Origin of the sequence: Chryseobacterium sp. GP-SGM7, assembly GCF_049166575.1 — a bacterium.
Taxonomy (GTDB): Bacteria; Bacteroidota; Bacteroidia; order Flavobacteriales; family Weeksellaceae; genus Chryseobacterium.
The window spans coordinates 1730142-1958001 of the sequence record NZ_JBMHFF010000001.1 but is presented as its reverse complement, the minus strand read 5'-3'; the positions used below and the strand labels follow the sequence as shown (position 1 = coordinate 1958001).

The window sequence follows — 227860 nt, the reverse complement described above, 5'->3', positions numbered from 1 at the left end:
CTGATGGTACCAAATTAAAGAAAATATATAAATACAGTGAAGTATCTGTTTTTAAACAAAAAACAACAGAATATCTGGATGGTTTTCAATATGAGATAATCTCTACCTCGGCTGACCCGCTGATCAAATTTGTTCCTACGAAAGAAGGGTATTTCGATTTCGAAAATAATAAGTATATTTACAATTATGCAGATCATTTAGGAAATACAAGATTAAGTTATTTTCATAATGGAAGCAGCGTAGAAGTTCTTGAAGAAAACAATTACTATCCTTTTGGTTTAAAGCATGAAGGATATAATGCTACAGTTGGAAATCCTAGTTACAAATACAAGTACAACGGAAAAGAATTACAAGAGACCGGCATGTATGATTATGGAGCACGTTTTTATAGGTAATGTATCAGAAGTGTTGGTTTTCTTAATTGATCGATATTTAAGTAAATATTACTCATAAAAATCACTGAAAAAGAGTAACTTTTTGGTTACTCTTTTTATTTTTGGAAGAAATTTAAGGCCTCAAATGCAATCTACTTTTCATATATGTTCCAGATGTGTTAATGAAAACAATAAGCTTATAAAATTCGGAAAAACCAAAAACGGCAAACAAAGATTTCAGTGTATTCTATGCAGAAAAACAAGTGTTTTAAAATATTCTTACCAAGCTTGTAGAAAAAATACTGATTCTAAAACCATTCGATTAACAAAGGAAGAAATGGGCATAAGAAGCATTGCAAGGTTTTTAAGAATATCAACCACCACTTTGCTCAAAAGGATTGTTAAAATTTCAAATAATATACAGCCACCTTTAATTTGCTGCAATAAAACTTATGAAGTAGATGAATTAAGAACATATATTAGTAATAAAGAAGAAATTGTATGGCTCGTTTATGCATTAGAAAGAGAAAGAAAAAAGGTGATATGTTTTATTTAGGAAAGAGAACCAATGAGACTTTAAACTCAGTATTAAAAACCTTAATCAATTCAAATCCTGAAAAGATCTACACCGACAAGCTCAGAAATTATTAATATCTAATTCCAAAAGAAATTCACAGCACAAAAAGATTTCAAACCAATATTATTGAAAGAATGAATCTTAATATCAGAACGCACCTAAAAAGACTGAATAGAAGAACAATCTGTTTTAGTAAAAGCAATTTAATATTGATTGCAATTTTAAAAATATATTTCTGGTCCTAAGAAAGCACACCATTTAAAGAAGTCTAAGAAAGCCTCAACTTTTAAAGTTAGGGCTGTTAAAATATCAAATAGTTAATCTATGGAGGCATTTTGTGTTTTAAGGATTCGAAATAATCAAAGTTGAAGGAATATCAGAAAGCCAAAGACTTTTAGAATCAATCAATTCTCGCCAGCTTTTTTTACTGATTAACATTAAATCCTGAGAGTTTAAAAACTCCTTTTCAATTCTTTTTTCGTTGTATAAAGTAATGTGATTGGGTGCAACTTGTTCGATACTTCTGATGAGCTCTTTCACTTCGATATTATTTCTGATCTGTCCGGCAACATCCAGAATAATAATCTGTGAATTGTTATTGTTAATCAGTCTTTTTGCATATTCAAGCAGATAAAAATCGCTCAGATTAAACATCGGAATAAAAACTCTGTCCGCCGAACTGAAATCTTTTTCAACTAAAACTCCAACAGGAATATTCGTATTGTCCAAAATCTGTAGCGTAGAATCATCAAAAGGCGAATTGTTGAAAATATTGCCTTTCCCTTTTACGGTATTGAGTAATTTTTCAGGATTAATGATTTTTGTAGTGAAACCTAAAAGTCTTCCGAGCAAACTTCCCTCATACATTGATTTTCCGAGCATAATGAGAAGAAGATCGTAATTTCCTTTGTTTGAAATATTGGTGAGATCATTTTCAATATCTGTTGAAGCCTTGAATAGAGTAGTGACTTCAAGATTCAGTTCTTCGGAAGTTTCAATAACATTTTTAAACTGTTCTTTCTCAAAATTATCAATGTCGAAAGGGTGAAGTTCGTCCACGGGAGCGATATTCATTGCAGTCACACTCTTGTTTCCGTTCATTTTATGGGTAAGATTATCGGCAAGTTTTAACAAAGTGCTTCCTGATTGTGGTGTTTCAAAAGAGAGAAGAACTCTGTATTTTGCATCGTTATGATCTGAATCTTCATCTTCGAGAGACGATTTTTTTCCTTTAAAGAAATAATTAATCACATCAAGACAGGGTCCGGTCATAAAGGTCGTAAATAGTGCCATAATGACTAACATGGCAAACAATTCCGGTCCCAAAACGCCTAAATCATAACCAATATTTAAAACAATCAGTTCGGTCAAACCTCTTGTGTTCATCAATGCGCCAATCGTGAGGCTGTCTTTCCAGCTGAGTTTAAGAAATTTTGCAGTTAAAGCACTTCCCACAAATTTTCCGACGACGGCTGTTAAAATAATAAATCCACCGATTTTCCATAAGTGCGGATCATTTAATAAACCGATTTGCGTTCTTAAACCTGTAAAAACAAAGAACAATGGAAGCAGTAAAACCAAGGCTATATCTTCTATTTTTTCGATAAAAAGATTTCTGAATTTTACATTTTCCGGCATAATTGCTCCTGCCATGAATGCTCCGAATAAAGCGTGAATTCCAATAACCTCTGTTGCGTAAGATGAGATAATCAGGATTAAGAAAAATATAGCAACCAAAGCTTTGCTGATGAAGCCTTTTCCTTTTTGAGATTCTGCAATTCTGTGTAAAAATGGTCTTACTGCTTTAATCATAATGAAAACATAGACGATTGCCATAATAATCACGAAAATCGAACCCGAAAAAGAACCCGCTTTTACGACGGCAATTACGGCTGCCAAAATACACCAGGCTGTAATATCGTCGGCTGCAGCACAAGTAATGACAACGGTTCCAATCTTTGTTTTATGGAGATTTCGTTCCTGAACAATTCTGGCCAAAACAGGAAATGCAGTAATACTCATTGCAATGGCTATGAATAAAGCAAAAGAACTGAACTGAATTCCTTCCGGTGCAAATTCTTTATAAATAAAATATGAAAGTCCTACTCCCAAAGCAAACGGAATGATAATACTTGCATGACTGATGACCACCGCATCGTGCGCTTTTTTTCTTAAAACGCTAAGATCAAGCTCCATTCCAACAATATACATGAAGAGAATTAAACCGATTTGGCTTAAAAACTGTAGGTTTCCTAATGACTCTTTTGGGAAAATAAAGGATGAAAGCTCAGGAAAATACAATCCAAAAAGTGAGGGTCCTAAAACGATACCTGCAATCATTTCACCAATGACTGAAGGTTGTTTCAGCTTCATACAAATCCAGCCAAATAGTTTTGCGACCATAATTATAGTTACAATCTGGGCCAGTAAAAGTGCTAAAGGATGATGAAGATTGGATAAAAATGAATCTGTGAAGTTTTCCCACATGGTAGTTCCCGTTGCTTTGCTTGGCGGAATGTTTTCCCCGATTTCCAAAGTTTTCCCTTCAATGAAAAACCAGTACATGATGCACGAGAAAAAAATAATCGTTGCTACATAAAAAATAATATTTCTATATTTCCCCATATTCATGAATCATTTTATTAAACCGTAAATTTCCAAAGAATAAATGGATGCTAAAAGGAGGTTTTGCTTAAATGTAATCAATGAACGGAATAATGTAATGAAATGAAGAAAGATATCATCAGTTTGACACAAAAAAAAATCTCTTTCGTAACAAAAGAGATTTTTTTGTATTAAAATATGCTGTTAAGAAATTAATTCCATTATTTTCAATGCTACTTTCAAAGCTTCAGTTCCGTCTTCCAGAGAAACTTCTACATTTTTTTCTTCCATAATGGCGTCTGCAAAAGAATTTAATTCGTCTAAAATCGCATTATTAGGCTGAATATTTGGATATTCAAACAAAATCTGATTTTTTTCACCTTCAGCATTTTCAATAATCATATCAAAAGGGGTAGGATTTTCGGGAGCATCTTTCATTCGGATTACTTCTGCTTTTTTCTCTAAAAAATCTACAGAAACATAAGCGTCTTTCTGGAAAAAACGACTTTTTCTCATTGCCTTCATAGAAATTCTTGACGTCGTTAAATTGGCAACACAACCGTTTTCGAATTCAATTCTTGCATTGGTAATATCCGGAGTTTTGCTGACTACACAAACTCCGCTTGCATGAATATTTTTCACCGGAGATTTTACTACGCTCAACAAAATATCCAGATCGTGAATCATTAAATCTAAAACCACCGAAACATCAGTTCCACGAGGATTAAATTCTGCCAAACGGTGAATTTCAATGAACATGGGGTTTTGAATGTAATCTTTTGCTCCGATAAACGCAGGATTGTATCTTTCAACGTGACCCACCTGTGCTTTAATCCCATTTTCACGGCATTTTTTTAATATTTCTTCAGCCTGCTCAAGAGTTTGGGTAACCGGTTTTTCAATGAAAAAATGAAGACCTTTTTCAATAGCTTTTAAAGCATAATCGTAATGATAAAGTGTTGGAGTTACAATGTCCAACATTTCAATCTGGTCTAATAACTCATCGAAATTTTCAAAATATTTATATCCGAATTCAGCTTCCAGTTTTCTGCTGTTTTCTGCATCCCTATCATGAAAACCCACAAATTCGTATTTATCAGACTGGTTCAGAAGTCTTAAATGTATTTTCCCCAAATGTCCGGCGCCGACCAAACCTGCTTTTAACATAGCTTTTTAATTTTTGTAAAGATAAAAGTTTAATTTGAAATCTTAAGTTTGAAATTTGAGATTAAGTGATCTCGAAATCGAGAAATTTAAAGTAAATTTTTCACAATTAATTTTCATGTATTCGTGGCATAAATAAACGGCAAAATTTCAAATGTCAAAGACTAAATTTCAAATCAATTTATTATTTTTGTGGAATGCAGGATTCGTTTGTACATAAAGGGAAAAGGAAAAATTTGGTTGAATATCTCAGACAGAGAATCGGGATTTCTGATGAAAATGTACTTGCTGCAATAAATAAAGTTCCCAGACATCTTTTTATAGAAAGTATTTTCGAAGATTATGCCTATGAAGACCGGGCTTTTCCTATTTTGGCACATCAGACAATTTCGCATCCTTCAACCGTTGCAGAACAGTCTGAACTTTTACAGGTAAAAGAAGGTGAGAAAGTATTGGAAATCGGAACGGGTTGTGGTTATCAGACTGCGGTTTTATTGGCCATGAAAGCCTTGGTTTACACCGTTGAAAGACAGAAAGATCTTTTTGATTTTTCTAAAAAAAAGTTGAGGGAAATGCATTTTTATCCAAAATTTCAAAGTTTTGGGGACGGCTTTGCCGGGCTTCCGACTTTTGCGCCTTTCGATAAAATTATTGTGACTTGCGGAGCTTCAGTTTTACCGACAGAATTATTAAAACAGCTAAAAGTAGGTGGGAAAATGGTGATTCCTCTAGGTCCGGCCGATCAGCAGGTTTTATATCGATTTACAAAAATTTCTCCCACAGAAATTGAAAAAGAAGAATTTGGAGCGTATAAATTTGTTCCGATGTTGAATAATACAAACCAGTAATTTAATACTTAAAATATTTTTAAACATTAAGAGAATTAAAAGGTTAAGATTAATTAAGATAAAATCAGATAGATTTTAATAAGTATTATGCTTAAAGCGAAGCTAAACTTAATAATTCTCAAATGCTTAATAAATCTTAATGGTTCAAAGTAAATTTTAAAAAATGAATACCGAAATCCAGAATTACAACAGTTTACAAACCGGGTCTGATCATGAAATTTGCTCAAAATTATCATATTTAATTGATGAAAATTTAGTTCATGCTGAGTCGAAAATCTGGCACGCTCATCCTGTCTGGTTTTTAGAAGAAAATCCAATTGTTGGTTTTAGCAAACAGAAAAAAGGTATTCGATTAATGTTTTGGAGCGGAAAATCTTTCCATGAAGAACAATTGAATGTAGAAGGTGAAAAATTTAAAGATGCTTCGATATTTTATAATAATGTCAATGAAATTAATGAAGCTGATATTCAACGCTGGCTCAAAAAATCCGAAGAAATTCAATGGGATTATAAAAATATTGTAAAAAGAAAAGGTGAACTTATTCGATTAAAATGATCGGTAAAGACAGTTTCGGAATGAAAATTGGACTTCAATAAGTGAATACAATCAATATCAATTAATACAAACCTCATTTTAAAAAATAGTGAGGTTTTTTAATTTTAAATAAACAAAAAATGAAAGTTTTTATCAATAAAAGAATTCCCGAGATAGGAATTACAATGCTGAAAGAAGCAGGTTTGGAAATTACAATTCCGGAAAATGATGATTTGTCGCATGAAGAATGGCTTCAATACTGTAAAAAAACAGATGTAATTCTGAATGTTGGTCACAACAAATACGATCAGAATTTTTTCGAAGAATGTCCGAATGTAAAAGCAATTGCCTTGTTCAGTGTAGGTTTTGACCATGTAGATATTAAAGAAGCTACGAAAAGAAATATTCCGATCGGAAACACACCGGATGTTTTGAGCCGGGCTACTTCAGATGTCGCTTTTTTATTGATGCAATCGGTTGCGAGACGGGCAGCTTTTTATTTTCAGAAGGTGAAAGATAATAATTGGGGAAATTTTGATCCGATGTATGAGCTTGGTCAGGAATTGTATGGCAAAACTTTGGGCGTTTTCGGTTTAGGAAGAATCGGTTTTGAGATGGCTGAAAAATGCAAAAAAGCTTTCGGAATGAATATTATTTATCACAACCGAAATCACAATGATGAAGCTGAAAAAGAACTCAATGCAAAATATGTTTCTTTTGATGAATTGATTGAACAATCTGATGTTTTGAGTATTCACGCAAACTTTAAACCCGAACAGAGTAATTTATTTAACGCTTCCGTTTTCAAAAAAATGAAAAAAAATGCAATTTTTGTGAATACGGCAAGAGGAGGTTTTCATGATCAGAAAGATTTGTATGAAGCTTTAGTTTCAGGACAAATTTGGGGAGCTGGCTTAGATGTTACCAATCCGGAACCTATTGAAGAGAATGATCCTATTCTAAAATTATCAAATGTTTGCATTCTTCCACACATCGGCTCTGCAACGGTGGAAGCTAGAAACGGAATGACTAAATTGGCAGCCGAAAATCTGATTGCTTTTTCAAAAGGAGAAAAAATGCCGCACATTGCAAATCCGGAAGTTTATTAATTTGAGATCTGAAGTTTGAGATTTAAGATTCGGGATGGGTACTGCAAGGTTTTATTACTGGATTTTAAAATTCAAATTTTCAGTTGCAGATTGAAAATCATAAGCTTAATCTCTTCAAATTGTTTCTTTTTACTTTTACCCTGGCTCTTTAAAAAAAATGGACTCATTTTTGTCTTTGAATAATTAACATTAAAATAAAATATTATGACACCAGAAGATCAAAAAAACGAGCAAGACAGAAAGTTAGAAGAAATGGATTATAATCCTAGCGAAGATATTTTCAATAAAGAAGAACATATTCCTTTGGATGGCGATGGAAATCCGATTGTAAATCCTAATCACGTCAACGACGGAATGCCCTACGGATTGGATGTTCCCGGTGCTGAAGACGATGATAATTTCGAACAAATCACCAATCAGCTTCCAGATGAAGAAAATAATCTTTACAGCCGAAGCGATAATGAAGATGACCACGAAGAAGAAAATGAAGATATTATTTCTTAAATACGATCCCGCAAATTAAAGCGGGATTTTTTTATGCTTTAATTTTTCGGTTCTTTTTATTTTAAATATTAACTTTGGCAATCTTTGAATTAAATAAGAATTAATGAATATTATTATGTGTTCTAAATTCTTTTAAAATGAAAATTATATGAAATTAAAACATAGTCTGCTCGCTCTGGCAGCTCCGTTGGTTATGAATGCACAACAACTCATGACACCTGAAATACTTTGGACTTTGAAAAAAGTGGGTGTACAGGCAGTTTCTCCAGATCAATCTTCTCTTATTTACAAGATTGGGCAAACCGATTTGAAAACTGAAAAAACAAAGAACGAAAATTACTTTTTAAATGTTATCAGTAATCAGTCTTCAAAAATAGATTTAGGCAAGAAAGCACTAATTCAATGGGATAAAAACGGAATTTATGCTCAGGAAGGAGACAAGATTTTCCTTTCAAAAGACAGCGGGAAAACCTGGACAGAATTTTATACCATTGGTGAAGCTGATAACATTGTCATTTCTCCGGACGGAAAGAAAATTGCTTTCAGCAAACAGGTTCTGGTTGAAAAATTAATGGGGAAAGATAAATATTCCGATACTCCAAAAACGACTGCTCAGGTTTATACTGATTTGAATCACAGACATTGGGATTATTTCAATGAAGGAAAATACAACCACGTTTTTGTAGTTGAAACTTCAGCGAATGTAAGTTCTGCAAAAGATTTATTGGAAAGCAAAACATGGGATTCACCGCAGAGACCTTTTGGTGGAGCGGAAGATTTTGTTTTCAGCCCGGATTCTTCACAGCTTTTATATGTTACAAAACCTAAAAGTGGAAAAGAATATTCCACGAGTACAAACACCGATATTTTCGCTTACAATTTAGCTTCAGGAACGACAAAAAATTTAACTGAATCTAATAAAGGGTATGATGTTAACCCAAAATTCAGTCCCGATGGACAGTCTTTGGTTTGGCAAAGTATGGAAAGAGACGGTTTCGAAGCTGATAAAAACGACATCAAGTTGATGGACTGGAAATCGGGTAAAACTTCAAATCTTACAAAAGCTTGGGATGAATCTGTTTCAGGAGATGTTTTCTGGAGCGGAGACTCAAAAGCTATTTATTTTACGGCGGCATTCAGAGGAACAAAGCAATTATTTTCTTTAAATCCTAAAGATTCAAAAGTTCAGCAGATTACAAAAGGAGATTTTGATATTAATGAAATTTTTGCAGATCAGAAAAATTCACTTTTAGTTTCAAAAACAGATATCAATCACGCATCAGAAATCTATTCTGTGAATCTTAAAAATGGAGATTTGAAGCAGATTACAGATGCTAACAAAGAGGTTTATGCTAAGCTTTCTCAAGGGAAATCTGAGTTGAAGATGATAAAAACTTCAGACGGAAAAGAAATGGGAGTGTGGTTCCATTATCCGCCAAATTTTGACCCGAATAAAAAATATCCGACTTTAGTGTATTGCCAAGGCGGACCACAATCTGCATTAACACAATTCTTCAGCGTAAGATGGAATTTCGCTTTAATGGCTGCAAACGGATACATCGTGGTTGCACCAAACAGAAGAGGAATGCCGGGTTGGGGAACAAAATGGAATGAAGAAATTTCAAAAGACTGGGGTGGGCAACCCATCAGAGATTATTTAGCTGCTACAGATTTTGCTAAAACTTTACCGTATGTGGACGGAGAAAGAGTTGCTGCAGTTGGTGCAAGTTACGGAGGGTACAGCGTATTTATGTTGGCTGGAGTTCACAACAACAGATTCAAAACATTCATCGCTCACGATGGATTATTTGATATGAAATCTTGGTATCTTACGACTGAAGAGCTTTGGTTTGCAAACTGGGATTTGGGTTCTCCGTGGGAAAAACCGCTTCCAAAAGCGTACACCGATTTTAACCCAAGTAATTTTGTGGAAAAATGGAATAAACCCATTATGATCGTTCAGGGCGGAATTGATTACAGAGTTCCTTACGAACAAGGTCAGGAAGCTTTTCAGGCTGCAAAGTTGAGAGGTTTAAAATCTAAATTAGTTTACTTTCCAAACGAAAATCACTGGGTGCTTCATCCGCAAAACGGTTTGGTTTGGCAGAGAGAATTTTTCGATTGGTTGAAAGAAACTTTGTAATTTAAGAAACTAAAAATAACAATTAAATTTATTCAAATCTATCAATAGGAGCGGACTTTAGTCCGCTTTTTGTTTTCAAAATCAAGAAAGGCTTTAGCCAAAATCTACTATATTTGAATCATGCAAAACCGAATCTCATCGTTTCCACCATTTATCGATCAACAATCTAAAATTTTAATCTTAGGTTCAATTCCCGGAGTAAAATCTTTAGAAAAACAACAATATTATGGTCATCCTCAGAACAAATTCTGGAAGATTATTTTTGAATTATTTAAAGAAGAGCTTACAGAGAATTATGATGATAGAATCAATATTTTAAAAAAACACAATATCGCACTTTGGGATGTCATTGATTCCTGCGAAAGAAAAGGTAGTCTTGATTCCGAAATAAAAAACGAAAAGGCTAATCAGATCGAAGAACTTTTAGAACAACATCCTAATATTAAAGCAATATTCTGCAACGGAGGAAAGTCTTATAAAAATCTGCATAAAATTTTAGGTAAAAATTTTAGAATTCCGATGTATTTATTGCCTTCCACAAGTCCTCTTCACACAATTTCTTTTGAAAGAAAATTTGAGGATTGGAAAAAGATATTGAATTACTAAAATAGAAAGCAACTCCTTTTTGAAGTTGCTTATTTATTATTTTGACCTATTGACAATCCACAAATATTTGCTCATAGTGTATATTCTGTTGAACCAAAATAGTTATTTTTCAATTAAAATAAATCAAAAATAATAAAAATTCATGCCTGTAACTACCATGAATAAAGGAGAGTGAAATAAACACTTGACAAAGGGGTGTCAAATGTTGTATATTTGCAGTCCGAAAAATTGCATCCGTAATTTTTATAATTTTTAAACCGTAATTTAAAAAATGAAGACATCCGATTTTAATTTTGACCTTCCTGAAGAATTGTTGGCAGAGCACCCATCTGAACATAGAGATGAGTCTAGATTAATGGTTCTTGATAGGAAGAATCAAACGATAGAGCATAAAACATTTAAAGATGTTGTAGATTATTTTGATGAGAAAGATCTTTTCATCTTCAACAATACTAAAGTTTTCCCGGCACGTCTTTACGGAAATAAAGAAAAAACAGGAGCTAAAATTGAAGTTTTCTTATTGAGAGAGCTTGATAAAGAAACTCGTGTTTGGGATGTTTTGGTAGATCCTGCAAGAAAAATCAGAATTGGTAACAAATTATTCTTTACTGAAGACGAATCTCTAGTGGCAGAAGTTATCGATAATACAACTTCAAGAGGTAGAACTTTAAGATTCTTATTTGACGGACCTTATGAAGAATTTAGATCTAAATTAAAAGAATTAGGAGAAACTCCACTTCCAAAATATATCAAAAGAGAAGTAGAACCGGAAGATGCTGAAAGATATCAGACCATTTATGCAAAAGTAGAAGGAGCTGTAGCGGCACCAACTGCAGGTCTGCATTTCTCTAAGCATTTGATGAAAAGATTAGAAATCAAAGGAATTGATTTTGCTGAGGTTACTCTTCACGTTGGTTTGGGAACTTTCAATCCGATTGAAGTTGAAGATTTATCTAAGCACAAAATGGAATCTGAGGAAATCATTATCGATGAAAAAAATGCTGAGATTATCAACAATGCTGTTCAGGAAAACAGAAGAGTTTGTGCTGTAGGAACAACAACGATGAGAGCGATTGAAACTTCAGTTTCTTCAAATAAAAAAATTTCCGCTATCAATGGCTGGACAAATAAATTTATTTATCCGCCTCACGATTTCGGAGTTGCCAATGCGATGATTACCAATTTTCACACGCCAAAATCGACATTAATGATGATGATTGCCGCATTTGCCGGAAAAGATTTTTTAATGCAGGCCTATGAAGAAGCAGTAAGAGAGAAGTATAAATTCTACTCTTATGGTGACGCAATGTTAATTATATAAATTAGGAAGCTGGAAGTTGGGTGCTGGAAGTTTGCAATTCAGCACCCAATTTTTCTTCCATCTTCTGACATCCAACATCCAACAATTTCATGAAAGATATCAGAACTTTATCACTCGACCAGCTCAAAGAATATTTTGTTTCTTTGGGAGAAAAGCCGTTTCGTGCGAAGCAGGTTTATGATTGGTTGTGGAGTAAAAATCTCCATTCGATTGATGAAATGACGAATCTTTCGAAACCTCTTCGAGACAGAATTTCAGAAGAATATACCATCAATCCGGTTTCCGTGGATCAGCTGCAGAAAAGTACAGATGGAACCATCAAAAACGGAGTCAAACTTCATGACGGATTATTGGTAGAATCTGTTTTAATTCCTACCGAAACCAGAACCACAGCTTGCGTTTCTTCACAGGTTGGATGTTCTTTAAACTGCGAATTTTGTGCAACCGCAAAACTCAAAAGAATGAGAAATCTTGAAGTTGCAGAAATCGTAGATCAGGTTGCCTTAATCGACAGCCAAAGTAAAATGTATTTCAACAGACCGCTTACCAACATTGTGTTTATGGGAATGGGAGAGCCGATGATGAATTACAAAAATGTAGTGGAAGCCATCAGAAAAATCACCCAGCCGGAAGGTTTGGGAATGTCACCGAGAAGAATTACCGTTTCTACATCTGGAATTCCGAAGATGATTAAAATGTTGGCAGATGACGATTTGCGTGTGAAATTAGCATTGTCACTTCACTCAGCAATTGAAGTGAAGCGTAACGAAATTATGCCATTTTCCGATAAATTTCCTTTGACGGATATTATGGATTCTCTTCAATACTGGTACAAAAAAACAGGTTCTGTTATTACCTTTGAATATTGTGTCTGGAAAGGAATTAATGATGGTGATGAAGATATTAAAGCGCTGATTAAATATTGTAAACAGGTTTCTTCTAAAGTGAATTTGATTCAATACAATCCAATTGGTGACGGAAAATACGATCAGTGCAACAAAAAAGCCGAAGATAACTACGTTCGTCAGTTAGAAAATGCTGGAATTACCGTCATGATCAGAAAAAGCCGTGGTGGCGATATTGATGCAGCTTGCGGACAATTGGCCAACAAAGAAGCTGAATAATTTTAGCTAAATTTTTTTCTGAAATTAAACCATAAAACAATTCAACAAAATATCTTAGGAATAATTCTCACATTTCAAAATCTTAAGAATCATGAAATGGTTCAATACCAGTAGCGTGGGTGAAACTCCGTGCTAAAATATGTTGATATCGAAAGAACCACCTATTGGTTCAAATTTTTCCATTTCAATTCTTAATTCCATTTCTTAATAATCCATTTTATGTATGTCCGTAATTTGTAATAATTTAATTTTTAGCTCCATTTTTGTCATTCTGAAAGAATCTCAACACATTGAAATAAAATGATTTAGATTCCTTCGGAAAGACAAAAAGACTGTCGATTATTAGTATTATGATTAAAAACGGACATTCATTATCCATTCAAATCAAAAAAACTTATTTTTGCTCAATGAAGAAGGTTTTTCTGTTATTTTTTGTCTGTTTTTCGATTATTTCTAAGGCTCAACAAGCAGAAATTTTTAAGCTTAAAAAATTCAGAGTTGCTGTCTTAAATGATTCTATTCAGGAAACTTCGGGTTTAAGTTTTCTTGATGGAAAATTATACACTTTCAATGACAGCGGAAATCCTGCCGAGTTATATGAAATCGATAAAACTTCCGGAATAATTCTTAATACTTTAAAAACTAATGCTGAAAACAAAGATTGGGAAGCTTTAACTAACGACAATGAAAACTTTTACATCGGAGATTTTGGAAATAACGCAGGAACCCGGAAAGATTTAAAAATCTATAAAATTCCTTTCCAGAATAATCGGTTGCAGAATGATTCAATGAAGATTATTTCATTTTATTATCCCGGTCAAAATAATTTTACATCCAGAAATATCAGCACAGATTTCGATTTGGAATCGATGATTTTTTTAAATGGAAAAATCCATATTTTCACCAAAGAATGGGCTTCAAAATCAACAACTCATTATACTTTAGATCCCAATGATTTTGAAAAGCAGGCTGCACAGAAAATAGAAACTTACCAAACTGGTTTCGTGGTTACTGACTGTTATTACTATGAAAAGAAATTGTACGTCGTAGGCTACACCAAAAAAACAGAAGTTTTTCTCAATATTTTCAAAGAAACAGAACCTGGAATTTTTTTTAAGGAAAATCCAAAACATCTTTATTTAGGCAGCGCATTAACGATCGGGCAGATTGAAGGAATTGCAGTTGATGAAAAAGGAATCTATATTTCTGGTGAAAAATTCTCTTCACCGATCTCAAATACAAAGCCATTTTTATATTTTATCCCAACTGAAAAACTCAAACTTTAATTTTTGTTAAAATTGGTTTAAAAAAATTATCTTTGTGAGAATTAATAAATACTCACCCATCATTCTTACTTCGTGGCAAACATTGTAGAAGAAATCAAGCAGCCGATCAATGAGGAAATGAAACTTTTCGAACAGAAGTTTTATGAATCGATGCAAAGTAAAGTCGCTTTACTGGATAAAGTTACCCGCTTTATCGTTACCACAAAAGGGAAGCAGATGCGCCCGATGTTTGTGTTTCTTTGTGCTAAATTAATCGGAGAAGTCAATGAAAAAACCTATCGTGGCGCTTCGATGATTGAATTGATTCACACCGCTACTTTGGTTCATGATGATGTGGTTGATGAAAGTTTTAAGCGCCGTAATTTCTTTTCAATCAATGCGTTGTGGAAAAATAAAATTGCAGTTTTAGTAGGAGATTTTTTACTTTCAAAGGCAGTTTTATTGTCTACAGACCATAAAGATTACGATTTGCTTTCAGTAATTTCGAGAACCATCAGAGAAATGTCTGAAGGCGAACTTCTTCAATTGGAAAAAGCCAGAAAACTAGACATCACCGAAGATGTTTACTATGAGATTATCCGTCAGAAAACAGCTACTTTAATTGCCGCTTGCTGTGAAATCGGGGCTCTTTCTAATGATGCTGATGAAAATTTAGCGAAAAAAATGATGCAGTTCGGAACGTATACCGGGATGGCTTTTCAGATTAAAGATGATTTATTCGATTATTTAAGTTCAAATGTGATCGGGAAACCGGTTGGAATTGATATTAAAGAACAAAAAATGACATTACCATTAATTCATACTTTAAAAATTGCCAGCGAAACGGACAGAAAATATTATTTCAATACCATAAAACGCTACAATAACGATCAAAAACGCGTAAAAGAACTGATTGCTTTTGTGAAAAGTTCAGGAGGATTAGACTATGCCATTACCGTAATGAAAGATTTCCAGCAAAAAGCAAAGGATATTCTGGACGAATTTCCCGATTCTCAAGTCAGAAAATCTCTACACACGATGTTGGATTATGTAATTGAAAGAAAGTTCTGAAATTTTTGGTTCTCACAGATTTAGGAAATTTAGCAGATTTAAAATGTTAAAATAAAAATCAGCGAGAGAAAATTTTACCATTAAGAACATTAAATCTTAGATTTTTTAAGAATCAATAAAATTGATTTAAGCGTGCAGCTTAATACTTTAGCTTGCTAAACCTTAAAATATTCTGAAATATTTTTTTCTTAAAAACTTCAATATCTTAATTTTTAAAAAATTTGGTTAGATTTATAAATAGAACGATTCTAATCCAGAATCATCGTTGTTATCATAATCACAGACAATACAATACAAAATAAAGCGATTAAAAATAGATAATCCGCAATACGTTCATATCTTATTTCAGACTTTTCTTTTATAGTTCTTATCGCTAAAAATGAGAAAAAGCAGCTACAGGCAAAAAACACGCATGCAACTCCTGAAAATTCATCCAGATAAGTATTGTGACTCACTTTTGTGATTTTAAGCGAAGTAATTATCAACATCGAAAATCCCAATAAATTACTTGAAGCATTTAAAATATGAGGTGATTTTTTTTCCATTTTTCAATATTATGTAAAATTAAGATAGAATAATCTTCATTATCAAATTTTTAAAAAAGATTATTAAAAATTAAAATTAATATAAAAAGTGTATATTAGCAAAATACTTCAACATAAAAAATATTTAATATTTGGCTATGCAGACAACCTATATTGAAACTCAGCAAATTTCCTTTCAGGACTTTAAAAATCAGATACTTGAAGACTATAAATTGGGAAGAATTTCTCGTGAGATGTCTTACTTGGGCAGAAGAGAAGTGCTTACCGGAAAAGCTAAGTTCGGAATCTTCGGTGACGGTAAAGAGTTGCCGCAATTGGCAATGGCGAAAGTTTTCAAAAACGGTGACTTCCGTTCGGGATATTACAGAGATCAGACTTTTGCATTGGCAATTGATGCTTTATCTGTTGAAAGTTTCTTTGCGCAATTGTACGCCGATACAAGTGTTGGAAGAGAGCCCGCTTCTGCCGGAAGACAGATGAACGGTCACTTTGCAACAAGAAGTTTAAATGAAGACGGAAGCTGGAAAGATTTAACGGCTCAGAAAAATATTTCTTCAGATATTTCTCCTACTGCAGGACAAATGCCAAGATTATTAGGTTTAGCACAAGCTTCAAAAATATACAAATCCGTAAAATTTGAAGGTTCTGAAAAGTTCTCAAAAGATGGAAACGAAATCGCTTTCGGAACAATTGGTGACGCTTCTACAGCAGAAGGTCATTTTTGGGAAACTTTAAACGCTGCCTGTGCGCTTCAGGTTCCGATGATTGTCTCTATTTGGGATGACGGTTACGGGATTTCTGTTCCAACCATGAAACAGAGAGCAAAAGCAGATATTTCTGAAATGTTGAGCGGTTTCCAGAGAAAAGAAGGAGAAAATCAGGGTTGCGAAATTATTCAGGTGAAAGCTTGGGATTACGCTGCGTTGTTGGATGCCTATGCTAAAGCTGAACATTTTGCTAGAACAGAATCGGTTCCGGTTGTAGTTCACGTTATTGAAGTTACACAACCTCAAGGTCACTCTACTTCAGGTTCTCACGAAAGATATAAAAACGAAGACCGTTTGTCCTGGGAAGCAGATTTTGACGGTTTGGTAAAATTCAGAGAATGGATCTTAAATTATTCAATTGAAATTGAAGGGAAAGAAGAAATCATTGCTTCCATCGAAGAATTGGATGCAATTGATGAAGAGGCCAAGAAAAAAGTAAAAACAGGACAAAAACTGGCTTGGGAAAATTACCAGAAAACAATTACCGAATTGGCTTTTGGAGTTTTACCTTTAGTTGAAAACATGAAAAGTCAGAATTCTGAAATAGAGACTTATATTGCTCAATATAATAAATTGGTTTCAAAAGCGAAGAAAGATATTTTCCACTTGGTGAGAAAGTCTTTATTGGCAACAAGAGGAACAAATTCTGCTGAAAGAAGCCAGTTGATGCAGAAATACAATGAGATTTTTGAGGTTGAAAAAGACAACTATTCTTCACATTTGTATTCTCAGTCTCAATGGAAAGCAGAAAATGTTCAGGAGATTAAACCTGTTTATTCTGACGCTTCTGAAGATGTTGACGGTAGAGTGGTGATTAGAAATAATTTCGATAAAATATTCGAAAAATATCCTGAAACTTTGGTCTTTGGTGAAGATGCCGGAAATATTGGTGATGTAAACCAGGGTCTTGAAGGAATGCAGGGAAAATATGGTGAACTTCGTGTTGCCGATACCGGAATTCGTGAAGCTACCATTCTTGGTCAGGGAATCGGAATGGCAATGAGAGGTTTAAGACCCATTGCTGAAATCCAGTATTTAGATTATATTTTATACTGTTTACAGGGAATGAGTGATGATTTGGCAACGGTTCAGTACAGAACGAAAGGCGGTCAGAAATCGCCTGTAATCATCCGAACAAGAGGTCACAGATTGGAAGGAGTTTGGCATTCCGGTTCTCCAATGGCAGGAATTCTGAATCTTTCAAAAGGTATTTTGGTATTGGTTCCGAGAAGCTTAACTATTGCTGCAGGTTTTTACAATACAATGTTGAAAAGCGATGATCCTGCTGTAATTGTTGAATGTCTGAACGGTTACCGATTAAAAGAAAAACAACCGGATAATTTAGGTGAATTTACAGTTCCTGTTGGAAAAATAGAGGTTACAAAAGAAGGAAAAGACGTGACTTTGGTAACTTATGGTTCGACCTGGAGAATTGTGATGGAAGCAGCAAACGAATTGGAAAAGTTAGGAATTTATGCAGAAGTTATTGACGTTCAGTCGTTAATTCCTTTTGATTTAACTCATGAAATTGCTGAATCTGTAAAGAAAACCAACAGATTGGTCGTTATTGACGAAGATGTACAAGGTGGAACTTCAGCATTTATTTTACAGCAGATTTTAGAAAAACAAAAAGCATTCAGATTCCTGGATTCTGATCCTTTGACGATTGCTGCAAATGACCACAGACCGGCTTATGCAAGTGACGGAGATTATTTCTCTAAACCTTCTGCTGATGATATGGTTGAAAAAATCTACGCATTATTTAATGAAACAAATCCTCAGAAATATCCTGCGATATTTTAATTGAGATTTTTAGATAAATTTTGAAACCGTCCTACTCAGAATTCTGACAGGACGGTTTTTTTAGCTATTGCTTTCCATCAAAAACTATTTCATTTTCAAAGATGAATTGATTATTTATATTCCAGTACCCGTCACATCTATCTTGAAGGCTTCCTACAATAATTGAGTCTCCTTTTATGCTTACTATTGAGCAGAGATAATTTTCATGAAGTTTTTTTTCAGTTCCATCGTTCGAGTATCCTTTAATGATATTTTCAATAATAAAATAGTTTTTATTTGGAGATACTTTTAAATCTGAATACCCAGAATTAAAGCCATTATTTATATCATAATTTTTAATAGCTGTGGCTTTATTTTTTTGTATGAGGTAAGGCTGATAAAACAAATCCATTTCTTTATCATATTTTAAGAAACCGAGTGTACAATCTGGTGTAATTTTTATTGTTTTAACAAAATTCATTTTTTCAGAACATGAAATTAATGTTATAAAAAACATTGCTAGTAATAATTTCTTCATAGTTTATTTTTTAATTGATCATATCTTATTTTTGCATTTGTCATTGAGTATCCTTTGTTTTTTTCTCCTCTAAGAGGACCGTAGATTTCCAATATTTTCTTTTCGTAAACAGAAAAATTGTTTCCCCAATCATTTGGATTTTTTGATACTTGTGAATTTTGCTTAAAAAAAGTGTCTAATGATTCGCCAAAGCATTTCTTTACATGTGCCTTTCTATTTACGTGATGATCTAATACAATAGCTCTACCTAACTTTGTTTTTAAAAAGTCACCAATTTTATAGTTGTGATTTGAAGGTTTAATTTGCAAGCAAAAATGTAATCTTTCGATAAAATCTTCAATCTGTTTTGTCTGAAAATCCGTATCATTTAGTAATTTTATAATTGCTTCCAAAGGTTTACAGAGTGTAAATTTTTTAAAACTTTCATTTGTAAATCCGTCACGTATGTAGTTTTTTAGTTCTTTGCCAGATATTCCATTATAAGATATTATATATTTGTTATCCTTTGCCTCAACCTTCCAACCACATTTTTCAAGCTTTGAAGCCTTTTCTGGAAAAGACATATTAAACTCGTACAATTGAATAGGAAACTCACCTTCACTATCTGTATTTACTGTCTTTTGCATTGCTCCTGCTGAAAAAACTTCACTATCATAAGATTGAACACAGTCTAAATTTCCTTCATTTTCCGACATAGCAATTAAAATATCTTTCTCATCTTGTGTTACAACAGAATTACTTATTAAATTATTCCAGAATTTAAATTGTTTTAACGAAATCTCTCCAACATATTCGGGACCAAAAGTTCCATGATATTCCGTACACCTTATTTTATTTTTATACTCACTTCCGCAATTTTGTAATGAAGAAGATTCACTTTTAAAAACAGTCTTAAAATTTTGGCTTTTTGCAGAAATATTATCTGCGGAAATAATGGCGTAAAAATTATTTTTACTTCCAATCATTTTGTCAGAATATTTATGATATCCAAAAGACAATTTAGATATGCCATTGGACACTTTCTCTATTTTTGAAATTCCTTCAGGGTAAAAGCCTAATTTCCCCTCTCTATAAACTGATAAAGAACAAATAAAATCTTTTAAGCCTTTTGATTGTATTTCAAAGTATAAAGTTACATAGCCTGATTCTTCCTTACAAGATAAATATTTAATTTTTAAATATTTATCTTGCAGTCCATTTTGTGTTCCCTGGGGATTATTGAGTGATAAAGCACTTATTGAATTAAATCCGTCGTAAATTTTGCTCATAATGTTTTTTTTATTAAAACAAAATAAAACCATAATGACGACAAAACTTGACGTGTATTATAGAAAAACAACTTTTTTCACTTTTTTCTCATCCAAAAAAGTTTTACAATCTTTATCTTTAATAGGATCATAAACATGATATTTTGTTTCCCATTCTTCCAACTGATATAAAATCGGCAACAGTGCCAAACCTTTTTCCGTTAAAGAATATTCAACTCTTGGCGGAAGTTCTTTGAACTCTTCACGAATAACCAATCCGTCAGTTTGCATTTCTCTTAATTGATCGGTCAGAACTTTTCTGGAAATCACATTAATTCGCACGGCAAGTTCACCAAAACGTAATTTACGGTCTTTAATTACCAATACAATAATTGGTTTCCATTTGCTTCCTAATGCAGACATTGCTTTACCTAAAGGACAGCTGTATTCCATTAATTCATTCTTTTTCATGATAATTTTTTTAACTATTTGTTATTTAACCACAAAAGTCACAAAAGCTCTGTTGTGTCTAATTTTTTTAAGTTCAATTACTCTAAAGTTTAAAGCTCACAAAAAACAAAAATCTCTGATTTTTAAAACTTATATGATCTTTCTTACATTCAATTATTAAACTTAAAATTCACAAATAATCTTTTGTGCCTTTTGTGGTTAAAAAGTATGTTACTTTCAGGTTACTAATATAAGTTACTACAAAGTTACCACTATTTTTTAATTAAAAGATACAAAAACGAACTATTATTAGTTACTTTGTGTAACAATTATAAAATATATTTTAAAAATGAGTACAGAATCATTGTTTAAACCTTTTCAATACAAGAATTTAACACTAAAAAATAGAATTGTAATGGCTCCTATGACGAGAGCTCAATCTGATAACGGAGTTCCGACTCAGCAAATTGCAGATTATTATGCAAGGAGAGCCGCTTCAGAAGTGGGACTGATTCTTTCTGAGGGAACGGTTATCAACAGACCGGCATCAAAAAATATGCAGAATATCCCTGATTTTTACGGAACAGAAGCATTAAACGGCTGGAAGAATGTGATTGATGCAGTTCATCAAAATGGCGGAAAAATGGGACCTCAGATTTGGCATGTCGGAGACACAAGAAGTTCGGCAGATTATCCTTTGGTTGACATGGAAAAGGCTTCTACAATGACTTTGGAAGATATTCAGGATACAATAGCTCAGTTTGCGGCTTCGGCGAAATCGGCAAAAGATTTGGGATTTGATGTTTTAGAAATTCATGGAGCTCATGGTTATTTGATCGATCAGTTTTTCTGGGAAGTTACAAATACAAGAACTGATGAATACGGCGGTAAAACATTGAAAGAAAGAAGCAAATTTGCAGTTGATGTTGTGAAAGCGATAAGAGCTGCTGTTGGTGAAAACTTTACGATTATTATTCGTCTTTCTCAATGGAAACAGCAGGATTATAAGAGCAGATTGGCTGTAAATCCTAATGAAATGGAAGATTGGTTGTTACCTTTAAAAGAAGCGGGAGTTGATATTTTTCACTGTTCACAAAGACGTTTCTGGGAACCGGAATTTGAAGGTTCTGATTTAAATTTTGCAGGTTGGGCAAAAAAACTGACCGGTCAACCGACAATTACAGTGGGTTCTGTAGGTTTAAGTGGTGATTTTATGTCAGCTTTTGCCGGTCAAGGTTCTGAAAAGGCAGATTTAAAAGAATTGATAAGAAGGCTTGATCGTGAAGATTTTGATTTGGTTGCCGTTGGTCGTGCTTTGTTAAGCGATTATCAATGGGCAAAAAAAATAAAAGACGGCAGAGTAGAAGAACTTGCTGACTTTGAAGGTTCAAGCTTAGGCGTTCTTTACTAAAAAAACATAGTGAATTGCTGTTTGTTTCGTGGTCAATTTATTATTTAAACTTTATTTCCACTATTCACTTACGAAGTAAAAAGGGCAGTTCACTTTTATTGTACACATAATTTTACCTAATATTTTTTTTGATTTTAGAGAAACCGTTTTCAAATTTTTGAGAACGGTTTTTTACTTTTAGTAAGGCTGGATTTATTTTAAACGCAAAGTTCGCAAAGATTTTTTTAATTTATTGAGAATATTTTTCGTTCGCAAAGGCGTTTCACTCAGCAAAGAAATTCTAGTCTTAGCTGGACATGGCCGCTTGAATAAAATTCAGACAGCTTATTAACAACTTTAAATATTTAAATGTCATCTAACCAATAATAATCTCTATACAAAACAATACTTTCGTTGGCTTTTAATCATTATTTCGAATTAGAAAGAGATGAATTAGGGTTTCTGCTGTCATTTGCTGAACATAAACTGAAAGTTTACGAACGCAGTTCTGCCCTTGCGAACAGAAAATATGCAGGATATTAGAAAAAAATCCTTGCGACCCTTGCGTAAAAAAAATAGTTAAAACAAAAAAACCGCCTGAATAAAATTCAGACGGCTTATTAACAAGTTTAAATATCTAATTGTCTGCTAGACAATAATGATTTCTTTTTATAAACCAATATTTTTCGTTGGTTTTAATTGTTTTAAAATGTTTTTCGGAATTGCATTTTTATGTACCAAAATCGCAGTCGATTTATATTCAACATAAGGTCTTGTTACATACAAATATCCTTCAAAATCATTGGTTACACCCCAGGAATTTTTCACCATATAATATTCTTTTCCAGACTGGTCTTTCGCTAATCCTACGATATGCATTCCGTGGTCATCGGTTGTAGAAAGGTTATTCAGGGCTTTCTGGCGCATATCTTCGGTAATGGTTTTGTCTTTTTTAGGTTCAGTAAACAGAGTTCCGCTGTTGCTTTTTGTGATTTGATCTAAATCTGTATCCGGAACGTAAGCCACACCGTTTTTGTATGAAAAATAAGGCTCTGAAACATCGGTTGCCCAACCTACAGAATAGCCTTTGTTTACAGCGTTATCGATAATTGCTGTTAAGTCTTTCATCGGAACATTCCAGTCAGAATCATGGCTCCAGTTATCAGGAATCGGTACTACGAATTTCTGATAGTAAGGATAATCTTTGTAAGAAGAAATTTCAACATAATCTTCAGGATTAATTCCTACTACTTCTTTAGCGAAAGTTTTCGGAGTATAATTTTTTCCTTCATACATAAAGTTTGTCGGAACTTTTCCTAAATATTCGTCTAAAATAGCATCTACAGAATCCATCCAGTTATCTGAAAGTTTTCCTTTTGATGAAGCAGCAACCAAACTGTCAAGCACAGGCTTCAGTTTATCCTGCATTTCTTTAAAATTATTTAAAGTCTGCCCGGATTTTAATCCTGTATAAACATCTTGTGGAACGGCTCCGTATTTTTTGTACATATTGACAACGTCGTGAAGTTCGCCGCCGTCTCCCCAGCTGATTGCTCCGCTGTTTAAAACGTATAATTTTGCTTTATCGTGATAAGAATTTCTAGCCGTAAAGATTTCAGCCAAATCAACCGGTTTTTTTCCCATCCTCTGCATTTCAGACTCAAGGAAAGAATTTCCCGAATAACTCCAGCAAGTTCCCGACGAGCCTTGGTTTTTTACCGAAGTTGCACCCACATCTTTCAATGTAGTAAACTGGAAATTGGCATTTTGAGATTGATTGTTCTTCAACTTGTTGATCAGGTCATCCTGAGCAAACATCATACTTCCTGCGCAAAAAATAAAAAGTAGTGATGCAAATCTTTTGTTTTTCATAAGTAATGAATCTGTTTGTCTTAAAGATGATTTTTAAAATTCCAAATACAATTTCTATTAATCATTAAATTGAAACCCCATCATCTTTAAATTATATTTTAAATAGTCTGCAATTTTAAGCATATGTTACAGAATGTAATGTTAAAAAAGGGTTAAAATTGAATGGAAGAGCTGGAGAGTTTTAGCATTGTTGTGTTTGAGACCGTTAGTGAATATTGTGGTGAATCTTGTGGTGAATCTTTATTGCAAAACTTAGTGAGCTTTTAAAAGTAGAACGGTTCTGTGAAACTTAAAACAATTAGTATTCAAAAAAATCTTTGAGAACTTTGTGTTCAATATTGTTTCGTTTAAATCTAACAACTATTCACTAAAAACCATCAACCACTTAAACTATTTCATTATTTTTAGAAAAAAGTTTTAAATGTTTCCAACCTGCGAGAAATTTCCTGCATCTATAAAAGTATAAAGCCTGACTATGGAAAAAGAATTACTTTTAGAATGCCAACGGAACGACCGCAACGCACAGCGGAAAGTGTACGAGAAAATGGCGGGCAAACTGTACGCAGTCTGCAAGCGCTATCTGAAAAACGATGAAGACATCGAAGAAGTATTGGCTGATACTTTTTATAAAATCTTTACCAAACTGAATCAACTGCAAAATCATGACATTTTCGAAGCCTGGGCGAAGAAAATTGCGGTGAATGAATGTCTTCAGAAACTGAGAAGTACAAAAGCTTTGCATATTTCATTAGATGAAAATCTTGTAGAATCTCCCGATTCCAAAGTAGAAAATCTTTCTTTCGAAAAAGATATTCTGAAGCTTCTGAATTTCCTTCCGGAAGGATGCAGAGCGATTTTTAATCTGTTTGCGATTGAAGGGTATCCTCACAAAGAGATTGCAACAATGCTTTCAATCAGCGAAGGAACTTCAAAATCTCAGCTGAATTTTGCCAGGAAAAAACTACAGGAACTGCTCGTAAATCACAACATTTAAACTTTACACAATGGAAAATAATCACGATATAGATAAAAAATTCAATGAGGCTTCTCAGTTTTCGGAAGAACCTGCGACTTTTCCGGGTTTTGATAAAGTATGGTCAAAAGTTGAAGAAAAATTAGATAAAAAAGAAGAAAAAAAGAGAATCATCCCAATTTGGATTCCATATGGAATTGCAGCGAGTTTGATGATCGGTTTGGGAACATTTTATTTCATCAATAAAAATGATGCTTCTGAAATTGAAAAACCGGCGATTGCTCAGAATACTGTTTCTCCAAAAACAAATTCAGATGTTCAGATGATCGACAGTATGGTGAAATCGAATATTGAAAAAGAAGTTAATCATTTAAAAGAAAATCAAAAAATATTAGCCTATGAAGATGGGGGGAAATTACATAATCGGTATAATCCCGAATCAGGCTTTACTTTTGAACAAAAATCAATAATAAATCGTTTTAAGAACTATAAAATAAAACCAATAGCAATTAATAAAGATGTTCCTTACGTTTTTGTAGACAGTGGTTTTGAAGAAAAAAAAATCGAGGAAGTTGTTGTTTTAGGATATAGTAAAACGGCAACCAAATCTCCATTTGTTTCATCATCTTCAGCGGTGAGGGGAAATCTCATCGCAAGCAATTCACCGAGCGCAGGGTTTTTAAATTCTATAAGTGGAGCCGCTCCAGGATTATCAATCAGTTCTTCTTCCGGAACTCCCGGATCTTCCAAAAATGCTGTTCTTATTCGGGGAGTTGCTTCGATTAAAGAAGGTTCAAAACCTTTATATGTTATTAACGGTGAAATTGCAAGCGGAGAAAAATTTAAAAAATTAAAACCGGAAAATATCAGGGAAGTTTCAGTGATTAAAGATGCGGCAGCAACTTCTGTCTATGGGAGCAGAGCCACAAACGGTGTTATTGTAATTTCCACAAAAGATGCTTCAAAATCAAAAAATCAAAAATTTAATAAATTTTTAAATAAACTTTTTCCCAAAGCTAAAACGGACATCACAGCTAAAACTGAAGAAAAAGAGGAAGAGCTTCCAAAAGCAGGACAATTAACAGCCGGAGAAGCAAATGATTTTTCTAAATGGAATTATTGGATGGATATTGCTGTACCTGCATTAGAAAGATATAAAAATGAATGGAAATTTTTCCCTGAAAGAAGAGTATCAGTACAACTGGTGAATAAAAATAAAAAGCCGGTCGTAGGAGAAAAACTAAAATTAGTTAATGATAAAAATGAAATTGTCTGGGAAGCGGTTACAGATAATCTTGGAAATGCAGAATTATGGATTAATCCAATGACTGACTCAGAGCAAAACATTGGAAAATATATTTTGAGAGATCAATCAAATAATATGATCAGTAATAATCCCAAAGAATTCAAAAACGGACAAAACCTTATTGTTCTGGATAAACCGTGTCTCGAAAAAAGAGCTTTAGATCTTGCCTTCGTGGTTGATGCAACAGGTTCGATGGGCGATGAAATTGCTTATTTACAGTCTGAGCTTCTGGACGTTCTTAAGAAAGTTGAATCTAACCTGAAAAATACTGAGGTAAGATATGGTTCTGTTTTTTACAGAGATAAAGGCGATGAATATGTAACCAAAAAGTTTGATTTTAGTGATGATGCGGGACAGCTTTTAAATTTTATCAAACAGCAAAATGCTTCAGGTGGCGGTGATTTTCCGGAAGCTGTAGCAGAAGCAATGGATGTATCTGTAAATGAGCTGAAATGGAGTACAGGAAATTCTACCAAAATCATGTTTTTAATTCTTGATGCACCACCACATCAGTCGGCAGAAAATATTGAGAAGCTTTTTAAATATATAAAAACTGCAGCACAAAAAGGGATAACCATCATTCCTCTTTCGGCAAGCGATATTGATAAACAAACGGAATATCTGATGAGAACTTTTGCGCTGATGACCAACGGAACATATACTTTCCTTACCAATCACAGCGGAATCGGGAACAATCATATTGAACCTACTGTAGAATCTTACGAAGTTGAAAAGCTGAATGATCTTCTTTTGAGGCTTATTTTGCAACGTGCAACACTTACGGAATGCGATAAAAACATTTCTCAGAATTATCTGAACAAAAAGCTTGAAACAGAAGCGGGAAGCCTCACAGAGCATCAGATAAAAATATTTCCTAATCCTACGAAAGGTCCTGTAAATATTATTTCAGATCTTTCGGTTGATGAGCTTTATGTCTATGATTTGGCAGGAAAAATTATCATGAAAAAAGAAAAACTTTCAGGGAAAAGTGCGATCGATATTTCTTCATATCCACAGAGTGTTTATCTCATCAGAGCCAGAACAGAAAAAGGGTGGGAAACTTTTAAAGTGATTAAAAATTAACATAAGAATGGGTCTAAAAAAAGAAATTTCCTCGGAGATTTCTTTTTTTTCTCTATTTTTAGACATATTATCGAAGATGAAAAAAGTTTATCTGTTATTGCCTGTATTTGTGGTTCATTTTGTGTTTGCACAGGATTCTCAGCGTTATTTTTCGGGAACATTTTGAAGCCAACGAAACGAAAACCATAAATCTGGATTTAAAAGTAGAATTTGCAGGTGAATACACCGGAAAAGCTTCTAATGTTTATCTTTATTATATGCCGGAAGCCAAATTTTGGAATGAGGGAATACAAGCAGTTATACAACTTTAATTTAAAATAAATTATAAAATTCAAAGGCTGATTTTCTATTTGAGATCAGCTTTTTTTTAAAACTAAAATAATATAAATAAACTTTCATTAATTATTGAAAATTCAAAAATTATAGTTACATTTGTAATAGAAATTAAAAAAATAAAAAGATGCAGCTTTCAGAAGCCAAAGAAAAATACATTCAGACTTGGGGAACTTTTGCTACCAATTGGGGAATCAATCGTACAATGGCGCAGGTGCATGCATTGCTTTTGGCAAATGGAAAAGCACTTTCAACAGATGAGGTGATGGAACAACTTGAAATTTCCAGAGGAAATGCCAATATGAATCTTCGGGGTTTGATGGATTGGGGAATTGTAAAAAAAGAACTGATAAAAGGTGACCGAAAAGAATATTTCTACGCCGAGAAAGATGTCTGGTTTTTATTTAAGCAAATCACAAAAGAACGTAGAAAAAGAGAAATAGAACCAGTAATTTCATTTCTGGAGGAATTAAAAAATATTGAAGACAAAGATTCGGATGAAGCTAAAGAATTCATCAAATTAATGGCTGATTTTAGTTCTGTGACAGGAAAAATAAATAATATTATGGATCTTGCCATTAAAAGTGACGATCATTGGCTGGTTGGAAAAATCACTAACTTGTTAAAATAAAAAGGAATTTAAATCCTTTTTTATTTCAATATAATTTTCAAAAAATATTGAAAGTATAATAATTATAAGATGTTTAATATAATTTCATATTTATTTTTCCTTACGATCAGCTCGTACATCACAATTGATGTGGGAAGAAGATGTTACAATGCGGGCAAAACGTATCTGGAATATTTGCTTAATGACAAAAACCTCTGTTTAACGATTAACAGAATTCTTTTGGGATGTTATTATCTGATTAATCTCGGATATATTGCCATTAGTTTATCGACCTGGAATAAAGTGAACACGATGGAAGAAATTTTGGTTGTTACATCAATAAAAATTGGTTATATCACTTTGATTCTTTGTGTTTTACACTTCATGAATATTTTTACACTGTACTTTTTAAGAAAAAATTTAATTATAAAATAATAAAATGATGACTGCAACGATTTTAACCACAGCAACCTACAACTTTTCAGCGTACATGATTTACTTACCGATTGTTATAATGTTGACGATTTTTGTATCTCAGTTTTTGTTTAAAAATTCGAAAACCTTTATGATTGATATTTTTCACCAGAAAGAAGACATTGCAATGGCAACAAATTCATTGTTCAAGATTGGTTTTTACCTTTTAAATATAGGTTTTGCTCTTTGTATCATTGAGTTTTTTCAAATTGAAACTGTTGAGAGATTGGTTGTCGCATTAAGCAAAAAAATTGGTGGATTTTCAATTTATCTTGGAGTAATGATGCTTCTGAATCTACTTTTATTTTTAAAAGGCCGTAAACATGCTATGAACAAAGATAAAATTCAAAATGATGAGTTATCTGACTCTTAAAAATCAAATATTATGAAAAATTTAATCATTCATTTAATTCTCATATTTTATTTCGCTGGAAAAACGAAAAGAATAAACTTTTAAAATCTTGATAACTTGAAATTTTTTAAATTGATTTATTAACGTATCTAAAAACTAAAAATGAACCATACCGAATTAATAAAAAAAGTAGAATGGAAAGATTTAAAATCTCTTTCTACAAAGGAAATGCTGATTGAAAATAACATCAGTCTTCCTTGGCTTATCATTTCCTTATTCTTGGCTTACAAAGGATATTATTGGGCGGCGCTTCCTTTTTCAGGATTTTATTTTTTGGCAGCTTTAAGACAGGTTCACAATGGATTTCACAATTCCTTAGGAACAGGAAAATTTCTGACTTGGCTTTCAATGTATTTAAACAGCATTTCAATGATGGCGTCGATTCATGCGGTAAAGTTCAATCACATCAGACATCATAAATATTGTCTTTCTGAAGAGGATTATGAAGGAAAATCTGCATCGATGAAATGGTATGAAGCCATTTTGTACGGTCCAAAACATATGTTTCTTATTCATTGGATTACCTTTAAAAAAGCCAACAAAAACTGTAGAAAGAATTTGTTTTTTGAATTGATTTCAATCTCAATTTTTGTTTTTGTAGCATTTTATTTTAAAATTGATTTTCTCATCTATCATATTTCAATAATGCTTTTTGGAGAATTTTTAATGGCATTTTTTGCAGTCTGGACTGTTCATCACGATACTCATGAAAATCCAAATATCGCAAGAACACAACGTGGATTTTGGAAAAATAAATTAACGTTCAGCATGTTTTATCACATGGAGCATCATCTTTTTCCGGCTGTTCCCACTATTAAATTACAGGAATTGGCAGAAAGAATAGATAAAGTTTTACCTGAATTAAATAAAAAACAAACTTTTTAAAATGTCAAAAATCCATCTCAAAACAATCATCAACGCCAACATCCAAACCGTTTTCGATTTATCGAGAGATATTGATTTACACCAAAAATCAACTTCTAAAACAAATGAAAAAGCAATTGCAGGAAGAACTTTTGGATTAATTGAATTGAGCGAAACCGTAACATGGAGAGCAAAACATTTAGGATTTTATCAAACCCATCAGTCTAAAATTATTGAGATGAAAAAACCGCATTATTTTACCGATGTTATGATAAAAGGAAGATTTAAGTCTTTTAAACATCAGCATATTTTCAAAGAAGAAAAACGGAAAGACAATAATGACAGATATTCTGGAATTCGAATCTCCTTTCGGAATTATCGGAAAACTTTTCAGCAGATTTTTTCTTAGAAACTATATGAAAAATTTTCTCTCAGAACGAAATAGATTAATTAAATCAACTGCGGAAAATATAGAAAATCACTGCAGAAATCACTTCACGGATAATGGAATATAAGTCTGAATTTGAATTTACTGCTGAAGTGAGAATGAAAAAATATCTTCTGAAAGAAACAAACTGAAAGTAAAAAGAGTAAGATTGGAAATTCTAAGCTTGTTTTCCCCAAAAAGAAAATCTTAGATTTTCAATTTCATGTGTTCTAAAATATCCGTAAGCCATTGAACTAAAACCAATGTGACTTATGTGTCAAAAAACTTTTGTGCCTTTTGTGGTTAAACAGTATTTTAGCAAAAACTAAACATCAATGTTCACCACATCAAAAGCGAAAACTATTTTCCTTTCCTCAATACTCATATCATCAGCTTTTTTTTCACAGGCTCACAATGTTTCCGATGGTTATCAAAAACCGACAGATCCGCTTGTTATTCAAAATCTTGAAAACTGGCAGGATTTAAAATTCGGATTATTCATGCATTGGGGAACATACAGCCAATGGGGAATTGTCGAAAGCTGGAGTCTTTGCCCCGAAGACGAATCTTGGACACAAAGAAAGCCTGAACATGGAAAGTCTTACAACGAATACGTTGAAAACTACGAAAATCTGCAGAAAACATTCAATCCGACACAGTTTGATCCGCAAAAATGGGCAGATGCGACGAAAAAGGCCGGAATGAAATATGTAGTTTTTACCACAAAACACCACGATGGTTTTGCAATGTTTGATACTAAACAATCTGATTACAAAATAACTTCACCAAACACCCCTTTTTCCAAAAATCCAAAAGCGGATGTGGTAAAAGAGATTTTTAATACGTTCCGGAAAGATGGTTTCAAAATCGGAGCCTATTTCTCAAAACCGGATTGGCATTCAGATGATTACTGGTGGTCGTATTTTCCGCCAAAAGACCGAAATGTGAATTATGATCCGAAAAAATATCCTGAAAGATGGAACAACTTCAAGAATTTTACTTTTAATCAGTTAAACGAAATTACCTCAAACTATGGTAAAGTAGATATTCTTTGGTTAGACGGAGGTTGGGTTCGCCCGTTTCACACGATCGACCCAAATGTAGAATGGCAAAGAACGATTAAAGTTGAGCAGGATATTGATATGAATAAAATCGGAACAATGGCTCGAAAAAATCAGCCGGGAATTATCGTTGTAGACCGAACCGTTCCAGGAAAATGGGAAAATTATGTGACACCCGAACAAGCCGTTCCCGAAAAGGCACTTTCAATTCCTTGGGAAAGCTGTATTACGATGGGCGATTCGTTTTCGTACGTTCCGAATGACAATTATAAATCGTCTCAGAAAATTATTGAAACCTTAGTGAAAATTATTTCCAGAGGTGGAAATTACCTGATGAACATTGCTCCCGGACCAAACGGTGATTATGATCCGATTGTTTATGAAAGATTAAAAGAAATTTCAAATTGGATGGATCACAATCAGTCAGCGGTTTTTTCGACCAGAGCAGTGTCGCCTTATCATGATGGGAATTTTTATTATACCCAAAGCAAAGATGGTAAAACAGTCAATATATTTCATTTAACGGATACTGGAAATTATCAGTCGCCATCAACATTAAGCTTTACAATTCCTGAAAATTTTAAACCAAAATCACTAAAGGTTTTAGGCCTGAAAAATAAAATCCAATGGAAAAAATCAGGAAATTCAATTGAAATAAACTTACCAAACGAAAGAACTCAATTAAAATATTCAACCGTAATTCAGATTAAACAATGGTTGAATTAGTGAATATTTTAAAAATAACTTAGGATTCGGAAGCGTCAAGAAATTTTGAGAAAATTCCGTTAAAAAATTTCCACTGTTTGAGTGACGGCAATAATATTCTTTCCGCCCGAGTTTTGGAAATTTCAGGAAGTTTTTCAAAATTTTAGCTGAAGAATCCAGTCTTGAATTTTTGGTTCTTTTGTTTCAAAACAGAAGATTATATTAAACTAAATTATTTGTAATGCATTTTAAACTTCGATTTAAAATTATAGTAATTTCATTATTGAGCACAATATTTATTTCAGCTCAAAAACCTCTATACAAAGACCCAAAACAACCTTTAGAAGCCAGAGTTCAGGATTTGCTGAAAAAAATGACGCCGGAAGAAAAATTCTGGCAATGCTTCATGATTCCCGGAGATTTGGATAATGTTCCGAAAGGTCAGTATTCTCATGGAATTTTCGGTTTACAGGTAAGTGCAGGAAATCAAGGTGGAGGAGTTGCCGGACAATTGTTGAAATACAATGCGAATGAAGATGCTGAAAGACTAGCGAAAAAAATCAATTCCATTCAGAAATATTTTGTGGAAGAATCCAGATTGGGAATTCCGATTATTCCTTTCGATGAAGCTTTGCACGGATTAATGCGGGAAGGAGCAACAGCTTTTCCACAGGCGATTGGTTTGTCGGCAACGTTCAATCCTGAATTAATGAAAGAAATTTCAACAGCAATTGCCAAAGAATCGAAATTGAGAGGAATTCGTCAGATTTTGACTCCCGTTGTGAATCTGGCGAGTGATGTTCGATGGGGTAGAACGGAAGAAACTTATGGTGAAGATCCGTTTTTAACTTCTGTGATGGGAGTAAATTTTGTCAGTTCTTTTGAAAATCAGGGAATCATTACAACTCCGAAACATTTTTTAGCAAATGTCGGGGAAGGCGGACGAGATTCTTACCCGATTCATTGGAGCAAAAGATATTTACAAGAAACGCATTTGATTCCTTTCCAAAAATCCTTTCAACAGGGCAAAAGTCGTTCAGTAATGACGTCTTATAATTTATTGGATGGAAGACCATCAACGGCAAATCATTGGTTGTTAACAGAGAAATTAAAAAATGAATGGAATTTCAAAGGTTTTGTAATCAGCGATGCAAGTGCGGTTGGCGGCGCAAATGTTTTGCATTTTACAGCCAAAGATTACGACGATGCTTCTGCACAAGCTATTAATGCAGGACTTGATGTGATTTTCCAGACAGAATATCAGCATTATAAATTGTTTATGCCTCCATTTCTGGATGGAAGAATTTCAAAAGAGAGAATTGACGATGCAGTGGCAAGAGTTTTACGGGCAAAATTTGAATTGGGTTTGTTTGAAAACCCTTATGTTTCTGAAAGAGATATTGAAGAGTTAAAGAAAATTAATCACAAACCTTTAGCGGAAAAAACTGCTGTCGAATCTTTTGTATTGCTCCAAAATAATAATCAAACACTCCCTATTTCTGACAAGGTGAAAAAGATTTTGGTGGTAGGAACAGATGCTGTCGATGCAAGATTGGGTGGTTATTCCGGGCCGGGAAATAAAAAAGTAAATATTTTGGATGGAATTAAAAATTTCGTCAAAAATAAAAATGTTGAAATCAAGTATTCAAAAGGTATTGACTGGAATTTAAAGGAATTTCAAACCATTCCAGCAGAGTTTTTATCTTCTGAAAATAAAAAAGGTCTGAAAGCAAACTATTTCTCCAATTCTGATTTAAAGGGAAATCCAGCGTTTGAAAAGCAGGATGAAGAAATAAATTTCAAATGGACTTTATATTCTCCAAATCCTGAAAAATTACAGCCGGACAATTACAGCGTCCGCTGGACAGGAAAATTAGAAGGTCCAAATTCAGGAAAGTATCAATTGGGTTTAAGAGGAAATGACGGTTTCAGATTATATTTAAACGGAAAGTTATTAATTGATAACTGGGAAAAGCTGAGTTACTCTACAAAAACAGTTAACATAGACCTCGTAGAAGGTCAAAAATATGATATTGCAGTAGAATTCCATGAAAACAGAGGCGAAGCAAACATCGAACTGATCTGGAATTATGGTTTAACCGATTATCAAAAAAATTTTGATAAAGCATTAAAGCTCGCTCAAAATGCAGATTACATCATCGTTACAGCCGGAATTCACGAAGGAGAATTTCAGGATCGTTCTTCGTTGAGTCTTCCGGGAAATCAGGAGAAATTTATTCAGGAAGTTTCAAAATTGAATAAGCCGACAACGGTAGTCATGGTCGGCGGTTCTGCAATAAAAACTACTGACTGGAAGGATAAAGTAGGAGCAATTTTGGATATTTGGTATCCTGGTGAAGAAGGTGGAAATGCTGTTGCCAAAGTGCTTTTCGGGGCAGAAAATCCTTCAGGAAAATTACCCGTAACATTCCCAATTGAGGAAGGACAGTTGCCTTTAACGTACAATCATCATCCGACAGGAAGAGGAAATGATTATCACGATCTGAGTGGTGAACCTTTGTATCCTTTCGGATTTGGATTAAGTTATACGACTTTTGAAATTTCAGATTTGCAATTAAATAAAACGAAATATTCTGAAAACGACAGAATTATTGCAAAGGTCAAAGTTAAAAATTCGGGTTCAAAAGCAGGAAGCGAGGTTGTTCAGTTGTATGTAAAAGATTTGCTGGCTTCAGTTTCGAGACCGGTTTTAGAATTAAAAGGTTTTCAAAAAGTCTATTTAAAAGCTGGAGAAACCAAAGAAGTTTCAATTGAGTTTCCGGTGAAAGAATTACAATTTTTAAACGAAAAATTGGATTGGATTGTCGAAAAAGGGATATACAGAATTTTTGCTGGAAATTCCTCTAAAAATCTGCCTTTGAAACAAAATATTGAAGTTGAATGAGAAATTTAATCCTAAATTTTTTATTAATTTTTCTGCTAATTTCCTGCAAAAATTATACACCGGTTTTAATTTCCAAAGAAAAAATATTCACTGAAAATTCTGCGGGATTCAAACAGTGCCATGCTTCCACTTTAACCGAAACTAAGTCAGGAAAGATCATCGCAGCTTGGTTTGGCGGCGATCATGAAGGCGATTCTTCGGTAAAAATCTGGTCGTCAGAACTGGAAAATCAGAAATGGTCGGCACCAAAAATTATTGTTGAAAATTATTCAGGAAAATTAAAATCTGAACCACTCTGGAATCCCGTTCTGTACAGTTTGCCGAAAAGTGACACGCTGTTTCTGTTTTATAAAGAAGGACAGAATCCAAGAGCGTGGAAAGGTTTCTCTAAGATATCAACCAATGAGGGAAAAAGCTGGTTGGAATCTGTTGAACTGAAAAATTTAATTGGTCCGGTGAAAAACCGACCTTTGCTTCTTAAAAACGGAAATCTTATCTCGCCGTCAAGCATTGAATTCAGCGAAAAAGACTGGAAGGTTCATTTGGAAATCAGCAAAGACAGAGGAAAAACGTGGCGCAAAATTCCGGTAAATTATAATCAAAAGGATGCTCAGGTCATTCAGCCAAGTATTTTGGAACATCAAAACGGAAGTTTACAGCTTTTAGCAAGAAGTCAGCAAAACAAAGTGATGACTGCGTATTCAAAAGATCATGGAGAAACCTGGTCGCAATGGGAACCAACAAATCTTGCCAATCCAAATTCTGGAACGGATGTCATTAAGCTTAAAGACAATACATTTTTGATTGTTTACAACCCTGAAATCAGCGGAAAAAACTGGTGGGAAGGCCGCACAAAACTCAATATTGCGATGTCTGACGACGGCCGAAACTGGAAAGATGTTTTGACTCTGGAAAACGGAAAAGACGGTGATGAGTTTTCGTATCCGACGGTTATTCAGACCGGCGACGGCAAAATTCACATTTCTTACACCTGGAACCGCAAAAGCATCATTCACGCGGTTGTAAAATAATATTTTCCGGGAACGATTCTTGTTATGATATTCGGAATTTCCAAATTACCATTATGAAAAAATTGATACTTCCCGTTGCCATCACTCTTTTGGCAGCTTGTAAAGACAAAAAATTAGCAGAAGGAAAAGAGGTTGTGGTTGCGGCCCAAAGCGATACTCTGAAACTTCCGGCGCCCGATGAGAAGGGTGCAAAAAATAAATTCAGCAATGTCATCGGTTGGCCTGCAGGAAAAACACCAACTGCTCCGGAAGGCTTCACGGTTACTCGTTTTGCGGAAAATATTAAAAGTCCGAGAAACATGATTCAGGCTTCAAATGGCGATATTTTCGTCGTACTTTCCAACTCTGAACGCACCAAAACCGAGAAAATCAAAAATGATATCAGCGGGAAAAGTGATGCTGAAGTGGGTGGGAAATCTGCTAATAGAATTATACTCTACAGAGATGCCAACAAAGATGGCATTGCAGAATCTTCCTCAGTTTTTCTTGATAATCTAAACCAGCCTTACGGAATGTTGATTATCAAAGATAAATTCTACGTTGCCAATACGGATGGACTTTGGGTGTATCCTTACAAAGAAGGTGAAACAAAAATTACAGACCCCGGAAAGAAAATCGTCAATCTTCCTGCAGGAGGCTACAATAATCACTGGACGAGAAATTTAATCGCGAATAGAGACCATTCTAAAATTTATATTTCTGTCGGTTCCGGAAGTAATGTCGGAGAAAATGGAATGCAGCATGAAGTGAGACGTGCCAATATTTTAGAAGTAAATCCTGATGGAACCGGAGAAAAAATCTATGCTGCCGGTCTGAGAAATCCAGTCGGAATGAGTTGGAATCCGACGACCGGAGAACTTTGGACAGTTGTGAATGAAAGAGATGAATTGGGCGATGATTTGGTTCCGGATTATTTAACCAGTGTAAAACAAAATCAATTTTATGGATGGCCTTATGCCTATTTCGGGAAAAATGAAGACCCGAGAAGAAAAGGGGAGAAACCGGATTTAGTTGCAAAAACAATTGTTCCGGATGTTCCTTTGGGTTCGCATACTGCTTCTTTGGGTCTGACTTTTTATACGGGAAATCAGTTTCCTGAAAAGTATAAAAATGGGGCTTTTATCGGACAACACGGTTCTTGGAATCGCTCATCATTGGTAGGTTATCAGGTTGCGTTTGTTCCTTTTTCAAACGGAAAAGCTTCAGCATCTTATCAGCCATTTCTCTCAGGTTTTATTGCTAATAAAGAAAAAGGAGACGTATATGGAAGACCTGTCGGAGTTTTACAGATTGCAGATGGTTCATTACTTGTAGCAGACGATGTGAGTGGTATTGTCTGGAGGGTTGCTTACAATAAAAAGTAAATTTAATTTAAAAGATTAATTTTCACAAATTGAAATGTGGTATGAAATATGTAATAACTGTTTTGAATCTGATTGAATTGAATGTAGAGAAATATTCAATCATTAAAATTTAAAGTCATGAAAAAGTTTTTAATAACAGCAGTTTTACTCGTAGGATTATCAACTACAGCTTCAGCACAGAGACACCCGTCACGCCCGACACCGCCACCGCATCCTTCAAAAACGCAGTTGGCAAACAGTAAGGCAAATGAGCTGGATAAAAGATATAGAAATGAGAAGAAGCTAATTATGAATCATCCCCTTGCAACGAAAAAAATGAAAGCTGATCAGATGAGAGCTTTGAATCTAAGATATCAGAATGAGAAAAAATTGCTGAGAGCAGCAAGATAATTCAAATAAAAACAGACAATAGAGAAAAGAGAATACAAATGTATTCTCTTTTTTCATTTAATAATTAAAATGATCATAATAAAGCATTGTAAGAACTGCTTTTGGAAACTTAAGAATTCAATATATTTTCCGTAAATTCGCATAAAATTTTTAAACTAATGAATTACGATATTATTGTTATCGGGAGTGGTCCTGGTGGATATGTTACAGCAATCAGAGCGGCACAGTTGGGTTTTAAAACTGCAATCATCGAGAAAGAAAATTTAGGAGGAATCTGCCTTAACTGGGGTTGTATTCCAACGAAAGCTTTGTTAAAGTCGGCTCAGGTTTTTCATTATATTAATCATGCAGAAGATTATGGTTTGAATAAAGTGGAAGCTAGTTTTGAGTTTCCGAATGTTATTCAGAGAAGCCGTGGTGTTGCTTCTAAAATGAGCAAAGGAATTGAATTCTTAATGAAAAAGAATAAAATTGATGTTATTTTAGGAACTGCAAAAGTACAGAAAGGGAAAAAAGTTTCTGTTACAGATAAAGACGGGAAAGTAACCGAATATACAGGTGCAAACATTATTTTGGCTACCGGAGCCCGTTCTAGAGAATTGCCAAACTTACCACAGGATGGTAAAAAAGTAATCGGATACAGACAGGCATTATCTCTTCCTGAGCAGCCAAAATCTATGATTGTTGTAGGTTCTGGTGCTATCGGAGTAGAGTTTGCTGATTTTTATAACACAATGGGTACGAAAGTGACTATTGTTGAATTCTTACCAAACATCGTTCCTGTGGAGGATGAAGATATCTCAAAACACTTAGAGAAATCTTTGAAAAAGACAGGAATCGATATTATGACAAACGCTTCTGTAGAAAGTGTTGATACAAGCGGAAACGGTGTAAAAGCCACCGTAAAAACTGAAAAAGGAAACATCACTCTTGAAGCTGATATTTTATTATCTGCTGTCGGAATTGCTGCAAACATCGAGAACATCGGTCTTGAAGAGGTGGGAATCCAGACGGATAAAGGCAGAGTTTTGGTCAACGAATGGTACGAAACTTCTGTTCCGGGTTACTATGCAATCGGTGATATCATCCCGACTCAGGCTTTGGCGCACGTTGCTTCTGCTGAAGGAATCACTTGTGTAGAAAAAATCAAAGGAATGCACGTTGAGAAAATCGATTATGGCAATATTCCCGGATGTACATACTGTCACCCTGAAGTAGCTTCTGTGGGACTTACAGAAAAACAGGCTAAAGAAAAAGGTTACGAAATTAAAGTAGGTAAATTCCCTCTTTCTGCAAGTGGAAAAGCGACAGCCAACGGAAATACAGACGGTTTTATCAAAGTAATTTTCGATGCTAAATACGGAGAATGGTTAGGCTGCCACATGATTGGTGAAGGCGTTACCGATATGGTTGCTGAAGCGGTTGTTGCAAGAAAACTGGAAACGACTGGTCACGAAATCATCAAATCTATTCACCCGCACCCAACAGTTTCTGAAGCGATTATGGAAGCTGCTGCTGCTGCTTACGGTGAAGTGATTCATATATAATTTTTGCTTAAACAGAGGTTTAAATCTCTGACAAAGTTTAACGATACTTAAAAAACCACAGATTTTCTCTGTGGTTTTTAAGTCTAATCAAATTTGGTTAGTTGCTTTGTTATTCCCATTCATATTTTTGTTCAACAGTAAATCTTTGATTATTTGTAATGTTTATATTGTTAGAAGAGGGTAAAGCATCACTAACTTTTTTGAAAATTTTATTCATGTGGGCTTCCTTTGTTTCAACATAATCTTTTAAACTTATTTTTTCTTTATTTAAAAATTTTGGTTTATATGTAATAATTGTTTGATCATCAATATTAATAAACTCCGCTTTCCATATCTCATGATCCATATTATCAACTCTTATATCAAGAATTAATCCGGGTAACCCATAAAATTTAAATGGACCAGTAGAATAAGGAAGATCTTTTGCGAAAAATGCAGTAATTTTCGAACCTCTGAAGGTAGACGTTGCTTTAGTGCAGTTATATCCAGCCACCATTTTTGTCTGGGTTTCATCTATTTTCCATTCTGGTTTTAAAACATTATCATAGATGAAAAAATCTCTGTTATCAACATTTGCAGTAAAGAAGAAGTTTTTCTCATCATCATTAGTTAAATCAGAAACAAAATATTGCTTTGGCGGTTTTTTACCATTGTCTAAATTGACAACTGTTGTCCAACTATCATTTAGTTTATTTTGAATGATAATGGAATCTTGAATTGATAATGCTTGATTATTTTTAATGTATAGATCTTCGTGAGTTGTTGCAAAAGAAGATAAAACTTTCATATATCTAACATGTATCTGCTGCGCTTCGCAAATCTGCGAAAATGCAATTATTAAAAATAAAAATAATTTATTCATTTAATTTGTATTTTTTAATGATAAAAGCCCCTCCACAAGTGAAAAGGCAAATATTATAGTTAACAATTTTTTATACTGTCCAAAAACCAGCAATTTGTAATGCAAATCTAACTCCATTTTGCCATTTCTTACAGCTTTCTAAGGTTGGTTGTTCTGAAGTTAGTGTTTGTGAACCTACAACTTGTCCTCCAGAATAATAAGTAACCACAACACCACAAGTTTGTGTTGGTGATTTTTCAACTTTCTTTACTACTCTAATCTTGTTCGATTCGAATTTGTTTTCAACAGCACCTTTAGCGCTTATTAATCCTGCAACTCCAAAAGCTGCTAATAAAAAAATTTTTTTCATAGTGATTTAAATTAAAAATTAAATAATAAAAAACAGTTTGTGCACTTGTGTTTTTAATTGTCTTACAAATCTGGAGTAAATAAATGAAAAAAGTATTATATTTTGTGAATAATTTATTATTTTTACGATTAAATTAATCTTAATATGAATAATGTGATTAGTAAAAACATTCGAAAGTATCGGGAGTTAAAAGGTTTTAGTCAAGAGTTTATGGCTAGTCAATTAGATATTAATCAAGCATCTTATGCTAAAATAGAAAATAGTTCTACTAAGTTAACCGTTGAAAGGTTATTTGCTATTTCTAAATTATTAGAAACTGATATTACAGATCTTTTAGATTTAAAAGCACAAACCGTTTTTAACCAAAGTGAAAATGAAGTAGCTAATGCTTATGGTAAAATTGAAAATTTTTATAATGAAAGTAGAGAAGTTTACGAAAAACTTATACAATCGAAAAATGAGCAAATAGATCTTATGAAAGAACTACTTTTGCAAAAAAATAAATAATTAATTTATTTTTATTGGTTTATTTAAAACAAAAAATAGCCAAAATTTGTAAAAATATCTTCATACATTTATTCAATGAACTTTGAAAAAACAGGATTGGTTTTATCGGGAGGTGGTACGAAAGGTATTGCGCACGCAGGAGTGTTAAAATTTCTTGGCGAACAAAATATTGATGTGAATATTCTGGCTTGCTGTAGCGCTGGTTCTATTGTAGGATGTCTTTACGCCATTGGTAAAAAACCGGAAGAAATTTTAGATTTCTTTCAGTCGGTTTATTTTTTCAACTGGAAACATTTTGCATTCAATCAGCCTGGTTTGGTTTCTTCTGTGATTTTTAATAATTATCTGAAACCTATTTTTCGAGATATGAAAATAGGTGATTTAGACAAAGAAATAAAAATTGTTGCAACGGAATTGGTGGGCGGAACAGAAAAGATTTTTGATAAAGATTTTTTGGTAACGGACGCAATTATTGCTTCGTGTTCGATTCCCGGAATTACAACACCTTATATTTTAGGTGAAGAAATGTTTTGTGATGGTGGAGTCCTTAATAATTTCCCTGCAGATATTATCCGTAATGATTGTAATAAACTAATCGGCGTTTTTGTATCTCCGCCACATGATATTAAAATCAATGATTTAAAATCGATCAAGGCAATTGTTTCCCGATCTTATGATTTGCTTTCGTATCGTATCGAAAAGATTAAATTCGAGCATTGTGATTGGTTAATATCTTCACAAGATTTATCAAGCTACGGAACTTTTGAGCGAAAAAAAGACCGTTTGGAACAAATTTTCAACATCGGTTATCGTGCTGCCAAAGATAGTTTTGCAGAGAGTAATTATTTTGCTGAAATGAAAAATTAATTGCTTTCCTTCACAAAAACATCTGTAAACTCAAAGCTTTTCCCGTTAAACAGGCCTTTATCACTTAATTTCAATTCCGGAATGACCAAAAGTGCCATAAAAGATAAACTCATATAAGGTGCACGCAATTGGCTTCCAAGCTCTTTTGCACGTCTGTCTAATTTTATATATAATTCAGCAACTTCTTCGGCAGGTAGATCAGTCATAATTCCTGCGACGGGTAATTCCAAAACCAATTCTTCTGTTTTTGTAGCAAGAGAAATTCCGCCTTTTGCATTGATGATTGCGTTGACGGCTTTACAAATGTCATCGTCATTTGTACCAACGACAACAATATTGTGACAGTCGTGGGCAACACAAGAAGCGATTGCTCCGTCTTTCAGACCTATATTTTTGATAAATGCAGTCGCAATTGGCGCGTTTTCATAACGATCGACAACTGCAATTTTCAGAATGTCTTCTTCTGTATTTGATTCTGCAAAACCATTAATATCAAGGGGTTTTGCCTGAGTTTCGTGAGTAATTAATTGTCCGTCAAGAGCCTCAATCACTCGAATCTTATCACCCTCACTTTTAATTTTAAAATCTGAAGGTTGTTTTAAACTGCAATTAAAATTATTGACGATCGGAGCTTCAACAGATTGAATGAAAGAGTCTCCATTTTCTGCTACTAATTCTCCGTTGATATATGTTTTTAGAATATTAAAATCCTCAAAATTATCAATTTGAATAAAATCAGCATTATCGCCGGTCTGCAATAATCCTATGGGTAAATTATAGTGTTTTATGACGTTGTATGAAGCAGCACGTAAGACATCAAATAAATCATAACCAGCTTTCAAAGCACGCTTCACATGATCATTGATGTGGGATTCGATCAGGTTATCAGGATGTTTGTCATCACAGCAAAACATCATTTGATCCGGAAAATCTTTTAATAAAGGAATTAAAGTGTCGAAATTTTTTGCTGCACTTCCTTCCCGTATCATAATTTTTACACCGTGTTTCAGCTTTTCAAGAGCTTCAGTGTAACCAAAACATTCATGATCAGTAGTAATTCCGGCATCAAAATACGTTTTCATCGTTTCATCCATTAATCCGGGAGCGTGACCATCAATCGGCTTTTTGTGTTTTTTAGCAGAAACAATTTTCTTTAAAACTTCTTCATCTTTATAAATCACACCTGGGAAATTCATCATTTCGGCCAGATAAACAATCTCTTTTCTGCTTAAAAGTTCATCGATATCATTTGAATCTATGATTGCTCCCGCAGTTTCAAATTGTGTAGCCGGAACGCAAGATGGAGCACCAAAATAAAAATGAAAAGGAATCTGCTTCGCATTATCAATCATATAATTTACACCTTCGATTCCCAAAACGTTGGCAATTTCATGCGGATCTGAAATTGTTCCTACAGTCCCGTGTTTTACAGAGATTTTAGCAAACTCTGAAGGAACAAGCATGCTGCTTTCAATATGTACATGAGCATCAATAAACCCGGGTAAAATGTAAATGTCTAAAGTTTCTTCAATTCTTTTTACGGCAGCAATTTTTCGATTTGAAACAGTTATTTCTGCCGGAAAAATTTCCTTTGAGATCATATCGACTAAATTGGCTCTGAGTGTAAATTCCATGATGTTTTCTGATAAATAAAAAATTCCTAATCGTGAAATTAGGAATTTTTATTTGATTTTTTATTTAAAATTAATTTTTAACAACCTGCGCATCCTGTCTTACCAGCGTTTCACCATTTCCATCGATAACGACTAATGTATAAGGTGCTTTTTTGGCTGAAGCGGTGAGATAATTTCTCCAGATCTGATATAATGTGCCATTATTGTTGAATTCGAAGTAATAGTTTCCACCAGATCCGTCAGGAATGAGTTCCCCATCAGAGATAATCATGCTTGGTTTCGCTGAAATTTTCGTGTTGGCTCCCCAAGATTGGTAAAGGTAGTTTCCGTTCGGTTGTTTGTCAATCTTTATTTTAAACTTTTTAGTTTTAATAATGACACTTTTGGGAACATTTTGAAAATACCCGACTGCGTTATCGTTTTTAGGACTAGGTTTTAAATCATTTGCTGAAATTAATGAAAACTGAGCGATACAGAATGTTCCTAATAATAATTTCTTAACCATTTCGATTTGCTTTTAAAATTCTTAAGTTGGAATCAAATTTAAAGCCAATTGAAAATAATTGAGTTTAAGCTTCAATATCAGCCTTAACTTCAACCTCAAAATCCTGTGTATAATACGCAAAAGCTTCTTCGAGACTATTAAATTTCCCCTTAAACTCTTCAATATTACAGTCCTGAAGAATATTTCCTTTGTGAATAAGAATCACGCGTGTACAAAGTGCTTCCACTTCCTGCATAATGTGTGTGGAAAGCAGAACCGTTTTTTCTTTTCCGATTTCCTTAATCACATTTCTGATTTCAAGAATTTGATTCGGGTCTAAGCCATTCGTTGGTTCATCCAAAATCAATAAATCCGGCTGATGAATAATTGCCTGCGCTAAACCAACTCTCTGCTTATAACCTTTAGAAAGCTGCCCTATTTTTTTTGATTTCTCGGGAGTAATTCCTACTAATTCGATTACTTCATCAACTCTCGCTTCGGAAATTTTGTGAATATTGGCGACAAACTGAAGATATTCTTTTACGTACATTTCCAGGTAAAGCGGATTGTTTTCAGGAAGAAAACCGATCTTCTTTTTGCTCTCAATTTCGTTTTCGGTAATGTTTTTTTTATTAAAAATAATTTCACCATCATCAATTTTTAAAGCACCTACGATTGATTTCATTAAGGTAGATTTTCCTGCCCCGTTTGGACCCAAAAGACCGATGATTTCGTTTTTTTCGATAGCAATATTGATGTCGTTAAGAGCAGTCTGCTCACCAAATTTCTTTGTTAAATTAATTACCTGAAGAGACATAGTACAATGAAATATTTTGGCAAAAATAGAAATAAAAAACTCATCCGGGAAGAATGAGTTGATTTATCTTTAAAAATTGAAAATTTATTTTCTCTTTTTTGTTGGTTTTACCGGAGTTTTACCAGTAGAAACAGCGTTGCTTGGCTGAACGTTATTTTCCGGAGTATGTACTGTGTTGTTCACAGGATTTACCGGAGTTTGTTTGATAGCAGTTTTATAAAGTGCTGCTTTAGGCGTTCCGATACCGAAAATTTTATCAATTTGTTTTTTATTCAGAAACTGTGATTTTCCTACATACTTTTTATTCTTATTAATGTATTGTATGATCTGAACGGTAGGCTGACCATAGTTTTTCTCGTACTGAAGCTCGATGATGTCGTTTGGTAGTTCCAGAGAAATATTTCCCACAGGCTGATCAATAAATCCGTCTGTGATCATTTTATAAAGTTCCTGTACATCGCCATTCATATCATTGAATGAAAATGATCTGAATGTATTAAGATTACTCGTATTGATGTCTTGATAATTAAAGGTAAATTTATTTTCTTTCTTGTATAAACCTACAGAATTATCTTTTCCTATTTCTACTAAAGTCTCATTTTTCAGGACTTTAATCTGTGAGAAAGCCGAAAATCCGAAAAAACAGGTAAGAAGTAAAATTATCTTTTTCATGTGATTTTTTTATTTAATATTTTGGTTGGTATTGCTAATTTACAGATAATAAATTATAAAAACCATTTTTTTTACTCACGCAAAAATAATCTTTTTTTTTAATTTGAATTTTTGATTATTATGTAATCCTTATAATTTTTAGAAGAAAATATTGTTGGAAATCTAACTTTATTTTGTGAATCTGAAGATATTTTATCAATATGAATTTGAAAAAAACAGAACTTATAAAGTAGATTTTCAATAAGTTAAGTTTTAATTTTTCTGTCTGGTTTTCTTTAAATTTAATATCATAAATTTTAAAACATCAAATAAATTAAACAAACGAATTTTGAGTTATTTACAAAAAATAAAGGATAATCTGTTGAAATTTAATGAAATGCGTTTTTATGTAATTTTAAAGAAAATTTAATATAACCAGCTGAAAAGAAGTTTTAGATTGATCCTTTCCCTGGTTTTTTTCGAGACCACTTAGAAAATAATTCTTTTCACTTCAAATATTGCGAGCTGTAGTTTTTTTTAAAGCATTCCTCTGTATGATTTTGGTCACAGCCATTAGCAGAAATAAAGTTGTAACTTTGGTTACCACCAAACAAGATATTATGAGCTCAATAGATGTTTCAGTATTTTTACTGCCTAAAGTTTCCGTACAGGATGTTCCGGATATTCAAAATTTCATTACAAAATACTACAGATTTTTAGAGAAGAAGCAAGAAAAAGTATTTGGCAGAATTAAATTTTAATAAGGCAATTTTCTAAAGCGGTACCTATTAATTTCTGGCATTTTCCTCATGCCTGATCATGAAATTCCTTAGTCAATTTAGATCAAACAATCAACTATTATGAAGCCGAAAAATATACCGGGAGTTCCAAAACATATAAAAGGAAGCTTTCACGATACAGAAAGCAAAAAAGAGGTCGGAAATTCTCACGATCTTGATTTGCAATTTACTATTCTGAAAAAACGTTTTTTATCAATTAACCAGTGGCGGGATTACTGTAAAGAAAGTAAAACTGATTTTCGGCTTTGTGATTCTGCAGGAAAATATGTAGAACGGTTTCCACAACTGGGTGATTATATCCGAATTGATATTCCCGGACCGGGTGGAACTGAGGGACGGTCGTTTGATTGGGTTCAGATCACATCGATTGATCTTGCAAATCCGGATGTGGTGATTATTCAATGCAGACCTTCTAAAGATCCGGTAAAAGAAAATACACGAAAAATTGCTCATTTTTATTCTCATATTGCTACGTCAACATTTATTATTTCAAAAGAAAAAAATGGCATAAAAGCAGGAATTTATGGAAGAAACGAATATCCCAATTTAAAATCAGGATTTTTCAATTCAGTCAGAAATATTATGATTGCAATAGGAGGAATGCTCGGTTTCTCAAAAATACAGTGGGAATGTCTTACAAAAGGACTCGTAGATTTTAAATAAATTTTCTTCACAAAACCATCATAGAAATAACGAAGGAACAATTAAAAACGATAAATTAATCCTTGCTTTGAACATTTCCAATCATTGAATAAACTGTTTAATATCAAAAATAAGGTTTTGCATTGAAGCTCAGACAGTCGTCTAATCAAAATCCAACAAAGAAGCACATCGCAAAAGTAATTTGACATTTGATAGTGTTACATTTTCTGGTCAAGCTTCTTCACTTCATAAAGTTTGCCGTAAACAAAAAATTGATTACTTTAGGTTATATTTTATTGCAATTATGGACAAACAAATAAAGCTGTTTTTTTTAAAATCAATTATTGTTTTAGGTGCAATACATTTGGGGTACTTTCTTTATGGCTATTTCAAGTTTAAAGGCATTCATAATATCAATATTTATACGGAGTTTTACAGATTCAAATTTTATGATGACGTTTCTATTTCCCATTTTTTTATCACCGGCTTATTTCTGTTTTGCTTTCTTGTTTTATTATTGAGAAATCACTCCAAAAAAAAATATTCTGCTATTAATATTGGAAAAATTAGTGCATCGCTATTACTTATTTCTTTTCTTTCCCTGACGTTTTTTATAAGCTACAGTTTTGGGTTAAACGCAAAATTGAGACATGAACTGCCCGAAAGAGATTTTAATAAAGACAAGACTTTAATGAATGTCTTAAATCCGTTTCTGTATAATTATACATCTTACAGTTCTGAAAATTTATTCAACCCGGAAAATATTTTATATCCAAAACCTTATCCCGTGATGGCGGAAAAAGACACCATTTATCATGATCCGGATAATCAGGATAATTACACCATAAAAACAACTTATTATGGTGTAGACACTTTAAAAGTATTAAGTACAGATTATAAAAAAATCAGTTCAAAAATGATTGAAGGGATGGATTTTTTAGGACTTGAGCCGAAGGAATTTGCCAAAAGAATTATTTCCGAAAAAGTGATCGGAGATAGTACGGAAGTTATATTCAAAGGTGTTGAAGTAGATCCTGAGTATGATGAAGATATTTGTATTTTTCTGGAAAACAAAATGTTATACAGTCCTGTTCATAACGTTTCTAAAGCAGCACAACAATATCAGAATGCTGTTTCGAGATACAAATTGCTATATAAATTTGATAAAGATTCGCTGCTCCATTCGTTTCAGAATCTGGATGCTTTGTTAAAAAGATATAATGTAGAAACGCAGATTATTCCCAAAGATCTGGCTCACGATGTATTTTATTACCGTGATAGTAACCGTGAACCGCTCAATGAGATCAGAAATACTTTTGACAGAACAAAGTTAAAGGAGAAATTTAATACATTTGAACGTTTATTTTATCAACCAAATTATCTTCATCCGTCGATAATGGCGATCTTCTTTACAGTCGTTCTTTGCGTTTGGATCATTTTATTTTTACTTTATATGATTTGGAATTTTATAAATACAAGAAAATCATCAATTACTCTGGTAAAATAATCTCTTTTACAGGTCATAAAAAAATATTTAGATTTTTTTACCATTTTCATTATCGGGATTTATTCAGTGGGAAATCAATTCATGAAAACTATTTTAGACGGTAGAAAATCTTTGAGCTGACAGGAAAATACTGTTTAATTTTAATTAACTGTGTTGCAAAATGATTTAAAAAATCTGTAAATACATTATACCATTTATTTAATTAAAAGAAAAATATGAAATCTGTATTTTTAATTCCTTTGTTATTTTTAACAGTTTTAGCATTTGGGCAAAAGCCAACCCTGAAAATGAAATATTCTGAGCAACTGACTGTCTTTGTCTTTATCCAGAATCTGTCTGAGAATCATCCGGAAAATGTATTTAAAACTGCATTTCAGAAGTCAAAGTATAATACGGAAAATTACAGAAATAAGATCTCAGAGTTTGATAAGCTATCCATCGATTACAGCTATCAGTTTGAAGAGTTCCCTTATGGGTCAAAAGCTCCAATGCAGACAAGGGATATCTTAAAGAAAAATCTTATTGAGACTGATAACCTGAATGATTTCAGGCTTCGCTCCATCGGGCTTGTTCCCATCAAAACTCTGAATGATTTAGCTGCACTGATTTTGTATTTCACTCCCATTTATAATGAATTGATTTATACTCCCAACAAAGAAAAATTTGAAAAACAGGTCATAGAAATTACAGATTATGCCAATGACCATCACATCGAAGGATTTTTTCAGACTGGTTTATCTTTTTATCATTCTGTCTGGGATCAGTCTATTCCGTTTCAGATTGCGTTCTATCCGCTACCAGATTCAGATTACTTTACCGCACAGGCATTCTGTAATAATTTTGTAAGTGCCATTCAGACCAATTTAAAAGATTATAAAGATTTATTGAGCGTGATGATGCATGAGATCTTTCATATTATCTATAACGAGCAGTCGCTTGAAATGAAAATAAAGATTGACAAGGATTTCAAGGAAAATAAATCAAAATACAGCAACTATGCCTATCAGCTTTTGAATGAACTTTTAGCTACAGCATTGGGGAATGGCTATGTTTATGAACAGTTAGAAGGTGAATTAGATCAGAATGACTGGTATTATCATCAATATATTGATTTGATGGCAAGAAAAATTTATCCGGTAGTGAAAAATTATATTACTGAGAAGAAATCGATTGATAAAAACTTTATTGATACCTATATTAATTTATATGAAACTAATTTTCCGAACTGGATCAATGAGTCAGACAATATTATGACTTATCGGTATGTTATTTCTGAAGATGAGAAAGATTTTAATACCATTAATCAACTATTTCGTTACCGTTCCAGTGCAGAATATGAAAATGAGATTACAGAAAGAAGTATTGAAAAAATGCAGAAAACACCACTGACAAAAATAATTATTGTGTCTAACAAGAATCTTGAAAAACTCAGACTGATCAAGAGCAAATTTAAAGAGCTTACAAATTGGAAGTTCACTTCTGATCAGGATTTTACTTATAAAATTTTGTTAGCCGATAAAAGTCAACTGATTATCATCAATACAGTAAAAAAGGATTTGAAAAAATTGATACAGTCGATAAAATAAAAAAAAACTCGTTATTCTTACCGAAATATTAATAGAAATCATCAAGTAAGAGAGCTTTGGAGCATAATGATTATCATTATAAATTCAATACAAAATAAGCTTCCGTATATTAAAGGTTTAAAAATAGTTGCGTTCATTTTATTCTTAAAAACAATTTCAAATGAGAAACTCACCTGTTAAATTGAAAAGCATCGATTTTATTCTCTCTGTTTTTGTGCTGTTCTTTTTTCTAAATTGTAATAGAGAAAATTCCCGAGGTACGAAAAACAGGGCTGTAATTCCTCAGGTTACGAAAATCAAAAAGAGTCAAGCTCAAATATTCCTTATGTATATAGATTCGGTAGTGGAACTTCCTGATACAAAATTCAATGAGGCGGGTGTGAGGTTCCTGAATAAAAAATTTTCAAGCGAACTTCCACTCGTCATGCATGACTCCATAAAAGAGGAGAACAGTAAAGATATCTTTATACAGTATTATAAAAATAAAGCAACATATCTTGAAGTGAAATCAGGAATTATATTTCTGATTCCGGAAGCCCTCACAGATTCTTTAGTTATTACCGACTTTACGAATTATTTTGGGCCCATTACAAATGAAAAACCACTGATAGGTATTACAGAACAGCCTCGGCCTATACATTTAACTGTTTCTTCAGACAGGGCAATTAAATTAACTTTTAAAAATAATGAAAATCATGACCAAGCCGGAGTAACTACTGTTGAGGTCTTAAATTTCAGATAAATTAGATTTTCAAGCAGTATATTTTTCACAAAGAGAAGGGAAGGAATGAAAAAAGGATTAAGTACCTTTTTTAACTTTTTTTTTGGTATCTAAATTCTCTTCTAAATATTTCAAGCTTTCATCAATGGTTCTCTTGCTGTTTCCATAGTATAGTTTATTGCAGTTTTTCTTGTGCTTACTTGAATGATTATACTTCAATTATTTTTTGTTTTCTAAAAATTGGCGGGCATTGCTGTTGGCAGGATTCAGTTCAAGCGATTTTCTGTAATTGATGATAGCTTCCTTACGATTCCCGGTTAATTCCAGTGTTTCAGCATAGCTGTCGTAGACATTTGCACTTTTCGGATACAGTAAAGTATTGAAATGAAAAACTTGTAACGCCTCATTTTTTTTATTTTGCTCTATCAGTTGATAACCCCAGGAATTGATCTCATCTTCGGACAAATTATAATCTTCATTATTGCGCTTAATGTCTGAGTAGATCTTAAAACTGTTTTTAAATTTGCTGTGGATTAATTCCTGACGTAATAGTTTAAGGTTTTTACTCAGTCCGAAACCATTTTTAATCTTCATGTCCGGAAAATAATATCCCGCAATCTCGTCAATGAGCCACTCTGGATTGGAACCCTGCAGATTGGTCAGGATAACGATTGAAAGTTCATCCTTAGGATATACGAACAATGCCGAACGCATACCGCCGACGGGAGCTGCTGCAGGATGCTCATCTCTGACCACTGTCGGCCATCCCAAAGCGTAACCATTGGTCAGTTTGTTAAAGCCATCAATATGCCCGTCGTTAAGTTTGACGGAGGTGAACATCTCATTCACGCTGTTTTTATTTCTTAAAAGTTTTCCGTTTTGTAATGCAATCAGCCATTTTCCAAGATCCTCGGATGTGGAGATAATACCCGTTGCAGTTCTGAAGAATATTGGGAATGTGGCAAAGGCATTATGCAGTTTTTCGTCATTGATCCATTTACCGTCCGTATTGACTATGGTTGAATATGCTCCTGCACTGTTTGGAATGATATCATTAGAATCACCAAACTGTGTAGAACTCATGTCTGCAATCTTGAATTGGTTTTCTTCGATAAATTTTGTAAAATGTTGACTGCTTAGTTTGGTGATGATCCTCCCAAGAATGTAATAGCCCGTTTGATTGTAGCTGAATCTTTCTCCCGGTTTGAATTCCATCGGCAGTTTTTTCACCATCTCCCAGTTGTTTTCTTCTGTGCCATCTCCAAGTACCTGTTCTTTATCATTGATGTTGTTGGGAAGTCCGGAAATATTGCTCAGCAATTGACGGATGGTAATTGCCCGCCATTCATTTGGAATATCATTGATGTACTGGGAGATCGGGTCGTCGACCTTTAATTTTCCCTGCTCCTGCAGTTGCATAATGGCTATTCCTACGAAGGCTTTGGTCATTGAATTGATCGAAAATGTGCTTTTAGAGCTTATGGCTACATTGTGTTCTATATTAGCAAGACCATAATAGCTTAGTTTTTCCAATTTTCCTTTTTTGACAATTGCCAACTGGAGTCCGGGGATCTTCAGCTGTATCATTTTTTCTTTGATGAAAACGTCGATGCTGTCAGAAGTACTCTGACCAGATAGGTGTTGAGAGAAAGAAGTTGCTAATAGAAACAAAGTGATGTATAAGGAGTTCTTCATAAAATATTCTTTTTGTTCTTATAATGACAACCTAGATTATCAGTCTGTTACATTGATGCTGATATACGATAACCTCACAAGGAAGTATCTATTGTTTTGTCAGGCAATTATAAATTCCACAATAGCTTGCGAATAGATTTTTGTAGTGTCAAACAAAGGAATTCTAGTACTGAATTGATTTCCAACCAGCACCGTCTCGCCACATCACGTAATCAGGGTTTTCTTTTTCAATGCGCTCGATCTCTTCGACTTTAGCGATACGGTTCAAATCATCAGAAGAAATGACGGATAGGTCATATTCCTTTCGTAGCACATTCAATTGTTCCCGATCAATAACAGGGTAAATGCTACCATCTGCATTAAGCTGGGTTCCAAATCGCTGTGGTTTGCCCTGAAAATACTGAAGCCTATCATAAAGGTATGCCCAATGTTTTCTATTAATATCCCACTCATTTTCAGTCATCAATTCAAAAAATGATCTCATAAAAGCGGGCTCCGCAATATCGTGTTGGGCAATAAGCCAGGCCGCCTCATTGGCTTCTTTACCTACCTTTGATATTCCCGGGAATCCTATTTCATTGATGATTTGTGTCAGTTCTGCTGCATTTGCCCGATGTACTGCTTCCATGTCAGGATGGTAGCCACCGCTTAATTGATTATTAATTCGCAGTCGTTCTCTTACAGCAAAGTCATTTTCTGCAAGAAGAAGCAATCTTTCGGTCATTTCACTTTTAATCATAAGTCTAATTTAAATAACAAAATCGCAATGAACAAATATTGATGTACTTCTCTCCCGTACATGAAAAATGACCTCATTACTTTCGGTTGGTCATTGAAAAATTATAATCTGTTTTTCTGGAATAATCTTTGTGTACCCCATTCTCTGATTTCGGAAAATGGGGTTTTCTTTGTCTTCAAAATCGTACTTCGAATATTCTACTGATCAGTTATGAATGAATTTCTTTACCATCTTTTACTCTTCTTAAGATTCAAATATTTCACCAAATACGTACCCTGTCTTGCGGCTTAAGATAAAGTTTATCATTTCTTTTGATATTAAAAACTTTATACCACACATCAATGTTCCTCACAACACCATTTACGCGGTACTGGGCTGGAGCGTGATAATCCTTTTCCGCACTTAGCCTGAACGCTTCGGGTGTATAAAGGCTTCTGTTAACTTGCGCAAAAGACAGAAAGTATCTTTGATCAGGAGTAAAACCATCAAGCTTTTTATTTTCAGCCGGATGATCTTTCAAATAGAGCTTGTATGCGGCGTGAGCAACGACAACTCCTGTCAGGTCACCTATGTTTTCTCCAAGCGTTTGTTTTCCGTTCAGGTGAATTCCATCTAAAGGCGAAAAGCTGCTGTATTGTTCAATAAGGCGCTGGGTTCTGTTTTCAAATTGTTTTCTTGTTTGTGGAGTCCACCAATCCCTCATAACGCCATTACCGTCAAATAAAGATCCCTGGTCGTCAAAAGCAATGTCCCAGCTCGTGCCCGATAATGGTTCCGATCGCACCGAAATTAACTGCTGTATCTGCGTTAAGATCAAAGAATATCGGCTGTAAAATGCCTGCGGGAAACTCTATTGAATTGTATAATTTGCTGCTCGTTGCATCAACAGTTTGTGGCATCTGATACCATTCATTACTGGTGAATTTTTTATTTAGAAGTGATCTTTCATATTCCCAGTTTGCTTTTGCAATGAGCTGTTCATTAGAAACCGGATTTTTTGCATCAAACTTTAATGACGAATAGTCACGCCAAACGTCTGGGTATCCTATTCTGACTGTTACTGCATTTAGCTTGTCAATTGCTTCCTTTCTGCTTTTTTCATCCAGCCAATCCAGTTTTTCAAGTCTTTCGAGGAATGCTTTGCGAATATATGCGACTAAATCTTTGATACTTTTGAGGTGGGATTCAGGAAAATACTTTTCAACATACAATTTGCCAATAAGATGTCCCAAGCGGTTGTTTACATATTGAATTGATTTTTGCTCTCGAGGAGCATCACTTTTTATACCGTTCAACCGAGTTCCATAAAAATCAAAATAGCTCTTACGGAAGTCTTTTGATAATAGGGTGGAGTGGTTGACGATCCAATGAAATGCAAGATATGCTGACCAGACCTTTATTGGTGTTTCGGCAAATAGTTTCGCTTTTGCCTTGATCGCAGTGTCTGCCTGCAGGATTACCTGATCTACGTTATCAACCTGTCTTTCTCTGAGAAAAACTTTCCAAGGGAAACCGGGAGCATAGGACTCAAGATCTAAAGGGTTCATCAAATGTGAATTTATCTTGCTGTCCCGCATCTGAGATGGTGTCCATTGTAAGTTTGCTAGTTTTGTTTCGATTTCCAGGATCTCATCAGAAAACTGTTCAGCGTTATTGATATTTGCTAATTGAAAGGTGCGGATGATGTATTCTTTGTAATCTTTTCTGAGTTCTAGTTTGCCGGTATCATTTTTCGTATAATATTCAGGAGAAGGTAACCCGATACCACTCTCATTTAATGAAACTAAAAATTTGCTTCTGTCATTAAGATCGGGTGCAGTATGGATAGCAATGATCGAGAAAGATTTTGGGTTTGCCATCCATTTTGCAACTTCTTCATAACTATTAATAGCGAGAATGTTTTTAAGATCTTCCTCAATAGCCTTAATACCAATTTTGTCCATATGATCCGTATCCAAATATCCTAAGTAGACCGAATTGATCTGTTCTAAAGACCGGTTTACAGAATGATCTGTTTTAGCTCCATCAAGGATCATCTCGTTGATTCTTAGATTGATTTTATCTGTAGCTTCACTAAAGCTGTTAAATCCCGAAGCCCCGGCTGGAATTTTTGCTGATTTCAACCACCCTTCATTGACATAGGTATAAAAATCATTACCGGGTTGTACCGTCTTACTGATGAACTGTGTTTGTATGCCCCAATCTCCAAAGGATGCTTTTCCCTCAATATATTTAGTTTTTTGCGCTTTACTGCTAAATACCGAAGACATTAAAACGAAAAGAAAAACTGTTCTCTTTAGTCTTCCAATTATTTCAGAATAAGCTCTTTCTTTTTGGAATAATATAAATGAATTCTGAATTGAGATTGGTAGATTCATCTTTTATCAATTTTAATGTGACGAATTTACTACAATGTATGAATATTAACCTTGTAAAAATGCGAACACATTATTTATTTTTTATCGTAAGAAAAAATTCTTTTTCCTTAAAATTTTTAGGTGTTGTTCCTATAAAATAGGCAAAAGTATTGTTGAAGTGCGGCTGGTCATAATAACCGTTGGATAAAGCCACTTGTGTCATTGTACTAAGTTTATCATTTGGATATACAACATCATCAAGGGCTTCCCGTAATTGTATAATATTGATAAAAACTTTTGGGGATATGCCGATAAAATTTTTAAATAATTTTTGCAGATGACGCTCGGAACATTTTAGTGAGCTCGCTATGGAGGAGACTGTGATGTTCCCTTTATTTGTCAAAATCATCTGTGTACATTTAGTGATCAGTTCAATGTTGGGATTACTTCTAAGTAGAAAGGAAAAAGTTTTTATAAGAAAATTGCAGATCATCTCGTTGTTTAAGTCAATCATAATATCTAAATTCAATTCTTTAAAATGGATCAACTCATTTGCAAGGCAAATCTTATCAGTAAATAAGTGAGCGTCTGAGATTCCAAAACAGGCAGGTGTCCATGGGAAAAGCTGGATCATTGTTGCTTTTGTTGCGGAAAGAATATCAATAGACAATTTCTCAGTGATCTGACCACAAAAATAGATCCCTTCAGGTAAATTTTTTGTCTGACCTTTATGTTTTATATTCAATCCACTTCCCTGGATGATAGCTATCGTGAAACATCCGTTAGGCGGAACACTTTTATTTAATATTGGAGGGAGATCTTCAGAATTATTTAAAATCCATAGTTTCTTAATGAAGTTAACACTTTTCCCACTAACATAGTATTCGTTATAGATTGGATTCATTTTGTAAAACTATAAAAAGAGCCTGATATAATTAAAAATTACTATATCGATTTTTTAAGCTTCTCAAAAAGTTTCTTTTAAGATACTATTCTTAGCTGATAAAGAAATATTTTCCCAAATTTTTTTTGCATTTTTATTTCACGGATTTGATTCTATGGATATTCTGCACATCTCATCGGCCTTGTTTTTATATCCAGTTTTTACAGTGAAATTATACTGTTGATTGTCAATTCCATAATATTGGCTTAAAACAATTTTTCCATTTTGCACAATGGCAATCTGCATTTCCCTGACTTTATTTCTCATTTCATTTCTCATCGAATGATCTCATCAATATCGGTGTCAGTTTGCTGAGCAAAAAATGCTGAAATAAATAGAAGCAAGACATAGATTTTTAGAATTAAAAAATAGCGCCAACTGTCTTCAGTTGGCGCTATTTGGCTATTTGTGACTCGACAGGACTACATTCAATTAATCTGCTTAAATTTCTTAAATCTTAAAAACCTCTATTAATACATTGTTTATGGAGGTTTTAATTATTTTAAATTTACGTTAATTAAAATAGCTTTCAAAATTTGGGCACATTTTTGGGCACATTTTTAGTAAATTGCAACAATAGAAAATTTATAGTTTATGGCTAAAGTATCATTCTTCCTTAGAAGTAGTACAGTAAAGAATAAACCCAGTAATATCTGCATAAGGCTTAGAGATAGTGGTCTTGATGTCAGACTTGCGTTATCCGATTTAAAATGTCTTCCTGATGAATGGAAAAACGGAAAATGTAAAATAGCATCTAAAAAAATGTTTGATACGGACACCGAATCAATTAATACAAAGCTTTCTAAAATTGAATCATATGTATTGCAAAAATACACCGATCAAAACGGCATTCTAAATTATAAAATGTGGTTACAGTCTTGCCTTGATGAAATATTTAAACCTAAAGTCAAAACTGTATATTCATCAAATCTAATTGAATTTATTGATACTTATTTAGAAATTAACAAAAATACAATAGCAAAAAGAACGAATTATAAAATCAAAGTTCTTAAAACGATGCTAATTGATTATTGTACTTACAATAAAAGAGTTCCAATAATTGAATTTAAAAACTTAGATAATTATTTCAAAGATGATTTTGAGAAGTATTGTTTGAATATCAATTACAAACATGAAACAATATACAGTAAATTAAAAGATGCAAAAGCTATATCAAAATTTGCTGAAAATTATGATATTGAGACCCATCCACACACAAAAGAATGGAAACTTGGAGTTACAAAATTCAAAAAAGATAAACCTAAACATATTTACTTGGGTTTTGAAGAATTAGAACGTATCAAAAATACCAAACTAGTTCAGGAGGACTTAGATATTGCAAGAGATTGGCTAATAATTTCATGCTACACGGGTCAAAGAGTTAGTGATTTTTTGAGGTTTGAAAAATCTATGATTGTGGAAGATAAAAATATGAGATATATTGAATTTAAGCAAGAAAAAACTGGAAAGCTAATGCAAATTCCTATACTTAAAGAAGTGCAAAAAGTATTAGATAAACGAAATGGTGAATTTCCTAAAAAAGTATCAGATGTTAGGTTTAATCAAGATATTAAAATAGTATGCAAGCATGCCAAAATAACTGAACTTGTTTATGGTAGTAAATCTCAAGTTTTAGAAAATAAAACAAAAAGAGGAGTTGTAGGGGAGTATCCAAAATATAAACTTGTTGCAAGTCATATTGGAAGAAGGAGTTTTGCAACCAATTTCCATACACTAATACCTACGGCAGATGTCATGTACATGACAGGGCATTCAACAGAAAAACAATTCTTAGTGTATATTGGTAAAACCGAGAAAGAAATGGCTGTACGCACTGCAAACAGCTTTGCAAAAATTGGCTTCTAATTATGTTAATTAATTGTTAAAATTTATTAAATTTTTGTTTGTTAAGAAAAAACTTATACATTTGTAATTGAATTGGAAATCAAAGTACAAGTTTATCAATTTTCACATTCAGCGCAGGTATCTTTAACAATTCATTAAGTAGCTGTTCGTTTCAGTAGTGAAATGATAACAGTGATGCCAAAATTGTATTATCACTTTTTTGATGATTTCGGGAGCCTCCGAAATTAAACAAAAGCGCAGATATATGATTACATCTGTGTAAATAGTGCCACATTTTGAAGACAGGAGTCCAAACCTACCAAACGGCGAATTACTATATTAGATAGGTGGATTATGTGTGGGATACATTTTGAAGACCTCGAAACCTCAACCTCATCAAATGACGGGTTAATTTTTTAGGGATAATTATGTCTTCACAACAAATACAATCTTAATAGATGGAGTCCAAACCATTAAAAACAGCGAATTACATACCATAGGATAATTATATCCAAACATTAACGAAATTAAATCAACAATATACAGACCTAACTTTTTAAGTTGGGTCTTTTTTTTGCCCGAAATTGGGCAAAACAATCGGGAAACCTCAGAATGGTTTCCTTTTTTTTATGTCTAAAAATCTAAAATATACAATTATGAATACTACAAATAATAACAATAATAATACACTACTATTTCAAATCACCAAAGAAGAATTAATCCGAGATTTTGAACAGGTTGTTTATAAAGTATTGGAACAAATGCAACTTAACCAAGTATCAAAAAACGAAAAAGAGTTTTACACTCGGGACGAAACGGCTAAACTATTAGATGTTAGCCTAACAACGCTTTTTCACTGGAATAATGACGGCACATTGACAAATACCAAAATTGGTAAAAGAGTTTATTATTCTAAAAAAGAAGTTTTAGCACGATTAAATCCTTAATATTATTATCGGTTTAGCCTGTATTCTTTGCGGGTAGGCTGAACCTTTTTACAAATGCCCCGCACAACACCATGCGCACATTTAAAGCCCCGTAAACACATTAAAAATCATCTCAAAATCTTTTTACAAGAAATGCTTAACTCACGGCAAAACCGCTGTGACAGCCTTTATATGTCTTAATTAAAAATACCGAATATGATCGACTTTATAAAAATATATACAAATACAAAAGAACCACTTGAAAATAGAATTAAAAACGATTTTCCTGATAGTGAAACTAGATGCACATACGATTATCACAATGAAGATGCAAAATATCCATGTTGGAGACGCTTTGAAAATATTGAAGTTAGAATAACAGAAAAGTCGGCATTTGTTAAAAACTCTATACATTCCTATTTCAATCTTAAAAACGGTTTGGCTACTGGCAACTACACTGATTTTTCCTACTCCGATATTTTAACCGCCTTTAAACAGCTTCAGGGCGATCTGAACGAAGATATTTTGGATTACAAAGTAACTAATCTCGAATTTGGTTTGAACATCCGAACCTCTCTAAGTCCTAAGCAAATGCTCGACAACAATTTTTTGATGTTCAACTTTGATGAATTTAATCAGCATGATAACTTTAAAGGCAAGGGGGCATATAAACAGTACAACCGCAATGAATACTATGTAAAGATGTATGACAAAGGTTTACAGTATAAACTGGATTATAATCTTTTGCGGGTGGAAATAAAAATAACTGACAGTAAGTTACTGAAAAAAAGATTCAAAATCTTTGTAGTTCGGGATATTTTTGAGAAAAGTCGGTTGGAGTTATTGTTTAAATTTCTTTTAAAGCGTTTTGATGAAATAAATATTATTGATACTCTCGCCACTCAGGAAATCCGCGGGGAAGAAAAAACAGTTTTAGAATTAGGCAAAAGCTCCCATTATTGGCGGGAATTAAAAAACAATAAATCATCTACTTACTATTATGATCTAAGACAAAAGTACAATAAGCTACTGGAGAAGTACCAACTAAATACCATAAAATTGGAGTTACAGGATTTACTTGTTACCAAATTTCAGAATTTGATTGAGGGGTGAGATTTGCTGTTGGGTTTGGAGGTGTGGAGATTTTTTGCTTGGTGGGAGGTAAAAAAGGACAAAATCGGTTTATATATTAAGAGTAATTTGTACTTTAAAATATAAATGACTGGCTTTACCATTCTGATATTACGGTAGAACCAATCATTTTTATTAACTGTCAGATTAAATCATAACTAGCTCAAATCAGATTTTTTATATTTCTCTTTGGCTAGTTCCTTTTGACGATAGTATTCTAATTTTTCTTCGGGAGTCATTAATTCCAATTTTAATTCTCTGATCTCTTCTGCATTAGAATAATATTCTTTGTATTCAATTTCATTATCTTTTTTAAATTTATCTATATCTTTGGGCACATCAAAGAATAATTTTTCTCTTAAAACTTCATTTTTTGACAATAGAAATTCTAATCTTTGTTTTTTTTCTTTATTTTCCATTTTTATTTTTCAACTAAATTAATAAATATTATATTTTCATTTGGATTAACTGGACTTGGGATTGGTTTAATTTCTCCAACTATAAATTTTATATTACTCTTAAATAGAATTTCTTTTTCAGCAGGTAGAAATGATGCCTCTTCTATATTTTTGCCATTTTTTCCTGTAATTTTTATTAACACATTAAAACCTGCATCATCAAGCATCATCTCCTCTGCTGTCATGTAATCATAAGTAGAAGATGTGAAACCTTTCTTTTCAATAGTTTTTCCTGTTATATATTCTTTGTTCAACATTTCAGGAGACATTTTTTCTAATCTGTAAAAAGTAGATGAGCTAGTTTTCGGCAGTTTTTTTAAAGCATTATTGAGTAACTCTTTAAATACTTTGTACTCTTCTGTTATTGCAATTTCTCCTCTTAAAGCTCTGTTTAAACCAGAATAATATCCTGATGTATAAAGTCTTATCGCAGCTTCCTCTTCCAAAGATAGGTATTTTGCCATATACCTTGTGTTTGAAAGTTCAACTAATATTTTCTGAAAAGCAGGATTTTCTCCTAAAACTTTTAAATATCTGGAATATCTTAATTTTGAAATTAAAGAAGAAAAATTTCTAAAAGCAATTAATTCAAACTCAGGTAATAACCCTGCTGTAATATTTTCCAAAACCGTCCAACGGTCTGCATCTATTTGTTTTTCAGTGAAATAATTAGCGACAATTGTAGGTATAAAGTAATCTCCTTTATCATCTGGTATTTTCAATGGAGTAAAAGCATAATTAATACCTAATGTTTCAGAGCCACTTTCTGCCAAATTCCCATCAATATATGAGTGAATGGTAAAACCTACTTCAAACTTTTTTTCTTTCTCCATAAACCCACTCCAGTAAACAAATCGGTTTTCAACAACACCATTTTTCAGTGTATCTTTCATTTCTAGAGAATAGCTAATTGCGTTTTGGTAATCAGAATCCTTCCAAGCCTTACTACCAACTTTAGTCAATTCAATAATGAAATCTTCAAGATACTTAGCTTCAAGTTTATTTAAAACTTTTCTTACTATTTCAGGGTTGTTACTAATTTGATTACCCCACCAAACTCCATTTTTTACTCCTTTCAGTAAATTAATAACCGAAAGATTTTCATTTGTCCCAGATGCATTAATAGGTTTTTCAGAAAGTGAAACAAAATCTTTCCAAAGCATTTCATCTGTAAGAGCTTCTAAAACAAAATCAGGAATATTTTCATATAAACCATCAATAATATTAGGATTACCTTTTGCAGTAGCAAAGAAATCAAGATAATATCGAATAATAGATTTTTTCAATGATTCCGCATCAGAATTCCCTTTAATAATTCGTAAAAACTCTATAAATGTATCGACATTTGATGTAAATAGTTTAATGGCTACATATTCATCATTTAGCTTAAAGTCTGTAGGATTAGATGTTTGCTTAGTTTCTGCATCTTGAAATTTTTTATCCTCCCCATCTTTATAGATAAAATTAAGATTATAACTAACCTTATACTTGTCAAAATAAATTCCAAAATTGTAAGAATTACTTAATAAATTCTTTCTGGTATTCAATTTGGCTAAGTCAAAAGTTGCCTGAACTTCTTGCTCTCCTTTTTTATACACAAAAGGTTTGTTATTTTTAATACTACTGAATGTAGGAATACCCATCGAAGACGAACCTGAATAAATAGTTTTGTCTCCTAAAAAGTAAATTTCTGGATCAAATAAAAATGCTTCTATCAACCCTAATTTCCCTTTTAAATGTTCTGCAAGAAGCTCATAATTAATTCCACCTGTATAAAAATCTTCGGATAGTGTATCGTAATCTTCAGTTGTAGGTTTATAAAATGCACTTTTCTTTCCAAAAGGGGTGCTTAATGCATATTCGTTGGAAATTTCATCAAATGTTTTATTGGTTCTTATTCCTTCAAAAGGATCTTTTCCTTTCCCTAATATTCCTTTGCTTAAATCTTCTATGGAAATGATCTTAAACTCCGAGAGGTCATCGCTCCATTCATCATCAAATAATTTTTTCATAAGCCGTGCTATAGTTGTTAATATTCTAATTAAATGTTTCTAAAGCAAAGCTAATCCTCACTCACGACAAAACTTGACGTGTTTTATTTTCTCTATTTTTTTATTTCCCGATTAAAGTGTTTGGGTTGGATTTAGGTAAGAGTTAGAATATGATATTATTTGACAAATTTATAGTATGTATTGGTACTATGTAGCAGATTCTTTAAACCTTCTGTTAATAGGTGTGTGCAGAGATAAAGTTTAAGCCTCAACAATAAGGTCAAGGCTTAGTTTTTTGCATCACATTTTTACTAAATCAGTCCAAGTATTATTTGAATTGTCTTTCAGCTGTATTTGAGTTGCTGAAATCTTTTTAAATTCAAAATGCTGTGTTACTCCTGAATTGTTATATTTCACATTGAAAATATACATTGTCGATGTATTTGAAGTTTCATCAACACTCCCGCCATAAGGATGCGCCTTAATTGCTCCTGTCATACTCTGATTAGAGGTGTCAGGCATCAAAATAAAATCATCTGCTGTGAATTTATACAATTTACTTGATGTCGTTCCATTTGTAACTCCCCAGGTTCCCTGAATCCATGCAGGAGGGTGGAAGTATTGAGTTGTTGCAGGATTATTTTGTTGTGTGGTATTATCTTCATCATTGTTTCCTGAACAGTTGACGGTTAGTAATGATAAAGTTGTTGTAAGCATTAATGCTACGAGTAATTGTTTTTTCATAATATAGTTTAATAATTAGTATGCTTTAATGTCTGTTTTCAGAACCCAACCTTTGCTCGTAACACCATCTGTATTTGTAAAAGTGGTAAATGCGAAATATCGGGTTTCGTCTGAGACAATTATTTTTGCACCATATAATAAATAAGAATCTTTTCTGCTATTTTGATTGGGTTTTTGATGAAAATATGCCTTTGGCTGAATTACAGTGTATTCTTGATTATTGTAAAATGGTTGTTGCTCTTCATTACGTTTGTTTTGATTGATTCCTAACAAAAACTCCCTTCTTTCACTGGCTTCTGCATAACTGTCAAAATTCAGGATATATCTTTTGTCAACATGTTTTAACTCAAGATTAATCATAGCTTTTTGTTGGGCTTCGTCTATTATTTTGTATTCTTCATCTTTATTCATCAATGCATCCGTTTCAAATATCCCAGTAACGACTTTCTTTTGCCCTTCATAAGATAAGAAAGCATCACCTTCAAAAACCACAAAAGAGTATCTTTTTTGCATTGTTTCGATGTCGGGTAGGCTTGTTGTCGGATGAATATTTTGCACGATTGTATCAGTTTGTATTGCTGTTGTAGAGCCTTTCTCTTGTACAATCTTGTTTTCACAACCTATCATACTGATTGGCAGTATCAAAATCAAAACCTTTAAACGGTATCTCTTGAAAAACAAGATGATTAGCGTGTATGCTAACCAAAACAGCAGGAGGTATTTGTAATCTGCAAATACTGATTTTGCATACAATACAACTTTATTAGAATATTTTTTAAAATCCGAATCATCAAATAATAGCTCACTGCACATCATTCCATTTGTTGGTAAATCTATCTTTGTACCCAATAGGGTTGTTTGATACAATGAACCAACAGGTGTTGTTCTGGTGTCGTATTCTTGATTTAAAATTATTTTCCCATTAGGGGTGTAATGAGATAGGTTGCTGGTATTTGGAATGTATGAAAATGTACTAAAATGCTGAATTATAAAAACGGTCAATAAAGCAAATACAAAACCTAACATGATTGAATCTAAAATATTGTGGTCAACTTGAATAGTTTTCTTCTCCATCAACTATTGGTTTTTTAGGTTTGTAATCATTTCAAGAAATATTTGAAAGTAATCTGAGTTTTTCATAAATGTTTCTCGGGATAGGTTGTAAATATTATTTCGATATAATATATAGCTGTTTTCTGTACCGAATTTATGGTCGTCATAAGCAGCGTTAATACAAACTTGTCTCAAACTGTTTTCGTCATAAACTTTATTTATAACCAATGGTATTACTTCTGTACCATCTTTGAGTGTGATTTTGTCAAGTCCGTAACCTTTGAGTTCTCGATACTTGTTCAGGTAATCAGTTTTAGAAAGATTGTTGCAATCAAATTTTTCCTGCGAAAATGCGCTCACCGTTGTAAGCATTAGAAAGGAAATAAAGAATTTTTTCATTGATGAATTTTTTAAATTCACCCAAACTCAAAGTGATAATATACAAATGAAAAGGCGTGAGTTTGTAGATTATCAATTCAGTTCCGAGGTTCTGACAAAACCCACACCAATGAAAGACAACAACAAATACTCACGCCAGAGGCATGAGCATTAGAGTTATTAATCTTTTTGGTGTTGTTAGAAACTGTCAGATTTCGGATACCAAGATTTAATAAGCTAACGCTTTATATTTTTTCGATAAAATTTGAATTACAAAAGTATGAAATTTTATGAATCTTTAAAGTTTGATTCATTCGTGTGTGAAAATATTTTGAATTTATACTGATTTGGTGCGGTAAGTAATCTCTATGGTTTTGTGGGGCGTTAAAAAATAGATTTGAAGCATACAAGATTTTGCAAATACATATCTACCTATTTACCCCAAAACGAAAAAAAAGTCCCTCTAGGTGAGAGACTTTAAAAACAAAATGATGAAAAAAGATATTTTTCAAGGGCTAATTTATTATTTTTTATTAATTTTTTACAACACCTCAAACAATCTCTGTAAACTGCTATGAATAGATGTGTTCGCATGGTTTCTGCTACATATTACCATTATATACAAAAAAAAAAAATTATTTACTCAATCTATTACATTCTAATACTCTTCTAACAATCTTAAACCAATATTTCGGGAACTATGGTAAATGGTTTGTGCTGTTCTGCGTGTGGCAATTTTTTTTACCTGCGGACTTTCAAGAAAATGTATAATACTTGGTGCGCTATTTACACCATCCGCCAAATTTTCACTGTAAAATATACTCCCTATACCAATATCAAAATTTTTGTGGATGTATCGGAAGTCTCCCCACTGTAAGCATAGTTGTAAGGGGTCGATGCCTTTTTTCCAACCGCCCCCTACAACAACTTTTTGTTTTTTGACTACTGTTTTTATCTTCCTGCGGTCTGAGTGATTAAAAAGCTTTTAACTAGGTTGATATTTTGGTTAAAAAGTGTTGTAAACACTTGGTTTTATGGGCTTTTTGTTGTATATTTAAACTGCTTTTGTGAGCATCTTTCTACAAAAAATAACCTTGTTTCTTTGTGTACAAGGTTCAGTATAAATAAAAATGCCTTGAAGTGTTGGAGCACGACAAGGCAACATCAATAAATTTTAACTTATCTAAAATTATCGACATGACAAAGTTAACAAATTGTCTTCAAAATGCTTGCATATATGTAGGCAGTTACTACAAGTACAACAACTCAAATATTTACGGCAAATGGCTGAATCTTTCTGATTATTCAGATTATGACGAACTATTGAAAGCAATGCGAGAGCTACACAAAGACGAGCATGACCCTGAATATCATTTTCAGGATTATGAACATTTCGAACTATTTGAGAAACTCGGATTGATACACGAAAGTTTTTTATCTCCCGAAATTTACGATATAGCGGAGCAAATAGATGATTCAGGACATGATTCAGAAGTATTTGAAGCATGTTTGGATAATCTGGGAAAAATGGATTTCCAAAGTTTAAATGAGTATGTAAACAATTTTTACTGCGGAGAGTATGCAAACGATATTGATTTTGTGCAGGAATTTTACGAAAATGATATTCCGTTTAACCTCCCTAACTTTGTTGTGATAGATTGGGAAATGACTACTAAAAATTTAATGTATGATTATTTTGAGTCTAACGGTCATTATTTTAGAACTTAGTAATTATTCTTATATTTGTTAAAACAGATACGGTATATATCTGTTTTTGTATTCAGATAGATTTAATCAAGTTTAAGGGATCAATCACAAAACCTGGGGAGAATTGTTGAAAGTTTTTAACTTTGCTTCATGTCTCAAGATCAAGAATTATTAAAACTGTTACTTCCCGAATATTTAGTGGCGTATTTCGATTTCGTAAAATCTGAAGAAAAAGAAGGACTTCTTCATCTTTACTTTGAAGAAAAAAACAGTGTTCCTAAAGAGTTTTCCTCATTAAATCTTCAATCGAAAGGATTTCACGAAGAAATTGCCGTTGATGATTTTCCGCTTCGTGGCAAAGCCGTAAAACTCAACATTAAGCGTAGAAGATGGACGGATATGAAGTCTGGAAATATTGTTCAACGAGATTGGAATCTCATCGCTAAAGGCACTCGCATGACACAGGATTTTGCAGAGTTCTTAAAAAAAATCAGCCGATACTAAAGCGCTTCCTTTGGAAATCATTGGCGAGATGTATGGTGTCAACGGAAAGAAATTTCGCAGACAGTACAAAAAATCCCTCAGTGAATTTAAAGACTGGAACCAGAAATCCCATGCCGAAGATTACATTTTATACCCCGCAAACTGCCTCTCACAACTCTCTTTAGACGAAGTAGCCTTGTCTCAGGGCGAACTTTACACCGTGCTTACATCCAAGCATGCCAAGGGCAGGAAAGGCAGTATTGTTGCCGTCATTAAAGGAACAAGAAGCGAAGATGTTATTGATAAACTCTTAAAAATAAGCAGAAAATTAAGGCAAAAGGTAAAGGAGGTTACCTTGGATATGGCGGGCTCTATGAAGCTTATTGCCAAGCGGTGTTTTCCCAATGCCGTGCAGGTTGTCGACCGTTTCCATGTACAAAAACTAGCCATCGAAGCTGTTCAGGAATTAAGAATCAAACATCGTTGGGCAGCCATAGACAAGGAAAATGAAGCATTAAAAACCGCAAAAGAAACCAAAGCAAGAGCGAAAATCGAAATCTTTGAAAATGGCGATACCCAAAAACAACTTTTAGCCAGAAGCCGATATTTGCTCTACAAAAGCAGAGAAAAATGGACTGAAAACCAATCTGCCAGAGCCAAAATTTTATTTTCTCAATATCCGGACTTGGAAAAAGCTTACAACTTATCGGATAATCTCAGGAAAATTTACAACCAAAACATGACAAAGTCTGTAGCCATGCTCAAATTGGCTCGTTGGTTTAAAGACGTAGAAGAATCCGGTTTTAAATCATTTTCTATACTCAAAAATACTATTATGAATCATTATAATGATATCCTTAACTATTTTGAACAAAGAAGTACCAATGCCTCTGCAGAAAGCTTTAACGCTAAAATCAAAAACTTCAGAATGCAACTTCGAGGAGTAAGGGACAAATCATTTTTCTTATTCAGATTGTCAAAACTTTTTGCTTAGTCCCCAAGTTTTGAGATTGAGCCAGTTTAAGCAGATTAAAAAAAGTACATTTCAAAAAATTGGGCACAATTTTGGGCATAAAAATAAAAAAGAGAAAATGTAATTATTTGATATTTAATAACTTACAAATTCTCTTTTAGTTCAATTAGTGACCTCGACAGGATTCAAACCTGTAACCTCCTGAGCCGTAATCAGGTGCGCTATTCAGTTGCGCCACGAAGCCGTTGTTTAAAGGTTTGCAAATATAGTACTTTTTTGCTTTCTTTGAAAGATGAAAGCAAAATTTTTACTGTTAATCGCATTTTTTCTTCTAATCAATTGTAAAAGAGAACAAAAAATTTCATCTCCGGGTTGGGAGAAGATTTCTGAAAGAGTGCAATTTAAAGATGATAATGTAAAATTAGATGTTAAATCAGGAAATTTCACATATAGTTTCAATAAAAGTGAAGTTCCTTTTTCTAAAATCATCCTTTTAAATGCAAGTTTGATGGGCTATGTTTCAGAACTGGGTGCTGAAAATCTGGTTATCGGTATTGCAAGTCCGGAGTATATTTACTCTGAAAAAATTCATAACTTATTAAAATCAGAGAAAATTCAGAATGTAGGAAACGAACAGAAATATGATGTTGAAAAGATCATTTCAATGAAACCCGACGCTATTTTTACCAATTATATTGCGAGTTTCGATAACACTTATCAGCTTTTAAAAAGCAATAATATTCAGGTGATTTTTTTGGATGAATATTTGGAGCAAAGCCCGATGGTAAAGACTTCTTATATTAAATTATTTGGAAAGCTTTTAGGCAAAGAAAAAGAAGCTGAAGTGAAATTTAATGAAATTCAGAAAAATTATAATGATCTGAAAAGTTTAGCTTTAAAATCAACTGTAAAACCGAATGTTTTAGCCAATGAAATGTACGGCGACGTATGGTATTTGCCGGGCGGAAAAACATTTACAGCCAATTATATTGCCGATGCCAATGCAAATTATATTTTACAAGATAATACCGAGGAAAAAGCTGTAACGATGAGCTTTGAAGAAGTTTTTTCAAAAGCAAAAAATATTCAGTTTTGGGTGAACGCAGGAAATCATCTTTCGAAAAAAGAAATGTTGAGCATCAATCCTTTTTATGGAAAATTAGAAGTGTTTAACAAAGGAAAAATGTATGGAGTTTCAGGAAGAGAAAAACTAAAAGCCAACGATTTTTTTGAAAGCGGAGTTGTGCATTCAGATCTGGTTTTAAAAGATTACATCAAGATTTTTCATCCCGAACTTTTACCCAATTATCAACTGACTTACATGAATGAATTGAAATAAAAGCTTATTTATTTTACTTTAGTCACGGATTCACGAATTAAAAATTAATTTTTTAGGATAAAACATAATTCTAAATTCAGGTAAAAGTCTTGTATTCGTGGCAAAAAATTATTGTGCAAAAAGCCAATCGCCAAAAGCTACTAAACTCGCAGTATTTTTATACTTTTGCGTCAGGTTTTTAGCTTATGTGGAAAAAAATAAAACAGTTTATTTTTATTGTTCTGATTCTGAATGTAGTTTTCATTATTTGGGGAAGATTTTTCAATCCGCCCATCACGATTACGCAAATCGGTGGACTTTTCGAATACGGAAGATTACAGCGTGATTATATTTCTTATGATGAAATGGGAAGTAATGTGAAAAAAGCCGTGATTGCTTCCGAAGATCAAAAGTTTTTCAATCATAACGGTTTTGATTATACAGCGATCGAAAAAGCAATGAAAAACAATGAAAAAGGAAAAAAAATAAGAGGCGGAAGTACGATTTCTCAGCAAACGGCTAAAAATATTTTCCTTTGGCAGGGCAGAAGTTGGGTGAGAAAAGGCTTGGAAGCTGTTTATACCTTTATCATCGAAAAAGTTTGGTCTAAAGATATTATTCTTGAAAGATATTTGAATTCAATTGAAATGGGACAGGGAGTTTTCGGTATTGAAGCCGCTTCACAGTACTATTTCGGAAAGTCTTCTAAAGATCTGAATACATCAGAAGCAGCCTGGATTGCGGCTGTTTTGCCAAATCCGAAAAAGTATGATCCCAAAAATCCTTCACCTTATTTAAGAAAGAAACACAACTGGATTATGAGACAGATGAGGAATGTAAGTTTGAAATAGTATCTTTGCACCCATGAAACTGCTGAGTTCAAGTATAAAAAATTTCGAATCTGTTCTTAAAAAATATTTTTCTTTTAAGAATGAAACTGCTTCGCTCGAACCTTTGGCCGAGTTTTTAGAGGCCATAAAAAAAACAGATTTTGAAAATATACTTGATTTTTTATCAGCAAATCGAAATTTTGCAGATAATTTCAGGCATTATCTCTACAATATTTTTTCGGATAGACCTTTCAATCTTTCTTTAACTGAAGCCAATATTCTTTCGGAAAATGCTTTTTTTCCTGAACTTAAAAAAAGAATTCTAAATAAGGTTTTACCTCCCGTTGAGCACGAAAATACAGTTTGGTATCTTATTGACAACATAAGCTTCAGTACCAGAAAAGATCTCGAATATCTTCATAATCTTCCGGAAAATAAGCTTAACGAACTGATGAATATTTTAGGAATTTCAGATTTTATTTTGAAACCTAAAGTAAAGAGCGAACTTATTTTCTCAATGAATATTCTTTCGTGGCGTGTTACCGGAATGGCTTTGGAGGTAGATGTCGTAAGAATGGCACCTGAATACAGGAATTTTGATAACCCATTTTTAGCTTTGCAGAATGAGTTGGAAGCTTTAGCAGAAGATTTTAAAACCAATCCTGAAATTCAGCTTAATTCTAAAGACAGCCGATATAAGCAGATTAAAATTTATATCGAGCAATGTCAGGATTTTGTAAATATTGCGTTTAAAAATTCTTCAAAATACGGAATTTCCGGAAAAATCAATCAGTCACTTCTTAAAATCCGTCAGCAGACACAACGAATTTCTGAGATTGTAAATCTTTTAATTGTCGATCAGCGTGAAGATGTAATTATTAAGTCTAAACAGTTGATTTTTAATATTCTAAATTATAAATCTCATAAAAATAATATTTCAGATCTCATCAACGACAGTACGAGATTACTTTCCCATTTAATTACCAATCACACTGCCGAAACGGGAAGTCACTACATCACTTCAAGCCGGAAACAGTACATGAAAATGTTTTACAAAGCAAGTGGTGGAGGAATTATCGTCGGAGCTTTATGTGTCTTGAAGATGCTGTATGGTTTTATGTCCGGAAGCGATTTTTTCCATGCATTTTTATACTCATTAAATTATGCAATAGGATTTGTGATGATTTACTTAATGGGATTTACTTTGGCTACAAAACAGCCTGCAATGACGGCTGCAACGATGACCAAAGTTTTGTCTGAACAGGAAAATACAAAAACCAATTATACCGAATTTGCCGATTTGGTTTCAAAATTATTTCGAAGCCAGTTTATTGCATTTGTAGGAAATGTTTTGCTTTCTTTCCCGATTGCTTTGTTGATTATTTATGGTTTGGATGTTTTTTTCTCTCAGAATTTAGCCATTGAAAAATCAGACAGATTATTAAAAGATCTCGATCCCTTTAAATCTAAAGCAATTCTTCATGCTTGTATTGCCGGTTTTTATCTTTTCATTTCTGGAATTATTTCGGGAAATATCGGTAACAACTCTGTTTTTTATCAAATTCCGGATCGAATTGCTAAAAATATTTCAATAAGAAGATTATTCGGAACTCATTTTGCAAAAGGCCTATCAAAATATTATGCTAAAAACTGGGCGGGAATAGTATCAAATTTTTGGTTCGGAGTTTTTTTGGGTGCAACTGCACCGATTGGATTGTTTTTCGGGCTCGATTTAGACATTCGTCACATCACTTTTGCTGCTGGAAATTTTGCTCTCGGTTTATACGGAAAAGATTTTACGGTCGGTTCTTCCGTGTTTTGGATATCTTTTATCACTGTTTTTATTATCGGGTTTTTCAACTTTTTGGTAAGTTTTAGTTTGTCGATGTTTTTAGCATTCCGTTCGAGAAAAATGAATTTTGGCGAAGTGAGAGAAATTTACCGTGCGATTTTCAGATATTTTTTAAGAAATCCGTTGAAGTTTTTCCTTCCGCTGCAGTCTACTTTTGATCTGAAATCTAATAATCTGGTAAAGAATACAATACCTACAAAATCTGAAGATCATTAAATTTTTCTTCCCCGAATTTATCCTGGAATTTTTTTAGATAAAAGCTTTTTCGCATATTAAAATCATTTTTCAGCAAAGGTGAATTAATTCTTATCTGAATAATTTTATCGTCTAAATTTACACTGATAATTTCCTGAAAGAGACTTTCATCCAAATAATCCTCCAAAAAATCTTTAATCTCAAAAGCAATAAGCTTATGCTCAAAACCATGAATTCTGGCAAAAGATTTTACTAATTCTGAAGATTGAAATTCTCGTTTTTTATTTCGTTTCATGGGAGATACGTGTTTTGAGATTCGAAGATTCGTGATTTTTTGACATATATAATTTTAAGATTTATTCTCATTCCAATTTTCTTTAACCCATTTTTTATAATTATTAATTTTTCCACCAAGAAAATTATACTGTTGTTTTAAAGCGGAAAACTCTGCGGTCAATTCAGGATATAGAATTATGATTTTTTCTAAATGATTAATCGTTTCATCATTACTTGCGTGAGAGAATACAAGAAATCTGTAATATTCATTTTTATAAACTGAACGACCATAACCTTCGACAATATTGGTAATAACCGAATCTGATGACCTTCTAAGTTGGCTTCCTAATTCATACAGTTCATATTTTGGAAGAAGAAATGAAGCTTTATGAGTTTTTGGAAATAACTCAAAAGCCATTTTATAAATGTCTAAATTTCTATAACTCATAATTTGTGTTTTTTTTGAATTAGTTATTATTTTGTATAAAAGTTGAAATTTGAATCAAATTTCTAATCTTGCATCACGAAACCCGTAACTCGAATCTCGAATCACAGTTCAAAAATAACACTTTCCTCGTTTATTCTTCTCACAACATTTTCAGTACGCTCCCTGTGCGTATCCGTAATAAAAATCTGCCCAAAATTTTCCTGATTCACCAATTCTATCAATTGAGAAACACGAGTGTCATCCAACTTATCAAAAATATCATCTAATAAAAGAATAGGAGTTTTATTGGTTAGTTCCTTTATCAAACTCATCTGAGCCAATTTTAATGAAATCAAAAAAGATTTTTGTTGTCCTTGTGAACCAATTTTTTTTATTAAAACTGAATCCATCTCAAAAAGCAAATCATCTTTATGAATTCCTTTTGAAGTATATGTCAACATTCTGTCGCGTTCTAAGCTTTGTTGAAGTAGATTTTCAAAAGTTTCCTCCAATAGATGAGATTCATAAATGACTGAAACACTTTCTTTTCCACCCGAAATAATCTGATAAAAATTCTGAATGATAGGATTGAGTTTTGAAACAAATTCTCTTCTTTTTTCGAAAATTTTGGCTCCGGATTTTGTGATCGGATCATCGTAAATTTCCAGAGAATCTTTGTCCCAAACTCTGTTTTTGGCAAAATATTTCAACAAAGCATTTCTCTGCTGAATGGTTTTCTGATATTGCATCAAATCATAAAGATAACCAGAATCTGTCTGCGAAATCATCGAATCTAAAAACTTTCTGCGGCTTTCCCCGGAATCTGAAATCAGATTAGAATCATAAGGAGAAATCATTACGCTTGGTAAATAACCAATGTGATCTGCCATTCTATCATAGCTTTTATCATTCTTTTTAATGATTTTTTTTGCTTCTTTTGGCTGAGAAATCTTTAAAGTGTCTTCGCTGTCTTCATTTTGAATTTCTGCATCGATGGTAAAAAAATCTTCTTCCTGTTTGATATTATTCAGGTCTGTATTTCCTAAAAAACTTTTACCTACAGAAAGATAATGCAGTGCATCAAGAATATTGGTTTTGCCAACGCCGTTATTTCCTACAAAACAGTTGATTTGGGGAGAAAATTCAAACTTCTTTTCTGAATGATTTTTGAAATTGTAAAGGGTAAGTTTGTTGATGATCATTTTTTAAAACTTTTGATAAAGTTTAAAAGTTTAATAGGATTTTGTCTCGTGTCCCAAATGAATAATATTTCAATAATTTCTTCTTTTATTGCATATAAAAGATAATAATCTTTCACGAGTTTTCCACGATAAATTGAATCTGAAATTTCAATTCCTATAGATGGAAGTTCTGCTATTTGTTTTGCATTTTTATTAAACTCAGCATTGAGTATTTTAGAGTATTTTGCAGATTTATTATGTGTAATCCAAAATTGAAGTATTTCTTTCCGAATTATTTTGGCTGTTGATGACCATATTAATCTTTTAGCCATTCGTCAAAATATTTTTCTACCTCTTCATTGGTGTGATACTTTCCTTGTGAAATTTCTTGCTCACTGATTTTAATAATTTCCATAATTTCAGGAGGAAGTATTATTTTTTCTTCTTTGAAATATTCTTCAACCTCTTCATCTGTCATAGGCTTTTCAGAATTGTAAAAAGAAGCAGGTTCCGAAACAGAAAAATCAGAATTTTCATCATTCCAAAATTTCCACAAACTGAAAATCTTTTCTCTGTCAGAACTTTCTGTGATGGCTCTGATTAACTTATTCTGAATACTTTCAAAACTTTCCATTACTGCAAATTTTTAGTAAAGGTAAAACTTTTCAAACAGAATTAAAAACAAAAACGGAAGCGCCGAACAAGATTCTACCCAAAAAGAAAAATAAGAATCTTTGTTTGAATTTTCAGAAAAATAAATGAAGACGAAGGTGAAGATTGAGGTGAAGAAAAAACTTAACGCAAATTCTGATTTTAGATAAAAAACAGATAAAATACATGAGATAAAAACCAATAAATATGCAAGATATTTCGTGTTTTGTATGCCAATCAATTTTGGGAAAGTTTGTACAAGATCGCTTTTCATATCACGAATGTCGAAAGGTAAAACTAATGCCGTAATAAAGAAAAAACTGATTAAAAAAATAGGTAAATCAAATTCTGGGAGTGTTAACCAGCAATTCATTAATGCCCAGATTAAACCAACATAAAATACTTTTAAAAATGGAATTTTCCGGATATATGTTTCCAGGAAAAAGCTGTTATAAAGTAAACCTAAAACGACAATGATAAACCATTTCAGTAACCGTATTTCATTATGATTAAAAATAATTAATATTGCTGAAATAAGTCCTGCAAAGAAATTTAAAACTAAAATTCGATAGAAATATTTGGTTTTTTGATATTTTGTATACAGATAACCGCTGAAATACGTTATGAAGATGAGAAAAACCGTAGGAAAACGGAATGTGTTTTGCTCAAGCATGAAAAAAACTGCAAAGAGAGTTCCCATTAAAGAGACGTAAATTTGGCTCTCTATAATATATTTTTTCAGTACTTTTAAGAAATTCATTTATCAAAAATAACACTTATGCTAAGATTTTCCAAGATTTTGTTCCTCATCCTTTTTTTATCGGGTTTTCCGTGTCTTTTTGCACAGAAATATTATGATACACAATGGAAAAAAATACAAAATAACTCCCAAAAAGGAATATTCAAATCGAATCTTCCTATTGTTTTAGAAATTCAGAAACAAGCTATGAAAGAAAATAATACGCTGCAACTGATCCGTTCTTTGAAAGCAGAGTTCAGCTTGGTCAATCAGACAGCCGATGATGATAAGAATGATTCTGCATCCAGGTTTTTTGTGAAACTTCAATCTGTAGAAAAACAGTTGAAAGGCGACGATCAATTGGTTTATAAAGTTTTGCTTTCCGGTTTTTTGATGGATTATTATAATGAGCATTCTTGGGAAATTAACGGAAGAACAAATATCAATTCACAAGATGTTGCACAAATTGAAACGTGGAGCAAACTTGATTTTAAAAATTATTTGATTAAAAATTTCAAAGAACTTGATCAGCAGAATCAGGCAATGAAAAAAGTAGCTTTGGCAAAATATAAAGATGTTTTTTCGGACTCAGAAAATATTAATTATTTCCCAACTTTGCTGGATTGGTATTCGCTGAAAAAAGTAAGTTTTCTGTCTGATAATGGTTTGTTTACAAAAAATGAATTGGCAGAAAACAGAAAAACGATTAATACGATTTTTGATGAATTAATTGCTCGAAACAGCAGAAATTCAAAGCTGTATTTTATGCACCAAAATTTATCTGAAAACTGCAATTTTAACTCATGCAAAGATAAACTGGAGCAACTTCAAAGTCTGATGAAGTCGAATGTTGAAGGTGATTACAAAGTTTTGATTGCAGAAGAAATAATGGATGAATTGGTTGTGAAAAATAAAGAAAAAGAAGCCATTCAGTTTGGAAATTCGATTAAAAGCCAATATCCAAAATCTGTTTTTATTAACAATATCAAAAATAAAGAAAATCAGATCATAAATCCTTTTTTAAGCATTAAATATGAAGAGCAGACTCAGCCAAATTTACCAATTCATCTGGTGGCAGAATTTAAAAATGTGACCGAATTTTCTGTGAATATCTATGAAGTGAAAGATAATTGGTTGTCGTTCATGCAGTATTCAAAGAATTCTTATAACAATACTTTTTCGAAAGTGAAAAAGACTTTGGTGAGAAAAGAAGTTTTTCAATTAAACGATCCGAAAGATTATAAGCTTCACAAAACTTCATTAGAAATAAAGCCGATTCCTTCTGGAATTTACGTCGCAGAATACCAAGTTCCAGGTGTGAAAAGTGAGGAAATCGGAAGTCAGAATTTTTATTTTTTAGTATCAGATCATAAGATTATTTATTATAATAAAAGTGATGACAATCCGCTTTTAAATGAGTTAAAATTAGTCAATTCTGAAGATGGAAAACCTGTTCTTAATGAAAATCTTTCATTTTATGAATTTCTTCAGAATGAAACTTTAAATAAAATTGATGGAAAAACAGATGATAAAGGTATTTTTAGATTTCCTGTTACCGAAAGTAAAGAATATTACAGAACGATTTTAATTCAACAGCCGAAAACTAATGATTTCCAGATCATGCAAATGTATGGCTACAACAATCGTGGAGAATATAACCCGAATAAACAAACCAGAACCAAAGCCCAGATTTTCACAGACAGAGCAATTTACAGACCCGGACAAACCGTTTATTTTAAGGTCATCAATACAAAACTTGATAAAGAAATTGAGGGAGTTGTTTCGGGTTTAAAACAAAAAATTACTTTAAAAGATGCCAATAATCAGGAAGTTTCTGTTCAGAATTTCACGTCTAATGAGTTTGGTTCTTATCACGGAAGTTTTATTTTACCAAAAGGAAAACTGAACGGAAATTTCACGCTTTCAACAGATGGTGGAACGGGTGGTTATAAAAATTTCAACGTTGAAGAATATAAACGCCCGAAATTTGAGGTGATTTTTGAACCTGTAAAAGAGGAATACAAATACGGGCAAACGATTGAGCTAAAAGGGAAAGCAATGATGTTTTCGGGTGTCGCTTTAAGCAATACCCATGTGAATTATGAAATCAGAAAACAAAATATTCGCTGGAGATATTTCCCTTGGTATCCGAATAATCAAGAAAATGAAAACTCGATTCTTGGTGAAGCAAAAACCAATGAAAAAGGTGAATTCACTATAAAATTAGACCTGAAAAAAGATGAAAATTTAGAAGGAATTCAGATTGATAATTATCAGATTAATGCTTCGGTTACAGACATTAACGGTGAAACTCAGTCGACGAATACCAATTTAAAAGTGGCTTCTGTTTCTCATTACATTAAAACGGATGAGATTAAAAACACTTTCGCAGATGAAAATGTGAAATTAAAAGTTGAAACCAAAAATTACAACGAACAGAATCTCAAAAAATCATATCAGGTAAAATTATCAAAACTGGAAAATCCGCAAAGAATTTTCAGAGATAATTTTAAAGAACAGGTTCAAAATTTGCCAAAATTTTCAAAAGCAGAATTTATAAGCAAATTTCCACATGATTTATATGATAAAAATGATGAAATTGAAAATTGGAAAATATCATCTGTCATTCTAAATGGAGAAAAACGAAATGACGGATCTTTAGATCTTGGAAAGCTGGATTCCGGAGACTACAAAATGGAATTATACAATATTGAAGGTAAAGACACCATAAAAACGACACAAAATTTCAAAGTCTGGGACAAAAAATCGTTGAAAATTAATCAGAAAACCTTTCTTTCTGTTTTAGAACCAAAAGATGAAGTTATCAGAGGTGGAAAAACTAAAATTTACGCCTATTCATCAGTTCCGAATGCTTTGGTGAATGTTTTTGTACAAAATGGTTCAGGAAAAACAATATCTGAAGTTTATCAGTTTAGAAATGGAGTTTTAGAATATGAGATTGAAATTCCGAGAGATAAAAATGTAAATAGTCTGAATATTCAGTTTCAGCTGGTTGCATTTAATGATGTTCAGACTGAAACGGTTAATTTAAAAATAAAAAGTACTGAAGAAAATCTAAAAATTGAAACGGTTACTTTCAGAGATAAAATAGAACCGAATTTTAAAGAAAAGTGGTCTATTAAAATTTTAGGAAATGAAAAAGAAAAGGTAAATGCGGAGGTTTTAGCCAATATGTATGATATGTCTTTGGATCAGTTTGCGGTAAATACTTTTGATTGGCAGAAATTATACAATCCTTATTCAATTGTAGCTAATTATGATATTAGAGAACATTTGTCTCAGAAATATTATCAAAAAAGAACGGAATATTATAATGAAAAAAATATAGTAGCTCCACAATTCAATTGGTTTGATAGTTATAGTATTTTAAATTCTATACAAGGTGAAGCTGCTGGTATTTCTGTTCAAAATAATGCTGTTCCAGCTCCAATAGCCGTTTCAAAAGATGTGAAAATCGAAGAAGTTGTAGTATTGGGATACAATAAAACGCGTACAAAGGCGAAAGATGTTACTGAAAGTGTGACAATGGAATATATAGATAAAGATGGAGAAATGGACAAAGAAGATCCAAATAAAATCCCAGTCCGTCAGAATCTCAACGAAACCGCATTTTTCTATCCAGATTTAAAAACCGATTCTGAAGGAAATGTAAGCTTTGAATTTACGTCTCCTGAAGCTTTGACAAAATGGAAATTAATGTTTCTTGCTCATACAAAAGATGCAAGAGCAGCAACTCTGGAAAAGGAAGTGGTGACACAAAAAGAGTTTTCAGTTACACCCAATTATCCAAGATTTTTGAGAGAAGGTGATGAGCTGAATTTACAGTCAAAACTTTCGAATTTAACGAGCAAAAAATTAACTGGTTCGGCACAATTACAAATTCTTGATGCATTTACCAATGAAGATATTTCAGAGAAATTTGGTTTGAGTACGTTGACTGCAGTTTCTGGTTTTAATAAAGAACAATCTTTTTCATTAGATGAAAATGGAAATTCGGCGTTGACATGGAAGATAAAAGTTCCGGATAATGTATCTTCAATCATACTGAAAGTGGTTGCAAAAGCCGGAAAATATTCAGATGGAGAGCAAAAAGCTGTAGCAATTCTTCCAAACAGAATGTTGGTAACCGATGCGCTTCCAATTTTTGTAAAAGAAGGGGAAACAAAAACGTTTGAATTGGAAAGTCTTAAAAATGCAGGTTCAACAACGATTTCCAACGTTTCAAATACATTGGAACTTACCACAAATCCGATTTGGGAAATTATGTTTGCGCTTCCAAGTCTTAAAAATGACCAGAATAATTCTGCGGATGTAATTTTTAATAAATGGTTTGCCGATGTTCTGGCTTCAGAAATTTTTAAAGCCAATCCGAAAATGAAAACCGTTTTTGAAGAATATCAAAATAAAGGATTATTAAATTCTAATGTTGAAAAAAATCAGGAGTTAAAACAATTATTATTGAATGAAACTCCGTGGGTTTTAGAAAGCAAAAATGAAACTGAACAAATGCAGAAATTAGCTTTGTTATTTGATGCAAACACCATGAAAAATTCTATCAGTCAGGATTGGGATGATTTTAAAAAATTACAAAATCCTGATGGTGGTTTCTCTTGGTATCAAGGCTATCCGAGTTCTTATTCGACATCTTTATACATTCTTAAAAATTTAGGGAAAATCAATTTTTGGCTGAAAGATAACGTAAAAGATTATCAAACTTCAGAACAGAAAGAATTGGTAAAAAAACTAATCGGATATGTTGATAATGAAATAGATAAATATTATGATGCTAAAAAAGAAAATATCTGGACAAACTGGTCACTGGATTATCTTGATACAAGAAATTACTGGGAAAAAGAATATCCGCTAAAAGGAAAAGGAGCAACATTAAAAATCTTGATAAAACAAAAAGCGAAGACTGCAAAATTAACAGATTTCACTTTTTTCGGATTACATCGGGCTGCTTTATTGATGAATGATTACGGTCTAAAAGACGTTTCAGATAAATTATTAACTTATTTAAAAGAAACTTCAGTCGACTCAAAAACTCAGGGTGCTTACTGGAAACAAAATCTTGATGATTGGGGTTGGTTCAGTTCAAAAGTGGTGAATCAGGCGGGAGCTTTAGAGGCATTTAACAAGCTAAAACCAAACGACCAGAACTTCATCGAAGACATTAAAATCTGGTTGATCACACAGAAAGAAGTGAATTCGTGGGGAAGTTCAAGAGGAACATCAGAAGTTATTTTTACTATTTTAAATTCAGGGAAATTGTGGACTTCAGTAGATAGCGATAAAGCGACTATTATTTGGGGCGGAAAAGAACTTAAACCGGAAACTCAGGCAACAGGTTATGTGAAATCCACAGTAAAAACTGATGTTTTAGATAAAAAATTAGCAACTGTTACTGTAACAAAACCCGGAGCGGGAATTGTCCAAGGCGGTTTATTCTGGCAGTATTATGAAGATTTGGATAAAATAAAATCTTCTGAAAATTATATTTCAGTTTCTAAGGAACTATACAAAAAGATTAAAACAGTAAACGGTGAAGAATTGCAAAAAATATCTTCTGAAACTCCTTTAAAAGTTGGGGATAAAGTTACCGTGAGAATGATTTTAAACACCGATCGTGCAATGGAATTTATTCACATTAAAGACATGAGAGCTGCAGGATTTGAACCTTTGGACGTTATCTCGGGATATCAATGGAAAAATAATTTGGGATATTATCAGTCTACAAAAGATGCATCTGCCAATTTCTATATTCAATATATGCCGAAGGGAAAATATGTTTTTGAATACGATTATATTGCCAATGCTTCAGGAAAATTCTCTAACGGAATTACAACAATTCAGAATTATTATGCTCCACAAATGAATGCGCATACGAAAGGTTCAAATGTGGAAATAAAAGAATAACAAAGCTTTAATTAATTCAAATAACTAAAACTCTCTGCAAATTTTTGCAGAGAGTTTTTTATGAAATGTTTATAAATTTAATTGACGAATAATTCACCATTCAAATTAGAAAAAAATATTTTAACGAAACAAAAAAACTGATATATTTGTTTATAAAGATTTAAACTAAAATGGAAAACGTATTTGAAGCGAAAGATGCTCAGAATTATATTAATAGAATCAATAATCTTGTAGAAGAAACGCATGGTTTATGGGGCAGAATGACGGTTGATCAGATGTTGGCGCACTGTTGTGTATCTTATGAAATGGTTTACGAACCCGAGAAACACAAAAAACCGGGATCAATAGCTAAATTTATTCTTAAAAATTTTGTGAAACCAAAAGTGGTGAGTGAAAAAGCTTATCCGCATGATTCTCCTACTGCACCTCAGTTTTTAATTAAAGAAAGAAAAAACTTTGAAGAAGAAAAGAAAAGATTAATTGGCTATATCCAAAAAACACAACAGCTGGGTTCTCAGGCTTTTGATGGTAAAGAGTCGTTCTCTTTCGGGAAATTAAAATCGCACGAGTGGAACAATATGTTTGCAAAACATCTCAATCATCATTTGAGTCAGTTTGGAGTTTAGAATGGGTAAAATATTTTTTTGTTTGCTGTTTCCGTTCATCAGTTAACGAAGGCAATTTTCAACTATAATATTTACAAGAATTGGAGCTGATTTAGAAAACGAAAAAAATCTGAAGTCTGGTTTAGCAATTTTTCCCATAACGATATTTCTAAAGTTATATTTAAATAATGCACAATGAAAAAACTTTTATTACTTTTTATTCTCATTTCGAATTTTGCTTTTTCACAAATGCCGAATATTTCCAATGCATGGTTGAATCATTCAAAACCTTACACAGGAACAATTGGGAACGACAAAGAAACCATAAAGCTTAAAATAGAAATTTCCGAGCAGGACAGAAAAAACGATCAGGAATATTTCGTTTCGGGTTATTCTGTCGTAGAAAATAATTATTCGAAATTTGAAGGAAAACTTAAAATCAACAAATACAAAGATTCTAAGAAAAAGGGAGCGGTTTACGGCGATTACGAATTGGTAGAAGAAAATAAGGGAAAGCATTCCGGAATTTTCACAGGAAAATTTGTTTACACTTTTAGATGGAATAAGACTTCCGAAAAAATAGAAAGCGAAAACATCGAATTGAAGGGCAATTGGATGAGCTACGATAAAACTTTAAATTTTAAAACCAATTTGAAAAATCAATAATTATGTTAAGAAATATACTTTCGGTTTTTGCCGGAATTATTGTCGGATCGGTCTGTATTTGGGGAATCGAAACGCTTAATCATTTGTTGTATCCGTTTCCGGAAAATATAAAACCTGATAATATGGAAGGTTTTAAAAATTATATTGAAACTCTGCCATTTTTAGGAAAATTCATGGTTATTGTTGGCTATGCTTTGGGAGCTTTTGTTTCGGGTTTTGTGGCAACAAAAGTGTCTAAAAGTGAGAAACCGAGTTCTGCAATAATTTGTGGTGTTATTTTCCTTTGTTTTACCATTTACAATATGTCGGTTTTGCCTACACCAGCTTGGTTTTGGGTTCTGGGAATTTTAATCTGGGGATTGGTTTTGGTTGGATATAAATTAGCATTAAATAAAAAATAAATAATTACACAGATTTATATTGATGTTTTAAATCTGTTAAATCATCAAAATCTGCGTGAGTCTAAAAATTAAAGAACAGTAATATGAAATTAGGTATTTTTTCTCTAAGTTTAAGTGTAAAAGATTTAACAAAATCTAAAGAGTTTTACGAAAAATTAGGTTTCAGTTCGATGGGTGGAAATATAGAAAATAATTATCTCATCATGAAAAACGGAACCACTTTAATTGGTCTTTTTCAGGCAATGTTTGATGGAAATATGCTGACCTTTAATCCGGGATGGGACGAAAATGCGCAGAACCTCGAATCTTTTGATGATGTAAGAGAAATTCAGAAAAAACTTAAAGAAAGCGGAATTGAATTGGAAAAATCAGCAGAAGAATCTACCACAGGTCCTGAACATATTTTTCTGAAAGATCCCGACGGAAACATGATCTTGATAGATCAACACCGATAACATTTTCAAGTTTCGTGTTCCTTGTTTCAAGCTACGAAATATATTTTTTACCTAAACCTAAACCTAAGCCTAAACCTCAAACTATATATTATGGCAACAGTAAATGTTTATCTTACATTCAATGGCAACTGCAGAGAAGCTTTTGATTTTTACAAATCGGTTTTCGGTGGCGAATACCCGTACATCGGAACTTTTGGCGAAATGCCCCCGCAAGAAGGAAAAGAAATGTCTCAGGAAGATCAAGACAAAATTATGCACGTCTCTCTTCCGATTTCTAAAGAAACCATTTTAATGGGAAGTGATACAGGCGGAGAATGGGCATCTCATTTCAAGCAGGGAAATAATATCGCGGTTTCTATCAACACAGATTCTAAAGAAGAAGCAGATAAATTGTTCAACGGACTTTCTGCAGGCGGAATGGTTACAATGGCAATGGAAGATACTTTTTGGGGCGCTTATTTCGGCATGTTCACCGATAAATTTGGCATCAACTGGATGGTAAATTATGATGATCCTGCAAAAATGCAACAACATCCTTAATATTCATTTGAATTAATATAAATAGTTATAAATAACCGACATAGTAATTTGTCGGTTATTCTTCATAGTAAATTAATTTTTATAATTTTCTAAAATTTGCTGAGCGAAGCGCCTTTGCGAACAAAAAATATTGTCAACTTTAAAAAAAACCTAGCGCACATTGCGTTAAAAATAAAAACAATAAAAACAACAATATGAAATTCACAATTGATGAAATTAAAGCAGAGCACCAAAAAGTAAAAAACGGTGCAGATTTCCCAAAATATATTCAGGAAATAAAAAATCTTGGTGTTTCGCATTACAAATCATTTGTCACCGACGGAAATACTCAATATTTTGATGCTGAAAATAATTATGCTGAAACAGGCAGAAAATACAGTGATTTGATTGTTTCAGAAAACTTAAATCTCGATCAGTTTAAAACAAGATTAAAATTTCACCAACAAGGCGGAACAGATTACATGACCTTTTGTAAAGACTGTGCAGAAAATGGAATTGAAGGCTGGAAAATGGATTTGAATGAAATGACCTGTACTTATTTTGATAAGAATGGAAATGATGTTTTAGTGGAAGAAGTTCCGTCATAAAAACCTTTAATTTTGCTATTATAGATTTTTAGTATTAATTTTGTTAATTATGATAGTTAATATAAATTAATCTTAGTAAAATGAAATTTTTTAAAAAGTTGGCGGTTTTTGTGTTATGTTTAGGAAGTGTTCTTTCATTCGCACAGGAAAATGATCTCGGAGCTTGGTATATGTATTTTGGGAATAATAAAATCAGCAAAAAACTAAATTTCCATAATGAGATTCAATACCGTAATTTTGATGGAATCGGAGACTTAGAACAATTATTAATCCGTACCGGAATTGGATATGACTTGACCGAAAATAACAATAACGTTTTGTTAGGTTACGGTTTTATTTTAAGTCAGCCTTATGTAAAAGGTGAAAAAACTGAAAATATTGAGCATAGAATTTTTCAACAATACATCACCAAGCAAAAATTTGGAAGATTCAATTTACAGCATCGTTACCGTTTGGAAGAACGTTTTTTAGAAGATGATTTCAGGATGAGGTTTCGTTATTTATTAGGTTTGAATATTCCGATGAATAATAAAGAAATGTTGCCCAAAACTTTGTATGCTTCTGTTTATAATGAGATTTTTTTGAGTTTTGACAGTCCTGTTTTTGATAGAAACAGGGTTTATGGAGCTTTAGGATATGTCATTAATAAAAATATGAGAATTGAAGCAGGCTATATGAATCAGCTTCAGGAAAATAAAAACCGCGGACAGGTGCAAATAGGATTTTATAATAATATTCCCTTCACAAGAAATTAAATGACTTTTAAACACAAAAAAATAAAAATATGCATGCAGGAAAAAAATTTGGGGCAATAGAATTTATTGTCTGGACGAGAAGAAGCATTTACTTTTTGGCCATTTTATCTGCTGTTCCTACTTTATTCTATTATTTGGGTGGTAAGTTTCTTTCATTTCCCTGGCAACCTATTGCGATAATGGGAACTGCGGTAGCATTCATTGTTGGTTTTAAAAATAATGCAAGCTACAGCAGACTTTGGGAAGGCAGACAGATTTATGGCGCAATAATTAACGACAGCAGAAGTTTCGGGTATATTTTGCGGGATGCTCTCAGCGGAAAAGATTCAGATAAAGTAAAAATAATGTTTAATCGTCATTATGCTTGGTTAACGGCACTGCGTTTTCAGCTTCGTGAGCCGCGTGCTTGGGAAAATATGTCGACAGTACAATATCAGGAATACGCAGAAAAGTACGAAATATGTGAAAAATTACAGAATCTAGATGATGTTCTGAAAAATTACTTGTCTGAGGATGAATTGAAATATATTTTAAAGAAAAAAAACAGAGCAACACAATTGATGGCTTCTCAGAGTAAAGAATTGTCAGAAGTTTATTCTGCAGGATTAATCAACGATTTTCAGTGGACACAGATTAACCAGCAGTTGGTGAAATTTACCGATAATCAGGGTAAAGCAGAAAGGATTAAAAATTTTCCTTACCCGAGAAATTTTTCATCCATTACAACCTATTTATTGTTTTTGTTTATAGCTTTTGTGCCTTTTGGGTTATTAAAAGAATTTGACAAATTGGGAGAGGGGTCATTTCTAGAAGGTCTTACAGTATGGTTTAATATTCCGTTTTCTCTGCTTGTAACCTGGTGTTTTCATACTTTGGATAGTGTGGGAGAAGCTTCAATGAATCCTTTCGAGGGAAGCCCAATGGATGTTCCTATTACACAGATAAGCAGAACGATTGAAATTGATATGAGAGATATGTTGGATGAAGAAAACCTTCCTCCTGGACTTGATCCTAAGAATAATATTGTACTTTGATAATTTGAATTTTTGATTAAATTCATCTAAAAAAAGTAGTTAGCAAATAATAAAAAAAGATCCATGATTCACACTTATGTTACCATATCAATTGCAGTTTTATTATCTGTAATGATACTCGTGATGATAGGGCAGAAGCTCAAGGTAGCTTATCCTATTTTTTTGGTAATCGCCGGATTGATTATCAGTCTTATCCCGGGAATGCCACATATAGAAATTGAGCCAGATTTAATTTTTCTCATCTTTTTGCCGCCAATTTTATTTGAAGCCGCATGGTTTACATCGTGGCAGGATTTTCATAAATGGAGAAAGCAGATTTTTTCAATGGCATTTGGCTTGGTATTTCTCACTTCAGTTGTGGTAGCTTACCTTTCGTCATCTATAATTCCGGGTTTAACTGTTGCAATGGGATTTTTATTGGGGGGTGTAAATTCTCCGCCGGATGCAGTTGCGGCCACTTCTGTTTTAAAGCACATGAAAATTCCAAAAAAAATAACCAGTATTTTGGAAGGTGAAAGCTTAATTAACGATGCATCAAGTTTAATTGTTTTTAAATTTGCCTTAGCTGCGGTAATTTCCGGACAATTTATCTGGAGGGAAGCCATTGGCGATTTCATCAGTATGGCAGTTGGAGGTATCGCAATAGGTGTCGCAATAGGATTTTTATTCGGTTTTTTTCTGAGATTAATTCCGTCAAATTCAAATATAGACACTGTTATCACGCTTATTGTACCATATATTATGTATGTTGGAGCAGAACATTTCCATTTTTCGGGTGTTTTATCTGTTGTAGCCGGAGGTTTATTGATGTCATACAATTCACATTGTTATCTGAGCCATACTTCAAGAATCCAGTCCGGTAGTGTCTGGAGTGTTCTCATTTTTCTGATGAATACCATTATTTTTATTTTAATTGGTCTTGAGTTGCCTGTAGTTGTAGCTGCAATGAAAGATTATACTATCTCAGAAGGCATTTTTTACAGTATCGTCATTGGTGGTGCAATTATTTTAACAAGATTGCTGTACAGTTACAGCCTCATGTATTTCCCATGGTTTTTTTCTAAAAAACTAAGATCAGAAAATCCGAAACCAGATTGGCGTGAACCTTTCATTATTAGTTTTGCAGCAATGCGGGGAGTAGTTTCTCTTGCTGCAGCACTTTCTATACCTGCATTTTTGCCAAACGGAGAAGCATTTCCGCACCGCAATATTATTTTATTTGTAACATTTGTAATAATCCTGATAACTTTGGTAGGACAGGGATTAATGTTGACTCCCATTTTAAAAATACTAAAAGTAGATGATGCAGGAAGTGATCTTCCGGAAGAAAAACAGGAAGCCATTTTAATGAAAAAATTAAAAGAAACTGCGCTTCAGAAACTGACTTCAGATTTTTCTGAATTATCTGAAAACAACAGTCTCGTGAGACACCAGATTTATAAGCTGGAAAATGAAATGAAACTGATTGCCGATAAAGCACAATGTATGGGCTCAACCGTAGATTATGCCGCAGCAATGAACGAAAATAAAGATGTTTTAAGACAGGTCATTCAGGCACAGAGAAATGAACTTCACAAAATGAAGCGTGAGAAAATATTCGATGATCACGTCATGAGAACAATAGAAATGCAGCTGGATTTTGATGAAGCTAAAATTACAGGATTTGCTCATTAAAATTTAAGAAATGTCAATTTTAGTTAAATCAGGATAATCAACTTGCATCTAATTAGCAGCGAGAAATAAAATTTGCTATTTTTGGGGAAATTTTACAAATAAACAATGAAAAATAAAATAATTGTAGGTTTTGCAGCTTTACTTTTGGTAATGTCATGTAAAAATAACGATAAAATATTGACTTCTCTTGCTGATTATAATTCCTCAATGGAAACTGCAGGGTATCATTTTGGGGATAAACTAGATCTTCCGAAGGACGTTTTAGACAATGCCGAAAGTATCACCATAAGCTTCGGTGAAAAAGAATCGAAAAGTCTTATAGTTGATCCTAAATATTTTATGTTAGGCGATAATGCAATCACATTTAATATTAAAACAAAAGGTGGTGAAAATTTATACCAGGATGCAACCATTAATGTGTACAGCAAAGCTCCTGAGAAAAATATGAATTACGAAATCGTTGCAGAATATCCGCATGATCCTAAAAATTTCGTACAGGGTTTTCAGATTGACGGAAATACAGTTTATGAAAGTGAGGGGCAGTATGGTTCGTCAAGATTAATAACTTATAAATTAGGAGATACAAAGCCTATTAAAGAAACGAAACAAGCAGATGATGTATTTTCGGAAGGTAGTACACTTGCAGGTGATAAGGTATATCAGTTAACTTGGGAAAATAAGAAGGGATTTGTCTACGATAAAAATACGTTAAGCTTAGTTTCAGAATTTGCTTATCCCGATATGATGGTGAAAGGTTGGGGTTTAACATATGACGGAAAAAGTCTTATTGCTTCCGATGGTACAAAAAACCTGTACTTTTTAGATGTAAAAGATCCTTCAAAAATGACAAGATACATTTCTGTAGCAGGAAATACTTCAGTTTATGATCAGTTAAACGAGCTGGAATATTACAAAGGATTTATCTATGCAAATGTTTGGCAAAAACCTATTATTTTAAAAATTAATCCTGCAAACGGCGAAGTTGTCGGTAAATTTGATTTTTCAGATCTTGCTAAACAGAATACCAAAGGAAGTGATGACGTTCTAAACGGAATTGCTTTTAAAGGTGATAATATGTTAATTACCGGAAAAAACTGGCCAAAAATTTATGAAGTGGCCATCAAATAGTTAAAAACTGAAAGCAATTTCTTACTTAATAAAATAAAGATGTAAATTGGTAGCGTTCCTTTGGGAGCGCTATCTTGTTAAAATAGATTTTTTGAAAATATTCTCATTTTTTTTCTTTCTTATTTTCTGTACGGTTTCGGCGCAGAAAGCTCTTCCTTTTGATTCTTTGAAGCTGAAGGAAACGAGAGATATGTTTGCAGATGATTACGGAAATCTATATTTATACCGAAACAAAGATTTCAGCTTTACAAAATACGATTCTTTGGGAAAACAGCTTGGGAAAATGATGTTTACCGTTCCTTTTCGGGTTCAGGGCGTTCAAAATCCTTTAAGTGTGCCACTTTTTTCTGAAAATGCTCAGGAAATGAAATTTGTAGATCAGAATCTCAATGAAATTCAAAAACTTGATTTCAGGCAGAAATTTACTTTTATCAGACATGCTTATGCGGAAGATTTGCAGCAGATTTGGTTATTAGATGAAAGTACAAAACGTCTTCTTCAGTATAACTTCAGAAACGATACCACGATAAATTCTTTTCCGTTTGATGCCAATTTTGATGATTTAATTGATCTTTTGGTTTTTGAAAACAAGGTTTATATTTTAACTAAAACTCAATTCAGGGTTTATAATTTAAAATTCGAAAAACTCTTTGAAGCTTCTGTAGAAAATGGGAAACGATTCCGAAGAGAGAATGAAGTCATTTTAATAATTGCGAAAAATACAATCTTTAAATACATTCCGGAGAAAGAATTAGCCAAAATTTTTGAAGATCCCGATGCACAGATTGTGGATAAAAATTCGCTCGCATATTTTGAAGTGAAAGGCAACAAACTCTATATTTACAGCCTTGAAAATATTGCTGATATTAAAAAAAATAAAGACGCTGAAAACCAGAAAAAAGACCTTGAAGAATCCATCGAAAAACTAGAAAAAGAAAAGTCTGAGAAATCAGATATTATCAAATTGATGGACGATATTGAAGACTTGGGTTTTTAGATTTAATTCATTTCAAAAAATAAAGAGACAGAATATGCACATTGCAGTTACAGGAAATATTGGAGCGGGAAAAACGACGTTAACCAGAATGCTTGCAAAACATTACAATTGGGATGCACAGTTTGAAGATGTAGATCACAACCCGTATCTGGAAGACTTTTATGCAGATATGAGCAAATGGAGTTTTGCTTTGCAGATTTATTTCCTTGGAAGCAGATTTCGTCAGGTAAAAGAGATCAGAGAAAGCGGGAAAAATATTATTCAGGATCGTACAATCTATGAAGATGCTCATATTTTTGCTGAAAACCTGAATGATATGAAGCTTCTTTCAGACCGTGATTTCAAAAATTACGCTTCCCTTTTTGATTTGATGAAAACCTTTGTTTCTGCACCTGATTTATTGATTTACCTCAAATCAGACGTGCCTAATTTAGTGAAAAAAATCTATAAAAGAGGCCGTGAATATGAAGCAACTATCAGTATAGAATATCTTTCTAAACTGAATAAAAAATACGAAAAGTGGATCACCAATTACACCGAAGGAAAATTGCTGGTTATTGAAGTTGATGATCTTGATTTTGTAGAAAAACCTGAAGATTTCGGTTTGATTTTAGAAAAGATTGAAACGGAATTAAACGGATTGTTTTAATTTTTAGATGAATATCCTATTTGGTTCTAAATTTGTTTGCTAAATTAAAATTCATTCTATAAAATAAAATCAAAATGTTGGTAAAAGTTCTTCATAACGGAAATTGTTCGAAATCTAATGCTGTTTTGGAGTATTTGGACGAAAATGGTGTTCCGTTTGAAATTATCAATATTGTTGAAGAGCCGCTAAGTGTTTTAGAATTAAAAACACTCTTGAAAAAGCTTAATCAAAGCGTTTTTCATATCATCAGAAAAGAAGAAAAATTATATCTCGAAAACTATGCAGGAAAAGATCATTCTGAAGAAGAGTGGTTGCAGATCTTATCAGAAAATCCCTCATTAATTCAAAGACCGATTTTAATTAAAGGCTCAGTTGCAATGTTGGGAAGACCTATTGAAAATGTGAAATTCTTTATTGAAAAATAGTTCCGAAATAAGTCAGACTTATATAAAACAGAACCTGTTGTGCATTTATGGGAAAATATTAAACAAACTGAAAATCAAAAACTTGTATTTCTTTGATAAGCGAAGCGCCCTTGTTTTACTTTATTTCAGCATAGTTTTTGAGTTTCTTTTGTTTAACCTTGCGTTTATTTTATCGCAAAGGAAAACAAAGAATTTAAATCAAAAAGGTTTTTTAAATGTAAAAAGGCGTTTCACTTACTGAAGTAAAACAAATTTATAAATGCACAACAGGTTAAAACAGAAAAGATTAGTATTTAAACTAACCTTTTCTGTTTGTAATTTATTTTTGTTTACAGCAAAATTACATTTTCTATTCTTGCAACTTCCTGATAAATACGAACCACCTGATCTGCGTCTAAAACAAAAGCGTTGATATTGCAGGCTGTGTATTTTCCGTTTTTACTTTCGCGGTTTCCCATCGTAAATTTTATACCATCAAAAACTTTATAAATCTCCGTCAGTTTTGCCTCATCGGTAGGAATGATAAATTTGAATAAATAATCTTCCGGAAAGTCATGATGACCTTCCAGTTTTTCCTTTAATGATTTATAAAATTCTTCAGGATTTGCGTTTTCATTTCCTTGTAATATTTCCATTTTCTTCCTTAATAATATATAAATATAACGAAATTCGTCTTATTTTCCAAATGGAGCAAGCAATGAAGCTGAGTTTTGCTTCTCGTGATCTTCAATGATATTGAAAAGACCGTTTACGATCTGTTCTGAAGCCAAAGTACTCAGTCCGCTTGCATTCACGTTGGTTTTATTTCCACCTAAAAGACTTCCCAAAAGATTAGTTCCTGATAAAGCGGTATTAATTGTCTTTACAATTCCATATTTATTGAGTTCCTGCTCAACTCTTGGCGTAATCGCTGCAACAAGCTGCGTCTGTGTTTTTTCTCTTAAAATCAAAGTGGCAGTACCTTTTTCTCCCTGAATAATTCTTGTAACATCTTGAGCATTCAAACTGTTAACTGCTGTTTCTAAAATAGGTTTCGAAATGCCAACCGTATAAACAGCTGCTTCAGCGATATATTCTCTTTCTTTTGCAACAATTGACGGAGCAATTTTCTCCAAAGTAGAATTAATATCACGAAGTTCTTTTGGCAAAGCTTTATCTACCAAATTATTTTGAAGGAAAGCTTCTTTATTGCCATAAATATTGGCGCCTTTATTAATTCCGCCTAATAGTACTCTTTTTATAACCGCTAAACCTAAATCTGATGTGGCTAAAGAAGTGCACGATTGCATCGTAGTATTGATAATTGTACCAGTTCCTAAAATAATAGCTGCTGCGATAATATATTTTTTCATTGTAATTTTTTATTTTTTTCTAAACTTCGTCAAATGTAATTACTTATGTTGTCTGCGGCAAAATTTTCCTATTACAAAGAATAAATTGTGTGATTCACTAATTCCGTACCAAATTGAAACATTTTTTATCCTAACGTTCAAAACCACTCGTTACATGCAATTTTTGGAGATATTTAATGCTTCAAAGTGAAAAAATGATTTTTTTTAAGATATGAAATAGATAAAAATTTCGTTTAATTTTAATTATAAGTTAATTAATTTTAATCATTTCTTAATAAATAATTAAAATTAAACCATTTATAGAATTTTTTTTAACTAATTTTAACAAGATTCATTTTTTTTTCTATTTTTGGTTAATGTCTACTTTTGAGAAAAAAGAGATAATAAGATTCGATTACAAGAATCTTAATGACTTTGATTGTACAAGATAAAATTAAACTATATGAAACAAACTAATTTAAAGTATTCTTGTCTTATTGCTGTTCTCTACTTTGGTATGAACGTCAACGGACAGGTTACTCCCCAAGACACTTTGCCAAAAGAGCAAAAGATTGAGGAGGTTGTGATGATTGGGTATGGAGCACAGAAAAAAGAAAACGTGACAGGAAGTATTGGGATTGTCTCTGCTAAAGATTTGGCAGATAAGCCCAATGCAAACCCGCTGAGTTCAGTTCAAGGAAAACTTGCTGGGGTTAACATTACCAATGTTGGTACTCCAGGAGGTTCACCAAGAGTAGATATCAGAGGAGTAGGTTCTTTAACAGGTAATACTGTCTTTATTGTAGATGGAATGATTACGACTGATATTTCTTATCTAAATCCTCAGGATATTGAATCAATGAGTGTTTTGAAAGATCCATCGAGTTTAGCTATTTTTGGAGCTCAAGCTGCAAACGGTGCTGTTATTATTAAAACTAAAACGGGAAAAGGTAAGCCCATTTTCAATGTAAATTCTTATATAGGATTTAAAAAGGTTACAAACGTACCTAAAATGGTTAATGCTGATCAGTATATAGAATTATATAATGAAAAGCTAATGAACGATAATGGTTCAAGTGCAGGATCTATTTCCAGAGCAAATTTCCCTGCAGATACAGATTGGTTTAAAGAGATTTTCCGTACAAGCATCATCAATGCAAATGATTTTTCTGCAACAGGAAGTTTAGGGAAACTTAACTATTACGGGAGTGTAGGATATCTTCAAGACGAGGGTAATCTTGCTGCAGGAAATGGGATCAATTCAGGAAGTGGATTTAATAGATTTAATTCTAAGTTAAATCTTAGTTATAAAATTACTGATAATATAACAATTGGGAATAATTTCAGTTTTTCTAAAATGCGTACTGATGTAGCTCAGAATCCATTATTAGATGCATATACAGCGCCACCAATATTTCCTGTTTTCAATTCAAATACCAGTGATTACCAGTTTTTTAATGGATATTCGATACCTAACCCAAGGGCAAAATTAGACCTTTACCGTTCACAGGTAAGACAGGAAAGATTGCTTAACAATATTTGGGGAGAAGTGAAATTTTTAAAAGATTTTACAGCAAGGATTAGTTATTCTACGGACAACTATAGCCCAAGCCAATATGAATATACACCAACTTTAACATACGTTCCAGTATCAAACCAAGTACCATCAACATTATTGACTAGAAATTTCAGATATAGAAACTATGTTTGGGATAATACGATTAACTGGAAGAAGAGCTTTGGAAATCATAATTTTGATGTATTAGCAGGTTTTTCAAGAACAAGAACTACCACTTCACAAGATTATTGGACTTCAAGAGGAGTTCAATATGACGGAACGAACGGTTCATTAAATGTTGCTAGTGGAACTGGACAATTATATGTAAGTGGTATAGATAGAGATGATTTAGGAGTAGATCAAGATCAACAAAGAATCGAATCATTTTTTGGTAGATTGAATTATGATTACAAAGGAAAGTATTTAGTAAATGCTTCTATTCGTAGAGATGCGAGCTCACAGATTAATGTTGATAGAGCGAAAATTTTCCCTGCGGTAAGTGCTGGTTGGGTAATTTCCAAAGAAGATTTTATGAGTGAGCAAAATGTTTTTAATTTATTAAAATTAAGAGCAAGTTATGGTGAGTTAGGTAACCCAAACGTAAAGAGAGAATTTAATCAAAATATCTCAATTATTGGGGGAGGAGCATATTTTGGAAATTCTGGTTATCCTGCGGCGACCATTGACCAGTTTGTTGATACTAACATTGGGTGGGAAACTACTGTAGGGAAAGATATTGGTTTGGAGATGGCCCTATTTAACAATAAGTTAAAAATTGATGCTGCCTATTTTGATAAAGATTCTAAAAATGTTGTTTACACTGTCTTCCAGGGAACAGTATCTGGAGCATCTAACTGGAATGCATTTAGAACGAATGCTTATTCTTTTAATAACAGAGGATTTGAGATTTCGGCTAATTACAATACTAAGTTAAGCGACAACCTAAGTTTCGGAGTCTATGGAAACTTTACTTCACTTAAAAATGAAATCACATCAGTGTACGGAGGTTCGTACTTAGAAACTGGTGCAAGTTTATTCGGAAATTCTATTGTAAGATTACAAGCTGGTCAAGCAGTAGGTTCGTATTATGGATATGATGTTGCAGGCGTTTTCCAAACAGATGCTGAAGCAGCTGCGTCAGGACAGGCTGGTGCAAAAGCAGGTTGGTTTAAGTTTAAGGATCAGGATGGTAACGGTGTTATTGATTCAAGAGATAAAACATTTTTAGGAAGTCCTATTCCAAAAGGAACATACGGTTTTGGAGTTAATTTTAATATTTATGCTGTAGATATTGCTGTTGATTTCCAAGGAGTATTTGGTAATAAAATTTATAATTACAATCGTGAACAGCGTTTTGGAAATGAAACATGGGATTATGATATGTATAAAAACAGATGGCAAGGTGCAGGTACTTCTAATACCAATTCTATGATTACATCGAATCAATTAATTATTGCACCTAACAGCTTTTTTGTAGAGGATGGTAGCTATATTAGAATCAGAAATATCCAAGTTGGATATAATTTACCGAAAGATTTAGCTAAATCTTTATCTCTTACAAAACTAAGATTGTACGTAAGTGCACAAAACCCATGGACAAGCTTTAAATATAACGGCTTTTCACCGGAAATCAATAATACTGATAGAGTACAAATGGGAATTGATAATAATATTTATCCAATTTCCGCAATTTATACAATGGGTATGAACTTAACATTTTAATTAGAAAATCATGAAAAAAATATTTTTAACATTGTCTCTTATTTCATTAATTATTAGTTGTAATGATGACTTCGTGGATATTAGGGATGAGGGTGAAGTTGATGTAGAAAATTTCTTTACAACACAGGATGATGCAATGCGTGCAACTAATGCTGTTTACAGTTTCTTGAGAAGTTGGGAAAATACAGGTTTTCCTGCACAATATGTTTTTGGAGTGACAGGTGATGATGTGGAGAAAGGTTCTAACCCAGGAGATGCATCATTTATCAATGCATATGATAACTTTACATTCACAATAAGTGATGATGGCGTAAGAGGTTATTGGATAGGACAATGGCAAGCTGTTAATAGAGCTAATCAGGTAATTACAAATGTACCTAAAATAGAAATGGATGCTACGGTAAAGAATAGATTGATAGCCGAAACTAAAATGTTGAGAGCTTACTTCTATTTTAATTTAGTAAGAATTTATGGTGGCGTTCCTATTTTTGACGGTCTACCTGCCGATGGAATTTATACCAAACCAAGAAATTCTGCTGCAGAGGTTTACGCATTCATTGTTAAGGATTTAACAGAAGCAGCAGCGGTATTACCTCAAACATATCCAGCAGCGGATTTAGGAAGAGTCACTAAAGGGGGAGCATTAGGATTACTTTCTAAGGTATATCTTTACATGAAAGATTATCAAAAAGCTTACGATGCTTCAAATCAGGTAATTGCATTAGGTTATTCTTTAGATCCTGATTTTAATCATTTGTTCAGACCTGCTGGAGAATTTGGATCAGAATCTGTTTTTGAAGTTAATTGTGGATGTGATCCTTCTTTAGGTTCTTCTGCAGGCAGTCAGTATGCAGAAGTTCAAGGGGTGAGAAACCAGTTTGGATGGGGATTCTTTACGCCTACTACCGCTTTAGAAAATGCATTTGAATCTGGAGATATTAGAAAAGAATTGACAATTTTGAGAGAAGGAGAAACTACTATTGAGGGAGATTTAATTAAAAAAGGAGATCCGAATGCAGGCGATATGTGGAATCAAAAAGTGTACGTACCATCATCTCTAAATAATAGTGCTTGTGGTTATGGTTCAATCCAAAACATTAGAATTTTAAGATTTGCTGATATTTTATTAATTAATGCAGAAGCTGCAAACGAATTAGGAAATACAGCTGTTGCAATTACGAATATTAATAAAGTAAGAACAAGAGCAGGTCTTGGAAATACGACTGCTTCCACTCAGTTGGCTCTTAGAACTGCTATTTGGCAGGAAAGAAGAGTTGAGTTAGCAATGGAAAATGATAGATTTCCGGATCTAGTGAGAACAGGGCAGGCTGCTACAGTTCTGGCTTCGAAAGGATTTGTAGCTGGCAAAAATGAATTGTTTCCAATACCTCTAGATGCAATGAATCAAAGTAATGGGTTATTTACTCAAAACCCTGGTTACTAAAAGCTTTATAAATAAAAATAACCAAAGTTAGCTTTGGTTATTTTTTTAAACAATTTTTATTTTTTAAGTTGAAGTTTATATGAATTTAAATATAATATCAATTTTAAGCATTTCACTTTTTCTTATTTCTTGCAAAAATGTTCAAACAAATCAAAAAATTTCAAAAGTTGAAACTGTAAAAAGTAATATTACAGATGAGCAATTGATGAACAAAGTCCAGAAAGATGCTTTGAAATATTTTTGGGAGTATGCAGAACCAAACTCGATGTTGGGAAGAGAGCGCTATCACGAAGACAATATCTATCCGGATAATGATAAACACGTTGTTACAACAGGTGGATCAGGATTTGGATTGGCAACCATTTTAGTCGGAGTTGAAAGAGGTTTTGTTCCACGAAAAGATGCAGTGAAACGATTGACTACAATGATGAATTTCCTATCAAAAGCCGATCGTCACAAAGGAGCTTGGTCACACTGGATCAACGGAGAAACAGGAAAAACTGTTCCTTTTGGTAAAAAAGATAACGGTGGGGATTTAGTGGAAACAGCATTTTTGACCTCAGGAATTTTAATGGTTCGTGAATATTTCAAAAACGGAAATGCCGAAGAAAAAGCTTTAGCCAAGAAATGCGACGAACTATGGAAAGGAATTCAGTGGAACTGGTACACAAAAGGAGGCGAAAAAGTGCTGTATTGGCATTGGTCACCAGAATATCAATGGGAAATGAATTTTCCGCTGCAAGGGTATAACGAATGTTTAATCACCTATATTTTAGCGGCTTCATCACCCACCTATTCAATCGATGCTGAAACGTATTACAAAGGATGGACAAGAAACGGAACTTATCTTTCAGACAAAGAAAAATACGGACTTCCTATGTACGTAAAGCATAACGGGGCAGAAGAATATGGAGGGCCATTATTTTGGACTCATTATTCTTATATTGGTTTAGATCCTACAAATTTATCAGATAAATTAATCAGAAATTACTTCGATTTAAACAAAAATCAAGTCTTAATTGACTATAAGTATTGCGTCGAAAATCCAAAAGGCTGGAAAGGTTACGGACCAAATTACTGGGGATTAACGGCAGGATATTCCAGAAATAAAGACGGAAGTGTAGGCTACGATGCCCATTTTCCACAAAATGATCGAGGTGTCATTACTCCGACTGCGGCGTTGAGCAGTTTTCCGTATACGCCAAAAGAATCTATGGATTTTCTGAAGTTTATCTATACTCAAAAACCCGAATTTATAGGTTCAGCGGGACCTTATGATGCTACTTCGATTAACTATGACAATTGGACGACACCAAGATATTTAGCGATCGATCAGGGAACAATTGCTCCGATGATTGAAAATTATCGAACAGGATTTTTATGGAAACTATTCATGAATGCCCCTGAAATTCAGAATGGATTAAAGAAATTAAGCTTCAAATCTGAAAAGTATAACATTAATTAGTTTTAGAAACTTATCCCGCTTTCCGCTGTATCTTTTTTGTCTCAGTCTCCGCTTCGCTGCGTCTGCAACAAAAAAGGATGCCGCTTCTATCGGGGTTAATTAAAATTCTTCAAAATAGAGTTGTTATCAATAGGAACGGATTTATCCGTTTTTATTAAAAAGAATAAAATTAAATGGCTTTAGCCAAAACCTAAAGAAATATGAGTTTTAAGTTAAAATATTTACCATTTTTGCTTCTTCCGTTTTCTTTGAGCTTAAACGCTCAGGAAGTCAAAGCTACTTTTAGTAAAGAAGTAAAACGAACAGAAAAAATATCTTACATTCTGGATTTTCCTCAAAATGCAAAAGGAAAAGTTCCGCTGGTTGTTTTTCTACATGGTTCTGGTGAGCGAGGAAGCGATCTTGAAAAAGTAAAAGCGCATAGTCCTTTCACATATAAAAATTTAATCAAAGAACCTGTCGCAATTTTAGCGCCACAATGTCCTGAGAATAAATGGTGGGATACAGAAACTGTCTATAATTTAATTAAAGAAATTCAGTCAAAATATAAAATTGATGATTCCAAAATCTATCTTACCGGTCTTTCAATGGGAGGTTGGGGAACTTTGAAACTGGCCATGGAACATCCCGAAATGTTTGCGGCGGTAGTTTCAGTTTGTGCTCCTACCGATCGGGTAATGTACGCGAATATCCATCAGTACAAAAATTTGAATATGAAAATTTTCCACGGCGGAATGGATGATGTTGTTTTACCAGAAAATGCACTTAATTTTTATCAGGCTTTACATCCGGTAAATCCAAATGCAGAACTTACAATTTTTCCTAATGACAACCACAACTCATGGGATTCAACCTATTCCAATCCTAAGTTGTATGAATGGATGCTGTCTAAAAGAAAAGAAAAATAATTTTGCATCAATATTCTAAACAGGAAGTCCTTGCTGAGTGAAACGCCTTTGCGAACGAAAAATATGCAGGGTAATTTTAGACAAAAATCTTTGCGAACTTTGCGTTTAAAATACATTATTAAAAAGAAAAACAAAAAGAAAATATAATTAAAGAAGATAGAATTATGAAAAAGTTAATTGTAATCGCCACTTTGGCACTTGCTCCGATATTTTCGGCGCAGGAAATGGTCACGAAACCGGTTCAGTCTTATCAGACCGCTCAATACCAATCAAAGAAGAAAGCTTTTGTGGATGCTCTTTTAGCAAAAATGACCCTGGATGAAAAAATCGGACAGCTGAATTTACCAAGTTCAGGCGATTTTACTACAGGTTTGGCTAAAAATTCAGACATCGGAAAAAAAGTTGAACAAGGTCTGGTTGGCGGACTATTCAATATAAAAGGTGCTGATAAAATCAAAGCAGTACAAAAAGTTGCGGTAGAAAACAGCCGTCTGAAAATTCCAATGATTTTCGGGATGGATGTAATTCACGGTTACGAAACGACTTTCCCGATTCCATTAGGATTAGCGGCTTCATGGGATATGAATTTGGTGCAGCAATCAGCAAGAATTGCCGCAAAAGAAGCCGCCGCAGACGGAATCAACTGGACGTTCTCACCGATGGTGGATATTTCCCGTGAACCAAGATGGGGAAGGGTTTCTGAAGGTTCCGGTGAAGATCCTTATTTAGGTAGTGAGGTTGCTAAAAATATGGTTTACGGTTATCAAGGGAAAGATTTGGCAAACGGAACCAATATTTTAGCTTGTGTAAAGCATTTTGCATTATACGGAGCAGGTGAAGCGGGTAGAGATTACAATACCGTTGATATGAGTCATGTGAGAATGTTTAATGAATATTTTCCACCTTACAAAGCGGCTGTTGATGCGGGTGTAGCTTCAGTTATGGCTTCTTTCAATGAAGTTGACGGAGTTCCTGCTACAGGAAACAGATGGTTGCAGACTGAAGTGTTGAGAAACCAATGGAAATTCAAAGGTTTTGTGGTGACAGATTACACTGGTATCAACGAAATGGTTGACCACGGAATGGGAGATCTTCAGCAGGTTTCTGCTTTGGCACTGAAAGCGGGTGTCGATATGGATATGGTGGGTGAAGGATTTTTAACCACATTAAAAAAATCTTTATCTGAAGGTAAAGTAACGCAGGCTGAAATTGATATGGCGGCGAGAAGAATTCTTGAATCTAAATATGATTTAGGTTTATTCGATAATCCATACAAACACGGAGATGCTAAACTGGCAGCAAAAGAAGTGTACAGTATGGAAAACCGTAATATAGCAAGAAATACTGCAGCGCAGTCGATGGTTTTAATGAAAAACGAAAATCAGGTTTTACCATTGAAAAAATCAGGTACGGTTGCGGTAATCGGCCCATTGGTAAACAACTCAATGAATATGGCAGGAACTTGGAGTGTCGCTACCAAACACGCAGTTTCTGTTAATATGATGCAGGGGCTTCAGGCAAATTATGGTAAAGAAGTGAAATTCCTTTCAGCTAAAGGTGCAAACATCGATTATGATGCCAAATTAGAAGAAATTTATGCAGCTCACGGTAAAAAAACCGACAGAGACAACCGTTCAAAAGAAGCTTTATTAAAAGAAGCTGTCGATATTGCAAACAAAGCAGACGTTATCGTTTTAGCCATTGGAGAATCTGCAGAAATGAGCGGAGAATCTTCTTCACGTACTGAAATTACAATTCCTCAGTCTCAGGTTGATCTGTTAAATGAATTAAAAAAGACAGGAAAACCAATTGCAATGGTGCTTTTCACAGGTCGTCCTTTAGCATTAACCAATGTAAAAGATACACCGGATGCTATTTTGAATGCCTGGTTTCCGGGTTCTGAAGCAGGAAACGCAATAGCAGATGTTCTTTTCGGAAAAGTAAATCCTTCCGGAAAATTACCTATGACTTTCCCAAGAAGTTTAGGACAGGTTCCGATTTATTATAATGCTAAAAATACAGGTCGCCCTCTAAGTCAGGAACTGACGGATAAATGTGAATATCAAAGATTCCGTTCCAATTATATGGATGAATGTAATACGCCGCTTTATCCATTTGGATTTGGTTTAAGCTATTCTAAATTTACTTATTCGGATGTGATGGTTTCTAATGCTAATCCAAAAGGAAATCAAACCATTCAGGCTTCGGTTACTGTAACAAATTCAGGAAACTATGACGGAGCAGAAGTGGTTCAGCTTTACATCAGAGATTTGGTAGGAACGATTACAAGACCGGTGAAAGAACTGAAAGGATTCCAGAAAGTACTATTGAAGAAAGGCGAATCTAAAAAGGTTACTTTTAATATAACCCCAGAAAATCTTAAATTCTACAACGGAGATTTAAAATATGATTGGGAAGCCGGAGATTTCGATATCATGATTGGTACCAACTCTGAAGAGGTAAAGCATTCAAAAATTACCTGGACAAAATAAATTACATAAAGCCATTCTTAGCAGAGTGGCTTTTTTCGTTTCTACAATTAGTTTTATTTTGAATCTGCATTAAAATAGTTGGTTTAAAAGGAAAAATCAATTGCTGTTAATTTCAGTAAAGTTTGATGAATAAAAGAAAATTTAGATATTCAAAAAAATATTTTAAATTTATTAAAGTAAAACAATCGGCACAGTCGTCCTAGCAATATGGAGATTGTCGAAAAATTATCAATGCCACAGAAGGAAAAGGAAAACATTATTTCGCAGACCGTAACGAGTTACGGTGGAAAACTGATGTCTTTTATCCGTCCCAAAGTGAAAAATACCGAAGATGCGGAAGATATTCTGCAGGAAGTTTGGTATCAGTTTAGCAGCTTGACCAATCTTTCGGAAATTGTAAACATTGGCGGATGGTTGTACCGGGTGACTTCAAATAAAATCATAGACAAATACCGTAAAAAGAAAACCGAAAACCTTGAAGATTTTGTCTACGAAGACGAAGATGGAGAATTTTCGATAAAAGATATTCTTTTGATGGACGACAGCGCCGGTCCGGAAGTAAAAATGTTTCAGGATGAAATCTGGAAGAAGCTTTTTGAAGCCTTGGATGAGTTACCGGAAAAACAAAGATTGGTTTATACAGAAAACGAGCTCAACGATAAAACTTTACAGCAAATTGCCGATGAACAGGGTGAAAATATCAAAACCATTATCAGCCGAAAAAATTATGCAGTGAAGCATTTAAGAAGCAGATTGAGACAATTGTATGAAGATTTAAATAATTAGAAATAAATAAAATGAATAATAAATATAAAAAAAGCTGGGCTCTTTTAATCTTGTGTCCACCCTTGATTTTCCTGGCCGTTGCGCTGATTGTGATGTGGCTCTGGAACTGCATTCTGCCTGAAGTTATTGGTGTAAAAACGATCAATTATTGGCAGGCGATGGGAATTTTGGTGTTGAGTAAAATTCTTTTCGGAGGTTTTCATGGAAAATTCGGACAAGGAATGCGTGATATGAAGGAAAAACATATGAAACACAGAATGGAAGGAATGTCGGATGATGAAAAGGAAAAATTCAAAGAAGTCTGGAGACAGAAATGTGAAAGCGGATTCTTCAACCGAAACAAAAGAACAGACGATTAGTTTAAAATTTTTAGAAAGTAGTAAAGTAAAGATTAAAACTGATTCGTCTCTATAAAAAAACAAGAAGATATGTCTTATTCAAAATTAAAACATTGTGATCTTAGCTGAGTGAAACGCCTTTGCGAGCAAAAAATATACGCAAAGAATTTAAAAGAAATCTTAGCGAACTTTGCGTTAAAATTTTTGATTATAAATAAGACATTTTTAAAAACAAAAAGTAAAATTTAAAATTTAAGAAAATGAAAAATTCAGTATTAAAAGGTATTTTAGGAGCTGTTGCCGTTGCAGGAGCTGCCGTAATTGCCAAAAAAGTTATCGAAAGAAAAAGATTCGTGAAAGGTATTTTTAATGAATACGGAATCAAAGAAAAATCTCCATTTGCTTTGGCTGATAAAATCAGGGAAATGAATGAAGAGCAATATCAGGAGCTTAAAGGAAAGTTCAAAAAAGAATTTGCTTCTAAATGTTGTCACAGAAACTTCTACAAAAAAGAAGAAGTTGCAGAAGCATAAAATAAAAAGTAACTCAATTGAAATTGTTTAATTCCGACGCAAAAATGGGTCGGAATTTTTTTGCCACGAATGCACAAATTATATATGTTAAAATCAACAGCATGTTTGTCATTCCGGAGGAATCTCGGTACGAATCTAAATAATAGCTTAGATTACTGCGGAATGACAAACATGATGATTATTAAAAGATAAGTTTTTCTTTGCTAAGTGAAATCGAAGATTCGACGAAGTCAAACGCCTTTGTGAACGAAAAATATGCGCAAAGAATTAAAAAAATCTTAGCGAACTTTGCGTTAAAAAGAGATTTCTACATTTGGGCTGCATCAACAAAATTCCTTATTTTTGTTAGCCTAAATGAAAGACTACTACTATTTTCTCGGGATTTCTCACGATGCTTCAGATGAAGACATCAAAAAATCTTACCGGAAACTTTCATTAAAATATCATCCTGACAAAAACCAAAACGACGATTTTTTTGCCGACCGTTTCAAAGAAATTCAGGAAGCGTATGAAACGTTAAGCGATAAAGGACGGAGAATTACGTATGATCAAAATTTAGAAAGTCAGCAGAAAAGTTTTCGATATACTGTTCCGCCTTCAATAAAAACCTTTTCGGCCAATAAAATTCATGCAAAAAAAGGAGAAGAAATTATTATTACGTGGCAGACTCAGAATGCGGACGTGGTGAAAGTTTTACCTTTCGGTTTGGAAAAAGTATATGGAGAAAGGATTTTTAAAATAACAGAATTTAAAAACGGAAAATTCCAGTTGCTGCTTCATGCAACGAATTCACTTTTGCATAAAACAGTTGTACAGGGAATTACAATTACAGAAGTTTTTGAATCTGACGGCGAAAAATTCAGAGACAAAGCGGAAGAACTATTTAAATCACAACCCAGAACGGTGATTAATAAAAGAGGTTATCCCAAAATTATATTTCTGATTTGGGGAATTATTATTTTGGCAGTTCTTGTTTACTTTTGGATGAGTAATTCGGTATAAATTAAAGATTCAGTATTCAAAGTTCCCGAATTGCAAACTTCCATCACCTATCATAAAACACCCAGTTTTATGCGAGCTTCTTATTTCCCGGGCACTTTTTGCAACGTTTTCCTTTTTTGAATTTTTTGCAACACGATTTTTTGTCGCCACAAAACATTTCTTCAGTATTCAGGTTGAACGCAGGAGCCAACGGAGCAATTTTGAAAGGAACGATCATATTCATACTGCAAATATATTAATTTAGAATAAATATAATTAATAAAACTTCAAAAAAATATAACTGCTGATTAACAGTGTGTTTGTAAAGTGTTTTATATAAAGTTTCTTTCATTTTTAGTGCTGAATTTGTTCCCCAATTATTGATTCTGACGATTTCACATTATGTTAATATGGGTTGTACATTCTGGTAAAAAAATGTAATTTTACGAATCTTTTTTACGCATAAAATCTAATATAAAAAATGAATACAGAACAGTTTGTGAACCGTCACATTTCCATGAATGAAGCCGATAAACAGGCTATGTTGGAAAGAGTTGGCGTTTCAAGTATTGAAGAGTTAATTTCTCAAACCATTCCTGCTTCCATCCGTTTAGCGAAAGATTTAGACATTTCAGAACCCCTTTCAGAATACGAAATGATTCGTCATTCTAAGGAATTGGCAATGAAAAATGCTGATTTTACCAATTACATCGGTTTCGGATATCACAACACGCTTTTACCTGCGGCGATCAAAAGAAATATTTTTGAAAACCCAAGCTGGTACACTGCTTACACGCCTTACCAGGCTGAAATTGCACAGGGAAGACTGGAAGCTTTGTTGAATTACCAGACCGTAATTTGTGATTTGACAGGTTTTGCTTTGGCAAATGCCTCTTTGTTGGATGAATCTACTGCAGCTGCAGAAGCGATGCACATGTTCTTCAACAACAGAACGAAAGATCAGAAGAAAGCAGGAGCTAATAAGTTCTTTATTTCAGATCTGGTGTTGCCTCAAACTGTTTCAGTTCTTAAAACGAAAGCAGAAGGTTTAGAAATAGAAATCGTACAGGGAGATCACAAAACCCATCAGTTTGACACTTCTTACTACGGAGTTTTACTGCAATATCCAGGTAAAAACGGAATCGTTTTAGACTACACAGAAGATATCGCAGAATATAAAAAATTAGATCTACAGGTTGTTTTGGCTTGTGATCCGATGGCTTTGGTAAAACTGAAATCTCCTGCTTCTATGGGCGCTGACTGTGCGGTAGGAACTTCACAGAGATTTGGTGTACCAATGGGTTACGGGGGTCCTCACGCAGCATTTTTCTCTTGTAGAGAAGAGTACAAAAGAGATATTCCGGGTAGAATTATCGGGGTTTCTCAGGATGCTTATGGAAAACGTGCCTTAAGAATGGCTTTGCAGACGAGAGAGCAGCACATTAAAAGAGAAAGAGCAACTTCAAACATCTGTACAGCTCAGGTTCTTTTAGCAGTAATGGCTGGAATGTACGCTGTTTACCACGGCCCGAAAGGATTGAATTTCATCGCTGACCAGATTCATTATAAAGCGAATGCGCTTAAAAACGGATTGATCACTTTAGGGTATGATGTAGCTGAAGAGCCAATCTTTGATACCGTGAAAATTTTCATGAGCGAAGAAGATAAAACAAGACTTCAGAGAATGATGAAAGATCATAAGATCAATCTGAATTATTTCACAGAAGGTGTTGTAAGTATCGCAATTAACGAAAGTTCGACCATTGAAAAACTTGACGTTTTGATGACTTCATTCGGTTATTTCAAAGACAAGCAGGTTTCAAAATTAGAATTAAAAGAAGGATACAGTATTCCGGATGATTTGTTGAGAAAAGATGAAATTCTTACGGAAGAAGTATTTAATAAATATCATACAGAAACAGAATTAATGCGTTACATCAAGCGTTTGGAGAGAAAAGATCTTTCTTTAACGCATTCCATGATCTCTTTGGGATCTTGTACGATGAAACTGAACGCTGCAACACAAATGTTACCTCTTTCATGGGGTGAATGGGGAAGTGTACATCCTTTTGTACCGGTAGATCAGGCAAAAGGATATCAAGAAATGATTCGTGAGCTTGAAAAAGATTTGGCGGAAATCACTGGTTTTGCAGGAACTTCTCTTCAGCCAAACTCTGGAGCTCAGGGAGAATACGCAGGTTTGATGGTGATCAGAGAATACCACAAATCAAGAGGAGAAGATCACAGAAATGTGGTATTGATTCCTCAGTCTGCACACGGAACAAACCCGGCTTCTGCAGCAATGGCGGGAATGAAAATCGTGGTTGTTAAAAATTTAGAGAACGGAGAAATTGACTTCGAAGATCTGAAAGCTAAAACAGAGCAGCATTCTACAAACCTTTCTTGCGTAATGATCACATATCCGTCAACTTACGGATTTTTTGACGCCAATATCATCGAAATTACTAATTTGATTCACCAACATGGCGGACAGGTTTATATGGACGGTGCCAACATGAATGCTCAGGTAGGATTTACAAGTCCTGGAAATATTGGAGCAGATGTTTGTCACTTAAATCTTCACAAAACTTTCGCTATTCCTCACGGAGGTGGAGGTCCTGGAGTTGGTCCGATCTGTGTTGCCAAACATTTGGTTCCTTTCTTACCATCAAATGCCAACATTAAAGTGGGAACTAAAGATTCTATTGAAGGAATTTCTGCTGCGCCTTATGGTTCAGGTTTAATTCTGAATATTTCTTATTCTTACATTAAGATGTTGGGAACTGACGGATTAAAGAAAGCGACTGAGCACGCAATTTTAAATGCAAACTATTTAAAAGAAATTTTAGCTGAACATTTCCCGATTTTATATTCAAACGAAAACGGAAAAGTTGCTCACGAATGTATCGTAGATTTCAGACAGTTTAAAACGTTAGGAATCGAGGTTGCTGATGTTGCGAAAAGACTGATGGATTATGGTTTCCACGCACCAACAGTTTCTTTCCCGGTTGCAGGAACCTTGATGATTGAACCTACAGAATCTGAAAGCAAATCTGAAATCGACCGTTTTGCGGAAGCTTTAATTGCCATCAAACAGGAGATTGACGAGATTGCAAACGGAGAAGCAGATCAAACCAACAATGTATTGAAAAATGCTCCTCATACTGAGCAGATTGTTATTTCTGATTCTTGGGACAAACCATACAGCAGAGAAAAAGCAGCATATCCGTTAGAATGGGTTAGAGAGCACAAATTCTTTGCTTCAGTTTCAAGAGTTGACGAAGCTTACGGAGACAGAAACTTAGTTTGCACCTGTGAGCCGATCGAAGCTTACATGTAATAGACTTAAATTTTTAGATATAGAAAATCCCTTTCAGTTTTGAGAGGGATTTTTTGGTTGATAAAAGTTGTATTTTGTCAATGCAATTCGTAGTCTTTCTATATACTATTTAGTTTTTTTATTTCAAAATAGCAATTTTCACATACTAACTTTATATCGGCAAATTTTTCCGATTCTTCATTCCATCCATCATATTTTATTCTAATTTTTTCGCAATCACTGCACCAAGCTTGAAAATTATCTTCGTCATCTAATTCCATACCGTAATAAGTTTCAAATGATTCTTCAAATCCAACTGGAATTTCTAAATTTAAATGTTGACAAACATAAGCAGGTCGTCTAAGTCCATGACTTTCACATTCTATTTTCTTTTGTTTTAACATTTTCACTTCTGGATTGTTATTATTACTAATTATTTCGGTTAGTAGTAAATAGTAGTTCAGATTTTCCATTTGTATATTATATGCACCAATTCCATTCAGCAATTTAAAACTTATGGCAAGAAATTCCCATCCATCAAACTTATCACTTGTAAAAGTTCCTTCATATAGTTTTTTATAATCATTCTCAATTCCAAATTTTTTGATTTTCAGAGTTTTTGCTTTATTTTTTTCATTTAAGTAATTATTAAACCAACTCCACATCCAAGTTTCTTTTGTTATTGAAAAAGTTCCTATCGGAATATATTTAAAGAAAATTTCATCTTCATCATTGTTATATAATCTCAAAATATCTAAATCATCATCATAAAACCAATTCTCAAATGAGTCGACTTTGTATTCGACTTTAAATTTATCCTGAATTAGAATTAATTTTTCTAATTCAGATTCGGCAAATTCGTTGTAATCTCGTTCTTTCATAAAAATTATGACTAATAATTGGTTTGGTACTCATTAAGCTACTCCAAAATATAATTTCTTTAAAATAATTAAAATATTCAAATCAAATGCAATTTTATTTTAATCGTAATGATAAAAAAATCTGTCTCCAAAAGAAACAGATTTAATATCATTAAAATATATTTTATTAAGACATTACCACCAATTCCGCTTCAAAAACATCTACAAAATTCTTTCTGATTTTGGCTTTAATATCTTCCATTTCATCGGGAGTCAGTTCTCTTTCAAGCTCTCTTTTTAGGGAAGTCACCTGTTTGTCTTTGATACCACAGGGAACGATGTATTCAAAATATCGCATATCGGTATTAACATTTAAAGCAAAGCCGTGCAAAGTTACCCAACGTGAAGCTTTCACACCCATTGCACAAATCTTTCGGGCATAGGGTTTTCCGACATCCAGCCAGACTCCGGTTTCTCCGGGGGAACGTTCGCCTTTCAAACCGTAATCAGCAATCGTTCTGATAATTACTTCTTCAAGGTTTCTCATATATTTGTGAATGTCTGTGAAGAAATTTTCAAGATCTAAAACAGGATAACCTACAATTTGTCCGTAACCGTGATAAGTGATGTCACCACCACGATTTACTTTCACAAAATTAGCGTCGATTTCTTTTAATTTATCGATTCCGGCGAGCATATTTTCTTCGTGTCCGCTTTTTCCTAAAGTGTACACATGAGGATGCTCAACTAAAAGAAAATGATTTGAAGTTGAAATATGTTGTTCGGAAGGTAAATCTCTGTTTTTAATTTTGGTATCAATAATGTTTTTCATCAAAGATTCCTGATAATCCCAAGCGGTTTGGTATTCTTTGATGCCTAAATCTTCAAATTCTACGACTTTATTCTGATGTGTATTCATTATTTACTTTGATAACACAAATTTAGTGATTTTTATGCTTTTATGGAATGGATGAAATCTATTGCTTTAGTCTTCCAATCTCTATTTTGAAGAAGTATGTTGACAAAGGCAGTTCCGATGATTCCACCATCTGCTTTTTCGGTCACATTTTCAAAATCTTCTTTAGATTTAATTCCAAAACCAATCATGACTGGGTTTTTTAATGGAAGAGATGCTAACCTGGAAAGATAGTCTTCGTTTTTTAAAACAGCATTCTCGTTTCCTGTTGTAGAAGATGAACTGACCGCATACAAAAAGCCTGAACTTAAGGAATCGAGATATAAAATTCTTTCGTCTGAAGTTTCGGGAGTAACGAGGAATGTGAAGTTTAAATTATATTGTTTTAAAATTTTTTCATATTTTTTTTCAAATTCTATAGCAGGTAAATCAGGAATAATCAATCCGGAAATTCTACTTTCCGAACATTCTTTACAGAAATTTTCAAATCCGAAACTTAAAACCGGATTGATATAACCCATCAGAATAATAGGAATTCTGATTTCATCTTTAATAGATTTTAACTGAGAGAATAGTTTTTCGATGGTCATACCGTTATTTAATGCCAATTCGTGAGCCTGGGAAATGACCGGTCCATCAGCAACCGGATCGGAATAAGGCATTCCTATTTCCATCATATCTGCTCCTGAATCCTGAATAAGTTTGATGATTTCAGTGGTGTCATCCAATTGTGGAATTCCTGCGGTAAAGTAGATGTTGAGGAATTTGGGCTGAATGTTATTTTGATTCATAAATTTGATTGGTTTTTCCTTAATCAATTATTTTTTAATGAATGTCCGGTTTTAATCATAATTCTAAAATCAGCAGTCATTTTGTCATTCCGGAGGAATCTAAATCATTTTATTTCAGTGTGTTGAAATTCTTTCAGAATGACAAAAATGGAGCTAAATATTAAATTACCAATAATTATGGACATATATTATTTTTTATTTGTTTGATAGGATTTTATCCTACCCTTTAGAAAATCGTCCTTTCAGTACTTTCATAAGATTTTATTATTGAGACAGAATTAAACATCCATCTTCAAACTTCCCTCATCCATCCTTTTCAAATACGTTTCCATATCCTTATCACCACGACCGCTCAAACAAATAACAATAATATCATTTTGATTAAATTCTTTTTTGTCTAAAACCGCCAAAGCATGAGCGCTTTCCAAAGCAGGAATAATCCCTTCCAGTTTTGTCAGATCAAAAGCAGACTGTAAAGCTTCATCATCATTGATACTGAAAAATTCGGCTCGTTTTTGCGTAAATAAATTTGCGTGAAGTGGTCCAATTCCGGGATAATCCAAGCCTGCGGAAATAGAGTGAGGCTCGATGACTTGTCCGTCTTTTGTCTGCATTACCAAACTTTTGCTTCCGTGTAGAACGCCTAATGTTCCGAGAAAAGTTGTTGCTGCAGATTTTCCTGAATTGACTCCAAAACCACCAGCTTCAGCTGCGATTAGTTTCACATTTTCTTCATTAACAAAATGATAAAAAGTTCCTGCAGCATTGCTTCCGCCGCCAACACAGGCAATCACGTAATCAGGATTTTCTTTTCCGGTTTGTTCGAAAAGCTGTTCTCGGATTTCTTTTGAGATGATACTCTGAAATCTCGCCACCAAATCGGGAAACGGATGCGGACCGACTACACTTCCAATGACGTAATGAGTGGTTACGGGATTATTAATCCAGTCTTTTAATGCTTCATTGACGGCATCTTTCAATGTTTTTGAACCTGAAGTTGCGGGAACAACTTTCGCTCCCAACATTTTCATTCTTGCAACGTTCGGAGCTTGTCTCTGGATGTCGATTTCGCCCATATAAACAATACATTCCAAACCTAAAAGAGCGCATGCTGTTGCCGTTGCAACGCCGTGTTGTCCGGCTCCTGTTTCTGCGATAATTCTGGTTTTTCCTAAACGTTTTGCCAATAAAACCTGTCCCAAAGCATTATTGATTTTGTGTGCTCCGGTGTGATTGAGATCTTCTCTTTTCAGATAAATATTGGTTTTGTATTTCTTACTTAAATTCTTTGCAAAATACAAAGGTGTTGCTCGGCCAACATAATTCTTCAATAAATCCTGATATTCACTCTGGAAATCCTCAGATTCAATGATTTCAATATAATTTTTCTGTAATTCTTCAACATTCGGATAGAGCATTTCGGGTATAAAAGCTCCTCCAAACTCTCCGTAATATCCGTTTTCGTCTGGGTTTTTATAATTCATTATTTTTTGTTTTATAATTTAAAAAAGAGTCCTGAAAGGACGATTTATTAAGGATAGGACGTGAGTCCTATTCATATTTACATTGTATTTTGATAGGATTATCATCCTTTCCTTTAGAAAGACGTCACTTCGTGACTGAACTAGATCATCATTAATTCCAAAGGTATTTTTCATCATAATTTGTTTTATACTTGTCCAAAATATTGATAAATTCTGTTTTAAAATCTTCATTTTTATGATGTTCTCTTTGGTTTCTGATATAATTAATTGTTGCATAAATATGTTTTTGACTCACTGAAAAAGCACCGTAGCCATCCTGCCAGAAAAAGTCTTCATATTTTCTGCCTTTCGTTTTTATCCATCTCGAAGAATGGGCTTTTATTTCCTGAACAACTTTCATCAGTGCATATTTTGGTGACAAAGTCAAAAGGATATGAATATGGTTATCCGTTCCGCCGATCTTAATGGAAGGGCTATTGAGATTTTTGCATATTGTGTATATATAGGCAAAAAGTTCTTCTTCAATGCTTTCATCTATAAAATCATTTCGGTGTTTTGTACTGAAAATGATATGAACATAATTTTTAACTAATGATTGTGACATAATTCTTTGTGTTTTTAATAACATGTATGGATAGGATTTTATCTTATCCTTTAGAAGATCGCTCCGTTGGAACTTGTAAATTTTCAAATCTTGATAAAGGTTATTAATTCTTTTATTTTTTCTAAATCTTTCATTCCTGCTTCCAATTCAAATTTTGAGTTGACATCAATGGCGAATGGTTGATGATTTATTGTTGCAAGTTGATGGACGTTTTCCAAAGAAATTCCGCCACTCAGAAAATAGGGGAGCGGGATTTCCATTTCATTTAAAATATTCCAGTCAAAAGTTTTTCCGGTTCCGCCAAAAGCTTTGCTGTCGGTATCAAAAAGTAGGTAGTTGATGGTTGATGATTGTTTGTTGATGATTTTTTGCAAGTCTTCAAAATTTTGATTTCCAATTCTTATAACTTTAATAATCTTTATATTTTCACTTAATCTTTTCCCCAACCTAATAATATATTCTTCATTTTCATCACCGTGAAGCTGGATAAAATTTAAATCCGCTTTCTCCGAGATTTCAATAACTTTTTCAATACTTTCATTCACAAAAACACCTACTTTTTTCTGATGCTGAATTTCTGAAATTTCCTCTAAACTCAAATGATTCAACACATATCTCGGAGATTTTTCATAGAAAATAAAGCCTAGAAAATCAGTCTCTAATACCACTAATTCACGAATTTGATTGAGCTGGGTCAATCCGCAGACTTTAAGTTTTGGCTGGTGGATTTCGGTTGATAGTTGATGGTTTTCAGACATTATTATTGGTGAAATTTTCAGATTGTTACATTAAAAATAAATTCCTGAAATTTATTTCCCGGATTTTCATTTTTCATAAAATATTCGCCCATTAAAAAGCCATCAAATCCTTTTTCTTTTAAATAATTGAAGTCTTCAATATTGTAAATTCCGCTTTCTGCAACGGATAAGACATCTTCCGGAAGTTGATTTTTTAAATTAACAGAATGTTGCAAATCGACCTTAAAATCTTTTAAATTTCTATTATTGATTCCGACTAAATCTATTTCGGAATTAAAATGTTTCAGTTCTTCTTCGGTATGGATTTCAAGCAGAACTTCCAACCCTAATTCATGGGCAAGCTGAGTAAATTCCTGCACTATTTGTGGCGAAAGACATGCTGCAATCAACAAAATAACATCTGCACCAATACTTTTTGCTTCGTAAAACTGATATTCATCAATCATAAAATCTTTTCTCAGAATCGGAATACTGATATGATTTCTAACATTAAGAATGTCCTCAAAACTTCCACCGAAAAATTCTTTATCCGTTAAAATAGAAATTCCGCTTGCTCCAAAATTTTCATAAGCCGAAACCACTTCCAATGGAGAAATTTGATCATTAATAATACCTTTTGATGGTGATTGTCTTTTAAATTCCGCAATAATTCCGGATTCTGATTGTATACTTTCTTTTAATGAAACAGTTTTTCTATTAAAAAATTCAGAATCTTTCAATTGTTGCAAAGAAATTTTTGATTTTGAATCTGAAATTTCCTGCTTTTTTGCTTGTATAATTTTGTCTAAGATATTCATTGTAAATTAGTCGTTGTTAATTGTTGTCATTTGTTAGATAAATAATACATGTTGAAAACGATCAACCATCAACCAACACCTGTAAACTTCTGAGTGCTTTTCCATCAAATAAACTTTCTTTTGCTAAGCTTAAGCAATCCTCATAATTTCCAAATTTATTGGTGTGCTTTAAAGCAACTGCAGCATTAGCTAAAATTACCGAATTTTGCGAATCTGTCCCTTTCCCTTCTAAAATATTTCTGAAAATTTGTGACGTTTCTTCGGGTGTATTCCCGGCCTTTATATTTTCTGCATCAACAGGTTTGAAACCTAAATCTTCCGCCGAATAAATATTTTCTCCGCTTTTTGTAATGATTTTGCTGTCGTGAGTTAAACTGATTTCGTCATAACCATCCATTCCGTGGACTAAAACGAAATCTCTGTTTTCCTTTTGTAATAAATATTGATACATTCTCGCAATTTCAAGATTATAAACGCCAATAACAGAAAATTGTGGCTTCGCAGGATTCACCAACGGACCGAGGAGATTAAAAAATGTTCTTAAACCTAAAGATTTTCTCAAAGCCACAACCGATTGCAAAGCAGGGTGAAAATACGGAGCGTGCAGGAAACAGATATTTGCTTTATCTAAATCTTCATTGAGTTCCTCAGAAGTTTTTTTGAACTGATACCCCAAAGCTTCCATCACATTTGACGAGCCTGTTATTGTTGAAGCTCCGTAATTGCCGTGTTTAGCAACTTTTTGTCCGGTTCCTGCAACTACAAAACTTGCTAAGGTAGAAATGTTGATGGTGTTTTTTCCATCTCCACCCGTTCCAACAATGTCAATTGTATCATTAGTATTTAGATGTACCGGAACAGCCATTTGGAGGAGGGCTTCTCTGAAACCTTTCAGTTCGTCCAAAGTAATGTTCCGCATCAGAAAAATGCTGATAAAAGCAGTGACTTCCGTGGCGTTGAATTTATTTTGAGCAATTTCAATCATAATCGCTTTTGCTTCCGACTTTGATAAAGTGTGATGATTGAAAAGGTATTGTAGTATTTCTTTCATTTTGATAATTGTTGCTGGTTGTTTGTATTTTATTGTTGGTTAAGAAGGTTTTTCTGTCAACCGTTAACTAAAAACAATCAACCCATTAAAAAATTCTTAATAATTGTTTCACCATCGGGCGTCAGAATACTTTCAGGATGATATTGAACACCATGAACATCGTACGTTTTATGTTTTAAACTCATAATCATTCCTTTGCTGTCGGTACTGGTAATTTCCAATTCTTCAGGGAAATTTTCAGGATTAACTGCCCAACTGTGATATCTTCCTACCTCCAAAGTCTGTGGTAAATCTTTAAAAAGTTTATGTTCACTGGTCTGGATCGCTTCAGTTGCAACGCCGTGATAAATTTCACTGAGATTAATTAAACTTCCGCCAAAAGCTTCGGCAATTGCCTGTTGACCGAGACAAACACCAAGAATACTTTTTGTAGGAGCATATTTTTTTATTAAATCCAATAAAATTCCTGCTTCTTCCGGAATTCCCGGACCTGGAGAAAGGATTATTTTATCGTATTTCTCAATTTCTTCAAGCGAAATTTGGTCATTTCTGAAAACGTCAACTTTTTGATTTAAAACCCGCTCGATAATTTGAACGAGATTGTATGTGAAGCTATCGTAGTTGTCAAAAACAAGAGTCTTAGAATTATGATTTATAATTTTTAAATTCATTTCGTTTACTGTTTTGTTAATATGATGTCTGTTAATTTCAAATTTCAAACATCGAATTTCAAATTTTTAAAGTTTTTCTGCTTTCTCAACCGCCTTTTTCAAAGCATTCAACTTATTATTCACTTCCTGCAGTTCGCTTTCAGCATTAGATTTTGCCACCAAACCAGCTCCGGCCTGATAAAAAAGAGTGTTGTTTTTGCTTAAAAAAGTACGAATCATAATGGCCTGATTGCATTCGCCGTTCAAACCCACCATTCCGATGCAGCCACCGTAATATCCACGCGAATCTTTCTCATATTTATCGATTAGCTGTAAAGCTTTGTATTTTGGTGCACCACTTAAAGTTCCTTGTGGAAATGTTGTGGCAACCATTTCAAACGGATTGGCATTTTCCTCTAAATCTGCCGTTACCTCGCTTACCATGTGAATAACGTGGGAAAAAAGCTGAATTTCTTTCAGCTTGGTAACCGTTACGTTTTTTCCTAATTTTCCTAAATCATTTCTTGCCAAATCGACCAACATCGTGTGCTCAGCATTTTCTTTAGGATCGTTTTTTAAAGATTCTATAGATTGTAGATCGGTTTCCAGGTTGCCTGTTCTTTTAAAAGTTCCTGCAATAGGATGAATGATGGCTTTGTTGCTCTTAATAATCAACTGGCTTTCGGGACTTGAGCCAAATAATTTATAATTCCCGTAATCAAAATAAAAAAGATAGGGAGAGGGATTGATATTTCTCAAAGCGCGATACACATTAAACTCATCTCCCTGAAATTTCTGCTCAAATCTTCTGCTTAAAACCAACTGAAAAACATCACCTCGCATACAGTGTTTCTGAGCAATTTCAACCAAGTTTAAATATTCTTCATCGGTGATATTAGATGTTTCTTCAGCCGTTTTTTCAAACGGATAAACAACCGCATTTTTATTTTTAATTAAATCTTCGAGTGTTCTGAATTCAGATTTTACCCCATTAATTTGATTTTCAATTAAATGCATTTCATCATTAAAATGGTTGATCGCAATTACATATTGATACAATCTGTAACGAAGAATAGGGATTTCAACTTCTTCACTTTGAGGTTTGAATTTTACATCTTCAAAAAACTGAACTGCCTCAAAACTTGTATATCCAAAAAGTGATTGAGCGGTTTCTTCAATTTTATCATGGGTTTTTTCACACTCGAATTTTTTAGAGAAATTATTCAGTAATTCCGGGATATTTTCATTTTCTAAAGACTTTTTTTCAGGATTTTGATTTGGAAATTTTACCTCAAATTCATTCAAATTTTTAATCTCGATTCCGGCAATAGCATTGATTGCAATGAATGAAAAATTATTATCAATATTTTTAGAATCTGAACTTTCCAGAAGAATTGTATCTCTGAATTTATCTCTGATCTGCAAATAAATATTCATAGGAGTCTGCAAATCACCAAGTGTTTTTTTAGATTTAGTTTTAATTTTTATAATGGAATCTGACATTTTTTATTTTTTTTAAAGATTTAGACATAAAAAAAGACTTTAACGCAATCGTCAAAGTCTCTGTATATTTTTCTATAATTTCCGGCTGTATATTAACAACAAGACGATAGCTCCAGACCCGACGAAGAGTTTGAATGCCACCACCAATTTTTGTTAACTGAAATAATCATGAGACAAATGTAGAATTTTTTTTGATACCGGAGATAAAAAATGATAATTTATTTTTCCAAAAGTTGTAATTCTTCTTTCAGTACTTTGATTTTCAATTTTAATGATTGATTATCATACACCTTTACATAATCTTCCAAAGCAGTAATGTAATCTGTTATGAATTTTTTATTGGTTCTGTCTGCTTCATATTTTATTCTTGCAGAATTAATTGGACGTTGCTGTTCGTACATTCTTAATCTTTTACCTTCTTCAGATTGCTGAAAAAGTATAACGATGTTTTTTTCATATCCCGGAACAAATTTTACCGGAAATTCCTTGTCCTGAGCTGGAATTCTGATTGCGTTTTCAAGAGGATAAATTGCTGCAGACATCGTTGAAAAAAAAGTTTCAACATATTTGCCATCCTGTTTTTTTACAATGGCTTCATACTCATGAATATATTGGTCATTCAAAGTTGAGTTGGTTTCAATGTCTGATGTGATAATTGCCGTGCTTTCTACACCATATTTATTAAGAAACCAAGCGTTTAGGTATTGCCCGGCAAAACCATTTCCAACCGAAAAAGGAATTATAAATATGAGTACCCAGGCTTTCCGTGTGACGACAGATAAAACCCCGAAAAATAAAATAAATATTAATACAGAATAGAAACCGTGATGACTGAAGAAAAAAAGTATTTTTGATATGATGACCATTGTATCAGCTTTGAAATCATCATTAAATATAATGATTATTAATTAAAAAAAATAATACAAAATATAGCTTAAAAAAGAGACAGAACTCACCTGTATAAAACTTTATTTTTATATTTTTGTGACCGAAAATGAGAAACCGTGAAATCGGAATTTGTTTTTCACTTAATAATTAAAAAAAATATTTAGATATGAAAAAAGTATTAGCAATCGCATTTATTGGAGGTTTAGTATTGGCAAGCTGTTCAAAAAAAGCAGACCATTCTTTACAAGACAGCAACATTATGTTGGAAGAACCTGCAGTTACAACAGTAACCGATTCTACAGCGAAGAAAACTGATTCTACACCGGCTCCTGCTGCAACTCCTGCACCTGCGATGAAAGATTCTACGGCAACAGCTAAGTAATGAAAAAAATATTGGTAACAGGATTGGTGAGCTTACTTGCCATTTCCTGTTCTAAAAAAGAAACCACTCAGCCACAATCTACCGATTCGTCAGATGTGGCTACTCCGGTTGTGTCAAAAGCTTCAGGACAGACGATGATCGAAACTTCCGATTGTCTGGCCTGTCATAGTATCGATGAGAGGATGATCGGACCATCATACAAAGAAATCGCTGAAAAATATTCTCAAAAGGATATCGAACAGTTGGCTTCAAAGATTATAGAAGGCGGAAGTGGAGTATGGGGTGATGTTCCTATGGCACCACATTCTCAGTTTTCTAAAGAAGACGCAAAAAAAATGGTCGAATATATTTTAAGTCAGAAAAAATAATTAATGACCGAAAAATCAACGCTGCACCCAAGAAATCTGCATCGGAATTCCTATGATTTCAATTCGTTGATTTCCTGTGTTCCGGAATTGAAACATTATGTTTTCAAGAATGATTACGACACGTTAACGATCAATTTCAGTCTTCCGCAAGCTGTAAAATTGCTCAACAAAGCATTGCTTCTGAAATATTATGAAGTCAAAAACTGGGATATTCCGGAAGGTAATCTTTGTCCGCCAATTCCCGGTCGTGCAGATTATGTACACTATTTGGCAGATTTATTAGCGGAAGAAAATGGACAAATTCCAACAGGAAATGTAGTAAAAGGTTTAGATATCGGAACCGGAGCTAATTTGGTGTATCCATTAATTGCTCATCATTCTTACGGCTGGAAATTTTTGGGAACCGACATTAATTCCAATTCTTTAGATAACGCGAACAAAATTTTAGAACAAAATCCTGACGTATCAGAAAGTATTACACTGCAACTTCAGCCCGATTCCGATTTTATTTTTAAAAACATAATTTCTCCTGAAGACAGGTTCATGTTCTCCATGTGCAATCCGCCTTTCCATGAATCTGAGGAAAATGCAATGCTCGGAAATCGCAGGAAAAATAATAATCTTCGGAAAAAGAAAGTCCAGAATCCAAAACTTAATTTCGGCGGTCAACATTCCGAATTATGGTGTGAAGGCGGAGAACTGGAGTTCATTCGAAAGATGATTGATGAAAGTGTTTTGTTTTCTACACAGGTTTTGTGGTTTACAAGTTTGGTTTCCAAGAAAGACAATCTCCATCAGTTGATTACCCGTTTAAAAAATAATAACGCTGTCGATATCAAAACCATTGAAATGGCTCAGGGTCAAAAAATAAGCAGAATTTTAGCCTGGACTTTTATTCCAGAAGAAAACCGAAAAGATTGGTTTTAATTATCGAGTAATTTTATTCGGGCAGCAATTTCCGCCTTCCGTTCCCGCTTTTTTGCTCGTCGTACCTCCTCACAAAAAGAGCTCCACTCAAGTCGGGCTGCAATTTTGTAGAAATTTACGCTATTTTACCCAAAAATTAAACGATTCAATTCTGTGAACTTTAAAAAGTAAACCTTCACAACATCAACGTAATAAAAAACTTTTGTCACTTTTATGGTTAAACCAAAATTCAGGTTTCATAAACGCTTAAAATTCACTATTTTTGCATTTCGAAAAAATTGAATTACAATGCAATTATCAGAACAGGAAATTATTAGAAGAGAAAAGCTGAATAAGCTTGTTGAAATGGGAATCAACGCATTCCCGGCGGAAGAATACACCATTACAGATACTACAGAATCTATAAAACAGAATTTCGCAGAAAGTAAACAGGTAAAGATTGCGGGAAGATTGATGTCCCGCCGCATTCAGGGGAAAGCTTCTTTTGCTGAATTGCAGGATTCTACAGGCAGAATTCAGGTGTATTTCAACCGGGACGAAATCTGTGCCGGAGAAGACAAAACTTTATACAACGACGTTTACAAACACCTTTTAGACATCGGTGATATCATCGGGATCGAAGGAGATTTATTCACAACTCAGGTGGGTGAAAAAACGGTTTTGGTAAAAAACTTCACGCTTTTAACGAAAGCTTTAAGACCTCTTCCTCAGGCAAAAACTGATGAAAATGGAGTAGTGCACGATGCTTTCAACGATGCAGAATTAAGATACAGACAGCGTTATGTAGATTTAACGGTAAATCCTCATGTGAAAGAAATCTTCGTGAAAAGAACAAAACTGTTCAACGCAATGAGAACTTTCTTCAATGAAGCTGGATATTTTGAAGTGGAAACTCCAATTTTGCAGTCGATTCCTGGAGGAGCTGCAGCAAGACCTTTTATGACGCATCACAATGCTTTAGATATTCCATTATATTTAAGAATTGCCAATGAACTGTATCTGAAAAGACTGATTGTTGGTGGTTTTGATGGGGTTTACGAATTCTCAAAAAACTTCAGAAATGAAGGGATGGACAGAACCCACAACCCGGAATTTACAGCCATGGAAATCTATGTTGCCTACAAAGATTACAACTGGATGATGGATTTCACAGAGAAATTACTGGAATTCTGCGCAACTTCTGTCAACGGAGCTTCAGAATCTGTTTTCGGCGAACATACAATCAGCTGGAAAGCACCTTATCCAAGAGTTTCTATGACGGAAGCGATCATAAAATATACTGGTTTCGACATCACCGGAAAATCTGAGCAGGAATTGTTCGATTTCGCAAAATCTATCGGAATTGAGGTGAACGAAACGATGGGTAAAGGAAAACTAATTGATGAAATTTTTGGTGAAAAGTGCGAGGGAAACTTCATTCAGCCAACTTTCATCACCGATTATCCGATTGAAATGTCACCTTTAACCAAGAAACACAGAAGCCAGGAAGGTTTGACGGAGCGTTTTGAATTGATGGTTTGTGGTAAAGAAATTGCCAATGCCTATTCAGAATTAAATGATCCGATCGATCAGAGAGAACGTTTTGAAGAGCAGTTGAAATTATCTGAAAAAGGAGATGATGAAGCAACAGGATTTATCGACGAAGATTTCTTAAGAGCCTTAGAATACGGAATGCCGCCAACTTCAGGTTTAGGAATCGGAATGGACAGATTGATTATGTTCCTTACAAACAATCCGTCAATTCAGGAAGTATTATTCTTCCCACAGATGAAGCCTGAAAAAACAACGCCTCAAATAGAGTTAGGTGAAGATGAACATTTGATTCTTGATATTTTAAAATCAGGTGAGCAGGTTGCTTTGGCGGAAGTAAAAACGTTAAGCAAATTATCCGGTAAAAAGTGGGATAAAGCTTCAAAAACTTTAACGAAAGGAGGTTTGGTAAAAGTGGAGAAGATTGATGAGAATGTTTTGATGAAGCTGGTTTAATTGATTTATCAACAATAGTTTATATACAGAATCCTGAAATTTTTTCAGGATTTTTATTTTTATCAACAATAAATAAGCAATTCTCCGTTCTATGTAAAACTCAAACTGTCATGAAATATTTTATTTTGTTCTTGTTGATTTCTGTAGAACTCAATGCGCAAACACTAACCTCAATTTATTTCTCGAACAACAGCTCTGAACTAACCAAAGAATCTAAAATAAAACTAGACAGTATAGCCAGTTTGAAATCAAAACTTACTTTCAGGATTTTCGGAAATGCCAATCCACTCGGCAACGAAGAACTGAATAAAAATTTATCTGAAAAGCGTGCAAAAAACGTCACGGATTATTTAAAATATAAAATCGGTGGGAATATCAGTTTGGCAAGTTCGGTAGGATTAGGAATTTCAAAGCAAATTAATGATAACAGTACCGAAAATTTATTAGCCAAAAACCGTAGAGTTGATATTTTTATTGAAAAGTTTTTCGATAAAGGAGAAAAAATTTCAAGAAGTGAATATCCAAGCTTTTTTGATGTGAAAATTTCGCAGATGAAAGTTGGTGATACTTTCTCACTGCCTGATGTAAATTTCGTGGGCGGTCGTCACGTCTGGCTTTCGAAAGGAACTCCTAAATTATTTATGCTTTTTGAGATTTTAAAGAAAAATCCGACACTTGAGGTAGAGCTTCAGGGTCACATCTGTTGTGATTATGAAAACTTTGACGGGGAAGATTTAGATTTAAAAACATTCAATTTATCTTTCACAAGAGCTAATGCCATCAAAAATTTTTTAATCAAAATGGGAATTGAGCCCAACAGAATTAAAGCTGAAGGTTTGGGACATCTTAATCCTGTAATTTATCCGGAACTCACCGAAAAAGATATGAGCAAAAACCGCCGTGTAGAAATTGTTTTAGCTAAAAAATAGTTCTTCATGCCTTACTTTTAGCTTTCGTGAATGAAAACATCAGGTAAAATAAAAATGGTAAAATAAATACCGAACCCAAAATTAAAGCCCATCCCAAAGCCGAAATTGTTTTCTCAGCTGCAATATGTTTTAATAAAGAAAGATGTTGTCCGTTTCCTAATAAAATAATATCCGGATTGTGTTGATAGGTTGCTGCAACCAAAATCATAATAATCTGAAATCCTGCCAAAGCTCGAACTGGTAATAGTTTCTTCAGGTGCATTGCTCTCACGATTAATCCTAAAGAAACTGTCGCAAAAGAAATTGCCATTACACCTAAAGGTTTTGAGAAAATCCATTTTGTTAAAGGAATATTGGAAAAATAAGCTGCTAAAAACACTAATAAACCTGTGATCACAACAAAAATCATCGTTTGGTGTGATTTTTTAATCATTAGATTGAGTTCTAACCGGTCACTTGCTTCTTTTAGCGAAAAAATAGAAGCCAGATAAGCGCAAAGTGAAACGGTGAATAAACCGACCGCAACACCAAACCAATTGAACCAGCTAAAAATATATAAATCTAAAAAGTTTTTGGCATCCGGATTTATAGATTTGGAAATCGTTGCAGCAGCGATTAATCCTAAAAAAAATGGTGTTAAAAGACTTGCATAATAAAAGATTTGGGTATAAATAATCTGCCAACGGTCTTCAACGGCATCATAGTGTCTGAAAGTGAATGCGGTTCCTCGTGCAATAATTCCCACCAACATCAAAACTAAAGGAATGTGAAGGTATGTTGAAAGAGTCGTATAGATTTCAGGAAAACCTACGAAAAGAATTACTATTGCGATAATCAGCCACATGTGATTGGCTTCCCAAACAGGTGCAATAGATTCGTACATAATTTTTTCGGTATGTTTTCTTGCCTTCTTTTTAGTCATTAATTCTACAATTCCGGCTCCGAAATCTGCTCCGCCTAAAATCACGTAAAGACAAACGGAAAGCCATAGAAAACCAATTACAACGTAAATCATGATTTTTTGTTTTTAGAATTAAACTGTGCGTCGGTAGGATCATACAATCTAGGAACCATCTGAATCTGTCTTCTTAAAAGGAAAACGATGATTAATGACAACGATACGAAAATTGCTGTAAAAAAGTAGAACGAATACTGAATTCCCGGCATCGGTGTTACTGCATCGGCGGTTCTCATAATTCCGTAAATAATCCACGGTTGTCTGCCGACTTCCGTAACCGTCCAACCTGCTTCCAAAGCAATATATCCGAAAGGTGTGGCAAAAAGAAATGTTTTTAAAAGCCAGTTTGTGTTCAGCCATTCCTTTTTGAAAAAAGTGGCATATAAATAAACCATACCAATCGTAATCATGACAACACCGAAGAAAATCATTATTTGGAAGGCATAATGTACAACTGCAACAGGCGGCCATTCATCTTTTGGGAAATCATTTAAACCTTTAATTTCTGCATTAAAGTCATTGGTTGCCAGAAAGCTTAAAAGTTTTGGGATTTTTAAAGCATAATTAATTTGGCCTTTTTTTTCATCGGGAACGCCTCCAATCACGAAAGATGCCCCTTTTTCTGTTTCAAAATGAGCTTCCATTGCGGCTAGCTTTATAGGCTGCCTTTCAGCGACAGATTTTGCTGCAACATCACCGCTCAACGGTGCTCCGAAAGCTCCAATCATGGCAAAACCTGCTGCAATTCGGAATGCTTTAGTATGAAATTCAATATTCTTCTTTTTTAAAACTAAAAATGCATGAACTCCCGCCACTGCAAATCCTGTTGCACAAAATGCCGCAACCGTCATGTGTAAAGCCTGTGGAAACCATGCTTCATTAAACATTGCTTTTATAGGGTCTATATTTACATATTCTCCATTGATATAATCAAATCCTGCAGGAGAATTCATCCACGCATTGGCTGCAACGACTAAAATTCCGGAAGCTAATCCGCTCAAACCAACCAAGAATCCGCAAAACCAATGAAACCATTTATTAAACTTATCCCAACCGTAGAGGAAAAATCCGATAGCAATCGCTTCAATAAAAAAAGCGGTTCCTTCCAGAGAAAAAGGCATTCCGAAAATGGGACCTGCATGTTTCATAAACCCGGGCCAAAGCAGTCCGAGTTCGAAGGAAAGCATTGTTCCCGAAACTGCTCCGGTTGCAAATAAAATCGCAACACCTTTGCTCCAGGCTTTTGTAAGACCTTTATACATTTCGTTTCCGGTTTTGAGGTATTTCCAGTGTGCAAATGCCATGAGAAAAGGCATCACCATTCCAACGCAAGCAAAAATAATATGAAAGCCTAAAGAAAGCGCCATTTGTGCGCGGGCGGCTATGAAATCATCCATAATATTTATTTTTCAGCTGAAAGTTACGGATAAATTTAGGGTAAGATAATATGATTTAAAACATTGCAATTATTTAATTTATGCTTTGTAAATTTATTGGTTTTTTTTATTTAAAAAATGTTGAGATTTTAGGATTTATTCTGATACTTTAAGAGGTAAATTACTTTCATAATTCGAAAAAAATCACGATATTTGTAGGTCTTTGCAATAAGCAAATTATTTCAATTTTATATGAGTCAAAAACAATATAACGCAGGAAGTATCCAGGCCTTAGAAGGGATGGAACACGTTCGATTAAGACCGTCCATGTACATTGGAGATGTAGGAGTAAGAGGTCTTCATCACTTGGTTTATGAAGTAGTCGATAACTCTATTGATGAGGCATTGGCGGGACATTGTGATACTATTTTAGTTACGATACATAAAGGAGAAAGTATCTCCGTAAAAGATAATGGTAGAGGGATTCCTGTAGATTTTCACGAAAAGGAACAAAAATCTGCTCTTGAGGTTGTAATGACCAAAATTGGCGCAGGTGGTAAGTTTGATAAAGATTCTTACAAAGTTTCCGGAGGACTTCACGGAGTTGGGGTATCTTGTGTAAATGCACTTTCTACATTGTTGGTTGCAACAGTGAGCCGTGACGGTAAATTATATCAGCAAAAATATTCTGAAGGTAAAGCTTTGGCAGATGTTGCTGAGATCGGTACTACAGACGAAAGAGGAACAGAGGTTTTCTTTCAGCCGGACGGTAAAATCTTTCAGGAATTAGTTTATAATTATGATACGCTCGCAGCAAGATTACGTGAATTATCTTTCTTAAATAAAGGAATTACAATTACTCTTGTAGACGAAAGAGAAGAAAATGAAGACGGATCTTTCGCTTTTGAAGTTTTCCATTCTGAAGGCGGTCTGAAAGAATTTGTAGAATTCATCGACGGAAACCGTGAGTCTATCATGGAGAATGTAATCTTCATGGAAGGCGAGAGAGAAAATATTCCTATCGAAGTGGCGATGCGCTACAACACGTCATTCAGTGAAAATCTTCATTCTTATGTTAATAATATCAATACTCATGAGGGAGGAACTCACTTGGCTGGTTTCAGACGTGCATTAACAAGAACGTTGAAAAAATATGCGGATGATTTAGGAATTCCTGCTAAAGAGAAAGTGGAAATTACCGGAGACGATTTCCGTGAGGGTTTAACAGCAGTAGTTTCTGTAAAAGTAATGGAGCCTCAGTTTGAAGGACAGACCAAAACTAAATTAGGAAACTCTGAAGTTTCCGGTGCGGTGGATAAAATCGTTGGTGAAATGTTGACCAACTTCTTGGAAGAAAATCCGAATGAAGCAAAACTAATTGTTCAAAAAGTTGTTTTAGCTGCAAAAGCAAGACAGGCGGCGAAAAAAGCCCGTGAAATGGTTCAGAGAAAATCTCCGATGGGAGGTTCTGGTCTTCCGGGAAAACTTTCTGACTGTTCATCAAAAGATCCTGCAGAATCTGAATTGTTCTTAGTTGAGGGAGATTCGGCAGGTGGAACTGCGAAACAGGGTAGAGACAGGCATTTTCAGGCAATTCTTCCATTGAGAGGTAAGATTTTGAATGTTGAGAAGTCGATGCTTCATAAAGTGTACGACAATGAAGAAATTAAAAATATTTATACTGCTTTGGGAGTTTCTGTAGGAACAGAAGAAGATTCTAAAGCTTTAAATATGGCTAAATTAAGATATCATAAAGTAGTAATCATGACCGATGCCGATATTGACGGTTCTCACATTTCTACTCTGATTCTTACATTCTTCTTCAGATTTATGAAAGAAATGATTGAGAACGGATATATTTATATTGCGCAACCGCCTTTATATTTATTAAAGAAAGGGAACAAAAAAATATATGCTTACAACGAAAAAGAGCGTGAAGAATTAACATTAGAAATGTCTCCGGATGGTAAAGGTGTTGAAGTTCAGCGTTATAAAGGTCTTGGAGAGATGAATCCTGAGCAACTTTGGGAAACTACTTTAAATCCGGAACATAGAATTTTAAAACAAGTAACCATTGATAATGCTGTGGAAGCAGATTCTACATTCTCTATGTTGATGGGTGACGAAGTTCCTCCACGAAGAGAATTTATCGAAAAAAATGCAAAATATGCGAAAATTGATGTTTAATCAATTTCTCTAAAAATATTTAAAAGACTTCATTAATATAATGGAGTCTTTTTTTATTAATAAATCTCAGGATAATAAAAATTAATTAACATTTTATTAAGATTTTTTTTACTTTTGAGAAAAATTAATTACAATGATGAAATTATGGTGCGTTGGGGTTTTTTCTTTGGCCTCATTTTACTACGCACAAACTTACCCGGTATCAGAAATCAGTGATGTTTTAAAGAAAAATGCGAGTGCTGTTGTAAGAAATGAAAGTACTGTTTTAGAAATTAATAAAATTGACGAAATTGTTTACCACAATTCTTCTGCCATTACAGTAATCAATAAAGATGCAGTTGGTTTTGCCATTCCTAAAATTTATTATGAAAAAGGAAATACTGCGTCAAATATCAAAGTGACAGTTTATGATGATAAAGGTGCGAAAATAAAAAGCTATTCTAAAAGTGATTTTACTGATGTCGCTGCGAATTCTCAAGGCACTTTTTATTCTGATAACAGAATGATGTATTTGTCTTATACTCCCACTTCTTATCCGTATACTATAGAATTTAGCTACGATCAAAAAGATCCGAATACGGTTTTTATTCCTGATTTTACTCCGTATCGTGATTTCAATATTTCTGTACAAAAGAGCAGTTTTAAAATTATCAATAAATCAGGAATTAATTTACGCTCTAAAACTTACGAATCTCCATTTGAGTTTGCTACAGTGAAAGTTACTGACGAAGATGGCGGGAAATTGTATTCTTATGAAAATGTTCCTGCGATTGACAACGAAAGCATGGTTCCTAATCCACAGAAAATTCTGCCAAAAGTAAGTTTTTCATTAGATCAGTTTAATTTGGTCGGAAAAAAAGGAAGTTTTACAACCTGGAAAGATTTTGGTTTGTGGTATTATAATAATCTTTTGACTCCGGTTTCTGTATCAACACCTCAAATAAAATCTGAGATTGCAGCACTTAATCTTTCAGGTTCTACGGAAGAGAAAGTAAAGAAAATTTACCAATATATGCAAAGCAAGACTCGATATGTTTTTGTAGCATTGGGAATTGGCGGTTGGCAACCGATGATGCCGGATGAAGTACAGAAAAAAGGTTATGGCGACTGTAAAGGTCTTACCAACTACATGAAAACACTTTTGGATGAAGCGGAAATTAAATCATATTATGTAATCATCAATTCTAATTCTTCGTCCATAAGTTTCGATCCCGACTTTCCAAAAATGGGAGGAAATCATGCAATTCTAGTAATTCCTACTGAAAAAGGAAATATCTGGCTGGAAAACACCTCTCAGGAAATTGCCTATAATCATTTAGGATACAGTACTACAGACAGAAATGTCTTAGCGGTAAAACCTACCGGAATTGAAATTATGGAAACTCCAAGCTATTCTGCAGGTCAGAGTAAAGAAAAACAGATTTTAAATATTCAGCTAAACCCTGACAAAACAATTAATGGAAATGGTAAATTTACTTACACCGGAAATCAGTATGATTTTAATTTATCTTATTCGGGACTGAGTCAGTCCGAAAGAAATACGTCGATTAAAAACTCGCTTTCAACATTAGATTTTGAAAAAGTTGAAATGTCTGATTTTAAAAACAACAGAGATTTGGCAACAATTGATTTTGACTTAAATTTTAAAGCCATCAATTATTCAAAAATGGTAGGTTCGAGCTATATTTTCAGAGCAGTTCCTATTTATTCTAATGCAAACTATCATCAGGATGAAAATAGGAAACTTCCTTTTGAAAACCGTTTTTCTTTCGAAGACGAGTATGAAATCATCTATAAACTTCCTGCAGGATATTTTATCGAAGAAATGCCTGAAAACGGAAATGTAATTTCAGATTTTGGAATATATAAGATTTCGTTTGAGAAAAAAGATGACCAACTCATCGTAAAAAGATTCTTTCAGATGAAAAAAGGACTTCATTCTAAAGATAAATACAAAGATTATATCAGTTTCAGAAAAAAAATTATGAATGCTGATAATGCTAAAATTCTAATTTCTAAAAAATCATAAATGAGAAAAAAAATTATTTTATACCTATTATTATTGATGAATACTCTGTTTTTAGCACAAAAACAAGAGTTTTTAAAAATGCCGAAATTCAACAAAGAGGATCTTAAAAAAGAAAAATCTGCCATTGATGAAAAGGCGCCTGCTGAAATACTGTATCGATCTATTCATTTTCGCATAGATAATTCAAGCGGGAAACTTATAAAAAAGTATGCTTATCGTGTAAAGATTTACGATAAAGATAAAACAGAGGACTGGCATAATTTGGAAGTTTCACTATATGATAATAATTCTGGTGACAGAGAAATTTTGAATAATATGAAGGCTTTTGTATATAATCTGGAAGCAGATAATATTCAAGAGACTAAAGTTGATAAAAGCTCTAAATTTAAGTCAAAGGAAAATAAATATATTACCGTCAATAAATTTGCATTTCCAAATATTAAAAACGGATCTGTTATCGAGTATCAATATGAAGTAGTATCTCCGTTTGTGTATGAAATTCCAATGATTTATATAGAGTTGGATATTCCGTCAGTTTACACAGAATATGTGCTTGATTCTCCGATTCAGATGTCTTACAGTGTAGATTTTACAGGAAGTTTATTTCCTAAATACAAAATTCTAAAAGAAGAAATGTTATATGGTTCCAATCACAAAACATACAGATTTGGCTACGATAACCTGAAAGCTTTCAAAACAGAAAAATATGTAAAAAACAACGATAATTACAGAACAAAAATAAGGGCAGAACTTCATTCTACATATTTCGGCGATAATCTTAAAATGTACACTTCAACATGGGAAGATATCAGAAAAAAACTTTGGGATCATGAAGATTTCGGGTCACAGTATAAAAAAGACAGATTGGTAAAAGATATTTTTCCGGCAAATGTAAATAATGAGAAAAATGATCTTGCTAAAGCGCAGAAAATTTTAGATTTTGTAAAAAACAACTACACCTGGAATAACAATAACGGAATTTACGCCGAAAACGGAATAAAAGATTTAATTAAGCTTAAAACAGGAAATGATGCAGATCTAAATCTGATGTTGCTTTCACTCTTCAGAAGCGCAAATATTACGGCGTATCCTATCCTAATTTCAACTGTACGAAATGGTCTTGTAAATTTATCTTTCCCAAATATTGGAAATTTCAACTATGTTGTGGCAGGAGCAGAAATTGATAAACGATTTTATCTTTTTGATGCAACTTCAAAACAGTCAAAGGCTAATCTTTTACCTTCGCGAGTATGGAATAATAATGGGCTTTTAGTGAAAGATGATAAAGCGGAAGTTATTTCGCTTACTAATATTAATATCAGCTATAATAGTCATATAGTTAAAGCAAAAATAAATCCCGATGGTACAATTTCAGGTGCTTATCAAGATCAGGATGAAGGGATGATGGCCATGAATACAAAAGAAAACTTTGATGAAAATCCGGAAAAATATAAAAAACAGTATAAGGAAAACTTTTCAGTAGGTTTTGATAATATCAATTCTAGAGTTTTGGAAGGGGGAGAGTTTCGGTCTACTATGAGTTTCACTTCAAACAATATGATCGATAATATTGGAAAAAAAATGATTATAAACCCTCTTTTATTTTTACAGCAGGCTAAGAATGATTTTGATCAGCAGGATGAAAGAAAATATATGATTGATTTTATTTCGCCAATCAGTAAAACGAAGGTTGTAGAAATAGAAATTCCTGAAGGATATGATGTAGCAGATTTACCAAAAAGTAAAAAAATCGTTACTGAAGATAAAGAAATTAGCTATTCTTACACAGTAGAGAAAAAAGATAACAGAATTATAACGATTTCAGAATATAATATTGCGAGTGCAGATTATCCAAAAGAATATTACCCTGCATTCCAGAAAATCTGGAAAGTAATTTCAGATTCTGAAAGTCAGGTAATGAGTTTAATCAAAAAATAGCAATTTTAAGATAAATATTTTAAAACCATTCATTTTGTGAATGGTTTTTGCATATCAGAAGAAAATTAAATTATGAAAAATGCGATTGTTGTCGTAGTGCTTTCTACACTATTTGTTTTGTCAGCTTGTAATAAAAATGAAAAAAAAAGCTCAAATTCAGCTCAAAATGAAGTTTTAATACCCGAAAAATTAATTGTTGATTCAATAAATATTGAAGATTCGGTGAAAATAGCAAAGTTTCTTACTGCAAAATTTGATTCTAAATTATTGGTTTTTCCTACAATAAAAGACGCCGCTTTGCTCGACAGTATTTATTTCAAAATAAAAGATAATAAGGATTACTCAAAACAGGGATTGCAGAATTTTTTGCAAAAAGATAAGACAGAGTATTTTGCTTCAATTAAAAACGACAGCAAAGAATGGATTTCAGATCTCACTTTCTCTGAAGAATGGTACGACAGTACAGGAATGGAATTAATCTCGAATAAAAACAATTTTCTACACATACAATATTCCTGGGGATCATATTCGGGAGGTGCTCATGATAATTACGGTTTTTCAGAAAGGGTTTTCGATTTAAAAAATAAAAAGAAAGTACAATTGTCAGATATTACATCAATGCCTAAAAAACAGATTGAAAATTTATTGATGAAAAATATTAATAGAGCAAATGGAGGAGCCACCGATAAAAATGGTAAAGTTAATAATTCTGAAATGCTGTTGGTAGATGTGATTCCGGCAACAGGAAATTTTTATTTTGATGATAAAAATCTGTATTTTCATTACAGTCCATACGAGATTGCGGCTTTTGCAGCAGGAGATATTACAATTCCTATTTCCTGGAACGATTTTGCGGGTACTTTAAATCCGGAATTTAAAGAGAGAATGAAAATTAACTAATATTAATGCTTCCAAATCAGGAAGCATTTTTTAATTTTGTGACAATGGAACGAGTAGCTTTTATTATCAATCCCTTTTCGGCAAAAAAAAATTATCAGCCTTTTCTGAACGAGCTTAAAAATAAATTACAAAATCCTTTGTATTATATTTCTGAATCGATTTTGGGAACTGAAGATTTTATTCAAAAACATTTTAATGAAGTTGATTTTTTTGTAGCTATCGGAGGTGACGGAACAATTTCTACAGTAGCTAAAATGCTCATTAATACTGATAAAGTTTTAGCTATTTTTCCGGCAGGATCGGGGAATGGTTTTTCTAATGAAACACAATTCAGTAAAAATTTAGATGAATTATTAACTAAACTAAAGGCTAAAAAATTCCGTAAAATAGATACTTTTACTGTTAACGACAGACTTTCTATTAATGTTTCCGGAACTGGTTTTGACGGAAAAGTGGTTAAAGAATTTGAAAAAACTAACCGTGGATTTAAAAATTATATTAAAGTTTCATTAAAAACTTTTTTCAATTATAAACCAATTAAGCTTAAATTTTTTGATGAAAATTATAAGCAATATAACGGAAAGTATTTAATGGTTAATATTGCAAACACCCGTCAATTCGGGAATAATGCTTACATCGCTCCAATGGCAAGCAAAAGTGACGGCTTGGTTGATATGGTTTTGGTAAAAAAGTTTCCGCTGACCTATTCGCCTCTTTTTGCATTCAGAATGTTTACTAAAAAACTAAAAGAGGATGATTACATCACCTATCTTCCGGTTTCTGAAATTGAATTTAAGGTAAATACCAAGAATTGGCATCTTGACGGAGAATTCAATAAAATAAAATCTCCGATTCATGTGAAAGTTCAGCCTTCAAGTCTGAATATTTTAATTTAAAATCATCGTGAAATAAAAAGCCTTCCCTGAGGAAGGCTAAAAACACAAATGATGAAAAAAAATTATTATTACGATAATAATCTATAACAAAGTAAACGATTAATATTCTGAAATTTTATGGTTGTAATCATAGAGGTGAAATTTTTTTACAAATTTCCAGTTCTTTTTTAGTTTTTGTTCGGAGCAGGTCAAAATTATTCTACTCCAACAGAATCATCACCACGACCGTCTGCAACAGCATGAATATTTCCGTTATCATCTATTACAATCATTTCCGTTCTTCCCAATTGATTCACCTTTTCAGCTTTATAACCTAATTTTTCTAAATCTTTAATTGTTGCTTCCGGAAAATTCTTTTCAAAAGCCACAGTTTCAGGAAGCCATTGATGATGAAATTTCGGAGAATTAACAGCGATATTTGTATTCAGTTTAAAATCTATCACATTTACAATCGACTGATAAACAGAAGTCGGAATAGTCGTTCCGCCCGGAGTTCCTACAACGATATAAGGTTTTCCGTTTTTCAAAATAATTGTGGGAGTCATTGAAGAAAGCATTCTTTTATTGGGCTGAATAGCGTTTGCCTCGCCGCCAACCGCACCAAACATGTTTGGAACACCTGGCTTTATCGAGAAGTCATCCATTTCATTATTTAAGAAAAAACCAGCTCCGGAAACGACTACTTTACTTCCGTACAAGCCATTCAGAGTTGTGGTAACAGAGGCTGCGTTCCCGTTTTTGTCAATCACTGAAATGTGTGTGGTTTCTGTAGATTCTTTAGGTTGGCTGATAATTTTTCCGACATCCGAGCTAGGAGTTGCCTTGATAAAATTGAAACTTTTCCATCTGTTTTTCAAATAATCATCAGAAATTAAATAAGCTGTTTTGTCCTGAATAAAATCCGGATCGCCCATATATTCGGCTCTGTCTGCAAATGCTCTTCTTTCTGCTTCCACCATAATCTGAACTGCCTGCGTAGAATTTTGCTGATATTTTTCTAAATTTTCATAGTCCGACATTTTCAGCATTTGAGCTAAAAGAATTCCACCACTTGAAGGTAAAGGCATCGAAACAACATGGTTTCCTTTATAATCAAATTCAAGTGGTTTTCTTTCGGCAACTTTATAGTTTTTCAGGTCGTCTAAGGTAATAATCCCGTTTTCTTTTTTCATTTCCGAAACCAGAAGCTGAGCAGTTTTTCCTTCATAAAATCCTTTTAATCCTGATTTTTGAATTAATTTTAAAGTTTCTGCCAAATCTTTTTGCTTCAAAATATCACCTGATTTCCAGATCTCGTTTTTTACGAATGCATTGGAGGTCATATTATATTTTTGAAAATATTCTTTATTGGAATTTAATAGTCTGGCTTCTTGCTCGGTAATTGCAAAGCCTTTTTCCGCTAAATCAATTGCAGGCTGAATGAGTTTTTCCATCGGAATGTTGCAATGTTTTAAAGTTGCAAAAAAACCAGCTACACTTCCGGGAACACCGACTGCCAATCTTCCGTTCTGCGATAAATTGGTGTCAGCTTTTCCGTTCTTGTTAAGATACATGTTTTTGGATGCGTTTTTAGGAGCTGTTTCGCGATAATCAAGGGTAAATTTTTCACCATTATTTTTTACACCCACCAAAAAACCACCGCCTCCGATATTTCCCGCCTGAGGATAAACAACTGCTAAAGCATATTGTGTAGAGACAATGGCATCATAAGCATTCCCACCCATTTTAAGAATTTTTGCTCCGGCCTCACTGGCCAAAGGATGAGCAGAAACCACAACACCTTTGTTTTTTACTTTTACTTCTTTTATAATATTAATATCGGTGTATTGTGCTGAAACCGAGTAAGAAAACAAGATAAATGCAATGATAATTTTTTTCATTAGTAAAAATTGTAATCGAATTTACAATTTTGTTTTTAAAATAGGGTCTAAAATTTCTATTTTTGCTTTTATCATAATAATAAAAAGTAAAATGGAATCCTATACGGAAAAAATATTGATTACAGGTGCTTTAGGGCAGATTGGAACTGAACTTACCAACAGACTTGTTGAGATTCACGGAGCTGAAAATGTGGTGGCTTCCGGTCTAGACAGATGGCAGAAAGGTCTTACTTCAGCCGGACATTACGAAAGAATGGATGTTACCAACACACAATTGGTAAGACAGGTGATTAAAGATTATGAAATTACAACAGTATATCACTTAGCTTCACTTTTATCAGGAACATCGGAAAAGCAGCCAATTTTTGCATGGAAATTAAATCTTGAACCTCTTCTGCATTTCTGCGAACTGGCGAAAGAAGGCTTGCTTAAAAAGATATTCTGGCCTAGTTCAATTGCAGTTTTCGGGAAAGGAATTCCAAAAGAAAATGTTGGTCAGGATGTTGTTTTAAATCCTACAACCGTATATGGAATTTCAAAAATGGCAGGTGAAAAATGGTGCGAATATTATTTTGATAAATATGGAGTAGACGTAAGAAGTATCCGTTATCCGGGTTTGATTTCTTGGAAAACTCCCGCAGGTGGAGGAACAACAGATTATGCAGTTGAGATTTTTTATGAAGCAATTGAAGAAGGAAAATATACAAGTTTCATCTCTGAAAATACAGGAATGCCAATGTTGTATATGGATGATGCAATCAATGCAACTTTAAAATTGATGGACGCTCCGAAAGAGAATTTAACAGTTCGCTCTTCTTACAATTTAGGCGGAATGTCTTTCACTCCGAAAGAATTGGCTCAGGAAATTAAGAAAGAAATTCCGGAATTTGAGATTGATTACAAGCCGGATTTCAGACAGGCAATTGCAGATTCCTGGCCAGCTTCAATTGATGATTCTGTTGCAAAAAAAGATTGGGGATTGTCTTATGATTTTGGAATTACTGAAATGTCAAAAGATATGATTAAAAATCTTAAAGTGAAATTAAACAATAATTGATTTACTTCAAGTGTTAGTTTAATTAAAAATAATTTTAACTTTTGATTTGTAGTTAATTATAAATCTTATCTAAATTTAAACTGAATGGTATTGCTCACTTTTAACATCATGAATATTGAAGCTGAAACTAAAAAAGAAACAGATATTTCTGATGAAGAAAGATTAAAAATTACTGAGAGTAATACAAAAGCAATTTTAAGAATTTTAGATATTCATGAAACAAAAGCGAGTTTTTTTATTGAAATTTCTATCGCAGAAAAACTTCAAAATCTATTAAAAGCAATTTCTGCTCAAGGGCATGAAATTGCTTTTTTTAATAAAGATTCCGGTCTCGAAAAAATTGATGAGGTGAAAAAAAATGTTCAGGATTTTTTAGAAAAACAGATCAAAGGAATCAGACAAAAGAATCGCCAGTTTTCATTAGAAGAATTAAAATCTATCGGTTTTAATTACATTTCAAATATTGATAATGCAGATATTTTATTTCCTTTTAAGCGTTTAAAAAGAAGCTCAGAAATTATTGAGGAAAACGGATTGAGCATCGTTCCGGAAAGTATTTCTCCGTACAGTCAACTGCCGTATAATGATTTTGTTTTTCAGGTCTTGCCCATGCAGTATTACCAGAATATGGTTTTTGAAACCTTAAAAAATGATGACTTTGTTTTGGTTTATCTTGATTCGTGGCAATTTACCGATATGAATAAATATCAGTTTAAAATCCCGTTTTACAGGAGATATCATCTAGGTAAAAAGATGGAAGACAAGCTTGAAGCTTTTCTTTCCTGGGTTAATGAAAAAGAATTGGCGACTTCGAGGATGAAAGATTATATATTTTAGTTTCGGGTTTCGTGATCCGGGTTTTTAAATTGGAGATTTAAGTTTAAATCCAAAATCTGTGTCACAATTATCCCGTAACTCGCATTAAACCAATTCAAAAAGTGTAATTTCGGGTAAAACACCCACTCTTCCTGGATAAGCCAGAACTCCGAAACCTCTGTTTACGTACAATAGCTTTCCTTCGCTTTCATACAAATCTGCCCATTTTGGATATTTGTACTGTACCGGCGACCATTTTACGTTTTTAAGATCTAAACCAAACTGCATTCCGTGCGTGTGACCGGAAAGTGTTAAATGTACGTTTCCTGGATGCTTCTTTACGATCGCATCGAAGTGTGAAGGATCGTGGCTCATTAGAATTTTTGGAGCAGATTGCGGAACTCCTTTTAAGGCTTTGTCTAAATCTCCATATTGTGGAAATGGCTTTAAACCCCAGTTTTCAATACCAAGAATATAGAGTTTTTCGCCATTTTTTTCAATCACACGATGTTCATTTCTTAAATTTTCGAATCCGGCCTGGTTTTCATAGTCAATAAGTGTGTCAAGATTATCAGTTTTAGCTTTCGGAGTTTTCCAGGTTACATAGTCGCCGTAATCATGATTTCCTAAAGTAGCCAGTTTTCCATCTTTAGCTTTAATTTTTGAGAATAAAGGAATGAAAGGTTTGAATTCTTCAGCAAGATTATTGACCATGTCTCCTGTAAATAATACAAGATCAGGTTTTTGTGCGTTTATTAAATCAATTGCGTGTTGTAATTTTTCAGGATTGGGAAAACTTCCACTGTGAACATCAGAAATTTGTATGATTTTATATCCTTTAAAACTCTTTCCAAGTCCTGGAATTTTAATTTTCACCTTTCTAACTTTATGTCTGAACTTACCGAAAGTAATACCATCCACAAAAAGAGCAGAAAGTGCGCCGCCTAAACCTAAACCTACCAGACTCAGGAATTTTCTTCTTTCCGGAAAAAAATGTTCACCTCCCTTTGTGAAATTGAAAAAATAGATTCCGGTACGGAAAATATCGTCAACCAGTAAAAAAAAGATGGCAAAAATCTTCGGTAGCATGAAAATTAAAAACACAGAAACGGTTAGATGAAGTCGTGTAGGATCTTTGTCTGCTCTGGAAATATTGGTAAGCTCGTAGATGAACAGACCATACACAGAAAGCGTTAAAGCCCAATAAACAATTCTTATCAAAAAATTATCTGTAAGTGTTTTTACAGCCTGATAAACGTAAATTTCCAATACGAGGAAAATCGCTGCGATAATTAAAAAATTCTTCTGCATAATATTTAAAAAAAGCACAAAAGAGATGCCCTTTGTGCTTTTGTATTTTAATTAAATTTAAGTCTTAAGGAAATCTGTAAACGATAGCATTGATGTTCATTCCGGCTCCAACAGAAGTCATTACAATGTTGCCATTATCTTTAAACGAATGACCCTGCATTTTTCCTTTAATTATTAAATCAAACATGGTAGGAATTGTTGCTACAGAGGTATTTCCCAAATCCTGAACAGTCATAGGAGATACAGAATGATCGTAATCTTTCACATCATAAAGCTTGTGAAGTCTTTCGATCATAGCATAATCCATCTTTGCATTTGCCTGGTGAATTAAAATCTTATCAATGTCTCCTATAGATAATCCGGCATCATCAATGGTTTCTTTAATGGCTGCGGGAACATTTTTAAGAGCATATTCATAAATTTTTCTACCCAACATTCTTACGTACAAACGTTTTTGATCTGCTTCTTTGTTGATTGACGGCCCATTTGCAAGATAATTTAATTCAATACCATTGTCACAAATAGTGTTGTGAGCAATAATTCCTACATTTTCCTGTTCGGTTGCTTGAACGACAACAGCTCCGGCTCCGTCTGCGAAAATCATCTTATTTCTGTCGTAAGGATCGGTAACTCTGCTTAAAGTTTCTGCACCGATAACCAAAATAGTTTTTGCAACTTTAGCTTTAATTAAATTATCTGCCAAAATCATTGCTTCTACCCATCCCGGACAACCGAAAAGCATATCATAAGTGATGCACTTTCTGTTTTTAATGCCTAATTTATTTTTAACTCTTGCTGCCATTGTCGGCATAAAATCAGCATATCCGTTAACGGTAACTTCACCAAAATTACTTGCGTAAATAATATAATCAAGATTCTCCTGATCTACATTTGCGTCTGCAATGGCAATTTTTGCCGCCTCAAAACCAATTTGTGAGTTTGAAAGATCTTCATCTATAAATCGCCTGTTTTCAATTTCAGTAATTTCTACAAATTTTGAAATAGTTTGTTCAGCAGGTTTGTCAATTTTAACACCATCTTCTGTATAAAACTCTGAATCTAAGAAATAGTCTCTTCCAATTACTCTATTCGGTAGGTAAGATCCTGAGCCAATAATGATTGTATTCGGCATTCGTTTATGTAATTTTTTAAAGAGGCAAAGTTAATAATTAATATTAATAAGAAAGAATTAAAAATATTATTAAATTTGCAAAAATTGTTTCTGACAATCTATGAAAAACAACCCGTCTTTAAAAGGTTTGCTTATCGCTATTGTGGTATTTATCGGTGCTTTTGCTGTTTATAATTTCTTTTTAGCTAAAAAAAATTATTACTTGGTAGATAATCCTACACCCAATACATATTATTTTAAAATCAATAACGGTTCTGAAGGTATTATTTCTGCAGGACAGTTTGTGCATGTAGACCTAAATAAAGGGAAAAATACAATTAAAGTATTTGATCAGAATAAGAAAATGCTTTACGACTCTGCCTTTGAAGTAAAGAAAATTCGTGGCCTTTTAAATATTGCCCACAAAGATTATTACATTAATGATCAATATTATGGGTACAATCTTAAAAAAGATTCATTACTTTTGGCGTTGGATAAAACCATGATAGACGGAAAAGAGTATTATGGCGGTGCAAAACATTTTAATAAGCTCTATACCGATGACTTTTATTTTAATGTGGATGAAGATTACGATCAATTGATTAAAAACATTCAGAAAGTAGAATCCCGCTCAAAGATCTTCAGAAAAGAAGATTATCTGAATTATTATAAAGAATATTACAAGTTTTAAGTTTTGACAAAAGATATCAACCAAGTAACGCCCTACAATTCTGAATCTAGCAAAAAGAGTCAGGTAGAGGATATGTTCGACAATATTGCGCCTAAGTACGATTTGTTAAACCATGTATTGTCTATGAAAATAGATGTGCTTTGGAGAAATAAATTGGTAAAATGGATGAATTACGATAATCCTAAAGAAACACTGGATGTAGCTACGGGAACCGGAGATTTGGCCATTGCTGTTGAAAAAGGAACGGGTGCAAAGGTAGTTGGATTAGATTTATCGCAACAAATGTTAAATGTTGGCGTTATTAAAATAAAAAAACTTAATTTAGACGGCAAAATTTCCATGCAAAAGGGCGATGCAGAAAATTTACCTTTCGAGGACAATAGATTTGACGCTGTTTCCGTTGCTTTTGGTGTGAGAAATTTTGAAAATCTTAATAAAGGTTTGGCAGAGCTGAGAAGAGTAGTGAAAGAAAACAAAAGTGTTTACATTCTGGAGTTTTCAAAAGTTGAGGGTTTTTTAGGACCGTTTTATATGTTTTATTTCAAAAACATATTGCCGGCAATCGGAAGATTGATTTCTAAAGACAACAGAGCATACACTTATCTTCCCGATTCTGTAAATGCATTTCCGTTTGGAGAAAAAATGAGACAAATTCTTTTAGATACAGGATTTAAAAAAGTAGAATACAAAAAACTAAGTTTAGGTATAGCCACAATTTATAAAGCAACAAAATAACCTATGAATAAATTTCTATTAAAAGCTCTGGTTTTAGCCTCAGTTAATATTGCATTCTTTGCAGATGCTCAATTCAGAACCCGTGACAGGATGGACAGGTTGGAAGACTTTGACCAGAAAAAACTCAGCTGGGGGTTTTATTTGAATGCAAATATGATAGACTATAAAATTGTGCTTGACCCAAGATACGGAATGTATGAAAATCATAATCTGGTATCTTCTAAAGAAAGTACAAGCTTCGGAGCAGGTCTTATTGCTAAATTCAGAATGAATGATTACTTAGATGTAAGAGTAGAACCAGGTTTGCAGTTTGCTCAAAGACAATTGACTTTTAATACTCAATCAAATGATATTTATAAAGATGGAAGTTTAACAAACGCTCCATTTATACCGATTGCTTTGGCTGAAAAAGATAGAGTAAGAGATATTAAATCTACACTAGTAGATATTCCTGTAATGTTAGAATTGCATGGTGAAAGATGGTACAATTCAAGACCATACATTGCGGCGGGTGTGAATTATATCGTCAATTTACAGTCAAATTCAGGTTCTCAGGATGATAATATGCAGCAGATTTTCAGATCTACAACGCATAATTTTGCTTGGTCTGCAGAGATGGGTATTCAGTTTTATTTCAATAAATTTAAACTGACTCCGGCTGTAAGAGGAACTTTCTTTATGAATAATGAATTGGTTGCAGATAATGCTACAACGCCTCCTTACTGGTCTTCAGCAGTTTCTACATTGCAAACAAGAGCTGTCATGTTTGTATTGAAATTCGAATAATATAATACAAAATTAATATTAAAAGGAGTTGCTTGGCATCTCCTTTTTTTGTTTTAATCAAAATATAGAGATAATAATTTTTATTAGTACCAATATTTTCCTATTTTTGCTCATAGTTAGAATATTTACAGACCTGAAATGCTTCAAGAATTAGAAAATAATTTTTCAGAATTAGAAAAAAAAGTTTTGAGTCTTCAAAAAAGTCATCAGAATTTATCTGAAATGTTTTCAGACTTAAATAAAGAGCATAACGAACTGAAGGTGAAATATGATGCAGAAAGGAAAAAAAACCAGGTCTTAGCAGAAGAACAGAAAAATATAAAGCTTTATTCAGCAATATCAGGAAATCCTGAACACAACAGACTCATGAAAAACCATATCAACAGATTGGTAAAAGAAGTAGACTTTTGTATTGCACAGCTTCAAAACAGTGGATTATAATGGAGGTAAGGAGAATAACCATCAACATTGCAGGAAGAGTGTATCCGCTGAATGTACCCGCAGCCGAAGAAGAAACTTTGCGTAAAGTGGGGAAGCAGATTGAAAATATGATTAAAGATTTTGAACAGAATTTTGATGTAAGAGATAAACAGGATGCTTTGGCAATGTGTGCCCTAAAACTGGGAACCAATGCAGAAGTTGTTGCTCTGAATCATGAAAGAAATATAAAATCAACCAACGAAAGATTGATGAAAATTAATCAAAAGCTGAATGATACAGGAAAATAGATTTTTTTTCCAAAAAACCTGCCTACAGTAATTCTAACACATTAAAGGTAAACTCAACGCTAAACAATTAACGGACAAATGTCTATCGAATGGCGCGCCTGCTTGCAGGATTACAGACGATAGAAATCAGTTCAAATCGTGGAGATTAGGAGTTTACTCTATATCACTGGATTATTGTAGGCTTTTTTATTTTAGGTAAATAAGACAATTAAAACTAAATATATATATGACAACAGCCATAATAGTAGGCGTGATTTGTTTGGTTATAGGAGTTGTAATAGGGATGGTTTTCTCTAAAAGCTCACTCAATACTAAAGCTAAATTTATTATCGACGATGCTAAGAAAAATGCAGATAATTTATTAGAGAAAGCCAATTTACAGGCAGAATCTATAAAAAAAGAAAAAAATCTTCAGGCTAAAGAAAAATTCTTAGAACTAAAATCTCAGCATGATGCAGATATTCAGGTACGTGAAAAGAAAATGCAGGAAGCTGAGAAAAGAACGAAAGACAAAGAAAATAAACTGAACGACGAGCTTAGCAAAGCCGGAAAATTAGAGAAAGATCTTGACAGGCAAATCGCTGATTATGCTAAAAAGAATGAAATTTTAGAGAAAAAGCAAAGTGATCTTGACTCGGCAACAGCCAGAAAAGTTGAAATGCTTGAAAAAATTTCAAATTATACAGCTGAAGAAGCTAAAGCAGAATTGGTAGAAACCATGAGAGCAGAAGCAAAAACAAGAGCTCAGGCACACGTTCAGAGTATCATGGAAGAAGCTCAGTTGAATGCTAAAAGTGAAGCGAGAAAAATCGTTATTCAGACGATCCAGAGAATTGGCACAGAGCAGGCAATTGAAAATTCGGTTTCTGTTTTCAACATCGAATCTGATGAAGTAAAAGGTAGAATTATTGGTAGAGAAGGTAGAAATATCCGTGCTTTGGAAGCGGTGACAGGTGTAGAAATCATCGTTGACGATACACCGGAAGCAATTCTTCTTTCATGTTTTGATCCTGTAAGAAGAGAAATTGCAAGATTATCACTTCACAGATTAGTAACAGACGGTAGAATTCACCCTGCAAGAATCGAAGAAGTTGTTGAAAAAACGAGAAAACAAATCGAAGAAGAAATCATTGAAGTAGGTAAAAGAACTATTATTGATTTAGGAATTCACGGATTACACCCAGAATTGGTAAAAATAGTTGGTAGAATGAAATACCGTTCTTCTTACGGGCAAAACCTATTACAGCACTCTAGAGAAGTTGCAAATATTGCGGCAACAATGGCTGCTGAATTAGGATTAAATGTCAAATTAGCGAAAAGAGCAGGTCTTCTACACGATATAGGGAAAGTTCCTGAGCAGGAATCTGAACTTCCTCACGCACTTTTAGGAATGCAATGGGCAGAAAAATATGGTGAAAATCCTGAAGTGATCAATGCAATCGGAGCTCACCACGACGAAGTAGAAATGACGTCTTTATTATCACCGATTATTCAGGTCGCCGATGCGATTTCGGGAGCAAGACCGGGAGCAAGAAGACAGGTTCTAGAATCCTATATCCAAAGATTAAAAGATCTTGAAGCTGCAGCATTAAGTTTTGAAGGTGTTTCTTCGGCGTATGCAATTCAGGCCGGAAGAGAATTGAGAGTAATGGTAGAAAGCGGAAGAGTAAATGACGAGATGTCTTCTCAGCTTTCTTACGACATATCTGAGAAAATTCAGAATGAATTAACGTATCCCGGGCAAGTAAAAGTTACCGTAATCAGAGAGACTAGAACGGTAAACATCGCAAGATAACACACTACATAAACTGTCAAAAACCTTTCAAGAAATTGAAAGGTTTTTTTATGAGATAATATATTATTGAATTTATTCTATTGATTTTATTTAAATTATATATAAATTTTCAATAAAAATTTCTGTTTATTAGTGTTCTATTCGTAAATATTTTTTAAATTTGATAATCAAACTATATTGTTAAATTTAAAACAAATCACATGACAAACATTTTAAAGAACGCTAAAAGGCTTAAAAAAACCGATCTTAAGGAGATTATCGGTGGAGCAGGTAAAATAGGTAATCCAGATCTGTCTCTTTGCGGATGCAGCTGTTCAGGAGCCGTTACCGGTCCTTCATATTGTGTACAGTATATCGGTTGTCCACAAGTGTACAATTGCAAAGACTAACATAGATAAACCCTTCCAAAGATACTTGGGAGGGTTTATTTTTTAACTTCAATCATTACAGAAAAGGTTTCATTTCATCTTCAATCTGAGTTCTCAGCTCCATCAGACGTATTGCGTATTTTTCTTGTTGTTTTTCTTCTTCGTTTTCCGGAATCCACTTAGGTACTAAAAGTTTTTTTCCGTTTTCATCAACGGCGACAAATACAATAATGCAGTGGGTTTTCTTATCAAAATTCGGTTGTTTCAGACTTCGTGAAAACACATTAATCGAAATATGCATACTCGATGATCCGGTATAAATTACATGTGCCTCAACTTTTACCAGCTCGCCAATTTTTATAGGCTCATAAAAACGAATTCCGCCTACATACACTGTTACGGAATAATTTCCGCTCCATGTAGTTGCACATGCATATCCGGCCTGATCAATCCATTTCATTACACTTCCTCCATGTACATTTCCACCGTAATTAACATCAGAAGGTTCGGAAATAAATTGGAAAGTAACTGGTTTATTGTCCATTTTTAAAATTTTAATAAAGGTATTTAATAATTTTTAAAATTTTAAATTTTGAGTTATTTTTGGGCTAAATTTAATTTATGAAGAAAGTATTTCACCTCAATACCTGTGATACCTGCAGAAAGATTTTAGCGCAGTTTGATTTAACAGATTGGGAAAAAAGGGAAATAAGAAAAGAACCCATCACCGTAAAAGAACTTGAAGAAATGCACAGACAAACCAATTCTTACGAAGCTCTATTTAGTAAAAAATCTACCCAAATCAAACTGAGAGGACTGGATGTAAAATCATTGACAGAAAAGGATTTTAAAGAGTTGATTTTAGATCATTATACTTTCCTGAAACGTCCTGTTTTTATGACAGATGACCAAATTTTTATTGGAAATGATAAGAAAAATGTTGAAGCCTTGAAAATGTTTTTTGAAGCGGAATAGGTTGCCACGAATTTACGAATGTAAGTGTTTTTTGATAGTATATTTAAACCTCACAGGTTTCCAAAACCTGTGAGGTTTTTATACAGTTGGCAAAGTAATTTGGTAGAAGTTAAAATAATTACTGTACAATCAACTTTTACAGAAGCTATTAATCGTTACGGAAAAATAAATTTAATTCACCAAACTCTAGCCCGGATAGAAATGACATTCTTTTGTGTGGCGGATGGAGAGAAACGGAAGCTGCTACATAAAAGATAAAATGGATAGCCATAATCCATAATCTCCTCCTAAAAAAACCGCTTCATCATTACTGATAAAGCGGTTTTTAAATATTTAAAAATTTTCTGCTTAAACAAATGGCATTTTAACCACTTTCGCAGGGATGTTTTTATTTCTTACCTGAATGAATATTTCAGAGCCAATCTTGAAATGAGGCTTGTCTACATAGGCAATTCCCAAACCGATTTTTTTCATTGGAGACTGTGTTCCGGAAGTTACTTTTCCGATCACGTTTCCTTCAGCATCTACAACGGGGTAGTCGTGTCTTGGAACGCCTTTATCAGTCAATTCAAAACCAACTAATTTTCTGATAACTCCAACTTCTTTTTGTTTTGCGAAAATATCTTTAGATACAAAATCTTTATCGAATTTCGTGATCCAGCCCAACCCAGCTTCGATCGGGGAGGTTGTGTCATCAATGTCCATTCCATAAAGACAGAAACCTTTTTCTAATCTCAAAGTATCTCTTGCAGCCAATCCGCAAGGAATAATACCTTCTTCAGCACCAGCTTTAATGATAGCATCCCAAAGTTTTTCAGCATCTTCGTTTCTGAAATAAATTTCAAAACCACCACTTCCTGTGTAGCCTGTGTTTGAGATAATTACATCGTTAACTCCGGCAACGCTTCCAACAGTGAAATTGTAATAAGGAATTTCAGAAAGATTAGTTTCTGTTAATTTCTGAAGAATTTCAGTTGCTTTCGGACCCTGAACTGCCAAAAGAGACATTTCGTCTGAAGCATTCGTCATTTTCGCGCCGAAAGTATTGTATTTTGAAATGTGATCCCAGTCTTTTTCGATATTTGAAGCGTTTACAACCACAAAATATTTATTGTTCTCCATTTTGTAAACGATTAAATCATCTACAATTCCGCCATCTTCGTTCGGGAGGCAAGAATATTGTGCTTTTCCGTTTTCAAGAACGTCAACGTTGTTTGTGGTAACGAATTGCAAAAGATCTTTAGAACCTTCACCTTCAATGAAAAACTGTCCCATGTGAGAAACGTCAAACAATCCTGCTTTTTCTCTTACTGCAAAATGTTCTTCCGTTACTCCGGAATATTGTACAGGCATATCAAATCCTGCAAAAGGTACAATTTTCGCCCCCAAAGAAACGTGTTTATCGTACAAAGCTGTTTTCTTCATGTTTATTTTTATTTCTTTATTTTAAAACTGTCGAAAGTTTCATTAAAAACTTTCATGTAATTTCCGTTCCAGTGTTTTTCTTGGCAATTAATGGTTATCAGAAACATATCTGTATTTTTCTGATATAATTTTGTAATCCAGAGTAGCTTTTCTTTTTCATCGAAATATTCATACTCATATTCTGAATATCCTTTTTTGCTTCCTGTATTTTTTACTTTTTTCTCATCATCCGAAGAATTATATAATGCTAAGATAAATTTTTTCACTTCAGCTTTTGGTAACTCCAGATCATGGTATTCTGAAATGGTAATTGCACCTATCTGATTGGTAGGGAAAATATTTACAATTCCTTCATCATTGGTGGCTTTCCAGGTGTCGGGCATGGTGATTGAATAATGTTCACTCTCGTAAAGTTCGATTCCTAGTTTCTGTGAAAATGAATAAATGCTGAGTAAAAATGCTACAATTAAAAAAGTTTTTTTCATCGTTGTGTTTAAAAATGGTGTTTATATTCTTCCAGAATGATTTTAAACCATTCTGTAAATTCTGTTGGATGTTCTGAAATTTCTTTGTCTAAATCTTCGGGCGAAATGTAGCGAATTTCCTCAACCTCATTTTTGTTTAAATGAAATTCAGAATTATATTTTCCTGTGAAGACATGGTCAAGCTCATGCTCCCAAAGTCCGCCTCCAACATCTGCTTTGTAAATAAAATTAAATTTTTCTGAAAGTTCAGCATCAATTCCCAGCTCCTCATTCAGTCTTCTTTTTGCACCCTCCAGATAAGTTTCGTCCATTCTCGGATGTGAACAGACTGCATTCGTCCATTGACTGGGAGAATGGTATTTTCCTGGAGCGCGCTTCTGCAAAAGCATTTCACCTTTTTCGTTAAATAAGAAAACCGAAAATGCACGATGGAGTAGACCATTAATATGAGCCTGTTGTTTTTCCATTAAACCTAAAACTTCATCTTCGGGATTTACTAAAACTACCATTTCTTCCATTCCTACAAATTTAAGTTTTAAACATGATTTTGTAAAATAAATGTTTAGTTTTTTTAATATTTATGAAATATAAGCTTTTTATTAAGTGAAAAATATTCGTTAGAATTATGAAAAATGCAATAAAATGTATTGTTTTATTAAGTTTAAAATTGATTTTGTGTTAAATTTTTAACATAAAGTAATATTAATACTTCTCTTTGAATCATAAAGCGTAACTTTGCACTTTAAAATTTTGATAGATGGAACTAGATTATATTGAGCATATCAGTCCGATTCTGAAAGACGGAGTAAAGAATTATTTGATCGATATCGACGGAACAATTACAGATGATGTTCCCAACGAAGAACCAGAAAGAATGGTAACTTGTGAGCCTTATCCCGATGCATTGGAAACTGTAAACAAATGGTACGATGAAGGTCACCAGATTTGTTTTTTTACTTCAAGAACAGAAAACCTGAAACAAATTACAATCGATTGGCTGGATAAACACGGTTTTAAATATCACAGTGTTTTGTGCGGAAAACCAAGAGGCGGAAATTATCATTGGATAGACAATCATTTGGTAAGAGCAACACGTTACAAAGGAAAATTTACTGATTTGGTCGAGAAGCAAGTGACCATTGAAGTTTTTAAAGATTAAAGTCTAATATAAAAAGATTTAAAAATTAATCAACTAGAGTATAAAGCTTGAAATTATTTAATTTTTAAATCTTTCAAATTTTAAATAGTAAAACATTTTTATGAAAGTTTTGGCAAACGACGGTTTAGACCAGTCAGGAATTGATGCATTAACAGAAAAAGGATTTGAGGTAATCACAACAAAAGTTCCTCAGGAATCCCTTTTAGATTACATCAACCAACACCAGATTCGTGCAGTTTTGGTAAGAAGTGCGACGCAGGTGAGAAAAGATATTATAGATAATTGCCCATCACTTGAAATCATCGGAAGAGGTGGAGTAGGAATGGATAATATTGATGTAGACTATGCCAGAGAAAAAGGAATTCATGTTATCAATACGCCTTCTGCTTCTTCAGAATCTGTAGCTGAATTGGTATTTGCCCACTTGTTTTCAGGAGCAAGATTTTTGCAGGATTCCAACAGAAAAATGCCTTTAGTAGGAGATACCGAGTTTGCTTCGCTGAAAAAAGCATACGCTGCAGGAATTGAATTAAAAGGAAAAACAATCGGAATCATTGGAATGGGAAGAATCGGCCAGGAAGTGGCGAAAATTGCTTTAGGTCTTGGTATGAGAGTGATTGCAGCTGACAATATGATCGGAAAAGCAAGCATTAAAGTAACTTTTTACAACAAACAGTTTATTAATGTTGATATTGAAACTGAACCTTTGGATGCAGTTTTGAAACATTCAGACTTTATTACGCTTCATGTTCCGGCTCAGAAAGATGGTTATATGATCGGGAAATCTCAGTTTGAAATGATGAAAAGTGGGGTTGCCATTGTAAATTGCTCAAGAGGTGGAGTGATTGATGAAGCTGCTTTAATTGAAGCTTTAGACTCAGGGAAAGTACGTTTTGCGGGTCTTGACGTTTTCATTAACGAACCTACTCCGGCAAAAGAAATTATCACACATTCTAAAATTTCTGTAACGCCTCATACGGGTGCTGCAACATTGGAAGCTCAGGACAGGATCGGGCTTTCTCTGGCAGAACAGATTTCAAGCATTTTGCAGATTCAGTAGAAATTTTTATTATTCATATAAAATTAAATCCGCCACAGTAAAAAATTGTGGCGGATTTATTTTTTATATGAATTTATTTTCATCTATTTTTTAGCTCGTCACGTATTTCTGCAAGCAATTGTTCTGTAGCTGTTGGTGCTGCAGGAGCTGCAGGAGTCTCAGCTTCTGTCTTTCTCATTCTGTTGATGGTTTTTACAAGCATAAATACAACCAATGCAAGAAGCAGGAAATTGATAGCAACCGTAATGAAATTTCCGTAAGCAAAAATTGCTGCGTCTGGCGCAAGTTCTTTAGCTTTTGCAAGAGTGGCACCTGCAGGAATAGTTTCAGAACCTTTTCCCATTGCGAAATAAATGCTGCTGAAATCTGGTTTACCTACAATAGCTGCTACGATCGGCATAATCAAATCATCAATTACGCTCGTTACAATTTTTCCGAATGCACCACCGATGATTACACCTACTGCCAAATCAAATGCATTTCCTTTGATGGCAAATTCTTTAAACTCTTTTACGAATCCCATAATTTTATTTTTTTAATGTTTTATACAAAAGTATCATTTAAAAATAGTAAATCTAAAAGTTTTGGGTGTTTTTTTGCTTCAAATAATCATTAAACTCAGATAATTATGATTAAATTTAATAAAAATCAGGATAGATGAAAATTTTTACTGCAGAAAAGATCAGATTAGCAGATCGGTTTACTATTGAAAACGAAGCGGTTTCATCTGTAAATTTAATGGAAAGAGCCGCTAAAAATTGTGTTGACTGGATTTCAGAAAATTGTAAACAGCATACAAAATTTGCAGTTTTCTGTGGAATCGGAAATAACGGCGGCGATGGTTTTGCAATTGCAAGAATGCTTTATTCAAAAGGTTTTGATGTTGATGTGTTTATCAATAAAGATAATACAAAGTTTTCTGATGATGCTTTTATTAATTTTAAAAGACTGAAAGATATTTCCGGAATTTCTGTGAAAGATTACAGCGAAAGTGATAAATATAATTTTGAAAAAACAATTATCATTGATGCACTTTTCGGAACTGGTTTGTCAAGAAATGTAGATGGTTTTTATAAAAATTTAATTGATAATTTAAACCTGAAAAGCAATCCTAAAATCTCTGTTGATGTTCCGTCCGGAATGTTTACAGATACGCTGAATGATAATGATTCTGTTATATTTAACGCAGATTTTACATTGACTTTTCAGTTTTGGAAAAAATCATTTCTTCATCCCGAATCCGGAAAATTTGCTGGGAAAGTTATTGTTTTAGATATTAATTTATCGAAAGAATTTATTAAAAATAATAAGACCGATGATTTTGTAATTGATGATGATTTGATTTTAAAAATCTTTAAGCCTCGTCAAGATTTTGCGCACAAAGGAACTTATGGCAAATCAATCATTGTCGGCGGAAGTTATGGAAAAATCGGAGCGGCAGTTTTAGCTACAAAATCTGCTTTAAGATCGGGTTCAGGTCTTACATTTGTTTTAGCCCCGAATTGTGGTTATGAAATTCTTCAAACCGATTGCTCTGAAGCAATGTTTATTGAAGGTGGTGAAAAAAATATTACCGAAATTGATGAGCAGGAAAATGCAGTTTTTGGAATAGGACCGGGTTTAGGAACTCAGGAAAAAACAGAAAAAGCCTTATTGAAATTTCTTAAAAAGCAAGATTCACCGTTGGTGTTAGATGCAGATGCTTTAAATATTATTTCTAATGATGAAAATCATATAAAACTAATTCCCAAAAAATCAATTATTACTCCACACCCGAAAGAATTTGAAAGACTTTTTAGAAAAACTGAAAATTCTATTGAAAGATTAAATTTAGCCAAAATAAAAGCACAAGAACTCGGGATTTATATTGTTTTAAAAGATCATCATACACAAATTATAAATCCTGAAGGAAAAACATTTTACAATATTACAGGGAATTCAGGTTTGGCAAAAGGCGGAAGTGGTGATATATTAACGGGTATTATTACTTCGCTTTTAGCTCAAAAATATTCGCCTGAAGAAGCTGCAATTCTGGGAGTTTGGCTTCACGGAAAAGCCGCAGATCTGGCTGCTGAAAAATTTTCAAAAGAAGCGATGCAGCCGACTGATGTCATTAATGAAATAGGAAATGTATTTCTTGAATTAAACAAAAAAGCCACAACATTGTTGTGACTTTGTGATTTTATGTGCAGTTAAAATTTACTCAGGCTTTCCGTTTTCGGCTTCTGTAATTTTAAAGTTTTTTGAGTAAAGCATGATGACAACTCCGGCAATCATAAACGGAATTGAAAGAATCTGACCCGTATTTAATCCTGCAAAAGAAATAAACTCGTCTCCTTGAGGCTCTTTCAGGAATTCTACAAAAAACCTGATCGCCCAAAGAATGATGAAAAATAAACCAAACAACCAACCTTGCTGGTATTTTTTGTCAGTTTTTCTATATAAAACCCAAAGTAAAACGAATAATAAAACGTAACCCACTGCTTCAAATAACTGCGCCGGATAGCGTGGAACTGTTACTCCGTATTCGCTGCTTTGTTGTGGGAAAAGTAATGCAAATGGTGAATTTGGATCAACTGGTTTACCAATAATTTCAGAATTGAAAAAGTTACCCATTCTTACAAATGCACCACCAATGGCTACTACAATTCCTAATCTGTCATATACCCAAAAAGGATTTTTCTTAATGATTTTGAATGAATAATAAAGCGTTGTGAAAATCAATGCAATCGTGGCTCCATGACTTGCCAGTCCTGAAAATCCTGTGAATTTCAGACCGTTTTTTGTACTGATTGGTAAGAAAACACTCCAAAAATCTTCTTTGAATAATTCTGGCTGATAAAAAATAACGTGCCCCATTCTTGCACCTAGAATGGTTCCGATTAAAGTCCATGTGAAAAGCGGTTCAAGATATTTTTGATTAACATGATCAATCTTGAACATTCTTGTCATTAAAACATATCCTAAACCAAATGCACAGATAAACATCAAGCTATAAAAATGCAATGTTACAGGCCCTAAATGAATTCCTGAAACCGGATCCCAAATTTTATAAGGTGTTTCTAAAGAAACAGATTCTGACGATGTAATCGGTGTCTGCGTTTTAACAGCATATTTCAGCGTTTCAATATTGTTTTCGGTGACCGTAGTATTTTCTACTAATTTAAAATCCTTATCAAAAAACTGATATTTTGCATTCTTGTAATTTGCTAAAATCATTGAACTGCTAATGAAATGCGACTTTTCAACATTAGATTTATTCAGAATTACCACAGTATTTGGGTTTTTATTAACCTGAGCAAAAGAATCAAGCTCCGGAAGCTCAGTCGTTGCAAAAATCTTTACAGGAATCTCCTTAGCATTAACTTTTAAAGTTCCGTCTGACAAACCATCTTTGTAATTTTGTGCAAAAATACATTGGGTAACCAATGCAAATACGACAAGATAAATTCGGAAGAAAATAGTATTCATTTCTATATTTTTAATTGAATATTTTTATTTTTTTGGCGGAACGGGATCATAACCGCTACCACCCCAAGGATGACATTTTGAAATTCTTTTTACACCCATCCAAAATCCTTTAAAAATACCGTGAACCTGCAGAGATTCTACCATGTAATGAGAACAAGTAGGCTCGTAACGGCAGTTTTTTGGAAGTAAAGGCGAAATAAACCATTGGTAAAATTTAATGAGAATTACCAAAGGAGATGTGATGATTTTATTAAATGAAAGTTTCAAAACATTGCAAAAATAGGCTAAAAAATTGAAATTTAGTTTAAATTTGTTTCAAGTTTCTGGCAGCGAAGACATGATTCATCGGATAAATTAATTGTTTTGCCGATTCTGTTTTTATTCAGAAAATTTCAATCTCTTTTAATTAGGTTTGAAACTCTATTTTAACTTCAAATAAAAAAATCTTGAATCATAATATTCCTTTAGCAGAAAGATTAAGACCCAAAACTTTAGATGAAGTTTTGGGACAGGAGCATCTTACCGGAGAAAAAGGGACAATAAGAAAAATGCTGGAAAATGACAGCTTAAATTCTCTTATTCTTTGGGGACCTCCCGGAACAGGCAAAACAACATTAGCAGAAATTATTTCTGAAAAATCCGGAAGAAAATTTTTTAAACTTTCTGCGGTTTCTTCAGGGGTGAAAGATGTGCGTGATGTGATTGAAGATGCAAAAAAGCAAAATCTTTTTTCGGGAAAATCGCCGATTCTTTTTATTGATGAAATTCATCGGTTTAATAAATCCCAGCAAGATTCTTTGCTTCATGCTGTTGAAAAAGGTTGGATAGTTTTGATTGGTGCTACAACTGAAAATCCAAGTTTTGAAGTGGTTTCAGCATTGCTTTCCAGAAGTCAGGTTTATATTTTGAAAGCGTTGAGCTACGATAAATTGGAGGAACTGATTGATATTGCATCAGAGAGATTTAATAAAGATGAAAATTCTCAATTTATCATTAAAGAAAAAGAAGCTTTCATTCAATATTCTGGTGGAGATGGAAGGAAACTGATTAATTCTGTGGAATTGGTTTTAAACCAGTTTAAAAATTCTTCAATAAAAGAAATTACCAATGATGATGTAATGTCGGTTCTTCAGGAAACGATGGCACTTTATGATAAAAATGGTGAACAACACTATGATATTATTTCAGCTTTTATAAAATCAATGCGTGGAAGTGATCCGAATGGAGCTGTTTATTGGTTGGCAAGAATGATTGCAGGTGGTGAAGATATTAAATTTATCGCTCGCAGAATGTTGATTTTGGCTTCTGAAGATATTGGTTTGGCAAATCCCAATGCTTTGGTAATTGCGAATAATTGTTTTCAGGCCATAAATGTGATTGGAAATCCCGAATCGAGAATTTTATTGAGCGAGACGGCAATTTATCTGGCGGTTTCTCCTAAAAGTAATTCTGCTTACGCAGCCATAAATGAAGCTTTGGCTTTTGTAAAAAAAACAGGAAATCTTCCGGTTCCGTTACATTTGAGAAATGCTCCTACAAAATTGATGAAAGATTTAGATTACGGGAAAGAATACAAATATGCTCATTCTTACGATGGTAATTTTGTAGATCAGGATTTTTTACCTGAGGAAATAAAAGAAGTGAAATTTTATGAGCCGGGAAATAATGCGACTGAAAAGAAAATTTATGATGAGCTCAAGAAAAAATGGTCTCATAAATATTAAAATAAACGGATGTTCATATGAGCATCCGTTTATATAAATTTATTTTCTTGTTGTTGTTATAAAAACAGATTTTACGCCATTATAATCCTTCACTTCTACATTTTCGGCAATATCTGCGAAGATCTTCATGTCAGTATTTTTAAACTCATAACCTTCAATAATAACCGGTCTGTCTGCGGGTAAATTATTTTGTAAATTATAGTTAGCTAAATTTACATTATCCAGAATACCAGCGTCTTTTTTTAATTTGATTTCAGTAAGTCCCTGATCTGCAATAAAACTAAATTTTTTCAGATTCTGAGGTAAGCTTGTGGAAGTTTTATACAACTCTTTACTTTGTATTGAATTTTTCACATTATCAAATATCGAAACTGTACCTACAATTCCATCCGAAACGGCAAATTTTACAGCTTTGTTTTTCTGAGCAAATACTGTTGCAGAAGTAAAGATCAGTAAAGAATATAGAATTTTTTTCATAATTAGTAATATAAGAGTTAAAAACGCGATAAATATACTTACTTTTTGTAAAATATTAATGAGAATTTAAAATTATTTATCAGAAATTAATAAATAATATATTTCTTAGATCTCAAATGTTTTTTTCTTCATTTTTATCTACTAAATTTTTAAGCATATTTTTAAATTTTTGGAACATAAATGAGCTCAGCAACAAAATAATTCCTAAAATAATAAATGCAATAATTCTCGAAACGTTATCCATTTGCCAAACGTCATAGAAATATAATTTTAAAATAGTAATCCCCAGTAAACTGAAGCCTATTTTGTTGAGTTCAGGAATGTTTTTTTTGAGTCCCGAAAAAATAAATCCACAAGCTAAAACTGCCCAAATAATTGGTAAATACAAAATACTGAAATGTTCTTCAAGCTGGATAAGATTTTCAATAGTTACACGATTTGAGAAAATATAAATTCGGTAAAATTCAAAACTTACAGCAAGAATAATGACGAAAGAAACCATCCAGTAACCGATTTTCTCTTTAAAATATTCTGTTTGCGGAATTATTTTTAAGACTAAATATAAAATTGGCAAAATATAGATCAGATGTACGAAGTAAAAATTTAAACCAATTTTATTTTTAATTATTGCATCAACAATTTGTGAGGAAGAAATATGAGCAATCAATAGAAAAAGCAAACCGTAGATTAAAATATTAACTAAATTTTCTGTTAAGTTTAATTTGTTTTTTACAATTAACAATAAAGTGACAAACGAAATACTGTAAAGAAAGCTATACATGAGAATGATAACAAAATTTTCAGATGAAAGCTGATAAATCAACTCAAATAGACCCGAAAAATAGATAATTCCGAAACAGATCATCTTAAAGATATTTTCAAAAAATTCGGTTTCATTTTTTTCTTTGGAATCTTTTTTTAGGAGAATTAAATTAAAAACAACCGTTGCAATTACAACCATGCTGGTAAGAAATACGGGATTTAAAATGATGATTAAATCTTTATTTCCATTCATATATTCCGTCCAGGTTATTATTTGAGATAAAATCACCAACGGAAAAAGAAAATAGAAAAATATTTTGAAAATAGTATGGTTGGTTTTTTTCCATATATACAATAAAAGAGAGACTTCAATCGCCCAAACGCTCGTAATAAGATGGGTTTTAAACTGTAAAGCTACTGCCAAAGTCAAAAGACTGATACTGATACCTGCGAAAACTGAATAATTTCTTTCGGATTTCTTATTCTGATATTCTCTGAACATAAAAAATGCATTCACCACCGCAAACGTCAGCGGAAAAATACTTAAAGGTTCATATTTTAAAACATTGAATAGGTAAACCAATCCGATAATGCTGGAGAAATTAATCAGAACCAGCATTAAAATATCAAGCTTTGAAAGTTGATTCGTTTTAAAATAATTCGTGAGTGCAAAAGCGTAAAATAAAAGATAAGTAATAATGTAAAAAATGATGCTTGTAAGATCGGTTTTCTCCACCGTCCAGAAATAAAGATAGATTGCCGTGAAAATAAAAGCGACCCAGCCTACACTTTTCCAGCTTTTCAGATAAACGGTGATCAACATTCCGATGTTTAAAAGTGATAAATAAGTAAAAAGAAAAAGATAATTGCTTTGTCCGGTACTGATCATCAACGGAGCTAAAAATCCTCCAAATAAAGAAAATATGATGAGTGTTTCACTATTATACCGGTAAGAAAGAAAAATGGAAAGCAATGTAATTGCACACGTAATTAAAAATGCAATATTTTGTGAAAACAAATGATATTCTCTGAATGCAATTGTGGTTGTAAAATAAAGCACGGCAATTCCGCCACCCGTAATGATTGACGAAAATATGCTGTAATTTTTCCTGATAAAATGCGCCGTGACAATCAAAACAAATCCTGAAAGGTAACCGATACAAGATCTTGCGTTTTCACCAATCCAGTTTTTATCGATGGCATATTTTACAAAATATCCGATTCCTAAAACCAAAGTGAAAATTCCGATTATGGTAAGAATATTTTGCTTTACAAAATCAAAAAGTGGAGTCAGCCAATCTTTTTCGGGCTCTGAATTGTTTTCAATGCTTTCGGAAACCTGTTTCTGAACTTCAATTCTGTCGTTTTGCAGGATTTCAGGTTTATGAGTTTCCGGGAAAGTCTGAAGAGGCTGCTGAATATTTACTTTGTCTTTTGATAAATCAGAAATTTTCCGTTCCAGAATTTGAATTTTTCTGTTCAGATTTTGATAAATTAAAATTATCAGTATGGTTAATACGAAGATAAAAACATAAATCATTCATTTCATTTACACCAAATATAGTGATTTGAAGGAATAAGCCTTAAAAATCTAATAATTTTCTTCCTTCCAGTTTTTTTCAATTAATTTCATTAAAAAATCAGGGCATTTTATAACCTTATTGGTTTCAGCATTTAAAAAGAAAAGAGTAGTGGAAGCTTCAGTTATTTTTACTTGATCTTCGTTGTAAATTTCATATTCAAATTCAATTCTCACGCCCGGAATTTTTCTCATAAAAGTGTGAATTTCTAATTTTTGATCGTATAATGCTGGTTTTAAATACTTAACTTTATAATCAGATACAGGAAGCCAAATCCCCTGCTTTTCAATCTCGTCATAAGAGATTCCGATGCTGCGGAAAAGTTCTACCCGTCCCAATTCAAAATACGTTGCATAATTTCCGTAATATACGTATTTCATCGGGTCTGTCTCTGCATAACGTACTCGTAATGAGTGTTTTGAGTGTATCATTTTTATCTCTTAATTATACATACAAATATATTTTTAAATAATCAATAAATGAATATTTTTTTTTAAAGATAAAAAATGAGACCTTTGTCTTCCTCCGAAAAACGACTAACCAAAGAATTAATCAGGGCATAAAAATGGACGAAAATTTAATGATGATATGGCAGAAATGCCTTCAGTTTATGCGAGACAATCTAAACGCAGCTGAGGACAATTCTGATCTGAAAAAACTTGAAAAATCTTTCGATTTACTATTCGACAAAGTGCAGCCAATTTCATTGGTTGACAATAATCTTACGTTAATGGTTCCTAGTGATTTTTACAAAGAATATATTGAAGATAACTATTTGTCATTGCTTTCTGCTGCCCTAAAGAAAAACATTGGTAAAGGCGTTAAACTTTGGTATTCGGTAATGGAAAATAAGCCAAGCGGTTTAGAAAAACCTGTTACCATGAACATGAAAGGGAAAACTGTTCCCACTCCGAAAGTTCAGGAGACCATGCCACAAGGTTTTTCAGGGAATATTGTAAATCCCTTTGTCGTTCCGGGAATTAAAAAAGTAAATATTGATTCAAACCTGAAAGCTGATTTTTCTTTTGATAACTATGTAGAAGGAGAAAGCAATAAGTTTGCTTCGACGGTTGCAAGATCAATTGCAAAAAGACCGGGAGCAACAGCTTTTAACCCATTATTTTTATATGGAGGTTACGGTGTTGGTAAAACACATCTAGGTCAGGCTGTAGGTTTGGAAGTAAAAAGCCAGTTTCCGGATAAGGTAGTTCTTTACCTATCTTCAGAGAAATTTATCCAGCAGTTTATTTCGTCAGCAAAGGCTCATAAACAGACAGAATTTGCCAATTTTTATCAAATGGTAGATGTTCTGATTATTGATGATATTCAGTTCTTATCTGGTAAATCTGCTACTCAGGATAGTTTCTTCCATATTTTTGATTATTTGCATCAAAACGGAAAGCAGATTATCTTAACTTCAGATAAAGCTCCGGTTGATATTATGGATATTCAGGACAGAATTGTTTCTCGTTTCAAATGGGGACTTTCTGCCGAAATCAAATCTCCGGATCTGAGTACGCGTAAGCAAATTATCGTAGATAAATTAAGCAGAGACGGTATCGTTCTTACTGAAGATATGCTTGATTTCCTTGCTGCAGAAGTAAAAACAAACGTGAGAGAACTTATTGGTGTTATCAATTCCGTGATTGCTTATTCTACGATTTACAAATCAGACTTAAGTCTTGAATTATTAAAGGAAACAATCAGTAAAATTGCTGCCAATCAGAAAAAAGTCATCAATATTCCTTATATTCAGGATGTTGTCTGTGATTATTTCGGAATTAAAAGAGAGCAGCTTTTATCTAAAACCAGAAAAAGAGAAATTGCTCTTCCAAGACAGTTGGCCATGTATTTTGCAAAAGAATTTACCAACGCTACTTTTACCAAAATCGGTGAAGAAATGGGAGGTAAAGATCACTCAACAGTAATGTACGCCTGCGAAACAATTAAAGATGTTTCGAAAATTGATAAAGAAATCAAAAAATACGTAAAAGAATTAACTGAAAAAATAAAACATTAATTCTGTACAAAATATTTATAGAAGGGAGAATAGAATTATTCTCCTTTTTTTATTTAGATTTGTTTTCGAAAGAAATTTTATTAAACTTGTTGTGCGTTTATGGGAAAATATTAAACAAACTGAAAATCAAAAATTTGTATTTCTTTGATAAGCGAAGCGCCCTTGTTTTACTTTATTTCATCATAGTTTTTGAGTTTCTTTTGTTTAACCTTGCGTTTATTTTATCGCAAAGGAAAACAGAGAATTTAAATCAAAAAGTTTTTTTAAGGTAAACAAAGGCGTTTCACTTACTGAAGTAAAAAAAAATTTATAAATGCACAACAGGTTTTATTAATTAAATTATTAAATAAATTGAAATGAAAATCTTAATGGTTTGTCTCGGAAATATTTGTAGAAGTCCTTTAGCTGAGGGAATAATGAGATCAAAACTTCCCGGGAATTTCTTCGTAGATTCTGCCGGAACAATTGATATGCATAAAGGAAATCAACCCGATAAAAGATCAGTAAAAACTGCTTTAAAATACGGAATTGATATTTCAAAACAAGCTTCAAGACCCATTACTAAAGAAGATCTCAATTATTTTGATAAAATCTACTGTATGGATTTGAGTAATTTTAAAAATGTAATTTCTTTGGCTCAAAACGAAGAACAGCGGGGCAAAATTTCACTATTAATGGAAGCTGCAGAATTGAATCACGCTTCAGGAGAAGTTCCCGATCCTTATTGGAACGGAATTGATGGCTTCGAAAAAGTATATCATCAATTGGATGAAGCCTGTGAAAAAATCGCTGAAAAACTTCAACAAGAATTATCTCAAACTCAACATTAACTTCAATCTTAATTTATGCTTTTTTTACTTCCCGCTTATCTTTCAGAAAATACTTCTATCAGCCATTTTTCGCCTGTAATAAAAGATTACATCATGCAGACCGATTATTTTTTTGTTGAAAATGAAAAAACTGCTAGAAAAGTAATTAAATTTTTTGCACCGGAGAAAAAACAATCAGATTTGAAGCTTTTTCTTTTGGATAAATACACAGAAAACGCAGATATTAAAGAGGCGCAAGACAGTATGCTGAACGGTCAGGATTTTGGGTTACTTTCAGAAGCCGGTCTTCCCTGCATTGCAGATCCCGGAAATCTGATTGTAAAATGGTGTCACGAAAAAAACATTAGAGTGATCCCTGTTTCGGGACCTTCATCGATTATTTTAGCTTTAATTTCGAGTGGGTTTAATGGTCAGGAATTTGCTTTCAATGGTTATCTTCCTATAGAAAAGGGTGAGAAGAAAAAGAGAATTCAATATTTAGAGAACGAACTTCAGAAAACGGGTTATTCTCAGATTTTCATGGAGACCCCTTATAGAAATAATGCGCTTTTTGAAGATTTAACTAAATTTCTTTCATCCAATACTAAGCTTTGTATAGCTGCAAATATCAATGATCCTGAACATGAGTTTATTAAGACTTTGAGCATAAAAGACTGGCAGAAACAGAAACCCGAATTGCATAAAATTCCTGCGGTGTTTGTCATAGGTAAATAACTTTTTGATTGTGTTTCTATGATTATTTAAGTCATTAATATTTTATGAAATTTATTACTAAAATTCATACATTACATTATTTTAATATAATTTAACAGCTATTAACAAGTCTTTTGCATCATTCTTGTGAATACATAGACATCACATTAAAACAAAATAATATGTCTGACAAAAAATTAGCAGGACTTTGGATTGATAGTCAAAAAGCTGTTGTTGTAAAAAATCATGATGCGCAGAATGCGTTTAAATTCTTCTTGTGCAGCCCGGTAAAAGCAATTATTCAACATGGTAATTCGAGTGAAAATGCAGGTAACAATGCTGAACAAACCAACAAAACTAAATTTTTTAAAGAAGTTGAACATCTTTTGACAAATTCTCAGGAATTACTGATTACGGGCCCTGGAATCATTCAGGAAGAATTAAAAAAATATCTTCATGACACGGCGCAGTTTAAAGATTTAAAAATTACATTAGAAACTTCTCAGCAAATGTCTGATGAGCAGGTTTTAGAAACTGTAAAATCGCATTTTAATACTTAGATAATTTAATTAACCTAATAAAAATCCGAATATTTTAAATATTCGGATTTTATTTTTGCATTATTTTTTAATACTCCTTTTTCTCCACTTTTTCCAAATCATAATTATGAACGGAATTAATAAAAAAAATGGCCAAAGAGAAATAATACCCAGGAAAAAGGCAACAAAACTATTCCAGCCTTCCGTAAAAGAATCTCCAAAACGACTTCCAAAGCCAATATTTGAAGTTGCTGAACTTCTTACCTTTTCTTTATATAAAACTAAATTCAGAGTGCTGTAATTTACTCGGTCATCAATGAAACGCAGTCGACCTTCAGAAACATCAATTTCATCTTCAAGCTCACGAATGTTTTCCTGAATTTCCAACATATCTTTTGTTGTTTTTGTACTTCGCAACATGTCACGATATTTTTCAAGATAAATTTTCTTGTTTTCTAATTTGATAGAAACGTCAGTATATTCTTCGGTAACATCATCGGACGAAACGTTTTTAGATAAAACAGAGCCAACTCCATCTGAAAAAGAATTGATAAGTGTATCAAAATTCTGATGAGGAACTCTTATCGTTAAATTTAAATTTTCGGAAATATCATTATTGTTAAAACGTTCAGATTGAATGTAAGCTTTGTTTTTCTTTAGAATTTCGCTCACTTGATTCTGTGCTTTTTTAATATCTCCAACCTGAATTTCAATATCTCCGTTTTTAATTACTTTTTTGGAAATGATATTGCCTTTTTGAGACGTTGAATTTTGTTCAGAAATTTCTACTGCTTTATCCTTAAACACAATCGATGCATCGGTTTTATTATCAAATGGGGCTGCTGCATTTTCATCTTCCATTACAGCCATTGCGCTCACAGGTTGGTTTGCAATGGCTTCAGATTTATTGCAACTAAAAAGTATTATACAAAATAAAGGTGAAATTATCTTTTTCATAAATGAATTTTCCAATGAGGTATCAAAAAACGTGCTCGAACTATTATCTGTTGGAAATATCTCAAATATTTTTAAATAATTAATATGATCTAATAATTAACTGTGAATTATTCTGATTCAATTAATAATTAATATTTTTATGGAATGAAAAAAAGTCTTTTAGCATTTGTATTTTCTCCATTTTTGATCTTTGCACAAGAAGTTCCAAAACTGACGGACGAAATGGCAATAAAACTTTCGGAAAAACCGCTTCACTGTATCAATCAGGAATATCCAAACAAAACGGCGCATATTATTAATAATGCAAATGAAGTAATTCTTTCTCCAAAAGACCTTCATCCTAGTTTTTATGGCTGTTTCGATTGGCATTCGTCTGTTCATGGACATTGGATGTTGGTTCGTTTATTAAAAACAAAACCAAATTTATCGGTTGCCAAAGACATCGAAAATATTTTAGACAATTCATTCAAAAAAGAAAATCTTCAGACAGAAGCAGATTATTTTTCAAAATATCAGTTAACAGCAACGTTTGAAAGAACGTACGGTTGGGCCTGGTTACTAAAACTTGATGAAGAATTAACAACCTGGAATCATCCGAAGGCAAAAATCTGGCATGAAAATTTAAAACCTTTAACGGATAAAATTCTTGCTTCCTGGAAAACTTATTTGCCTAAACAAACTTATCCAAACAGAACCGGAGTTCACCCAAACACTGCTTTTGCAATGGTTTTTGCGCTTGATTGGGCAAGAGCAACCGGAGATAAAACTTTTGAAAACGAACTGACTGAAAAGGCAAAATATTTTTATTTAAACAATACAAAAACTCCTGCTTATCTTGAGCCGGATGGTTCAGATTTTTTTTCGCCGAGTCTTGAAATTGCAGATTTAATGCGAAGAATTCTCCCACAAAAGGATTTTGCAAAATGGCTGGATAATTTCTACGAAAAAAGAAGTTTGGAAAATATTAAAAAAATTCCTGTTGTAAGTGATTTGAGTGACTATCAAACGGTACATCTGGTTGGGTTGTCATTCACAAAAGCCTGGTGTATGAAAGGAATTGCAAAATCTCTTCCCGACAATCATCCTTTTAAAAATGAATTTCAAAAAACGGCTGCGATATTTTTAAACAACGGACTTCCTTTGTTGTTTCAGGGGAATTATGGTGGCGACCATTGGTTGGCGAGTTTTGCGGTGTATGCTCTAAAAGATTAATTTTTTTAAATTAAGAGTTTATTTGATACATGATTTTGGAATAAAAATTCAAATTAGATGATTTTTAAACACAATATTTATATTTCAGAATATTAAAGTAAAATTCTGAGCAATCAATCATCTTATCACTATTTGCCACAACCAAGATATTCTCTACATTTGCGGACTAATCTTCACAAAGAAATGAAAAACATACTCTTATTCTTATTTCTAAATATTTCACTTTTCGCATATTCGCAGGACAATTATGTTCATTCTATCAAAAATAAGCAACAGTTTCTGAATCTTACGGGAAAGCCTTTGACGGATAAGTTTACCAATATGAAATCGGTGAAAGTGGTTTATGATTATGGTGCTAAAAAATTATATTTCTTTAACAGCATCAGATACACTTATCATTATGATTTTTGTTTGCAGGTTTTAGGATTCAGCCAGGAAATTGGGGAATTTAATAAGGAGTCTTACAATCCTACCAACAACCGAACATATCTCCTTGCCAACATCAATTATCTTGCAGATTCTGATGATTGGGTGATGGAACTCGCAGCTTCAGATGAGATGAATGCAGGATTGATTAATTTCTTTTACAAAGAAGTCAATAACAATGTGTTTTTTAAAGATAAACTGAAATTTTATCTGAATTCTCCTCATGTGATAGGCTTGAATGCTAAAAATCAACTGAAGATCCCGACTGTTTTTTCTGATTTTATTTTTAAAAGAATTACCGAACAGTCCATTGAGAAAGCTTCCAATGTAGGTATTCTGAAAAAGTACGATTTGCAGAAGAAAGAAGAGTTTAATCCCAAATCAGACGAAATTATCATCATCAACACGACACCCGAATTTATTCCAACCGTTCGTGGAATTATTATTACCGAACTTCAGACTCCTTTGAGTCATTTGGTTTTGCTCGCAAAAAACAGAAATATTCCGGTGTATGTAGATACCAAAGTTTGGGATAAACAATCGGTGAATGCTCTTTTAGGCAAAAAAGTAGAACTGATTACAAAAGAAAATTCCTACTCATTAAAAGCTTCCCAGAAAGCAATTCCAGCTAAAAAAACCGTGAGGGAAATTGTTTTAAAAAGAGATTTATCGGTTAAAAATCTAGTTGATCTGGAAACAACAACTCCTTTAAATATTGTTGATGCTATTGGTTCAAAAGCTACGAATCTTGGACTTTTAAAACAGATTCAGAAGGAAATGAAATCCTATAAAACTCCTGAATATGCTTTTGCAATTCCGTTTTATTATTTTAACCAGCATATTAAAGAGAATCAATTTCAGGATAAAATCAATTTTTTATACGCCATTCCAAAAGATTCTGTAAAACTTCTTGACAGAGAACTGAAAGCTTTCAGGAAGACCGTTAAAAATTCGAAAGTTAATCCGGAACTTTTAAAAATGATCGAAGATAAACTGAATGTTCAGAATGATTTTAAAAATTTCAGATTCCGTTCTTCTAGGAACGCTGAAGATATGGAAGGCTTCAACGGAGCGGGATTGTATGATTCTAAAACTGCGATCATCGGTGATGCTGATAAAACTGTAGAAAAAGCAATTTTAGATGTTTGGTCAAGCTTTTGGAATTTCCGTGCGTTTCAGGAGAGAGATTTATTCGGAATCAATCATGAAAGTTGTGCAATGGGCGTTTTGGTTCACCGTTCTTTTCCTGATGAAAAATCAAACGGAGTTTTAGTTACAAGAAATTTATATCGTGATAAATATGCAGGAATTACCGTAAATGTGCAGTTAGGCGAAGAATCTGTAGTAAAGCCTGAACCAGGTGTGACTTGTGATGAATTTTATTGTCACAATTTTAATTTTCTGGGTTCATTTGTTATAGATTACCGCTCTACATCAAGTCTGAATAAAGGAAAACCTATTCTTACCGAAACCGAAATTAAAAAACTTTTTGATATTTCTCCTGTTTTGGAGCGTAAAATGTATCTGCTTTGGCAGAAAAGAAAAATGGCAAAAAGAAGCTATCCTTTGGATATTGAATTCAAATATTTAGGAGATGAAAAACAACTATATATTAAGCAGGCAAGAGCTTACATGGATTGATTTTTTGTTTAAATTTCTCGCAGATTGAGCAGATTTCGCAGTAAAAATCAGCTTCATCTCCTAAATCTGCGAGAGACTTTTTCTATTAAAATATGTTTTTCATTACTTTAAATCTTTAATGACAAAATTTTAATGCGAAACTTTTAGAATCACAATATTATCATTCAGGTTAATGCTTTTAATATTGTAGCTGAAGTTTTTTAATTTGGTTTTTTCAGTGAGAATTCTTTTTCGTTCTGATTCTTCCAGTTGTAGGAAATCTAATGAAGAAATAACTTCGATCGAACTTTTCTCTGAAACAATTGGTGACTTTTTCTCAAAATAATTTAGGATTAAATAAATTGCAACGATTGTAATATTGATTCCTAAAAGAATTTCAAGATTTTTTATAGGTAAAAGTCCGTCTAAAAGGGAAAGTGTAATCGATACAAACAGGAAAACAATGGTTTGAATCGTAAAAGTTTCCGTTCTGAAACGGAGAATCGAAAAGACCGCAAAAAGCCCGAACCCAACGCCAAGACTGTATTCTGCTTTCGTAAAAACCATACACATAAAAAATGTACAGATACTGATTAATCCCAAAAGCGGATGTAATCGTATGTTACGGTTTCTGTTTGAAAAATAATAAAGAGTAAAAATCGATATGCAAAGTATCGCTAAACGTTCAAAAAGTTCCTGCAGTTCCAAAATTGTGCTTTAAATTTCAACAAATATACAATTTAGAATGAATGGCATGCAGAAATATTTCATTACAAATTGAACAAAAAAAAGATAGCACTCTTACAGAGTGCCACCTTTTAATTTTATTTCTATTCTACACAGATTTCGCTCCTGTGGAGCAATTTTGAATGTATTACCTTTAAATTAGTTTCTAAACATCTGTCTCACATCTGCAGAATCAAAGGTGTAAGTTGCGCTGTTCTCAGATTTATCTAACTTTTTACTGACTGTCAATGCCCATAAAACCAATTCTTTGCAGAAGTTTTTATCCTCCTCATTTAGTTCAGAAGCATTTTCTTCAATTAAAGTTGTTAATGGAGTAACTTTTTCCAACTTGGTGAAAAATTCTTCATCCGTATCAGTATAGTTTAGCTCAAGATGATTTTTATTAAACCATTTGATTAAATCTGTATAAGGTGTTTTAATTCCTTCTTTTTCCAGTTTTGAAACCCGTGGAAAAATACTTTCAAACTGAGTCATTACTGCTTTGTCAATCAGGATTTTTGCTACGTAATCTGCACCTTCCTGTTCTCCTTCATACACCAACTCAATTTTCCCTGTAATCGATGGAATAATCGACATAAAATCAAGCAAGCGAACAGAAGTTTTTTCAGCTCCGGTTTCTATCAAACGTAATTTTGCAGCAGCAACCAGATTTTCCATTGCACTGATTGTCAATCTTGCACTCACTCCGCTTTTCGCATCAACATATTCACTGTCGCGGGCTGCGAAAGCAACTTCTTCCAACAAATCTTTTGCTAAGCCTGGAATTAGAATCTGAGATTGATCTTCAGCAGAAATCATAGCTTCCTGCTCGGTAATTTGTCTTGCCAAAGCAATCGTTTTTGGATAATGCGTGAAAATCTGTGATCCGATTCTGTCTTTCAAAGGCGTAACAATACTTCCACGGTTGGTGTAATCTTCGGGATTTGCTGTAAACACAAACTGAATATCCAAAGGCATTCTCAATTGAAATCCACGAATCTGAATATCACCTTCCTGCAAAATATTAAACAACGAAACCTGAATTCTTGCCTGCAAATCGGGTAATTCATTCAATACAAAAATAGAGCGGTTCGCTCGCGGAATCATTCCGTAATGCAAAACTCGTTCGTCAGAGTAAGGTAATTTTAGAGTCGCTGCTTTAATGGGATCAATATCTCCAATCAAATCCGCAACATTCACGTCAGGAGTTGCCAGTTTTTCAAAAAACCTTTCAGAACGGTGAACCCACGAAATCGGAGTCTCATCACCCAATTCGGCAATTAAATCTCTTGCATATTTTGAAATCGGCTGAAAAGGACTGTCATTGATTTCAGAACCTTTTACAATCGGCATATATTCATCTAAAAGATTCACCATGCTTCTTGCGATTCTGGTTTTTGCCTGTCCGCGCAAACCTAAAAGATTAATGTGGTGGCCTGCCAAAATTGCTTTTTTCAATTGTGGAACCACAGAATCTTCGTAACCCCACAATCCTTCAAATACAGGTTCTTTCGCTTTAATCTTTGTGATTAAGTTTGCCTGAATTTCCTGACTGATCGTTTTATCGGTATATCCTGAATTTTTTAAATCTTTAAATGTTGTATCGTTTTTCATTTTTGTAATGATGTTGTTATTAATGGTTGGGTGTTGGATGAGGGAAGTTGGAAGTTAAACTAATTAAGAAAGCAAACGATGACTTTATTATAAAATTTTACCAAATATTGAACTGTAAACTTTACAAAACCCAACATCCAACTTCCATCATCCAGCTTTATATTCTCTTAATTCTATTCTTCTCGTAATCTTCAAAAATCATTTGGCCCAAGCCTGAAAGTCCTGTTAAGAAAGCTTTTCCTTTATTTTGAGCGGTGAACGCATTCACAAACTGACGCAGATAAGGATCCTGTGCAATCATAAAAGTTGTGATTGGAATTTTTAGTTTTCTTGCCTGCGCTGCTTTATTAAGACATTCGGAAACAATTTTTTCATCCAGACCAACGCTGTTCATGTAGTACTCACCATTTGGAAGCTTAAGACAGCTTGGTTTTCCATCGGTAATCATGAAAATTTGTTTGTTTGTATTTCTTTTTCTACGGAGAATGTCCATCGCCAATTCTAATCCTGCAACGGTATTGGTGTGATAAGGACCGACTTGTAGATAAGGCAAATCCTTCACTTTAATCGGCCACGCTTCGTTCCCGAAAACAATGATGTCAATGGAGTCTTTGGGATATTTTCTTTTGATTAATTCTACTAAAGCCATTGCTACTTTTTTGGCAGGTGTAATTCGATCTTCACCATATAAAATCATGGAGTGACTAATGTCGATCATTAAAACCGTGCTCATCTGAGCTTTGTGTTTGGTTTCTTCTACGATGAGGTCATCTTCGGTCATTCGAAGATCAGAAATTCCGTTGTTAATTTGGGCATTTTTCAAACTTTCGGTCATATTTACGGTAGATAAATCATCTCCGTATTGAAAGTTTCGGTTTTCACCATCACGCTCGTCACCAACTCCGGATTTATTGGTTCTGTGATTTCCGATTCCGCTCTTTTTCAGCTTGCCAAAAATCTGGTCTAAAGCATATTCACGCAAAGCAGCTTCCAGTTTTGCGGTTAAAATATTTTTACCTTTTCCATTTCCGGAATTTCCATCATCAGAATCATCTTCTTTTTTAATGTAGCCTCGCTTTCTTAGATCTTCTTCAAAATCTTCGAGTGTGTATTCATCGGTGAAAATATCGTATTCTTTGTCCAGCATATCAAGCCACTCAAAAGCCTCTTCAATGTCTCCTGAAGTATGCGTTAAAAGATCTTTGAAAACATCGAAAACCCTGTCAAAATGTGAAATTTCCTCTGGAATGTGTTTGCTGAAAGTAAATCCTTGTTGAAAATTAAATTGTTTATCTGTCATGAGATGAATCTCGTTTTTAGAAAATACAAGTTAGGAAAATATTGTTGGTAGAGCAGAGTTGGAAAATAGAATTTTTTTATGACTTTGATATATAAAATGTAATTTAAAGACAATCAAATCTGTTGTCAGTTTTAAAAGCATCGCTTTTTTCAAGTTTTGCTGAACAAATTTCATTTAGAAAATCAACAATATCAGTCTGGAACTCCATAGTAGGATTAAATGTTTCATAGCAAGTTTTATCACCACCTCTCTGTATCATTAAAGTAACGGTAGGAGTGTCTCTGGCAATATCATCTCTATAATATTTGTAATCCGGACCTGATATTTTCTTTACATTCTCATTTAATTTGTAAAAAGTATGATCATCTAATTGACCTTTAAAATATCCCATTTTTGTTGAGTCCAATTTAAAATCAAAAATTGATGTTTCTTTCTTAAAAACTGTTTCAGCAAATAGTTTAATTGTTTTATCGCTGCTAATTTCGAGATAATATGTCGGACAGGTTCCAAAACAGCCAGTTGTTTTATATATAATTTTATCAAATCTGGGAATTTCTTTTGAACATCCACAAATTAATAAAGCAAGAATAAAAATTAAAAATGAATTTTTCATCAATTATAGTTCAAGTAATAAATTTAAGTATTTTAAAATTTAGAATACTTGTTGTGCATTTATGGGAAAATATTAAACAAACTGAAAATCAAAAACTTGTATTTCTTTGATAAGCGAAGCGCCCTTGTTTTACTTTATTTCAGCATAGTTTTTTAGTTTCTTTTGTTTAACCTTGCGTTTATTTTATCGCAAAGTAAAACAAGAATTTAAATCAAAAAGCTTTTTTTAAAGGTAAACAAAGGCGTTTCACTTACTGAAGTAAAACAAATTTATAAATGCACAACAGGTTTAGAATGTCATTTTGTTCATCAGGAATTTTTAAACCAGGAAACCATTATCTTTGCATCAATAAAATTTGGCATGAAAGACTTAATGGGACGTGCAATCCGGGATTATTTTTACAACGAAGATTCAAAAGATTTGCAAACTGAAACTTCAATTTCCGAGCTGGATGAACTTCCGGTAGCGTATCTTTTCAGAGATTTTGAAGAGATGAATAAAATTGAAAAGAAAGCTTTGAAATTATCTTCAGGAAAAGTTTTGGATATCGGAGCCGGAGCCGGTTCTCATTCATTATATCTTCAGAATGAAAGAAATTTAGACGTTACAGCATTGGATATTTCTCCAAAGTCGATCGAAGTTTGTCAGTCAAGAGGAATTAAAAAAGCAGTTGCTCAAAATATGCTTGAATTTTCGGGAGAAACTTTTGATACTATTCTATTGTTAATGAATGGCACAGGGATTTTCCAAAGTCTGAATGTTATAGATATTTATCTTAAAAAATTATATTCATTATTAAATAAAAACGGCCAAATCCTGATTGATAGTACCGATATTCTTTACATGTTCGATCAAGATGAAGACGGCGGAGTTTTGATTCCGGCAAATGGATATTATGGAGAATTAGATTACATTATTCATTATAAAGGTGAATCTGAAGATCCCATTAAATGGTTGTATCTTGATTTTAATACCTTGAAAAATGCATCTGAAAACAATGGTTTCAAAATAGAAAAAGTTTTGCAGGATGATGATTCTTACTTGGCTAAATTAACAAAAAAATAATTTCATTTCTTAAATTCAAATGTCATTATTTTTATGATTAATGTAAAGTCAATTCCATGAAGATTTTGGCTTTTTTATTTTAGACTCACTATAAATTAAGTCGTTAAAATGTTGGTTAATAAAATATTATACGTTTCGATATTTTTAATGAATTAAAATATCATCGTACGGAATCATTTTTGTATCATTAGTCATAATCACACTAAAATATACAATTATGAATACGAACAGACTTTCACCGAGACTTGAAAAAGCCTTAAGCAATCAGATGAATGTAGAAGATTTACAGTCCAGAACTTATTTCTATTACGGAATTTGGGCGGCTGACAAAGGCTACAACGGAATTTCAAACTTTCTTTTCAGACATGCGCAGGAAGAAAGGGATCACGCGGTGAAATTTATGCAATATGTTTTGAACAGAGGCGGAAAACCAACGATTACTGAATTACCTGCACCGGGAGAAGAACCTAAAAGCCTTACAGAATGCTTTGATTTGGTTTTTAAACATGAAGTAGACAATACAACTGCCATCTATAAACTGGTTGACATTGCATTAGAAGAAAAAGACTGGGCTTCATGGAATTTTCTTCAGTGGTTTGTAAAAGAACAGATTGAGGAAGAAACTTTTGCCATGGATCTTATCGATAAACTTAAAATTGCTGGTGGCGACCGAGCAAGTGATGAATCATTATTTACTCTTGATAAAACTTTGGAAAATCTTCCTGATGATGCGGAACTCGCACAAAATGCAACAGGAACTAATCCATAACAGTTTCTAAAAAAATTATATCTACAATCCGTCAAATTATTGGCGGATTTTTTTTGTGATTTACTTTTGGTATTTTTGAAAAAACTAAGAATTATGAGTGAAAAGTTTGATATTATATTTTCGAATGAAAATAGTTTCGAAAGTTATTTCAATGAGGAAAATGAAAACTTAAAAATTCTAAAAGAATTATCAAGTACTAATATTTTTATAGGTGCAAATAACAGCGGTAAAAGCAGATTCATAAGAAGCTTGTTTGAAAATCTCGAATATGAAATTTTTGAAATAAATAAAATAGAAAAAATTACAAAAGAATATAATGACTATTTGAATTCTATCAAATTTGGTGGATTTTTTCTTGCTGATGGTAATCCTTATAGAGGAGATTTTAAAGATATTTTGACAAACAGTAGAATTAATTTTAAATCATTCAATATCTCAGAAAGGTTGTCGCTAATGACTGTGCGAGATATTTTGAATCATAATAAAAAAGTTCTGAATTTCCACAACAGATACATTAAAGATACTTTATTACGCCAGTATAGTCATATATTAGATAAATCTCTGTCTCCTGTGAATACAGTAAATATTTTTGATTTAAATAATGAATTGAATGAAATCTTAAATAGTAGAATTGGAAATGTGAAAAATATTTTCTTACCAACTTTAAGAACTGCTCATTCTCTTTTTGAAAGTAAAGATGATGATAATTATTCAAAAATATCAAAGGATATATTTAAGCAAACAATTTTCCATACTCATAAATTAAAATCGGATGAGCAGTTTGAGATTTTTACAGGTTTAGATTTATATTATCAAATTGTAAACATCAGAAATGATGTAAAAGACAAAAGAGAATCTTTCGAAAAATTTGAAGAATTTCTTTCAGAGAATTTTTTCCACGGTAAAAGAATTGAAATTGTTGCAAAATTTAATATTTATGATAAACATAATGGTAAAGACGATTCTGAAATAATTAATGTCTATATAGACGGAGAAAGTAAAGATTTACATGAATTAGGAGATGGGATTCAGGCATTATTTATTTTAATGTATAAAATTTATACTTGTGAGAATGAGAGTTTAATTTTTATTGATGAGCCTGAAATTAATCTTCATCCCGGAATGCAGCGTTTACTCTTAGAGCAAATTACTAACAATAAATTTCTTAAAGAAAAGAACTTAACTTATTTTATTTCTACGCATTCCAATCACTTTCTAGATCTTACCATTGAAAAAGATGATATCTCTATTTTCCTGTTTAATAAAGTTAATAAAGATAAATTTGTCGTTAAAAATGTTAATCATGGAGATAATTCTGCACTTCAATATTTAGGAGTTACCAACTCTTCTGTGTTTCTTGCAAACTGCTCAATTTGGGTAGAAGGAATTTCAGACAGAAACTATTTAAAATCTTTCTTAAAAGCATATTGTAAAAACATTGGAAAAGTTTATCCAAAAGAAGACATTGAATTTGCCTTCATTGAATATGCGGGAAGCAATATTGATCATTATAATTTTGATGAAGAAGATTTAAAAGAAAAAATTAATGCTTTTTCGATCAATAATAAAATATTTTTAATTTCTGATTATGATGGTGAATACAAGGATAATAAACATCAAGTTTATGAGGAGATAGCAAAAGAGAATGAAAATTTCATTTATCAGACTACCAAAGATTATAAAGAGATAGAAAATGTTTTACCGTTCAAAGTCTGGGATAAAATTATAATATATTTTTGTGATAAAAGAAAAATTAAAATTGAAGGAGAAAAAGATAGAATTCAAAATAAAATTTCAGAATCTTTAAAAAAGAAAGAGGAAAATTTATACAAAGAATTTTATATTGGAAAACTATTAAATGAAATTAAAACTGATATTCCCGAACTAAATAAAATTTGGGATAAAGATGATGGAACTTTAATGAATAAAGCAGAAGTAAGTTATAAAGTTTTAGAATTGACAGAAAAAGGGGAAATCACTTGGAATGATTTTAAAGACAATGATAAAATTGTTTCTATTGTACATGAAATGTATGATTTTATCCATAAATCCAATTATAAATAATTGATTTTTAAATACGATTAAACTTCACTATATTTGCACGCTGAAAGTGAAAGGTAATTTAACCTTAAACTTTAAACCTCAAACTTTGAACTCACTATTATGAAATGTGGAATCGTAGGCTTACCAAATGTAGGTAAATCAACTCTTTTTAACTGCTTAAGCAATGCTAAAGCGCAGTCAGCGAATTATCCTTTCTGTACCATTGAACCCAACTTAGGAACGGTTTCTGTACCGGATCAGAGATTATTTGAGCTTGAAAAACTGGTAAATCCTGAAAGAGTTTTGCCTGCTGTTGTAGAGATTGTAGATATTGCAGGTCTTGTAAAAGGAGCGAGTAAAGGTGAAGGTTTAGGAAACCAATTCCTGGCAAACATCCGTGAGTGTGAAGCGATTATTCATGTTTTGAGATGTTTTGATAACGGAAATATCATTCACGTTGAAGGTTCGGTAGATCCTTTAAGAGATAAAGAGATTATCGATATTGAGCTTCAGTTGAAAGACATGGAAACCGTAGGTAAAGCTGTTGAAAAAGCAAAAAAATTCATTAAATCTGGTAAAAAAGAAGATTTATTGACGTATGAAATACTTCAGAATCTTCAGAAGCACCTTGAAGATGGTAGAAATGCAAGAGAATTCGCAATGGATGATTTTGCAAAATCTATTATTAATGATGTACAGTTGTTGACTAATAAACCGGTTCTTTACGTTTGTAATGTTGATGAAAATTCAATTAAAAACGGAAACGACTGGATCGGGAAAATTGAAGAAATGGCTAAGAACGAAAATGCTGAAATTGTAGTTTTGGCAGCTCAGATCGAAGCTGACATCAACGAGCTGGAAACCTTTGAAGAAAGAGAAATTTTCCTTGAAGAATTGGGTCTTACAGAACCCGGAGTAAACCGTTTAATCAGAAAAGCTTACGATTTGTTGAAGCTGCAGACGTATTTTACAGCTGGAGTAAAAGAAGTAAGAGCCTGGACAATCGGACAAGGTTGGACAGCTCCTCAAGCTGCAGGTGTTATTCACACCGATTTCGAGAAAGGTTTTATCCGTGCAGAAGTTATTAAATATAATGATTATGTGACTTATGGTACAGAAGCAAAAGTAAAAGAAGCTGGAAAGCTTTCTGTTGAAGGTAAAGAATACATCGTTCAGGACGGTGATGTGATGCACTTCAGATTTAATGTTTAAAAATATTAAAAGTTAGTTATATAGTATTTTAAATGCGCTTCCATGAATTTGGGAGCGTTTTTTAATTTAAAAAAAAGAGATAAAAATTTATGAATGTCCGAATTGGTAATAATTTAGTTTTAAAAGTTTGTTTGCTATTCCGGCTGATTTTAGAGTTATGATTGAAAACGGACATTTATATAAAAATTAAATGAAAAAACTACAACAGACGAAAGTGTTATTTTTTCTCGCAGATTCAGCGAATTTCACAGATTTTTTTCCTGCGTGATCAGCTAAATCTGCGGAAGATTTTAATTTAAAGCCTTGCTAAGTTCTCAATTGCCTTTTCCAAAGTTTCATTCTTTTTCGCAAAACATAATCTAATCACATTTTCATTCAATTTATCCTTATAAAAAGCCGAAAACGGAATACTTGCCACTTGATGATCAATCGTTAATGCTGTTGCGAAATCAAAATCATTTTTGTCTGAAATTTTATCATATTTCAAAGCCTGAAAGTAAGTTCCTTCACAATCTAAAAGTTCGAATGGAGTCTGCGCTAAACCTTGTCTCAGAAAATCCCTTTTTTCCTGAAAAAAATGATTCAGTTGATTATAATGTTCGTCATCTTTCATGTATTCTGCCAATGCCATCTGGAGTGGAGTGTTTACACAGAACACATTGAACTGATGGACTTTTCTGAACTCATCCATTAAGGTTTTCGGAGCAGCACAATATCCGATTTTCCAGCCTGTGATGTGAAATAATTTCCCGAAAGATGCTACCAAAAGACTTCTTTCTCTTAATTCAGGATATTTACAGATGCTCAGATGTTGGTTTCCGTCAAAAACTATATTTTCATATACTTCATCACTTAATATTAAAATATGAGTGTCTTTTACAATTTTTATTAATTCCTGAATATCATTTTCCTTTAAAATCTTCCCGGAAGGATTGTTTGGATTGTTAAGAATAATCATTTTTGTTTTCTCTGAAACCAAATTTCTCACTACATTCCAATCGATTTCATAATCGGGAGCTTTCATTTGAAAGCGTTTTACAATTCCACCAAAAAGTTCTACCGTTGGTTCGTAACAGTCATAAGCAGGTTCAAAAATAATCACTTCATCCTCTTTTTTAATGAATGTCGCAATGGCAGTGAAAATTGCCTGGGTTCCACCTGCTGTAATTGTAATTTCAGTTTCAGGATGATAAACTGCGTTGTGGGAATTTTCAATTTTTCTTGCAATTTCCTCTTTTAACCCGATTATTCCGCCTAAAGGAGCGTATTGATTGAATCCTTTTTTAATGAAATTATCTGCTAAATTCAACAGTTTGGAATCTGTTTCAAAATCAGGAAAGCCCTGTGAAAGATTGATGGCTTGATGTTGATTGGCCAGTTGAGACATTTGAGTAAATATCGTGATTCCAACATCAGGAAGTTTCGAAGAAGGAAGTTGTATCATCTAAATTCTTTATAAATCTAAATTAATGCATTTTTTTTAAATTTTCAGCCAGATTCATGTAATTATGTTCATAAGCTGCTCTTATAAACTTTACCAGTTATGTGAAACTTGACAAAAAAATATCTAAAAAAAATTGAGAACTTCATATTCAAAATTTAGAATGATTAACAAAATTAAAAGTCACTAATATTTGGTATCCGACTTCTTTAAATTTAACTAAAAATGTTTATAAATAGAAACTTAAAAATTCGGATATTTTTGTTCATTTTCATACTTTTGTATGTTTGCTGAAATAATTTATGTCACAAGAAATACAACCTATCTATTCCGAAGATAATATCAGAACCCTCGATTGGCAGGAACATATTCGTTTGCGTCCCGGTATGTATATCGGTAAGCTTGGCGACGGTTCGTCTGCGGATGACGGTATTTATATTTTGCTGAAAGAAATTCTGGATAACTCGATTGATGAATTCAGAATGAAATCGGGTAAAAGAATTGAAATAAAAGTGGATGACGGAAAAGTCATGATCCGGGATTTCGGTCGTGGAATTCCTTTAGGAAAAGTGGTTGACGCAGTTTCAAAAATGAATACCGGTGGGAAATATGACAGCAAAGCCTTCAAAAAATCGGTTGGTCTGAATGGTGTCGGTACAAAAGCCGTCAATGCACTTTCAGATTATTTCCGTGTGCGTTCTTTCCGTGAAGGAAGAATGAAAATTGCCGAATTTTCTCGCGGTATAATTACTGAGGAACACGATGAAAAGGAAACTTCAGACAGAAACGGAACCGAAATCTTATTCACACCGGATTCTGAAATCTTTCTTCATTACAAATACAGAAAAGAGTATATCGAAAGAATGCTCCGAAATTATGCGTATCTGAATCCTGGGTTAAAGATTATTTTTAATGGTGAAACTTTCTATTCAGAGAACGGACTGAAAGATTTGCTGGAAGAAGAGCTTGAAAACGATGTTTTGTATCCGATTGTTCACTTGAAAGATAATGATATTGAGGTTGCCATTACGCATACCGATAAATCTCAGACAGAAACCTATTTTTCTTTCGTAAACGGACAAAATACAACACAGGGTGGAACGCATTTGAATGCTTTCCGTGAAGCGTATGTAAAAACAATCCGTGAGTTTTTCAATAAAAGTTTTGATGCTTCAGATGTAAGAAAATCTATTGTTGCGGCAATTTCCATTAACGTTGAAGAACCTGTTTTTGAATCTCAGACGAAAACAAAATTAGGTTCGAACGATATGGGACCAAACGGACCAACGGTTCGTACGTTTATTATTGATTTCTTAAAAAGTAAATTAGATAATTTTCTTCATAAAAATCCTGAAATTGCAGAAGCGATTCAGAGAAAAATATTAATTTCAGAACGAGAAAGAAAAGAACTTTCCGGAATTCAGAAATTAGCAAGAGAAAGAGCGAAAAAAGTTTCGCTTCACAACAAAAAACTGCGCGACTGCAGACAGCATTACAATGATCAAAAGGCGGAAAGAAAGGCTGAAACTCAAATTTTTATTACCGAAGGAGATTCTGCATCAGGTTCTATCACAAAATCAAGGGATGTTGAAACTCAGGCTGTATTTTCTTTAAAAGGTAAACCTTTGAACTGTTATGCTTTAACTAAGAAAGTAGTGTATGAAAATGAGGAATTCAACTTGCTCCAGGCTGCTTTAAATATTGAAGAAAGTCTCGAAGATTTACGATACAATCAGGTAATAATTGCAACCGATGCCGATGTCGACGGAATGCACATCAGACTTTTGATGATAACATTCTTCCTTCAGTTTTTCCCGGATGTGATTAAAAACGGGCATTTATTTATTCTTCAAACTCCATTATTCAGGGTTAGAAATAAAAAAGAAACAAGATATTGCTATTCTGAACTGGAAAGAGTGAAAGCTTTAAATGAATTAGGCAAAAACCCTGAAATTACCCGATTTAAAGGATTAGGAGAAATTTCACCTGATGAATTCAAGCATTTCATAGGGAAAGATATTCGTCTGGAACCCGTAGTTTTAGGAAAAGATCAGACAATAGAGCAGCTCTTAGAATTTTATATGGGTAAAAATACGCCAGACCGGCAGGTTTTCATTCTTGAAAATTTGGTTGTAGAAGATCAGGATATTAATAAAAAAGAGATTTTAAACGAATCATAAAGTTTAATGAAAATACAAAAAACACACGATGAGATTAAGCAATAGGAAAAAAGCACCTGTCTATAATTTTATCAATACCCTTTTATTGATGATGTTATCCGCAGGAATTGTAGGTTTTATTTTTGATCAAATGAGATTTAATATTCTGGAAGGCAAAAGTTATTTTTTAATTATAATTCCGGTTATATTACTGATTATTCTTTATCTGAACGGAAGACAAATTTTTGAATACGACAGTGATGGTGAAGCTTTGCATTTTAGAAACAGAAATATTATTCCGTTTATCAATAAACCTTTAAGCGATGAATTCCCTAAGTATAAATTAATTAGTTTTGAAATGGTTAGAGTCTTATTTATAAAAAGGCTTTATGTGACTATTTCTAGTAAAAATAGTGGCTCAACGATTTTAAAATATGAAATTTCGTATTTAACAAATAAAGAAGTCAACGATTTAAAAGTATCCCTCAACAAAGTAGTAAAAGCTAATAAAGAGAAAAGACATCAAGAATAAGTAATGATAGAAGACAACGCTCACGAAGGCGAAAGCTTAAAAAAAGTTTCAGGACTGTACAAAGACTGGTTTCTGGATTATGCATCTTATGTAATTTTAGATAGAGCCATTCCCTCTGTTTATGATGGTTTCAAACCGGTTCAGCGTAGAATTATGCATTCCATGCGCGAATTGGAAGATGGCCGTTACAATAAAGTGGCAAATATTGTCGGTAATACGATGAAATATCATCCGCACGGTGACGCATCCATCACAGATGCAATGGTAGGAATCGGACAGAGAGAACTTCTCATCGATACTCAGGGAAACTGGGGAAATATTTACACGGGAGATTCTGCAGCAGCAGCGAGATATATTGAAGCCAGATTAACGCCTTTTGCTTTAGAGGTTGTTTTTAATCCCAAAACCACAGAATGGTCTAAATCCTACGACGGTAGAAATAACGAACCTGTAGATTTACCGGTAAAATTCCCTTTGCTTTTGGCTCAGGGAGTTGAAGGAATCGGGGTCGGGCTTTCCACAAAAATTCTTCCGCATAACTTTAATGAATTAATTACAGCATCCATTGCTTATTTAAAAGGGAAAAAGTTTGAGATCTTCCCGGATTTTTTAACAGCAGGTTTTCTTGATGTTTCAGAATATAATGACGGCCATCGCGGTGGTAAAGTAAGAGCCAGAGCGAAAATTTCTCAGGTAGACAAACATACACTGATGATTTCTGAGCTCCCTTTTTCTAAAACGACAACAGACTTAATTGATTCTGTGTTGAAAGCCAACGAAAAAGGGAAAATTAAGATCAAAAAAATTGAAGACAATACTTCAGATAAAGTTGAAATTCTGATATATCTTCATAATGAAGTTTCGCCCGATAAAACGATTGATGCTTTATACGCATTTACCGATTGTCAGGTAACGATTTCTCCGAATGCGTGTGTAATTGTAGGTGATAAACCAATGTTCCTGACTGTTTCTGAAATCTTAAAAAGAAATACTGATCATACGGTTTCTTTGCTTAAGAAAGAATTGGAAATCGAACTTCACGAATTGCAGGAAAACTGGCATTTTTCATCTTTAGAAAGAATTTTTATCGAAAACAGAATTTATCACGATATTGAAGAGGTAAAAAGCTGGGAAGAAGTTCTGAAAACAATTGCAATAGGCTTAAAACCTCATACTTCACATCTTTTAAGAGAAGTTACGGAAGAAGATATTTTAAGACTGACTGAAATCAGAATTAAAAGAATTTCAAGATTCGATTTAGATAAATTTAAAGAAAATATTGCAGCTTTAGAAGGGAAAATTGAGCAGGTAAGATTCCATTTGGCAAATCTTATTGCCTATGCGATTGAATATTATTTAAACATTCAGAAAAAATACGGTAAAGACAGAGAACGTAAAACAGAATTAAGAATTTTCGATACGATTGATGCAACCAAAGTTGCCGTTGCCAACGAAAAATTTTATGCTAATTTTGAGGAAGGTTTCATCGGAACTTCGCTTAAAAAAGATCAGTATCTGTTTGACTGTTCCGACATCGACGATATCATCACGTTCCGAAAAGACGGAAGTATGAAAGTCGTAAAAGTGGAAGCCAAAACTTTCATTGGAAAAGATATTCAGCACGTTGCCATCTTTAAAAAGAATGATAAACGCACCGTTTACAATATGATTTACCGTGAAGGCAGAGACGGCCCTTATTATATGAAACGTTTTTCGGTAACCGGAGTTACAAGAAATACAGATTACGCTTTAGGTTCGGATATAAAAGGTTCAGAAATGCTTTATTTTTCGGCAAATCCGAATGGTGAAGCAGAAGTGGTAACGGTTTTATTGAAACCAAATCCGAGAATCAGAAAAAATAAAATGGAAATTGATTTCTCGGAATTAGCAATAAAAGGAAGAGATTCAAAAGGAAATTTGGTAACAAAATATTCTGTAAAAAAAGTTGATCTGAAAGAAGAAGGTGTTTCTACTTTAGCACCAAGAAAAATTTGGTTTGATGATACCGTAAGAAGACTGAATGCCGATGTGAGAGGCACTTTACTGGGCAGTTTTAAAGGTGACGATAAGATATTAACCATTAATGCTCAAGGTGAAGCAAAATTGGTAAGTTTTGATCTTGGGAACCGTTTCGATGATGAATATATTATCTTGGAAAAATGGCGGCCAAACCAACCAATCACCTGCATTTATTACGACGGCGAAAAGGATATTTATTTCATCAAAAGATTTTTGCTTGAAAACAATACCAATGTTCAAACCTTTATGCCATCGGAACATCCTAAATCTTTTATCGAAAGAATTCTTGTTTCAAATAATACGACTGCAGAAATTATTTTTGCAAAAGACAAAGGAAAAGAGCGTGATCCGGAGTCTATTAATATAGACGAGTTTATTGCCGTAAAAGGAATAAAAGCCATCGGAAATCAGTTTACAAAGTTTAAAGTTAAAAATATTAACATCACTATTCCAGAGCCTGAAGAAGAGGAGCCGGAAGTTTACGAAGAACCCGAATTTACACCTTCTGTAGATGATGAAGGAGGAACTATCGGAGATTTGTTTCAGAGTGATGATAATGAAAATACAACAGAATGAATATAATAGTTATCATAATCATTGCAATAACCTGTATCATAAGCTATATGGCTTTAAATGATATGAGAGTTTTTGAAAAATACAAATTTAATGTAGGAGCAATTCAGCATAGAAAAGAATATTTCAGACTCTTGACAGCAGGCTTTTTACATGCAGATTTTATGCATTTAGCCCTAAATATGTATGTGCTTTATATGTTTAGTCCTGCAATATTATATTCTTTTGGAGTTAGCGGATTTTTAATTATTTATGTTGCCTCTATATTATTAGGAAATTTATTTTCGCTTTTAATCTATAAAAATCAGGCTTGGTATTCTGCAATTGGAGCAAGTGGAGGAGTTGCAGGAATTATTTTTGCAAGTGTTTCTCTCAATCCTGCTTTGGCTGAAATTGGAATCATTTTTATTCCTTTCTTAAGAATTCCAGGATTTATTTTTGGACTTTTGTATTTTGGATATTCTGTTTACAGTATGTTAAAACCAAGATCGAATGACAACATCGGTCATGCCGCCCATTTAGGAGGTGCTTTTTTTGGTTTAGTCTACACTGTTATTATTTATCCGGAAAATGCGCTTCAGAATATAGTTTTTTTATTAATCATGTCGCTCCCTCTGATTTATTTGGCATACGAAATATTTGTAAGAAAAAGAATTAACTAAATTCTTCAAATCATCTGAAATAAAAAAGACTGTTCTCTAATGAAAACAGTCCTTTTTTTAGATTTACTATTACTATTCGGCCCAGGCAATTGGGATATAAACGTTAACGTAGCCGTCTTGTCCAACTGAAGATGGTGTCAAGGTGATTGTAGTAGAGCCATAACCAACCCAGCCTCCTTGTCCCTGATAAGCCGAGATCTCATAAATTCCTTCCGGAAGATCGTTAAAATATCCTGGTAATTTTGCAAAACCACCAACATAAGTGATGTATCCGTCATAAACATCACCTGTATTTACATCGGTTGCATAAATTCCGCCCATGTCATAAGTTCCACTCATTGTGCTTATTCCGTTTTGAGTAGTACCTACTTTTAGCTGATAAGTCTGCTGTCTTTTACTATTTTCACTTTTATTGGCAAGATTCATTTCAGAATCCGTAAGAGTTGTTGCATCACTGTTGCAGCTGAAAATCGTAAATAAAACTCCGCAAGCAAGCAGAGTGCTTTTCATTGAATTTTTCATAAAAATAATTTTTGTTTGGTATGATAAAGTTAAGCATATAAAAATAAAAAGAATTTGATTACAATTAACTTTATGTGAATTTTCGAACTAATCTTATTTAATACTAAAAATAAAACGATCGTTTCCGCTTAAGTCTTTTATCAGTTCGCTGTGTGAGAAATCTTTGTGCAATTCTAAAGTTTCTTTGCCTAATTTCTGGTTGATTTCCAAAAATAATAATCCATTTTCATTTAAATATTTCTTAGAATCTTCCGCAATTTTACGATAGAAAATTAATGCATCAGAAGTAGGCGAGAACAAAGCCATTTTCGGTTCAAATTCCTTTACGGAGTCTGCAATCTCATTTTCTTCATCAACTCCGATATAAGGTGGATTTGAAATAATTACATCATAGTTTTTATTTAAATTTAAATTCAGATAATCCGCATGAATGAAATTGATTTCAAGCTGGTGAAAATCGGCATTCTTTTTCGCAGTTTCCAGGGCTTTTTCAGAAAAATCAATCGTACTTACTTCAGCTTCAGGGAAATGTTTTTTTAAAACCAAAGGAATAATTCCACTTCCGGTTCCGATGTCGAGAAATTTATGATTTGAGATTTGAGATTTGAGATTTGAGATTTTTTTTATCGCAAATTCAAGTAATTCTTCAGTTTCAGGACGTGGAATCAAAACGTTTTCATCCACAAAAATTTTCATTCCGTAAAATTCAGTTTCGCCTAAAATCTGCAAATAAGGTTTTCCTTTTTTTAATTCTGAAATAATTTGCTGAAATTTTTCTTCATGTTCAACCGAGATTTGTTCTTCAGAATATTGTTTTTGCTGAATGGAATTTAAACCTAATAATTCTTCTGCAAAGACCTGAAATATAAATATGCTTTCAGAATCTGTATACATTTCCGAAAGCGATTCTGAGAATTTTTTTTTAAGCTGTAATAACGTCATTATCTTGTAAAAACCAGTTTTGTATCTGTAGATTTTTCCTCGTCAATTCTGTATTGGTCATAATTAAATGCTTTTACATCATTCAGATTTTTAGCATTCGTTTCGGCACAGAATCTCACCATCAAACCTCTTGCATGTTTGGTATAGACAACAATTGTTTTGAGTTTTCCGTCTTTCATTTCATAAAAGTCAAAATCGATAACCTGATGATTGAGTTTTTTTCTGTCAACAACTTTTACATATTCATTGCTCGCTAAATTCAGAAGAATTTCGTTTTTCTTCATTTCAGAATTAAGTTGCTCTGTTACTTTTTCAGTCCAGAAATCGTAAAGATTTTTATTTCCTTCAAATTCAAAATTTCTGCCCATTTCCAGACGGTACAACATCACTTTATCTGAAGGTTTCAATAAACCATACAATCCGGAAAGTATTCTGTAGTTCTTCTGAAGATAATCAACTGCATTTTTGTCTAAAGTTTTTGAATCCAGACCACGGTAAACTTCACCTGTAAAAGCAAACATGGCAGGAGCAGATTCTTTTACGGTAGGTTTAGACTTCCATTTTTGGTTTCTTTCCCAGTTTTCGTCGGCTAGTTTATCCGAAATTTCCATTAAATCGGAAAGATATTTTGGCGACTTTTGTTTTAAGTGAGATTGAATCAATTCTGCCTGTTCAATAAATTTTGGGGTCGAACTTCTCAAAAATTCGGTTGAATTTTCTACATTCATTAATTTGGCAGGAGAGGTTATAATTTTCATAGATTTAATAAAGATAAATGTTTAAAATCAACTAAATTCATCATCATCATTGAGATAAAATCAAACATAAAATGACAGATGATCAGAATTTTAATGTTGGAATATTTTTTATAAAATAAGGCAAATACAATCCCAATAAAAAAAGGACCGACAACTTGTGCAATCGTTCCATATGTACTGTGTAAAATAGCAAATAATAATGCAGAAACAATAATTCCTAAAGCCGGACTGTTGTATATTTTTTCAATTCTGGGCTGAATGTAAGCTCTCATTAATAATTCCTCGATAACTCCGGCTGTCAAACAGGTGAAAATTATGAGTAAATAATTGTTTTTAAATAAAATTTTAAACTCTAAAAGCCTTTCACTGACTTTTTCTTTGGTTAAAAAAATAATAATTGCATTCAGAAAAGCCCCGCCGAATAAACAGATTAAATATAAAAGAATGACGGCTCCAAAATAGAAAATATATGAGTATTTCCGGTCTTCCCAAACAAAAAATGACCTGTTTTCGATAAAAAAATTATAGATTAAAACCAATAACAAAACCAGCCAAAGAGAAAGTCTGTTATAAAAAAATAAATCCTGCGTTAACGTCTTATAATGAAAAAAAGAATTGATTAAAGGAATTGAATACAGCATTGAGGCGGCAAGTAATACAAAAGTCAGTACGACGCCTAAAGAATATTTTCCGTTCAGACTCATTTTAAATCTTTCTAAATTTCTCCTTTTCCCTGACGAATAATTTCCGGTTCGCCCGAAGTTAAATCGACAATTGTAGAGGCAAAATTATCTCCATAGCCTGAATCTATTACCAAATCAACCAGATGATCATATTTTTCGGCGATTAATTCGGGGTCGGTGGAATATTCAATGATTTCGTCATCATCTTTTATAGAAGTTGAAGCGATAGGATGTCCCAGTTTTTCAACAATCAACTGCGGGATTGAATGATCAGGAACACGAATACCAATAGTCTTGTGATTTTTATAAGCTAAGGGCAAACTTTTGTTGGCCTCTAAAATAAATGTAAAAGGACCTGGAAGATGGCTCTTCAAAAACCTGAAAACCGAGGTGTCAATTGGTCTTGTAAAATCTGATAGATGACTTAGATCGTTACAGATAATAGAGAATTTTGCTTTGTCGAGCTTCTGTTTTTTTATCTGGGCCAGCTTTTCCATTGCTTTAATATCAAAAATATTACAGCCTAGAGCATAAACAGTATCAGACGGATAAATAATCAGTCCGCCGTTATTCAGGGTTTTAATCACCTCATTGATAAGGTTTTCCTGAGGATTATCGGGGTAAATTCTTAAAATCTTTGCCATAAACAAATGTACGAATATTTGGGCTGAATCAAAGAATATGCCTTTATTTAAAGGATTGCTTGCGTTTTTGAAATATATTCGTATATTTGCAGTCCAATATCGCGGGATGGAGCAGTAGGTAGCTCGTTGGGCTCATAACCCAAAGGTCATCGGTTCGAGTCCGGTTCCCGCTACTACAATAACGTCTTCGGTAAGCGTTTAAAAATATACCGCGGGGTAGAGCAGTAGGTAGCTCGTCGGGCTCATAACCCGGAGGTCGCACGTTCGAGTCGTGTCCCCGCTACTAAATTAAGTGTTTTTCGGTAAGCACAATAAAGAAACACCGCGGGATGGAGCAGTAGGTAGCTCGTTGGGCTCATAACCCAAAGGTCATCGGTTCGAGTCCGGTTCCCGCTACTAAAATAACGTTTTCGGTAAGCGTTTAAAAAATATACCGCGGGGTAGAGCAGTAGGTAGCTCGTCGGGCTCATAACCCGGAGGTCGCACGTTCGAGTCGTGTCCCCGCTACCAACAGGAGAATCAGAAATGGTTCTCTTTTTTTTGCTTTAAACTGATATGTTAATTTTAAAAACGGATCACGCCTAAAATTGTTATGTTTTGTAACTTGCAACGAACCATAAAGTTTTTTCAGACGAATAATAAAAATTATAAATAAAATTCCCGCTTCATTGAAACGGGAATTTTATTTAAAGTATAAAAACTCTTATTTAACCAAAGTCTCAAATGGAGCTAATTTAAAATCTTCAGATTTTACCTGCTCAAAGTAAGATGATTTGTTTTTTCCTTTCAGCTTTCCAACTGCTTTTGATGCTGCAGCAAAGTCTGTATCAACTTTGGTGGCAATTTCTGTTGGTTTGAAATCTTTTTTCACGCTGTCGTCATCTACTCCCAAATATCCGTTTTTCTTTGTAAGATAATTAATGAAATTATCATAATTTCCTAGTGTATTTCTGAAGTATTGTGTATGATAGTTCATACATTTTGTTGCTTTCTTAGGTTTATTAACAATACAGCTTGCCATATTTCCTCTGTAAAGATCAAATTCTAAAGCTACAGCATCATATTCTTTTTTCAATGCAGCTGTACCGTTAGTAAGTATCGAATTGTCTTTTTGTGATTCGCTTATTTTTTTCAAATGTTCCAAAACTAAAGGAACGGTGTTTTCAATTTTCGTTTTTGCCTCTGTAACAGACCCGAAAACAGATGATGTTTGCGCTGATGTTACATTAAAAATCAACAGCATTAAAACAGAAAGTAGAGTATATCTTTTCATTAGAAATTTTTAAAGCACTAAAATAAATATATTTTCCCATTATAAGCACATTCATATTCATTTTATTTAATAAATTTTAACAAGTTTTAAGAATTTATATTAAAATTATGTAATTTACTGATGATTAATTAGAACAAATTTCAGCGATTTAAAAATTTAACATATTTTAATATTTTGTAAATTATTGATTATTAAACGGTTGTAAGATTTATTATTTTATCACTAAAAAAATAGTTGTTCAAGCGAAAAATATTTCTACATTTGTATAACTAATTTATTAGTGATATGAATTTTTTAGTAACTTTATCGCTATAAATAAAAATCATTATGATCATTCAGACATTAACAAAGGCAGAAGAACAGGTAATGCAGTTTTTGTGGAAACTCGAAAAAGGTTTTCTTAAAGATGTTTTGGAACTTTATCCCGAACCCAAACCGCATACCAATACAGTTTCAACTATTTTGAAAGTTCTTAATGATAAAGAATTTGTAGATTATCATGTGTACGGAAGGCAGCACGAATATTTTCCTTTGATAACAAAAGAGCAATATTCTGGGAAAACGATGAAAAGTTTAGTGAAAAATTATTTTAAAGGTTCTTACAAAAGTGCCGTTTCTTTTTTGGTTGAAAAAAATGAAATGACCGTTGAAGATCTTGAAATGTTATTGAGCGAACTAAAAAACAAAGATTAGTATGGAAGCACTGATTTTTTATTTCGGAAAAGTAATTATTTGTTCGGGTGTAATGTTTTTGTATTACAAATTGTCTTTAAAAGACAAGACGTTTCATCATTATAACAGATTTTACCTTTTATCGGCAATGTTGATTTCAATTTTTCTGCCTTTAATTAAAGTGGAAGATTTTACAATCGAGGTGAACGAAAATCTGTTTTTATTGATTAGTAAGCTACAGAATTTAAACGCAAATAAAAGCATAGATCATGACTACATTTATTTTAGAATTATTTTTTCAGCTTTGGGATTGGTTTCTCTCTATTTTTTAGGGAAATTTCTTTACGGAATTTTCAGAATCCAACAACTTAAAAGTCAGTTTAAAAAAGAAAGCTTTGAAGGGGTAAATTTTTACCAGACCAATCTTTCTGAAGCTCCGTTTTCTTATTTCAAAAATCTTTTCTGGAAAAATACTATTGTCGTCAATTCAGACATCGGAAAACAGATTTTAAAGCACGAAATGGTTCATATTGAGCAGAAACACTCTGTTGATAAGATTTTTATGGAGATTATCACTTCTGTTTTCTGGTTCAATCCGTTTTTTCATATTATTAAAAAAGAGATAAGCTTAATTCACGAATATCTGGCTGATAAAAAAGCCGTAAAACAATCGGACACGAAAGCATTTGCGCAGATGCTTTTAGCAAGCCACTTTTCCGGAAAAGAGTTGCCTGTGACCAGTCCGTTTCTAAGTTCAAACCTTAAAAAAAGACTCAAAATGTTACAAAAACCTCAAACAAAATTTGGTTATGCGCGAAGAATATTTGCTCTGCCGGTTTTATTCACCGTTGCATTTGCATACATGGTGAATGCCAAAAACAAAGAAATAAAAGAAACCAATATTGAAATTGAAAAAGCTGTTGCCGAGATTAAAAAAGATACTTTATCTCCAAAAAGCGAAACAGATCAAATTGTAAAACTACAACAGGAAAAAATTTCAAAGGCCAATGAGAAATTAAAAATTCAATCTGAAAAACTAAAAACATTAAGCGAAAAATCGAAGGAAAAAGCTGCCGAACTTCAAAAAATAGCGAAGGAAAAAGGTGAGAAAAGCTACGATTTTGAATTAAAAGCAAAAGAATTGAAACAGCTTGCTGGTGAAATGGATAAGATTGCTCGTGACAAACAATTTTCTTCAGATTTTGATGATCTTCTAAGTACAAGAAGTAAATTGTTAGCTGAAAAAGATGCAAAAGTGATTCTTAGAGATATGAGCATAAAGAGAGTTTTTCCAGATGGAGACAATTATAAAATAAATATAAACGGAGAGAACATTGACTTTGATAAAATGTTTGACTCTAATGACTTTAAAGATCTGAATTTAAATGAAGAAAAGATTAAAGTAATTAAAGAAAAATTTAACTCACCGGAATTTAAAGATAAGTTTAGTAGAATTAATAAGTTCTATATAAACGGAAAAAACATTTCAACTCCCAATACTGAAGAACTAAGGAAAATTACCGACGGATACAGTTTTTTTAATGGAACAAAAAACTTTTCAAGAAAAGAACTTACTAAAAAAGAGAAGCGAAAACTTGAAAAGTTATCAAAAGAAAGGGCTGAAGCTGAGAAAAAATTAAAGGAAATCAGAAAAGAACAAGCTGAATTGCAGGGAAATCCTTGGATAATTTCTGTAAATGCTCATGCACCAAAGGTAAGTTATCTGGCAAATTCATCTTATAAACAATCTATAACACCACCAATTAGCAGAACTCTATCTAATAGTTCAACTTTTAAAACAAATGTAAAAGATGTAATTAACATCAATTCTGACAGCAATATTAAAATCTTTATCGATGAGAAAGCAAGTTCCAGTGAAGAGATGAAAAAACTTGATCCTAAAAATATCGAATCGGTAACTGTAAATAAAACGAAAACTACAGGAAATACTTCAGGAGAAATTTATATCAAAACGAAGAATGATAACTCCAATTAATTCATTCCAAAAAATAATTTTCACCAAATAAATTTTGTAGAATGAAACTAATAACCATTTTCAGTTTTTTGATCTTCGGTATATTGATCAAAGCGCAAAACAAACGTTTTATTTACGAATATAAATTCATTCCCGACTCTGCAAATATTTCCGATATAAAAACAGAAATAATGAATCTGGATACTTCGCCTACTGAATCGAAATTTTACAGCTATTCTGTGTATAAATCAGATTCTATCATGAAAGTAGATTTGGAAAAACAGTTGGCAAATACCGGAATGATCAATATAAAATCTGATCAGAATAAAGGTTCTGTAATGTATTCTGTATCGAAAGATTATCCCGATTACAAAGTTTTTTTGCATAATCAGCTTCTTGCAGATCAATACAAAATCTCTGATGACCGGAAAATAATTTGGAAAATAAGTTCAGATAAACAAAAAATAGGTGAATGGAATACTCAGAAAGCCGAAACCGAATTTGGAGGAAGAAAATGGGTTGCCTGGTTTGCACCAGATATTCCGATTCAGGATGGTCCTTATAAATTTCATGGTTTGCCGGGACTTATTGTAAAGCTTGAAGATAACACAAAATCTCATGTTTTTAATTTGCAGGGAGTGAAAAACATTAAGGAAATTCCGTCGAATATTTTTAGGATGAAAGAAATTAACGTAAATCAAAAACAATACGAAAAATTACTAAAAGAATATGAAAACGACCCTACAAAAGGAAGAAGACAAATACAGACAGGAGGTATTACAATTATGATGAAAGAAGGTGCAGGAAATGATATGAAAGCACAGGAATTGAGAATTAAAGAACGCATCAAAAAAAACAACAACCGAATAGAACTGGTTACCAAATAAAAACACTATGAAAACAATTTTAAATGTAAGCTTTTTACTTTTATCAGTACTAATTTTTTCGCAGACCAATCGTTTCTTTTACGATTATAAGTTTGTACCGGATTCCACCGACAAGGCTAAAGTAATGAATGCTGTAATGCTTTTAGATATCGATAAAAATGGCTCAAAATATTATAGTCGGGAGAAATTTGTATCCGATTCTACGATGAAAGCCGATATTACAAAACAAATGCAAGGAGGTTTCGGAAACGTTAACATTAAGAGAAGCAATAAACCGGGAATAATTTATACAAGTGTTACAAAGTCTTATCCTGATTATAAAGTATTGCTTTCAGAAAAAATAGGACAAACAGGTTACAAAATAGTAGAAGATCAAAAACCGGAGTGGAAAATTCTTGCTGATAAACAAAAAATAGGAGAGTACAATACTCAGAAAGCCACGACAAGTTTTGGAGGAAGAGATTGGATTGCTTGGTTTAGTATAGATATTCCGTTTCAGGATGGACCTTACAAATTCTACGGATTACCAGGTTTAATCGTGAAATTGGAAGATAAAACAGGTTCTCACATCATGACTTTGGTTGGAAATAAAAAAACAGAGGCAAGTACGGTTGAAGAACTTAAACTAGGTAACGTAATAACTTTTGGAATAGATGATAAAGATATTGAAGTCAGCAAAAAGCAATTCAAAAAAGTGTGGAAAGATTATCTGGCAGATCCTACAAAAGATATGAAGCAGAGAATGAGTACACTTCCTGCAGGTGCTGTAGTAAAAATGAAAAATGCAGATGGCAGAGATATCGACATGAATGAAATGTACAAGAACATGGAAAAAAATGCCAGAGAAGGTTTTAAAAAGAATAACAATCCTATTGAACCAGAATTATTTAAATAAAATAGTATTTAATATTGTACTTATTTTTATATTTGTTAAATACTAAATTTTAAAAAATATAAAACAATGAAAAAAATTATTTTATTTTTAGCTATTGGAGCTATGGGATTAGTTAGTGCTTCTAACGGAAAATTAATAAATAAAAAAGAGCAAAAAAAATTAAAAGCATTGAAAACTGTGTGTGTTACGGTAACCGTAAATAACCCCTATAATGGAAACTCAGCATCGGCAACAAGTTGTGCTGAAACTTATCAACAAGCTTTTCATCAAGCGACAGTACAAGCCCTTCAAGCTTCAGATGCAATGGAACCTTAAATTATTTCTATTAAAGCAATCAACAAAAAATGCGGGAAAAATTTTCTCCGCATTTTTTTTAAAAATAATTTAGTTTACTTTTTTCCAGTTAACCACTGATCCTGAAGTTTCTGTTCAGCAGGTGTAGGATTGGCTTTAAAATGAAGCGTTTCTACAGTCATTTTGTCTAAAATTGCTTTTCCTTTCAACTCAATTTTATCTTCTTTATCGCCGTTTTTACGTAGAACCGTCACTGTTACATCTTGTCCGTTTTTAATCGACTGAGCGTAACCAATAAATTCCTGAGCGTTTTGAATATTGATTGTCTTTCCATCTAAAGCAAGAACTTCATCTGTAATTTTAAAACCAATACTTTTTGAGAACGGTGAAAGTGCCGAGCTTTCATCAAAAACAAATGTTTTATTTTTTTCGTTATATCCTGTTTGTGCAGGATCTTTAATAAACCAAAACATGGGCGGAGTATCCTGTTTATTGATTTCAACACCTACTTCTTTCAGATATTCAGCATAAGGAGTAGGATTGCTTCCTGCAATGTATTTGTTGTAAAAATCTTTTACCTGAGGAAACCCTGTGATCGTTACCAATTCGTCAATCAGTTTATCATCTTTAAAGGGTTTGTTTTCACCAAATCTCTGAGACAGTTTTCTGATCATATCACGATAACCCATTTCTCCGTTTGATAATTTTCTCAGTTCAATATCAAGACACATCGCCAAAAGAGTTCCTTTTTCGTAAACATTTCTATACTGATCTTTATATTTATCCTGAAGAATATTTTTACTCATTACCGTAAACGGCATGGTATCGTCATAGCTTTTAGAGTTTTTTATTTTATCGCTGATTCTCTGCAAAAACTGATCTTTGGTAATCAGCCCTTCCTGGATCTGAAATAAATTGGCAAAATACTCCGTTCCGCCTTCGTACATCCAAAGATGTTGTGACATTTTCGGATCTGCATAATCAAAATAATGAATTTCTTCAGAATGTGTTTTTAAAGGATTTACCGTATGGAAAAACTCGTGAGAAACTACATCTACAATCGCTTCATCAATGGTTTCTTTCGGCATCATTTCGTGTAGGACAACACTCGTAGATTCATGATGTTCCAAAGCTCCGAAACCTTTTATCTGCGGACCTTGAGTTCCTGCGAGATAAAGCATGATGGCATATTTCTTATTGGTATTCATGTCACCCAAAAATTTCTTCTGAGCCACCACCATTTTCTCTAAATTTTCTTTAAAATCTGCCGCTTTATATTTTCCTGTCGGAGAATAAACGCCTAAAACCAAATCCATTCCGCCTGCATTGAAAGTAATGTAATCAGGTTTTGAATACATTAATGGAGAGTCTGTCAGTTTAGCATAATTTGCCAGGGTAAAAGTATCTGTTGCATCAGATTTATCCTGGTCTACCAAAGCGGTTGTTCCATAAAAATCATTCGGTTTCTGAATCACCAACTGATAAGGGACATCCTGCATATTATCAATATAACCAACAAAACCATGCGTATTGATTAGATAAACTTTTCCTTCTTCAATATCAGTTCCGGAAGGAGAAAATACAGCTTTGTGTTTTTGAGTTTCGTTTTCTTCATCAAAACTGTCGTTGACGAAATAGGTGATTTTGGTTAAAGCTTTTGCATTTTTTAATGAATACGTATTGTCATTTACTTTGGTAAAAGCGATTTCTTTTCCTTTATTGTCTAAAAACTTTATTCCTTCTACAAACCTTCCGTAATCATCCACAGAATAAGTTCCGGGAACGGTTTTAGGAAAGTGAAATTTTACGTCATTAGATTTCATTTTCGGAAATTCCATGCTAACGGCTACTTTATCGTCTTTTACGTTTACCAAGTCAATATTGGTTTTAATCGACTGAGCCTGAACGAAAGCTACTGCCAGAATTCCTAAACTTATTGCTATTTTTTTCATTAGGTTTAATTTATAGATAAGTAGTTGATTTTAAATTGAATTTGTTACAAATCGAACTGTAATTTATTCCTAAATTTTAGTTAATAAAAAGCAAAACCAAATTGATTTTGCTCTTAAGATTTTAATTAATTTTTTTATATCTGATATAATAATTCCTGCTAAACTCTATTGGTTTTGAATTAGTTAGATTCAGAGTCTGCCAGTTTTCATTCGGAGAAATAGTCTGATCACCCAATCTTATCGGAAGATTTAAATTCTTCACTCCATTTACATAGCGATATTTTAATTCAGCTCCATTTTGAGAATATTCTAAAACCGGAACATCAACCGTTCTTAAATATTGATTAAAAATACTGGAGAAATCAAATCCGGCTTTTTCAGAAATATATTTTTCTATTTGTTCGGTAGTAACCGTTTGATGATAAAAATCTTTATTCAAACCTCTTAAAATTTCCCTGAATTTAGCATCATCATTGATAATCTGTCGCATAGTGTGAATCATACTTGCACCTTTTGCATACATATCGCCACTTCCTTCATTTCTTACCCCATATTTCCCGATAATCGGAACATCGTTTAAAATATTGTGCTGGATTCCCTGCGCATAAATATCTGCAGATTTTTTATCGATATAATTTTCGGTAAAAAGAACTTCAGAATAATTGGTAAACGATTCATGAATCCACATATCTGCCTGATCTTTTGCGGTAATATTATTCGCAAACCATTCATGCCCGCTTTCGTGAATAATGATGAAATCCCACTTTAAACCAACTCCTGTTTCTGAAAGGTCTTTTCCTAAGTATCCGTTCTGATAACCGTTTCCGTAGGCAACATTACTTTGATGTTCCATTCCTAAATGGGGAGATTCTACCAGTTTATAAGAATCTTCGTAAAAAGGATACGGACCAAACCAATATTCAAAAGATTTCATCATTGGTTTTATCTGCTGAAACTGTTTTTTTGCTTTATCTAAATTATAGTCCAAAACCCAATAATCAAGATCTAATTTCCCTTTTAAACCGTCATAAGAATCTTTAAAATTTACATATTTTCCAATGCTCGGAATGATGGAATAGGCATTGATAGGATTTTTAACTTGCCAGGTAAAAATATTCTTATTATTTTCTGTTTTCTGGCTAATTAATCTTCCATTTCCAACTCCGACTAAATTTTTAGGCGTAATTATTTTCATCAAAATTCCGGAATCTGGCTCATCGCTCCAGATATCTTTTGTAGGAAGCCAGACTGATGCACCAATTCCTTCATCTGCAACGCTCATCCAAGGATTTCCTTTTTCATCGGATTTAAAAATCCATCCTCCGTCCCAAGGTGCATTTTTAGCAATAATAGGATTTCCGGAATAAGTCACATCAATCGTATATTTTTCTCCTTTCTTAAAAGATTTATTGGCTGAAATAAAAATGAAATCACCGTCTCTTTTAAAGTTTCCCATCGTAGGAAAACTGCATTGAACTTTATCAGCGCTCATTGGCTGCTGCAAATCAATCTGAAAAACAGGACTTTTTATGTTTTTGGTAATTTCAAAACTGATAATATTGTTTCCTTTAATACTTTTCTGTTCGAAATCCGGTTCAACAGACAAATCATACTTTTTCACATCCCAAAAATCACGGAATTTGGTATTTGAGCCTTTTAAAGTATCCTGTTTGGTAAATGTTTTATTCTGTTCGAAAAACTGACCGAAAGCAAGACCGGAAATCAATAATAGTGAGTATGAAAATTTTTTCATAATGAAATTTGAATTGTGTCAAAATTAAAGAATATTATTAAGATTGATTAATTTTTAATATGAATGTCCGCAATTGGTAATAATTTAGTTTTAAGAGTTTGTTTGTCATCTTATGTTTGATAACATAGGATGACAAAATGAATGCTGATTTTAGAGTTATGATTAAAAAACGTATTCATAATTTTTAATAAGCATTCTGAAAAGAAGCGGCGCAAAAATCAAAGATTTTTGCGCCGCTTTATGCTATATAATTAATTAAAATTAATTCTGAACTTTTGCTAAGGCTGCTTCACGTTTTTGCACTTTTCTAAATGTATAACCGCACATCACAATGCTGAATTCATACAATAACAACAACGGTAAGGCCGCCATCATCATACTCAAAACATCTGCAGGAGTAATAATTGCTGCAACAACCATAATTAAAACAATGGCGTGTCTTCTGTAAGTCTTCATGAATTTCGGATTCAAAATTCCGATATTTGTTAAGAAATAAATCAAAACCGGGAATAAAAATACAACTCCCATTCCTAAAACAACCTGCAAAAATAAAGTAGTGTAATCACTTAAATCGTACAGCGGAATAATAATGTCTGAAATTTTAAAAATGACTCCAAAGTTCACAGCAAATGGTAAAATAAGGAAATATCCGCACAAAACTCCGGTCATAAATAAAATCCAAACCGAATTGATAACGAAGATTGAGTTTTTTCTTTCATTCGGATGGAGAGCAGGACCGATAAATCTCCATAATTCCCAAACAATATACGGAAAAGCAGCAACAATTCCACCGAAAATAGAAACAGCCATCATCACATTAAACTGCTGATATAATCTCTGAACACGCACCGGAAATTCATCTGGTAAAGTGATGCTGTCTTCACCCAAAATCCATTGTGAGAACTCATTCACCAGTTTGAATGTAGGGAAATCATTTCGTGTAGGACCAAAAAAGATATGATCCATAATCCAGTTAATGTTGAAACCAACAAGAACTGCCGCCACAATAATTGCTATAATAGAACGGATCAAATGTCCTCTCAGTTCGCCAATATGTCCCCAAAAAGACATGTCTTTTTCTTCGCTCACAGATAATTTTTTAAAGTTTCAAATGTATGGAAAAGTTTCTTTATGCCGGAAGTTTTTAGATTCATCTTAAAATCACAAATTCAAGTTTATTCTTTTTTCAATTTAACTTAAACCTAAATTTTAGCCTCAACTTAATTAATTCCTTCATCCAATAATTTATGCAGATCAATAATTCCAAAATATTTTCCGTTCTCTATTACGATTAATTGTCCGATGTTATTATCTTTCAGAATTTTCATTGCTTCTTTTGCTAAAGCATCTTTTTCAACAGTTTTCGGGTTTGCAGACATAATGTCTTTTGCCAAAATGGTAGAAATATCATCACCATTAAGAAGCATTCTCCGTAAGTCTCCGTCGGTAATAACGCCGATAATCTTATCTTCTTTTGTTACAACGGTAATTCCGTGGCTTGATGAACTGATAGAAATAATCACATCCCGTATCGAAGAATCTTCTGTAACCTGTGGTTTTTGTGAAGAAACAAACTGCTCCACTCGAGCCGTTAAATTTTTACCCAAACTTCCACCCGGATGAAATTTGGCAAAATCATTTTCTTTAAAATCGTTCAATTCCATTAAACAAATTGCTAAAGCGTCTCCCAAAGCCATTTGATTAGTTGTGGAACTTGTCGGAGCCAATTTATTCGGACAAGCCTCTAAATCTACATATGTATCTAAAATTACATCAGACAATTCTGCTAATTTACTTTTACGGTTTCCCGTCATTGCAATTAAGGCGGAAGAATAATCTTTTAAATAAGAAACCAGATTGATAATCTCCGGTGAATTACCGGAATTTGAAATGCACAAAACGATATCCTGCTTTTGAATGACTCCCAAATCTCCGTGAATTGCTTCTGAAGCATGCAAAAACTGTGAAGGCGTTCCTGTAGAATTTAAAGTGGCAACAATCTTATTTCCTACGTGAGCAGATTTTCCTATTCCTACAACGATTAATTTTCCGGTTGCAGAATGAATGATTTCTACGGCTTTTACAAATTCGTCTGAAATTCTTTCTTTTAATTTTTCCAGTTCAGAAATTTCTATGGTCAGTGTGCTTTTCGCAATTGAGATAATGTTGTCTCTTTCCATTTTTTAAATCGTGATTAGAATACAAAACATCAAAGATTTCAATTTATATTCAATATAAATATAAGGGTTAAAAAAATCTATTACTTTTATTTTAAGTAAAAATTATTTATCTTTGGATAAGATGCAAATTTAGCAATACAAAATTAGATGAGCGCAAAAAAAGCCAATTTATCAGGCGAATTAAAAAAATACTTCGGATTTTCAACCTTCAAAGGACAACAGGAAGAGATCATTAATAATCTCTTGAATGGAAAAGATATTTTTGTTCTGATGCCTACAGGAGGAGGTAAATCTCTTTGTTATCAGCTTCCGGCCCTTATTTCTGAGGGAACTGCGATTGTCGTTTCACCGCTTATTGCACTGATGAAAAATCAGGTAGATGCTGTAAACGGACTTTCTTCGGAAACAGGTATTGCCCATGTTCTGAATTCTTCACTCAATAAAACCCAGACTAAACAGGTTTTTGATGATATAAAAAGCGGAAAAACAAAACTTTTGTATGTTGCTCCGGAATCTTTAATTAAAGAAGATTATCTTGAATTTTTAAAAGATGTTAAAATATCATTCTTTGCAATCGACGAGGCGCATTGTATTTCAGAGTGGGGACATGATTTCAGACCTGAATATAGAAATTTAAAGCAGATTATCGATAAAATTGCGGATGTTCCTGTGATTGCTTTAACAGCAACGGCAACTCCGAAAGTGCAGGATGATATTCAAAAAACTTTAGGAATGACAAATGCTTTGGTTTTTAAAGAAAGTTTTAACAGGGCTAATTTATTTTACGAAGTAACTCCGAAAGTTAATATTGACAAAGAAATTGTAAAGTTTATCAATAAAAACAAAGGTAAATCTGGGATTGTATATTGTTTAAGCCGAAGAAAAGTGGAAGAATTTGCACAGCTTCTTCAGGTAAACGGAATCAACGCACTTCCTTATCATGCAGGTCTTGACCAGAAAGTAAGGGTTGCCAATCAGGATAAATTTTTGATGGAAGAAGCCGACGTAATTGTTGCCACAATCGCTTTTGGGATGGGAATTGATAAACCGGATGTACGTTTTGTCATTCACTATGATTTCCCGAAATCTTTAGAAAGTTATTATCAGGAGACCGGTCGCGCAGGTAGAGATGGTGGAGAAGGCTACTGCTTGGCTTTCTATGATCCTAAAGATATTGAAAAATTAGAAAAATTTTTAGCTCAAAAACCTGTTTCCGAAAGAGAAATCGGCTTACAGCTTTTAAATGAGGTAGTTGGTTATGCCGAAACTTCAATGAGCCGAAGACAGTATATTTTATATTATTTCGGGGAAATTTTCGATCCGGTAAATGGTGAAGGAGCCAAAATGTGTGATAATGCTGCAAACCCGCCAAAATTAAAAGATGCTTCAGAAGATTTGAAAAAAGCATTAGAATTAATAAAGGAAACTCAAGAAAAATTTAAGTCTAAAGATTTGATTTCTGTAATTGTAGGAAAAGAAAATGCAGTCACTAAATCCTATAAGATGGAGCAAAGTTCTTTTTTTGGTTTTGGAAAATCTGAAAAAGACAATTATTGGAAAACAATTTTAAGACAGGCGACGGTTCAGAATTTTTTACAGAAAGATATTGAAACCTACGGTGTTTTAAAGATCTCACCAAAAGGTCAACAGGTTTTAGACAATACCTATAAGGAAAGTTTTTTAATTGCTGAAGATCGTGAATTTGATTTGTCCCAAACAAAAGCGGAAAGCGATCAGGTGCAGCAACAATCTGGTGGAGGTTTAGATCAAAATCTGTTCGTACTTTTAAAAGAACTAAGAAAAAAAGTCGCAAAGAAACATGGTATTCCGCCTTACACAGTTTTTATGGATCCGAGTCTGGAAGATATGACGGTGCAATATCCTATTACTGTTGAAGAAATTGCGAAAGTTTATGGTGTAGGTGAAGGAAAATCTAAAAAATACGGTAAAGAATTTGCAGAATTTATCGCAAAATATGTTGAAGACAATAATATAGAACGTACTCAGGATATGGTTTTGAAAAATGTGGCTAATAAATCGAGTCACAAAGTTTTCATTATTCAGAGTACCGACAAAAAAATCGATCTTGAAGATATTGCAAGAGCCAAAAATCTTTCGATGAACGATTTGCTGAAAGAAATGGAACGTATTGTTTATCAGGGAACTAAATTAAATATCAATTATTATATTGAAGATAATTTTGATGAAGATATTGTAGATGGTTTCATGGAATTTATGAATGAATCTGAAAGCGACAGCATGAAAGTTTTGCTGGATGAATTTGGGGACGAATTGTCTGACGAAGAAGTAAGAATGTTGCGAATTAAATTTATCAGTGACGTTGCGAATTAATTTATCAGTTAAATCGAAATGGAAAATCCAATAACAGAAGCAAAAAAAGAACTCATCCAATGGATAAAAGGGATGAATGAGTTTGATGATCTTGCAGATTTACTTGAATTGAAAGAAAAAATGATTTCGGAAAATAAAATTGCAGAGCCTCAAACAGAATATGCTGTAAAAGATGATTTTGATGAGAGGTTTGCAAAAGGAATTCCGCATGATGAAATGAGGAGAAGAACGAATGAGTTTATTAGGAATTTACCTTGGAAGAAGTAATCGTTTATAAAGATAGATTTGAAAGTGAAATAGACAATCTGCTTGAAGTTTTATTCATAAATGAATACTTTGGTTTTGAGGATTCTGCTTTGACTTATGTGGAGAAAATTTATGATTTTATTAAAAATAATATTTCAAAACCAATCAGCAAAAATTCACCTTTATACTATCAAAAGTTTGGTAAAAAATTTATCAGGTATAAAGCAAATAATACTACATCTTGGTATATTTTTTTCGATCAAAGAGACAATAAATTCTTAGTAAATCATATTATCAACAATCATTCTCAAGATTTTCCTGAGTTGTTTTAAAATGACTAAATTTATCATTAATTAGTTTTTCAGGATGAATAAGAAAATTTCTGTCATGTTTATTCTGCCGGATTTGGAAACCGGAGGTGCAGAAAGAATCGTTACTACCATCGCAAATCATCTCTCACGAGATCGCTTTGAACCTAAGATTTTGCTTCTTCGCAAACAGGGAGGCTACCTGAATTTACTTAAAAAAGACGTTGAGATTATCGATTTGAATATCGAGCGGATAAGAAATTCTCTAAAACCCATTCTTTCACAAATTTATCGCAGAAAACCGGATATTGTTTTCTCAGGATTTGGTGAAGTGAATGCTTATTTGTCTTTATTTATCAAGCTTTTTCCGAGAATTAAATTTATTGCAAGAGAAACCAATGTTGTTTCTGAGCATGTTACCAGAAAAGAAATAAAATTTTTCTATAACTTCTACAATAATTATCAGCAGATTATTGCACAAAGTGACGATATGATGAATGATTTGGTGAGCAATTTTAATATTAAAAAACATAAAATCACGAAAATTAATAATCCTGTAGATTTTGATTTTATTAATGAAAAACTTTTAATTTCTACTAAGCCAGAAAGTTTTAAATATAACTATAAAAACGTCGTTGCAATAGGAAATTTATCGGCACGAAAGGGTTTTGATAATTTGCTGAAAGTTTTTTCCAGACTTAAAAATGAAAAAATTATCCTTCATATTTTAGGAGATGGAAGAGATCGTGAAATTCTTTATCAGATGAAAGAATTTTTAGATTTGAAACAGGTTGTTTTTCATGGAAGACAGGAGAATCCGTATCAGTTTTTAAAGTTTGCTGATCTTTTTATTCTTTCCTCACGTTATGAAGGTTTCCCGAACGTTTTGTTGGAAGCCGGAGCTTGCGGAACGTATTCTTTAGTCAATAACTGTAAAGGCGGAATCAATGAAATCATTCAGCACAATACCAACGGAGAAATTGCAGATATTGAAAATCCTGAAGATTTCTCACAAAAAATTCTTACCCTTATTCATCGTGATTACGATTCAGATTCTATTAAAAACTCTATAAAATCGAGGTTTTCAAAAGAAATTATTTTAGATAGATATGAGAAAATTTTGCTGGATTTGATGCAAAAATAAAACCTTTTTAGCGTTAGGAAGTTGTTTTTATTTGTATATACAAATTATCGGTATGTTTGTCATTCCGTAGGAATCTAAATTACTTTATTTTAGCATGTTGAGATTCCTACAGAATGACAAAAGAACTGAATATTTTTTCTAAACACAAATTTAGCTGATGTAATTATCTTGAGCTGTAAAACTTTATATTTCCTTAAATTTGCACCTCAATTTTATTTATAATCAATAATTCATTCATGAAAAAACTTCCAAAATTGGGTTGTGCCTGTGAAAAGCATGACTTGATTGAATCTGAATATAGAACTTCAATAATAGGAACCGATTTTACTGATGGCAGAAATGCTGAAGTAAGCATCATCCAGTGCAGACTTTGCCAAAGAATTTGGCTTAAATATTCTGCTGAGTCTGAAACATCTCCGGAATTAAGCAGATGGTTTAAAGGAATTATCGCTAAAAAAGAAGTTGCAGAAATGAAACCTGAAAATGCTGTTGAATATTTAGAAAACCTTCCCTGGTATATTTGTGGAGGAAGCTTTTATGAAAATAAAGAAGCTTTCGGAGAAGGAAAACTGAATCTTAATTTGTGAAAAGGTTGGAAGATGGAAGTCAAAATTATAGGAAATATTCTCAATAATTTAGACTTCCATCTTCAAACTCCCATCTTCCAGCTTAATAAATATTCTCAATCAATCAAACTTCTATCGTCCAACTTGCAAATTCCCGCTTATCAAAACTTGACAAAACTCACTTTGTGGCGTGGTAATTAATCAGTAAATTTGTAATAATTAATCAATTGAATAATAAATAAATTAAATATAAAATGAGTCAATTTGATGTTACCGTAATCGGTTCCGGTCCTGGAGGTTATGTAGCTGCAATTCGCGCTGCACAATTGGGTTTCAAAACAGCAATTATTGAAAAATATTCTACGTTGGGAGGAACTTGTCTTAACGTTGGATGTATTCCTTCAAAAGCACTTTTAGACAGTTCTGAACACTTCGAAAACGCAAAGCATAATTTTGAAAGTCACGGAATTATCATTAACGAGCCACAAGCAGACATCGCAAGAATGATTGCAAGAAAAAATGAAGTGGTAGAACAAACTACTAAAGGAATTAATTTCCTGATGGATAAAAACAAAATCACTGTCTTTGAAGGTCTTGGAAGTTTCGAATCTGCAACTCAGATTAAAGTGACTAAAAACGACGGTTCTTCAGAATCGATTGAATCTAAATATACAATTATTGCAACAGGTTCTAAACCTTCATCTTTGCCTTTCATCACTTTAGATAAAGAAAGAGTGATTACTTCTACCGAGGCTTTAAATCTAAAAGAAATTCCTAAGCATTTGGTTGTAATCGGAGGTGGAGTTATCGGTCTTGAGTTAGGTTCAGTTTACTTAAGATTAGGTTCTCAGGTTACTGTTGTTGAATTTATGGATAAAATCATTCCGACAATGGACGGAGCTTTAAGCAAAGAATTGACTAAAGTTCTTAAAAAGCAAGGAATGAAGTTTATGCTTTCTACAGCGGTTTCTGCAGTGGAAAGAAACGGAGATTCTGTGAAAATTACTGCTAAAGATAAAAAAGGAGAAGAAGTTACGGTTGAAGGAGATTACTGTTTAGTTTCTGTTGGAAGAAGACCTTATACAGACGGACTGGCTCTTGAAAAAGCTGGTGTAGAATTAGACGAAAGAGGAAGAATCAAAACCAACGATCATTTACAAACCAACGTTACAAATATTTACGCAATCGGTGATGTAATTAAAGGAGCAATGTTGGCTCACAAAGCTGAAGAAGAGGGCGTTTTTGTTGCTGAAACTTTAGCCGGACAAAAACCTCACATCAACTATAACCTAATTCCTGGAGTTGTTTACACTTGGCCGGAAGTTGCCGGAGTTGGTAAAACTGAAGAGCAATTGAAAGAAGAAGGTGTTGCTTACAAAATCGGAACTTTTCCAATGAGAGCTTTAGGAAGAAGCCGAGCAAGTGGAGATGTTGATGGTTTGGTGAAAATTATCGCTGACGAAAAAACAGATGAAGTCCTTGGTTTTCATATGATTGGAGCAAGAGCTGCAGATTTGGTTGCAGAAGGAGTTATTGCAATGGAATTCCGTGCAAGTGCAGAAGACATCGCTAGAAGTTCTCATGCTCACCCAACTTATGCAGAAGCTGTTAAAGAAGCTGCTTTGGATGCTACAGGAAAAAGAGCGCTTCATATGTAAGAATTAAATAAGAGTAGAAAGAGCCAATTTTGGCAGAAATATAAAGAGAAGTTCCGGCTTCTCTTTTTTTGTTTGAATTTCCCTTTGATTCTGTATTTTATATAAAGTTAAACGGATTAAATTTATATTTTAATTTAGTTAAAATTACCAATTTATGGCATGAAAATAGAGCTCGAATTCACTATAAAATGAAAACATTATGAAAAGAATATTTACTATATGTGCTGTTTTATCCGGTCTGTTATTTTTTGCACAAGAAGCTGGAAAAGCAGGTGAACTTTTGAGAAATGAAGCCTCAAAAAATGAAATGGGAACTTCAAATGAGAAAAGACAGAGTTCAAAAGAAGATAATTCTCGTAATTCAGGATTTAGAAATCAAAATAATCAAAATAGTCAATACAGAAGACCGACGAATCCAAATTATCAATGGAATCAGAATTATGGGTATGCAGAAGTTTTTCTCAGAATTCCTGAGCAAGGATATTTTAGCGTGGAATTAGGAAATCAAGTGATTGCAAATAATTCCGGGAAATATCGATTTTTTGATCTTCCGTCTGGAAGAATTCCGATTGTGATTTATGATAACGGATATTTAGTATACAGAGCTACTTTGAATGTTAGAAATAACAGCAGATTGGTGCTTGATTTTTTCACAAACGAAGGTCTTTATTTATTAGATTCTTATCCGATTCAAAACGATTATTATGGTTTTAATAACTGGAATGATGTGTGGAATAATCCATACGGAAATTCAGGAAACTATGGTACTATCAATTATCCGAATGTGATGGATCAGCAGACGTTCCAGCAATTTATGTCTGCAATGAAAAAAGATGCATGGTTTGATGATAAGAAAATAGCTTTTATTAATCAACAAGGTCGTCATGCGATGTTTACTTCAGATCAGATCGCTGTTTTGGTAAAAGATTTAAGTTTTGACAAGAATAAAATTTCTTTAGCTAAATTATTATTTTCAAAATGTGTCGACAAACAAAAATATTTTGTGGTTGGAGATGCATTGGATTTTGAAAGCAGCCGACGGGATTTAATGGATTTTATATCTAAAAATTGATAATCATGAAGAAGTTGATTCCATTTTTGCTGATTGTCTTTTCCGGATTATTATTTGGACAAAATATTGAATCGGTAAAAAAGACCGTTCAAAGTATTAATCAGGCTAAAGGATTTGAAATTAAAAAAGTTCCGTATTCATATTTTATGGATAAATCTGAAGTATCTGATAACGGAATTGAGCTAAAAGGTTTCTACAAAAATGGAAAACTCAGGAAAATGGAATATTTCGTTGGATTATCAGTTTGGAATATTATTACAGAATATTTCTTTTCCGAAAATGGGAAACTGGTTTTTGTTCATTCTAAAAAATATCAGACAGTTAATGAAAATGGTTATTTAGAAAAACCTCAGCTTTTATCTGAATTAAGATGTTATTATGAGAAAAATAAACTCATTAAAACTGTCGGAAATATCCACGATATACCAAAAACTGACTATATAAAAGACTCTCAGAAATTCATTCATGATTTGAAAAATTGTAAAAATTAAATTGAGCTAAAATTCCTCCAAATCAAAATTCCTCCAACTCTCAAACTAAATTCCTTACCTTTGCAGCCTAAATTTATCATTGATGCACATCGGAAAAACCCAAACTTTAAAAATTTCAGAAAAAAATCATTCAGGATGGATGCTTACAGACGATTCTGGTGAAACAGCTTTTATGTCTAAAGTCTTTATTCGTGAAGAAAAAGAAATTGGCGACGAATTGGAAGTTTTCGTTTATCAGGACGATAACAAATTGAAAGCAACGACCGAAACTCCTTTGGCAGAAGTGGGTGAATTTGCTGTGATGACCTGTGTGCAAAGTCTTCCGAGTGGTGCTTTTATGGATTGGGGAATTATTAAAGATCTTTTTATTCCGTACAAACAGCAGAAGACAAAAATTATTGAAGGGAAAAGATATTTGGTCAATCTTTACATTGATGAAGATTTAAAATTAATTACCGGAACGACCAAGTTTAAGAGAAATCCACAATATCAGGATTTACCTTTCCAGAATGGGGATAAAGTTGAATTACTAATGATGAACGAAAGTGAATTGGGCTGGAATGTGATCATTAATAAAAAATATATCGGGCTGATTTATGCCACAGATGTTTACAAAAAGCTGTATCCGCTATCTGAAGAAGAGGGCTATATAAAAGAAATTCGTGAAGACGGAAAAATTGATGTTTCTCTTCAACCTGTAGGTTTTGAAAATATTGACGAGTTCAGGCAGAGAATCCTTAACAAGTTAGAAGAAAATTTCGGGTTGCTCCATCTTTCAGATAAATCTACACCTGAAGAAATTAAGGATGAGTTGCAAATGAGCAAGAAAAACTTTAAAAAAGCTTTAGGAGGCTTATACAAAGATAAAGTAGTTGATATTTTAGAAGATAAGATAAGATTAGTTTAAATAACCCTCTCAAATAAAACTGAAATCCCGAACAAATTGTTTGGGATTTTTTTTGTGATTAATATCATAAAAAAACTATTAATTATTTTGTTTAACAATTTTGTCAAAACAAATGATTGATATATATTTGCACAAAATTGTTTAACAAAAATGTCAAAACAAGAAAAAAAAGATCAAACCCAAGAATTAATCAAGCAGACTGCAAAGAATCTTTTCTTTGTGCAGGGTAAGTTTGATGCTACAACGCAGGAAATAGCTGATGAAGCCGGTGTCAACAGAACACTTATTAATTACTATTTCAGATCCAGAGATAATCTGATCCAGATTATTTTTGATGAAGCCCACCGAGTAGAAAAAGAAAAATCTGAATTAATCATGAATTCAGATCTTCCTTTCAAAGAGAAAATTGCCAATTTTATAGATGGCAGTTTACAGACAAGCCTCCAATATCCTTATTTGGAGACTTATATTGTTTCTCAAATCAATAAAGGGAGCTGTCATAAAAGAGATGTAGAAGAAGAAGAGCTAAAAAAGCTGTACGCAGACATCGAAAAAGAAATGGAATTGGGAAACATCGAGAAGATGGCACCTGTACAGTTTGTACTCAATATGATTTCACTTTTAGTATTTCCAAGCGCGGTGCGTCCTCTTTTTTTGGAAAATATGATGATTGATGATAAAGAGTTTGACAGATTGATTGCAGACAGAAAAGATATTATCTTGAATATGCTTTTTAAAAAATAATTAAAACTGTTAAAGTAATTTAAGAAATGAATCGTCCTTTAGAGATAAAAGATAAACACAATAAAAAAATAAACGAAGTATAAAATTATGAACAGAAAACGTATAACTGCTAAAAAGCTCAAAATTGGTGTAGCTGCAGCATTTATGATGTTAGCCTCTTCATCAGCTTATGCGCAACAACAGATTACTCTGCAGGAAGCTATTAAACAAGCGTTGCAAAATAAAGCTGAAGCCAAAAAAGCGGCTTTACAGATTAAAAAAGCGGAATACAAGATTGCTGAAGCAAGAGCAGGTGCATTACCACAAGTGAGTGCTACTGCAGGTTTGACTTATAACCCGATTATTCAGGAGTCATTGTTAGAATTTGGAGGTCAGAGAATTCGTGCACAATTGGGACAGCCTTGGAGCTCAAATGCGGTAGTAACCGTAAATCAGGCAATTTTTGACCAAAGAGTTTTTACAGGTCTTAAAGCTGCAAAATCTACAAGAGAATTTTATGTTTTAAATGCTCAGCTTTCAAACGAACAGATTATTGAGAATGTTGCAACGGCTTATTATCAGGTTTTTGTACAGGAAGAAAATCTTAAAACATTAAATGTAAGTTACACCAATACCGAAAAAGTAAGAAATGTAATTAAAAGTTTGGTTGAAAACGGTTTGGCAAAAGGTATTGATTTAGACAGAACCAACGTTCAGTTAACGAATATCAGTGCAAGCAGACAACAGTTGGTAAATGCGGTTGGACTTTCAAAAAATTCTTTGAAATTTTATATGGGAGTTCCTATCCAAAATGAAATCGAGCTTGAAGAAAAATCTATCGAACCTAGACCTGAACTGATCGCGGGAACTGTAGATTTAGATACAAGAACTGAAGTGAAAGTTTTACAGAAAAACAGAGAACTTTTGCAATACAATAAAAAAGCAACTGAAGCATACCTTTATCCGACAGTTGGTTTACAGGCAAATTATGGTTGGGGCGGACAAGGTGCTAAATTTCCTTTAACAAACGGAATTAATAACGGTGTTCTTTGGAGTGATTATTCTGCGATTGGTCTAAATGTAAACATTCCGATTTTCACGGGAGGTGCCACAAAAGCGAAAATTCAACAAGCTCAAATTGATATTTTAGACATTGACCAGGATATTGAAAATACACAGCTGAGCTTAAGTTTAGAATATAAAAATGCTATTACCAATATGGAAAATGCCATTATCAATATCGAAAGTATGAAAGGCAATGTAACATTAGCTGAAAAAGTTCAGAGAGATACTCAAGCTAATTATCAGTACGGTTTGGCAACATTAACGGAAGTTTTAGATTCTGAAAATGCGTTAACAGATGCAAAGCAGAATTATACCACTGCATTATTAGATTATAAACAGGCTGAAATTAAATTAATAAAAGCGAAAGGAGAGCTTAATACTTTACAAAACCCATAATTGAAATGAAAAAAACTTTAATATATATCATCGTAGCTGCCGTACTTGTTGGTTTGGCCGCTTGGAAAATTTCCGATAACAAAAAGAAACAGGATACTGAGGTAAAAGAGGTGGCAAAACAGGTTGACAAAATCAACGTGAATGTAATCACAGTTTCCAGAGAAAATATTGACACCGATTATTCTGCAAACGGAACTTTTATCCCAAAACAGGAATCGAATCAGTCTTCTGAGATTTCAGGACGTATAGTGAGCGTTTTGGTAAAAGAAGGTTCAAGAGTAGGAGCGGGGCAGGTTTTAGCAACAATTAAAAGAGATGCCATTGAAGTAGATGTCACTCAGGCTCAAAATAACTTGCAAAATGCAATTGCAGACAATCAACGTTATGAAAATGCTTTTAAAACAGGAGGTGTCACTAAGCAGCAGTTAGATAACTCAAGACTTCAGCTAAAAAATATGCAGGCTGCAGTAAGAGCTCAAAGCGTTAAAATTAACGACACAAGCATCAGAGCAGGAATCAGCGGAACCATCAACAAAAAAATGGTTGAGCCGGGAATGGTGGTTGCTCCTGGAACCGCTTTATTCGAAATCGTAAATATCAATAGCTTAAAACTTTCAGTACTGGTTGACGAAAGCCAGATCGGAAGAATTCAGCTGGGTCAGGAAGTGGCAATCAATGTGAATGTTTTGCCGGATGATTCTTTCAGTGGTAGAATTACATTTATTGCTCCTAAAAGTGATGCATCTTTAAATTTCCCGGTTGAAATTGAAGTTCAAAACAGAGGAAATCTTAAAGCCGGAATGTATGCAACAGCATTATTTAAAACAAATAATGGTGCTGAAACTCAGAATATGTTAACCGTTCCTGCAGAAGCTTTTGTAAACGGAGTAAGTTCAGGACAGTTGTTTATCGTGAACAATGGAACTGCTAAAATGATTAAAGTTCAAACCGGAAAAGTATACGGAGATAAAGTTCAAATCCTGAGCGGATTAAATGGTGGTGAACAGGTTATTACCAGTGGACAGATCAACCTTGATAACGGTTCAAAAATCAATATCGTAAAGTAAGAGAAGATGAAGTTAGCAGAAATATCCATTAAAAGACCATCCCTTGTCATCGTACTTTTTACGATTTTGACGTTGGGAGGTTTATTAAGCTACTCCATGATGGGGTACGAATTGATTCCGAAGTTTGAAACCAATATGGTAACCATTTCTACGGTTTATCCGGGAGCTTCACCTGCTGAGGTGGAAACATCAGTAACCCGAAAGATTGAAGACGCGGTAGGTTCTCTGGAAAATGTAAAAAAAGTAGAATCTTCTTCTTACGAAAGTTTATCGGTGATCATGGTTCAGCTGAATACGGGAGCCGATGTAAATTATGCGTTGAATGATGCTCAGAGAAAGGTAAATGCTATTTTGGCAGACCTTCCGGACGATGCAGACCCGCCTTCATTACAGAAATTCTCTTTAGATGATCTACCGATCATGACGTTGAGTATTTCAAGTGACAAACTGAATAATAAAGATCTGTACGACCTTTTAGATAAGAAAATAGAACCCATCTTTTCCCGTGTAAACGGCGTTGCCCAGGTTGATCTTGTAGGAGGACAGGAAAGAGAGATTCAGGTAAATTTAGATGAAAAGAAATTACAGGGTTACGGTCTGTCGATTGCAGATGTACAGCAGGCAATTCTTTCTTCCAACTTAGATTTCCCGACTGGAGCTTTGAAAACCAGAACATCACGTTCTACCATCAGACTTTCCGGAAAATACAGAGATATTGCTGAGATGAACAGTCTTGTGGTTTCAAATAAAAGTGGAGCGCAGGTTCGTTTATCAGATATTGCGACGGTTTTCGATACTCAAAAAGATATTGAGAAAGTAGCAAGATACAATCAGAATTCAACGATTTTACTTCAGGTTAAAAAACAGTCTGATGCAAACGCTGTATCGGTTTCGGAGCTGGTTAAAAAAACGATTGGCGATGTTCAGAATAATTATAAAACTCAGGCAATAAAAATCAATATTGTAGATGATACAACAGATTTTACACTTGAAGCAGCAGATCACGTAATTTTCGATTTATTTTTGGCAATTATTTTGGTGGCTGTGGTGATGTTGTTGTTCCTTCACAACATCAGGAATGCATTTATTGTAATGGTTTCGATCCCGATGTCTTTGATTGCAACTGTTATCGGGATGTATTTAATGGGATACACACTAAACTTGATGAGTTTATTAGGCCTTTCATTGGTAGTTGGTATTCTGGTGGATGATGCGATTGTGGTTCTGGAGAACGTTTACCGTCACATGGAAATGGGAAAAAGCAGAATTCGTGCAGCCTACGATGGTGCTTCAGAAATCGGGTTTACTGTAACAGCAATTACTTTGGTAATCGTGGTGGTATTCTTACCGATTGCAATGAGTTCAGGTTTGGTAGCCGACATCTTAGCGCAGTTCTGCGTCACCGTAGTTATTGCAACAATGTTCTCATTATTGGCTTCATTTACTATTATTCCATGGTTATCTTCAAGATTCGGAAAACTGGTGCATTTAACAGGAAAAAATCCTTTTGAGAAATTCATCCTTTGGTTTGAAAAGCAGTTGGATAAATTTACACACTGGATAACAGGAATTCTGGAGTGGGCTTTAAAAACTACTTTAAGAAGAGTAATGACGGTGATAGTAACTTTTATTATTTTGATTTCTTCTTTCATGTTGGTAGCATTCGGATTTATCGGTGGTGAATTCTTCCCTAAAATGGACAGAGGTCAATTCCTTGTTCAGATGGAATTACCAAAAGATGCATCTGTGGAAAAAACAAATCAGATTACTTTAGCAGTTGAAAAATATTTGAGAGCAGACAAAGATGTCGTAGATATGATTACAACAGTTGGTCAGCAATCTTCAGGTTTTGGTGGAGCTCAGGCAACTTTATACCAATCGGAAATCCAGGTAATTTTAGTTGATAAATCTGAACGTAACGAAAGCACAGACATAAAATCTGCTAAAATCAAGAGAGCTTTAGAAGAGAAATTCACTGGAGTTGAGTTTAAAACAGCGCCAATCGGTTTAATGGGAGCAGACAATGCACCCATCGAATTGGTTGTAACCGCTCAGGATAATGCAACGGCAAACAAAGAAGCAAACAGAATTCTTGAATTGCTTAAAAAAGTTCCTGGTTCTGTAGATGCTGAATTATCAACCGACTCCGGAAGCCCGGAAGTTCAGGTAAATATTGACAGAGATAAAATGTCTTCTTTAGGTTTAAATCTTTCAAGTGTAGGACAAACGATGCAGACTGCATTTAGTGGAAATACAGATGGAAAATTCAGAGCCGGAGAATATGAATATGATATCAACATCCGTTTTGGAGATGCCAACAGACAATCGATTGATGACGTTAGAAACTTAATGTTTACTAATCCTCAAGGCGAACAGATCAGACTGAGCCAATTTGCAGATGTGAAAATGGGTTCTGGACCAAGTTTATTGGAACGTAGAGATAAAGCACCTTCTGTAAAAGTAAAATCTAAAGTTGTAGGTCGTCCTGTAGGTGATGTTGCTAATGAATGGGCAGCGCAATTTATGGACAATGAAAAAACAAAACCTGCCGGAGTAAGCTACATCTGGAGTGGTGACATGGAAAATCAGACTGAAGGTTTCGGTACATTAGGAATTGCTTTATTGGCAGCTATAGTATTGGTTTATCTGGTAATGGTTTCTTTATATGACTCCTTTGTTTATCCTTTCGTGGTATTATTTTCAATTCCATTGGCATTGATCGGGGTAATGGTAATTCTTGCAATCACAGGAAATTCATTAAATATCTTTACCATGTTGGGGATGATTATGTTGATTGGTTTGGTAGCAAAGAATGCGATTATGATTGTCGACTTTGCCAATATGAGAAAAGCAGCCGGCGCAAATACTCATGATGCTTTGATTCAGGCAAATCATGCTCGTCTTCGTCCGATTTTGATGACAACGATTGCGATGATTTTCGGGATGATTCCGATTGCGATTGCAAAAGGAGCAGGAGCAGAGATGAATAATGGGTTGGCTTGGGTAATTATCGGTGGTTTGACATCATCATTATTCCTGACGCTGATCATCGTACCCGTGGTGTACTCACTCTTCGATTCAATTTTGAAAAGAATGGGTAAAAATGAAAAACCAGATTATGATGCTGAAATGAAAGCTGATTACGAACATAAAGAACTAAGTGAAGACGGTTACACACCGAAACACGTAGACTAATATAACAACCTTTAATTAACCGAGAAAGCGTATCAGAAATGATACGCTTTTTTGTATTCTTAAAATTGGTGACTGAGGCTCTCGAAGTCATCAATTTCAAGAATAAACTGCATCCAATAAAAAAGGCTTTCAGAATGAACTGAAAGCCTTTGCTTATCTTGTATTTGGAGAATTAATCTGCCATCACTTCACCCGACTTTCTGTAGATGAAATTTCCGTAGATATGTCTTCTTGCAAAACGGCTTGCAGAATCTGCATTGACCATTTTGATGTATGTATTTCTTGGAACACCGATGTACTCAAACATTTTTCCGTTCAGATGCTGAACTTTCAGAATAGATTTCTCCAAATAAAAATCTGTAATGATTGATGTAGTAATGGTCTCCGTGTATTCTTCTTTGTATTTTTCCTGTGTTTCGGGGTTGATGCTTACCAAAAAATGATAGGCTTCAATCACAGATTTACTTTTCTCTTCTGCTTCAAGTTTCCCTTCCTCATCGTTCACAAATTTATCAGGATGTGTATCTTTCATAACATTTCTGTAAATCGTTTTTAAATCTTTCAAAGTAGCAGTATTGTCCACCTCAAGAAGTTTTCTGTAATCGCCTATTTTTTTCATAACGGATAATCCTTATTTCGGGGTGCAAAATTAAGGTTTTTAATTGAGAAAGTTGTAATGTTTTGACTATTAATTTGTTTGAAATAAAAAAGAGATCATTAAAATTAAATTTTGACGAAGATTATTAATGCTAATTTAATTACTGATTAGTTCTTCGTTAACAATTTTTATAATTTTTCCAGTACCAATTATCTGTAATACTTCAAGTAATTTAAAATTCATACCTACTTTTAATTTTCCTCGAAAGTACTCTTTAGATAGAATATCAATTTCTGCGTTTACATTATCCCCAGGAAAAACGTAATTTGCTCCAATAAAAATTTGACGAGCAGAAGTTTGGTAATTATCGAAATTGAACATTAATTGACATCTGTAATCACTCATAACATAATTTTTTCTTCCGCCTTCAATTTCTTTTTTTAAATGAATTTCAGCTATAAAATCACATTTTGAATTTTTAGTTTCCAATTTATTTTCGTGAAAATATTCGTAAGCGTAACCTTCCAAATCTCCACTTTCAGAAATTAAATTGTTTTCTTCATCATAAATTTTAAAAGATTCTTGTGAATTTCCAATACTTGCCGACCCATCCAGACCGAGCAGGATAGTATAAAATGTATCATTTAAAAGATGCGAAAATATTTTTTTTAATTTTTCAGTTTCAATCTCATTTAAATTTAAATCTTTAATCTTAGATGAAACAACACTTCGATTCTGAGAATCAATATCAAAACTTAAATTAAGAAGATTTTGTTTCTGTAAATAGAAATTTTTTACGAATTCTTCTGTAGACATAATTATTTTTATCCTTATCCTTATCCTTATCCTTATCCTTGTCCGTAATTTGTAATAATTTAATTTTTAGCTCCATTTTTGTCATTCTTAAAGAATCTCATCACGTTGAAATAAAATGATTTAGATTCCTTCGGAAAGACAAAAAGACTGTAGATTTTTCGTATTATGATTAAAAACGGACATTCATTACTATTTTATTATTGAATAGAAATTTTTTCGTTACTCATTATCAATATAAGTCAGTTTCGCCCCTCTAATAAACTCTTCCAAAGAAATATCTTTCGCTCCTTTATCATTCATCAATTCAAAAAGATAAGTTGTCGTAGAGTTTAATCTTATATTGTTTGCTGTAATTTTAAATCTTTTCGTTTTAAGATTAGTATTAAAAAAAGTCAGTTCAACCGGATTAGTCAACTTAATATTATTCACATCGAAAGAAGCTTTGGGATCTTTCTGCATTTTGAGAAAGCGCTTCTGGGTTTTATCCGTTGTCTCATCCAGAAATTTCTGCATCTGAAAATCGGTTAAAAGCTGAGGGTAAATCAAACCTTCTTTTAGAATTGTTGCGGTAATTTTATCAGATTTATCGTAATAAACCGTTTTATTATCAAACTCTGCAAGATTCTCTTTTACATTGATTTTCCCTGCAAATTTTTTATAATTTTTCTTTTTATAATCATTTTTAAAATGCTCAATGATAGCGTTATCTTTTGTACTCAGTTTTTCATTTTTTTGAGCAAAGAAACTTGATGAAATCAGCAATGATAGACTGATAGAGAATAAAAGTTTCATAATGTTGAATTTAGGTTTGAAAGTGCAGAATTACAAAATATTTTTAAGACGGAGATGTTGTAGAAGCATAATGGTTTTTGCATCTTTTATTTCTCCGCTGTCAATCATAGAAAGCGTTTCGGTGAAATTTAATTCTAAAACTTCGATGTTTTCGCCTTCTTCTTCCAATCCGCCACCATCATTGATTTTCATGTCATCAGAATATTCGGCGATGAAAAAATACAGAATTTCCGTTACCGAACCGGGCGACATATAAGCTTCAAAAATCTTTTCGACTTTAGAAATTTTATATCCGGTTTCTTCTTCCGTTTCTTTTCGGATGCAGTCTTCAGGATTATTGTCATCTAATAAACCGGCACAAGCTTCGATCAGCATTCCATCCCTGTTTCCGTTAATATAGGTTGGAAGCCGGAATTGTCTGGTTAAAATAACTTTCTGGTAATTGGTATTATAAAGGAGTATAACAGCTCCGTTTCCTCTGTCATAAGCTTCTCTGCTTTGGGTTTCTGTCTCTCCGTTTGGTTTTTTAATGTTAAAAGTTACTTTCTTCAAAGTATACCAGTTATCAGATAAAATTTCTGTTTTCTCGATGCTTACATTCGTCTCTTGCATTATGTAGTTCTATTAATTTTTGTTTTTTCTCGCAGATTTTGCAAATTAAGCAGATTAAAAATCAGCTATATCTGTATAATCAGCGAGATATTTTATTAAGATTTATTTTTAAGCAAATTCTCCAAAGCCATTTTCAAATCAGGAAATTTAAACTGAAAACCCGCTTTCTGAATTTTCTCCGAAGAAGCTCTTGAGCCTTCCAATAAAGCATCTGCCAATTCTCCAAAGATAAGCTTTAAAATAAACGTAGGAATATTCGGCATGAATAAAGGCTTTTTTAAAACCTTGGCAATAAGTTTGGTTATATTTTCATTGGTTGTATGTTGTGGAGCTGTTGCATTAAAGACACCTTCAAGTTCAGGATTTTTTAAAGCAAATTCATAAATAGAACAGATATCATCAATATGAATCCATGGCATATATTGTTTTCCGCTTCCAAGTGGTGAACCAATCCCGAATTGTATCGGAGTCATCATTTTTTCCAAAGCACCTTCAGTTTTCGAAAGAACAACGGCGGTTCGTATTTTTACGATTCTTTCAGCAATATTTTCAATCTTAAATTCATCGGCTGCTTTCTCCCAAACCAGAACAACTTCGCTCAGAAAGTCATTTCCTGAAGCATCATTTTCCGTGAAAATTTTATCGGTTGTCTTTGTTCCGTAATAATTAATTCCCGAAGCTGAAATAAAAGATTTTAGTCTTAAATTTTTCTTTTTTAATGAGTTTAAAATCAATTTTGCAGAATCTACACGGCTGGAAATCAATTCTTTTTTTCGGTCTTCTGTCCAGCGTTTTTCAGAAATATTGGCTCCGGCAAGATGAATAATGTGACTTACGTTTTCAAAAGCATTTTCATCAATAATGTGGTTTTCCAGATCCCATTCAAATTCGTTATCGGCTTCTTTTTTCCTTGTTAAAAATCGTATAGAATATTCGTTGTTCAGTTTTTTTGAAAGCACTCTTGCAATGGCTCCGCTTGCGCCGGTAATTAAGACAGTTTCTTTCATTTTACAAAATTAGTTTTTAACAATTAAAATAAAATCTTCTTCTAAAAGTTTGTAGCCTTGATCATAAACAAATTTATATTCCGACCCATTTTTGTAAACTTTTATATTTGTAAAATATTTAAAATCAAAACCTAAGCCATCTAATTTCGACTTGGCGATTTTTGTTTTTCCGTCAATATTAATCTCACTCAGAATGCGGTAATTTTTTCGGAGTTTATTGTTTACATTCCGCATCAGATTACTGGAGTCTTTGTTTTGTTTATTGTTAAAAGCGTTTCTGCAGGCATCGTTACAGAATTTTTTATCAGATCTTCCGATAATTTTTTCGCCACATTCAATACATTCCATAATAATTATTTTTTCAGTTTGTGTTCTTGTTTTTTCTTTAGCCGTTTAATAAATCTGCTGTGATTGGGATAACTTCTGTTTTTCGTCATATTATTAAAAACCAAAGCGACTAAAAGTAATATAAGACAGCCCGATAAAACAGGAGAAAGAACGTACCAATATCCTAACTCAGGTATTTTTCCAGTTGAGCTTACTGCAATTAATGCGGTTGCTCCTCCCGGTGGATGAAGTGTTTTAGTAGCTTGCATAAAGACAATCGATAAACCGACTGCTAATGGTGCAGAAATCCAGATAATATCCGGAACAATTTTAAAAACAGTCACTCCGATTATTGCTGAAATTACATGCCCGCCAATTAAATTTCTAGGTTGTGCAAGCGGACTCTGAATGGCTCCGTAGATTAATACACATGATGCACCAAAAGAACCGATTAAAAATATATTTTCCTGTTTAAATAAAAATTGTGACTGTAAAAACGCAATCAATCCAATTCCGAAAAAAGCACCCAGGAAAGACCAGAAATGTTCTTTGTAATCAACCAAGGTCTCTTTGTAAATTACGTATTTTGATACTCGTAGCGTTCTTTTAAAAGTCTTTTTCACAATAAATTTATTTGAAATTTAAAGATACGAAATATCCGTTTGCAAACGGATAAATTTCAGTCGGGAATAAGATTGTTGATAGGAAATTAATTCTAACGCTATGGTCGCAAAGAAAATTGATGTAAATTGAAAACATTTTCCGTTCGCAAAGGCACTTCGTTAAGCAAAGGGAATTGCGTTCATAGCTGAGTGAAACGCCCTTGCGAACGGAAAATATTCTCAAACATTAAAAAATCTTTGCGCTCATTGCGTTTAAGAATAATTATATATTTTCTGAACAATTCTATGCAATGATGTTGAGTTGCTTTCAGCATGACAAACAAACTGCTAATTTTTTTAATTTATAGAAATGTCTTTTTCGTTTTAAAAACGAAAAATTTTCATTTTCCAAAAAAAAGTCTCACATTTGCGCCATCAATGGGGTGCTGCAATAGCGGCTGAGATGATACCCGGGAAATTTTTCCACACCTGATTCGGATAATGCCGACGTAGGGATTTTTATGATATATCATCTCATCATTTAATTTATATAAGTTAATTTGATGCAGGAAATTTTACAACAGACAACATGGCAGGAATGGTTGGGTGTCTGCTTTTCAGTTGTTCAGGTTTTATTAGCCAGAAAAAACAATTCAAACAATTATCTTTTCGGGATCGCCGGAATTTCACTTTCGCTTTACGTGATGTTTTTCGCTAAATTGTATGCGGAATTTACCTTAAATCTTTACTATCTCGTCATGAGCATTTACGGATGGCTTTACTGGAAATTTGGTAAAAGGCACTCGGAAACAGTTATTTCTGAAACTACCACTCAGGAAAAATGGATTACTGCAGGAATTGTAGCAGGAACTTTTATTTTGTTCTGGTTTTTTCTCACGCAGTTTACCGATTCTGATGTTGCGATTCTGGATTCTTTAGTCAGTGCTTTTGCTTGGGCCGGAATGTGGTTGATGGCACGAAGAAAAATCGAAAATTGGGTTTTACTGAATATAAGCAACATTATTGCAATTCCTCTGTTGATTCACAAAGGGCTTTATCTGTATGCAGTTTTGACGGCTTTCTTATTCATCGTTGCTATTTCCGGTTATCTGGAATGGCGAAAAATCATTAAATCTAAAGATGTAGCTGTTGTTTAATAAATTTTTACTCACGCAGATTTAGCAAATAATGCAGATTCTTTTATCTGCAAAATCTGCTTAATTAGCGAGAGATAAAAAACAATCATGAGAGAGAATAATTATGATCAAAGAACCTTCAAATAAGATTTTATAATGTTTTCATTTCAAGAATTAAGAGAAAAAATGCACGGCGTTTCTGATGTTCCGTCTGAAATTATCAATCAGATTCATCAGGAAAGACTGCTTCAGATTTGGGTTCCAAAAGTTTATGGCGGATTAGGTTTGCGTTTAAATCAAGGTTTAAAAATACTTTTCGATTGGTCAAAGATTGACGGAAGTCTAGGTTGGATGTTGACTTTGTGTTCGGGAGCTAATTTTTTCTCAAGAAATTTAAAACCTGAAATTGCGAAAGAGCTTTTCTCCGATTCTAAAACCTGTTTCGGAGGAAGCGGAATGATTGGCGGAACAGCACAACAACAAACCGATGGAACTTTTCTGATCAACGGACTTTGGCATTTTGCAACCGGAGCACCACATTTAAGCCACTTTACTTTAAACGCTCAATTAACAGAAAACGGAAATCCTTTGTTGGACGGATCTGGTTCTGAAATAATTCGTTCATTTGTGATTTCTAAAAATCAGGTTGAAATTATTCCAAACTGGAAATCGATGGGAATGAAAGCAACCGGAACCTATTCTTTTAAAGTAGATAATGTAAAAGTTACTGAAGATTACAGCTTTATTTATGATAATTTTTTTACAAATGATGTCTTAGATAAAATTCCGTTCAGGATTTTCGCAGATTTGACTTTGCTGGTTAATTATCTTGGGATGGCTTCGCATTTTATTGAAGAAGCCATGAAAATTCGACCTCATCTTAACTTTGATTTTTTCAATAGAAGAGTAGAAGAAGCGATGGAAAAGGTCATTGAATTTGCAGATGAAGTTGAATCTTTACTACATGATTCTAAGTTGATTATTTCTGAAAAACAGTCTGAAATTCACGATTATGCTCTGAATTTGGTTGAAAGTTTGTCGCATCAGATTCTGGAAATTTATTTTCAGTTAGGAATCAAAGCCAGTTATGCTGATTCTGCAGTTTATCAGGTTTTCTGTGATTATTTTACGGCGACGCAGCATTCTAATTTTAGGAGGGAGTTAGATAGTTACAACTGAAAATTAAATGACTTTCGTTGTCAAATAAATAAACATCAATTGATTGACTGATTTTTGAATCGTTTTGGCTGAGAATTATGCCGGTGATTTTTAATTCGCTTTGCGCAAAAGTAAATATGGAGGTGAAAAATAAAATCTGGAAAAAGATGCTTTTCATTCTTGTCTTTAAGATTAAGACAACCAAGTGTGATATTCTATTACAGGTTTTTGAAAAGTTTTTAATAATTTAATTTTGGTTAATAAGTTAGTAATTCACTTATCAATCAAATGTAAGATTAAATTTTAAATAAATAAACTACAGTTCATTTTGAAAAAATATATCCGTTTTCAAACGACTACAAACGAATTTAAACAGTTTACAACCGACTAAAGTTTTCAATCTTACGAATCTTTGCAACAGAGATTTGAGAAAACAAGTGAACGTCTCTTATCTGAATATTAATTTTAAAAATACAAAGTTATGTCACTAAGAAACAAATTAACCTTAATCGGTTTCACAGGAAAAGAAGTTGAAACAGTAAACTTCGAAAACGGAGGAATGAAAGTTTCCGTATCATTGGCTACAAACGACCATTATACCAATGCAAAAGGCGAGAAAGTGGAAGAAACACAATGGCACAGTTTGGTTGCTTTTGGAAAAACAGCTGAGATTTTTCAGAAGTACGTTCCAAAAGGAAAAGAGATCGCCATTGAAGGGAAAATAACGTACAGGTCATACGACGATAAAGAAGGCGTGAAAAGATATATTACTGAAATAAGAGTAGATGAACTTCTGCTTTTAGGCGGTAAATAAAATTAAATATCTGTTTATTAATCTATATTTTTTTTGCTTGAAACTTTGTGTTCTTTGCTAAGTTTACGGTTTTGCGAACTTAAAAACAGTTAGTAGTTAAAAAAAAATCTTTGCGCTTCTTTGCGTTAAATAATTTTAGTATTAAAAACAGGTAGTCGAATAAGTAATTGTTAAACTTTAAAATCACAAATGATGAAAATAAAAGTTTTAAAAATCAGAATTGCAGATGAATTTCTGCGTGAAGACCAAAAAACAATCGATAATTTTCTTGAAACTCATGAGATTATTAAGACCGAAACAGCATTTATTCATGACGAACAGTTTTGGTCGGTTGTACTGTATTTCAATGATATAGAATCTAACATTAATAAAACGATTGTAAAAGATTCTAAAGCCGTAAAATATTCGGCAGAAGATGAAACTTTAAATCACGACGAGATTAAAATTTTAGATGCCTTAAAACTATGGCGTTCCGAAAAGGCAAAAGAACAGAATCTTCCGACGTATTTTATTGCGAGCAACAAAGAACTGATCTCTGTTGCGAAATATAAACCCATTAAAAAAGAAGAGCTTTTAGATATCAAAGGTTTCGGGAAACATAAAATTGAAAATTATGGCGAAGAAATTCTTGAAATTTTAGAAAGTGTATAGAAAGATGATTGAACACCAAACACAAGTGATTAATTGAAGCTGGGGAAATTATCGTCTCCAGCTTTTTATTGATTTAAAAAGTCCTTTCAATTCCTTATTTTTGCAAGCAATTACTCATTACAGATTATTCATTACTCATAAATTATGAAGCCAAGCTTAGCAAAAGGAACGAGAGATTTTACATCGCTGGAAGTTTCAAGAAGAAAATACATCATCAATATATTGCAGAAAAATTTTGAACTGTTTGGCTTTCAGCCTTTGGAAACGCCAAGTTTTGAAAATCTTTCAACATTAACCGGAAAATATGGAGAAGAAGGTGACCGTTTGATTTTTAAGATTTTAAATTCTGGAGATTATCTAAAGGATTTGCGATTAGAATTAAAAGAATTATCAATTCTGACAACTAATTTTAATCATATTTATGATGGACTAAATGAAGTAGGATTTAACTCTAATCATTTCCATGAATACAAGCAACTATTAGAAAAAGGTTTACAAATTTTCACAAATGATTTTTACTATAAGTTATTAAAAAAGTATTTTGAAGAAAATTTTGAAATTTTAATAAGTAATAAAGACAATACTAAAGCAGAATATGTTTTAGAGAGACAAAACTTTTTTAGAAGTTTTATTGAACCTTATTTAGAAAGTGATTTGCTTGAAGCTAAAAGATTAACTAATGAAATTTCTGAAAAAGCTCTTCGTTACGATTTAACTGTACCTTTTGCAAGATTTGTTGCTATGAATCACGGGAAACTTACTTTTCCCTACAAACGGTATCAGATTCAGCCGGTTTGGAGAGCAGATCGTCCGCAAAAAGGGAGATACAGAGAGTTTTATCAATGTGATGCCGATGTCGTAGGAAGCGAAAGTCTTTTGCAGGAAGTTGATTTGGTACAATTGTATTTAAAATCTTTTGCTGAGCTAAAAGTTTCAGTGACGATTCATATTAACAACAGAAAAATCCTTTCAGGTTTAGCAGAATATGCAGGAATTACCGATAAATTGATTGATTTTACAGTGGCCTTAGACAAATTAGATAAAATCGGAAAAGATGGAGTAGTTATGGAACTTTTAGAAAGACAAATTTCTCAGGATTCTATTGATAAATTAGATTTCCTTTTCACTCAATCGGACGATGCGTTGGAAAATCTTCTTCAATTAAAAGAAAAATTTGCCGGAAATGAAATCGGTCTGAAAGGAGTTGAAGAATTAGAATATGTTATCACGCAATCTTTAAATCTTGGTATTGATATTCAGAATTTAGTTTTTGATATTACGTTGGCTCGTGGATTAGATTATTACACCGGAGCAATTTTCGAAGTGAAAGCTGACGAAGCACAAATGGGTTCTATCGGTGGTGGCGGAAGATATGATAATCTTACAGAAGTTTTTGGGGTGAAAAATATCCCCGGAATTGGTATTTCTTTTGGTCTCGACAGAATTTATTTGGTAATGGAAGAATTAAACCTTTTCCCTGAAGATGCTACTTCAAACGTTGAATACCTCTTCGCTAATTTCGGAGGTGAAGAAAATGTAGAATCATTAAAATTAATTATCAAATTAAGAGAAAAAGGAATTTCTGCTGAATTGTATCCTGAAAATGCAAAAATTGGTAAACAGTTTACTTATGCAGAAAAGAAAGGAATTAAAAATCTGGTTTTCTTAGGCGATGAAGAACTTAAAAACGGAACGGTAACATTCAAAAACCTAGAAGCAGGAGAGCAGAAAACCGTTTCTTTAGAAGAATTTTTAGGATAAAAAATCTATTAAAACAAAAAATTCCGACTGCGAAACAGTCGGAATTTTTTATTAAAAACCTCGTGTAAAGCGGATGAATTTTTTCTCATCAATCGCTTTATCCATTGCCATAAATTTCCATGTTCCGTTCTCTCGATAAAGTTTACCTAAAACTAAAGTTCCTTTATTTTTTTTATTAGAATTAGGCTGGATTTTAAATTCAGAAAATGTTTTGTCAGTTTCCGGACAATTAATTTTAAATTCGATAGAATTAACTAAAGAAAAATCTGTTTGCTTAACACTTCTTGCATCAATATTTAAATAAAAGAAAACAGTGTAAATATCATCGTTTATTTTTGTAGGATCTATTTTGATCAGTTTTCTATAATCAGAATTTTCGTTTGAACTTTTGTCATAATGCTTAAAAGCCCCATCTTTTGACTGAGATTTTCCTAAAGGAAAGTTGTTTTGAATCAACCAACTGTTATATTTTGGCGAGTAAATCCAATCGATTGCTTTTTTCTGTGAATCAAACATAACGCAAGTAAAATCAAGGTCTATATCTGAACTTACTTTTCGTTTTTTAATTCCTAAAAAGTTACGTTTTTGTATTTCTATTTTCCCCCAATTGATTCCAAATATATAACTTACATCATTGGTTTTATAATCTTCAAAGATATTGATAGCCTGGCTTTTCTCTAAAATTGCGGTCATAATTTATAATAATAAATTTTCAGTAAAAACTAATCTCAACTTATACTGGTGTTTTAAACAAAAGTATTTTTAATGATGAAAAAATAAAATACAATGATAGTTTTGATTTAATATATTAACCAAAATTCATAAAAATAGTAAGGGATAAGGTGTGGATTATTGCTTGATTCAATAATTTGAAATACTGTTGTTAAATTAGGTTTTTAGCTCTTAGTTTGCGACAAATTTAACATAGTTTTTTGAAATAGATTTAATATTTTTAATTATTTAAGCAATATTTAATATTAAAATTTAGATATAGATAAAATTGGGGAACACAGAAATAAATAAAGATTTAAAATCTATTTTATTTTGTTGAAGAATTGGAAGATACTATATTAGTAGATTTCAGAGAAGAAGATCTTCGTAGTTTTCTCCAATCCCAGGGCGCTATTGGATTTTTGTCTTTCCATAAACCCAATTTTAGTTTCTGTGCATGTTTTTCTAAAATATCATAACTGTCATCCTTAGAATATTTTTTAAAATGCCAAGCTAAACCATTTTTCACAAGTTCCTTATTAAGGTTTTTCCCGTCAGATAAAATGATTTCTGCAAGCAATCTTTTGTTTCTGTCTTTTTTACTGTTACCCGAAACTTCCACCATTTTCCCAAAACATAAATCAGAAACAAACTGTTTGGCATTATTCCCAAAAGGCTGTTTCTTTTCAGGACAATCGATGTTTGATAATCTTACAACCTGTGGTTTCCCATCCATTAGAAGTTCAACAGTATCGCCATCTTTTATACCGATTACTTTATATCTGGTCTGAGAAAAGAGCAGGAGGGGAAAAAATAGGAGAATTAAAGTTTTGTACATTATTTTAAAAATAAGTATTTTATACCTGTTGTGCATTTATAAATTTGTTTTACTTTAGTAAGTGAAACGCCTTTGTTTACCTTTAAAAAAAAGCTTTTTGATTTAAATTCTTGTTTTCCTTTGCGATAAAATAAACGCAAGGTTAAACAAAAGAAACTAAAAAACTATGCTGAAATAAAGTAAAACAAGGGCGCTTCGCTTATCAAAGAAATACAAGTTTTTGATTTTCAGTTTGTTTAATATTTTCCCATAAATGCACAACAAGTTGTTTTTTATAATTTTTGTCAATGAGAACATGAAATTTCTTCAAAATGAACAAATTTAACAACTTCATTTTAATAAATCCTACTCTCAGAATATTTACAAACTAAGAGTAAGACAAATAATGAATTTTTAAATTTAATTTGATTCCTGTTTTTTGTAAGACGGAATTTTATCTAACAAATATTTATTTACCAGAACAGTATCAGAATTATTTATTTTAAAAGCATTGATGTTTCTTTCAAAAAGTATTTTTGTATAATTTCCTTTCTGAAGCTGATAAACATCCTTAATGCTTTTATTCTTTTCAAAAATAACTTCAACAACATAGTTTATTTTGGATGTACTGTCGAATTTTTTTAACATTTCTGCTATGTTTTCCTGATTTACTGCAATAGCATTGGGAAAAGGATCCAGTTCATTCGAGATTGTATCTGGATTGACAGCTTCAGGAGTTCCATTATCTTGGATTTCGGGAGTTTCAATAATAACTTGTTCTTTTGGTTTTTCATAAAACATGGTGTAAAAAATGATTGCTCCGACAATTAAAAGTGAATTCAAAACGACTGAAATAATTTTTAAGATATCCGGTTTTTTTTCTTCAGGCTCTTCTTCATCATTATAAATAAACCGACTCGCTGGTCTTGATGAAACTGCTCTATTCATAGAAAAAGAAGAAATTTCCCGAGTAGAGTTTAGTTTGTTTTTCTCTTGAATAAATTCTTTTTCCAATTGATTGTAAGAATGATTAACGTTACCCAATTCTTTTTCAGAACTCAATTTTGAAATTAATTCATCAGATTTTTTTAGAAAAACCTGATAAAGATTATTCAAAACAGTAAGATTTCGGTCTGCTTCCTCAATTATTTTACTGTTTTCAGAATGTTTTTGTTGGTTCTGTTCGTTTTTCTTTTTTAGAATTTCACATTCCCTTTTTCCTTCTTCTTCGTGCTTTTGCTTTTTGTTTTTGAAGCTTACAATTGTATCTGCTATTTTTTGAACTCTTTCATCCTGTAGTTTTTCAATTTCTCTGTCTAATCCGTTTTTATCAGTTAATCTGAAGAGCTTCTTTTGAGATACAAATTCTGCTATTTCTTTACTGTCAATAAAATATATGGTATCGTATTTTGGAAGTATCTGTAAAGATTTTTTGAATAAATTTTGAATAGAATTAGCATCCAGTTTATCTGTTTTAATAACCAAACTTTGTCCGGAATTCTCCCAATCTAGAAAAGGAATCTTATTAGTTTGATGTTTTAATTTTTCAAAATCTTTAGAAAAGATATCTTGTAGATTAAAATCCTTCGAATGATTGATATTCAGTACAAAATTATCTCCGCTTACATTATTGTTTTTTAAATTGATATGAATATCGTGAAGTGAACTTAAAATCAAGTTTTCAGGTGGAATTTCATTCGTAAAAACCAAACTTGTTCCTATAAATGTTCCGCTTCTGTTTGAGTTTTTTTCTTTTGCAAACGTGTAAACAGAATAAGACAAAATAATGTTGTTTTGTATATTTTCTTTCCGGATTGAGTAAATACGGTCATTTGGCGATAGTAATTGAATAGCATCTGATTTTAAATCAAATTTTTTCAAAACTTTTTCCAAACTTTGATTTCCGTGGATGCAGGATTGCGTAAAACCGTTGGGCGTACCAAAAGTGGCATATCCGAATACATTGATGTTTTTCATTATTTAGAAAGGCTAAATTTTATTTTCTCCCAAAATGTTCCCTCATAATCCAAATCATAACCTACAATATTATGATATAGCCATTTGGCGATAATTTCAGCCGAATCAAGATTAAGCAAAGTGATTTTTTCCATTCCGGCCTGATTTTGTACATTTCCTATCGTGAAATAAGTTTTGCTCAAATTATAAGTGTCAATTCTGTTATTGGTCATGCTTAATCTTTCACTGATGAAATTTTCTAAGTGCTGTTCATTATCAACACCCAGATTTCCCGATTTATCCCATTTAGAAATGACTAAAAGCACATTGACGTTTTTCAGATTCTTTCCTTTTCGTTCTAAATAATCTAAAAACTCAACAATTTTTGCATCTTCATGATGAGCTCTGTCATAGCTTGTTACAATAATGAAATTTAACGGAATATCAGAATTAAGATAGGCTTCAATTCCGTCTACATATTTTCCTCCACGAGAAATTTCGTTATGATTTTCT

At 33.1% G+C, this 227860-nt stretch carries 214 protein-coding genes, 5 tRNA genes, 1 pseudogene and 1 riboswitch (1 of these 221 running past the window's edge); of the genes and pseudogenes, 134 read left to right on the top strand and 86 right to left on the bottom strand.

The annotated features are described in order from the left end of the window. The 3 genes and pseudogenes from ACOOWA_RS08815 to ACOOWA_RS08805 form a co-directional block, all read left to right on the top strand. A pseudogene (locus ACOOWA_RS08815) lies at nucleotides 1–395 on the top strand (RHS repeat-associated core domain-containing protein); the annotation flags it as partial. 124 nt (nucleotides 396–519) lie between these two features. Beyond that, nucleotides 520–930 (top strand): hypothetical protein, encoded by a 411-nt coding sequence (locus ACOOWA_RS08810; RefSeq protein WP_421374624.1) that lies wholly within the window; start codon nucleotides 520–522, stop codon nucleotides 928–930. Between the two features lie 155 nt (nucleotides 931–1085). After that, nucleotides 1086–1196 carry an IS1 family transposase gene (locus ACOOWA_RS08805; RefSeq protein WP_421374623.1) on the top strand — a complete coding sequence of 37 codons (111 nt, stop codon included), beginning with the start codon at nucleotides 1086–1088 and terminating at the stop codon, nucleotides 1194–1196. A 97-nt stretch (nucleotides 1197–1293) separates the two neighbouring features. On the opposite strand, the gene ACOOWA_RS08800 is transcribed toward ACOOWA_RS08805, so the two are convergent. After that, nucleotides 1294–3576 carry a cation:proton antiporter gene (locus ACOOWA_RS08800; RefSeq protein ID WP_421374622.1) on the bottom strand — a complete coding sequence of 761 codons (2283 nt, stop codon included), beginning with the start codon at nucleotides 3574–3576 and terminating at the stop codon, nucleotides 1294–1296. Between the two features lie 183 nt (nucleotides 3577–3759). Then, a complete protein-coding gene (locus ACOOWA_RS08795) occupies nucleotides 3760–4722 on the bottom strand; it encodes a Gfo/Idh/MocA family protein (RefSeq protein WP_421374621.1) in 963 nt (320 codons plus the stop codon). 194 nt (nucleotides 4723–4916) lie between these two features. On the opposite strand from ACOOWA_RS08795, the gene ACOOWA_RS08790 reads away from it, so the two are divergent. The 10 genes from ACOOWA_RS08790 (at nucleotide 4917) to ACOOWA_RS08745 (ending at nucleotide 15245) form a co-directional block, all read left to right on the top strand. Continuing rightward, nucleotides 4917–5567, top strand: a complete 651-nt coding sequence (locus ACOOWA_RS08790; RefSeq protein WP_421374620.1) for a protein-L-isoaspartate(D-aspartate) O-methyltransferase — start codon at nucleotides 4917–4919, stop codon at nucleotides 5565–5567. 163 nt (nucleotides 5568–5730) lie between these two features. Continuing rightward, nucleotides 5731–6123, top strand: a complete 393-nt coding sequence (locus ACOOWA_RS08785; RefSeq protein ID WP_421374619.1) for a DUF1801 domain-containing protein — start codon at nucleotides 5731–5733, stop codon at nucleotides 6121–6123. A 119-nt stretch (nucleotides 6124–6242) separates the two neighbouring features. After that, on the top strand, nucleotides 6243–7211 hold the full coding sequence (locus ACOOWA_RS08780; protein WP_421374618.1) for a 2-hydroxyacid dehydrogenase: 969 nt from the start codon (nucleotides 6243–6245) through the stop codon (nucleotides 7209–7211). Nucleotides 7212–7415: 204 nt separating this feature from the next. Further along, nucleotides 7416–7715, top strand: a complete 300-nt coding sequence (locus ACOOWA_RS08775; RefSeq protein ID WP_421374617.1) for a hypothetical protein — start codon at nucleotides 7416–7418, stop codon at nucleotides 7713–7715. Nucleotides 7716–7863: 148 nt separating this feature from the next. Beyond that, the gene (locus ACOOWA_RS08770; RefSeq protein ID WP_421374616.1) at nucleotides 7864–9858 is read left to right on the top strand and encodes an alpha/beta fold hydrolase; all 1995 of its coding nucleotides are present in this window, start codon (nucleotides 7864–7866) and stop codon (nucleotides 9856–9858) included. A gap of 120 nt (nucleotides 9859–9978) precedes the next feature. Next, complete coding sequence (locus tag ACOOWA_RS08765; protein WP_421374615.1) at nucleotides 9979–10464, top strand: DNA-deoxyinosine glycosylase; 486 nt, start codon at nucleotides 9979–9981, stop codon at nucleotides 10462–10464. A 271-nt stretch (nucleotides 10465–10735) separates the two neighbouring features. Beyond that, nucleotides 10736–11785 (top strand): tRNA preQ1(34) S-adenosylmethionine ribosyltransferase-isomerase QueA, encoded by a 1050-nt coding sequence (gene queA / locus ACOOWA_RS08760; RefSeq protein WP_421374613.1) that lies wholly within the window; start codon nucleotides 10736–10738, stop codon nucleotides 11783–11785. An 89-nt stretch (nucleotides 11786–11874) separates the two neighbouring features. Continuing rightward, a complete protein-coding gene (gene rlmN / locus ACOOWA_RS08755) occupies nucleotides 11875–12909 on the top strand; it encodes a 23S rRNA (adenine(2503)-C(2))-methyltransferase RlmN (protein ID WP_421374611.1) in 1035 nt (344 codons plus the stop codon). Nucleotides 12910–13316: 407 nt separating this feature from the next. Then, nucleotides 13317–14195, top strand: a complete 879-nt coding sequence (locus ACOOWA_RS08750) for a hypothetical protein (RefSeq protein WP_421374609.1) — start codon at nucleotides 13317–13319, stop codon at nucleotides 14193–14195. Nucleotides 14196–14267: 72 nt separating this feature from the next. Beyond that, on the top strand, nucleotides 14268–15245 hold the full coding sequence (locus ACOOWA_RS08745) for a polyprenyl synthetase family protein (RefSeq protein WP_421374607.1): 978 nt from the start codon (nucleotides 14268–14270) through the stop codon (nucleotides 15243–15245). A 248-nt stretch (nucleotides 15246–15493) separates the two neighbouring features. Here the strand turns inward: ACOOWA_RS08745 and ACOOWA_RS08740 are convergent, their stop codons facing one another. Continuing rightward, nucleotides 15494–15790, bottom strand: coding sequence for a hypothetical protein (locus tag ACOOWA_RS08740; protein ID WP_421374605.1), 297 nt, complete (start codon nucleotides 15788–15790; stop codon nucleotides 15494–15496). Nucleotides 15791–15927: 137 nt separating this feature from the next. Here ACOOWA_RS08740 and ACOOWA_RS08735 point away from each other — a divergent pair, with 137 nt between their 5' ends. After that, nucleotides 15928–18360, top strand: a complete 2433-nt coding sequence (locus ACOOWA_RS08735) for an alpha-ketoacid dehydrogenase subunit alpha/beta (RefSeq protein ID WP_421374604.1) — start codon at nucleotides 15928–15930, stop codon at nucleotides 18358–18360. A 64-nt stretch (nucleotides 18361–18424) separates the two neighbouring features. Here the strand turns inward: ACOOWA_RS08735 and ACOOWA_RS08730 are convergent, their stop codons facing one another. The 3 genes from ACOOWA_RS08730 to ACOOWA_RS08720 are packed head-to-tail and all read right to left on the bottom strand — an operon-like array spanning nucleotide 18425 to nucleotide 20595. Beyond that, nucleotides 18425–18877 carry a hypothetical protein gene (locus tag ACOOWA_RS08730; protein WP_421374603.1) on the bottom strand — a complete coding sequence of 151 codons (453 nt, stop codon included), beginning with the start codon at nucleotides 18875–18877 and terminating at the stop codon, nucleotides 18425–18427. Continuing rightward, a complete protein-coding gene (locus ACOOWA_RS08725; RefSeq protein ID WP_421374602.1) occupies nucleotides 18874–20145 on the bottom strand; it encodes a hypothetical protein in 1272 nt (423 codons plus the stop codon). Before ACOOWA_RS08725 ends, ACOOWA_RS08730 begins: the two co-directional genes overlap by 4 nt. 57 nt (nucleotides 20146–20202) lie before the next feature. Further along, nucleotides 20203–20595: a winged helix-turn-helix transcriptional regulator gene (locus tag ACOOWA_RS08720; protein ID WP_421374601.1), complete on the bottom strand. Its 393-nt coding sequence runs from the start codon at nucleotides 20593–20595 to the stop codon at nucleotides 20203–20205. A 328-nt stretch (nucleotides 20596–20923) separates the two neighbouring features. On the opposite strand from ACOOWA_RS08720, the gene ACOOWA_RS08715 reads away from it, so the two are divergent. Continuing rightward, a complete protein-coding gene (locus ACOOWA_RS08715) occupies nucleotides 20924–21985 on the top strand; it encodes an NADH:flavin oxidoreductase (RefSeq protein WP_421374600.1) in 1062 nt (353 codons plus the stop codon). A 648-nt stretch (nucleotides 21986–22633) separates the two neighbouring features. Here the strand turns inward: ACOOWA_RS08715 and ACOOWA_RS08710 are convergent. Then, nucleotides 22634–23836, bottom strand: coding sequence for an aminopeptidase C (locus ACOOWA_RS08710; protein ID WP_421374599.1), 1203 nt, complete (start codon nucleotides 23834–23836; stop codon nucleotides 22634–22636). A gap of 475 nt (nucleotides 23837–24311) precedes the next feature. On the opposite strand from ACOOWA_RS08710, the gene ACOOWA_RS08705 reads away from it, so the two are divergent. From ACOOWA_RS08705 to lpdA (ACOOWA_RS08640), 14 genes are all read left to right on the top strand, one after another. Next, entirely contained in the window at nucleotides 24312–24830 is a 519-nt protein-coding gene (locus ACOOWA_RS08705) for an RNA polymerase sigma factor (protein ID WP_421374597.1), read from the top strand. Between the two features lie 10 nt (nucleotides 24831–24840). After that, nucleotides 24841–27198: a T9SS type A sorting domain-containing protein gene (locus tag ACOOWA_RS08700; protein WP_421374596.1), complete on the top strand. Its 2358-nt coding sequence runs from the start codon at nucleotides 24841–24843 to the stop codon at nucleotides 27196–27198. A gap of 125 nt (nucleotides 27199–27323) precedes the next feature. Continuing rightward, a complete protein-coding gene (locus tag ACOOWA_RS08695; RefSeq protein ID WP_421374595.1) occupies nucleotides 27324–27509 on the top strand; it encodes a hypothetical protein in 186 nt (61 codons plus the stop codon). 149 nt (nucleotides 27510–27658) lie between these two features. Further along, nucleotides 27659–28162 carry a GbsR/MarR family transcriptional regulator gene (locus tag ACOOWA_RS08690; RefSeq protein WP_421374593.1) on the top strand — a complete coding sequence of 168 codons (504 nt, stop codon included), beginning with the start codon at nucleotides 27659–27661 and terminating at the stop codon, nucleotides 28160–28162. A gap of 69 nt (nucleotides 28163–28231) precedes the next feature. Continuing rightward, on the top strand, nucleotides 28232–28576 hold the full coding sequence (locus tag ACOOWA_RS08685; protein WP_421374592.1) for a hypothetical protein: 345 nt from the start codon (nucleotides 28232–28234) through the stop codon (nucleotides 28574–28576). 7 nt (nucleotides 28577–28583) lie between these two features. Then, on the top strand, nucleotides 28584–28988 hold the full coding sequence (locus ACOOWA_RS08680) for a hypothetical protein (RefSeq protein ID WP_421374672.1): 405 nt from the start codon (nucleotides 28584–28586) through the stop codon (nucleotides 28986–28988). A 141-nt stretch (nucleotides 28989–29129) separates the two neighbouring features. Continuing rightward, nucleotides 29130–29912 (top strand): fatty acid desaturase, encoded by a 783-nt coding sequence (locus tag ACOOWA_RS08675; RefSeq protein WP_421374591.1) that lies wholly within the window; start codon nucleotides 29130–29132, stop codon nucleotides 29910–29912. 1 nt (nucleotide 29913) lies between these two features. Then, nucleotides 29914–30300 (top strand): SRPBCC family protein, encoded by a 387-nt coding sequence (locus ACOOWA_RS08670; RefSeq protein WP_421374590.1) that lies wholly within the window; start codon nucleotides 29914–29916, stop codon nucleotides 30298–30300. 353 nt (nucleotides 30301–30653) lie between these two features. Beyond that, nucleotides 30654–32105: an alpha-L-fucosidase gene (locus ACOOWA_RS08665; protein WP_421374589.1), complete on the top strand. Its 1452-nt coding sequence runs from the start codon at nucleotides 30654–30656 to the stop codon at nucleotides 32103–32105. Nucleotides 32106–32367: 262 nt separating this feature from the next. Continuing rightward, nucleotides 32368–34989, top strand: coding sequence for a glycoside hydrolase family 3 N-terminal domain-containing protein (locus tag ACOOWA_RS08660; protein WP_421374588.1), 2622 nt, complete (start codon nucleotides 32368–32370; stop codon nucleotides 34987–34989). Next, nucleotides 34986–36020, top strand: a complete 1035-nt coding sequence (locus tag ACOOWA_RS08655) for a sialidase family protein (RefSeq protein ID WP_421374587.1) — start codon at nucleotides 34986–34988, stop codon at nucleotides 36018–36020. The genes ACOOWA_RS08660 and ACOOWA_RS08655 overlap by 4 nt, the downstream gene beginning before the upstream one ends. 53 nt (nucleotides 36021–36073) lie before the next feature. Beyond that, nucleotides 36074–37384: a PQQ-dependent sugar dehydrogenase gene (locus ACOOWA_RS08650; protein WP_421374585.1), complete on the top strand. Its 1311-nt coding sequence runs from the start codon at nucleotides 36074–36076 to the stop codon at nucleotides 37382–37384. A gap of 117 nt (nucleotides 37385–37501) precedes the next feature. Further along, complete coding sequence (locus ACOOWA_RS08645; RefSeq protein WP_421374584.1) at nucleotides 37502–37774, top strand: hypothetical protein; 273 nt, start codon at nucleotides 37502–37504, stop codon at nucleotides 37772–37774. A gap of 158 nt (nucleotides 37775–37932) precedes the next feature. After that, nucleotides 37933–39321 carry a dihydrolipoyl dehydrogenase gene (gene lpdA / locus ACOOWA_RS08640; RefSeq protein WP_421374582.1) on the top strand — a complete coding sequence of 463 codons (1389 nt, stop codon included), beginning with the start codon at nucleotides 37933–37935 and terminating at the stop codon, nucleotides 39319–39321. Nucleotides 39322–39430: 109 nt separating this feature from the next. Here the strand turns inward: lpdA (ACOOWA_RS08640) and ACOOWA_RS08635 are convergent, their stop codons facing one another. Together ACOOWA_RS08635 and ACOOWA_RS08630 are read right to left on the bottom strand one after the other, a co-directional pair. Then, nucleotides 39431–40183 (bottom strand): GLPGLI family protein, encoded by a 753-nt coding sequence (locus ACOOWA_RS08635; protein WP_421374580.1) that lies wholly within the window; start codon nucleotides 40181–40183, stop codon nucleotides 39431–39433. A gap of 70 nt (nucleotides 40184–40253) precedes the next feature. Beyond that, entirely contained in the window at nucleotides 40254–40532 is a 279-nt protein-coding gene (locus ACOOWA_RS08630; protein ID WP_421374579.1) for a hypothetical protein, read from the bottom strand. 144 nt (nucleotides 40533–40676) lie between these two features. On the opposite strand from ACOOWA_RS08630, the gene ACOOWA_RS08625 reads away from it, so the two are divergent. Further along, entirely contained in the window at nucleotides 40677–41039 is a 363-nt protein-coding gene (locus ACOOWA_RS08625) for a helix-turn-helix domain-containing protein (RefSeq protein WP_421374577.1), read from the top strand. Between the two features lie 75 nt (nucleotides 41040–41114). Continuing rightward, nucleotides 41115–41906 (top strand): patatin-like phospholipase family protein, encoded by a 792-nt coding sequence (locus ACOOWA_RS08620; RefSeq protein WP_421374575.1) that lies wholly within the window; start codon nucleotides 41115–41117, stop codon nucleotides 41904–41906. Here ACOOWA_RS08620 and ade read toward each other — a convergent pair. The 4 genes from ade to ACOOWA_RS08600 form a co-directional block, all read right to left on the bottom strand. Next, nucleotides 41903–43540 carry an adenine deaminase gene (gene ade / locus ACOOWA_RS08615; protein WP_421374574.1) on the bottom strand — a complete coding sequence of 546 codons (1638 nt, stop codon included), beginning with the start codon at nucleotides 43538–43540 and terminating at the stop codon, nucleotides 41903–41905. The two genes, ACOOWA_RS08620 and ade, sit on opposite strands and share 4 nt — an antisense overlap. A gap of 70 nt (nucleotides 43541–43610) precedes the next feature. After that, nucleotides 43611–44045 (bottom strand): hypothetical protein, encoded by a 435-nt coding sequence (locus ACOOWA_RS08610; RefSeq protein WP_421374572.1) that lies wholly within the window; start codon nucleotides 44043–44045, stop codon nucleotides 43611–43613. Between the two features lie 64 nt (nucleotides 44046–44109). Beyond that, the gene (locus tag ACOOWA_RS08605; RefSeq protein WP_421374570.1) at nucleotides 44110–44841 is read right to left on the bottom strand and encodes an ABC transporter ATP-binding protein; all 732 of its coding nucleotides are present in this window, start codon (nucleotides 44839–44841) and stop codon (nucleotides 44110–44112) included. Nucleotides 44842–44925: 84 nt separating this feature from the next. Next, nucleotides 44926–45513, bottom strand: coding sequence for a hypothetical protein (locus ACOOWA_RS08600; RefSeq protein ID WP_421374569.1), 588 nt, complete (start codon nucleotides 45511–45513; stop codon nucleotides 44926–44928). A 533-nt stretch (nucleotides 45514–46046) separates the two neighbouring features. On the opposite strand from ACOOWA_RS08600, the gene ACOOWA_RS08595 reads away from it, so the two are divergent. The 5 genes from ACOOWA_RS08595 (at nucleotide 46047) to ACOOWA_RS08575 (ending at nucleotide 50769) form a co-directional block, all read left to right on the top strand. Further along, nucleotides 46047–46253, top strand: coding sequence for a hypothetical protein (locus ACOOWA_RS08595; RefSeq protein WP_421374568.1), 207 nt, complete (start codon nucleotides 46047–46049; stop codon nucleotides 46251–46253). 99 nt (nucleotides 46254–46352) lie between these two features. Then, a complete protein-coding gene (locus tag ACOOWA_RS08590) occupies nucleotides 46353–46955 on the top strand; it encodes a hypothetical protein (RefSeq protein WP_421374566.1) in 603 nt (200 codons plus the stop codon). Between the two features lie 622 nt (nucleotides 46956–47577). Further along, entirely contained in the window at nucleotides 47578–48441 is an 864-nt protein-coding gene (locus ACOOWA_RS08585; RefSeq protein WP_421374565.1) for a hypothetical protein, read from the top strand. Between the two features lie 215 nt (nucleotides 48442–48656). After that, a complete protein-coding gene (locus tag ACOOWA_RS08580; RefSeq protein WP_421374564.1) occupies nucleotides 48657–50027 on the top strand; it encodes a hypothetical protein in 1371 nt (456 codons plus the stop codon). A gap of 325 nt (nucleotides 50028–50352) precedes the next feature. Next, nucleotides 50353–50769, top strand: coding sequence for a hypothetical protein (locus ACOOWA_RS08575; protein ID WP_421374563.1), 417 nt, complete (start codon nucleotides 50353–50355; stop codon nucleotides 50767–50769). Nucleotides 50770–50967: 198 nt separating this feature from the next. On the opposite strand, the gene ACOOWA_RS08570 is transcribed toward ACOOWA_RS08575, so the two are convergent. From ACOOWA_RS08570 to ACOOWA_RS08545, 6 genes are all read right to left on the bottom strand, one after another. Beyond that, the gene (locus ACOOWA_RS08570; protein ID WP_421374562.1) at nucleotides 50968–52443 is read right to left on the bottom strand and encodes a serine hydrolase; all 1476 of its coding nucleotides are present in this window, start codon (nucleotides 52441–52443) and stop codon (nucleotides 50968–50970) included. Nucleotides 52444–52606: 163 nt separating this feature from the next. Continuing rightward, a complete protein-coding gene (locus ACOOWA_RS08565) occupies nucleotides 52607–53182 on the bottom strand; it encodes a DUF6624 domain-containing protein (protein ID WP_421374561.1) in 576 nt (191 codons plus the stop codon). A 259-nt stretch (nucleotides 53183–53441) separates the two neighbouring features. Then, the gene (locus tag ACOOWA_RS08560) at nucleotides 53442–53885 is read right to left on the bottom strand and encodes a M13-type metalloendopeptidase (protein ID WP_421374560.1); all 444 of its coding nucleotides are present in this window, start codon (nucleotides 53883–53885) and stop codon (nucleotides 53442–53444) included. Nucleotides 53886–53919: 34 nt separating this feature from the next. Next, nucleotides 53920–55560 (bottom strand): M13-type metalloendopeptidase, encoded by a 1641-nt coding sequence (locus ACOOWA_RS08555; RefSeq protein ID WP_421374558.1) that lies wholly within the window; start codon nucleotides 55558–55560, stop codon nucleotides 53920–53922. A 70-nt stretch (nucleotides 55561–55630) separates the two neighbouring features. After that, complete coding sequence (locus ACOOWA_RS08550; protein WP_421374556.1) at nucleotides 55631–56443, bottom strand: helix-turn-helix domain-containing protein; 813 nt, start codon at nucleotides 56441–56443, stop codon at nucleotides 55631–55633. A gap of 138 nt (nucleotides 56444–56581) precedes the next feature. Further along, nucleotides 56582–56749, bottom strand: a complete 168-nt coding sequence (locus ACOOWA_RS08545; RefSeq protein WP_421374554.1) for a hypothetical protein — start codon at nucleotides 56747–56749, stop codon at nucleotides 56582–56584. 327 nt (nucleotides 56750–57076) lie between these two features. Between ACOOWA_RS08545 and ACOOWA_RS08540 the strand changes: the two genes are divergently transcribed. The 3 genes from ACOOWA_RS08540 (at nucleotide 57077) to ACOOWA_RS08530 (ending at nucleotide 60366) form a co-directional block, all read left to right on the top strand. After that, nucleotides 57077–58348 (top strand): hypothetical protein, encoded by a 1272-nt coding sequence (locus ACOOWA_RS08540; protein ID WP_421374553.1) that lies wholly within the window; start codon nucleotides 57077–57079, stop codon nucleotides 58346–58348. A 635-nt stretch (nucleotides 58349–58983) separates the two neighbouring features. Then, nucleotides 58984–59274 (top strand): helix-turn-helix domain-containing protein, encoded by a 291-nt coding sequence (locus ACOOWA_RS08535; protein WP_421374552.1) that lies wholly within the window; start codon nucleotides 58984–58986, stop codon nucleotides 59272–59274. 195 nt (nucleotides 59275–59469) lie between these two features. Continuing rightward, a complete protein-coding gene (locus ACOOWA_RS08530) occupies nucleotides 59470–60366 on the top strand; it encodes a hypothetical protein (RefSeq protein ID WP_421374551.1) in 897 nt (298 codons plus the stop codon). Between the two features lie 176 nt (nucleotides 60367–60542). Here ACOOWA_RS08530 and ACOOWA_RS08525 read toward each other — a convergent pair whose 3' ends face one another. The 5 genes from ACOOWA_RS08525 to ACOOWA_RS08505 form a co-directional block, all read right to left on the bottom strand. Then, nucleotides 60543–60803: a hypothetical protein gene (locus tag ACOOWA_RS08525; RefSeq protein WP_421374549.1), complete on the bottom strand. Its 261-nt coding sequence runs from the start codon at nucleotides 60801–60803 to the stop codon at nucleotides 60543–60545. Nucleotides 60804–60805: 2 nt separating this feature from the next. Beyond that, the gene (locus ACOOWA_RS08520) at nucleotides 60806–62854 is read right to left on the bottom strand and encodes an ADP-ribosyltransferase (protein ID WP_421374548.1); all 2049 of its coding nucleotides are present in this window, start codon (nucleotides 62852–62854) and stop codon (nucleotides 60806–60808) included. A gap of 279 nt (nucleotides 62855–63133) precedes the next feature. Next, nucleotides 63134–63577, bottom strand: coding sequence for a hypothetical protein (locus tag ACOOWA_RS08515; protein WP_421374547.1), 444 nt, complete (start codon nucleotides 63575–63577; stop codon nucleotides 63134–63136). Nucleotides 63578–63592: 15 nt separating this feature from the next. Next, nucleotides 63593–64651, bottom strand: coding sequence for a hypothetical protein (locus ACOOWA_RS08510; protein ID WP_421374546.1), 1059 nt, complete (start codon nucleotides 64649–64651; stop codon nucleotides 63593–63595). Between the two features lie 3 nt (nucleotides 64652–64654). Further along, entirely contained in the window at nucleotides 64655–65029 is a 375-nt protein-coding gene (locus ACOOWA_RS08505; RefSeq protein WP_421374545.1) for a hypothetical protein, read from the bottom strand. Nucleotides 65030–66205: 1176 nt separating this feature from the next. Here ACOOWA_RS08505 and ACOOWA_RS08500 point away from each other — a divergent pair. The 3 genes from ACOOWA_RS08500 (at nucleotide 66206) to ACOOWA_RS08490 (ending at nucleotide 68192) form a co-directional block, all read left to right on the top strand. Continuing rightward, nucleotides 66206–66736: an antirestriction protein ArdA gene (locus ACOOWA_RS08500; protein ID WP_421374543.1), complete on the top strand. Its 531-nt coding sequence runs from the start codon at nucleotides 66206–66208 to the stop codon at nucleotides 66734–66736. Nucleotides 66737–66865: 129 nt separating this feature from the next. Then, on the top strand, nucleotides 66866–67219 hold the full coding sequence (locus ACOOWA_RS08495; protein WP_421372726.1) for an ISAon1 family transposase N-terminal region protein: 354 nt from the start codon (nucleotides 66866–66868) through the stop codon (nucleotides 67217–67219). Between the two features lie 28 nt (nucleotides 67220–67247). Further along, a complete protein-coding gene (locus ACOOWA_RS08490) occupies nucleotides 67248–68192 on the top strand; it encodes an ISAon1 family transposase (protein WP_421374626.1) in 945 nt (314 codons plus the stop codon). A 149-nt stretch (nucleotides 68193–68341) separates the two neighbouring features. Here the strand turns inward: ACOOWA_RS08490 and ACOOWA_RS08485 are convergent. Then, nucleotides 68342–68415, bottom strand: a tRNA-Arg gene (locus tag ACOOWA_RS08485). Between the two features lie 48 nt (nucleotides 68416–68463). Here ACOOWA_RS08485 and ACOOWA_RS08480 point away from each other — a divergent pair. The 3 genes from ACOOWA_RS08480 to ACOOWA_RS08470 all read left to right on the top strand — a co-directional run bounded on the left by ACOOWA_RS08480 (nucleotide 68464) and on the right by ACOOWA_RS08470 (nucleotide 72387). Further along, nucleotides 68464–69510, top strand: coding sequence for an ABC transporter substrate-binding protein (locus ACOOWA_RS08480; protein WP_421374541.1), 1047 nt, complete (start codon nucleotides 68464–68466; stop codon nucleotides 69508–69510). A 185-nt stretch (nucleotides 69511–69695) separates the two neighbouring features. Further along, nucleotides 69696–70340 (top strand): monofunctional biosynthetic peptidoglycan transglycosylase, encoded by a 645-nt coding sequence (gene mtgA / locus ACOOWA_RS08475; RefSeq protein ID WP_421374539.1) that lies wholly within the window; start codon nucleotides 69696–69698, stop codon nucleotides 70338–70340. 13 nt (nucleotides 70341–70353) lie between these two features. Further along, a complete protein-coding gene (locus tag ACOOWA_RS08470; protein WP_421374537.1) occupies nucleotides 70354–72387 on the top strand; it encodes a recombinase in 2034 nt (677 codons plus the stop codon). On the opposite strand, the gene ACOOWA_RS08465 is transcribed toward ACOOWA_RS08470, so the two are convergent. The 6 genes from ACOOWA_RS08465 to ACOOWA_RS08440 form a co-directional block, all read right to left on the bottom strand. After that, a complete protein-coding gene (locus ACOOWA_RS08465; protein WP_421374536.1) occupies nucleotides 72365–72661 on the bottom strand; it encodes a hypothetical protein in 297 nt (98 codons plus the stop codon). The genes ACOOWA_RS08470 and ACOOWA_RS08465 overlap by 23 nt on opposite strands. A 54-nt stretch (nucleotides 72662–72715) precedes the next feature. Next, nucleotides 72716–73090: a four helix bundle protein gene (locus ACOOWA_RS08460; RefSeq protein ID WP_421374535.1), complete on the bottom strand. Its 375-nt coding sequence runs from the start codon at nucleotides 73088–73090 to the stop codon at nucleotides 72716–72718. 101 nt (nucleotides 73091–73191) lie between these two features. Next, nucleotides 73192–74271: a DNA replication/repair protein RecF gene (recF, locus tag ACOOWA_RS08455; protein ID WP_421374534.1), complete on the bottom strand. Its 1080-nt coding sequence runs from the start codon at nucleotides 74269–74271 to the stop codon at nucleotides 73192–73194. Continuing rightward, nucleotides 74268–74582, bottom strand: a complete 315-nt coding sequence (locus tag ACOOWA_RS08450) for a type II toxin-antitoxin system RelE/ParE family toxin (RefSeq protein ID WP_421374532.1) — start codon at nucleotides 74580–74582, stop codon at nucleotides 74268–74270. The genes recF and ACOOWA_RS08450 overlap by 4 nt, the downstream gene beginning before the upstream one ends. Beyond that, on the bottom strand, nucleotides 74567–74884 hold the full coding sequence (locus ACOOWA_RS08445; RefSeq protein WP_421374530.1) for a hypothetical protein: 318 nt from the start codon (nucleotides 74882–74884) through the stop codon (nucleotides 74567–74569). Before ACOOWA_RS08445 ends, ACOOWA_RS08450 begins: the two co-directional genes overlap by 16 nt. Nucleotides 74885–74896: 12 nt before the next feature. Further along, nucleotides 74897–75601, bottom strand: a complete 705-nt coding sequence (locus ACOOWA_RS08440; protein ID WP_421374528.1) for a hypothetical protein — start codon at nucleotides 75599–75601, stop codon at nucleotides 74897–74899. Between the two features lie 78 nt (nucleotides 75602–75679). On the opposite strand from ACOOWA_RS08440, the gene ACOOWA_RS08435 reads away from it, so the two are divergent. The 14 genes from ACOOWA_RS08435 (at nucleotide 75680) to ACOOWA_RS08370 (ending at nucleotide 91493) form a co-directional block, all read left to right on the top strand. Then, entirely contained in the window at nucleotides 75680–81577 is a 5898-nt protein-coding gene (locus ACOOWA_RS08435) for an alpha-2-macroglobulin family protein (protein WP_421374527.1), read from the top strand. Between the two features lie 170 nt (nucleotides 81578–81747). Beyond that, nucleotides 81748–82203, top strand: a complete 456-nt coding sequence (locus ACOOWA_RS08430; protein WP_421374526.1) for a DUF1569 domain-containing protein — start codon at nucleotides 81748–81750, stop codon at nucleotides 82201–82203. Between the two features lie 174 nt (nucleotides 82204–82377). Beyond that, complete coding sequence (locus tag ACOOWA_RS08425; RefSeq protein WP_421374525.1) at nucleotides 82378–82848, top strand: hypothetical protein; 471 nt, start codon at nucleotides 82378–82380, stop codon at nucleotides 82846–82848. Between the two features lie 2 nt (nucleotides 82849–82850). After that, nucleotides 82851–83249, top strand: coding sequence for a hypothetical protein (locus ACOOWA_RS08420; RefSeq protein ID WP_421374523.1), 399 nt, complete (start codon nucleotides 82851–82853; stop codon nucleotides 83247–83249). An 83-nt stretch (nucleotides 83250–83332) separates the two neighbouring features. Beyond that, nucleotides 83333–83704 (top strand): VOC family protein, encoded by a 372-nt coding sequence (locus ACOOWA_RS08415; protein ID WP_421374522.1) that lies wholly within the window; start codon nucleotides 83333–83335, stop codon nucleotides 83702–83704. 90 nt (nucleotides 83705–83794) lie between these two features. Then, the gene (locus ACOOWA_RS08410) at nucleotides 83795–84244 is read left to right on the top strand and encodes a VOC family protein (protein ID WP_421374521.1); all 450 of its coding nucleotides are present in this window, start codon (nucleotides 83795–83797) and stop codon (nucleotides 84242–84244) included. A gap of 194 nt (nucleotides 84245–84438) precedes the next feature. Beyond that, on the top strand, nucleotides 84439–84831 hold the full coding sequence (locus tag ACOOWA_RS08405) for a DUF1398 domain-containing protein (RefSeq protein WP_421374519.1): 393 nt from the start codon (nucleotides 84439–84441) through the stop codon (nucleotides 84829–84831). 80 nt (nucleotides 84832–84911) lie between these two features. After that, on the top strand, nucleotides 84912–85586 hold the full coding sequence (locus tag ACOOWA_RS08400) for a DUF2490 domain-containing protein (RefSeq protein ID WP_421374518.1): 675 nt from the start codon (nucleotides 84912–84914) through the stop codon (nucleotides 85584–85586). Between the two features lie 29 nt (nucleotides 85587–85615). Next, nucleotides 85616–86620 carry a bestrophin family protein gene (locus ACOOWA_RS08395; protein ID WP_421374517.1) on the top strand — a complete coding sequence of 335 codons (1005 nt, stop codon included), beginning with the start codon at nucleotides 85616–85618 and terminating at the stop codon, nucleotides 86618–86620. Nucleotides 86621–86683: 63 nt separating this feature from the next. After that, nucleotides 86684–88294 (top strand): Na+/H+ antiporter, encoded by a 1611-nt coding sequence (locus tag ACOOWA_RS08390; protein ID WP_421374516.1) that lies wholly within the window; start codon nucleotides 86684–86686, stop codon nucleotides 88292–88294. A 105-nt stretch (nucleotides 88295–88399) separates the two neighbouring features. Next, nucleotides 88400–89422: a glutaminyl-peptide cyclotransferase gene (locus ACOOWA_RS08385; RefSeq protein WP_421374515.1), complete on the top strand. Its 1023-nt coding sequence runs from the start codon at nucleotides 88400–88402 to the stop codon at nucleotides 89420–89422. 91 nt (nucleotides 89423–89513) lie between these two features. Beyond that, nucleotides 89514–90419, top strand: coding sequence for a hypothetical protein (locus tag ACOOWA_RS08380; protein ID WP_421374513.1), 906 nt, complete (start codon nucleotides 89514–89516; stop codon nucleotides 90417–90419). A gap of 34 nt (nucleotides 90420–90453) precedes the next feature. Beyond that, on the top strand, nucleotides 90454–91068 hold the full coding sequence (locus ACOOWA_RS08375; protein ID WP_421374511.1) for a deoxynucleoside kinase: 615 nt from the start codon (nucleotides 90454–90456) through the stop codon (nucleotides 91066–91068). Nucleotides 91069–91142: 74 nt separating this feature from the next. Beyond that, the gene (locus tag ACOOWA_RS08370) at nucleotides 91143–91493 is read left to right on the top strand and encodes an ArsC/Spx/MgsR family protein (RefSeq protein WP_267265654.1); all 351 of its coding nucleotides are present in this window, start codon (nucleotides 91143–91145) and stop codon (nucleotides 91491–91493) included. Nucleotides 91494–91822: 329 nt separating this feature from the next. Here the strand turns inward: ACOOWA_RS08370 and ACOOWA_RS08365 are convergent, their stop codons facing one another. Together ACOOWA_RS08365 and ACOOWA_RS08360 are read right to left on the bottom strand one after the other, a co-directional pair. Then, complete coding sequence (locus tag ACOOWA_RS08365; protein ID WP_267265655.1) at nucleotides 91823–92128, bottom strand: DUF493 family protein; 306 nt, start codon at nucleotides 92126–92128, stop codon at nucleotides 91823–91825. A gap of 39 nt (nucleotides 92129–92167) precedes the next feature. Further along, entirely contained in the window at nucleotides 92168–92845 is a 678-nt protein-coding gene (locus tag ACOOWA_RS08360; protein ID WP_421374508.1) for a DUF4197 family protein, read from the bottom strand. 442 nt (nucleotides 92846–93287) lie between these two features. Between ACOOWA_RS08360 and ACOOWA_RS08355 the strand changes: the two genes are divergently transcribed. The 10 genes from ACOOWA_RS08355 to gcvP all read left to right on the top strand — a co-directional run bounded on the left by ACOOWA_RS08355 (nucleotide 93288) and on the right by gcvP (nucleotide 108391). Continuing rightward, nucleotides 93288–96104 (top strand): SusC/RagA family TonB-linked outer membrane protein, encoded by a 2817-nt coding sequence (locus ACOOWA_RS08355; protein ID WP_421374506.1) that lies wholly within the window; start codon nucleotides 93288–93290, stop codon nucleotides 96102–96104. A 10-nt stretch (nucleotides 96105–96114) separates the two neighbouring features. Continuing rightward, nucleotides 96115–97548: a RagB/SusD family nutrient uptake outer membrane protein gene (locus ACOOWA_RS08350; protein ID WP_421374504.1), complete on the top strand. Its 1434-nt coding sequence runs from the start codon at nucleotides 96115–96117 to the stop codon at nucleotides 97546–97548. 79 nt (nucleotides 97549–97627) lie between these two features. Next, nucleotides 97628–99013, top strand: a complete 1386-nt coding sequence (locus ACOOWA_RS08345; protein WP_421374503.1) for a glucoamylase family protein — start codon at nucleotides 97628–97630, stop codon at nucleotides 99011–99013. 200 nt (nucleotides 99014–99213) lie between these two features. After that, nucleotides 99214–99921 carry a prolyl oligopeptidase family serine peptidase gene (locus ACOOWA_RS08340; protein WP_421374502.1) on the top strand — a complete coding sequence of 236 codons (708 nt, stop codon included), beginning with the start codon at nucleotides 99214–99216 and terminating at the stop codon, nucleotides 99919–99921. Between the two features lie 164 nt (nucleotides 99922–100085). After that, a complete protein-coding gene (bglX, locus tag ACOOWA_RS08335) occupies nucleotides 100086–102413 on the top strand; it encodes a beta-glucosidase BglX (RefSeq protein ID WP_421374500.1) in 2328 nt (775 codons plus the stop codon). Nucleotides 102414–102644: 231 nt separating this feature from the next. Further along, a complete protein-coding gene (locus tag ACOOWA_RS08330) occupies nucleotides 102645–103199 on the top strand; it encodes an RNA polymerase sigma factor (protein WP_421374498.1) in 555 nt (184 codons plus the stop codon). An 11-nt stretch (nucleotides 103200–103210) separates the two neighbouring features. Beyond that, the gene (locus tag ACOOWA_RS08325) at nucleotides 103211–103558 is read left to right on the top strand and encodes a hypothetical protein (RefSeq protein ID WP_421374496.1); all 348 of its coding nucleotides are present in this window, start codon (nucleotides 103211–103213) and stop codon (nucleotides 103556–103558) included. Between the two features lie 239 nt (nucleotides 103559–103797). Further along, nucleotides 103798–104070, top strand: coding sequence for a hypothetical protein (locus ACOOWA_RS08320; protein WP_421374494.1), 273 nt, complete (start codon nucleotides 103798–103800; stop codon nucleotides 104068–104070). A gap of 354 nt (nucleotides 104071–104424) precedes the next feature. Then, entirely contained in the window at nucleotides 104425–105072 is a 648-nt protein-coding gene (locus ACOOWA_RS08315; RefSeq protein WP_421374493.1) for a J domain-containing protein, read from the top strand. A 460-nt stretch (nucleotides 105073–105532) separates the two neighbouring features. Further along, the gene (gene gcvP / locus ACOOWA_RS08310) at nucleotides 105533–108391 is read left to right on the top strand and encodes an aminomethyl-transferring glycine dehydrogenase (protein WP_421374491.1); all 2859 of its coding nucleotides are present in this window, start codon (nucleotides 105533–105535) and stop codon (nucleotides 108389–108391) included. Nucleotides 108392–108489: 98 nt separating this feature from the next. Here the strand turns inward: gcvP and ACOOWA_RS08305 are convergent, their stop codons facing one another. From ACOOWA_RS08305 to ACOOWA_RS08255, 11 genes are all read right to left on the bottom strand, one after another. Beyond that, nucleotides 108490–109251 (bottom strand): DUF6882 domain-containing protein, encoded by a 762-nt coding sequence (locus ACOOWA_RS08305; RefSeq protein WP_421374490.1) that lies wholly within the window; start codon nucleotides 109249–109251, stop codon nucleotides 108490–108492. A 166-nt stretch (nucleotides 109252–109417) separates the two neighbouring features. Then, entirely contained in the window at nucleotides 109418–110149 is a 732-nt protein-coding gene (gene lipB / locus ACOOWA_RS08300) for a lipoyl(octanoyl) transferase LipB (RefSeq protein ID WP_421374489.1), read from the bottom strand. A gap of 32 nt (nucleotides 110150–110181) precedes the next feature. Next, the gene (gene trpA / locus ACOOWA_RS08295; protein WP_421374488.1) at nucleotides 110182–110937 is read right to left on the bottom strand and encodes a tryptophan synthase subunit alpha; all 756 of its coding nucleotides are present in this window, start codon (nucleotides 110935–110937) and stop codon (nucleotides 110182–110184) included. A gap of 278 nt (nucleotides 110938–111215) precedes the next feature. After that, entirely contained in the window at nucleotides 111216–112421 is a 1206-nt protein-coding gene (gene trpB, locus ACOOWA_RS08290; protein WP_421374487.1) for a tryptophan synthase subunit beta, read from the bottom strand. A 151-nt stretch (nucleotides 112422–112572) separates the two neighbouring features. Beyond that, nucleotides 112573–113025: an IS200/IS605 family transposase gene (tnpA, locus tag ACOOWA_RS08285; protein ID WP_421374485.1), complete on the bottom strand. Its 453-nt coding sequence runs from the start codon at nucleotides 113023–113025 to the stop codon at nucleotides 112573–112575. A gap of 83 nt (nucleotides 113026–113108) precedes the next feature. After that, the gene (locus ACOOWA_RS08280; RefSeq protein WP_421374484.1) at nucleotides 113109–113783 is read right to left on the bottom strand and encodes a phosphoribosylanthranilate isomerase; all 675 of its coding nucleotides are present in this window, start codon (nucleotides 113781–113783) and stop codon (nucleotides 113109–113111) included. Between the two features lie 17 nt (nucleotides 113784–113800). Beyond that, on the bottom strand, nucleotides 113801–114580 hold the full coding sequence (trpC, locus tag ACOOWA_RS08275) for an indole-3-glycerol phosphate synthase TrpC (RefSeq protein WP_421374483.1): 780 nt from the start codon (nucleotides 114578–114580) through the stop codon (nucleotides 113801–113803). 61 nt (nucleotides 114581–114641) lie between these two features. Continuing rightward, nucleotides 114642–115631, bottom strand: coding sequence for an anthranilate phosphoribosyltransferase (trpD, locus tag ACOOWA_RS08270; RefSeq protein WP_421374482.1), 990 nt, complete (start codon nucleotides 115629–115631; stop codon nucleotides 114642–114644). A gap of 77 nt (nucleotides 115632–115708) precedes the next feature. Continuing rightward, complete coding sequence (locus ACOOWA_RS08265) at nucleotides 115709–116302, bottom strand: anthranilate synthase component II (RefSeq protein WP_421374481.1); 594 nt, start codon at nucleotides 116300–116302, stop codon at nucleotides 115709–115711. Between the two features lie 66 nt (nucleotides 116303–116368). Next, entirely contained in the window at nucleotides 116369–117784 is a 1416-nt protein-coding gene (locus ACOOWA_RS08260) for an anthranilate synthase component I family protein (RefSeq protein WP_421374480.1), read from the bottom strand. Nucleotides 117785–118002: 218 nt separating this feature from the next. Next, complete coding sequence (locus ACOOWA_RS08255; protein WP_421374478.1) at nucleotides 118003–118650, bottom strand: hypothetical protein; 648 nt, start codon at nucleotides 118648–118650, stop codon at nucleotides 118003–118005. 188 nt (nucleotides 118651–118838) lie between these two features. On the opposite strand from ACOOWA_RS08255, the gene ACOOWA_RS08250 reads away from it, so the two are divergent. The 5 genes from ACOOWA_RS08250 (at nucleotide 118839) to ACOOWA_RS08230 (ending at nucleotide 123264) form a co-directional block, all read left to right on the top strand. Next, nucleotides 118839–119054 carry a hypothetical protein gene (locus tag ACOOWA_RS08250; protein WP_421374476.1) on the top strand — a complete coding sequence of 72 codons (216 nt, stop codon included), beginning with the start codon at nucleotides 118839–118841 and terminating at the stop codon, nucleotides 119052–119054. Next, nucleotides 119054–119422: a c-type cytochrome gene (locus ACOOWA_RS08245; RefSeq protein ID WP_421374475.1), complete on the top strand. Its 369-nt coding sequence runs from the start codon at nucleotides 119054–119056 to the stop codon at nucleotides 119420–119422. Before ACOOWA_RS08250 ends, ACOOWA_RS08245 begins: the two co-directional genes overlap by 1 nt. 3 nt (nucleotides 119423–119425) lie before the next feature. Then, a complete protein-coding gene (rlmF, locus tag ACOOWA_RS08240) occupies nucleotides 119426–120349 on the top strand; it encodes a 23S rRNA (adenine(1618)-N(6))-methyltransferase RlmF (protein WP_421374474.1) in 924 nt (307 codons plus the stop codon). A 288-nt stretch (nucleotides 120350–120637) separates the two neighbouring features. Then, on the top strand, nucleotides 120638–122335 hold the full coding sequence (gene lysS / locus ACOOWA_RS08235; RefSeq protein ID WP_421374472.1) for a lysine--tRNA ligase: 1698 nt from the start codon (nucleotides 120638–120640) through the stop codon (nucleotides 122333–122335). A gap of 110 nt (nucleotides 122336–122445) precedes the next feature. Further along, a complete protein-coding gene (locus ACOOWA_RS08230) occupies nucleotides 122446–123264 on the top strand; it encodes an OmpA family protein (RefSeq protein WP_421374470.1) in 819 nt (272 codons plus the stop codon). 4 nt (nucleotides 123265–123268) lie between these two features. Here ACOOWA_RS08230 and ACOOWA_RS08225 read toward each other — a convergent pair whose 3' ends face one another. Both ACOOWA_RS08225 and ACOOWA_RS08220 read right to left on the bottom strand, forming a co-directional pair. Further along, nucleotides 123269–124279 carry a cytochrome d ubiquinol oxidase subunit II gene (locus tag ACOOWA_RS08225; RefSeq protein WP_421374469.1) on the bottom strand — a complete coding sequence of 337 codons (1011 nt, stop codon included), beginning with the start codon at nucleotides 124277–124279 and terminating at the stop codon, nucleotides 123269–123271. Continuing rightward, complete coding sequence (locus ACOOWA_RS08220; RefSeq protein ID WP_421374468.1) at nucleotides 124276–125619, bottom strand: cytochrome ubiquinol oxidase subunit I; 1344 nt, start codon at nucleotides 125617–125619, stop codon at nucleotides 124276–124278. Before ACOOWA_RS08220 ends, ACOOWA_RS08225 begins: the two co-directional genes overlap by 4 nt. A gap of 231 nt (nucleotides 125620–125850) precedes the next feature. On the opposite strand from ACOOWA_RS08220, the gene gyrB reads away from it, so the two are divergent. The 5 genes from gyrB to ACOOWA_RS08195 all read left to right on the top strand — a co-directional run bounded on the left by gyrB (nucleotide 125851) and on the right by ACOOWA_RS08195 (nucleotide 133548). Next, nucleotides 125851–127785, top strand: coding sequence for a DNA topoisomerase (ATP-hydrolyzing) subunit B (gene gyrB / locus ACOOWA_RS08215; protein WP_421374466.1), 1935 nt, complete (start codon nucleotides 125851–125853; stop codon nucleotides 127783–127785). Nucleotides 127786–127918: 133 nt separating this feature from the next. Then, complete coding sequence (locus ACOOWA_RS08210; RefSeq protein WP_421374464.1) at nucleotides 127919–129814, top strand: DUF3857 domain-containing protein; 1896 nt, start codon at nucleotides 127919–127921, stop codon at nucleotides 129812–129814. Continuing rightward, nucleotides 129815–131752, top strand: coding sequence for a transglutaminase (locus ACOOWA_RS08205; protein ID WP_421374462.1), 1938 nt, complete (start codon nucleotides 129815–129817; stop codon nucleotides 131750–131752). Nucleotides 131753–131824: 72 nt separating this feature from the next. After that, on the top strand, nucleotides 131825–132652 hold the full coding sequence (locus ACOOWA_RS08200) for an RsiV family protein (protein WP_421374461.1): 828 nt from the start codon (nucleotides 131825–131827) through the stop codon (nucleotides 132650–132652). Nucleotides 132653–132696: 44 nt separating this feature from the next. After that, a complete protein-coding gene (locus ACOOWA_RS08195; RefSeq protein ID WP_421374670.1) occupies nucleotides 132697–133548 on the top strand; it encodes a diacylglycerol/lipid kinase family protein in 852 nt (283 codons plus the stop codon). 194 nt (nucleotides 133549–133742) lie between these two features. Here the strand turns inward: ACOOWA_RS08195 and ggt are convergent, their stop codons facing one another. After that, the gene (ggt, locus tag ACOOWA_RS08190) at nucleotides 133743–135428 is read right to left on the bottom strand and encodes a gamma-glutamyltransferase (RefSeq protein ID WP_421374459.1); all 1686 of its coding nucleotides are present in this window, start codon (nucleotides 135426–135428) and stop codon (nucleotides 133743–133745) included. Nucleotides 135429–135519: 91 nt separating this feature from the next. Here ggt and ACOOWA_RS08185 point away from each other — a divergent pair, with 91 nt between their 5' ends. Both ACOOWA_RS08185 and ACOOWA_RS08180 read left to right on the top strand, forming a co-directional pair. Further along, entirely contained in the window at nucleotides 135520–136485 is a 966-nt protein-coding gene (locus tag ACOOWA_RS08185; protein WP_421374457.1) for an NAD-dependent epimerase/dehydratase family protein, read from the top strand. 84 nt (nucleotides 136486–136569) lie between these two features. Next, nucleotides 136570–137322, top strand: a complete 753-nt coding sequence (locus ACOOWA_RS08180; protein ID WP_421374455.1) for a polysaccharide deacetylase — start codon at nucleotides 136570–136572, stop codon at nucleotides 137320–137322. Between the two features lie 84 nt (nucleotides 137323–137406). On the opposite strand, the gene ACOOWA_RS08175 is transcribed toward ACOOWA_RS08180, so the two are convergent. Then, entirely contained in the window at nucleotides 137407–138612 is a 1206-nt protein-coding gene (locus ACOOWA_RS08175; protein ID WP_421374454.1) for a metallophosphoesterase, read from the bottom strand. A gap of 64 nt (nucleotides 138613–138676) precedes the next feature. After that, nucleotides 138677–139744, bottom strand: a complete 1068-nt coding sequence (locus tag ACOOWA_RS08170) for a 3-oxoacyl-ACP synthase III family protein (RefSeq protein WP_421374452.1) — start codon at nucleotides 139742–139744, stop codon at nucleotides 138677–138679. Nucleotides 139745–139844: 100 nt separating this feature from the next. Here ACOOWA_RS08170 and ACOOWA_RS08165 point away from each other — a divergent pair, with 100 nt between their 5' ends. The 7 genes from ACOOWA_RS08165 (at nucleotide 139845) to ACOOWA_RS08135 (ending at nucleotide 144847) form a co-directional block, all read left to right on the top strand. Continuing rightward, nucleotides 139845–140414: a hypothetical protein gene (locus ACOOWA_RS08165; protein ID WP_421374450.1), complete on the top strand. Its 570-nt coding sequence runs from the start codon at nucleotides 139845–139847 to the stop codon at nucleotides 140412–140414. Between the two features lie 3 nt (nucleotides 140415–140417). After that, nucleotides 140418–141149 carry a bifunctional demethylmenaquinone methyltransferase/2-methoxy-6-polyprenyl-1,4-benzoquinol methylase UbiE gene (gene ubiE, locus ACOOWA_RS08160; protein ID WP_421374448.1) on the top strand — a complete coding sequence of 244 codons (732 nt, stop codon included), beginning with the start codon at nucleotides 140418–140420 and terminating at the stop codon, nucleotides 141147–141149. A 3-nt stretch (nucleotides 141150–141152) separates the two neighbouring features. Then, a complete protein-coding gene (locus tag ACOOWA_RS08155) occupies nucleotides 141153–141935 on the top strand; it encodes a porin family protein (RefSeq protein WP_421374446.1) in 783 nt (260 codons plus the stop codon). Nucleotides 141936–142073: 138 nt separating this feature from the next. Continuing rightward, on the top strand, nucleotides 142074–142376 hold the full coding sequence (locus tag ACOOWA_RS08150) for a hypothetical protein (RefSeq protein ID WP_421374445.1): 303 nt from the start codon (nucleotides 142074–142076) through the stop codon (nucleotides 142374–142376). After that, nucleotides 142376–142663, top strand: coding sequence for a cell division protein ZapA (locus ACOOWA_RS08145; RefSeq protein ID WP_421374444.1), 288 nt, complete (start codon nucleotides 142376–142378; stop codon nucleotides 142661–142663). The genes ACOOWA_RS08150 and ACOOWA_RS08145 overlap by 1 nt, the downstream gene beginning before the upstream one ends. Nucleotides 142664–142889: 226 nt before the next feature. Further along, entirely contained in the window at nucleotides 142890–144458 is a 1569-nt protein-coding gene (gene rny, locus ACOOWA_RS08140) for a ribonuclease Y (RefSeq protein WP_421374443.1), read from the top strand. 200 nt (nucleotides 144459–144658) lie between these two features. Further along, nucleotides 144659–144847: a hypothetical protein gene (locus tag ACOOWA_RS08135; protein WP_421374441.1), complete on the top strand. Its 189-nt coding sequence runs from the start codon at nucleotides 144659–144661 to the stop codon at nucleotides 144845–144847. 55 nt (nucleotides 144848–144902) lie between these two features. On the opposite strand, the gene ACOOWA_RS08130 is transcribed toward ACOOWA_RS08135, so the two are convergent. Further along, nucleotides 144903–145370, bottom strand: a complete 468-nt coding sequence (locus tag ACOOWA_RS08130) for an acyl-CoA thioesterase (RefSeq protein ID WP_421374440.1) — start codon at nucleotides 145368–145370, stop codon at nucleotides 144903–144905. A gap of 77 nt (nucleotides 145371–145447) precedes the next feature. On the opposite strand from ACOOWA_RS08130, the gene ACOOWA_RS08125 reads away from it, so the two are divergent. After that, nucleotides 145448–145801, top strand: coding sequence for an arsenate reductase family protein (locus tag ACOOWA_RS08125; protein WP_421374438.1), 354 nt, complete (start codon nucleotides 145448–145450; stop codon nucleotides 145799–145801). Nucleotides 145802–146149: 348 nt separating this feature from the next. Here the strand turns inward: ACOOWA_RS08125 and gcvT are convergent, their stop codons facing one another. From gcvT to idi, 3 genes are read right to left on the bottom strand one after another with little or no spacing between them, the layout of a single operon-like run. Then, nucleotides 146150–147226, bottom strand: coding sequence for a glycine cleavage system aminomethyltransferase GcvT (gene gcvT / locus ACOOWA_RS08120; protein ID WP_421374437.1), 1077 nt, complete (start codon nucleotides 147224–147226; stop codon nucleotides 146150–146152). Nucleotides 147227–147234: 8 nt separating this feature from the next. Then, a complete protein-coding gene (locus ACOOWA_RS08115) occupies nucleotides 147235–147711 on the bottom strand; it encodes a hypothetical protein (protein WP_421374436.1) in 477 nt (158 codons plus the stop codon). A gap of 8 nt (nucleotides 147712–147719) precedes the next feature. Then, nucleotides 147720–148229 carry an isopentenyl-diphosphate Delta-isomerase gene (gene idi / locus ACOOWA_RS08110; RefSeq protein ID WP_421374435.1) on the bottom strand — a complete coding sequence of 170 codons (510 nt, stop codon included), beginning with the start codon at nucleotides 148227–148229 and terminating at the stop codon, nucleotides 147720–147722. A 239-nt stretch (nucleotides 148230–148468) separates the two neighbouring features. Between idi and ACOOWA_RS08105 the strand changes: the two genes are divergently transcribed. After that, nucleotides 148469–148870 carry an LNS2 domain-containing protein gene (locus tag ACOOWA_RS08105; RefSeq protein WP_179474488.1) on the top strand — a complete coding sequence of 134 codons (402 nt, stop codon included), beginning with the start codon at nucleotides 148469–148471 and terminating at the stop codon, nucleotides 148868–148870. 100 nt (nucleotides 148871–148970) lie between these two features. Then, a complete protein-coding gene (locus ACOOWA_RS08100; RefSeq protein WP_421374433.1) occupies nucleotides 148971–149930 on the top strand; it encodes a D-2-hydroxyacid dehydrogenase in 960 nt (319 codons plus the stop codon). Between the two features lie 79 nt (nucleotides 149931–150009). Here ACOOWA_RS08100 and mscL read toward each other — a convergent pair whose 3' ends face one another. Next, nucleotides 150010–150453, bottom strand: a complete 444-nt coding sequence (gene mscL / locus ACOOWA_RS08095) for a large conductance mechanosensitive channel protein MscL (protein ID WP_421374432.1) — start codon at nucleotides 150451–150453, stop codon at nucleotides 150010–150012. 134 nt (nucleotides 150454–150587) lie between these two features. On the opposite strand from mscL, the gene ACOOWA_RS08090 reads away from it, so the two are divergent. Further along, nucleotides 150588–152102 (top strand): NAD(P)H-hydrate dehydratase, encoded by a 1515-nt coding sequence (locus ACOOWA_RS08090; protein ID WP_421374431.1) that lies wholly within the window; start codon nucleotides 150588–150590, stop codon nucleotides 152100–152102. Nucleotides 152103–152129: 27 nt separating this feature from the next. Here ACOOWA_RS08090 and lgt read toward each other — a convergent pair whose 3' ends face one another. Both lgt and yidD read right to left on the bottom strand, forming a co-directional pair. Next, nucleotides 152130–152978 (bottom strand): prolipoprotein diacylglyceryl transferase, encoded by an 849-nt coding sequence (gene lgt / locus ACOOWA_RS08085; RefSeq protein ID WP_421374668.1) that lies wholly within the window; start codon nucleotides 152976–152978, stop codon nucleotides 152130–152132. 447 nt (nucleotides 152979–153425) lie between these two features. Continuing rightward, nucleotides 153426–153668, bottom strand: coding sequence for a membrane protein insertion efficiency factor YidD (gene yidD, locus ACOOWA_RS08080; RefSeq protein WP_421374429.1), 243 nt, complete (start codon nucleotides 153666–153668; stop codon nucleotides 153426–153428). A 179-nt stretch (nucleotides 153669–153847) separates the two neighbouring features. Here yidD and ACOOWA_RS08075 point away from each other — a divergent pair, with 179 nt between their 5' ends. Then, complete coding sequence (locus ACOOWA_RS08075) at nucleotides 153848–155125, top strand: replication-associated recombination protein A (RefSeq protein WP_421374428.1); 1278 nt, start codon at nucleotides 153848–153850, stop codon at nucleotides 155123–155125. 39 nt (nucleotides 155126–155164) lie between these two features. On the opposite strand, the gene ACOOWA_RS08070 is transcribed toward ACOOWA_RS08075, so the two are convergent. The 3 genes from ACOOWA_RS08070 to ACOOWA_RS08060 all read right to left on the bottom strand — a co-directional run bounded on the left by ACOOWA_RS08070 (nucleotide 155165) and on the right by ACOOWA_RS08060 (nucleotide 158375). Then, nucleotides 155165–155602 carry a hypothetical protein gene (locus ACOOWA_RS08070; protein WP_421374427.1) on the bottom strand — a complete coding sequence of 146 codons (438 nt, stop codon included), beginning with the start codon at nucleotides 155600–155602 and terminating at the stop codon, nucleotides 155165–155167. A gap of 112 nt (nucleotides 155603–155714) precedes the next feature. Continuing rightward, a complete protein-coding gene (locus tag ACOOWA_RS08065) occupies nucleotides 155715–157904 on the bottom strand; it encodes a DUF2339 domain-containing protein (RefSeq protein ID WP_421374426.1) in 2190 nt (729 codons plus the stop codon). 51 nt (nucleotides 157905–157955) lie between these two features. Beyond that, on the bottom strand, nucleotides 157956–158375 hold the full coding sequence (locus ACOOWA_RS08060; RefSeq protein ID WP_421374424.1) for an acyl-CoA thioesterase: 420 nt from the start codon (nucleotides 158373–158375) through the stop codon (nucleotides 157956–157958). A gap of 134 nt (nucleotides 158376–158509) precedes the next feature. Here ACOOWA_RS08060 and dnaA point away from each other — a divergent pair, with 134 nt between their 5' ends. The 4 genes from dnaA to ACOOWA_RS08040 all read left to right on the top strand — a co-directional run bounded on the left by dnaA (nucleotide 158510) and on the right by ACOOWA_RS08040 (nucleotide 162047). Next, nucleotides 158510–159964, top strand: coding sequence for a chromosomal replication initiator protein DnaA (dnaA, locus tag ACOOWA_RS08055; RefSeq protein WP_267279737.1), 1455 nt, complete (start codon nucleotides 158510–158512; stop codon nucleotides 159962–159964). A 356-nt stretch (nucleotides 159965–160320) separates the two neighbouring features. Continuing rightward, entirely contained in the window at nucleotides 160321–160794 is a 474-nt protein-coding gene (locus ACOOWA_RS08050; RefSeq protein ID WP_421374423.1) for a low molecular weight protein-tyrosine-phosphatase, read from the top strand. A gap of 15 nt (nucleotides 160795–160809) precedes the next feature. Then, nucleotides 160810–161508 carry an SAM-dependent methyltransferase gene (locus ACOOWA_RS08045; protein ID WP_421374422.1) on the top strand — a complete coding sequence of 233 codons (699 nt, stop codon included), beginning with the start codon at nucleotides 160810–160812 and terminating at the stop codon, nucleotides 161506–161508. 161 nt (nucleotides 161509–161669) lie between these two features. Continuing rightward, on the top strand, nucleotides 161670–162047 hold the full coding sequence (locus tag ACOOWA_RS08040) for a hypothetical protein (RefSeq protein ID WP_421374420.1): 378 nt from the start codon (nucleotides 161670–161672) through the stop codon (nucleotides 162045–162047). Between the two features lie 60 nt (nucleotides 162048–162107). Here ACOOWA_RS08040 and ACOOWA_RS08035 read toward each other — a convergent pair whose 3' ends face one another. Next, the gene (locus ACOOWA_RS08035) at nucleotides 162108–162983 is read right to left on the bottom strand and encodes a DUF4349 domain-containing protein (protein ID WP_421374418.1); all 876 of its coding nucleotides are present in this window, start codon (nucleotides 162981–162983) and stop codon (nucleotides 162108–162110) included. A gap of 144 nt (nucleotides 162984–163127) precedes the next feature. Here ACOOWA_RS08035 and ACOOWA_RS08030 point away from each other — a divergent pair, with 144 nt between their 5' ends. Together ACOOWA_RS08030 and ACOOWA_RS08025 are read left to right on the top strand one after the other, a co-directional pair. Next, nucleotides 163128–164195: a DUF2891 domain-containing protein gene (locus tag ACOOWA_RS08030; protein WP_421374417.1), complete on the top strand. Its 1068-nt coding sequence runs from the start codon at nucleotides 163128–163130 to the stop codon at nucleotides 164193–164195. Nucleotides 164196–164378: 183 nt separating this feature from the next. Next, nucleotides 164379–166262: a PEP/pyruvate-binding domain-containing protein gene (locus ACOOWA_RS08025; protein WP_421374416.1), complete on the top strand. Its 1884-nt coding sequence runs from the start codon at nucleotides 164379–164381 to the stop codon at nucleotides 166260–166262. 129 nt (nucleotides 166263–166391) lie between these two features. Here the strand turns inward: ACOOWA_RS08025 and ACOOWA_RS08020 are convergent, their stop codons facing one another. From ACOOWA_RS08020 to ACOOWA_RS08005, 4 genes are all read right to left on the bottom strand, one after another. Continuing rightward, complete coding sequence (locus tag ACOOWA_RS08020; RefSeq protein ID WP_421374415.1) at nucleotides 166392–166949, bottom strand: DUF4956 domain-containing protein; 558 nt, start codon at nucleotides 166947–166949, stop codon at nucleotides 166392–166394. A 177-nt stretch (nucleotides 166950–167126) separates the two neighbouring features. Beyond that, entirely contained in the window at nucleotides 167127–168581 is a 1455-nt protein-coding gene (locus ACOOWA_RS08015) for a sigma 54-interacting transcriptional regulator (protein WP_421374413.1), read from the bottom strand. Between the two features lie 157 nt (nucleotides 168582–168738). Next, nucleotides 168739–169881, bottom strand: coding sequence for a vWA domain-containing protein (locus ACOOWA_RS08010; protein WP_421374412.1), 1143 nt, complete (start codon nucleotides 169879–169881; stop codon nucleotides 168739–168741). A 103-nt stretch (nucleotides 169882–169984) separates the two neighbouring features. Further along, nucleotides 169985–170494 (bottom strand): DUF6438 domain-containing protein, encoded by a 510-nt coding sequence (locus ACOOWA_RS08005; RefSeq protein WP_421374411.1) that lies wholly within the window; start codon nucleotides 170492–170494, stop codon nucleotides 169985–169987. Between the two features lie 360 nt (nucleotides 170495–170854). Here ACOOWA_RS08005 and ACOOWA_RS08000 point away from each other — a divergent pair, with 360 nt between their 5' ends. The 4 genes from ACOOWA_RS08000 to ychF all read left to right on the top strand — a co-directional run bounded on the left by ACOOWA_RS08000 (nucleotide 170855) and on the right by ychF (nucleotide 175583). Beyond that, on the top strand, nucleotides 170855–171559 hold the full coding sequence (locus ACOOWA_RS08000; RefSeq protein ID WP_421374409.1) for a class I SAM-dependent methyltransferase: 705 nt from the start codon (nucleotides 170855–170857) through the stop codon (nucleotides 171557–171559). Nucleotides 171560–171776: 217 nt separating this feature from the next. Beyond that, a complete protein-coding gene (locus ACOOWA_RS07995; RefSeq protein WP_421374408.1) occupies nucleotides 171777–172328 on the top strand; it encodes a ferritin in 552 nt (183 codons plus the stop codon). A gap of 93 nt (nucleotides 172329–172421) precedes the next feature. Continuing rightward, a complete protein-coding gene (locus ACOOWA_RS07990) occupies nucleotides 172422–174392 on the top strand; it encodes an AAA family ATPase (RefSeq protein WP_421374406.1) in 1971 nt (656 codons plus the stop codon). A gap of 99 nt (nucleotides 174393–174491) precedes the next feature. Continuing rightward, the gene (gene ychF, locus ACOOWA_RS07985) at nucleotides 174492–175583 is read left to right on the top strand and encodes a redox-regulated ATPase YchF (RefSeq protein WP_421374405.1); all 1092 of its coding nucleotides are present in this window, start codon (nucleotides 174492–174494) and stop codon (nucleotides 175581–175583) included. 295 nt (nucleotides 175584–175878) lie between these two features. On the opposite strand, the gene ACOOWA_RS07980 is transcribed toward ychF, so the two are convergent. Beyond that, the gene (locus ACOOWA_RS07980) at nucleotides 175879–177027 is read right to left on the bottom strand and encodes a methionine aminotransferase (RefSeq protein WP_421374404.1); all 1149 of its coding nucleotides are present in this window, start codon (nucleotides 177025–177027) and stop codon (nucleotides 175879–175881) included. 299 nt (nucleotides 177028–177326) lie between these two features. On the opposite strand from ACOOWA_RS07980, the gene ACOOWA_RS07975 reads away from it, so the two are divergent. From ACOOWA_RS07975 to ACOOWA_RS07960, 4 genes are read left to right on the top strand one after another with little or no spacing between them, the layout of a single operon-like run. Then, nucleotides 177327–179204: a DNA topoisomerase IV subunit B gene (locus ACOOWA_RS07975; protein WP_421374403.1), complete on the top strand. Its 1878-nt coding sequence runs from the start codon at nucleotides 177327–177329 to the stop codon at nucleotides 179202–179204. 28 nt (nucleotides 179205–179232) lie between these two features. Then, complete coding sequence (locus ACOOWA_RS07970) at nucleotides 179233–179715, top strand: hypothetical protein (RefSeq protein WP_421374402.1); 483 nt, start codon at nucleotides 179233–179235, stop codon at nucleotides 179713–179715. A 3-nt stretch (nucleotides 179716–179718) separates the two neighbouring features. Continuing rightward, nucleotides 179719–182310 (top strand): DNA gyrase/topoisomerase IV subunit A, encoded by a 2592-nt coding sequence (locus tag ACOOWA_RS07965; RefSeq protein ID WP_421374400.1) that lies wholly within the window; start codon nucleotides 179719–179721, stop codon nucleotides 182308–182310. Further along, a complete protein-coding gene (locus ACOOWA_RS07960) occupies nucleotides 182307–182969 on the top strand; it encodes a rhomboid family intramembrane serine protease (protein WP_421374399.1) in 663 nt (220 codons plus the stop codon). The genes ACOOWA_RS07965 and ACOOWA_RS07960 overlap by 4 nt, the downstream gene beginning before the upstream one ends. A gap of 72 nt (nucleotides 182970–183041) precedes the next feature. Here the strand turns inward: ACOOWA_RS07960 and ACOOWA_RS07955 are convergent, their stop codons facing one another. The 5 genes from ACOOWA_RS07955 to ACOOWA_RS07935 form a co-directional block, all read right to left on the bottom strand. After that, nucleotides 183042–183491 (bottom strand): hypothetical protein, encoded by a 450-nt coding sequence (locus tag ACOOWA_RS07955; protein ID WP_421374398.1) that lies wholly within the window; start codon nucleotides 183489–183491, stop codon nucleotides 183042–183044. Between the two features lie 93 nt (nucleotides 183492–183584). Continuing rightward, nucleotides 183585–184433 (bottom strand): peptide chain release factor N(5)-glutamine methyltransferase, encoded by an 849-nt coding sequence (gene prmC / locus ACOOWA_RS07950; RefSeq protein WP_421374397.1) that lies wholly within the window; start codon nucleotides 184431–184433, stop codon nucleotides 183585–183587. Continuing rightward, nucleotides 184433–185191 (bottom strand): peroxide stress protein YaaA, encoded by a 759-nt coding sequence (yaaA, locus tag ACOOWA_RS07945; protein WP_421374395.1) that lies wholly within the window; start codon nucleotides 185189–185191, stop codon nucleotides 184433–184435. Before yaaA ends, prmC begins: the two co-directional genes overlap by 1 nt. Then, complete coding sequence (locus tag ACOOWA_RS07940; protein ID WP_421374394.1) at nucleotides 185188–185895, bottom strand: CPBP family intramembrane glutamic endopeptidase; 708 nt, start codon at nucleotides 185893–185895, stop codon at nucleotides 185188–185190. Before ACOOWA_RS07940 ends, yaaA begins: the two co-directional genes overlap by 4 nt. 11 nt (nucleotides 185896–185906) lie before the next feature. Then, a complete protein-coding gene (locus ACOOWA_RS07935) occupies nucleotides 185907–186518 on the bottom strand; it encodes an L-threonylcarbamoyladenylate synthase (RefSeq protein WP_421374393.1) in 612 nt (203 codons plus the stop codon). A 100-nt stretch (nucleotides 186519–186618) separates the two neighbouring features. On the opposite strand from ACOOWA_RS07935, the gene ACOOWA_RS07930 reads away from it, so the two are divergent. The 4 genes from ACOOWA_RS07930 (at nucleotide 186619) to ACOOWA_RS07915 (ending at nucleotide 187028) form a co-directional block, all read left to right on the top strand. Beyond that, a tRNA-Met gene (locus tag ACOOWA_RS07930) sits at nucleotides 186619–186691 on the top strand. A gap of 37 nt (nucleotides 186692–186728) precedes the next feature. Continuing rightward, nucleotides 186729–186801, top strand: a tRNA-Met gene (locus tag ACOOWA_RS07925). A 40-nt stretch (nucleotides 186802–186841) separates the two neighbouring features. Then, nucleotides 186842–186914, top strand: a tRNA-Met gene (locus ACOOWA_RS07920). 38 nt (nucleotides 186915–186952) lie between these two features. Further along, a tRNA-Met gene (locus ACOOWA_RS07915) sits at nucleotides 186953–187028 on the top strand. A gap of 193 nt (nucleotides 187029–187221) precedes the next feature. On the opposite strand, the gene ACOOWA_RS07910 is transcribed toward ACOOWA_RS07915, so the two are convergent. Then, complete coding sequence (locus tag ACOOWA_RS07910; RefSeq protein ID WP_421374391.1) at nucleotides 187222–187791, bottom strand: hypothetical protein; 570 nt, start codon at nucleotides 187789–187791, stop codon at nucleotides 187222–187224. Between the two features lie 327 nt (nucleotides 187792–188118). Here ACOOWA_RS07910 and ACOOWA_RS07905 point away from each other — a divergent pair, with 327 nt between their 5' ends. The 5 genes from ACOOWA_RS07905 to ACOOWA_RS07885 all read left to right on the top strand — a co-directional run bounded on the left by ACOOWA_RS07905 (nucleotide 188119) and on the right by ACOOWA_RS07885 (nucleotide 192535). Further along, a complete protein-coding gene (locus ACOOWA_RS07905) occupies nucleotides 188119–188484 on the top strand; it encodes a BlaI/MecI/CopY family transcriptional regulator (protein ID WP_421374390.1) in 366 nt (121 codons plus the stop codon). Nucleotide 188485: 1 nt separating this feature from the next. Beyond that, entirely contained in the window at nucleotides 188486–190459 is a 1974-nt protein-coding gene (locus tag ACOOWA_RS07900; RefSeq protein ID WP_421374388.1) for a M56 family metallopeptidase, read from the top strand. A 41-nt stretch (nucleotides 190460–190500) separates the two neighbouring features. Further along, nucleotides 190501–191325 (top strand): GLPGLI family protein, encoded by an 825-nt coding sequence (locus tag ACOOWA_RS07895; RefSeq protein ID WP_421374386.1) that lies wholly within the window; start codon nucleotides 190501–190503, stop codon nucleotides 191323–191325. Nucleotides 191326–191332: 7 nt separating this feature from the next. Further along, nucleotides 191333–192220 (top strand): GLPGLI family protein, encoded by an 888-nt coding sequence (locus ACOOWA_RS07890; RefSeq protein ID WP_421374384.1) that lies wholly within the window; start codon nucleotides 191333–191335, stop codon nucleotides 192218–192220. A gap of 66 nt (nucleotides 192221–192286) precedes the next feature. Continuing rightward, nucleotides 192287–192535: a hypothetical protein gene (locus ACOOWA_RS07885; RefSeq protein WP_421374382.1), complete on the top strand. Its 249-nt coding sequence runs from the start codon at nucleotides 192287–192289 to the stop codon at nucleotides 192533–192535. Nucleotides 192536–192609: 74 nt separating this feature from the next. On the opposite strand, the gene ACOOWA_RS07880 is transcribed toward ACOOWA_RS07885, so the two are convergent. The 4 genes from ACOOWA_RS07880 to ACOOWA_RS07865 all read right to left on the bottom strand — a co-directional run bounded on the left by ACOOWA_RS07880 (nucleotide 192610) and on the right by ACOOWA_RS07865 (nucleotide 198399). Next, nucleotides 192610–194466 (bottom strand): PDZ domain-containing protein, encoded by a 1857-nt coding sequence (locus tag ACOOWA_RS07880; protein ID WP_421374380.1) that lies wholly within the window; start codon nucleotides 194464–194466, stop codon nucleotides 192610–192612. Nucleotides 194467–194587: 121 nt separating this feature from the next. Then, entirely contained in the window at nucleotides 194588–196219 is a 1632-nt protein-coding gene (locus ACOOWA_RS07875) for a M1 family metallopeptidase (protein WP_421374378.1), read from the bottom strand. Between the two features lie 261 nt (nucleotides 196220–196480). Then, on the bottom strand, nucleotides 196481–197308 hold the full coding sequence (tatC, locus tag ACOOWA_RS07870) for a twin-arginine translocase subunit TatC (RefSeq protein WP_421374376.1): 828 nt from the start codon (nucleotides 197306–197308) through the stop codon (nucleotides 196481–196483). A 131-nt stretch (nucleotides 197309–197439) separates the two neighbouring features. After that, entirely contained in the window at nucleotides 197440–198399 is a 960-nt protein-coding gene (locus ACOOWA_RS07865; protein ID WP_421374374.1) for a KpsF/GutQ family sugar-phosphate isomerase, read from the bottom strand. A 147-nt stretch (nucleotides 198400–198546) separates the two neighbouring features. On the opposite strand from ACOOWA_RS07865, the gene recQ reads away from it, so the two are divergent. From recQ to ACOOWA_RS07800, 13 genes are all read left to right on the top strand, one after another. Next, entirely contained in the window at nucleotides 198547–200751 is a 2205-nt protein-coding gene (recQ, locus tag ACOOWA_RS07860) for a DNA helicase RecQ (RefSeq protein WP_421374373.1), read from the top strand. An 18-nt stretch (nucleotides 200752–200769) separates the two neighbouring features. Continuing rightward, nucleotides 200770–201018, top strand: coding sequence for a hypothetical protein (locus ACOOWA_RS07855; protein WP_421374372.1), 249 nt, complete (start codon nucleotides 200770–200772; stop codon nucleotides 201016–201018). Beyond that, nucleotides 201006–201329: a hypothetical protein gene (locus tag ACOOWA_RS07850; protein WP_421374371.1), complete on the top strand. Its 324-nt coding sequence runs from the start codon at nucleotides 201006–201008 to the stop codon at nucleotides 201327–201329. The genes ACOOWA_RS07855 and ACOOWA_RS07850 overlap by 13 nt, the downstream gene beginning before the upstream one ends. A 34-nt stretch (nucleotides 201330–201363) precedes the next feature. Then, the gene (locus ACOOWA_RS07845) at nucleotides 201364–202449 is read left to right on the top strand and encodes a glycosyltransferase (RefSeq protein ID WP_421374370.1); all 1086 of its coding nucleotides are present in this window, start codon (nucleotides 201364–201366) and stop codon (nucleotides 202447–202449) included. Nucleotides 202450–202685: 236 nt separating this feature from the next. Further along, the gene (locus ACOOWA_RS07840) at nucleotides 202686–203036 is read left to right on the top strand and encodes a hypothetical protein (RefSeq protein ID WP_421374369.1); all 351 of its coding nucleotides are present in this window, start codon (nucleotides 202686–202688) and stop codon (nucleotides 203034–203036) included. A 233-nt stretch (nucleotides 203037–203269) separates the two neighbouring features. Next, on the top strand, nucleotides 203270–204673 hold the full coding sequence (gene lpdA, locus ACOOWA_RS07835; RefSeq protein ID WP_421374368.1) for a dihydrolipoyl dehydrogenase: 1404 nt from the start codon (nucleotides 203270–203272) through the stop codon (nucleotides 204671–204673). A gap of 199 nt (nucleotides 204674–204872) precedes the next feature. Next, nucleotides 204873–205745 carry a DUF4476 domain-containing protein gene (locus ACOOWA_RS07830; RefSeq protein WP_421374367.1) on the top strand — a complete coding sequence of 291 codons (873 nt, stop codon included), beginning with the start codon at nucleotides 204873–204875 and terminating at the stop codon, nucleotides 205743–205745. 5 nt (nucleotides 205746–205750) lie between these two features. Then, a complete protein-coding gene (locus tag ACOOWA_RS07825; protein ID WP_421374365.1) occupies nucleotides 205751–206236 on the top strand; it encodes a hypothetical protein in 486 nt (161 codons plus the stop codon). Nucleotides 206237–206318: 82 nt separating this feature from the next. Further along, nucleotides 206319–207143 (top strand): S1 RNA-binding domain-containing protein, encoded by an 825-nt coding sequence (locus ACOOWA_RS07820; RefSeq protein WP_421374364.1) that lies wholly within the window; start codon nucleotides 206319–206321, stop codon nucleotides 207141–207143. A 150-nt stretch (nucleotides 207144–207293) separates the two neighbouring features. After that, entirely contained in the window at nucleotides 207294–207887 is a 594-nt protein-coding gene (locus ACOOWA_RS07815) for a TetR/AcrR family transcriptional regulator (protein WP_421374363.1), read from the top strand. Between the two features lie 87 nt (nucleotides 207888–207974). After that, nucleotides 207975–209327 (top strand): TolC family protein, encoded by a 1353-nt coding sequence (locus ACOOWA_RS07810; protein WP_421374362.1) that lies wholly within the window; start codon nucleotides 207975–207977, stop codon nucleotides 209325–209327. A 5-nt stretch (nucleotides 209328–209332) separates the two neighbouring features. Then, the gene (locus ACOOWA_RS07805) at nucleotides 209333–210394 is read left to right on the top strand and encodes an efflux RND transporter periplasmic adaptor subunit (RefSeq protein WP_421374360.1); all 1062 of its coding nucleotides are present in this window, start codon (nucleotides 209333–209335) and stop codon (nucleotides 210392–210394) included. A gap of 6 nt (nucleotides 210395–210400) precedes the next feature. Continuing rightward, a complete protein-coding gene (locus ACOOWA_RS07800) occupies nucleotides 210401–213589 on the top strand; it encodes an efflux RND transporter permease subunit (protein ID WP_421374359.1) in 3189 nt (1062 codons plus the stop codon). Nucleotides 213590–213761: 172 nt separating this feature from the next. Here the strand turns inward: ACOOWA_RS07800 and ACOOWA_RS07795 are convergent, their stop codons facing one another. From ACOOWA_RS07795 to ACOOWA_RS07765, 7 genes are all read right to left on the bottom strand, one after another. Further along, complete coding sequence (locus tag ACOOWA_RS07795; RefSeq protein ID WP_421374358.1) at nucleotides 213762–214208, bottom strand: KTSC domain-containing protein; 447 nt, start codon at nucleotides 214206–214208, stop codon at nucleotides 213762–213764. Nucleotides 214209–214343: 135 nt separating this feature from the next. Beyond that, nucleotides 214344–215003 (bottom strand): hypothetical protein, encoded by a 660-nt coding sequence (locus ACOOWA_RS07790; protein WP_421374357.1) that lies wholly within the window; start codon nucleotides 215001–215003, stop codon nucleotides 214344–214346. Between the two features lie 219 nt (nucleotides 215004–215222). Then, on the bottom strand, nucleotides 215223–215795 hold the full coding sequence (locus ACOOWA_RS07785) for a hypothetical protein (RefSeq protein WP_421374356.1): 573 nt from the start codon (nucleotides 215793–215795) through the stop codon (nucleotides 215223–215225). A gap of 30 nt (nucleotides 215796–215825) precedes the next feature. Then, nucleotides 215826–216407, bottom strand: coding sequence for a GDP-mannose pyrophosphatase NudK (gene nudK, locus ACOOWA_RS07780; RefSeq protein ID WP_421374355.1), 582 nt, complete (start codon nucleotides 216405–216407; stop codon nucleotides 215826–215828). A 95-nt stretch (nucleotides 216408–216502) separates the two neighbouring features. Next, entirely contained in the window at nucleotides 216503–217414 is a 912-nt protein-coding gene (locus ACOOWA_RS07775) for a TIGR01777 family oxidoreductase (protein WP_421374354.1), read from the bottom strand. Nucleotides 217415–217423: 9 nt separating this feature from the next. Beyond that, nucleotides 217424–217762 carry a hypothetical protein gene (locus ACOOWA_RS07770; protein WP_267264660.1) on the bottom strand — a complete coding sequence of 113 codons (339 nt, stop codon included), beginning with the start codon at nucleotides 217760–217762 and terminating at the stop codon, nucleotides 217424–217426. Between the two features lie 5 nt (nucleotides 217763–217767). Then, nucleotides 217768–218364: an HPP family protein gene (locus tag ACOOWA_RS07765; protein WP_421374352.1), complete on the bottom strand. Its 597-nt coding sequence runs from the start codon at nucleotides 218362–218364 to the stop codon at nucleotides 217768–217770. Nucleotides 218365–218772: 408 nt separating this feature from the next. Beyond that, nucleotides 218773–218876, top strand: a riboswitch (TPP riboswitch). A gap of 27 nt (nucleotides 218877–218903) precedes the next feature. On the opposite strand from ACOOWA_RS07765, the gene pnuC reads away from it, so the two are divergent. The 5 genes from pnuC (at nucleotide 218904) to hisS (ending at nucleotide 223863) form a co-directional block, all read left to right on the top strand. Next, on the top strand, nucleotides 218904–219500 hold the full coding sequence (pnuC, locus tag ACOOWA_RS07760; protein ID WP_421374350.1) for a nicotinamide riboside transporter PnuC: 597 nt from the start codon (nucleotides 218904–218906) through the stop codon (nucleotides 219498–219500). Nucleotides 219501–219635: 135 nt separating this feature from the next. Next, complete coding sequence (locus ACOOWA_RS07755; protein ID WP_421374349.1) at nucleotides 219636–220658, top strand: hypothetical protein; 1023 nt, start codon at nucleotides 219636–219638, stop codon at nucleotides 220656–220658. A gap of 460 nt (nucleotides 220659–221118) precedes the next feature. After that, nucleotides 221119–221451: a single-stranded DNA-binding protein gene (locus ACOOWA_RS07750; protein WP_421374348.1), complete on the top strand. Its 333-nt coding sequence runs from the start codon at nucleotides 221119–221121 to the stop codon at nucleotides 221449–221451. A 189-nt stretch (nucleotides 221452–221640) separates the two neighbouring features. Then, nucleotides 221641–222102: an HRDC domain-containing protein gene (locus ACOOWA_RS07745; RefSeq protein WP_421374347.1), complete on the top strand. Its 462-nt coding sequence runs from the start codon at nucleotides 221641–221643 to the stop codon at nucleotides 222100–222102. A gap of 144 nt (nucleotides 222103–222246) precedes the next feature. After that, on the top strand, nucleotides 222247–223863 hold the full coding sequence (gene hisS / locus ACOOWA_RS07740) for a histidine--tRNA ligase (RefSeq protein ID WP_421374346.1): 1617 nt from the start codon (nucleotides 222247–222249) through the stop codon (nucleotides 223861–223863). 51 nt (nucleotides 223864–223914) lie between these two features. On the opposite strand, the gene ACOOWA_RS07735 is transcribed toward hisS, so the two are convergent. From ACOOWA_RS07735 to ACOOWA_RS07720, 4 genes are all read right to left on the bottom strand, one after another. Further along, entirely contained in the window at nucleotides 223915–224556 is a 642-nt protein-coding gene (locus tag ACOOWA_RS07735) for a TerD family protein (RefSeq protein ID WP_421374345.1), read from the bottom strand. 346 nt (nucleotides 224557–224902) lie between these two features. Next, the gene (locus ACOOWA_RS07730) at nucleotides 224903–225412 is read right to left on the bottom strand and encodes a thermonuclease family protein (RefSeq protein ID WP_421374343.1); all 510 of its coding nucleotides are present in this window, start codon (nucleotides 225410–225412) and stop codon (nucleotides 224903–224905) included. Between the two features lie 399 nt (nucleotides 225413–225811). Further along, nucleotides 225812–227368 carry a hypothetical protein gene (locus ACOOWA_RS07725; RefSeq protein ID WP_421374342.1) on the bottom strand — a complete coding sequence of 519 codons (1557 nt, stop codon included), beginning with the start codon at nucleotides 227366–227368 and terminating at the stop codon, nucleotides 225812–225814. Then, on the bottom strand, nucleotides 227368–227860 hold the 3' portion of the coding sequence (locus tag ACOOWA_RS07720) for a hypothetical protein (RefSeq protein WP_421374341.1). Its footprint extends 485 nt past the window's final position; the window shows 493 of its 978 coding nt (coding positions 486–978); the start codon falls outside the window, past its right edge — the gene reads right to left on this strand; its stop codon occupies nucleotides 227368–227370. Before ACOOWA_RS07720 ends, ACOOWA_RS07725 begins: the two co-directional genes overlap by 1 nt.

Coding starts and splice junctions, on each gene's coding strand:
- ACOOWA_RS08810 (WP_421374624.1), top strand. CDS start 520: ATGCAATCTACTTTTCATATATGTTCCAGATGTGTTAATGAAAACAAT.
- ACOOWA_RS08805 (WP_421374623.1), top strand. CDS start 1,086: ATGAATCTTAATATCAGAACGCACCTAAAAAGACTGAATAGAAGAACA.
- ACOOWA_RS08800 (WP_421374622.1), bottom strand. CDS start 3,576: ATGGGGAAATATAGAAATATTATTTTTTATGTAGCAACGATTATTTTT.
- ACOOWA_RS08795 (WP_421374621.1), bottom strand. CDS start 4,722: ATGTTAAAAGCAGGTTTGGTCGGCGCCGGACATTTGGGGAAAATACAT.
- ACOOWA_RS08790 (WP_421374620.1), top strand. CDS start 4,917: ATGCAGGATTCGTTTGTACATAAAGGGAAAAGGAAAAATTTGGTTGAA.
- ACOOWA_RS08785 (WP_421374619.1), top strand. CDS start 5,731: ATGAATACCGAAATCCAGAATTACAACAGTTTACAAACCGGGTCTGAT.
- ACOOWA_RS08780 (WP_421374618.1), top strand. CDS start 6,243: ATGAAAGTTTTTATCAATAAAAGAATTCCCGAGATAGGAATTACAATG.
- ACOOWA_RS08775 (WP_421374617.1), top strand. CDS start 7,416: ATGACACCAGAAGATCAAAAAAACGAGCAAGACAGAAAGTTAGAAGAA.
- ACOOWA_RS08770 (WP_421374616.1), top strand. CDS start 7,864: ATGAAATTAAAACATAGTCTGCTCGCTCTGGCAGCTCCGTTGGTTATG.
- ACOOWA_RS08765 (WP_421374615.1), top strand. CDS start 9,979: ATGCAAAACCGAATCTCATCGTTTCCACCATTTATCGATCAACAATCT.
- queA (WP_421374613.1), top strand. CDS start 10,736: ATGAAGACATCCGATTTTAATTTTGACCTTCCTGAAGAATTGTTGGCA.
- rlmN (WP_421374611.1), top strand. CDS start 11,875: ATGAAAGATATCAGAACTTTATCACTCGACCAGCTCAAAGAATATTTT.
- ACOOWA_RS08750 (WP_421374609.1), top strand. CDS start 13,317: ATGAAGAAGGTTTTTCTGTTATTTTTTGTCTGTTTTTCGATTATTTCT.
- ACOOWA_RS08740 (WP_421374605.1), bottom strand. CDS start 15,790: ATGGAAAAAAAATCACCTCATATTTTAAATGCTTCAAGTAATTTATTG.
- ACOOWA_RS08735 (WP_421374604.1), top strand. CDS start 15,928: ATGCAGACAACCTATATTGAAACTCAGCAAATTTCCTTTCAGGACTTT.
- ACOOWA_RS08730 (WP_421374603.1), bottom strand. CDS start 18,877: ATGAAGAAATTATTACTAGCAATGTTTTTTATAACATTAATTTCATGT.
- ACOOWA_RS08725 (WP_421374602.1), bottom strand. CDS start 20,145: ATGAGCAAAATTTACGACGGATTTAATTCAATAAGTGCTTTATCACTC.
- ACOOWA_RS08720 (WP_421374601.1), bottom strand. CDS start 20,595: ATGAAAAAGAATGAATTAATGGAATACAGCTGTCCTTTAGGTAAAGCA.
- ACOOWA_RS08715 (WP_421374600.1), top strand. CDS start 20,924: ATGAGTACAGAATCATTGTTTAAACCTTTTCAATACAAGAATTTAACA.
- ACOOWA_RS08710 (WP_421374599.1), bottom strand. CDS start 23,836: ATGAAAAACAAAAGATTTGCATCACTACTTTTTATTTTTTGCGCAGGA.
- ACOOWA_RS08705 (WP_421374597.1), top strand. CDS start 24,312: ATGGAAAAAGAATTACTTTTAGAATGCCAACGGAACGACCGCAACGCA.
- ACOOWA_RS08700 (WP_421374596.1), top strand. CDS start 24,841: ATGGAAAATAATCACGATATAGATAAAAAATTCAATGAGGCTTCTCAG.
- ACOOWA_RS08690 (WP_421374593.1), top strand. CDS start 27,659: ATGCAGCTTTCAGAAGCCAAAGAAAAATACATTCAGACTTGGGGAACT.
- ACOOWA_RS08685 (WP_421374592.1), top strand. CDS start 28,232: ATGTTTAATATAATTTCATATTTATTTTTCCTTACGATCAGCTCGTAC.
- ACOOWA_RS08680 (WP_421374672.1), top strand. CDS start 28,584: ATGACTGCAACGATTTTAACCACAGCAACCTACAACTTTTCAGCGTAC.
- ACOOWA_RS08675 (WP_421374591.1), top strand. CDS start 29,130: ATGAACCATACCGAATTAATAAAAAAAGTAGAATGGAAAGATTTAAAA.
- ACOOWA_RS08670 (WP_421374590.1), top strand. CDS start 29,914: ATGTCAAAAATCCATCTCAAAACAATCATCAACGCCAACATCCAAACC.
- ACOOWA_RS08665 (WP_421374589.1), top strand. CDS start 30,654: ATGTTCACCACATCAAAAGCGAAAACTATTTTCCTTTCCTCAATACTC.
- ACOOWA_RS08655 (WP_421374587.1), top strand. CDS start 34,986: ATGAGAAATTTAATCCTAAATTTTTTATTAATTTTTCTGCTAATTTCC.
- ACOOWA_RS08650 (WP_421374585.1), top strand. CDS start 36,074: ATGAAAAAATTGATACTTCCCGTTGCCATCACTCTTTTGGCAGCTTGT.
- ACOOWA_RS08645 (WP_421374584.1), top strand. CDS start 37,502: ATGAAAAAGTTTTTAATAACAGCAGTTTTACTCGTAGGATTATCAACT.
- lpdA (WP_421374582.1), top strand. CDS start 37,933: ATGAATTACGATATTATTGTTATCGGGAGTGGTCCTGGTGGATATGTT.
- ACOOWA_RS08635 (WP_421374580.1), bottom strand. CDS start 40,183: ATGAATAAATTATTTTTATTTTTAATAATTGCATTTTCGCAGATTTGC.
- ACOOWA_RS08630 (WP_421374579.1), bottom strand. CDS start 40,532: ATGAAAAAAATTTTTTTATTAGCAGCTTTTGGAGTTGCAGGATTAATA.
- ACOOWA_RS08625 (WP_421374577.1), top strand. CDS start 40,677: ATGAATAATGTGATTAGTAAAAACATTCGAAAGTATCGGGAGTTAAAA.
- ACOOWA_RS08620 (WP_421374575.1), top strand. CDS start 41,115: ATGAACTTTGAAAAAACAGGATTGGTTTTATCGGGAGGTGGTACGAAA.
- ade (WP_421374574.1), bottom strand. CDS start 43,540: ATGGAATTTACACTCAGAGCCAATTTAGTCGATATGATCTCAAAGGAA.
- ACOOWA_RS08610 (WP_421374572.1), bottom strand. CDS start 44,045: ATGGTTAAGAAATTATTATTAGGAACATTCTGTATCGCTCAGTTTTCA.
- ACOOWA_RS08605 (WP_421374570.1), bottom strand. CDS start 44,841: ATGTCTCTTCAGGTAATTAATTTAACAAAGAAATTTGGTGAGCAGACT.
- ACOOWA_RS08600 (WP_421374569.1), bottom strand. CDS start 45,513: ATGAAAAAGATAATTTTACTTCTTACCTGTTTTTTCGGATTTTCGGCT.
- ACOOWA_RS08595 (WP_421374568.1), top strand. CDS start 46,047: ATGATTTTGGTCACAGCCATTAGCAGAAATAAAGTTGTAACTTTGGTT.
- ACOOWA_RS08590 (WP_421374566.1), top strand. CDS start 46,353: ATGAAGCCGAAAAATATACCGGGAGTTCCAAAACATATAAAAGGAAGC.
- ACOOWA_RS08580 (WP_421374564.1), top strand. CDS start 48,657: ATGAAATCTGTATTTTTAATTCCTTTGTTATTTTTAACAGTTTTAGCA.
- ACOOWA_RS08575 (WP_421374563.1), top strand. CDS start 50,353: ATGTATATAGATTCGGTAGTGGAACTTCCTGATACAAAATTCAATGAG.
- ACOOWA_RS08570 (WP_421374562.1), bottom strand. CDS start 52,443: ATGAAGAACTCCTTATACATCACTTTGTTTCTATTAGCAACTTCTTTC.
- ACOOWA_RS08565 (WP_421374561.1), bottom strand. CDS start 53,182: ATGATTAAAAGTGAAATGACCGAAAGATTGCTTCTTCTTGCAGAAAAT.
- ACOOWA_RS08560 (WP_421374560.1), bottom strand. CDS start 53,885: ATGAGGGATTGGTGGACTCCACAAACAAGAAAACAATTTGAAAACAGA.
- ACOOWA_RS08555 (WP_421374558.1), bottom strand. CDS start 55,560: ATGAATCTACCAATCTCAATTCAGAATTCATTTATATTATTCCAAAAA.
- ACOOWA_RS08550 (WP_421374556.1), bottom strand. CDS start 56,443: ATGAATCCAATCTATAACGAATACTATGTTAGTGGGAAAAGTGTTAAC.
- ACOOWA_RS08545 (WP_421374554.1), bottom strand. CDS start 56,749: ATGAGAAATAAAGTCAGGGAAATGCAGATTGCCATTGTGCAAAATGGA.
- ACOOWA_RS08540 (WP_421374553.1), top strand. CDS start 57,077: ATGGCTAAAGTATCATTCTTCCTTAGAAGTAGTACAGTAAAGAATAAA.
- ACOOWA_RS08535 (WP_421374552.1), top strand. CDS start 58,984: ATGAATACTACAAATAATAACAATAATAATACACTACTATTTCAAATC.
- ACOOWA_RS08530 (WP_421374551.1), top strand. CDS start 59,470: ATGATCGACTTTATAAAAATATATACAAATACAAAAGAACCACTTGAA.
- ACOOWA_RS08525 (WP_421374549.1), bottom strand. CDS start 60,803: ATGGAAAATAAAGAAAAAAAACAAAGATTAGAATTTCTATTGTCAAAA.
- ACOOWA_RS08520 (WP_421374548.1), bottom strand. CDS start 62,854: ATGAAAAAATTATTTGATGATGAATGGAGCGATGACCTCTCGGAGTTT.
- ACOOWA_RS08515 (WP_421374547.1), bottom strand. CDS start 63,577: ATGAAAAAACAATTACTCGTAGCATTAATGCTTACAACAACTTTATCA.
- ACOOWA_RS08510 (WP_421374546.1), bottom strand. CDS start 64,651: ATGGAGAAGAAAACTATTCAAGTTGACCACAATATTTTAGATTCAATC.
- ACOOWA_RS08505 (WP_421374545.1), bottom strand. CDS start 65,029: ATGAAAAAATTCTTTATTTCCTTTCTAATGCTTACAACGGTGAGCGCA.
- ACOOWA_RS08500 (WP_421374543.1), top strand. CDS start 66,206: ATGACAAAGTTAACAAATTGTCTTCAAAATGCTTGCATATATGTAGGC.
- ACOOWA_RS08495 (WP_421372726.1), top strand. CDS start 66,866: ATGTCTCAAGATCAAGAATTATTAAAACTGTTACTTCCCGAATATTTA.
- ACOOWA_RS08490 (WP_421374626.1), top strand. CDS start 67,248: ATGTATGGTGTCAACGGAAAGAAATTTCGCAGACAGTACAAAAAATCC.
- ACOOWA_RS08480 (WP_421374541.1), top strand. CDS start 68,464: ATGAAAGCAAAATTTTTACTGTTAATCGCATTTTTTCTTCTAATCAAT.
- mtgA (WP_421374539.1), top strand. CDS start 69,696: ATGTGGAAAAAAATAAAACAGTTTATTTTTATTGTTCTGATTCTGAAT.
- ACOOWA_RS08470 (WP_421374537.1), top strand. CDS start 70,354: ATGAAACTGCTGAGTTCAAGTATAAAAAATTTCGAATCTGTTCTTAAA.
- ACOOWA_RS08465 (WP_421374536.1), bottom strand. CDS start 72,661: ATGAAACGAAATAAAAAACGAGAATTTCAATCTTCAGAATTAGTAAAA.
- ACOOWA_RS08460 (WP_421374535.1), bottom strand. CDS start 73,090: ATGAGTTATAGAAATTTAGACATTTATAAAATGGCTTTTGAGTTATTT.
- recF (WP_421374534.1), bottom strand. CDS start 74,271: ATGATCATCAACAAACTTACCCTTTACAATTTCAAAAATCATTCAGAA.
- ACOOWA_RS08450 (WP_421374532.1), bottom strand. CDS start 74,582: ATGGCTAAAAGATTAATATGGTCATCAACAGCCAAAATAATTCGGAAA.
- ACOOWA_RS08445 (WP_421374530.1), bottom strand. CDS start 74,884: ATGGAAAGTTTTGAAAGTATTCAGAATAAGTTAATCAGAGCCATCACA.
- ACOOWA_RS08440 (WP_421374528.1), bottom strand. CDS start 75,601: ATGGGAACTCTCTTTGCAGTTTTTTTCATGCTTGAGCAAAACACATTC.
- ACOOWA_RS08435 (WP_421374527.1), top strand. CDS start 75,680: ATGCTAAGATTTTCCAAGATTTTGTTCCTCATCCTTTTTTTATCGGGT.
- ACOOWA_RS08430 (WP_421374526.1), top strand. CDS start 81,748: ATGGAAAACGTATTTGAAGCGAAAGATGCTCAGAATTATATTAATAGA.
- ACOOWA_RS08425 (WP_421374525.1), top strand. CDS start 82,378: ATGAAAAAACTTTTATTACTTTTTATTCTCATTTCGAATTTTGCTTTT.
- ACOOWA_RS08420 (WP_421374523.1), top strand. CDS start 82,851: ATGTTAAGAAATATACTTTCGGTTTTTGCCGGAATTATTGTCGGATCG.
- ACOOWA_RS08415 (WP_421374522.1), top strand. CDS start 83,333: ATGAAATTAGGTATTTTTTCTCTAAGTTTAAGTGTAAAAGATTTAACA.
- ACOOWA_RS08410 (WP_421374521.1), top strand. CDS start 83,795: ATGGCAACAGTAAATGTTTATCTTACATTCAATGGCAACTGCAGAGAA.
- ACOOWA_RS08405 (WP_421374519.1), top strand. CDS start 84,439: ATGAAATTCACAATTGATGAAATTAAAGCAGAGCACCAAAAAGTAAAA.
- ACOOWA_RS08400 (WP_421374518.1), top strand. CDS start 84,912: ATGAAATTTTTTAAAAAGTTGGCGGTTTTTGTGTTATGTTTAGGAAGT.
- ACOOWA_RS08395 (WP_421374517.1), top strand. CDS start 85,616: ATGCATGCAGGAAAAAAATTTGGGGCAATAGAATTTATTGTCTGGACG.
- ACOOWA_RS08390 (WP_421374516.1), top strand. CDS start 86,684: ATGATTCACACTTATGTTACCATATCAATTGCAGTTTTATTATCTGTA.
- ACOOWA_RS08385 (WP_421374515.1), top strand. CDS start 88,400: ATGAAAAATAAAATAATTGTAGGTTTTGCAGCTTTACTTTTGGTAATG.
- ACOOWA_RS08375 (WP_421374511.1), top strand. CDS start 90,454: ATGCACATTGCAGTTACAGGAAATATTGGAGCGGGAAAAACGACGTTA.
- ACOOWA_RS08370 (WP_267265654.1), top strand. CDS start 91,143: ATGTTGGTAAAAGTTCTTCATAACGGAAATTGTTCGAAATCTAATGCT.
- ACOOWA_RS08365 (WP_267265655.1), bottom strand. CDS start 92,128: ATGGAAATATTACAAGGAAATGAAAACGCAAATCCTGAAGAATTTTAT.
- ACOOWA_RS08360 (WP_421374508.1), bottom strand. CDS start 92,845: ATGAAAAAATATATTATCGCAGCAGCTATTATTTTAGGAACTGGTACA.
- ACOOWA_RS08355 (WP_421374506.1), top strand. CDS start 93,288: ATGAAACAAACTAATTTAAAGTATTCTTGTCTTATTGCTGTTCTCTAC.
- ACOOWA_RS08350 (WP_421374504.1), top strand. CDS start 96,115: ATGAAAAAAATATTTTTAACATTGTCTCTTATTTCATTAATTATTAGT.
- ACOOWA_RS08345 (WP_421374503.1), top strand. CDS start 97,628: ATGAATTTAAATATAATATCAATTTTAAGCATTTCACTTTTTCTTATT.
- ACOOWA_RS08340 (WP_421374502.1), top strand. CDS start 99,214: ATGAGTTTTAAGTTAAAATATTTACCATTTTTGCTTCTTCCGTTTTCT.
- bglX (WP_421374500.1), top strand. CDS start 100,086: ATGAAAAAGTTAATTGTAATCGCCACTTTGGCACTTGCTCCGATATTT.
- ACOOWA_RS08330 (WP_421374498.1), top strand. CDS start 102,645: ATGCCACAGAAGGAAAAGGAAAACATTATTTCGCAGACCGTAACGAGT.
- ACOOWA_RS08325 (WP_421374496.1), top strand. CDS start 103,211: ATGAATAATAAATATAAAAAAAGCTGGGCTCTTTTAATCTTGTGTCCA.
- ACOOWA_RS08320 (WP_421374494.1), top strand. CDS start 103,798: ATGAAAAATTCAGTATTAAAAGGTATTTTAGGAGCTGTTGCCGTTGCA.
- ACOOWA_RS08315 (WP_421374493.1), top strand. CDS start 104,425: ATGAAAGACTACTACTATTTTCTCGGGATTTCTCACGATGCTTCAGAT.
- gcvP (WP_421374491.1), top strand. CDS start 105,533: ATGAATACAGAACAGTTTGTGAACCGTCACATTTCCATGAATGAAGCC.
- ACOOWA_RS08305 (WP_421374490.1), bottom strand. CDS start 109,251: ATGAAAGAACGAGATTACAACGAATTTGCCGAATCTGAATTAGAAAAA.
- lipB (WP_421374489.1), bottom strand. CDS start 110,149: ATGAATACACATCAGAATAAAGTCGTAGAATTTGAAGATTTAGGCATC.
- trpA (WP_421374488.1), bottom strand. CDS start 110,937: ATGAATCAAAATAACATTCAGCCCAAATTCCTCAACATCTACTTTACC.
- trpB (WP_421374487.1), bottom strand. CDS start 112,421: ATGAATTATAAAAACCCAGACGAAAACGGATATTACGGAGAGTTTGGA.
- tnpA (WP_421374485.1), bottom strand. CDS start 113,025: ATGTCACAATCATTAGTTAAAAATTATGTTCATATCATTTTCAGTACA.
- ACOOWA_RS08280 (WP_421374484.1), bottom strand. CDS start 113,783: ATGTCTGAAAACCATCAACTATCAACCGAAATCCACCAGCCAAAACTT.
- trpC (WP_421374483.1), bottom strand. CDS start 114,580: ATGAATATCTTAGACAAAATTATACAAGCAAAAAAGCAGGAAATTTCA.
- trpD (WP_421374482.1), bottom strand. CDS start 115,631: ATGAAAGAAATACTACAATACCTTTTCAATCATCACACTTTATCAAAG.
- ACOOWA_RS08265 (WP_421374481.1), bottom strand. CDS start 116,302: ATGAATTTAAAAATTATAAATCATAATTCTAAGACTCTTGTTTTTGAC.
- ACOOWA_RS08260 (WP_421374480.1), bottom strand. CDS start 117,784: ATGTCAGATTCCATTATAAAAATTAAAACTAAATCTAAAAAAACACTT.
- ACOOWA_RS08255 (WP_421374478.1), bottom strand. CDS start 118,650: ATGGTCATCATATCAAAAATACTTTTTTTCTTCAGTCATCACGGTTTC.
- ACOOWA_RS08250 (WP_421374476.1), top strand. CDS start 118,839: ATGAAAAAAGTATTAGCAATCGCATTTATTGGAGGTTTAGTATTGGCA.
- ACOOWA_RS08245 (WP_421374475.1), top strand. CDS start 119,054: ATGAAAAAAATATTGGTAACAGGATTGGTGAGCTTACTTGCCATTTCC.
- rlmF (WP_421374474.1), top strand. CDS start 119,426: ATGACCGAAAAATCAACGCTGCACCCAAGAAATCTGCATCGGAATTCC.
- lysS (WP_421374472.1), top strand. CDS start 120,638: ATGCAATTATCAGAACAGGAAATTATTAGAAGAGAAAAGCTGAATAAG.
- ACOOWA_RS08230 (WP_421374470.1), top strand. CDS start 122,446: ATGAAATATTTTATTTTGTTCTTGTTGATTTCTGTAGAACTCAATGCG.
- ACOOWA_RS08225 (WP_421374469.1), bottom strand. CDS start 124,279: ATGATTTACGTTGTAATTGGTTTTCTATGGCTTTCCGTTTGTCTTTAC.
- ACOOWA_RS08220 (WP_421374468.1), bottom strand. CDS start 125,619: ATGGATGATTTCATAGCCGCCCGCGCACAAATGGCGCTTTCTTTAGGC.
- gyrB (WP_421374466.1), top strand. CDS start 125,851: ATGAGTCAAAAACAATATAACGCAGGAAGTATCCAGGCCTTAGAAGGG.
- ACOOWA_RS08210 (WP_421374464.1), top strand. CDS start 127,919: ATGATGAAATTATGGTGCGTTGGGGTTTTTTCTTTGGCCTCATTTTAC.
- ACOOWA_RS08205 (WP_421374462.1), top strand. CDS start 129,815: ATGAGAAAAAAAATTATTTTATACCTATTATTATTGATGAATACTCTG.
- ACOOWA_RS08200 (WP_421374461.1), top strand. CDS start 131,825: ATGAAAAATGCGATTGTTGTCGTAGTGCTTTCTACACTATTTGTTTTG.
- ACOOWA_RS08195 (WP_421374670.1), top strand. CDS start 132,697: ATGGAACGAGTAGCTTTTATTATCAATCCCTTTTCGGCAAAAAAAAAT.
- ggt (WP_421374459.1), bottom strand. CDS start 135,428: ATGAAAAAAATTATCATTGCATTTATCTTGTTTTCTTACTCGGTTTCA.
- ACOOWA_RS08185 (WP_421374457.1), top strand. CDS start 135,520: ATGGAATCCTATACGGAAAAAATATTGATTACAGGTGCTTTAGGGCAG.
- ACOOWA_RS08180 (WP_421374455.1), top strand. CDS start 136,570: ATGGTATTGCTCACTTTTAACATCATGAATATTGAAGCTGAAACTAAA.
- ACOOWA_RS08175 (WP_421374454.1), bottom strand. CDS start 138,612: ATGCAGAAGAATTTTTTAATTATCGCAGCGATTTTCCTCGTATTGGAA.
- ACOOWA_RS08170 (WP_421374452.1), bottom strand. CDS start 139,744: ATGCCGAATACAATCATTATTGGCTCAGGATCTTACCTACCGAATAGA.
- ACOOWA_RS08165 (WP_421374450.1), top strand. CDS start 139,845: ATGAAAAACAACCCGTCTTTAAAAGGTTTGCTTATCGCTATTGTGGTA.
- ACOOWA_RS08155 (WP_421374446.1), top strand. CDS start 141,153: ATGAATAAATTTCTATTAAAAGCTCTGGTTTTAGCCTCAGTTAATATT.
- ACOOWA_RS08150 (WP_421374445.1), top strand. CDS start 142,074: ATGCTTCAAGAATTAGAAAATAATTTTTCAGAATTAGAAAAAAAAGTT.
- ACOOWA_RS08145 (WP_421374444.1), top strand. CDS start 142,376: ATGGAGGTAAGGAGAATAACCATCAACATTGCAGGAAGAGTGTATCCG.
- rny (WP_421374443.1), top strand. CDS start 142,890: ATGACAACAGCCATAATAGTAGGCGTGATTTGTTTGGTTATAGGAGTT.
- ACOOWA_RS08135 (WP_421374441.1), top strand. CDS start 144,659: ATGACAAACATTTTAAAGAACGCTAAAAGGCTTAAAAAAACCGATCTT.
- ACOOWA_RS08130 (WP_421374440.1), bottom strand. CDS start 145,370: ATGGACAATAAACCAGTTACTTTCCAATTTATTTCCGAACCTTCTGAT.
- ACOOWA_RS08125 (WP_421374438.1), top strand. CDS start 145,448: ATGAAGAAAGTATTTCACCTCAATACCTGTGATACCTGCAGAAAGATT.
- gcvT (WP_421374437.1), bottom strand. CDS start 147,226: ATGAAGAAAACAGCTTTGTACGATAAACACGTTTCTTTGGGGGCGAAA.
- ACOOWA_RS08115 (WP_421374436.1), bottom strand. CDS start 147,711: ATGAAAAAAACTTTTTTAATTGTAGCATTTTTACTCAGCATTTATTCA.
- idi (WP_421374435.1), bottom strand. CDS start 148,229: ATGGAAGAAATGGTAGTTTTAGTAAATCCCGAAGATGAAGTTTTAGGT.
- ACOOWA_RS08105 (WP_179474488.1), top strand. CDS start 148,469: ATGGAACTAGATTATATTGAGCATATCAGTCCGATTCTGAAAGACGGA.
- ACOOWA_RS08100 (WP_421374433.1), top strand. CDS start 148,971: ATGAAAGTTTTGGCAAACGACGGTTTAGACCAGTCAGGAATTGATGCA.
- mscL (WP_421374432.1), bottom strand. CDS start 150,453: ATGGGATTCGTAAAAGAGTTTAAAGAATTTGCCATCAAAGGAAATGCA.
- ACOOWA_RS08090 (WP_421374431.1), top strand. CDS start 150,588: ATGAAAATTTTTACTGCAGAAAAGATCAGATTAGCAGATCGGTTTACT.
- ACOOWA_RS08070 (WP_421374427.1), bottom strand. CDS start 155,602: ATGAAAAAAATTCTATATTCTTTACTGATCTTTACTTCTGCAACAGTA.
- ACOOWA_RS08065 (WP_421374426.1), bottom strand. CDS start 157,904: ATGATTTATGTTTTTATCTTCGTATTAACCATACTGATAATTTTAATT.
- ACOOWA_RS08060 (WP_421374424.1), bottom strand. CDS start 158,375: ATGATACACTCAAAACACTCATTACGAGTACGTTATGCAGAGACAGAC.
- dnaA (WP_267279737.1), top strand. CDS start 158,510: ATGGACGAAAATTTAATGATGATATGGCAGAAATGCCTTCAGTTTATG.
- ACOOWA_RS08050 (WP_421374423.1), top strand. CDS start 160,321: ATGAAAATCTTAATGGTTTGTCTCGGAAATATTTGTAGAAGTCCTTTA.
- ACOOWA_RS08045 (WP_421374422.1), top strand. CDS start 160,810: ATGCTTTTTTTACTTCCCGCTTATCTTTCAGAAAATACTTCTATCAGC.
- ACOOWA_RS08040 (WP_421374420.1), top strand. CDS start 161,670: ATGTCTGACAAAAAATTAGCAGGACTTTGGATTGATAGTCAAAAAGCT.
- ACOOWA_RS08035 (WP_421374418.1), bottom strand. CDS start 162,983: ATGAAAAAGATAATTTCACCTTTATTTTGTATAATACTTTTTAGTTGC.
- ACOOWA_RS08030 (WP_421374417.1), top strand. CDS start 163,128: ATGAAAAAAAGTCTTTTAGCATTTGTATTTTCTCCATTTTTGATCTTT.
- ACOOWA_RS08025 (WP_421374416.1), top strand. CDS start 164,379: ATGAAAAACATACTCTTATTCTTATTTCTAAATATTTCACTTTTCGCA.
- ACOOWA_RS08015 (WP_421374413.1), bottom strand. CDS start 168,581: ATGAAAAACGATACAACATTTAAAGATTTAAAAAATTCAGGATATACC.
- ACOOWA_RS08010 (WP_421374412.1), bottom strand. CDS start 169,881: ATGACAGATAAACAATTTAATTTTCAACAAGGATTTACTTTCAGCAAA.
- ACOOWA_RS08005 (WP_421374411.1), bottom strand. CDS start 170,494: ATGAAAAATTCATTTTTAATTTTTATTCTTGCTTTATTAATTTGTGGA.
- ACOOWA_RS08000 (WP_421374409.1), top strand. CDS start 170,855: ATGAAAGACTTAATGGGACGTGCAATCCGGGATTATTTTTACAACGAA.
- ACOOWA_RS07995 (WP_421374408.1), top strand. CDS start 171,777: ATGAATACGAACAGACTTTCACCGAGACTTGAAAAAGCCTTAAGCAAT.
- ACOOWA_RS07990 (WP_421374406.1), top strand. CDS start 172,422: ATGAGTGAAAAGTTTGATATTATATTTTCGAATGAAAATAGTTTCGAA.
- ychF (WP_421374405.1), top strand. CDS start 174,492: ATGAAATGTGGAATCGTAGGCTTACCAAATGTAGGTAAATCAACTCTT.
- ACOOWA_RS07980 (WP_421374404.1), bottom strand. CDS start 177,027: ATGATACAACTTCCTTCTTCGAAACTTCCTGATGTTGGAATCACGATA.
- ACOOWA_RS07975 (WP_421374403.1), top strand. CDS start 177,327: ATGTCACAAGAAATACAACCTATCTATTCCGAAGATAATATCAGAACC.
- ACOOWA_RS07970 (WP_421374402.1), top strand. CDS start 179,233: ATGAGATTAAGCAATAGGAAAAAAGCACCTGTCTATAATTTTATCAAT.
- ACOOWA_RS07965 (WP_421374400.1), top strand. CDS start 179,719: ATGATAGAAGACAACGCTCACGAAGGCGAAAGCTTAAAAAAAGTTTCA.
- ACOOWA_RS07960 (WP_421374399.1), top strand. CDS start 182,307: ATGAATATAATAGTTATCATAATCATTGCAATAACCTGTATCATAAGC.
- ACOOWA_RS07955 (WP_421374398.1), bottom strand. CDS start 183,491: ATGAAAAATTCAATGAAAAGCACTCTGCTTGCTTGCGGAGTTTTATTT.
- prmC (WP_421374397.1), bottom strand. CDS start 184,433: ATGACGTTATTACAGCTTAAAAAAAAATTCTCAGAATCGCTTTCGGAA.
- yaaA (WP_421374395.1), bottom strand. CDS start 185,191: ATGAAAATTATAACCTCTCCTGCCAAATTAATGAATGTAGAAAATTCA.
- ACOOWA_RS07940 (WP_421374394.1), bottom strand. CDS start 185,895: ATGAGTCTGAACGGAAAATATTCTTTAGGCGTCGTACTGACTTTTGTA.
- ACOOWA_RS07935 (WP_421374393.1), bottom strand. CDS start 186,518: ATGGCAAAGATTTTAAGAATTTACCCCGATAATCCTCAGGAAAACCTT.
- ACOOWA_RS07910 (WP_421374391.1), bottom strand. CDS start 187,791: ATGAAAAGATATACTCTACTTTCTGTTTTAATGCTGTTGATTTTTAAT.
- ACOOWA_RS07905 (WP_421374390.1), top strand. CDS start 188,119: ATGATCATTCAGACATTAACAAAGGCAGAAGAACAGGTAATGCAGTTT.
- ACOOWA_RS07900 (WP_421374388.1), top strand. CDS start 188,486: ATGGAAGCACTGATTTTTTATTTCGGAAAAGTAATTATTTGTTCGGGT.
- ACOOWA_RS07895 (WP_421374386.1), top strand. CDS start 190,501: ATGAAACTAATAACCATTTTCAGTTTTTTGATCTTCGGTATATTGATC.
- ACOOWA_RS07890 (WP_421374384.1), top strand. CDS start 191,333: ATGAAAACAATTTTAAATGTAAGCTTTTTACTTTTATCAGTACTAATT.
- ACOOWA_RS07885 (WP_421374382.1), top strand. CDS start 192,287: ATGAAAAAAATTATTTTATTTTTAGCTATTGGAGCTATGGGATTAGTT.
- ACOOWA_RS07880 (WP_421374380.1), bottom strand. CDS start 194,466: ATGAAAAAAATAGCAATAAGTTTAGGAATTCTGGCAGTAGCTTTCGTT.
- ACOOWA_RS07875 (WP_421374378.1), bottom strand. CDS start 196,219: ATGAAAAAATTTTCATACTCACTATTATTGATTTCCGGTCTTGCTTTC.
- ACOOWA_RS07865 (WP_421374374.1), bottom strand. CDS start 198,399: ATGGAAAGAGACAACATTATCTCAATTGCGAAAAGCACACTGACCATA.
- recQ (WP_421374373.1), top strand. CDS start 198,547: ATGAGCGCAAAAAAAGCCAATTTATCAGGCGAATTAAAAAAATACTTC.
- ACOOWA_RS07855 (WP_421374372.1), top strand. CDS start 200,770: ATGGAAAATCCAATAACAGAAGCAAAAAAAGAACTCATCCAATGGATA.
- ACOOWA_RS07845 (WP_421374370.1), top strand. CDS start 201,364: ATGAATAAGAAAATTTCTGTCATGTTTATTCTGCCGGATTTGGAAACC.
- ACOOWA_RS07840 (WP_421374369.1), top strand. CDS start 202,686: ATGAAAAAACTTCCAAAATTGGGTTGTGCCTGTGAAAAGCATGACTTG.
- lpdA (WP_421374368.1), top strand. CDS start 203,270: ATGAGTCAATTTGATGTTACCGTAATCGGTTCCGGTCCTGGAGGTTAT.
- ACOOWA_RS07830 (WP_421374367.1), top strand. CDS start 204,873: ATGAAAAGAATATTTACTATATGTGCTGTTTTATCCGGTCTGTTATTT.
- ACOOWA_RS07825 (WP_421374365.1), top strand. CDS start 205,751: ATGAAGAAGTTGATTCCATTTTTGCTGATTGTCTTTTCCGGATTATTA.
- ACOOWA_RS07820 (WP_421374364.1), top strand. CDS start 206,319: ATGCACATCGGAAAAACCCAAACTTTAAAAATTTCAGAAAAAAATCAT.
- ACOOWA_RS07815 (WP_421374363.1), top strand. CDS start 207,294: ATGTCAAAACAAGAAAAAAAAGATCAAACCCAAGAATTAATCAAGCAG.
- ACOOWA_RS07810 (WP_421374362.1), top strand. CDS start 207,975: ATGAACAGAAAACGTATAACTGCTAAAAAGCTCAAAATTGGTGTAGCT.
- ACOOWA_RS07805 (WP_421374360.1), top strand. CDS start 209,333: ATGAAAAAAACTTTAATATATATCATCGTAGCTGCCGTACTTGTTGGT.
- ACOOWA_RS07800 (WP_421374359.1), top strand. CDS start 210,401: ATGAAGTTAGCAGAAATATCCATTAAAAGACCATCCCTTGTCATCGTA.
- ACOOWA_RS07795 (WP_421374358.1), bottom strand. CDS start 214,208: ATGAAAAAAATAGGCGATTACAGAAAACTTCTTGAGGTGGACAATACT.
- ACOOWA_RS07790 (WP_421374357.1), bottom strand. CDS start 215,003: ATGTCTACAGAAGAATTCGTAAAAAATTTCTATTTACAGAAACAAAAT.
- ACOOWA_RS07785 (WP_421374356.1), bottom strand. CDS start 215,795: ATGAAACTTTTATTCTCTATCAGTCTATCATTGCTGATTTCATCAAGT.
- nudK (WP_421374355.1), bottom strand. CDS start 216,407: ATGCAAGAGACGAATGTAAGCATCGAGAAAACAGAAATTTTATCTGAT.
- ACOOWA_RS07775 (WP_421374354.1), bottom strand. CDS start 217,414: ATGAAAGAAACTGTCTTAATTACCGGCGCAAGCGGAGCCATTGCAAGA.
- ACOOWA_RS07770 (WP_267264660.1), bottom strand. CDS start 217,762: ATGGAATGTATTGAATGTGGCGAAAAAATTATCGGAAGATCTGATAAA.
- ACOOWA_RS07755 (WP_421374349.1), top strand. CDS start 219,636: ATGTTTTCATTTCAAGAATTAAGAGAAAAAATGCACGGCGTTTCTGAT.
- ACOOWA_RS07750 (WP_421374348.1), top strand. CDS start 221,119: ATGTCACTAAGAAACAAATTAACCTTAATCGGTTTCACAGGAAAAGAA.
- ACOOWA_RS07745 (WP_421374347.1), top strand. CDS start 221,641: ATGATGAAAATAAAAGTTTTAAAAATCAGAATTGCAGATGAATTTCTG.
- hisS (WP_421374346.1), top strand. CDS start 222,247: ATGAAGCCAAGCTTAGCAAAAGGAACGAGAGATTTTACATCGCTGGAA.
- ACOOWA_RS07735 (WP_421374345.1), bottom strand. CDS start 224,556: ATGACCGCAATTTTAGAGAAAAGCCAGGCTATCAATATCTTTGAAGAT.
- ACOOWA_RS07730 (WP_421374343.1), bottom strand. CDS start 225,412: ATGTACAAAACTTTAATTCTCCTATTTTTTCCCCTCCTGCTCTTTTCT.
- ACOOWA_RS07725 (WP_421374342.1), bottom strand. CDS start 227,368: ATGAAAAACATCAATGTATTCGGATATGCCACTTTTGGTACGCCCAAC.